Raw genomic sequence first — 230,686 nt, 5'->3', positions numbered from 1 at the left:
CTTATCTTGTTTAGGAATAGTATTAACCTTATATTTTATTTATATAAATTTAAATCCTATCAGTAATAATGCAAAATCAACTGAGGACAATAGTGGCAATAGTGCTTTTAATCCAAATGATAAAGATTATGAAATAAAAATTTCAAATTCAATTTTTAAGGGGTTCAATAAAAACTTAAATCCTTACCAAATTCAGGCTGTGCAAGCAGTTAGGACTTTAGGTAATCAATATAAACTAGAAAAAATTAATGCTACATATAAAATAAATGACAACAAAGACTTAGTGATCAGTGCAAAAAATGGTATATTAAATGAGAGTAGTCGCATATTAAAATTAAAAGATGATGTACAGTTTTTTTTAGGAGAAAGCACATTAAAAGCACAAGAAGCCCAACTGAATCTACTAAATAAAGAAACATATAGTAACACAGGAGTGGTATTATCTTATAAAAATTGTAAAATTACTTCTAATAATTTTAGTGCTACACATGATAATGATATTATAAATTTCAAAGGTAATGTATCGACGGTTATTGATGTATCGGATTTTTAGCATAATTTGCTATGTATTGTTTTTTCTAATCATAAGTTCATCCGTAGCCTATGGGAAACATCCGTACTCAAAACATTCGAGTATGGATAGATTATATATTCATTCTGACAATTTAGTAATTGATCAAACTAAGAATCAAGCTTGTTTTACAGGAGAGGTGATTTTGTGGTTTGATGATATGATGGTAAAAACAACTAATTTAGAAATTTTTTATAAAACAGTTGATAATAAAAAAACTATTGATTACATCTCCATACCGTCAAGATTGATTGCTAAGAGGAATAATAGTCAAGAGTTACTAACTGCTACTTCTGCAAAATATTTTGTAGAAAGAAAAGAACTAGTACTGCTTGGTGATGTAATAGTACAGAATAAGGATGGTATTATAAAAACTGACAAACTAGTATATTATACGGAACTCAATAATATAGATTATACCAAATCAAAAAATTAGTTATGTAAGAAATTTTTTAAAGTATGCCGCATTTAATAATAGAGAAATTACAAGTAAGTAGTATTTCAAAATCTTATAATAAGAGAGTGATCCTAAACGACGTATCTCTTCAATTAAAAACAGGAGAAATAGTTGGTCTTTTTGGTCCAAACGGTGCAGGTAAAACTACCTGTTTTAGTATTATTATAGGACTTACCAAACCAGATAGTGGAGCATTATTTTATAATGATCATGATATTACTCATTTACCAATTTATTTAAGAGCTAGGTTTGGCTTTAGCTATCTTCCTCAAGAACCATCAATTTTCCGTGGGCTATCTGTAGGAGATAATATTAGATTAATGCTAGAGGTTTTAGAAAATGACCAAGAAATTATCGAACAAAAAACATTAGATTTGCTTAAAGAATTTTCTATTCTTCATCTAAAAGACATGCCAGCAATAGGACTATCCGGCGGAGAAAGACGTAGGCTAGAAATCGCAAGAACAATAGCACTAGATCCCAAATTTATTATGCTTGACGAACCACTTGCAGGCATTGATCCGTTAGCAATTGAGGATCTTAAAAATTTGATTGTTCACTTACGTAACCGCAATATCGGCATCCTAATTACCGATCACAATGTTAGAGATACTCTTAATATAGTTGACAGAGCCTATGTTATTTACGAAGGAAAAGTCCTATTAGAAGGAACTCCACAAGAAATAGCCACAAGCTATCAAGTAAAGGAAGTATATCTAGGGCAATCTTTTTGTTTGTAATAATAGACTTCCTGCATAAATCAATCTAGTTGGTGATTTTGTCGTCGAAATTCGCCTTCGCTCCTCACGTACGTCTGTGTACGCTGCGGTGCTCGGCTTCGTTTCTTCTAAAAATCCCTCAACTATTTTTGACTTATGCAGGAAGTCTAATAGACATACTGTAATTGTATAGACATACTGTAATTGTAGGTAACCATACACTTTAAATTATCTATCCTATAACTTACAAAATCTTATACCTATTTTCAACTATTTTCTTTCAAAACTTAAATACTCGTGAACGGTTACACCTCGACTTGGTAATTCCTGCTACTATCATGATTTTGATTCTATCGTCTATCAACTCTTCATTTACGAGCAGTATACTTCATTATTTTAGAACGAAGTCAAAGTTCAGAAAGAACAGCTTCAAAAATAAATTAAGTTCAATTTAAACAGGAGTCATTTTACAGGATATCTATACATGAAAAAATTACCAGCAGAAGTAGATATTTTTTAGCTTACTATTATGTCAACCTGATCAACACATATTTTTTCTTACCTACGGATATCTTAATAACTTGGTTGTCCTGCATAAAGATCAAATCAATAACCATGTTTTCGTCTTGGATTAATTGATTATTGATTTTTGCTCCAGCCCCTCTAATCAACCGACGTCCTTCGGATTTTGATTTAGCAAGACCTGCTTCATAAAGTAACTCATATGCTGGAATACCTAGAGCTAACCTCCCCTGTTCTAGATAAATAGTTGGTAAATTGCAATCAATTTCTCCTTGTTCAAAAAGCTTGGTAGCTGTTTCTAAAGCTATCATAGCTGCCTCTTTACCATGACAAAGTTTAGTTAAATTAAAGGCTAATTGCTTTTTGGCACTATTAATATCAGATGCACTAAGTAAGATAAACTCTTGCATGGCATCTTCTCCTAACTCACTATATAATTTTGCGAACTTGACCACATCTTGATCTTCACAATTCCGCCAATATTGATAATAATTGTACGGGCTTAACATATCCTCATTTAGCCACACAGCTCCACCAACAGACTTGCCCATTTTGTTGCCAGAAGCAGTTGTTAGTAAGGGAGTAGTCATACCAAAGACTTCATTACCTGTTAGTTTCCTTGTAAAATCAACGCCCATTACTATATTACCCCACTGGTCACTACCACCTATTTGTAAAGAACAACCATATAGTTTATTTAAATGATAAAAATCGTAGGCTTGTAGCAACATATAATTAAATTCTAAGAAACTCATATGTTGCTCTCTCTCTAAACGTAATTTTACAGAGTCCATAGATAACATACGATTCACAGAAAAAAAACTACCAAAATTGCGAAGAAAATCTAAGTAATTTAACGATTCTAGCCAATTTGAATTATCAACTAATATTGCATCATTTTCCCCAGTACCAAATTTAATAAATTTTGATAATGATTTTTTTATACCTTCAGCATTTTGGGCAATTTCTTCTTTTGTTAAAGATTTCCTTGCCTCATCTTTACCAGTAGGATCACCAATTTTACTAGTTGCCCCTCCTAGGAGTACTATTGGCTTATGACCATATTGTTGCAATAAACGCAGTATCATAATTTGCATCAGACTACCTACATGTAAAGATTGTGCTGTACAATCAAAACCAATATAAGCAGAGATTTTGCTGTTTTTCATTAGCTCTGTTAGTTTTTCTAAATCAGTACATTGATATAGAAAACCTTTACTATCAAAATCTTTAATAAACATTTTTAAAACTAATTTTTTTTTAATATTTATTATTTTGTAGCAGAATTGAAGACCTCTACTTCAATTTTGCCACTCAACTTTTATCCAAAAACTTGAAAATTGATTTATCAATTCTTCAAGTTTTTGAAGTAGGTCAATATAGGAGCAGATATAAAAATAGATGAATATGTACCAACTATTATACCAAAAAACACTAATACACTAAAACTATAAATAGCTTCCCCACCAAATATTACCAAAGCTAGGTTTGCGAGTAAGGTTGTAACAACTGTTAGAATAGTTCTAGACAGAGTTTCATTAATACTCAGATTAATAATTTGTGGCATTACTTTCTTATGTGATTTACGTAAATTTTCTCTGATTCTATCATAGATAACTACTGAATCATTCACAGAATAACCTATTATGGTAAGAATAGCAGCTATGGAGCTTAAATTGAAGTCTAGCCTCATTACACTCATAAAACCTAAGCTTAGTATGGCGTCATGTAACAAAGCTACAAGTATACCAAGCCCAAAATACCACTCAAATCTAACCCAAGTATAAACCATTATGGCAAGAAACGAAAGAATTAGTGCCGTTATTCCTGATTTTATCAGTTGAGTACCAACTTGTGGACCAACAAAATCTACTTTACGGTACTCAAATTTATAAGGAAATTGGTTTTTTAAAGTTGATTTTATAAGATCAATATTTTGCATTAAAGTATCTTCACTATTGCTGCCAACTCGTATTGACAAATCATGCTGATTACCAAAATTTTGCAATATTACTTCACCAATCTTAAGGTTATTAAGTACTTCACGCATTTTGGTTAAATCAGGGTCTTGATCAAGCCGCACTTCTATAACAATCCCACCAGCAAAATCAATACCAAAATTAAATTTGTAAATCCCTATCCAAATAATACTTACAAGAGATAAAATAATGGATATCGTATAACTTACTTTTTTAAATTTGATAAAATCCAAGTTGATTTTATCAGGTAAAAGCCTTAATGGATATAATTGCATTATTGAATTCTTTAATTTATATACCGAGAGCTTGTCTATACAATTCTAAGATCGCATCTTGTTCAGCTAGCTTATTTTTATCAAGTTTTTTTAATTTTAACACCGACTTCATAGCCTTGGTATCAAAGCCACTAGAGCTGGCTGCATCAAATATATCTTTTATTGCTTCAGATAATTCAGCTTTCTCTTGTTCAAGTCCTTCTATTTGATTTATATATTGTTCTAATTGTTCTTTAGCTATCACTTCTGTCATAAAATTCAAGTTTATTGTTTATCAAAAATTGTATACTCTTCTGCTTTGAAGAATTGTTTTTTGAAAATGTCATGGATTCGCATGCTCACGTACTATATGTACGTTCCGCTTGCTCACCATTCATTTTCAAATCCAATTCTCCAAATCATTTGAGTATAATATGGCTAGTATATATTATTTTATCAAGCCACTAAGTAATTTATAGATAATTTTGCTATAAATGCTAGAAAAATCTTTAGATTAGTTACCCCAGCATCCGTAATGGAAGTCAATAAAAAATAGTAACTTAACATAAATTTTCATTCCAAGAAGAATTATTTTTTACAATAGAGTGCATAAAAGCTAGTAATTTACGCATAACAGCAACAAGAGCAACTTTTGCTGGTTTATGTTTAGCAATTAAGTGGTCATAAAAATTGCGTAAGCACTTATTACATCGTAAGGCAGCTACTGCAGCCATATAAAGAACTCTTCGAAGATTACCTCTACCTGCAAAAATACTTCTTCTACCTTTATAACTACCACTTTCTCTAGCAAAAGGAGCAAGACCTACTAAAGATGTTAACTGCCTAAAAGTAATATTGCCAAGCTCTAGGGCTTCACATATTACAGTGCTAGTAAGAGTAATGCCAACTGCTGGAATAGAAGTAAGCCGATCAATTTTATCCTTTATTTCTTGAGCTTGAGAAATTAATTCTTTAATACTGTCATCAATCTCTTGTAATTGTTCTCTTCTTTTTAATAAAGCATGTAACTGTTGTTGGCTATTACTATCATAAGTAACATTCACTGGTAAAGCAAAGCACGTTGCATAATCATGCAACAATTTACTATCGATATTATCAGTTTTAGCAAGCCATCCTTTAGCTTTAGCATAACTACGCACTTTATTAGGGTGTACTGTAGCAAAAGGCAATTTATTTATTTTTAAAAATTCTCTTAAATTATGTTCATATCCACCAGTAGGTTCAAAGACAACATTTAATTCAGATAAGACAGGATAGTATTTATTAATAGTGCTAAGCATAGTAGTAAAGCCATGTTGGTAGCTGGTATATAGATACTTAAAGTTTTTTTACTAACGTCCACACCAATATAAGTTGTTGCCATATAGAGCCTCATGATTTATATTAATAATAGGATACGCTACATACTCATACGCAAGGTTTAAACCTTATGACATCCGTTCGTAGTCTTTATCCAAACAGGATGGGTCTTTGCTCAGGTACGAAGTCTTTAAAATTCAAAGCTTCAATTCGAGATACAGTTTACCCATCCTGCCACTATATATAACTGATCATGTTATATTTATCATGGTTTTTTTTATTGTATGAATTCGTGATAAGAATTAGTTAATTCTTATCACGAATTGGCTTTAATATAAGGAAAAATGCATTCTTAAAGCGGTTAACGCGAATGCATTTTAAACCTTTCCAAAGCTAGAAACATGATTTTAATCTTTTAAAATCATGTTTCTAGCAAAATATTAATTTAACAATCAGATGCAGAGCCGTCTCAAATCTGATTGTTTCGATAATTTCACCGAATTTGGGATAAGAATTGACAAATTCTTATCCCAAATTCGCGTGTTAAGAGTTTGACTATTTTTTTATTTATAAAAATTTTATTTTATGCACAATACTGATATTATAATAATTGGTGCAGGTCCAGTTGGTCTATTTGCTATTTTTCAAGCTGGGATGCTTGGTATGCGTTGCCATGTTATTGACTCCCAAGAGATAATAGGAGGGCAATGCAGCCAACTTTACCCGGAAAAACCTATATATGACATACCAGCATATCCTAAAATTATGGCAGAAGAGTTGATAGCACAATTGGCATTGCAAGCACAACCGTTTGATCCGGTTTATCATCTAAATCAGCAAGTAGTGCAGTTAAAAAAAAAAGAGGGGCAATTCCAAATTACCACTTCTAAAGACATCCTAGTTACTGCTAAGGTTATTATTATAGCTGCTGGATGCGGCTCTTTTGGACCTAACAGACCTCCATTACCTAATATAGAAGCATTTGAGGGAAAATCAGTATTTTATTTTATCAATAACCGCAATAGTTTTGCCAACAAAGAAATTGTAATAGCTGGTGGAGGGGATTCGGCTGTAGACTGGGCAATATCACTCTCTGAAATTGCTAAAAAAATATATTTAGTGCATAGGCGTGAGAAATTTCGGGCGGCGAATGAAAGTATAAGGCAACTCAAAGAACTAGCAAATAGTGGCAAAATTGAGTTAGTAATTAATTATCAACTGGACCATTTAGTAGGAAAAGACGGCAAACTAGAAGCAGTCAACGTCAAAGATTTTGAGGGAAATATTTGTACTTTACCCGCGAATATTTTATTACCATTCTTCGGACTTGCCCAAGAATTGGGCCCCATAAAAAATTGGGGATTAAATCTCAAAACTAATCATATAGTTGTAGAACCTTCATATTTCGAAACAAATATTTCGGGCATTTATGCAATTGGCGATATTGCTAGTTATCCTGCAAAATTAAAATTAATTCTTACTGGTTTTGCCGAAGCAGCTAGCAGCTTACATCACGCCTATGGCAGGGTATTTGAGGGTAAGGCCTTACACTTCGAATATTCAACTACCAAAGGAGTGCATAAATAGTGAATGAACGTAGTAATATAATCAATGGCAAATATGTTGCAGAACAAATATTATCTAAGTTAAGGGCAGAGATTAATTTAATCAAGGAACAACACAAGTTAGTACCAACCCTTGCTATTATACTAGTGGGTGATAACCCAGCTAGTAGTATATATGTAAGAAATAAGATCAAAGCAGCAGGAGCAATTGGTATGAACGCCTTGCAAATAAATTTGCCCAATGAAATTGATATTGACCATATGCTGCATGAAATCAGTATGCTCAACAATGATTCAAATATTTCTGGAATTATCGTACAACTTCCTCTACCTGAACATATCAATAAAAATTTAATCTTATCTGCCATCGATCCTAGCAAAGATGTCGATGGTTTCCATCCTATAAATGTTGGTTATCTACATAGTAACTCAGGCAATGGCTTTATACCTTGCACGGCTCTTGGTTGCATTGATTTACTTAAACAAGTTGAACCAAATTTAGCTGGAAAAAATGCTGTAGTTATAGGGCGTTCTAATATTGTAGGTAAACCATTATCAGCTTTATTACTTAGAGAAGATTGTACTGTGACTATATGCCATTCAAGAACTCAAAATTTAAGTTCTATAACTTCCCGTACTGATATAGTAATATCTGCTATTGGATCTCCTTTAACACTAACAAAAGAATATTTCAGTCCTAACTCTATAGTTATTGATGTTGGTATTAGTAAACTTCCTAATAGCGACAAGATGGTAGGAGACATTGATTTTACCAATGTTGTTGATAAAGTGAGATATATAACCCCAGTTCCAGGCGGTGTTGGACCAATGACTGTCGCTTATTTGTTAAAGAATACACTTAAAGCAGCGAAACAAAATATAACACATATTAACCCCAATTCGTGATAAGAATTAACTAATTCTTATCACGAATTGGCTTTAATATAAGGAAAAATGCATTCTTAAAGCGGCTAACGCGAATGCATTTTAAACCTTTCTAGAGCTAAAAACATGATTTTAATCTTTTAAAATCATGTTTCTAGCAAAATATTAATTTAACAATCAGATGCAGAGCCGTCTCAAATCTGATTGTTTCGATAATTTCACCGAATTTGGGATAAGAATTGACTAATTCTTATCCCGAATTCGCGTATATTAGGTATAAAAGATGAGCTGGCTTTGTAAAGGTATTATTGTCATTTATTGGTTTCTAACCATAGCCTATGCTGAAATAGACCTCTTGCATAACTCTACTTCTACTGGTAATTTGGGCATCGGGACTAGACTCGAATCCTCACGTACACTAGAGTACGCTACGATTTTGCGTTCCGATCCTCCTACAAATTCCCTAGTAGAAGCGAATTCTGCTAGAGCTCTAATATTAGAGAATAAACCTCTTGATAACAAAGCTACTGATCAACTCAAAATATATTTACGTGAAATAAAATCCATGGCTGTGGACTTTAGCCAAGAGGATTCAGCAGGGAATAAAGCTGAAGGTAAGTTATTAATAAATAAGCCTTCTAAGTTTCGATGTAATTATTACCCACCATTCCCTTTGGTGGTTATTGGTAATGCTAATTATGTTTCTGTGTATGACTATGATATGAAACATGTAAGTCGTATTAAGGCAGAAGAGAATGTATTTAATTTTTTATTAGAAGATAGTATAGATTTTGATAAATATTTCAAAATTGAGTCAGTAATAGATCAAGATAATATGTTTAAAATTACTATTTACCATACTTTATCAGAACGACATAGTCAGATTACCTTTGATAAAAAAACTAAACAAATAAAAAAGCTAGAAATACTTGAAGATGAAAATGTTATTACCATAATATTTAATCATATTGCAAAAGTACAAAAATTTGATGATGATTTATTTAAGCTTAAGAATCCAGACATATTCGGAACACCAAGTAGACTGACAAAAAGCGATATAGAAAAAAAATACAATTTAGCTACTTAAATAACTTGCCTCTAGATGATAAAAGAACTATTTTATCATGTGCTAGTAGTGGGCATTGGTGCTGTTCAGGTGGTCAGGTTCGAAAGGAAGCAGCCAAAATAGTCTCTAGTGGGTCATTACTAGCATACTCTTCTGTTTTCAAGAATTGGATTTGAAATCATTTGAGTAGATCATATTTTTGTGAATATACCATAGTGACAAAAACAACTGACCAATATATTAATTTTGCTAGAAAATATCGCCCTACTAATTTCTCTGAGCTATACGGACAAGAAGTTTTAACAAAGATTTTAAGCTATACTATTCTAAAAAATCGTATATCTCAAGGTTATCTTCTTACTGGTATTAGGGGTGTTGGCAAAACTACTTCAGCACGTATTATCGCTAAAACTATTAATTGTACCAATCTGATAGTTGAAGGTGATAGTATTAAACCTTGTGAGAGTTGTCAGAATTGTAGCAGTTTTAATAAAAATAACCATCCCGATATAATTGAAATTGATGCTGCTAGCAAGACAAGTGTTGATGATATCCGTAAAATAATAGAAAGTAGTGAATATAAGCCGCTAATCGCTAGGTACAGTATCTTCATAATTGATGAAGTTCATATGCTATCTAAAGGTGCATTCAACGCTCTACTTAAAATCCTTGAAGAACCACCAGCACATGTAATATTTATATTTGCTACTACTGAACCACAAAAAATTCCATTAACCGTAATTTCTAGATGTCAGCGATATGATTTAAGGAGGCTAACATTTGATGAAATTTTTCAATTGCTTCAGTTCATCGCTAAAAAAGAACAGTTAAACGTTGAGATAGAGGCTATGAGAATAATTGCGTCTAGATCCGATGGTTCAGCTAGAGATGCAGTTTCAGTACTAGACCAAGCAACTAGTTTGGCAGCAGGATATTTGATCACTCCTGAAATCGTTTATCAAATACTTGGTTTAGTGGATACAGCTAGTATAATTAAGTTTTTTGAATATATTATTCAAAAAGATGCTGCTAAATCGATTGATTTAGTAAACAATCTCTATATGTCTTCAGCAAATTTAGAAACTTTTGTAGCATTAGTTGCTGATTTTACTGCCTATCTTAATAAAATAAAGATATTATACTCAAATGATTTGGAGAATGGGGACAATAAACAAGGGGTGAGCGAACTAGGCGTACATGAAGTACGTGAGTACGCGAATACCCCGCAAGTATTTGCAAAAACCAATTCTTCAAAGCAGAATAGTATACCTAATTATCAAAATCCTATATATGTATCTTTTAATGATAATGTTACAAATATTTTAACAAAAATTACTCTTCCTCAATTATCTATTATTTGGCAAATATATAGTAAAGGAATTATAGAGATGAGAACTTCACATAATCAATTGATAGAAGCTGAAATGCTGGTGATAAAATCTATTTACTCCCAGATGTTGCCATCGCTAGAAGAATTAGCGGAATATAATGATGGGGAACAACTAGAACAGCCGGTATTACAACAATCAACTCAGAATTATCAAATTACCGCTCTTCTTATCGATTTTCTTGAGTTTTTACATTTGCATAATGAGATGGAAGTTTATTACAGATTACTAAACCAAGTGGAGTTAAAATCTTTTGTTCTTCAAACTATAGAAATTGCTGGAAGCGATCTCAATACAAAAATAAAAGAACAAATTGCTAATTTATTATTTGCTTGGTCAGGGAAAACTTGGAATGTTATCATTACAAAACAGTTAAAAATAATCACTCTTAAAGAACAATTGCTAAATAAAGTAAAATCAAGTCAAGATTGGAAAATTTTAACACAACACTTTCCAAATGTTACAATTTCAGATATTTTGTTAGAAAATTAAAAGGGACATAGTATGACAAATTTTAATCAATTTTTAAAACAAGCTCAGTCAATGCAGGAAAAAATGCAAGCAATGCAGGAAAAAATGGCAAATGCTGAATATTTTGGGAAAGCAGGTGGTGGGTTAGTAAATATTACCGTTAGTGGTCGTGGTGAGGTTCGAAAGGTCTCCATTGATTCCTCTTTGCTTAAAGAGATAGAGAAGGAATTATTGGAAGATTTAATTGTTGCTGCTTTCAACGATGCTAAAAGCAAGGTCGATGAAGATTCACAAAACTCTATGTCTGATGCTTTAGGTAATATTGGTTTGCCACCTGGACTAAAGATGCCATTTTAAATCCTCCCAACTTCCGCATGGAGGATTTGTTGCATGAATCATGAGTAGGTCATTCCCGCGTAGGCGGGAATCTATAATATCTCATAGCCTTTGCAGGCATGTCTATAGCAACTACCGTTCGCGGCTTTTAAATTGCCCTGACTTATTCTTTAGCAGTTTTTTCTTGCTTAGATAAAAGCTGTGCTTGCTCAATACTCTTGTCTAATTCCACTTGACTACAAATTCCAAGTAAAACTGGATCACGTGGGCGAATGTTTTTCATGTTCCAGTGACTACGATCACGGATAGCTTCTATGGTTGACTTAGTAGTACCAATGAGTTTTATAATTTGATTATCTAAAATTTCTGGACAATTTTTAAGTAACCAATATATCGCGTCTGGTTTATCCTGACGTCTAGCAATAGGAGTATATCTAGATTGTTGTTTTTTCTTTGTACTTACCAAATCATAGGCACTACTCACAAAAAGTCTTAAACTACTACTTGGATCTTTCGTGCAACGCATTATTTCTTCTTGAGTTAATTGTCCTCCAGCAATAGGATCTAGCCCCATAATACCTTGGGACACTTCACCATCAGCAATGCCTTTAATTTCAAACTCATGAATCCCACAAAAATCAGCTATCTGCTTAAACGTTAAAGCAGTATTATCAATCAACCAAATAGCAGTTGCTCTAGGCAGTATGGGTAATTTTTGTTGTGAACTCATAGTAAAAAACTAATAATATAATATTGATATGTCTAGAAAAGATATAGTCTCTTCTAACTAATAAGTCAACAATAGACATCTTAGACTATTTCAATTTCTCGCTTAATTAGGTCAGGCTAAAACCTAAAACCAATACCTACTGCAATCATTAACGGATTAAATCTTACTTTAGATGATATAGGTTGTTTTATTAAACTATTTTTATAATCAACTTTGGTCTTAAGAAAATACTGCCTTACATCTAAGTTAATCAATGTATCATCCTTAGCATATAAGTCAACCCCGATCTGTAATACAGCACCGTGACCATTTTTGACTGTACATCCTTTAGATTTACTGAACATATAAGCTCCATGATAACCAACGCCAACATAAGGTCTAATAGCACCAAAGGGAGCTATATGATATTGTCCCGTGACAGTCAGGGGAATCATATAAAGATCTTTTCTCTTACCAACATCTGCTGGATTACCACCATAATTATAAGCCACATTCTTTAAACTATTATTTTTAGTACGTAATACATTAAAACCTAAAGATAACTCTGCAGCAACATTACTAGCAAAGAATATTGATGTAGAAGCATCAAAACCGTAACCATTTTCAACAAAATTACCAATCGATACTGGGCTTGCGGCGGTAGCCTTAGGAAAGCCTTTTTGCTTTGCACTAGATTTTATCCCCCCCCCTCTTATTTTAAAAACAAGATTACCTTCATTTTCATAATAATCGGCATCATAGTCATTATTAGTTAAATCAGAATTAGCAAAGCTAGAGATACTTACACAACTTGCCAACAGCAATATTCCAAATTTTTTCGTGACTTTTATCATAACTATAAACCTTTGCTTGCTTTAAATATATTGCTGTATTATATATATTCTTTCTTATTTGGAAATCAAATTGATAATAAGATTTTTAAACTTGTTCAACATTAGTGACACTATAACACTAAATATAGAAAACACTAATACAAAAAATATAAAAAAATAACGAATTAAGGTCTATACAATGAATAATAAATTAAAAACTTATTTTGTTGGTATTGGTTGGTTTATATTAAGCTTGGTAAGTAGTGCAACTAATGACATAACAGCAAAATATCTTGGACTTAGGCTACATAGTTTTGAGGTGACTTGTTTTCGCTTTTTCTTTAGTGCTTTAATTCTTGTCCCTTTTATTTTATATTATGGGAAACAGACTCTTAAAACTAATCGTCCTTTTATACATATTGCAAGAGGGGTTTTATTGTTTTTTGCTATGACGTCTTGGATTTATGGTCTCAATATTGCCCCAGTGACTACTGCTACAGTTATTGGTTTTGCTACACCTTTATTTACTCTAGTTCTAGCAGTTTTTTTCTTAAATGAGAATATTATTTGGCAAAGATGGGCAGCAACTTTATTTGGTTTTATTGGTATTGTTATTACCCTGAAACCTCATGCTAGTGACTTTAATCCACAGATATTGATTTTTGTCTTAGCTTCTGTAGCTTTTGCCATGTTAGATATTATCAATAAGAAATTTGTAGTAAAAGAATCAATGATTAGTATGCTATTTTATTCTGCTCTAGTAACATCTTTAGTATCAATACCATCATCAATAATGTATTGGCAAACACCTACCAGTTCAGAATTTATTTTGCTATTTACCTTAGGAGCTGGGGGTAGTTTAATCTTATTTTTCTTATTAAAGGCTTTCTCTCTAGTTGATGCCACTGCCACCGCCCCTTATAGATATTTAGAGTTAATAATTTCAGCATCAGCTGGATATCTTGTGTTTAATGAAATACCTGAAAACAGTACTTTATACGGAGCATTGATAATAATACCTGCAACATTGTTTATAATATATTCTGAGAAAGGAAATATAACACAAAATGATAAAGCTACTGCATGAAGAAGTACTAGCAATACCTCAATTCGATATAAGAATTGTTAATTCTTATATCAAATTGGCTTGTTATAAGGAAAAATGCATTCTTGAAGCGATTCTACGAATGCATTTTAATCTATTACCGCTAATAATCTTATTTTTATATTGTATAAAAATAAGATTATTAGCAAATTAATATTTAACAATCAGGTAAAGAACCGCTTCAAACCTGATTGTTTCTATATGTATCCATGAATTCGATGTAACAAGTTACATCGAATTCAGGCTAGCAATGCTTGTTCTTTTCAAACATTTTGTTGAAATGATATTGAATGTACAATATCATGTACTATATGTGTATATACTCAAATGATTTGGAGAATTGGATTTGAAAATAAGGGGCGAGCAAGCGGAGCGTACGTAAGTACGCGAGTCCTTGATATTTCCAAAAAACAATTCTTCAAAGCAGAAGAGTATACTTATAAGGGAGATAAATTATGAACGTACAGACAATATCGGTAGCAAGAGCTAATTTATTTAGCCTTGTACAAGAAGCAAACGAAACACATAAACCAGTATATTTAAAAGGTAAGCATTATGACGCAGTGCTATTATCTAGAGAAGACTACGAATCTTTGCAAGCAACATTAGAATTATATTCGATACCTGGATTAGTTAAGGAAATACTAAAAGCTCGGCAAGAACCTTTGGATGAGTGCTTAAATGAAGATGATATAAATTGATGTCATTGTACAATTTGAAATTTACTAAAAAATCATTTAAAGATTTTCAAAAGTTAAAGTCAGAAAAATTTGATAATAAGGCTAGAAAACTATGGACTGAATTAAAAAATAATCCAAGACCTATCAGCAGTGAAAAACTCGTAGGCAACTTAAAAGGTTGCTATTCTCTAAGAATTAATATCAAACATAGATTGATATACGAAATTTTTGAAGATGAAAAGACTGTACTAATAATCAGCTTGAGTGGGCATTATGAGTAAGCCATCATATATGTTGCTAATAAACGCGAATTAGGGATAAGAATTAACTAATTCTTATCCCTAATTGGGGTAATAAGCGTTCTAACCCTTGATAGCCAAAAAATAATAAAAAATATGAATAAACGTAAGTTGGTTTTTGCAAGCGGTGTAGCAAATGCATTTGAGTGGTATGATTATGCACTATTTGGTTACTTTGCTCCTATAATAGGGGCAAAGTTCTTTCTTGGATCAAGTTCTAGCTCGTCTTTATTGCACGCTTTTTTGGTATTTGCTATCGGTTATTTAATGAGACCAATAGGTGGGGTATTTTTTGGGGTACTGGGAGATCGTTTTGGTAGAAAGACTGCTCTAAGTACATCTATATTTTGTATGTCTCTGCCAACGGCACTAATTGGCATATTACCAACTTATGACAATATAGGTGTTACCGCTACTATATTAATGATTCTACTTCGGATGCTGCAAGGTTTATCAATGGGCGGAGTACTTACTGGCTCAATTGCATTTGCTATTGAACATACAGGTAAGGTGCATCGTGGCTTTACTGGTAGTATACCAATGTCCAGTATTTGTATTGGCATATTATTTGGATCAGTCATTTCACAGCTTATACAAAGCCTTTTATCAGCACAACAATTTAATGATTGGGGGTGGAGAATACCATTTTTATTAGGAATTTTTATTTTATTTGCTGGACTTTATATAAAAAAATATACCAGTGAAACCCCTAGTTTTCAAAGTATAAAAGAAGATGGTGGGATTTTAAAATCTCCTCTGAAAGAAGTTATCTCTGTATATTGGATTGATATGTTAATATCAATCTTCATCAATTCTACAGGTTCAGTAATATTCTATCTACAAGCTACTTATCTAATGTCATTTTTGAGGATAAATCGTGGTTTTACCGATGACCAAGTTAGCAATTTAGCTAATTATTGTTATATAATCATGGCTATTGTTACTTTATGTTCTGGCTATTTATCTGATGTAATTGGTCGAAAGAAAATTTTTGTGATTAATTTACTGGTAATTATTTTAGTTATCCCTTTTTTGATGAATGTAATTGAAACTGGAGAATTTTGTTTTATAATTATATCTCAAATCGTATTATCAATTTTAGCTGCTTGTTATATTGGTCCTGAACCTGCACTGCAAGCTGAATTTTATCCAACCAATATCAGAAATACTGCTTTATCATTGTCTTATAATACAGCAACCAGTATTTTTGGTGGTACAACACCTTTAATACTAGAATATCTTGTACAAAAAACTGGTACTATTACTTCATCTATTTATTATGTAATTGCTTGTGCTATTTCAAGCCTAATAGCTCTTTGTTTTTATAAGGATCGTTCAAGAGGGTAACAACTAATACGCGAATTTGGGATAAGAATTAGTCAATTCTTATCCCAAATTCGGTGAAATTATCGCAACAATCAGATTTGAGACGGCTCTGCATCTGATTGTTAAATTAATATTTTGCTAAAAACATGATTTTAATCTTTTAAAATCATGTTTTTAGCTTTAGAAAGGTTTAAAATGCATTCGCGTTAGCCGCTTTAAGAATGCATTTTTCCTTATATTAAAGCCAATTCGTGATAAGAATTAGTTAATTCTTATCACGAATTGGGGTTTAACGATACCGGGATTTTATGTTAGAATGGATAAATAATCAACTAATCAGTTTAAATTAATTTTGTATCATGATAAATTTTTATTTAGTTATCAATATTTTGTTCATTGGTTTAATGATCTATTTATTAATTAAAAATGTAAATATTTTTGTCAAACTCTTAGTGCTAAATAGTTTAACTAGTATAATAACCTTATTCATTTGTTTTCTTGGTTCATTTAAAATGAATAATTGTTATCTAGACATTGCTATAATTTATTTTCTCTTAAGTTTTATAGCAAGTGGAGCATATTTAAAGTATTTTATCAATCAATCTAATAATGTGATGTGATGGAAAAAGAAATAGTAATATTGGGTTGTGGTTTCAGTGGTATGCTTACGGCATTATCGTTTGCGAAAGAGGATATCAAGACTACCATCCTTGAGTATCAATCGATAAATTCTGATAATTTTTGTACTGATATTAGAACGACCGCTTTAACCCCTGCTTCTGTGCAGTTTCTAAGAGACCTTAATGTATGGTTTGAGATTGAGAAGATAGCTAGCAAAATGTTGGACGTCTATGTTGTTGATAATAAAGCACCAGAGATGTTATGTATGTCAAATATTAAGGGGAATGATGCACTAGGTTATATAGTAAAAAACAGTGAATTTAAGAAAATATTACTAGCAAATGTTAGAAAAAACCCTTTGATTAAGGTAATTGATCAGTGTGATTATAAAAAAGTTGATAGTAAACCTGATCATTCAACCATATATCTAGATGACAATAAGACTATGAATAGTGACTTATTGATTGTTTGTGATGGACGTAATTCTAAAGTTCGTCAATATTATTTTTTTAATAAAATAGAGAGAACCTATAACCAAATCGCCTTGACATTTGATATTAAGCATGAGAAAGATCACGAAAATTGTGCTATTGAACATTTTATGCCATCTGGTCCTTTTGCTATTTTACCTCTCAAGGATCAAAAGGCTTCATCCATAATATGGACTACAGGGCAAGAGCAGGCTGCATTATTGATGAGCTTACCAAAGGAAGAATTTGAGTATTTAGTAAGTAAAAATTGTGGGAATTCTTTAGGGTCTATTGCTTTAGATAGTACTATTAGCTCTTTTCCTTTAAAGGCTCGTATAGCTAGTAAATATTTTTATAATAAAATAGCAGTTGTGGCAGATAGTGCTCATACAATTCATCCTCTAGCTGGTCAGGCTTTGAATCAAGGAATAAAGGATATTGAAACTTTAACGGGGTTAGTGGCTAGTAGTGGTATAAGTACAGGAATGCTAGAACGATATCAAAAATTAAGACAGAATGATAATTTTCATATGTATATGATTACTGAAAGCTTAAATAGTATTTTCTCAAACCATTCAAAACCCTTGTGGTATCTAAGACGTTTGGGGCTTAAAACTATTGATAATATGCAGCCTATTAAAAATTTGTTAGTAGAGTATGCCATGGGTCGTAGATAAAATGAATAAGGAAATTATAAAAAAAGTTCAAAATACCAGTTGACAGGATGGTAGATTTTGCATATAACTACTCCTACGAAAAGACGAACATTAATTGTTCGTAGCTGTTTTTAAAAGTAAATAATCAGATATAGGTAGTGACAGCAAAATGTACTTATCACTAAAAGTGATAAATTAAACCTGTCAATTTTTTGAATAAAAAGTAGACAGAATCAAACTTGAGAGTTTGATCCTGGCTCAGAACGAACGCTTTCGGTATGCTTAACACATGCAAGTTGAACGGATTAATTTAGGGCTTGCTCTGAATTAGTTAGTAGCAAACGGGTGAGTAACACGTGGGAATCTACCCATCAGTACGGAATAACACTTAGAAATAAATGCTAATACCGTATATTCTCTTCGGAGGAAAGATTTATCGCTGATGGATGAGCCCGCGTCAGATTAGGTAGTTGGTAGGGTAATGGCCTACCAAGCCAACGATCTGTAGCTGGTCTGAGAGGATGATCAGCCACACTGGGACTGAGACACGGCCCAGACTCCTACGGGAGGCAGCAGTGGGGAATATTGGACAATGGGCGAAAGCCTGATCCAGCAATACCGAGTGGGTGACGAAGGCCTTAGGGTTGTAAAGCCCTTTTCAGCAGGGAAGATAATGACGGTACCTGACCAAGAAAGCCCCGGCTAACTCCGTGCCAGCAGCCGCGGTAAGACGGAGGGGGCTAGCGTTGTTCGGAATTACTGGGCGTAAAGAGTGCGTAGGCGGTTTAGTAAGTTGGAAGTGAAAGCCCGAGGCTTAACCTCGGAACTGCTTTCAAAACTACTAATCTAGAGTGTAGTAGGGGATGATGGAATTCCTAGTGTAGAGGTGAAATTCTTAGATATTAGGAGGAACACCGGTGGCGAAGGCGGTCATCTAGGCTACAACTGACGCTGATGCACGAAAGCGTGGGGAGCAAACAGGATTAGATACCCTGGTAGTCCACGCCGTAAACGATGAGTGCTAGATATCGGGAGAATTTCTTTCGGTTTCGTAGCTAACGCATTAAGCACTCCGCCTGGGGAGTACGGTCGCAAGATTAAAACTCAAAGGAATTGACGGGGGCTCGCACAAGCGGTGGAGCATGCGGTTTAATTCGATGTTACGCGAAAAACCTTACCAACCCTTGACATGGTGGTCGCGGGAAGCAGAGATGTATCCCTTCAGTTCGGCTGGATCACACACAGGTGTTGCATGGCTGTCGTCAGCTCGTGTCGTGAGATGTTGGGTTAAGTCCCGCAACGAGCGCAACCCTCATTCTTATTTGCCAGCGGGTAATGCCGGGAACTATAAGGAAACTGCCGGTGATAAGCCGGAGGAAGGTGGGGACGATGTCAAGTCATCATGGCTCTTACGGGTTGGGCTACACGCGTGCTACAATGGTATCTACAGAGGGAAGCAAGACGGTGACGTGGAGCAAATCCCTAAAAGATATCTCAGTTCGGATTGCTCTCTGCAACTCGAGAGCATGAAGTTGGAATCGCTAGTAATCGCGGATCAGCATGCCGCGGTGAATACGTTCTCGGGCCTTGTACACACTGCCCGTCACGCCATGGGAGTTGGTTTTACCTGAAGGTGGTGAGCTAACGTAAGAGGCAGCCAACCACGGTAAAATTAGCGACTGGGGTGAAGTCGTAACAAGGTAGCCGTAGGGGAACCTGCGGCTGGATTACCTCCTTTAAAGACTTAATTATAGCATGTTATTACTTTTGTAATATTTGCTCAAGTCCGGCTTTCGCTGTCACTACCTTTAACTGATTGTTTATCAAATTTTAAAAACAGCTTTTTCTTTAAGTATTCTTTTGTATTCACCAAGCCTAGCAAAATAAATATTTCCCAATATATATACTTGATGAATTTCAACAGTTATGGTGACAGCGAAGGCTGGGATGCATAGTACCTTACATTTTTCTATAATCGTCATAGCAAGGCTCTTTAGATGCCGTGGCGATCCAGGTAAACAGCGAAGCTGTTTTTTCTAGGCGTATCCTAGATTGCCGCGTCGCCGCTTTTTCGCGGCTTCTTGCTAATAGACATATTTTTTAATAATTCTAAAAAACTTGATTATCGAGTATACAGGGTAATCAACATGCTGTATCACCAATAAGTTCTACAGATGATTGATATTCCAGCTCTGTAGATGCCGGTAAAAAATCTGCGAGAGTTTTGAGGTCGCATGTTATTGTTGGTTCTTGGGTAGAAGAGTTGTGAAAAAGGTATGGGCTTTTAAAAAACCATGCGTATTCCCCTTCCATATCCTTGGCAGTTAAGTCATTTAATATAATACCATTTTGTGCTGAAAGTTTAAATGACTCATATTTTTTATAACCATTACCTTCTTTAACTTCTAAAGGCATCTTGGTGTTTTCTTGTTCCAATAATGCTTGTTGCTTTAGTAAATGAATTGATAGTAAATGTAGATTGTACTCAAGGCTCATACGATTACTTTTATTATATCCAGCAATAACCATTGCTTCATGGGTGTTTATCAATGATTCTAAAGGCTCTTCGCTATATTGTGTATTATTATCTCCTATAAAAATCTTACTATTCTTGCCATTATCTTCAAATGATTTAATTAATATTGCTCTCATATGTGAGGCTGGAACAATTATCATATACTCTTTATTTGGATGATGCTCCAATGTAGCTTTAGCAATAAAACTATGCAAATTTGTTGATAGATTTTTATGAAATTCCCCTTTATAAGAAGCGGCTCTTGCAATCCCTACATATCCAGTAAAATGAGCATTTTTAGATGTCATCATACTCACAAACATTTCAATTGATTCTTGGTCAATTTTATTGTGATCTTGCCAAATTTTATTTGCAACAAAAGCAACATATGTTTCTGTAAGATCCTGGTCATGATAACGTAAACTAGGCAAAAATCCTGTAATACCAATGTCTGCCTTTTGTATACCTGTATGTGTAGTATAATAGTTTTTGCTATTTTGCCTCTGATTCACAGCATATTCGTTCCACATATCACAATTTTTTTCTGTAACTTTCACCATATAGAAATGAAGATCTTCTTGTTGTAAATGGTAAATTTCTGATTTTACCTCTTGTGATTCATATATAGATTTTAATTTATCTTTAAGATTAGAATGTCGTTGATCAATTGCAGTAAAATCAAAATTCATGAGTATTTTTAAAGCATGAAGATACTGCATTGATTTGTCATTTGTAGATTTTGCTTCATTATAGGTATTACAAGCATTCTTTACAAACTTAACTAAGTCATCATTGCTTAGATTATTAGCATCACAGTCCTTAACTTGGCTATAAAAATTTTTAATTAAAGTATCGTTTGCACTAAATTTAATTTCTACTCCAGATGTTATGCTTAAAGATGTAATGTGATTATCATAGCAATTATGGCAATCTAGTTGTATATATTGTAGCGGAGGGGTTGATAAAATAAACTCTTTAAAGTCATCAAAATCATCTTTATTAAGATAGTCAATCTTAATAGAATCAACATTATCAAGCATTCCTGAAAATTGCACTTTATTTTGTAAAATATACTGGATTCCTTCAAAACCAATGGCTCTCAATATATTGTTGTCAATAGTTAAGGTGCTAGTTCCTATGCTGTTTTTAGCTTTTTCTAATAATTTTAATATTTTGTTATTGTCATATTCTAAATTTGGCATATAATTCCTACTCATCATTAAATTTCTAATCCGTTTAAAACGGATTATGGTTGGTCATTATATACAAAATTACTTAATTTTCTAGTATAATTTTGCTAAAAATTCATGTTATATAATTAAGCTTTATTTATTTTGCCTCTAATGAAATCAAATAAAACGCTATTGCAGCAGCATTTGAGACATTTAAGCTTTCTACTTTACTTGAAATGGGTATTTTAACTAAGTGATCACATGCTTCTTTAACTAGACGTCTGATTCCTTTATCTTCAGAACCAAGTACTATTGCCATTTTATCTGAAAATATTTTTGTACTTAAAGATTGTTTTGCATTGCCATCAAGACCAATAATCCAAAACCCATGTTTTTTTAGATATTCTATTGACCACCTTAAATTAGTGACTTTAACCATTTGTACTAGCTCTAAAGCTCCAGAAGCTGTTTTTGCTATGGTAGCATTTTCATCAGGTGCATTATCTAGAGGTAATATTATGGTCGTGATGTCAAAAGAAGCTGCACTACGAATAATAGCACCAATATTTTGTGGATCGGTTATTTGATCCAAAATAGCAACTTTACAATTAGGAATAGTTATGTCAATATCTTCAATACGATTAGAGAAGATACTTTTAACGTTAGCGGCTATTCCCTGATGATTATGATTTGAACCAAAAAGACGGGTTAAGTAATCTATGTTGGTAATCTCATACGGGTGGTTAGAGATTAAATTTTTGTGCAAATTGAAAATATCTTCTGTACATAAAACATTTTGAATATAACGTTTTGGGTTGCTTAATGCTGCAAATACTGGATGTTTGCCGTATATATAGTGCAAATCTTTAGAAATTTTAGCTTTATTTCTCATCTTATTAGAACCTAGAGTAATTTATTCTTGACACAAACTACTATTTATTATAGAAAGTTACAACTGATAAACGTTCTGAAGTAATGTAAGTTTAATATTAGCTTATTTAGGATAGTTCAAGAGAAAAGAGCCGGGGTCATTTGAGTTTCAGCTTTATAACAAAAAAGATGTCCTTCCCGTGTAGGCAAGTCCATGATACCTAACAGCCTTTAGGCTGTTTTTTGGATTTCTGCCGCGGGAAGGATATAGAGGCTTCTTAAGTTAACACCCATGCGATTACGCAGGAATGATACTGATGTTGTTTAAGGGTTATATCCTTATTTATAAAGGCTTGTAGCCCGAAGTTCAAATGTCCTTGGAAAAGAGCAAAGAAGATTTGTTGGTACTTATACTAAGTTATATATATGCTTTACGTTTAATTAGACCATTTAATACTTGCGTAAATTCTTTGGAGGAATGGCCGAGTGGTCAATGGCAGCAGACTGTAAATCTGCCCGCGTGAGCGTACGAAGGTTCGAATCCTTCTTCCTCCACCACAAGTTGGTTAGGTAGATACGCGGGTGTAGCTCAATGGTAGAGCTCCAGCCTTCCAAGCTGGCCACGTGGGTTCGATTCCCATCACCCGCTCCAAGAGTATTGGTGATAATTGGAAATTGGATAAATTTGTATTTTTATGTTAAATTGTATTAAATCTTAAATTGTGGAGAATGAATTATGGCAAAGGTAAAATTTGAAAGGGATCTACCCCATTGTAATATAGGTACTATAGGACACGTAGATCATGGTAAGACTTCTTTAACAGCTGCAATAACTTTAGTGTTATCAAAAGAAGGTGGAGCACAGGCTACTAATTATGATGACATTGATAAAGCTCCTGAAGAGAGGGAAAGGGGTATAACTATTGCTACTGCTCACGTTGAATATAGAACTAAAAAAAGGCATTATGCTCACATTGATTGTCCTGGTCACGCAGATTATATAAAGAATATGATAAGTGGTGCAGCTCAAATGGATGCTGCTATATTGGTAGTATCTGCTGCTGATGGTCCAATGCCTCAAACAAGGGAACATATATTGCTTGCTAAACAAGTTGGCGTACCTGCAATAGTTGTATTTTTGAATAAAGTTGATATGGTTGATGATCCAGAATTGCTTGACTTAGTAGAAATGGAAGTCAGAGAACTTTTATCAATGTATGATTTTCCTGGAGATGATATACCAGTTATCAGAGGTTCAGCTTTACAGGCTCTAGAAGGAAAACCTGAAGGTGAAGCTGCGATTAAAGAGTTGATCAATGCTATTGATGAATATATACCTCAACCTGAGAGAGATACAGATAAACCTTTCTTAATGTCAATAGAAGATGTATTTTCTATTTCTGGAAGAGGTACGGTTGTTACTGGTAGAATCGAAAAAGGTATAGTAAAAGTTGGTGAAGAGGTAGAGATTGTCGGTATAAGAGATACTCAAAAAACTACTTGTACTGGTGTGGAAATGTTTAAGAAGCTATTAGATCAAGGTGAAGCCGGTGATAATGTTGGTATATTACTGCGTGGAACTAAAAGAGAAGATGTATGTAGAGGTCAAGTGTTAGCTAAGCCTGGAAGTATAACTCCGCATACTGAGTTTGAAGCTGAAGTTTATGTACTTACCACAAAAGAAGGTGGTCGTCATACAGCATTTACAGATAAATATCGACCACAGTTTTATTTTAGAACGACTGATGTAACTGGAGAAATCACTTTGAAAGATGGTAAAACAATGGTGATGCCTGGTGATAATGCGAATCTGAAAATTGCATTGATCGCTCCAATAGCTATGGAAGAGGGCGTACGTTTTGCTATACGTGAAGGTGGTAGGACAGTAGGAGCCGGTGTAGTATCAAAGATTATAAAATAATAAGAAATAGTCATCCTGAAAAATTTCAGGATGACTATTTTTTTAGGGTTAGGCAAAATATGTTTAATTAGAGTAAATCTATTAAAGAATGTGCTTTGACTGGTCTAGCTGTTTATAAAAAGGTTTAGTTAATGAAAAATAATCAAAAAATCAAAATTCGTTTAAAGTCGTTTGATCACCGCTCGCTTGAGCAAGGTACTAGAGAAATAGTAGGGGCTGTTAAAAGAACCGGTGCTGATATAATTGGTCCAATTCCGTTGCCAAGGACAATTGAGAGATTTACCGTTAATAGGTCTCCGCATGTCAATAAAAAATCAAGGGAGCAATTTGAGATTAGAATTCAGAAAAGACTTTTGATAATAAGTTATCCAACTCCTCAGACTGTTGATGCTTTAAAAAAAGTTGATTTGCCTGCTGGTGTTGATGTTGAGATTAAGTTAGAGAGTGTTGAGTAATGAGAACCGGTTTAATTGCTAAAAAAATTGGTATGAGTTCAATTTTTAATGAAAAGGGTGAGAGAGCTACTGTTACTTTTCTACAAGTTGAAGATTGCCAAGTAGTGGGACAAAAGACCCTAGAAAGGGATGGCTATAATGCTTTGGTTATTGGGGTAAAAGATAAAAAATTATCTAAAGTAACAAAACCAATGAAGCAGGTATTTGCTAATGCTCAAGTTACGCCAAAGGAAAAATTGAAGGAATTTAGAATTTCTGAAACTTGTTTCCTTGATGTAGGTGCTACATTATATGTGGATCATTTTGTTATTGGTCAGTTTATAGATGTTGTAGGTACTACTATTGGTAAAGGTTTTGCTGGTAGTATGAAAAGGCATAATTTTAGAGGACTTGAGGCTTCACATGGTGTATCTGTGTCTCACCGTTCGCATGGTTCTACTGGTGGTAGGCAAGATCCTGGTAAAGTATTTAAGAATAAGAAAATGGCTGGTCATATGGGAAGTACAAGAGTTACTATTCAAAATTTGAAAGTAGTCGATACTGATATGGAAAAAAGCATAATCATAGTTAGTGGAAATATTCCCGGTTCAAAAGGATCTTATGTCTACATTAAGGATGCTATTAAGAAAACCATTACAGCTATAGGATAAACTATATGAAAGCCAAATTATTAAATCTTGAAAATGAAGCTGTTGGTGAGATTGATTTAGATAACGAAGTTTTTGCCGTAGATTTTGTTAGGGAAGATATTATCAAGCTTGTTGTTGATTGGCAGAGAGCTAAAGCTATGGCTGGTACACATCAAACAAAGACAGTGTCGCAAGTATCTGGTACTACAAAGAAACCTTTTAAGCAAAAAGGTACGGGTAATGCAAGGCAAGGATCTTTAAGATCTGTCCAAATGAGAGGTGGTGGAGTTTCTCATGGTCCAGTAACAAGGAGTCATGCTACAAAATTGCCAAAAAAAGTTAGAAAACTTGGTTTAAAACATGCTTTGTCAGAAAAATTAGCTGAAGGAAAACTGCTAATAGTAGATTCTTTAAAATTACATGAATCCAAAACTTCTAATCTTATAAAATTATTAAATAATTTTCATGGTAAAAGTTATTTTATTGTTAGTGGTGATGAGGTTGATATCAATTTTTCTTTGGCAGTACAAAATATTCCAAATACTATTTCAGTACCGCAAATTGGTGCAAATGTTTATGATATAATACGCCATGATTATGTTTTGTTATCACAAGAAGCTGTAGATGCTTTAGAAAAGAGGTTAAAGTGAAGTCTTATAAACATTATGATCTTATTAGGAATCCTGTGATCACTGAGAAGACCAATATTTTATCTGAGCAACAAAATAAGTTTACTTTTCATGTTGCTGATAGTGCTGAGAAAGCTTCTATCAAGATGGCGGTTGAAAAGATTTTTCAGGTTAAGGTTAAAAAAGTTAACATAATGAATGTAAAAGGTAAGAGAAAAAGATTCAAGGGTGTTAATGGCAGACAATCAGATAAAAAGAAAGCAATTGTGACGTTAGAAAAAGATTATACTATTGATTTTACAGGGGGTATTAAATAAATGGCTTTAAAAACGTTTAATCCAGTTACTCCATCCCTTAGAGAATTAGTACAGGTTGATAAATCTGATCTTTGGAAGGGTAAGCCTCATAAAGCTTTAACTAAAGGTTTATCTAAGACTGGTGGTAGAAATAATTTGGGTAGAACCACTGCTTGGCATAGAGGAGGAGGGCATAAAAGACTTTATCGTATAATTGATTTTAAAAGAAATAAACAGGATGTATTTGCTACTGTTGAAAGAATAGAATATGATCCTAACAGAACTTCCTTCATTGCTTTAATTAAATTCGATGATGGTGAGTATTCTTATATTTTAGCACCACAAAAGCTTATTATAGGAGATAGAATAGTATCAAGTGATGAAGCTGACATAAAAGTAGGAAATTGTTTATCTTTGAAATCTATTCCTGTTGGTACTACTTTACATAATGTAGAAATGAAAGTTGGTAAAGGTGGTCAAATTGCAAGATCTGCTGGTACTTCTGTTAATTTAGTAGGTAAGGATTCGGGTTATGCACAGATCAAGCTTCGATCTGGAGAATTTAGATTGATACCGTTAGATTGTAAAGCTACCATAGGTGTTGTTTCAAACCCTGATCAAAAAAATACCAATTTAGGTAAGGCCGGAAGAAATAGATGGCTAGGTTGGAGACCACATGTTCGTGGTGTTGCAATGAATCCAGTCGATCACCCACATGGGGGGGGAGAGGGAAAAACTTCTGGTGGTCGTCATCCAGTGACTCCATGGGGTTTCCCAACTAAGGGTAAGAAAACACGTAAGAATAAGCTTACATCAAAATTTATTATTAAGAGAAGAAAGTAATTAGGTAGTAATTATGGCTCGTTCAGTTTGGAAAGGACCTTTTGTAGATGGTTATTTGATAAAAAAAGTACAAAAATTGATTGAATCTGGTAAATCAGAAATGATTCAGACTTGGTCTAGAAGGTCAACAATTTTACCATTTTTTGTTGGAATAACATTTGCTGTACATAATGGAAATAAATTTATACCTGTTACTGTAAGTGAAGAAATGGTTGGTAAAAAATTAGGTGAATTTTCTCCAACTAGGACTTTTCATGGTCATGGCACAGATAAAAAAGTTAAGAGAAAATAGATATGGTGAAGGTGAATAAAGGCTCTACTACAGCAATTGCTAAGTCTCTTAGAGTGAGTCCGAGGAAATTGAATTTGGTTGCAACTTCTATTAGGAATATGAAAGTGTCTGAGGCTCTAATTCAGCTTACCTTTTCCCCTAGAAGAATTGCTCAAGATGTAAAAAAATGTTTGCAGTCTGCTGTTGCTAATGCTGAAAATAATTTTGGTTTAGATATTGATACTTTGTTTATTACTTCTGCAACTGTAGGTAAGGCGTTGGTGATGAAAAGAATTATGCCAAGAGCTAAAGGAAGAGCAACAAGGATTAATAAATTTTTTAGTAATTTATATATTACAGTTACTGAAGTTGAGGGGAAATAAGATATGGGGCAAAAAGTTAATCCGCATGGCTTTAGAGTTGGTCCGACATTAATTAAAGGTTGGGACTCGGTGTTATATGCTGATAAGAAGCACTATAAAGTTCTTCTTATCCAAGATTTAGAGGTTAGAAATCTAGTTAATAAGAATTATGTGCAAGCACAAGTTAGTAGAGTATTAATAGAGAGGCCTTCTAATAAGAATGTTATAATTAATATTTTTGCTAAAAAGCCTGGAGTTATTATAGGTAAAAGTGGTAACGACATTGATAAATTAAAAAAATCTGTCCAAAAAATTACGGGTTTAGAAGAAATATATATTAACATACATGAAGTAAAGAAGCCTAATATAGACTCTAACATTATTGCTCAAACGATTGCTATGCAGCTTGAAAAAAGAGTGTCTTTTAGAAAAGCTATGAAAACCGCTATCCAAGCCTGCTTTAAGCAAGGAGGGTTAGGTATAAAGGTTGCTTGTTCTGGACGTTTAGCTGGAGCTGAAATAGCGAGAACAGAGTGGTATAGAGAAGGTAGAGTACCTTTACATACTTTGAGAGCTGATATTGACTATGCAACTGCTGAAGCTATGACAACTTATGGAGTTATAGGTATAAAGGTTTGGGTCTATAGGGGTGATCATGTGGAAAGTAGAAAGAAACATAATTAATTTTGAAGTAAAATAATGTTAGCTCCAAAAAAACAAAAATTTAGAAAAGCACATAAGGGGAGAGTTTCCTCAAAAGCAAAGGCTGGTACTATGCTAGCTTTCGGTTCTTTTGGCTTGAAATCATTAGATGGTTTAAGGGTTACCGCAAGACAAATAGAGGCAGCAAGAAAGGCTGCAGTTCGTTGTATGAAAAGGCAGGGGAGATTATGGATTAAAATTTTTCCTGATTTGCCTGTGTCAAAGAAGCCTGCGGAAGTTAGAATGGGTAAAGGAAAAGGTTCTACTGAATTTTTTGCAGTGAGAGTATCACCTGGAAGAATTATGTTTGAAGTGGAAGGGGTTACAGATGATGTAGCGACGAAAGCACTTGAGCTTGCTAGTGCAAAATTGCCTGTAAGAACAAAGATAGTGAGGCGTTATGAATAATTTAGGGGTATCAGCAAAGGAATTGGTTGGGCAGACTACGGAAGAGCTTCACAAAAAGAGAATTTTGTTTAAAAAAGAGTTTTTTAATCTACGGTTCCAGAGAACATTAGGTGAATTACAAAATACTAGCAGGTTTTCTTTTGTAAAAAAAACAATAGCTCGTATTAATACAGAGTTAACTATAAGATCAAAAACTGGAGAATAGGGAAATGCCGAGAAGAGTGCTACAGGGCGTTGTTGTAAGTTCAAAAACTGATAAGACTATTACAGTTAAAGTAGAGCGTAGGTTTAAGCATCCTATATACAAAAAAATTGTAAAAGTCTCTAAAAAATATGCTGCTCATGATCCAAAAAATACTTATAAGGATGGTGATAAGGTTAGTATAGTTGAAAGTCGTCCTATATCTAAAACTAAGTCTTGGGTAGTGTTAGGGGATGTAGAGGTATCTCTTTAATAATAGGTTTAGTTGTTACAGAATGGTGAGTTTTATCCTTTGACTTTGTTGTTTAGATTGTTTATTGTGTTGCGTTATTAAATTCTCAAGTGGAAGTAAGTTATGATTCAGATGCAGAGCATCTTAGATGTTGCGGATAACTCTGGTGCTAAAAAAATTATGTGTATTAAAGTGCTTGGTGGTTCACATCACATGATAGCAAATCTTGGGGATGTCATTGTGGTATCTATAAAAGAAGCTTTACCAAGCGGAAAAGTAAAAAAAGGTGACGTACATAGGGCTCTAATTGTTAGAACAAAAAAGGGTGTTAGAAGGGCAGATGGTAGTACAATTAAATTTGATTCTAATGCAGCAGTACTTTTAAATAAGCAAGGAGAACCAATAAGTACAAGAGTTTTCGGTCCTGTAACTAGAGAATTAAGGGCAAAAAAATTCGTTAAGATTATGTCACTTGCAGAAGAGGTGTTGTAATGATTAAGCTAAAAATTAAGAAAGGTGATGAAGTTATTGTTATCACCGGAAAAAATAAGGGAAAAAAGGGTAAGGTCTTAAAGGTTTTGCCTGAGCAAAATAGAGCTATTGTTTCGGGTATAAATATTGTTCGCAAGCATGTTAAGGCGAGTAAAACAAGTGAAGGTGGCATAGTGTCAAAGGAATTATCCATACATATATCCAATGTTGCTCACATAGATCCTAAAACAGGTAACCATACAAAAGTTGCTTTTAAATTTCTAGAAGATGGTTCTAAAGTAAGAGTAGCTAAGAAGTCTGGTGAAATTATTAGTAGTAAGGAAGGTAAGTAATGTTGCTCAGGTTTAAAGATTTATACACTAAAGAGATTGTACCAAACTTACAGAAAGAGTTTGCGTACAAGAATAAACATCAAATGCCTAAGGTTGTAAAAATTGTTGTTAATATGGGTGTTGGTGAAACGGTTGCAGATTCTAAGGTAATTAATAATGCTGTCAATGATCTAACTCTAATTTCAGGACAAAAGCCTTTAGTGACTGAGGCCAAAAAATCTATTGCTACTTTTAAGCTTCGTGAAGGTATGAAAGTTGGTTGTAAAGTTACTCTGCGCAAAGATAGAATGTATGATTTTTTAGAGAGATTAGTAATCGTTGCTCTACCGCGTATTAAAGAATTTAGAGGTTTCTCCAGTAAAAGTTTTGATGGTAGAGGTAATTTTACTTTTGGTATAAAAGAACAGATTGTTTTTCCAGAGATTAATTACGACAAGATAGATGTAATTCGTGGTATGGATATCACGATTGTTACAAGTGCTATGAATAATGAAGAAGGTAAATTATTACTTTCTGGCTTTAATTTGCCTTTTTATAATTAATTTTTAGAAGAAAAATAGATGGCTAAAGTAAGTTCTATAAAAAAGAATAATAGAAGAAGAAAGATGGCACAAAGTTTATATAACAAGCGTGCTAAATTAAAGGACAAGATTTACGATAAAACTTTATCTTTGGAAGAAAGATTTTCGCTAGTGATGGTTTTAGCTAAGTTACCTAGAAACTCAGCTATGAATAGAGTCCGAAATCGCTGTGAGCTTACTGGACGTCCAAGAGGAGTGTATAGTAAATTTGGTCTATCACGAAATAAGCTGAGAGATCTTGGTAGTAAGGGATTAGTTCCTGGTTTGATTAAAGCAAGTTGGTAAAATAGCTTGAATTCGATATAACTTATTATATCGAATTCAAGGGTTAAGTAGAAACAATCAGGTTTGAAGCGGTTCAGTACCTGATTGTTAAAATGTAATATTCTATTCAATAGGTGGTTTTAATAATTAAAATCACCCATTGAATGATGAAAAAAGTTGAAATGTACTCGTAGAACCGCTTCAAGGGTACACTTTTCCTTATAACAAGCCAATTAGATATAAAAATTAATAATTCTTATATCGAACTGAAGTTAAAATAGTAGGTTTATCGTATGTCAATGACAGATAATATAGCGGATATGTTGACTAGAATTAGAAATGGTCAAAAAAGTAAATTGATGAATATATCTCTACCTTGTTCAAAAATAAAATGTGCTATTTTGGACGTTTTAAAAAAAGAAGGTTATATAAAAGAGTATGTAGTTGTCAAGGATGGTAATATAAGTCATATTGAAGTGGATCTAAAATATTCTGTTAATGGAAAACCTGCTATATGTGAAATAAGTAGAGTTTCAAAACCAGGTAAGAGGATTTATTCTTCTATTGATAAACTAAAAGGATATTATAACAATATGGGTATTTATATTCTTTCTACTTCTAGAGGAGTTTTATCAGATAGAGAAGCACATAGCCAAAAAATTGGTGGTGAAGTAATTTGTAAAGTGTTTTAAGGTATAAAGATGTCACGTATTGGAAAATTGCCAGTCCCTGTGCCTGAAGGGGTGAAAGTTGAACTTGATGGGTTGAAAGTTAATGTTGTTGGTCCCAAGGGAGAATTAACAAAAACTTTCGCAGGAAATATAGCAATTTTATTGCAAGATAATCAGCTTTTTGTAAAACCATTAGCAGAGACTAAAAGTGCTAGATCTATGTGGGGTACGGCACGAAGTATAATAAATAGTATGATAAAAGGTGTTAAAGAAGGTTTTACAGAAGAGCTTGAAGTCAATGGCGTCGGTTATAAGGCTTTGGTGAAGGATAAATATTTAAACTTAATGCTTGCTAAAAGTCATAATACTAAAGTAGAAATACCTCAAAATATTAAAGTTACCGCTCCTAAACAAAATCAGATTATATTGGAAAGTGTTGATAAAGAAAAATTAGGTCAGTTTATATCAATTATTATAAAGCAGAGACCACCTGAACCATATAAAGGTAAAGGTATTAAACGCAAAGGTCAATATGTTCAGAGGAAAGAAGGTAAGAAAAATTAAAATTTAAGAGTTAAATATGCGTAGTTCAAAGTTAAAGTTTGATATAAGAAAGGCTAGAGTGAGGTCTAAGATATCAAAGGTATCAAACAGACTCAGACTGTCTATTTTTAAGTCTGGAAAGCACATATATGCACAAGTCATAGATGACAAACAATCAATAACTATTGCATCTGCTTCGACTTTAGATAAAGAAATTAGACAGTTAAAAAAATCCAACTGTAATATTGGTACAGCCACGAAAGTAGGTGATTTAATAGGCGAAAGAGCATCGCTTAAAGGGGTACAAGAAGTTGTATTCGATAAGGGTGGTTATAAATATCATGGTGTTGTTAAGGCTTTAGCTGATGCAGCAAGAAAAAAAATGAAATTTTAATTTTAGGTTTAAGAAATGGCTAAAGCTAAAAAAAATACGGGTGAAGCACTAACAGAAACTTTGGTGGATGTAAACAGAGTTACTAAAGTAGTAAAGGGGGGTAGAAAATTCTCTTTTTCTGCTTGTATTGTTGCTGGTGATAAAGCCGGTAAGGTTGGTTATGGTCATGGTAAGGCGAAAGAGGTAACAGAAGCTAGAGCTAAGGCTACTCAAGAAGCAAGGAAAGATATGATTAAAATTCCTCTTTATCAAAATAGGACTATTCATCATGATGTCATTGGTAAAAGCGGAGCAGCTAAAGTCATTTTAAGAAGAGCCAAGGCAGGTACTGGTGTTATCGCTGGTGGTGCTATGAGAGCAATTTTTGATTCTTTAGGAGTTCATGATATTGTTGCCAAATCTTTGGGTTCTAGTAATGTATATGCGATGATTGCTGCAACTTTTGATGCGTTATCTCAACTCTCTTCTCCAAAGAATATTGCTGAAAGGAGAGGAAAAAGAATAAATGAGGTATCAACTAAATCTACAAAAGGGCAACAAATAATATCAGAAGCAAGTGTGCAAGTTTAAGTAGTGTAATAGTCCTTTCAGCGTAGACTCATGGGTGTCAACTTAAGAAGTTTCGATGTCATTCTCGCGTAGGTAGCAGAATCTAAAAAATAACCTGCAAAGGCTATTAACCCCAATTCGGGATAAGAATTAACTAATTCTTATCCCGAATTTGCGTGTGAATGGGGTTTGGAAGCAATGGGCTATAGTGAGTCTTTATATTTAAAGTAAAGTAATAATTGGGTTGTAGGAATTTATGAGTAGTAATCAAGAAAAAGTGAATGAGGCAAAGGTTAAAGTTACCCAAATTGGTAGTAGTATAGGTCGTAAATATGATCAGGAAGAAACCTTGGTAGGTTTGGGTCTAAATAAAATGCATAAATCTGTTATTTTGAAAGATACAAACTCTGTTAGAGGGATGATCAAGAAGGTACGACATTTGTTAAAAGTAGAAAATATAAATTAGAGTTTAGAAAATGAAATTAAATGAGTTATCTAACAATTTTGGTGCCAAGAGAGATAAAAAAAGAGTAGGTCGTGGTATTGGCAGTGGTAAAGGTAAAACATGTGGCAGAGGTGTTAAGGGGCAGAAATCTAGATCTGGTGTAGCTATCAAGGGTTTTGAAGGGGGGCAGATGCCTATGATTAAAAGATTGCCAAAGAGAGGCTTTAACTGTCCTAGTTCTAAGAAATATAGTGTAGTAAATATTGCTGATATAGAATTTTTAATAGCAGAAAATCGTTTGAACTCAATAGAAGTTGTAACAAAAGAGAGATTAGTTGAAGTCGGGTTAATTAAGAATACTAAATTATTGGTTAAATTACTATCTGTTAGAAGTGGTGAATTTAATAGTCCCTTATCATTTCAATTAGATGCTTATTCTGCTTCTGCTAAGAAGTTAATAGAACAAGTTGGTGGTCAAATATTGTAATTTATGAGTTTAAATTCCACACAAAAATCTAATAAAGACTTAGCTAATAGGATTATTTTTACTATTTTGGCTCTTATAGTATGTAGATTTGGGTCATTTATTCCTATAGCGGGTATTGATTCGGTTGCGTTAAGCAGTGTGGCTGAGCAAAATCAATCTGGTATACTTGGTATGTTTAATATGCTATCTGGGGGGTCTCTAGGTAGAATGTCTATTTTTGCTTTAGCAATTATGCCATATATAACTGCTTCAATTATCATTCAATTAATGTCAATAGCCTACAAGCCTTTAGAGAATTTAAAAAAAGAAGGTGAGGTTGGTAAAAGGAAAATCAATCAATTATCTAGGTATTTAACTGTTTTATTAGCTTCTTTTCAGGCATATGGTGTTGCAGTAAGTTTGGAACATGTTGTGACTAATGTAGGTCCAGTAGTTATTATACCGGGGCTTTTTTTCAAGGTTACTACCGTTATTACTTTAGTTGTAGGTACTATGTTCTTAATGTGGCTTGGTGAACAGATTACTGGTAGAGGTATTGGTAATGGATCGTCCTTGATTATATTTATAGGTATAGTGTCGGGGGTACCAAGTGCTATTATAAGCATGTTTGAGTTGTCAAGAAGTGGTGGTTTGTCTCCGATAGTAGTTATGGCTATTTGTTTAGGAGTTATTGTAATTATAGCTATAATAATTTTCTTTGAGAAGGCACAGAGAAAAGTTTTGGTACAATATCCAAAGAGACAAGTTGGCAATAAAATTTATGGTGGTGATTCGACTCATATGCCTCTTAAACTTAATACTTCTGGGGTAATTCCGCCAATATTTGCTAGTTCAATTTTATTGTTTCCTGTGACAATAGCTAATTTTTCTAGCAATAATTCGGAAATTATGAGTTTATTAACTTTCCATCTAGGGCATGGGAAGCCTTTATATATTTTGTTGTATGTTGCGTTGATAATGTTTTTTAGTTTTTTTTATACAGCAGTAGTTTTTAATTCAGAAGAAACAGCAAATAATTTAAGAAAGTATGGGGCATATATTCCTGGCAAAAGACCTGGTAAGAATACTGCGGAATATTTTGATTATTTGTTAACTAGGTTAACTGTAATAGGTGGTATATATCTTAGTTTTATATGTATAGTTCCTGAAATGTTAATGAATAAATACGCCGTATCTTTTGCCTTAGGGGGTACAAGTTTTTTAATTGTTGTTAATGTTGTTCTAGATACATTTGTACAAATTCAAACTCATTTATTTAGCAGTAAGTATGAGGGATTAATTAAAAAAATGAAGTTAAAAAACTAACTGATATTATAAAAAAACAATTCTTTAAAGCAAAAAATTATACATTTTAACTTAGTGGAGGGTATATGTTATGTTTAAAGAAGAGTTTCAAATGATTATAGTGCTTATAGGGTCTCCTGGTTCAGGGAAGGGAACTCAAGGGCAGTTATTGGCAAGAAAGTTAAATTTACCTCATGTGTCTACTGGCGATATATTCAGACAAATGGTAAAGGTTAATAACAAGGATGGTTTGTTAATTAAAGAGTATATGGCACAAGGAAAACTTGTCCCTCCTAAATTGGTGAATAATGTAGTTAAGGAGTTTTTAACTCAGGATATATATAAAAACGGTTATGTTCTAGATGGTTATCCTCGTAATTTAGAGCAAGCTAATTTTTTAAGAATGTTTGCTAATCAAAAGATTAAAGTTGTGTTTTTTGACATAGACGATCAAGTGATTATCAAGAGGATTTTAGGTAGGTTTAATTGTGAGAATTGTGGACAAATTTATAATAGTTATTTCATTAAACCTAAGGTTGATAATGTCTGTGATGTTTGTGGGTCAGATAAGTTTATGCACAGACAAGATGATGATGAACAGACTATTAAGCAAAGAATAGAAGAATATAAAATAGAAACTTATCCGTTACTTCACTATTATAGAGATAATAGTGAATTCTATGTTGTTGATGCAAATAAGGATAAAGAAGAAGTAGAGCTTGTTTTATATAAAGTATTAAAAATGATTTGACTTTAAGGGATATTTTTATATTATTCCCTTTTGGTTATTATCGAAATTTTGGAGATTATTTGTGGCAAGAATAGCGAGTGTTAATATTCCAGCAAACAAAAGATTAGTAGTGAGCTTAACATATATTTATGGGCTTGGTTTTTCTGCTGCAGAAGAGATTTGTCAAAAAACTGGAATATCTGCAAGTAAAAGGGTCAAAGACTTAACAGATCAAGAACTTATTATTTTACGTAATATTATTGAAAAAGAATATAAAGTAGAAGGTGATTTAAGAAGAGAAGTGAATCTTAATATCAAGAAGAAAAAGGATATTAGAAGTTACCAAGGTCTTAGACATATAAGAAAGTTGCCTGTTCGAGGTCAGAATACTCATTCTAATGCTCGAACAAGAAAAGGTAAAGCTGTTGCGATTGCCGGTAAGAAAAAAGTTACAAAGTAATATGGTATAATGATGAGTCAGGCTAATACTAAGGTCAAGAAAAAAAGAAAAAATATTACTCTTGGCGTTGTTCATATAAAGACAACTTTTAATAATACTATTGTTACTTTTACGGATGTACAAGGTAATGCTATAGCTTTTTCAACAGCAGGTACACATGGTTTTAAGGGGGCTAGAAAAGCTACGCCTTATGCTGCTCAAATAACTGTTGATAAAGCCTCAGAAGTTGCAAAAGAACACGGTCTGAAAACTGTTTCAATTAGAGTGCAAGGTGCAGGATCTCAAAGGGAATCGGCTATGCGTGCGGTATTTAGTCAAAATTTTATAGTTACGTCAGTTTTAGATGTTTCGTCTGTTGCACATAACGGTGTTAGAGCACCAAAAAGAAGAAGAGTATAGGGGCATAGGTAAATAATGTTATCATTAAATAAAAACTGGAGTGCATTAATAAAACCTTCTAAGATAGTTTATGACAGTCCTGATAAGAGTAGTAATATAGTAAAAATTGTGGTTGAACCTTTAGAGAGAGGCTTTGGTTTAACAATAGGTAATGCTATGAGGAGAATTCTACTCTCATCTCTTCAGGGTGCTGCAATAACATCAATAAAGATACTAGGGGTGGTGCATGAATTTTCTGCTATACCTGGGGTTAAGGAAGATTTAGTTGATGTAGTTTTGAATCTTAAGTCTGTGGTCATTAAGATGCATTCTTCAGAAAGAAAGATTGTCAGATTAAGTGCTACTGGTCCTTGCGTTGTAACTGCTGGGATGATTGGAACAGGGCATGATGTGGAGGTACTAACCCCTAATCATGTGATTTGTACTTTGGCAAAAGGGGCTCAGCTTGAAATGGAATTAGTGTGTGAGACGGGAAAAGGGTATGTTCCCGCTGCAAGCAGCGTTGGTTCGGAATTAGCTATTGGCGTTATCCCAATAGATGCGTTATTCAGTCCTGTAAGAAAGGTTACCTATAAAGTTGATAATACACGTGTTGGTCAAGTTACAGATTATGACAAATTGATTATGACCGTTGAAACTAATGGTAGTATTTCTCCGGAGATGTCTATAGCACTTGCTGCTAGAATTTTGCAAGATCAGTTGCAATTATTTATTACATTTGAAGAACAAACAGAAGATAAACAGGATAAGTTAGAAGAATTAGCATTTAATCCAGCGTTGTTGAAGAAAGTTGAGGAATTAGAATTATCTGTTAGATCTCAGAATTGTTTAAAGAATGAAAATATAATTTATATAGGCGATCTTGTTATCAAAACAGAAACAGAAATGCTTAGAACTCAAAACTTTGGTAGAAAGTCTCTTAATGAGATTAAGGATATATTATCAGGCTTTGGTTTAAAATTTGGTATGGACATACCAGGATGGCCTCCAGAAAATATTCAGGAGCTATCTAAGCGTTATGAAGATCCATATTAATAAAACCTGAATTAGATGTAACAAGTTATATCTAATTCAGGGATACATATAGAAACAATCAGGTTTGAAGCGATTCTTTACCTGCATTGTTAAGTATTAATTTGCTAATAATTTTATTTTTATACGATATAAAAATAAGATTATTAGCGGTAATAGATTAAAATGCATTCGTAGAATCGCTTCAAGAATGCATTTTTCCTTATAACAAGCCAATTCGATATAAGAATTAACAATTCTTATATCGAATTGAGGTTAATAAAAGGTAACAACATGCGACATAAAATTAAGGGTAGAAAGCTTAATAGAACAAGTAGTCATAGACAGGCGATGTTTGCTAATATGGCCGCTGCACTTGTGATGAATGAGCAAATAAAAACAACTTTACCTAAGGCTAAAGAGCTTAGACCATATATTGAAGTGCTGGTAACTAAGGCCAAGAAATCTGATTTAGCGACTAGAAGAATGGTGCTTGCTAAAATCAAAGATAAAGTTGCTACTGAAAAACTTATTAGTGTTTTAGGCAAAAGATATAGTGAACGTCCAGGTGGTTATACTAGGATAATAAAGGCTGGTTTTCGTTATGGGGATATGGCATCAGTAGCTTATATTGAGTTCGTTGATAGAGATGTAAATAGTAAAGGCTGTATGACCCCAAAAGCAGAAAGTCATAACCATGAAGAACAAAACTAATGAATCTGTAGGAAAATAATAAATATGGCTAATCATTCATCAGCAAAAAAGGCAATAAGACAAACAATAAAAAAAACTTTAATAAATAAGAATAGGTCAAGTAGAATTAAAACTTACATAAAAAAAGTTTTGCAAGAAGTAACGCATGGCTCGAAAGAATCAGCTAAATTAGCTTTGACTGTTGCACAATCTGAAATAATGAAAGGTGTAACAAAAAACATTATCAAATTAAATACAGCCTCACGTAAAATCAGTAGATTATCTCAAAAAATTAAAAATATGAATTAGCTTCTAGCTTCTTGTGTATGCCTTCTGTGTAACCTCAGTTTGATGAAAGACAGTTTAATAGCCTAGGGTGTATTATCCCTGCCTTATTACTATTACCCACATCTCTAGATTTGTGGGACGTCGTATATGACGTCAGTAGGTTCAAATATACGACTTTTAAAAGATGTAGGTAATAGTAGGTATGCAAGCGAGGATTCGAGAACAAAAAGAAGTGTTCACGAATTGATTCCTTTTGGTAGTTTTGTTGTCAAAATTTGCTTTCGTTCCTCATGGACATATATGTACTGCTTGTGGTTACTTGGCTATTTTTTTACTCAGAAATTCCTCAATAATTATTCAATTTGTGGGTACTCCCTAAAAATAATAGACTTCTTTCGAAACTCGCTTATGCGCAAGGGTGTGAAGGAGACGCGGAACCTCGACCCGCAGCGTACTCTAATGTACGTGAGGATTCGAGTACAGACGTCGCGTACAAATCACCAGCAGAAGTAGAGTTTCGAAAGAAGTCTAATGAACATATAGACTATAGAAATGAAACCTTTACAGAAGCTAGATAGAAAATGTATGCAAGGATATAGTTGAGAGGGATATGCTAAATATTTCAGCCTTTATTATCACAAAAAACGAAGCTACTAGGATTGCAAGAGCTATCAACAGTGTTAAGGACATTGTCGAGGAGGTTATTGTTGTTGATAGTGGGAGTACTGATGATACAGTACAAATTGCTAGAAATTTAGGAGTCAAAGTGATTTCTAACGGATGGAATGGATATGTTAAACAAAAGACTTTTGGTAAAAATTTATGTCAGAATGATTGGATATTAAATATTGATGCTGATGAAGAATTGTCAAAAGAATTACAGGATGAAATAGAGTTTATATTTGCTTCAAATAATCAAGATAACTATTTAGCCTATCGCACTAAAATTGTCACATTGCACCGTAATGATGATAAGATTCGCTGCTTTGCTCCTTATAATAAATGCATCAGATTGTATAATCGTAAATATAGTAGTTTTTCTGATAATAATATTACTACCCATGATTCGGTGTTATTTAATCTAAATATTAGTTTACAAAACAAAATCTATGATTTAAATGGTATAATTTATCGCAGGCTTGGCACGTCAATTGAACAACTGGTAGCTAAAGCAAATTGCTATTCCTCTGAGCAAGCAGAAAACTTAGTTAAACTAGGTAGGAGTCCATCAAAAACAAGAATTGTTACAGAAACTATGTTTTATTTTTTTAAATCATTTTTTATAAGACGATATTGGGTGTTTGGTCTTGATGGTTTTGTTGACTCTATGATTTTTGCTTTTGCACGGTTTATAAGACTTGCTAAAGCAAGAGAGTTGTTAAATAATAAAAAAGACGATAACAACATAGAAGCGTAGATTACATAATAGCCTACAATTTTTGTAAGGTTTAGTAGCAAGCTCAGCATATAGACATAAATACAGGGCAGTTTAAAAGTCGTTACCAGTGGGTGGTATAAATTATTTAGCTGCTATCGATGTCATCCCAGCCTCGGTACGGGAAAGAAATGTTCTGAGGGGGTGTTTATAGATTGTAGACCCTTGTTTTTGCAGGGGGTGACATCAATTCTATTACTATGACTCAAACATTTCTAGATTAGCTATAATGTATATAAGGCTACACGCTAGTTATGGTTGAAACATTTCCATGTTAGCTACATTACTACTTTCTGTAAACAAAATTAAAAAATTTTAAAATAATTACTTGCATAAAATAAAATTTTACTGTATATGTGACTAGAAAACAATAAAACCGTTTGTTACGGTTCTTTTGTTATCAGAAATTATACTCAAATGATTTGAGTATAATCGAGGTTGAAAATGAATAGATTAAAGAGAAGATTAGCAATCTAATCAAAAATATGGTAAAATTCAAATGACCCTAGGGAAGATATTAATAAGTCGAAGATCCTATATATATGGACTATTATTTGTTGCAGTATCGATTGTTGTAGTGATAGTTTCTATCAAAAAAGTAGTCAGTAGACAAGCCCCAACACAGCAAGTGGACAATCAAGCTGTCGTAATTCCTGTAGAAGTGGTTAAGGCTCAATATTCAGAGGAGACAAATGATATATTGGTTACAACAGGTAAAACCTTAGCCTATGAAACACATGCAGTTAAAGTCAATACAACAGGAAGAATTAAAGAACTTGACTTGCCTATAGGTAGTTATGTTAAAAAAGGTGATATTTTAGCGGTATTAGATACCACGCAAATTGACTATCTGATTGAACTAGCAAATGAAGAGTATCGTCTTAAAGAGAAAAAAGCTAATGCGATGAAGCAGTTATTGGATAAGAACCTCATTAGATATACAGAGTATGTGAACCATAACATAGAATACCTTGATGCTAAACAAAAATATTATACATTACTTGATGAAAAAATGATGAAAAAACCAATCATTATGTTGTTGCACCATTAAGTGGAATTGTTGAACGAAAACTTGTTACTGTGGGGGAGCTTGTTACACAAAAGGATAAAATAGTCGTTCTTTATGATATTCATATTATCAAGGTTGCGTTTGGTCTTGATGAAAGCGACTATCAAAAATTTAAAAGTTCGGGAGGAAGTTATGTCAACATCTATATTCCCGCTTTAAACTTAGCCCTTAAACTAAGTGATTTTAAAACTTCAGAAATTGCCCAAGATAAGAATCACTCAGTCTATATTGAGGCATTTATTCCAAATGATGATAATTCAATCATGCCGGGCTTATTTGTTAACGTAAATGTTATTTTCAATGGCAACAAGCAACGGATAAAATTGCCAAACTCAGCTGTTTTTTTTGACTCTTATTACTATGTCTATGTTATTGAGAATAATACAGCTAAAAAAGTAAGGATTGAAATAGGTGATAGTGATAGCCAAAGTGTAGAGGTAGTTAGTGGCATCAAACCCAATGACCAAGTGGTTATTTCAGGCAAGAAGGGATTGCATGACGAAGCCAAGGTTTTGATTGAAGATGAGACAACTCACTCAACAATACGAAATAGACCATAACTTATTGACGTACCGGAATCGAAACTTGACAAATTATAATAATAGTTTGGTAAATCGAGGATATTTCAATTTAATTTACAATATATTAATACTTTTTTTCATTGTTGGAGAAATAAATATAAATGAGTAAAAAAATTCAAAAACTATACTTTTTTATGATACTGTTATTCTGTAGTTCTGTTAATGCTCTTGAGAATAATGATGATAACATAGCTAAACTTAAGCGGGAATTAATCATTCAAGCAGATATTATAAAGAAAGAAAGCACTAAGGCACGTGAGCTTCAGGAAGAGTTGAAGAAAATAGAGCAAGAACTGGAGGAATCTCAAAATCTTAGTGGTGGTAATACCTCAAATAACTCAAATTCTTCATCAAATACAGGGCAAAGAACTACAGGAAGCAATAATGTTGCTCCAGAACAGTATATTGGTAGTAATAATCGTAATACTCAAGATAATGCAAGTTCTCAAATAAATTCTAAACTATCTGTAAATGATGACAAAAATCTTGATATTGTAAAAGTTCCAAATATTGCTGATTCTGTGCAGAAAACTAGTCAATCACAAACTAATCCATCACAAAGTGATATAACTGGAAATTCGAACCAACAAGAAATAATGTTAGGTGATAAGAAGCAATCGAATAGTCAAATTAATCAATTGGACTCAGATGGTGAACCGCTGGAAACACGTGAAAATATTTTGAAATTTGAACTATTGCAGAGTGATATTGAAAAAGCTGAAGCAAAATTAAATGATTTGAATAATGCTTATATGGAGAAAAAATTAGCATTTGAAGAACTAGAGCAATTACAATCACAATTACCTAAACAACTAGAGATAAAAGATAATTCATTAAATCAGCTGCAAAATCAAGAAGCTCAAAAAAATGTGGCTGCTTTACAGGGTGATTTGCAGTTAGAGAAAGGGGTTGTTAAGGAAGAGTTAAAGACTCAGTTAGAAGAGACAGAAAAAAATACAAAAAATCAGCTGACAGCACTTAGTGCAGCAAAAGATTTAGGATATAATAAGTTGAATACAGATTTCCAATCTAAGTTGAATAAAGATAAAAAAGATCATGAACTAGTTCAGCAAGAATTAGTAAAAAAGGAGAAAGAAAATGAGGATTTGCAAAAGCAGATAACAACCTTAGGTAAAGATAAGGATGGCTTGGAGAAGGGTTTAGTAGATGCTAGAAATAAGGCAGCAGCTTTGACTAAAGAGAAACAGGAAAAAGATAACGAATTAAAAGGGATAAAGGATGAGTTGGCTAAAACGATAGCAGCTCACGCATTAGACAAACAAGCCTTAGAGGATGGTAATAAGGAGTTGGAAAAAAACTTAGCAGATGCTAGAAAAAATGCAGAAGATTTGATTACAGCAAACGATAAAGCATTAGACGAGAAGGGTAAGTTAGCTGAAGTACTTGCGGCTCAGCAAGATACGTTAGCAAAGAATCAACAGGAACTGCTAGGTTTGAATCAAGAAAGAGAGAAGATAGCTAAAGAGCTAAAAAATTTGACTGAAGCTCAAGCAAAGAAAGAGCAGGAATTTGCAGCACAAATAGCAGCTTTGACTAAAGAGAAACAGCAGCAAGATACGGAATTACAAAAGGTACAAGCTAAGTTAGATGCAGAGGTTGAAGATCATAAAGCAAAAGAGCAAAAATTAAAAGAAGCAAATGATAAGGTCGCTAAAGATCTAGCAGATTTGACTAAAGTACAACAGGAAAAAGATAACGAATTAAAAGGGATAAAGGATGAGTTGGCTGAAACGATAGCAGCTCACGCATTAGACAAACAAAACTTAGAGAAAGAGAATAAGTTAGTGGTGGAGAGGTTTGCAAAGGCAGAAAATGAGATAGCAACTTTGATGGAACAAAAAGATGAAGTGGCTAAAGTTAAGAAGCAGTTGGAGAATAGTTTACAAGTTGCTAATAATGAAAAAGATGCTATTCAAGCTAAATTTGATAAAGCAGAAGAATTAGAAAGGTTGGCACAGGTTGAGATAACAAAGAATCAACAGGCATTAGAATTAGCTCAGCAAGCATTAATAGAAAAGGAGAATAAATTCAAGGAAGAAAGTGGTAAGTCTCTAAATTTGCAAGGGAATATAACAGCTTTAAAAGATCAGATGGAAGCTTTGGCTAAAGAAAAACAGGAAAATGAGCAGAGAATAGGGGGGTTGATTGAAGAGTGGAAAGTAAGAGAGCAAGAATTTGAAGTAGCAAATGAGAAGGTCGCTAAAGAGGTAGCAGCTTTGACTAAAGAAACTGTTGCTTTGAATGCCACTTTGACTGAAGCTCAAAAGGCAAGAGAGCAGGCAGCTGAAGATCTAAAAGAACAACAGCAGAAAGTAACAGCTTTGAATCAAGATCTAGCAGAAAGAGAGCAAAGAATAACAGATTTGAATGCAAAACAAGATGAGATGGTTAAAGATCTAGAAGAAAAAAAGCAGGAGAATGAAGCAAAAATGGCAGCTTTGACTAAAGCTCAGGAAGAAAATGGACAGTTACAAGCAAGTAAGACAGAGTTAGAAAAGAATTTAGCGGCTTTGAAGCAAGATCATGAAGAGAGGGCTAAGCAAATGGCAACTTTGGATAAAGAAAAACAGGCAAAAGAGAAGGCAGTTAAAGAGCTAGCAGCTTTGACTCAACAAGCAAAGGATGCACAGGCTGAAATAGTAAATAAGCAACAAGAATTAGAAATAGGGAAGAGCAAATTTAAGGAAGAAAGTAAGAACCTACAAGAAAAGATGGCAGCCTTAGAGAAAGCTAAGAAGCAGTTGGAGAATAGTTTACAAGTTGCTAATAATGAAAAATATGCTATTCAAGATGAATTTGCTAAAGCACAAGAATCAGAAAGGTTGGCACAGGCTGAGATAGCAAAGAACCAACAGGCATTAGAGTCAGTTCAAAAAGAATTAGTAGAAAAGGAGAATAAATTTAAGGAAGAAAGTGAGAGGTTTGCAAAGGCAGAAAATGAGATAGCAACTTTGATGGAACAAAAAGATGAAGTGGCTAAAGTTAAGAAGCAGTTGGAGAATAGTTTACAAGTTGCTAATAATGAAAAAGATGCTATTCAAGCTAAATTTGATAAAGCAGAAGAATTAGAAAGGTTGGCACAGGTTGAGATAACAAAGAATCAACAGGTATTAGAATTAGCTCAGCAAGAATTAGTAGAAAAGGAGAAGGAAAATGAGAGTTTGCAAGAGCAGATAACAACCTTAGGTAAAGATAAGGATGGCTTGGGGGTGGATTTAGTAGATGCTAGAAATAAGGCAGAAGCTTTGACTAAAGAAACTGTTGCTTTGAATGCCACTTTGACTGAAACTCAAAAGGCAAGAGAGCAGGCAGCTGAGGATCTAAAAGAACAACAGCAGAAAGTAACAGCTTTGACTCAAGCTCAGACAGGAAAAGATAAGCAAATAGAAGATTTGACTAAAGCAAAGGATGATGCATTAGTAGAGAAGGATAAGTTGGCTAAAGAAAAGGATGATGCATTAGCAGAACAGGCTAAGTTGGTTGAAGATGTTAAAGCTCAGGCAGAAAAAATGGTAGCTTTGAATCAAGCAAAAGATGAGGCATTAAAAGACAAGGCTAAGTTGGATGAAGAGGTTAAAGTTCATGAAAAACAAATTGAGGATTTGAATGCAAAACAAGATGAGATGGTTAAAGCTCATGAAGCAAGAGAGGAAGAATTTAAAGTAGTGCAGGAGCAGGCAGTTAAAGAGCTAGCAGAAACAAGGCAGGAAATTCAAGACCTAGAAGATGTACTTGAAGAAGAGGGAGAGATAGTTGAATCTCTAAAAGCTTTGACTAAAGATTATAAAGAACAAATTGAGGATTTGACTGAGGAAACCGCACGAGTAGCTAAAGAGTTGGTAGAGAAAGTTAATGAAGTTAAAGAACTAGCAGATGAGCTTGCAGAAAACGAAAAAGTAATTGAAGATTATGATGAACAAATAGGAAATTTGACAGCAAAAATAGCAGATTTGACTGAAGATTATGAAGAGCAAATTGCAGATTTGACTGAAAAAAAAGATCAGGTAGTTAAAGATTTAGAAGACAGAGACAAAACAATCGCAGATTTGAATGAAGATCATGCAGAGCGAATTGCAGCTTTGATCGCAGAAAACGATCAGGCAGTTAAAGATCGTGAAGAACAATTTGCAAATTTGGCTAAATTAAACGATGTGGTGCTTAAAGAGCTAGCAGAAAAAGAACAGGAATTAAAAATGCTACAGAATAAGTCGCCTTTGTCTAATAAAACATCTTCGGTTAATGGATCGAAAAAAACTGGAGCAAAGATAGGAAGAGCACAGCAATTACAGCAAGTTCAACAAAAACAGACGGAAGTACAGCGTCTTCAACGAGATGTTGAGAATAAATTAAGAGATCTTAATAAAAAGAAGGATGACCTAAAAAGAGAAGAGCCACAGGTTGCGGATCGAGAAAGGGTTCTTAGTGACAAGAAGGCCTCACTAAAAAAAGAAGAACCACAGGTTGCGGATCGAGAAAGGATTCTTAATAACAAGAAGGCCTCACTAAGAAAAGAAGAGCCAGAGGTTGCACAGCAAGCAAGATTGCTTGATAACAAGAAGGCCTCACTAAGAAAAGAAGAGCCAGAGGTTGCACAGCAAGCAAGACTGCTTGATAACAAGAAGGCCTCGCTAAGAAAAGAAGAGCCACAGGTTGCACAGCAAGCAAGACTGCTTGATAACAAGAAGGCCTCGCTAAGAAAAGAAGAGCCACAGGTTGCACAGCAAGCAAGACTGCTTGATAACAAGAAGGCCTCACTAAGAAAAGAAGAGCCACAGGTTGCACAGCAAGAAAGGGATATTGAGCAAAGGAAAGCTGCATTAAAAAAAGCAGGACTAAATGTTGGGAAGGTAGAAAAAGATGATAAGACAAACTTTAAGGGACAAGCTATGCCAGCGACTACGGTACATAGGCGTTCAGCAAATGCAAAACCAGCGAATCAAGAATTAGCTGCACTACAACAAAAGATTGCGACGTTAACGGAGACAAATAAACAACTGCTTCTTAATCCTAACAGTGCAAACAAAGCTGTAGCAGACAATACCATTAAGAGATATAGTAAGAGATCTCATAGGAGATCTCGTAATTCAAATAATTTAACAAAATCTCCTAATTCATTAGAGCAGAAAGTTGCTGCAACTAACCTACTAGAACAACAGAACAATAAAGCTCCAGTTGTAATCCCGAAAGCATCCACAACTGAGGGAGCGAGTCCAGTAAAAACAGTAAGAACTGGAGCTAGTAACGTATTAATAGAACGAGGACAGAATGATCCTCAACTTGCAGCCTCAAAGCGGCCTACAACTAAGGTAATCGATCCAGAAATAGTAAAAAAAGATACTGCTGTAACTAAACCTAAAATTGTAATTCCAGCTGTAACTAGAATACCAAACAATGCCACGCCACCCAAAATCCTGAACTCACTACCGAGGCAAATAGGGATGCCGAGCCGTACTACGAATATTAGGGATTAATATGAAAAAACTTTTATGATAAAAAAATTGTTGGAACATAGTAGCTTCTTTATTGTGATAAATATTGTGGTTGTGCTATTTGGTATATACTCATATTTGCAGCTGAAAATTCAACTTTTACCAAACATTCCTGTTTCAAATATTTACATTTCTATTGTTAACCCGAATGTAAAGCCGGACCTGATAGAGAAATATACTACCAAACCTTTTGAGGAAGTTTTTTCACACATTGATGGTCTTAAGTCGATTATTGCTATTAGTCAGTTAGGAGAGAGTAAAATAACTCTAAGCATTGCCAAAAAAGTTCCTATAGAACAAGCAATTAATCAAGTTAGAGATTTGATACTAAAAAATAAGGCTCTCCTGCCAGAGGGGGCTAAAGAGCCTATAATATCTACTGAAAGCTTTTCTGTTTTACCAATGATGTATATTGCGGTGAGTTCTAAGAACAATGTATCAGCTACTGCTGATTATATTGAGTTGATCAAAAAAAAGCTTAAATATGTTGATGGTGTAGCTAATACATCTAGTTTTGGTATGACTGAAAAAGTGATCAATATCGATATTGATCCTGAAAAGATTGCAAAATATTATATTCCGTTAGATAGTATTCTTGCTTCGTTAACACTACAAAACAGTGATTTCTCTGGTGGTAAGTTATCAAATCAATATAAAACAGAGTATATTTCTTTTGATACAGCAATTAATAAGTTGAGTGATTTTGGTGAAATCAATTTAGAAAGTAATAATGTTGCTATAAAATTAAAAAATATTGCCAGCATTACAATATCAGATAAAGAGCTACTCAGCCTTGCTTATTTTGGTATGGATAAAATTGTTTTATTAGGTATTTTTGCTAAGTCGGATGCAAATCCAATCGATGTATCAAAGAGTGTAAAACATTTCCTAGAACATTATGAAAAAGCCAATCCCCAATTTATCTTTCAGGTTATTATCGATGATAGCCAAGATATTTTACAAGCATTTCAAGAAGTAAGAAAAACTTTGCTTGAATCGGTCTTGTTGGTGTCAGTAATTGTTTTACTGCTAATGGGATCATTGCGATATTCAATTATCGCAATTTGTGCAATTCCAGTTTCGCTTGCAGCTTGTTTTGTTATGCTGTACTTATGTGGTTTTACACTCAATGCCATAACAATGTTGGCGATGGTACTGGCTATAGGGTTAGTAGTTGACGACTCTATTGTAGTGATTGAAAATGCTGAACATTATTATCGGAAGAATAAAGATGCTTTAACTAGTATATTGCAAGCAATTTATAGTCTTTTTTTATCTGTTTTAATATTGATGTTTACGCTAGTAGTAATATATGTCCCTATTTTGTTTATTAAAGGAGAAGTAGGAAAAATTTTGCAGGAATTTGCTTTGTCAGTAATTGCTTGTTTAGTGATGTCCTTTATCGTTGCATTTACCTTAACACCCATATTGTTTTTAAAACTAGCAAATAATACGCATGAAAGCAAATTTGTTCAAATTGTTAATAAGACATTGGATATGATTACATACAAATATCAGGAGTCTTTATTTCTTATTATACGCCATGCTAAAGTATTTTTATCCTTGGTGACTATCGTAGTAGCGTCTGGTACATATGTTGCAGTTAACAATATGAAAATAGAAATTGAGCCATTTGAAAAAAAAGATATGCTTATACTTACTAACACCTTTATGGTTAATACCAATTTAAGTTACATCCATCACTATATGGAGAAAATTACTAAAATAATCAAAGATAATGATAATATAAAATATACTCTGAGCATTGAAGAATCACCACGTTCAACAATTTGGTTGATATTAAAAGATAAAACTAAAGCGGTACAAACATTGCATGACATTGAAGCTAAACTAGCAAAAATAGCAGTGGGTGGAGATATTTCAGTGAAATTTGCTCAAGGGAAAAATGCTGGTTCAGCAAAGGGTAATGTTGAGTTAAGCTTTTATGTCAATAACCAATCATCCATGGAGAATACTTGGCAGGCTGTTCATTTTATACAGACTAACTCAAAAGATTTATTTACTAATGTTATAGCTATTGAGGCTTCACCTGTACAAGATTATAAAATTTGGTGTAATCAAGATAAGTTATTTAAATATGGTTTAAGTCAGAAAGATATATCAAGTACGTTAGACATTCTGTTTAATGCTAGGAAGATAGGGAGCTTTAAGCACTATGATAATAGCTATGATGTCATCGCTAAATCAGATCCTAAATTTGGCAAAACACTAAGTAATATACAAAATATGTTCATTACAACACAGAAAAATGGAGAAAACCTTATTCAGCTTAAGGATATATGTGATATTAATAGGGTGAATACCGTTAATCAAATTATGCGTTATAATGAGCAATATTCCATTGAAGTAATTGCCACTGCTAAACATGGTATTAAATTGCAGGATGCAGTTCATTTTATTAATCAGTTAAACAGCAAGTTACCAAATGATAGTGATATTAGCTATAGTGAGCAAACGCAAATACTTATTGATTCAACATCATCATTTACAGTACTAATTTTACTATCTGTACTTGGACTCTACTTATTAATGTTTGCACGTTTTAACGACTCAATTCTATCACTGTTTATTTTAGTTGGGGGAATTCCAGCCGCTTTAAGTGTAGCATTATTAAGCTTATATTTTTCTCAAGGGGGATTAAATATATATACGCAAATATCACTTATCACATTAGCAGGATTAATGACTAAGCATAGTGTGTTGTTATGTAGTGCAATGCATCAGAAGGGACAAAGAACTCTAAAAACAATAGTAACAGCGGCAACATCAAGAATCAGGGCAATTTTAATTACTTCTTTAGCTATGAGTATTGGTTTGTTGTCACTTTTCTTTGATAATGGCAACTATGCCAATAGTCGTTTTCAAATGGCTATAGTTTTGGTAACAGGGATTGTTGTTGGGTCGATATTAACACTTTATGTAACACCTTTGCTTTATGTTGGTTTTCATCAACTGTCGAAAGTTAGAAGAGCTAGGGAGCAGTAGTAAAAGCTATTAGTTTAATATATAAAAGATAGCTTTAATTATACAGGATAATGATAGCACAAATATTAACCCCACTAAGTATAATATTACAAACCAAAACCATTGTTTGGATTTTTGAGAAATAAAAATTTTTCTCAACTTACTAATACATAGGGTGATGAGTCGATTTTCCACGGAATATATAATAACAATAAGTTGTATAACCCAATATTATTGGTAAAAGTGTTGCCGCCCCTACCAACATTAGAGATTGTGATTCTGCTGCCGCTGCCGCTTGCCACAGAGATATTTGATATGGTACTATAAAAGGCCAAATACTTAAGATAAGCCCCAAATAGCCTAGAATAAAAAGTAAAACTGAGTAACAAAAAGGCTGAAATTCTTTATTCTTATAAAGAGTTGAAAGTAACCTAAATAATGTAAAAATAGTTAAAACGGGGATTAATGAGAGATATATAAAATTAGGCATACTAAACCAAAATATACGAATTCGCTCATTTAAAAACGGTATCCATAAACTTACTAAACCCATAAATAACATAACATATATTAACACGTATGATGCGGATTTACGAGCCCATATTTGGGTATTTTCGTCAGTCTTCATTATCAGCCAAGTAGCACCAAGAAGAGCGTAACCAAATACTAGAGCAATACCTGTCATGATAGAAAAAGGTGTTAGCCAATCAAAAGCATTGCCAACAAATATTCTGCCATCAATTTTAATTCCTTGTATAAAAGCTCCTAGCATAATTCCCTGAAATAATGCAGCGATGATAGAGCCAAAATGGAAAGAGTAATCCCATATGAAACAATATTTTAGAGAGGCTTTAAATCTAAATTCAAAAGCTACTCCGCGGAAGATTAATCCCAAAAGCATTACGGTAATTGGTATATAGAAGGCTGACATCAAAACTGAATAAGCTAGTGGGAATGCGGCAAATAACCCCCCACCACCTAAAACTAACCAAGTTTCATTACCGTCCCAAAATGGTACTACAGAGTTCATCATTTTATTGCGGCAATCTTGAGTAGGAGCAAATGGGAATAATATACCAATGCCTAGATCAAACCCATCTAATAATACATAAAGAAAGATTGCTGTGGCAATTATTCCACCCCAAACCAAAGGTAAATCTATATAGGGAGCAAAATTAAGCATGGTTGATATTATCCCTTACTGGTTGGATTTCCTAGTACTATAGTTGTATAGTCAATTGATGAGAATTTGGTGACGTCGTCACTCGTCGCTCGCCTATTATCTATAGGCTTCGCTCCATCGTTCCTAGCATCAAATCCTCCTGAATTGACTATAGTACTAGGTCCTTTTTTTATTAAAGTTATAATATAATAAATGCCTCCGCCAAATATAAAAGCATACACTATAACAAAAGCAATTAGTGAGGCAAAGATATATTGACCTAATACTGGTGAAGATACTTCAGATGTTCTGAGTATATTATATACTACATAAGGTTGCCTACCAACTTCTGTAACAAACCAACCTGCTAATATTGCTATAAAACCAGATGGAGTCATCAACATGCACCAATATTGAAACCATTTTGTATCAAATAATCTTTTACGTAAGTATAACACTAATGCAATAACCCCAGTAATTACCATTAATATACCGATTCCTACCATTACTCGGAAGGAAAAAAATACTATTAATACAGGAGGTCGATTTTCTTTTGGCCATTCTTTTAAACCTTTTACTTCTCCATCTAAGCTGTGTGTCAGTAATAAGCTAGCAACTTTTGGTATTTCTATAGTATATTTTGTCGTCTCTTCTTCTGATGAAGGCCAGCCAAAGAGTCTAAGGTCTGCTCCTTTCTCTGTGTCCCATATACCTTCTATAGCAGCAACTTTTGTCGGCTGATGTTTTAGAGTATTTAACCCATGTTGATCACCAATAAAAAGTTGTATAGGGGCAACAGCTACTGCCATCAACATTGCCATGCCAAACATGATTCTAGCATGGTTAACAAATTTTTTATGTAAAAGATAGCAGGCAGCAACACCACCAACTGCAAAAGCTGTAGTTAAATATGCTGCTACAATCATATGACAAAAACGATATGGAAATGAAGGATTAAAAATAATTTTCAACCAACTTACCGGGTATAAAATATTATCTGCTCGTACTTCATAACCAGTAGGAGTTTGCATCCAGCTATTAGCTGCAATAATCCAAAAAGCAGAGATAATTGTACCAACTGCCACGATTAAAGTGGCAGCGAAATGCATATTTTTACTGACTCTATTCCAGCCAAATAGCATAATTCCAAGGAAAGATGATTCCAAAAAGAATGCAGTAAGCACTTCAAAACCTAAAAGTGGTCCAAGTACATTACCTACCTTATCAGAGAAACCTGACCAATTCGTACCAAATTGATAAGACATAACAACGCCTGATACCACTCCCATACCAAAAGTAATAGCAAAAATCTTAATCCAAAATTTATATATTTCTTGATAAATATTATTACCAGTTTTAATCCATAACCCTTCTACGACAGCAAGCCAGCTAGCAAGACCAATGGTAAAGGACGGAAAAATTATATGAAAACTTATGGTAAAGGCAAATTGTATACGAGATAGTAGATTAGGATCGAATTCCATATTGTTACTTTGTGTCAAACCGCTTTAAGTCTGATTGTTTACACTCTCATTCCAATTTCGGATTAATTTCATTAATCCGAAATTGAGGTGATAAGAGACTTCTTTGATAAAAAATGCTATAGTCAATTTTATTTTCAAATGCTACCATACACTATTCGCACTAGATTGTCACGTTAAGTTAACCTCATTTTATGCGAATTCGGGATAAGAATTTATCAATTCTTATCCCAAATTCGGTGAAATTATGGAAACAATCAGATTTGAGACGGCTCTGCATCTGATTGTTAAATTAATATTGTGCTAAAATCATGTTTTTAGCTTTAGAAAGGTTTAAAATGCATTCGCGTTAGCCGCTTTAAGAATACATTTTTCCTTATATTAAAGCCAATTCGGAGTCACATTCGAGTATATAAACCTTTGATTCTATTTATTCAACTTAAAAATTTTTTAAATATTGCTTGCATGTAATGGAATTTTACTGTAGTATGACCACAAATATCCGTTTCAAACGGATATTTGTGATATAAAAACTAACTGGAGGAATAAATATGACGTTTGGAACAGTGTGTAAGCAAGTTGTTGCTAAAGTACGCTATGGTGGTTTAACTACTTTATTTGATAAAAATCCTTTATTTACAGCTGTAAAGACAGGTAATGTAAAATTAGTAAATCATTTAGTTACAAAAGGTAATGTAAATAATCAAGATAAAGACGGTAATACTGTACTACATTATGCAACAGAACATAAAAACAATCCTAATAGTACTAAGATCACTGAAATGTTATTAGAAATGGCAGCAGATCCAAATATAGCTAATAAGGACACTAATACACCATTAGACATTGCTTCTATAAATGGTAATTATCCAAATGTTTGTCTATTAGAAGCATATGGTGCTAGAATTAAAAAACCATATTTGTTTAAGGCACAGCTAGATAAGAATATACAGAAAGATATAAATGATTTTCGGGAATTATTGAACAAATCAATGGGTTTATCATCTGATGCTCATTTAAAAAAGATAAGTGGTATTGTAGAATCCTTATATGAAGCAACAAGTCATGACACTACGGATTATTCATTTAATAATAAATGTACTACTATATACCAAAATGTACTTGATCGTGGTATTGGTGCAGTGTCTGTTCCATTGTCAGGGGTAGATGATGGACTATCTTTTGATTCTTAATGAAACAAGTAGGCATACTCGATGAAAATCAAGAATTGCGTCGTCATTATCCAAGATCTGCGGTGCTCACGTACTATATGTACGCTCCGCTCCTCGACTTGGTAATTCCTAGCACTTCATGATTTTGATCTTCGTCTATCAACTCTTCATTTACGAGCAGTATATTAACCTTAATTCGATGTAAGACATCGGTTTAATAGCCTAGGGTGTGTCATCTCAGCTCCTTCGGATGTCACCCCTAATGGCATACTGAGCCTACTATTAATTTATATATAGACAAAAACAACAGCTAGAGCAGCAGGAACAATTAGAATTAACACGGAAAAAATAATGTAATTGGTATTTACTTTTTGATTATTATACCTTATATTTTAAAAATATTAATTTTATATACAAAGTATTACTTATGGCAAATTTACAGGCTAGACTTAATTCGTTAATGGCTCAAAAAAACATAAATGCTATAGATATAGAGAGGAAAACTGGACTAAGTAGAAATACTGTCTATAGCATTTTGTATGGTAGTTCAAAAAATCCTAGTGCTAATAATTTACAATTAATTGCAAAAGCCTTAGACATTAACTTGGAAGCTCTTGTTATTGATAATGAAATAAACCTCGAGATACTAACTGTTGATCAGATAAAAATTTTTAGCAAAGCTACTAGTGCAACAATTAATATATTAATTGAAAGAAACTTAAGTTTCTCATTGAGAAACCTTACAGCTCTAATAAAAGAAGTATATGAGTATGCTTTGAAGAAGCAGTCTGTTGATAATATATTTATAGATTGGATAATTGATAAATATCATAAACCTTAATTGTGTGGTTATAGACACGGTTACAAGATAATTGTCAGATGAATAAATTTATAGTGTACTCTTCTGATCCTACGAATTGTTTTTCGAATTGTTTTTTGAGAATATCATTGATTCGCATGCGTAACTATACTATATATACGCTACGCCTTCTCACCATTCATTTTCAAATCATTTGAGTATGCCTGTCAGCAGCAACTAAAAATTCAATCAGAAGATTTACCATTGTCAGTATCTTTAGTAGGGGCAATTCTACCAACCATTTCATCTAGTGATATTTCAAAATAATCTGCTAGGGCTACTACAATTTGACTATTTAAAGTTTTTTGTTCCCTATTACTATTAACAAAACTATGTAAAGAGTTATTACTAAAACCTATAGTCATGCTTAATTTATATAAGTTTAAATTTTGTTTCTTTACCTTATCAATCAAAAACTTCTTTATATTAGAAGTGATGTCACTTGATGTAATTTTATAAAATTCTAGACTTTCTATATTAGGTAAAGAAATATATTCATTTCTTCCTACAACTTCATCCATAGAACACTTAAAGTAGTCAGCAATTTTCAATATATTACTAATAGTTGGGTTAGCTTTCAGACATTGCATAATATTAGTTACAGTAGAATAAGGAATGCCACTTTGTTCAGCAAAATCTTTTCTTGTTAATTTTAATTCATCAAACTTTTTTTTGAGGAATTCTTGTATTTGGTGAACAAGAGCCATATACTCAGAACAATTAAAATTTAAATACTCCCACCATAGAAATATTTTTTCTTGACACCTCAAAATAACTATAATAAACTAGCAAAATAGAATGAGATTATTAAAAAAGAGATCAATGATTATTGATTAATTTTTTAAAGCAAAGAATATACTTTTCTAAATCTCAAACTAAAAAACCAATATAATACTTAAGCTCTACTCTTAAATAAAGCTCAAGTATTATATTGAATATTATAGTTAACTGGTAAGTACTTTCAAGTTCGCAAAATTTCTAAGTACTTACTAGTAGCATTAATCAAATAGCATCAACTGCTATTTAAATAATAACCTTTTTATTGAGGTATTACTGTGATCATATACAAATTTCTTAGCCAAATCAACCCCAAATCAACTTATTTCAACCTCATTTATTTTTACAATCCTAGTAATACCATAATTCTATAATGTAAATGATATCAATCTTAGAACAATACAATGGAAGTAGAATATGTATTACCCACTATTAGTCATTCTATTATTCAGCATAATCATAGGGCAGATATTGTTAATTCTGTTATCTGTCAGGTGGTTTAGTAATATCCAGCTAAGCTATAACAATATTATTAGCATCAGTAAAGACTTCCCCAATACCTACATCAAGGCAAAAGATGAAATAGCACTATTGCATAAAGAAATAATAGAGTTAATTACTCTAACTACTAAGAAAGAGCAAGGTATATTACATATGACGTTTCGTTTAGAAGAGATGCATATATGCATAGAAATGCTACTTAATGAATTTAGAGAGCTTACTAATACTACGTCACAGACCAAGGAGAAAAAATAATTCTTATAATAATTCTTATAATAATCCTTGTATGTTCAAGATTCATTCAAGTATATACCCCACAACTGTTGAAAGTTTACAAATAGCTATACCACAGCGTCATTGCGAGCGTAAGCGAAGCAATCTAGGAAACAATCTATAGATAAATGATGTTACTGGATTGCTTCGTCGGCCTTACATCCTCCTCGCAATGATGGCATGGACTCCGTCCAAACCCATCAATGGACTTCGTCCATATATGACGTATAGGGAAGCTGTATTTACTAACTTTCAACAGTTGTGGGGTATACCCTAACTCAATATATATAAAAATAAGAGACAAAAAGATATATTAGGAATATAATCTTCTAAATATCAGATTTATTAGGAATATATTCATGATTATCAAGAGATTTTTAAATTTAAAATTACCTGAGAAGCAATCTTGTTTTTTATGGGGGGCTCGTAAAACTGGCAAATCAACATATTTAAAAAAATGCTTTCCAAACGCTCTTTATATAGACTTACTGCAAGCAGATATATATCAAATTTATTTCCAATATCCGGAACGTTTAAGAGAAGAAATAAACGCACAAAATAAAGTATCTACTATCATTATCGATGAAGTACAAAAAGTACCTTTGCTTCTTGATGAAGTGCATCATTTAATAGAATCAAATAAGTTTTTGGCAAATAATTCTCTACAATTTATTCTTTGTGGATCAAGTGCAAGGCGATTAAAATCAACTGGAGCTAATTTACTTGGAGGTAGAGCTTGGAGATATATGTTTTTACCACTATGTTATCCTGAACTAAAAGAACTGAATTGGCATAAAATATGTAATCATGGGCTTATTCCAGACCATTATATAGCTTCGCAGAATATTCATAAATATTTAGCTTCGTATTTATATGATTATATTTTACCGGAAGTCCAGTTTGAGGCAAGTCTGAGGAAAAGAGAGGCTTTTGCTAGATTTTTAGAAATTATAGGAATTTCTAATGGTGAAATGATCAATTATAGTAATATTGCTCGGGATTGTGCAGTAGATGCAAAAACTGTTAGAACATATTTTGAAATATTAGAGGATATGTATCTTGGGTATCATTTATATCCTTATAGATCACGTACTAAACGACAAATTATTACAGAAACACCGAAATTCTATCTTTTTGATACTGCTCTTGTTAATTATTTAAGAAAATATGAGTATCAAGAAATGATAGGATTTGAAGCTGGTAAAGCTTTTGAACATTATGTGTTTCTAGAATTTATAGCATATAAATATCTAAATGATAAAAGAGATCAGTTATGTTATTGGCGTACGAAGGAAGGTTACGAGGTTGATTTTATCGTACAGGATAATGCATTTGAAGTTAAAATTTCCTCTTCTATACAAAAAAATCATTTAAAAGGACTTTTAGAATTTGCAAAAGAACATAATTTTAAATTACATGTTATTAGCTTAGAAAAAACAAAACGTGTAATCATATTAGAAAATAAAGAAATTACTATTTGGCCTATAAGAGAGTTTCTAGATATGTTATGGGGAAATAATATATGGCAGTGAACTTAATTTTCTGGCAATAATATTTCTCTCTTACCAGTATGGTTAGGAGGAGATATTACCCCATTTTGTTCCATTTTTTCAACAAGAGTAGCCGCTCTATTATAGCCAATTCGTAAACATCTTTGTATATAGCTAATTGATACTTTTCGTTCTAATTGTACGATTTGTACTGCTCTTTTATATAAAGTTTCATCACTGCTTGAATCATCTCCTAGACTTTCGCCATTTACTTCATCATCTAGTTGTTGGGTCACTGCTGAAATATATTCAGGTATTCCCGTGGATCTTAAATATTGGGTAACCTTCTCTACTTCTTTATCATCAACAAATGGACCATGAACCCTAGTAATCTTTGAAGAATTACCCATATAAAGCATATCTCCCATACCTAGTAACTGCTCAGACCCTTGTTCACCAAGAATAGTTCTACTATCAATCTTAGAGGTTACTTTAAAACTGATACGACTTGGGAAATTCGCTTTGATTACCCCAGTAATAACATCAACAGAAGGTCTTTGAGTTGCCATGATGATATGAATACCTGCTGCTCTTGCCATTTGAGCTAGACGCTGTATTGACAATTCAATATCTTTGCCAGCTACCAACATTAAATCAGCCATTTCATCAACAATTACTACAATGAATGGTAATTTCTCCATATTCATTTCAATTGTTTCATAGATAGGCTTACCAGTTTCCGGATCAAATCCTGTTTGAATAGTACGCTCTAATATTTTACCTGCCGATGTAGCTTCTGAAATTTTAGCATTATAACCTGCTATATTTCTTACCCCAATATTTGACATTGCCCTATAACGATTTTCCATCTCTTTTACCGCCCATTTGAGGGCTACCACTGCTTTGCTTGGCTCAGTAACCACTGGAGTTAGAAGATGTGGTATGCCATCATAGGTAGATAATTCAAGCATTTTGGGATCGATCATTATTAAACGGCATTCTTCCGGGGTATAGCGGTAAAGTAGGGAAATTATCATAGCGTTAATTGCCACTGATTTACCGGAACCTGTCGTACCAGCAACTAACAGATGGGGCATTTTTGCTAAATCTGCAACAAAAGGTTTACCAGCTAGATCCTTTCCTAAAATCAATGGTAGCATAATACTGCTATCTTGATATTCCGGTGTTTCGATTAATTCTCTTAGACAAAAGAATGCTCGTTGTTTATTTGGTAATTCAATACCTAAAACGTTTCTACCTGGTATTACGGCTATCCTAGTTGATATTGCCGATAAAGATCTAGCAATGTCATCTGATAAACCGATAATCCTAGAAGATTTAGTACCTGCAGCTGGCTCAAATTCATATAACGTTACCACTGGACCTTGGCTAATATTAATTACCTGACCTTTAACCCCAAAATCACCTAGAACAGTTAATAATGCTTGGGCATTATGTTGTAGTTCTGATGAAGTTTCTACTTTGATATTTTGGTTGTCAGCTTGTTTTAATAATTCGATAGGGGGCAAGTATGGTAATTCGCCATTTTCTTTTTTGAATGGAGATTGTTGTTTTGAAAAATGGGAGTGTATGTCATTATTTTTTTCTTGTAATGCATCTATTTTATGAGCATACGTTGCTTCTTCTTGATTAATAAAAGGTATCTTTTTTATCAAAACTTGTTTCGTTGACTTGGTATTTGTCGATATTGTAGGTAAAAGTATAAATTTTTTATAAGGTATTAGTTTGAATAATTTAATTATAGCGATCCCAAAAACTGAAAATTTTATTTCAGTCAATAAAAATAATAAAATAAATGTAGTAATAATTAAAGCATAATCGGCTCTAGCATCCAATTGCTTGATTATTGGATAAATAATAGTACCTGTTGTTCCACCTGCACCTGCCGGTAAATAATTAATTTTTATATTAGTGCAGACTATCGATAATGATATAATTGACAGCAGCATCACAATTATCCTGACGGTAGCCCATTTTTTCTTTAAACGCCATACACTCAGAGACCAAAAAATACAACAAATTGGTAAAATAAAGGACGCTATACCAAAAAATTGGTAAAAAATATCTGCCAAATAAGCACCGAAATGACCTAATAAATTGCTAGGATATTTGTCTGTGACAGAATTAAAGGAAGGATCATTTGGATTATAAGTCACTAGTAATAGAGCAGTAGAACAACCCACCAACATTAATAAAGCAGACTGCACTCTATGATTAGTAAAAATTTTGTTTATGTAATATAGCACAAAAGTTGCCTAAAAAAATGAACCACTTTGGTCGTTGCCTAAAATCCTCAAAGAACCTGTATGTAAGGTGGAATCCATATATCTGTATAATAGATTCAGACAGGGACGGTTTCCTAATAATAAAAATTATAGTCCCGGGGCAATACGTTAAGCTCACGAACCAGGCAGCCCATTATATTTCAAACATTGATGTTTCATACACGGGATTATATAATATTACTTTCCAATCTTTCTCGCAAGGTCTTCTAAATATCCTGCTATAGTACTTAACGTTTCTGCAAATTTTTCTTCTTCGGGAGGTATATTAGCACCATCAATTTTAGCAATTTTGTTAGTCAAGTTTTGTACTTGTTCCTGTAAACTCAATGCAGACATAACTAATAATAGTTCAAATGATGCTGATGGGTTAACTTTTTTTATCTGAGCAATATTTTCATTCAATCTGGCTGCAAGATTGCATAATTCTTCTCTTGATCCTTCACTACATGCGAGTTGGAAAGTTTTGTTACCAAGTAGTATTGTTACTATAGACATCTTTATTTTATGTATTTTTATGTTTTATTGCTTCAAGTTCAGCAATATATACGGCTATTTGCTCAAGTATTTTTGCATAATTATCCCTGAGCTGTTTATTTTCATCCTGCAGTTTATTGATTTCTTCATGTTGCCTAGCGATCTTTGACAAGAGACCTTCAAGACCTTGGTCCACTTCTTGCATTAACTTAAGTAATAAATCATTAGTTATTTTCATTCAGATGATAATATTAAGTGATAAATTATTGGAATTATTATTAATATTAAAACAGAAATAATAATTAGTTGTTTTTTCCATTTATAGTCCAATATCATTGGATCTGACCTATTTCTGAGGTCAATATCTTTTGAAGATTCCTGCTTGTCTTTTTCACTGAGATTTACATCTATCCCTAAATAGTTTGAGTATAATTTAAGATAACCTTTTACATAAACTTCCGCTGGCATCGAACTAAAATCCTCCTCTTCAAGAGCTACCAAATATTGCTTCCTAATCTTCAAATAGCTAGATATTTCTTCAAGAGTTTTACCAGATTCTATTCTTGCTTGTTTTAGAGATGACGACATAACGCATTACTCAAGCTTACGCAAAAAAGTTTCAAATTTCTTGTTTGCTAAAATTAAAATATTTAAGTCAATAGTTTCTTGCAATCTAATTCCTTTTACAAAATCTAAAAAAATACATGCGGCATCTATATTATTATCAATCCATAACTCTAAATCAATATTTAATTTAGAGTTGTTAATTATTTTAGTCAATAATTGTCTTTGTTTATCATATAAGTCATCTTTTAATGATTGAATTGATAATCTATTCCAGTAGGAATCATTTAGTTGTTTATCACAAGATTTACGAAGCCAATCAATACTAAATTTATTACCAGTAGTGAAATATAAATTAGCAACATCATTATTTTTAGCTTTTGTCTTTTTTGCAATATATATTATATCAAAGACAGACACTAGGCTATCAAGAGTTGCAATCCTATGAGCTATTTCATCTGCCACTCCTGATAAAGTATATTGCTTAACTTTATTATCGAATTTATTTTTTGCTTCTCCTAAAAGAAGATTACCAACCACTTTACTAAGCATTCTAGCTGGTTCATAAAATTCATCAATGGTATTGCTAATATTGATAGGATGTTTTTTATGCTTTAGAAACCAAGAGATACCTCTACGCATAATTTTAGCAAGCTCAGTGAACATGTCAATTTTAACTTTATGATCTATATTACTTGCTAGAGATTCTACTATAGTCCATAGATTATCTAAATCAAAAATTTCACAGATAATAGTATACGAACGAACTATATCACAAAGAGCAGCCTGAGTTTCACGTTTTATAAGATTAAGTGATGGTCCGCCTAATTGATTGACAATTTTATTTGTTACAACGGTTCGAATAATTTCATGTTTAAGCGGATGAGCTAAAATTTCCTCACGGAACTTTTCTTGCATTAGTTTTGGAAAATAATTAATCAGATAAGATTCAAAATACTTATCTTTTGAAAATGTTGCTGTTATTAAATCATGATAGACTGAGCGTTTACTATAAGAAAGTAATACACAAAGCTCGGGGCGGGTCATACTTTCCTTATTAACTGTCCTTTTACTGAGTTCTTCCTGAGTTGGTAAGAACTCAACAGTTCTATTAATTAATTTTTCTTCTTCTAAAGTATCAATAAATTGGCTAAATATTCCGATAGTTGAAGTACTAGATAATTGCATTATATCAAGAGCCTGATTTTGCTTATAGTTATCAACTAGAACCAGTTCTTCGACGTGTTTTGTCATAGTAAATAAGAACTTATTACGTTCTTCTAAACTAATCTTCTTAGAGGACATAGCCTGATTAAGAGCAATTTTGATATTTACCTCATGATCCGAACAATCAACGCCAGCTGAATTATCAATGAAATCAGTATTTATTCTCCCACCTAGCTTGCTATACTCTATTCTACCTTGTTGTGATACACCAATATTTCCACCTTCTCCTATTACTTTAGCTCTGATATCTTTACCATTGACTCTAAGATTATCATTTGCCTTATCGCCTATCTCTAGGTGATTTTCCGTTGAAGCTTTTATATAGGTTCCTATACCGCCATTCCAAAGCAAATCAACTTCTGCTTGTAGGATAGCTCTAATCATATCTTCAGGAGATGATTCGTTAATGTCTAGTTTTAGCAATAACTTGGCTTCTAGGGATAATGATATAGACTTACTGCTTCTCTCAAAAACTCCGCCACCTTTTGAAATTAATTGTTGATTATAGTCAGACCAATTTGATGTCGGTAAATTGAATAGTCGCATACGTTCATTGAAACTAATAATTGGATCAGGTTGTGGGTCAATAAATATATGTTTATGATTAAATGCCGCAACAAGTTTTATGGTATTAGACCTAAGCATGCCATTACCAAAAACATCCCCAGACATATCGCCAATACCAACAACAGTAATAGGGTCTTTTTGTACATCAATACCCATAGCATGGAAATGGCTTGCTACAGAAATCCAAGCTCCCTTTGAGGTAATAGCCATTTTCTTATGATCATAACCTACTGATCCACCGGAAGCAAAAGCGTCGCCTAACCAAAAATTATATTCAGCCGACACACTATTTGCATAATCCGAGAACGTTGCCGTACCTTTATCGGCTGCAACCACTAGATATGGATCTTCTTGGTCGTAGATAATAGTATTTTTTGGCTGAATAACTTTACCATCAATTATATTGTCAGTGATATCAAGTAATCCACGAAGAAAATTTTTATAACACTGCACCACTTTGTCCATATAGTCTTGACGAGTCATATTATCATCAGTGAAATTAACGAAAAATCCACCTTTTGAGCCAACAGGTACAATAACTGAATTTTTGGTCATTTGTGCTTTCATTAGTCCTAATACTTCTACCCTATAATCCTCACCTCTATCAGACCATCTAATACCTCCGCGAGCGACGACGCCCCCTCGTAAATGAATAGCTTCAAAATCATTATCGTAAACAAATATTTCGGCAAATGGTACTGGCAAAGGCAGGTGAGGAACTTTTTGCGAGTCAAATTTAAAAGAAAAATAATTTTTACTGACTGTATTATGCTTGTTAGCTGAATTTTTTAAGTCATTAGAGCTAGGCTGATAACAGTTAGTTCTTACAATAGCTTCAATAATATCAAACATCTGTCTTAAAACCTTGTCCTCACTACTGCTAGTAATTGTATTAAGATAGTTAAAGATACTATCTTTTATAGTTTTTAAACGTATACTCTTCTGCTTTGAAGAATTGGTTTTTGCAAATACTTGCGGGGTATTCGCGTACTCACGTACTTCATGTACGCCTAGTTCGCTCACCCCTTGTTTGTTGTCCCCATTCTCCAAATCATTTGAGTATATATCTGAGAAATTTGTTGGATTAAATTTAGTATCAAACAAATCAACTAACATTTTAGTATATAAAAAATGCTTTATTAAGGTCAACTGAACATAGCCCTTGCCATAGATAAAGCCAGTTTGATGTAAATATCTAGTTAATGCTTTAACCAATTTAACTTGCCACCAATTAAAGCCCGATAATACTATTAATTTGCTCAAAGAATCATTAGCCAAAAGTCCAAGATATATCTTATCTAGAGCCTCTTCTACGTTTGCTTTAAGTAAATCAATATCACTTTTAATAGTTATCAATGCTTCGAGAGTGAACTCATATATCCAACTTTCTTCAATATAGTCAATTGATGAGAAGTTGGTGACGTCGTCACTCGTCGCTCGCCTATTACATATAGGCGTCGCTCCATCGCTCCTAGCACCAAATCCTCCTGAATTGACTATATCTCCTGCTCCTTTTATGGCAAAGCTTTGTTCATCTATAGCTTTGAATCCTAAATTTTCTATAGATGGTAGTAAGTCTGAGAGAGCTAATTTAGGCGTCGGGCTGTAAATTTTTAGCTGGAACTCTGTATTATTTATAACAATTAAATTAAATATCGGTTTGTGATAAATACTAGCCTCTTTTAAATACTCAATATCTATTAAAGCTGTTTGTCCATTAAATTTTTCTCTATAGTTGATAGGAAAAATTGGGTCAAAAAGCTTAAAATTTACCCCACCTTGGTATTCACCAAATTTTTTACATAACTCTTGGTAGAAATCTTCACTCCAACGAGTGGAGAGTTTATCTAATTCTTGCTCTATTAGTTCAACATCAAAATCAATATTCTTTTTACCCTGTACCTCCAACGTAACAAATAAATATGAAAAATTTTCTACTACTTCTGCAGTATAATCTGAAAGTATTAGACCACTAAGTATATTTGATAAATAATAATTTATGCTACTATGTACTTCTAGTGTCAAACGATCTCTTGGTAGAAATATTATGATATTAATAAACGAACCAGACCAATCTTGTTGAATAAATAATTTAAGTTTTTTACTCGTTATCCCTGAGAGTACATGTAAGCACATACAGTATAAATCACCTTCATCAATCTGTATCAAAGCTTCTTTAGGCAGAGATTGAATTATATTTTTAAGTTTCTTGGTATTATATCCACCAATCGGGAAAGCGGCTTTATCTACAACAAATTTTAGTTTTTGTCTCAGTATAGGAATATCAGTAACTAATTGATAATACATTGCAGAGCTATATAAGCCAAAAATTATACTACCTGAGTGATATTTTTTATCCTGATCAATTTTCTTAATTAAAATATAATCTACTAAGTTACTTCTATGTACCTTTGATAAGATATTAATTTTACCTAAAATAATTAGTTTATTTTCATGTAATGAATTTGCTGAGCGTTCGATAATATCAATAACCTCACCACTATCTTGCCATATCTTTTTGACCCCATCTTCTGATGAGAAGTCTTTAGAGGTGAGATCAAAGTTAATCATACCTAGGAAAGTAAAATTATCATCTTTTAACCAATCTAAGAAATTTGTAGATTCATGATAATCTAAATGATTGTCATTATATAATTGCTGATTATTTTGGATATCGTTTGAAATTAACGTCACTCTGTTTAAGATTTTAGACCATACATTATAAGTAGTATCTATCTGATCTAGAACTTCATTTAAAGCCATTTCCAAAGAGCTAATATCTTTTTGATCAAAACCCCCTAGAATAGTGATATGGACTAAAGATTCCACTCTATCTTTCTTTATATCCAATATTTCTTGTAAGTGACCATCATTGTTCCTTACACAAGCTATAATAGGATGAAGTAAAAATTTAGCTTTTAAACTTAGGCTTGTTAATAAACAAATGATCGAATCAACTATAAATGATTTGTCATCATTCAGTAGCAGAATATTAATTGCAGGATCATTTTCAATTACTGTACTGACAATCTGCAACTTTCTTTTATCAGGCTGTTTTTCTTGAAAGAACTGAAAGGCATTATTTATAAACTCACCAAATAATTCTTGTCTATCTCTAAATCTATAGTCTACAGGGATATAAACTAGAAATTTTTGTACAAACTTACTATAAAGAGGGGTGCTATAAAGTGGATTCCCACTTTTTGTTGTACTTAGTGATAAAATTTCTGATTTATAATTAGGCACTTGACAAGTAAGCTTACTCAAAGCTAAAGATGTCTTTTCTATTGTCATAGTTGTTACCAAACTTTATAATTGTTGCAATAGAGATATACTCTTCTGCTTTGAAGAATTGTTTTTTGAAAATATCATGGATTCGCATGCTCATGTACTAATATGTACACTCCGCTTGCTCACCATTCATTTTCAAATCCAATACTTCAAATCATTTGAGTATAGTATAATTAAATAAATTACTTAAGCAAGAGGATCACTGCCATCGTGGAAACTATTTTTGCTCAAAGCTCTAAACCAGGAAAAGCTGGTGTTGCAGTCTTTCGTATCTCTGGGCCTAAAAGCCTATTTGCCTTAAAACACCTGCTTAAGAATAATAATATAGAGTTTGTTCCGAGAATTATGTATTGTAAAAAGCTCATAAATCCTAAAAATCAAGAATTAATTGATGATGCAGTTGTAGCATATTTTCAAGCTCCAGCTAGCTTCACTGGAGAAGATGTAGTGGAGATATACACACATGGCAGCATAGCAATTGCTGTCATGTTAAGTGAAGCATTGTTAACCATAGATGGTTTAAGGATTGCAGAGCCTGGGGAATTCACCCGTAGGGCGTTTTTAAATGGCAAATTTGATTTAACTGCTGCAGAAGGTATTGCCGATTTAATTGAAGCTGAAACTGTTTGGCAACATAGGCAGGCACTTAAGCAAGTTGGTGGAGAACTTGAAGAACTTTATAATGGATGGAGACAAACTTTACTTACCATTATTGGCTTACTTGAAGCTTATATCGATTTCCCTGATGAAGATATTCCACAAGAAATATTAAATAGGGTTATGACTATTAGTGCTGATCTTAAATATGCTATAATAAAACACCTTAACGATAATAGACGAGGGGAGTTACTACGAACTGGAATCAAATTGACTATTTTAGGAACTCCTAATGTTGGTAAATCTAGTTTACTTAATTTTTTGATGCAAAGAGACGTTGCTATTGTATCAAACATTGAAGGTACAACTCGTGATATAATTGAGGGGCATCTAGATATAGGAGGATACCCAATTATATTACAAGATACGGCTGGTATAAGGTCTAGTAATGATCTAATAGAGCTAGAAGGTATCAAACGTGCAGTTGAGTCAGCAAAAATGGCTGATATCAAAATAATTATGCTTGATGCTATAAAGTTAAGCAACTCACCCTCATATTTTGAGGAGATGGCTGATATTATAGATTTAATAGATGATAATACCATAATGCTGGTCAATAAAATTGATCTTTTGGATAAAAGTTTGGGGTATTGTCAACCTGCTTCAGTGCGGGATCTAGATTCCCGCCTATGCGGGAATGATATCATGAAAGATAGATTGCTGCCATTAAACAAGAATTATTTAAAAATCTCTATAAAAGAAAAAATAGGACTGGATATTTTATTAAAGGAAATCGAAAATATTGCTCATAATATAGCGGGTTTAACCGAATCGCCGCATATTACTAGACAACGTCAACGAGCCTGTATAGAAAAAGCGTTGGAATATTTAGAAAATTTTAATATTGAAAATGACTTAGTGCTAGCCACAGAAGATGTTAGAATGGCTATCAGAAGTTTAAGTAATGTTACTGGTAAGATTAGTGTTGAAGAAGTGTTAGGAGAGATATTTAGTAATTTTTGTATAGGTAAATAATCAATGATTCAGAAAAAAGCACAAGAAGTATTAGAGCTAATAGATAAATGGCAAAAATATCTGAAATTACAAAAAAATTGTTCAGAACATACCATAATTTCTTATAAGAATGATTTAGAACATTTTCTGAATTTTATGACTCACTATAATTCTGAAATCATAACCATTAGTTCTATAAGGCAAGTTGACATAAGATTAGTACGGAGCTGGCTTTCTAAAAGACAACAAGATAATTACCTAACAGCTTCTAATTCTAGAAGTTTATCTGCTATAAAGAATTTTTATAAATATCTAGAGAAGACTGCTAATATCACTTGTCATGCAATTTTCTCCGTCAAAAACCCTAGGAAAGCTAAAATATTACCGAAATCTTTATCGCAGTCAGATGCTCAATTATCCATTGAACATATTGATGATTTTGCTGATTTAGAATGGGTGGAGTTAAGAAATAAAGCCCTTTTAGTGCTTATTTATGCTGCTGGTCTTAGAATATCCGAAGCATTATCTATGACTACATCTCATTTACAAAACTTAGATTTTATAAAAATAACAGGGAAGGGCAGAAAAGAACGGATAATACCATGGACGCCAGTTGCTAGAAATCTAATAGAACAATATTTGAGTAAATTACCTTATAGTATAGATGAAAAAGACCCGATATTTCGAGGTAAAATGGGTAAAAAATTACAAGCTCCAGTATTTAATTGTGAACTGATAAAATTACGTCGCTTCTATGGATTATCAGAACATTTATCAGCTCATTCCTTTAGACATAGTTTTGCCACGCACTTACTTGAGAATGGAGCAGAGTTAAGGTCTATTCAGGAATTACTTGGGCATAAAAGTTTGTCAACTACCCAGCGTTATACTAAAATTAGTCTAAAACATTTGGAAAATATTTATAATAATGCTCACCCAATATCAAAATCTAAAGGGGAAGTATTATAATCTTCTTGCCATGCTTTTTAATTATAGGTTATATTATCCCATGTTTGAATATGAGAAGCCTGTATGTCTAAAATTATTTTGCTAAAAGGGTATAAACCTTCCAATAATGAAGAATATATGAATCCTCAACAGTTAGAATATTTTAGACAAAAACTCCTTGAGTGGAAAAGTTCTTTACTAGAGGAATCACGAGAAACCTTAACCCATCTCAAGGAAGAAAATTGGAATGAGCCGGATTTAAATGATCGTGCGTCAATTGAAACGGATACAGCAATTGAACTTAGAACAAGAGATAGGTATCGTAAGCTTCTTGATAAAATCGAAGAAGCTTTGGTAAGGATAGAAAAAAATGAATATGGTTATTGTGAAGAAACTGGAGAGCCAATTGGCTTAAAACGTCTAGAGGCAAGACCAGTTGCAACTTTGTGTATTGAAGCACAAGAGCGACATGAGAGTTATGAGAAACAGCATATAGATATTTAGGTTCTAATAGTTAAATAGGTGCATATATTGCATATACAGAGAAAACAAAAAATAAACTAGTTATTTTTTTTGATAGATATATGATATTTGCTGGTACAATGGGTCAATATTTATTTTATACTCAGGCCTATAAAATTTTTACTACTAAGAGTGCAGATGACTTATCTCTTGATGGTTTTCTTGTGATAATTATTGTTACTTTGAGTTGGTTAATTTATGGTATAATCCACCATAACATTACAATCATTGTTGCTCAAATAGTTGGATTAGTAGGAATGATAATGGTGGTGATTGGTATATTGCTTTATGCTTCTTGAATTCGGTCTTGGGATAAATTAAGGACGATAAACAATTGAACCAAAAGCTATTTGACATAATTTACAATAATACTTGCAATCAAAATATATATTCGGTACAATATAAAATCCGTTTACTACGGTGTAAATTTATAAAAAAATTAGATAATAATTATGTCAAAACATACAGAAAAAATAAGTAAAGTATTTTATATAGAGGTTGATTTTGCCACTAAAGAAGAGGTAAAAGAATCAAAACCACAAATGAATATTACTATGAATGGTCAAAAAATGACTTTAGAGAAATTTAATCAGATCTACGGGGTTAAAAGAACTGAAGAAGATAAGCAAAAAGATCAGGAAAATGAGATCGATACAGAAGAATATCTTCTTAAAGTAAAATCTAAAAATGATACCCTAAAACTAATATATCAAGAGCAAGGGATACCTTTTGTTTCTTATATTACAGATACTAATCATTTTTCTTTAGAAGAATATCAAGAAAAAATTAAATCATTAGATTCAGATAGTTTACTTCTTATTGATATACACGGATCAGTTACTACAGAAAATGATCTTGAAACACTAGGGCTATATTTAAATAGTATAGATGACCAAACCCCTGTAAGAAAAATTATTCCAACAAATCTTTCCCCAAATATAGTGTTTATTTCTTGTCATGGTGGCAGTATTTATAGTGCATCATATGAAAATATTTTTAGTTCAACTTCTCGTGTAATAACTTTATCTAAAAGCAATGAACCAACAAAATCAGATCCTAGAGCTGTTGCTGGATTATTCAGAGATGCAACAACTATGGAAGAAATATTAAAAAATTTATTATTAACAGAGGAGAAATACATCTGTTCTTCAGCTGGAATAGGTTTTGGTTCAAAATATCATATAATTTTTGACAAAAAGGCTCTCAATGTACAAGTAATTGAGAATAGTACCGGTGAAATAAAAGAGACTTTTGCCCCAAACCCAAATGAAAATTGGTTTGGTATATTAAATGATTACCATAATAATCAAGCTCATGAGAACATAATGGAATCAAATATTTTAGGACAGACCTCTGATTCTCCAATGGATACTTATTGATACACAAAAGCTATTTTACTCTTGACTATTTGCCAGCTTACTTTTATTATGACCAGCAGTTTATTTTATAAATAATACAAAAAGGTCTGATAGTTGTGGCTAAAAAAAATAAGAATGTTTTGGTAAGACTTGTTAGTACAGCTGGTACAGGGTATTTTTTGGTAAAGAAACGCAACCCTAAAACTCAAACTGAGAAGTTATCATTTAAGAAGTATGATCCTGTAGTCAGGAAGCATGTTCCTTTTAAAGAAGAAAAGATTAAATAGTGAAATAGAGGTATATGGCAACAAAAATTCGTTTGGCAAGAGGTGGGGCAAAGAAGCGTCCTCATTATAGAGTAGTTGTAGCTAATGCAACAGCTCCTAGGGATGGTGATTTTTTGGAGAAAGTAGGTACTTATGACCCAATGCTTGTCAGAGGTGATGCAAATCGTGTGGTTCTAAAATCTGATCGTATAGAATATTGGTTAAGTACGGGTGCTCAGCCTACAGATCGTGTTGCTAGGTTTATTGAAGAAGCTGGTATATTACTTCCGGCATCAATCAAAAAGAAAATGGAAGTTAAAATTAAGAATCGTAAAATAAAACCTCCTAAGAAAGAGTCAAAAAAAGCTTAGGGTGGATAAAAACATGCTCCCCGTGAGGTATAACTGTTGAAAGTTGAGAAATCGTCATTGCGAGCGAACGTACGTGAGCGTGGCAATCCATGAAGTTTGTCATATAGATTGCTTCGTCGACCTACGGTCTCCTCGCTAATAGACGATTTTTAAACTTTCAACAGTTATGGTGTACATATAACTCGATAATCAAGTTTTTATTAAGTTATATAATTCATGGCAGTGTAAAAGTCATGAAAAGAAGTCGAAAATATGTCATTCCCGCGTAGGTAGCGGAATCTAAAAATACAAAAACACCTTAGACTTAAAGGCTTTTGAGAACCCCGCCGTAGCTCGGATGACATAAACTACCATGAATTGTAGTCTTCAGAAAAAAACTTGATTATCGAGTAGTAGGTGCTTGACTTTAGAGCTTTTTCTTATTTGCCGGATTAGCTCAGTGGTAGAGCAACCGCCTTGTAAGCGGTAGGTCGTCAGTTCAAATCCGACATCCGGCACCAGCTATTTAATAATTATGTTTGCAATACATAAGACAATTCCTTATAGATTTATCAGTTACTTAAAGCTCTATAAATTAGATCTAGCAATTGTTATGTTGGCCTTATTATGTGTGTCAATTTCGTTGCTAGCAATAGGTAGTAGTTTTAGACAGTTAATTGATAATGGTCTAAAAACACATTATCTGCAGTCAATTGATCAATCGATATTATATATTACTATTTTAATAGTAATTTTTAGTGTAGGTAGTTTTTTCCGTTCTTATTTCATTAATAATATTGCTGAAAAAATCGTGAGTACAATTAGGCAAGAAGCTTACAGTAATATAATTAATTTTGATATTGCTTGTTTTGAAGAGCTAAAAATTGGTGATATCATCTCCCGCCTGACTATAGATATAGAACTTATCTCCAAGTTGATTATCAATTTTCTCTCTTTCTTTGTTCGTAACTCAATAATGCTAATTGGTGGAATTATATTGATGTTCTTTCAGAGTCCTAAACTCTCTGTGATTGTCATTACCATTATACCATTATTATTGTTACCACTAATAAAATTTGGCAAATATGTAAGAAATTTATCAAAAAATGCTCTTAAGTCGCAAGCCAATATTGCAGTTAATTTAGAAGAAACTGTATCAAATATTTGCACGATACAAGCTTTTAATCAGCAGGCAAATAAAATAGCTGATTTCAATAGGCAAATTTCTGATTATTTAAAGCATACGGCAGATCGCTTAAAAATCCGTTCTATATTTTTCGCGATAGCTATTTCAGTTATACTATTCTCTATCACTATAGTTATATGGGTAGGTAGCAGAGATATAGTACATGGCAATTTATCATCAGGTCAGATGATATCATTTATTTATTACGCTATAATCGCCGGTATGAGCAGCGGGGGTATTTTTGAGCTTCTAAGTGAGGTACACTCATCTCTTGTAGCTTCAGAAAGGGTTTTTGCTCTTATAGATTATTCTTCTAAAAATCAACACACCAATATCCAGATATGTGATTATCAAGATAATAAGACTTCTAGGATTATAGAGTTTGAAAATGTAAGCTTTATATATCCATCAAGATTAGATAGTTTAGTTATAGATGATCTGTCATTTAAAATAGATAGAGGTAAATTTATTGGTATAGTTGGCAGATCAGGTGCTGGTAAAAGTACCATGATGCAGTTAATGTTAAAATTTTATTTTCCTAAAAAAGGGATTATTAGAATTGCCAAGCAAGATATATCAAAGACTAATGACCAGCAGATAAGGCGTATGATTGCCTATGTGCCACAGGATTCAAGTATTTTCTCTGGTACGATTAGGTCAAATATCGTTTTTGCTAAACCGGATGCTAGTGAAGAAGAAATAATAAAAGCAGCTAATAATACCGGAATAATGGATTTTGTTCAAAATCTTCAAGAAGGACTAGATACTGAAATTGGTGAGAAGGGCATTAAATTATCTGGAGGACAGAAACAACGAATAGCTATTAGTAGGGCAATTCTATATAACCCGGAGATTTTACTTCTAGATGAAGCAATGAGTGCTTTAGATAGCGAGAGTGAACAAAAATTACTAGATAGATTACAAAAAATAATGAAAGATAAAACGATATTATCTATCGCTCATCGTATTTCAAGTATAGAGCAGGCTGACGAAATTTTGGTAATTGATCATGGACGGTTAATTGCAAGGGATACTCACGCTAAACTGCTTGAGAAATGTGAAACTTATAAAATAATTTGCAAAGAACAGTCAATAAACTTGTAAAAATGTGAACCAAAATGACACAGAGTTATTACATTAATAATATATTTTATAATAAAGGGTAATTCTACTTATTATTTGACTTGAATATTACGGAGTTTAAGCTAGAATCACCAATACAAAAAATGAGGTTTATTATGAAAAATTTATTAACTATTATTCTAACTTTAGCTTTCTCTATTTCTGCTTTTGCTGCAGCGACTCCTGAGAAAAAAGACCCGCAGCAAGATGAAGTGAACGTGGATGAAAACAACATGAACAAGAAAGAAACGAAGAAAGAAGAAGTGAAGAAATAAATCCCTGTTTTCTAAGGCTGGTGTGGAGTTTTTCTATGCCAGCTTTTTTGTAATATGATTATTAATCGTATTCAGTCTTTTCAAACCTCAGTTTTGGATTAATTTCATTAATCCAAAATTGAGGTTACTAACGTCAAAGCGATGTCATCCCCGCGTATTGCTGCTACAACTGTTGAAAGTTAAAAAAAATCGTCTATTAGCGAGGAGACCGTAGGTCGACGAAGCATCTATATGACAAGCTTCATGGGGATCCACGCTCACGTACGTTCGCTCACAATGACGGTTTAAGCCTTACAACAGTGCTTTGCTAATAGACGATTTTTTTAACTTTCAACAGTATTTTTATCTAGAAATAATTCGCTGGATAGTCAACGATAAGTCATAAAAATTTTTGATCAGGCAATCAATTTTATTTATTTGATTATGGGATAGTTTTGAGATAATAGGCTGCGATTCTATCTGTATATTCTTGGTTGTCATATGGGCTCTCAAATATTCAATATCTTGTCTTGTATAATATCGTCTGTTACGTATCTTATGTATAGTTAGATTTGGTAGTAGCCGCTCTAGATATCTTAGCTGGTGAGAGTGAATATTTAGAAGTTTTGTTACTTCACCAATGGAGTAATATTTTTTATTCTGCATTTTTAATAGACCTCTTGCATAATTCTACTTCTGCTGGTATACGCTACTGCTATTTTTTTTAACCCCTTACCTACGCAGGGGTGGCATCCGCATAACTGTTGAAAGTTAAAATCGTCATCGCGATGAGGCAAGCCCTAAACCGTCTATTAGCGAGAAGCTGCTTACAGCGGCTTCGTGGCAATCTTGTGAAGGAGAGCTTGACTATCATGAGATCGCCACGACGCCTGTGGCGTCTCGCAATGACGATTTTAACTTTCAACAGTTGTGGGTGATATCCGAAGGGGCAGGGGTGACATCCTAGGCTATTAAACCGATGTCTTAGTTAATTAATAATTTTAACTTTTTAGCTGGTATAAAACGCATTACCTCTTTTGCTGGAATTATCACTATCTCTTTTGTATGAAAATTTATGCCAGGCCTAGGTTTTTTTGTGCTAGTACAAAAGCTTCCAAAACCTGTTAACGTCAATCTTTGATTGCTTGCCATTAGCTGAATATTCTTAAATATTTGATCGACTATTTCCTCGCATATAATACTTGATAGCCCTAGATTAGATTTTAATATGTGAGCAATTTTTTCTCTAGTAATAGTCTTAGTTGTTACCATCTGATTAAAACCGATCCCCAAGTTATTCCAGCACCGATAGCTGTAAAAAGGAGTATATCACCTTTTTTGATATTAGCATAAGATTTAAGAGAAGCGAGGGCTAAAGGGATTGAAGCAGCAGAACAATTGGCATGTTCTGCAACCGTTTTTACTACTTTACTTGGATTAATTTTTAGTCTCTCTATAATTGCATCTATAATCCTTATATTTGCCTGATGTGGAATAAAATAGTTAACATCATCTATGGTAAAATTATTATTATGTAATATGTCTTCAGCGGATTTGCTCATTTTTTCTACTGCATGCCTAAAAACTTCTCGCCCTTTCATTTTTATTTTACCGCTTTTGCCATCTGTACTTACACCACCATCAGTGTAAAGAATATCAAAATAACGACCATCCGAGTAAATATTACTATCTATTATACCAGAACTATCCTCACTATATTGCAGAATTATAGTACCAGCACCATCACCGAATAAGACGCAAGTAGTTCTATCGCTCCAATCTAGTAGAGACGACATTTTTTCAGCACCGACCAGTAATATTGTCCTATATTTTCTAGATTTAATCAAAGAGTCAGCAACATGTAAACCATATACAAAACCCGAACATACCGCTTGGAGATCAAATGAAGGTACATTATTAAGCCCAAGATAACCTTGTAACTTAGAAGCTATAGAAGGAAAACTATTATCTGGAGTAGTGCTGCAGGTAATTATCAAATCTATAGATGATGCCTTTAACCCAGCATCATCTAGAGCATTCTGACTGGCTTTAAGAGCTAAATGTGACGTATATTCATCGTTCCCGGCAATGTGCCTTTGTAATATACCCGTCCTTGAGCGAATCCATTCATCGTTGGTATCAACCGATAACGATAATTCTGCATTGCTAACAATACGTTCCGGCAAATATGCACCGCACCCAAGAATTTTACAAGCCATATTGGTTTATGCTACTTCTTCATCTTTTTCTTCTTTCTTCACAATAACTTGACGACCATTATATGTGCCATCAGCTAAAGATATATGATGAGGAAGTTTATATTCTCCTGTTTGAGAATCTACTACTACATTAATCTTACCAAGTGCAAGATGAGAGCGTCTCATATTACGTCTTGATTTTGATGTTTTCTTCTTTGGAACTGCCATATAGCCTCTTAAAAATTATACTTAATCTGTGAAAAAGTGTTTGTCAAATCGATGAAGCAGTATATTATACTTCCATTGCAAAATCTAGGTATTTCAAACATAAATTTTATGAAATTTTTTATAATTCGGACTTTTCTTGTTTCATCAATATTCTTTACATTATGTAGTTGTCAAACTATAGAATCAAGAGGGCAGTATGTGGATGATAATTTATTACCTACGCTTGAGGAGAGGAGGCTTAGTAAATCCGAGGTAAAAGATTTAATTGGCACACCAACAATTATACCTGACTATACACCTAATACTTGGTATTATGTTCAACGTTCTTTAGCTAGGAGAGCATGGTTTAAACCAAAAGTGATTGAACAAAGAATAGTAAGAATTACTTTTAATAAAAATGATATAATTGAAGAAGTTCTACTACTTAATGACTCACATAAAGATGATATAATGTTAATTAAAGAATATACGAAAACTTATGGTACAGAATTAAATGGGCTACAAAAGTTTGTAAAAAATATTGGTAGGTTCAATAAAACTACCGACGGAAAAAATAAGAAAAAACGATAAAATCATACTTGCAATATTTCATAGATACTGTATAAACTAGAACGCTCTGATTCTGAGAATATAGATAGGCTATAGCTAACCCGAGAATGTTTTAGTTGCATGTTGATATCTTAGTTAAAAGTATGTCATTCCTGCGTAGGTAGCGGAATCTAAAAAATAGCATATAAGGTATAGCTAGACCGAAAGAGTTTTAGCCAAAAACCGTCATTGCGAGGAGGCGATGACAGTCTTTTGGCTAAAATTTTCTCGGGTTAGCTATGCCAAAAAGTTTATGGCTCCTTCGTCTAGTGGTTAGGACGTTACCCTTTCACGGTGAAAACACGGGTTCGAGTCCCGTAGGGGTCACCAGTATCTTGATGTGGTAAAAATGATGTCATCCTTGCGTAGACTTTGCCAACGTGGATCACTAGTATGTCATTTTTAGCAATGGCGGAAATCTATAATATCTAATAGCCTTTGCAGGCTATTTTTTGGATTCCTGCTTTTAGCTAGGAATGACCTACTCATGATCTACGCTGGCAAAGCTATATGCGATCGTAAGAAACAACAATATAATTGTCGAATATAATATATTGCTTGCAAAAACTTGAAAATTGATAGATCAGTTTTCAAGTTTTTATTTTTTTATGTAAAGTTTATGATTATTACATCTTAAGGATTATATGTCACAAGATTACATGTCACAAAAGCTTGGTTTTTGGTCAGTTTTGGGTTTAGTTATTGGTAGCCAACTTGGCACTGCTATTTTGATATTGCCGGCAGGTTTAGCCCCATTTGGTATTTTTAGTTTAGTTGGATGGATAGTATCTTCCTGTGGTGCCATAATAATAGCACTTTTATTTGGTATACTTTGTGCACGATTTCCACAAACAGGTGGACCTCATGTTTATTTAAAGCAGGCATTTGGCAATGATGTAGCATTCTTTACTGGCTGGACTTATTGGATTATTTCATGGGTTAGTACAGCTGTAGTAGTTATTTCAGCTGTTACATATTTAACACCTTTAATTGGTGTGCGTAATAGTTTTATATGCTTAATTCTGCAAATATTATTGTTATTTGCTGTTATGTTACTAAACTTTAAAGGTATAGGAGTAGCGGGGCGTGCTGAATTTATACTAGCAATGTTAAAATTTATTCCATTAATAATAATACCAGTTGTAGCATTATATCAGTTTGATAGTAATAATTTTGTTATGGATAAGAGAATAACTAATTTAACTTTTTCTCAAATTCTTGGTGAAGTAACGTTACTGACATTTTGGGGATTTATTGGTGTAGAGTCAGCAACTGCTCAGGCTGGTTCAGTAATTAACCCATCAAAAACAATACCAAGAGCAATAGTAATGGGTACACTCTGTGTGGCTATTTTATACCTTATTAATAGTATTGGAATAATTGGTTTAATTCCACGAGAAGATTTGATACATTCTAACGCCCCTTATGTAGATGCTACTCAAATAATTTTTAGCGGTCAGTGGCATCTACTTATTTCTTTGCTTGCTTCAATTATTTGCATTGGAACGTTAAATGCTTGGGTATTAATCAGCGGACAAATTGCTTTAGGATTAGCACAAGACGGTTTAATGCCATCTTTTTTTGCTAAGAAAAATAAAAATGGAGCACCAATTTGGAGTTTGTTTGTAAGTTGCATTGGAATATTATTATTATTGATTAGTACAACAAATGAAGATTTGTCAGAACAAGTTACCGCAATAATTAGTTTTTCAGTTATCTCTTTTTTATTTGTATATCTAGCCTGTAGTGTAGCTTTTTTAAAATTACTGCTAGCAAAGTTAGAAGAATCTTCACTATATAAATGGTTAATTGCCTTCGGATCAATTGCTTTTTGCCTATGGATTATTTGTGAGACACCATTAAAGGTCATAATACCAGCTATCTCATTTATATTAAGCGGAATACCGGTTTATTTTCTTTGGTATAAAAGGCAATAAATGCTTAAATTTTGTATATTGTTGTTAACTATACTATTATTACAAGGATGTAGCTCTTCATCTACCAACAAGACGCTTTTAACTGTTACCGCTCAGCAATTACAAAAAGATCATAAACTAAATCACGGCACTTTAATTATACAATATAATTTAGCAGCACTAAGTAAAAATAACTGCATCTATGCAAAAGATTTTGGTCTTATTATTAATGATAGCCAATATAATAAGGTTTTTTTACAAAAATTTAAAGCCAGCTGTGCTGAGAATATTAATAACCAAGCAATGATCAGGTCAACCAAGATTAAGGACTTGCTACTAAAATTAAATTGTAAGTATAAGTTCTTATCCCAAGAAGAATTACGACTTGTTCAAAAAGCTAGTAATAAAAATAGTTCCCATAATATTAATGAGCTAGCACAATTAAATAAGCTAACTACTACTATTCCTATAATGTTACCACAATATAATAACGTAAAGATTACCAGTCATTACGGCGTACGCAAACACCCTAGGAAAAAACAAAAAAAATTCCACTGTGGGACAGACTTAAAAGGCTATAGTAGCTCTCCTATTTATGCCTCTGCTGATGGAATAATTACTACCATAAGGCGAGAACGTGCTTATGGAAATTTAATAGAAATAAAACATTCAAATAAATTTATCACTAAATATGCTCACTTGAGAAAAATACATGTAAAAGAAGGAGATATGGTTATAAAAGGTCAAATGATTGGGCTTCAAGGGAATAGTGGCAATAGTACTGGGGAACATTTACATTTTGAGATTTGGCTTAATAATAAACATGTCAATCCTTTTGATTTTGTGTCACACGCTTGTAACTGTTGAAAATTTTGCTATAATAGACCTCATTGTCTAATGATTAATCTTCAAAAACAGTAAAAAAGAAGCCGTAGCTCAGCAGGATAGAGCGAGCGATTCCTAATCGCTAGGTCGGAGGTTCGAATCCCCCCGGTTTCGCCATTCTCCGATTTCAGTGCATTTTACGAATGCGTCAAACGGTGGACGCAAGGTATAGTCTAGCTTCTGACCGTTTAGTTTGAGGTTCGAAAATACAAGATTTAACAATTTGCGTTTTTTCTCAATATTCGAACCTTTAAAGGTTTCTAACGCTCCGGAAGCCAGTTCTACTAGGTTAATCAAGAGTTCTGAAAATTTATCATCAGCATAATTATGGTTTTCTATTTCTCTCATGATATCTTCACGTTTTTGTATTAATTGCTGACGTTTTTCTTCATGATCTTCCTTGCTAATATCACCGTCTAAAAATAAATCAGTTAACCTATCCATACGAGTTTTAATCTTAGTATGTTCAGTATGTAGCTCTCCTATACGCATTTTATGAAAACCTTGCTCTATTTTTGCTGAGTTTTTAATATAACCAATTACTTCAGCTAACAATTCAGGCTCTAAATGGAGTGTTGCTAGTACTTGCTCAACTTCTTGTAGTATTATTTCTTCTTTCACGTATATTCTTTTATTAGGATTATCAGGATGCCATCCTAGTAAATATATCCACTCTGCTGTGCTACCATTAGGATAAGTCTTCTTCTTAGTATCAGCAGTGATCACACGACCAGTAACAGCACATTTTATCAATCCTCTAAATATATATTCTTTTTCTCCATATTTAAACGGTTTTTTATTCCAACCAAGGCGTACTGCTTGACAAGCATCAAATAACTCCTTACTAATGATTGATGGATAAATATGCGGGTATTCTTTTTTAGTTTTTAGGACTCGCATTACTCCGTAATAAAATGGATTTGTAATAATAGAATGAAGATGAGAATGACACAAATAACCTTGATGACCTCTAGAATTACGCAGCCCCCATTCTTTGGTTTTCTCTAGTATTTCGGGAAGAGTATGACTACCTGTAGCATATGTTTCAAATATTTTTTTTATTAAATGTGAGCGTTCATGATCAACTATTATTTGCCCCTTACCTCGATCGTTACTATTACTACTTTTTATATGCAAATAACCAATGGGAGCAGTGCTTATCCATTCTCCTTGACGTAGTTTTTGAGCTATACTGCGGTTTACGTTATCTCTAAGACTGTCAACGTAATTTTGAGCCATCATTACAAACATATTCCATACCATCCTATCTTGCGAAGTAGAATGCTTATGGATAATACAATTTTCCGTGTAAAAATGTAGTTCGATTTTTGCTCTTTCAATTAGATCATTTAGTAGAGGGGTTTCTTTATAACTACGTTGTAATCGATCAACTTTATCTGCAACTACTGCTATAACCTCTTTTTGTTTTTTAGCAAAGTCTATAGCTTCCTGAAACTTTTTACGATTACCTACTGTTGACGACTCCGAGAATTCAAATATTCTTAGAATTGCTAAACCTTTACGCATACAATATTCTTGCAATCGGTATTTTTGTGCTTCAATAGAGTAGCCATCTTCTTGTTCTTTTGTTGAAACGCGAGCAAGTAAAATAGCTTTAACAGCTTTTAATGGTTTTTCTATCATATTTTCTATCTCCAATTAACATAGTTGTTTTAACAGAAGATTTAACTTAAATTCTCTTAATAGTCAATTTATTTCTATCTTATTCTATCTATGATTAAAATGAAGCAAGATTTTAACAAATTCTATCAAATTCCTAGCTGCCGTATGTGCTTCAACGTCGGATAATTTGCCGTTATATTTTACTCTAATTTTGTTAACTATCGATTCATATAATTCATCTTTACTCCTTTTATCTTGGTTGATATGTGAGTGTTGTTTGTATGCTGTCGTTGGTTTTTTGTCCATTATTCTTTCCTTAATTATATTTCGATAAAATTAAATCCAGCAATGCTAAGCTATCAGCTTCATTATGGTCTTCTGTAGTAAAACCTTTGCGTTTAACTGCCTTAATTACTTCCTGTTTTGAAGCATTGCCTTTACCTGTAAATTGCTTAAAGCGTAAATATGGCATGCCTCCTCCTTCAAATCGCTTTAGCTTGAAAGTGACTGTACCAAAGGTAATACGATCTGTTGGATCTCGTATTGTCCAGTCTAGAGTAGTGCCAAGGTCAAATGCTAGGATAGTTTGAAGACCGTGTTTAATGTCATTAGTCATCTTGTTTTAATTCCTTTAATAATTCTTGTTCAAGAAATTCACCCGTAGTTCCGTAAAAATCATTTGGTGTTACAGCTCCTCGAGTAGTTATAAAAATCTTCAACATAATTTTTTCTCTTGGAATAGCTGCTTCATAAAGATATCTGTAAATATGGGCATGAGTTGTTTCAAATAAGCGAGCAGCTGCAGTAGGCTTTATTTTATTTACTGACATCCAAGTTGAAAGTTTCATAATCTTATTAATTTTAATTGTAGGTTATAAAACCTAGCTAATTGTTATGTATAAAAAAGTATTTCTTGTTAAATAAAAAGTTCTGCATACGAGTTTTAGAAACGTACTGAGTCATGGACTGATTTCTAATTATGGATACTGTAATTTAAAATTATAAATCTGTGGAAAAATGTTATTTTAAATAACTAAGTTAAAGAGCTTTTTGCTTGATCTATGCTAGATATCCGGTTTAAACAAGTTATTTTTAATAACTTAAGGTTGCAAAAATTGAAAATTCAAGGAATCCTATTAAGACCGTTTTATATTTCAAATAGGAGATTAATGATGAATAAAGATACTGTTTTACATGTACCAATTGGTTCGCTGGCAAAATACCAAATACAAGATTTATACCAGTTATTGCAGCAAGTATCAGAGCAACTTGAGCAAGCAAAAAAAACTAGAGAATGGCTTTTGTCTGCCATTAGCTTAAAGTATGGCGAACATGTTAGAGCTAAAAGGCTACGACTTGAGAAGGATACGGGCATTATACATCTCGAGGATCATGGCTTTAAGATTAGTTGTGATGTTGTTAAGAAGGTTCAATGGGATCAGCAAAAGTTGGCAAAGATTGTTACTGATATCTTAATTAACGGAGGAAATTTAAGTGACTTCATTGAAACCTACTACAATATCTCAGAGGCTAAGTATAACAGCTGGTCTAGCACAATTAAGAACATTTTTGAACCTGCTCGAACTTTAAAGTTGAATAAGCCGATCTATAAACTAAACAGACTGGCTCAGGAGGTAGTATTATGAGCAAGCTACCTATTATCAGTGCCGATGAACGTTTAGCTGAAACAAGAGGTATTAAGGGCTGTATTTTTGGTGGTTACGGAGTAGGTAAAACCAGTTTACTTTGGACATTGCCAAAAGATAACACTTTATTCCTTGATCTAGAGGCAGGTGATTTAGCAGTAGAAGGTTGGCAAGGAGATACTATTAGACCTCGCACTTGGCAAGAATGTCGAGACCTTGCAGTATTTATTGGTGGTGCTAATCCAGCAGTTCGTGATGGTTTTATTTACAGTAATGCTCATTATCAAGATGTTTGCAAACGCTTTGGGGAAGCTGCAATGTTGGATAAATATCAGACTATCTTCATTGATTCCATTACTGTTGCAGGTCGATTGTGCTTGCAATGGTGTAAGGGACAGCCACAGGTAATTAGCGATAAAACCGGCAAAGAAGATATGCGTTCAGCCTATGGGCTGCATGGACAAGAAATGATTATCTGGCTTACTACTTTGCAGCATAGCAGAAGTAAGAATATTTGGTTTGTTGGAATTTTAGAGGAAAAATTTGATGATTTAAACCGCAAAAATTTTGCTCTGCAAATAGATGGTAGCAAAACGGCAAATGAGCTGCCGGGCATAGTTGATCAGGTCATTACTATGGCAGAGCTTAAAGCACAAGATAACTCAACTTACCGAGCTTTTATTAACCATACCAACAATCCATATGGCTACCCTGCTAAAGACCGATCAGGCAAATTAGCAATGATCGAACCAGCTGACCTTGGCAAATTAATGGAAAAAATTAAATCAGGAACAAGAATAACAACAGGAGGAAAATAATCATGAGCTTTTACGATTTCAATAATATTGAACAGTTTAATTTTGAACTAATCCCAGCTGGGACTATAGCTAAGGTTGCTTTACGAATTAAGATGGGCGGTTATGATGACCTAGAACAAGGTTGGACTTCGGGTTATGCTACTCAGAATTTAGCAAGCGGGGCTGTTTACCTTAACTGTGCATTTACAATTTTACAAGGGAAATTAGATGAAAAATATATAGGTTACAAAATATGGCAACTAATTGGTCTTTACAGCGAGAAAAACAATAATCGCTGGGGTGCTATGGGTCGCAGTTTTATCCGCTCTATCTTAAATTCAGCTAAGGGGTTTAGTGATAAGGATAATTGTGAAGCTGCACAAACTGCTAGAAAAATTGACAGTTTTGCTGACCTTAATGGACTGGAGTTTGTGGTTAAAATAGATGTTGAACAAGATCAGGAAGGCAATAAGAGAAACGTGATTAAATGTGCCATTGGTCTAGAACATAAGGATTATGCTGCTGTAATGGGTCTTAGTAATATACCAAGTTGGGGCTGATTATGCTGGATTTTAATAGACCAATCAATACACCTGTCAGTAGTACTATTAATGAGCAGTTGAATCTATTGCTAGACCAAGCTTTAACATTAGAGAGAAAAACGCTGCCAAAACGTAAGTATTTAGGTGCTTCTAGCCTTGGTCATCCTTGTAGTAGAGCGTTGCAGTATGAATATCTTAGTGCTGTACATCATGAAACTTCAGGCTTTAGCGGTCAAACACTTCGTATCTTTGAAGCCGGGCATTTGTTTGAAGAACTAGCGGCAAGATGGTTACGCCTAGCTGGATTTGAGCTGATTACTGTTGATGACAACGGTAAGCAATTTGGTTTTATGGCAGCTGATACTCGAATAGCTGGGCATATCGATGGGATTATTAAGACTGCTCCTAGCGGAATAAATATTACCTGTCCTGCCTTATGGGAAGCAAAATCAATGAACAATAGAGCGTGGAAAGAAACTGCAAAAAAAGGGCTAACCTTGTCTAAGCCGCTCTATGCTGCTCAGATTGCTTTGTACCAAGCTTATATGACAGAGACTATTCCTAGTATTTCAAAGAATCCATGCTTATTTACAGCTGTTAACAAAGATAATGCAGAAATTTACCACGAATTAATACCGTTTGACGGGGAACTTGCCCAAAAAATGATTGATAAGGCAGTAAATATTATCAGGGCTATAGAAGCTGATGAATTACTGCCAAGGGCTTTTACCAGCAAGGATTATTTCGAGTGTAAAATGTGCCATTACCAAGATAAATGTTGGGGTTCATAAATATAGAGAAAACTATGGTTCAACCATCTAAAGATTATTTAAAAACTTACTTTTACGTAGTATTTGGCTATTTAGAAGGTTTTATACCATTTAGGTCTTTTGCTGAAAAGGGCAATAACAACAGCCGACCACCAAGTAACACTTGGATAAAAGCTGATGATGAGGTAGTAGAGCATGCTGCTAACTTTGCAAAGCTAGCTAATCAACGAAGCTCTGCTTTTTATGTTGTCCCCGGTACTGTTGCTAAAGTTGGAGTAGCTGGTAGTATTGATGTCATCCAAATGCAAACATTGCTTATTGATATTGATGAAGGTGATACTGAACGTAAACTAACTGATTTAACTGCAGCTTTAGGTGAGCCAACTATGGTTGTTGAGTCTGGAGGTACTACTGATTTAGGTCATGCCAAGCTACATATTTACTGGCAGTTAACCAAGGCAGTAACAGGTGATGATTTGCAAAAGCTTCTAAAACTTAGATACCAAATTGCCCTAGCTTTCGGTGGTGATACTCACTTTAAGTCAGCTCATCAACCAATTAGAGTTGCTGGCTCAGTTTACCATAAAGGGGGTAAGCATCATCTAGTTAAGATTAGGTCGTATAATCCAGTAGAATATGAAATAGAAGAGCTAATAACACGTGCTAGCTATCTTCCTACATTGAATAGTAATGTTGTTGTAGATGCTTTAAAACCTCAAAATAATAATACATTGCCTTTTGATAGTTTACTAACCAACAAAGTTTATGAGGGAGGCAATGGTGAGTGTACTCGGTTTAACCATTTAAGTCGGGTAATTGGCTATTGGCTACGACGCTGTCATGATGGATTAATTAGCGAAGATAAGGCTATTGAGGAAATTCATAGCTATAACCTATCTAATGTAATTCCTTCTTGGTCTCTCGAAAAAATCAAACAGACAGTTAATGGTCTTTGGAAGTTGCATTTGCAAAAATATGGCGAACCGAAAAAGGTAAACTGTAAAGAAAATAGCAAATTGCCTATAATTAAAAGCTTTTCATTTGAGTCTCTTTTAGGGGACAAAAGTAGTCTACCTGAAGACCTAATTGCCCCACGTATTTTAACACTAGGTGGCATGCTTGTGTTTGGTGGTTCACCTAAAGTTGGCAAAAGCGACTTTTTGTTGTCACTACTCGTGCATATGGCAGCTGGTCGGGAATTTATTGGCTTTGTGCCACCAAGACCACTGAGGATTTTCTATTTTCAGGCAGAAATTGGTTATCATTACTTGCGGGAGCGACTGCAAAATATGCAATTATCAGAAGAGTTAATTAATCTAGCTAAAGATAATTTATACATTACTCCAAATTCAAAGTTGAGTTTGGATGAAAAAACGATAGAGGCGTTGGCTGAACATATTAAGCAGGTATTTCCTGATAAACTAGACATTATCGCAATTGACCCTATTCGTAATGTTTTTGATGGCGGCAGAAATGGAGCTACTGAAAATGACAATGATGCGATGTTATTTTTTCTGCAAAAGAGGATTGAGTTACTAAGAGACCAAGTAAATCTAGATGCTGGTATTATACTAGTGCATCACACTAAAAAAATCACTAAAACTCAGTTTGACGAAGATCCCTTTCAAGCTTTTAGCGGTGCTAGTAGTTTGCGTGGTTACTACACCGCTGGTACTTTGTTATATAAGCCTGATCTTGAAAGCAACGACCGCCACCTGATCTTTGAGTTACGTAATGGTAAGGAGATACCAACTAAAAGCATTTGTAAGAAAAATGGACAATGGGTGGAAGAATCTATTGCAAATAATAAAAGAATAGCATTTAAAAAAAGTGGTTTGTTATTTGATAGAGAACGACAGAGAAGGGTTACGGTGATCCTCAATTTGCTTGAATCTGAAGCTATCAAAGGCAAGTTTTATTTAATGAAGCAATTTGGTGAAAAGTTTCGTAATACTAATGATTTAGGAAATAAAAGAGCTATTTGTGATGATTGTTCTGCAGCTGCTACTAAAGGACTTATTAAGTTTTTTGATAATCCAAAAGATTATGGATTAAAACTTGTCAAAGAAGGGAAAGCAAATTTTGGTTTTATGTGTACTGAAGGGATGAGAATGTATTTAGGTGAATATATAGATGCCAATACTGATGAAATATCCAAAAACTATAAGGTAATATTACCCACACATTATAAACGTGACGGTGATGGCAAAAAAGATGAGGTACTTAATCCTAAAAATTGGCACATAGATTTAGAAGAAAGCATGAGGATTAAATGAAGATAAAATACGGAACAAAAAATTGCCAAAAAAACAAAAGTGCAGCAAAGATGCAGAAATTAAAAGATGCAGAAAAAAAACTGCTCTTTTGGACTACCTGCAAACCCTTATATTACAAGGCCTTCAGGGGATATTAAAAATGCAGTAAAGAAGCAGTAAAAACGCACTGCTCTTTTGGAATATTTGCAAAACTTTTTAAAAGACTGGCTTGTATAGAATTTAAAAAGTGCAGCAAAGATGCAGAAATTTTAAAGACGCAGCAAAAAACACTGCTTTTTTGGACTACCTGCAAACCCTTATATTACAAGGTTTTCAGGGGATATTAAAAGTGCAGTAAAGAAGCAGTAAAAACGCACTGCTCTTTTGGAAAATACTACAAACCCTTATACTATAAGGCTTTCAGGGGATAGCAAAAATGCATTTAAAAACGCAGCAAAGATGCAGTAAAAAAGCACTGCTTTTTTGGATTACCCGCAAACCCTTTTAGAAACTGGGATACAAGGCAGGTCAAAAAAGCAGTACGCTTTTAAATAAAAATGCGTTTTTGGACTACCCGCAAGACCTTATACTACAAGGCTTTCAAGGTAGGTCAAAAAAGCAGGATTTTACATATATATAAATATATATAGCAGACTTATAAAAAGTCTGCCGTAGATATATATTTTTGCTTCTGCTGGCAAAGTGAATCTGCAATAATTTTTACAAGGTAACAAACATGAAACATCATAAAACTGAAAGAACAGAATTAAACAAATTCGACAAAAGACCAATAGCTAGGTTTTATCGCTGTTGGCTGGAGGATGAGGCAAATGGAGTAGCAGAAGGTAAGAGGCATGGGATCAACCATGAGCAGTTTAGGGCAGCTGATCGTTTGGCTTGTAATTACCAAAGAACAACCATGTTTGGTGGTAGCGGTATAATCCAAATTGAGGCAAACAAAGACTTTAGCAAAATGCTGGGGTTGGAGAGGCAAGTACAGGCAGCTCGCATTCATCAACGAATATTTGCTAAGCTTGGTAGGAAGTCACAGGAGATAGTTGAGCATTTTTGCTTACTGGAGCTGCCGTTGCGGCAATTTGAGCTAAAGCAAATACCACAGTGGCCTAAAGGTGCGGGCAGCACTAGATTACGTGAGGCACTAGATGATTTGATTGAGGTTTATCGGCAAGAGGGGCTAAAGAATTCTAGCAAAAGTGTAACTTAAAGTAACATTTTTTGCCTTGAAAGCATTATAACTCTAAGGGTGAGTAGTAACTTGCAGTAACTTTTAGTTTTAGGCTATTGCAAGCTGGTAAACCTTAGGGTATAATGAAAGGTAATAATGGGATAGTAGGTTTGGTAGCTTGGCGTAAGGGTAAAAGAGGAATAAATGACGATAACAAGAGAAGAAAAAACAAAGAAGCTGGCAAGAATTTTGGCAAAATGTAACTTAAAATAACATTTTTTGCCTTGAAAGCACCATAACTCTAAGGGTGAGTAGTAACTTACAGTAACTTTTAATTAAAAACTATTGCAAGCTGGTAAACCTTAGGGTATAATAAAAGGCAATAATGGGATAGTAAGCTTGGTAGCTTGGCGTAAGGGAAAAAGAGGAATAAATGGCAGTAACGAGAGAAGAAAAAACCAATAGCAAACTGCAGCAATTGTTAGCACCAGTAGCAATTAATGCAGATAAACTTGATGTAGAGGCGGTGGATGTATCAGGTTTTGAAAGTGGTATTTTTACGGTAACGGTAGGAGCAGCTGACGTGAATCCGAATGATGACAAACATGTACAAATCAGGTTGCAACATTCAAACGACAATGTTAACTTTACTGATTGCCTTGATACAGAGATTATAGGAGCTGTGCTTGGGGATAATACTGGCACTTTCGCTTACCTTAAAACTAGACCTGATAATGCTACTACTTTTATGGCAGGTTATATTGGTGATAAGAGGTTTGTAAGACCAGCAATTAAAGTAACAGGTGACCTTGGAGAGGGGGTTTTAATGGGTGTTGCTGCAATATTGCACTGTCCTAAATATCGTCCGGTAGTTTAAAAATTAGAAAGGTTGCAGTTATGAGTTTTACTATTGATGTGAGAAGTGATATAAACAAGATAGCCCGTTATATGGATAATATCGAGAAGAAACAGCTACCGTTTGCAGTTAACTTGACTCTGAATAAAATAGCATTGCTTGTGCAAGAACAAATCTGCAAAAGAGTACCAATCATATTCAATAACAGTAAAAAATGGTGGGACAAACACCAAAGAACTGGTATCAAGGTGGCATTTGCTAGTAAATATGCCTTAGTATCTGCTGTTTATACCAAGGCTCATTTTGCCTACATTCAGGAAGAAGGTGGCATTAAAGTGTCATATCGTGGCAGTATGATTGCTGTACCAACTAGTAATGTACCAAAAAAGCAAAGAAGTTCAAAAGCTTTGAGAGATCAACAGGGGAATAGAAGTATATTTAAACTTGGCAAATCTATTTATCATAGGGTTAGTAGTCAAAGACTGGAAAAGCTATATAGCCTAACCCATGAAGCTAAAGTTAACCCAAGATTTGGGTTTAAGGCTACAGCAGTTAATACTTTTAATAGCCTCTTTGATAAGGTGTTTACGATTTCTTTTAACTTTGCCTTAGACACAGCAAAATAAAGGAGACAGAAGCAATTTAACAAATAGTATGGAAAAAACGAAACGAAACAAGGTACTTTCTAAGCTTGTCGAACCTGGGTGACTGACCACCCCGCCCCTTGCCTAGCGATAAAAATTTTTGGTATATTTCGTTTCTTTTAATTTAACAAAAGTTCTGTAACCCTCTAAATATAAGACTCTTACATTTAATGAGCTGTAGTAAAAAACGAAATTAAGTATAAACTTGTAAGCCATATATCTATTTTTAAACATTGTCTATACATATAATAAAATTTAGTTTAATCTTAATTTTTAAGAAGCATTAGAGAAAAGAAATGCAAATAGCAAGTATACATGAAGCGAAAATTCATTTTTCTGACTTAATTAAAAAAGTTCAAGAAGGAGAAGAAGTAATTATTTGCAAAGCAGGCAGACCAACAGTTAAAATAATAAAATATAATGCTTTATCAATTCCACGTAAAGCCGGAGCATGGAAAGGAAAAATAAAAATTGCTAAAGATTTTGATCAATTGCCACAAAACTTATTTAACTATAATTACTAGAGATAATAAAATAACTCAATATTCAGTTCCTATTATTATTGCATAAGTATAATTTTAAGAATTGTTTTTTAAAATAAACCAAGTTTAATGAATAACCATAAAGTATCAGACATTGCCAAAGCTTTGCAATTAAGTGAACGTAGAGTGCAACAATTGGTTAAGGAAGCTATACTGCCTGCTCCAGTAGCTGGTAAGTATGATTTAGCTGACTGCATAAAGTCTTATGCACGATATCTTGAATCAAGACCAGTTGGCAAAAATACCTCTGATAATTTAAACGCCCAAAAACTACGCTTACTCAAGGCTCAAGCTGATAAAGCAGAATTAGAAGTACAAATACTGGAAGGCAAATACTTAGCTAGCAGTGAGGTGGAGCTTCATTGGTCTAATTTGATCATTGACTTTAGAGCTAGGATGCTAAGTCTTCCAAACAATATAGCTAGGCAAATAATAGTACTTGATAATGATTTTATAGCCATTGTGCATTGCTTAGAGGCGGAGATACATAAGGCACTTTTGGAACTTAGCAATTATGGGACTGTTGTAAACTGATTCAAAAAATTTTCATCTTGCAACAATCCCATTATGCCAACAAGCCAAATAATTTGGAGTCAGATTACCAAGAAAATAGCCAAACTAGTAGCACCACCACCAAAGTTAAGCGTAAGCCAGTTGGCTGATAATTACCGTAAGCTGTCAAGTGAGTCTTCGGCTGAGCCGGGCAGCTGGCATACTAGTAAGACTCCGTATCAGCGTGAAATCATGGATGCAGTAAATGATCCTAAAATAGAGATGATCGTAGTAATGTCATCAGCACAAGTTGGTAAAACCGAAGTGATCAATAATATTGTTGGCTATCATATTCATCAAGACCCAGCACCAATGCTGATAGTGCAACCTACTGAAAAGCTAGCAGAAAGCTGGTCAACGGATCGTTTAACTCCTATGCTGCGTGATAGTGAGGTGTTTAAGAACTTAGTCAAAGACCCAAAAAGTAGAGATTCCGGCAATAAGATCTTATACAAGCGTTTTCCGGGTGGACACATTACCATGGCTGGTAGTAACTCACCTTCTTCACTGGCAAGCAGGCCAGTCAGGATTGTGCTATGTGATGAGGTAGATCGTTATCCTGCTAGTAGTGGTTCAGAAGGAGATCCAGTTAATTTAGCCAAGAAAAGAGCCACAACTTTTTGGAATAGAAAAATTATTTTAACTTCAACTCCAACTATCAAATATTTTAGCAGAATAGAACTGGCTTATCTGCAAAGTGATCAAAGACGTTATTATGTTCCATGTAAATTATGCGGTGAGTACCAAACCTTAAAATGGTCTCAAATACGATGGCCTAAAGACAAACCTGAAGAAGCACATTATATTTGTGAGGTAAATGGCTGCATTCTGCACGATAATGATAAAATGTCGATGCTACAGCGTGGTAAGTGGATATCTGAAGCTAAAGGAGAAAGTAACAACATTGCTGGTTTTCATATAAGCGAGATCTATTCGCCTTGGGTTACTTGGGCTAGAATGACGGCAGAATTCCTGAAAGCGAAAATGATGCCTGAAACCTTAAAGACTTGGGTTAATACCAGTCTTGGTGAAACTTGGGAGGAAGGAGGAGATAAGGTAGATGAAACTTCACTATTGTCGAGAAAAGAAAATTGGGGCAATGTTGTACCTAACGGGGTTGTTATTATTACTGCTGGTGTAGACGTACAAAATGATCGACTTGAAGTGGAAATAGTTGGTTGGGGTGTAAAAGAAGAAAGCTGGTCGCTTGATTATAGAGTAATCTATGGTGATCCTGCTAGGAGTGAGATATGGGATGATCTTGATAATATCCTAGAGCAGAACATTAAACACCAAAGCGGCATTAACCTTAGGATTGCCTCAGTTTGTGTTGATTCAGGCGGTCATCACACCCAAGCAGTTTATGCTTACTGTAAGAAAAGACAGTTACGTAGGATATTTGCCATAAAGGGTTCATCAATAGCAGGTAAAGTCTTGGTTAGTAGACCATCAATTGCCAATAGAATGCGAGTTAAGTTGTTTTCCATTGGCACTGATACAGCCAAAGAAATGATCTACAGCCGATTAAAGATTACTGAACTAGGACCGGGATATTGTCATTTCCCAATAAATTATGACGCTGAATATTTTAAACAGCTAACGGCAGAGAAAGTCGTTACTTATTATAATAAAGGCTTTCCAACTCGCAAATGGGAGAAGCCAGCTGGTAAACGTAATGAGGCACTTGATTGTAGGGTTTATGCCTTAGCAGCTTTGTACATACTAAACCCAAATTTAGAACTTTTAGCAAATAAAATGCTTGAGCAAACAGCAAAAGTAGAAGTTAAAGAAACTGAGAAAAAGCTGAGTTTAAACTTTATCAAGCCAATCAGAAAAACAACTAGCTTTGTCAAAAATTGGTAAATTTAAATCCTGAAATATTATGCATTGCCGCCTTTATGTAATTCTTCATCATCGAAATCTATTGTTGCTTTAGCAGCATGCATTATAACGTTAAAATATGAGAAGCAGAATTTTAATAAATAATGCTCAGTTATTATGTTAGTTGCTAAAAAATTATCAAATTTATCTTTTTCAGTATTGGCAGTATGCAATATATTTTCTTGAATATAAAGCCTATTAATCAGCTTAGCTTCTAATAAAGTAGTAATTACCACCCAAGTTACGAAATAACAAATATTACCAAATATACTGTCATCGATGATTAGATTGATAGGACTATTATAATTATTTTGTTTGCTTACTGTATAAATTAATTCGCGAAGTATACTGTCATCGTATTTATTTGGTGCGTCGATAATTTTTATTATTGTAAAATTATTTTCCTTACAAAAATTGATCAAAGATTGCCTTATGAGTTCAAAACGGGCATGTGATGAATATAATAAGATAATGGCTTGTTGGTTGTTCATATGCGATCCCTTCTCTAATGTTTTAATAATTAAGAGTTTTGATCGCCAAAGATAAAATGATAAAAGAAAATTTTATAGGTTATATATATCTTGGCGATCGGGAAGTTCGCAGAAACCGTCAACAGCCGGTATGGTAGCCTTTAGGCTTGAAGTTTACACCACAAGCCTTGAACATACGCTACCACCCCCCCGATCATAATAATCAAGGAACAACATTTTCGGTTGTTGTATACCGCTGTTGATAGGGGCTGCGAAACCCCAAAATAACCTTGCAGTTATTTCACTTTTAATTTTAAACTACAGTTAGCAAAAGTCAACAATAAGTTTTTTCAATTACTAATCATATCTTACGGTGATTTCTGAACCAACATCATTTATTGCAGGTGAAACTGTCGAATGGCAACGATATTTAAACAAATATCCTGCTGCTGAAGGTTGGAATTTGTCTTACAGCTTTCGTAATTATACCACTGGTTTTGACGTTGCTGCTATTGCTGAAGCAGATTATTACCTTGTGCTGCTAGGTTCTGAAACAACAGCTACTTATACAGCTGGTAATTATTGGTGGCAAGCGATGGTACATAAAGAGACTTTACGTTACATAATTGCTAAAGGTAATTTAGAAATTAAACCTAATTTAGCACTGCTTACAACTTATGATGGTCGCTCGCATGTTAAGAAGGTTTTAGATGCACTAGAGGCTACCATTGTTGGCAAGGCAAGCCGGGATCAATTGTCATATTCGATCAGTGGTCGTAGCCTGTCACGGTTAAGCCCAGCAGAATTACTAAAATGGCGTGATATTTACAAAGCTGAATATGCTAGAAATTTGCAAGAAGAAAGGATAAAGAATGGGCTTAGTTCAGGCAACCTGATTAAGGTTAGATTCAATAACCCATGAAGCTATTTGATTTCTTCAAAGGTAAATCGGTTATTAAGGAAAAGCGTAAATACGCAGCCGCTAGCATTAATCGCTTTACTAATGATTGGATTGCTGGAAACTTATCGGCAGATGCAGAGTTATATAGAGACCTCAAAACACTACGCAGCCGATCACGAGAACTTTGTATCAATAACGATTATGCTCGACGGTTTTTAAAAAGAACTTCTACTAATGTTATAGGTGCTAATGGCATACGGTTACAACTACGTGCCTCTAGTAATAGTGAAAATTTTCTGCAAGATAAAAATAATTATATCCTAGAACAATTTGATAACTGGAGCAAAAAAGGTATTTGTACGGTAGATGGTAGATTATCTTGGATAGATTGTCAAAAATTATTTCTAGAATCAGTGGCTCGTGATGGAGAGGTTATTATTCGTTTAGTCAAAGGCTTTGATAATGAGTTTGGTTTTGCTCTGCAGTTTATTGAAGCTGATCATTTGGACGAGGAGTTAAATGAAGCTCTACCGGATGGTGGATATATTCGTATGGGGATTGAATTTAATAAATGGAATAGACCTGTAGCCTATTATCTACTTACCTCCCATCCCGGTGAAATCTTTAAAAAATATGATAATAATAAGCAATACCAAAGAATTACTGCTAATGAGATTATTCATGGCTATATTTTAGAAAGACCTTCGCAAAGTAGAGGCGTGCCATGGATGCACAGTGCCATGTTACGTCTGCGGATGCTGGGGGCTTATGAGGAAGCAGAGCTGGTAGCAGCTAGAGTTGGTGCATCAAAAATGGGGTTTTTTGTTTCTCAAGATGGTAGTGGTTATCTTGGTCAAGATGATGGTTTTGGTAGCAAGATAATGGAAGCTGACCCCGGGACATTTGAACAACTGCCTGCTGGTATGGATGTGCGGCTATTTGACCCTAATCATCCAACAAGCAGCTTTGCTGATTTTGAGAAGTCAATACTCCGGGGAATTGCTAGTGGGCTGGATATTTCCTATGCAACCCTTGCCAATGATCTTGAGAATGTAAACTTTTCGTCAATTAGGCATGGTAGCCTAGAGGATCGTGATACTTGGCGTATGCTGCAAAATTGGGTGATAGAGCATTTTTGTAACTCGGTATTTGAGAACTGGTTATTAATGGCCATTACTACTGGTCGAATTAAAATACCGCTATCAGAATTTGATCAATACAACAAACCAATATGGCGAGCTAGAGGATGGGCTTGGGTTGATCCACTTAAAGAAAGCCATGCCAATCAAATTGCGATTGCTGAGAAAACTAAAACTAGGAGTCAAATAGCAGCAGATCAAGGTATGGATATAGATGAATTATTTCAGCAGATAGTATTTGAACAACAATTAGCTAAAAAATATGGCTTAGATTTAACATTAACAACTACCAACAAAGAAAATGAACAGCAAACAATTAGCACAGAAGAATCTAATGACGATTAAATGTAAAAGTGAAATGCTATACCGACATACGGTTTTAGGTCAACTACTTAGAGAAGATCGCAGTTTTGAACTGTCTTTTTCAAGCGAAGAACCAGTAGAGAGATTTTTTGGTCTTGAGATACTTGACCACAAACCTGAAAGCGTCAAGCTGGATTGGTTAAATTCTGGCCACGCTCCCCTACTTCTTGACCATGACCCAACTAAGCAAATTGGTATTGTTGAAGCTGCTGAAATAACTAGTGATGGTAAAGCTAGGGGCAAAATAAGGTTTGGTAAAAGTACTTTAGCTGAAGCAGCTTACCAAGACGTGCTAGATGGCATTAAAAGTAACATATCAGTAGGCTATTGTTATTTACCAAATGGCATAGTACTTGAGCAAGAGTCAAAAGGGGATAATCCTAACATTTATCGGATCAACAAATGGAAACCACTAGAAGTATCATTAGTATCAATACCAGCTGATCATACAGTAGGCATTGGTCGAAACCAACTAGAAATAATTGCTAATAATATGACTAATATGAGGGAAAACATGCAAAATGAAGTAATAGAAAATAGCCAACCACCGATTACCGTTAATACCGAACAAATTACCAAAGACATTAGGCAAAGTGAAGCTACTAGACTTAGTGAGATATTAACTATCGGTGATAAACATAATATGCACAATATGGCGATAGAATTTATTCGTGAGGGCAAAAGCATTGATGCTTTTAGGCAGAAGGTTCTAGAAACATTGAGCAACAATCCAATTATCAACACTACTTCACCAAAATCAGCTATTATCGGGATGAGTACAAAGGAAGCAAGAAGCTTCTCTATTTTAAGAGCCATTAGAGCAACGGTAACAGGCAATTGGAGTGATGCTGAGCTGGAAAAAGAAGCATCAATGGCAGTTGCTAAAAAAATTAATCGAGAGCCTTCTAGCTTTTTTGTACCTCTTGATGTCAATTTAGAACAAATAGAGCAAAGAAGTTATGTAAGCAGAACGCTGGAAAAATTATCAAATGTTGCCGGTGGTTACCTAGTTAGTACCGATTATCTAAGCAGCAATTTTATTGAACTGCTGCGTAACAAAATGCTTGTTAAGCAAATGGGAGCTAAAGTAATGAGCGGCTTGCATGGCGATGTAGCAATACCAAAACAAACTGGTGGAGCTACTACTTTTTGGGTATCAGAAGGGAGAAGCCCTGAGCATAGCGAGCAAGCCTTTGCCCAAGTAACACTCTCCCCTAAAAGCATTGCAGCTTACACTGATTTTACCCGCAAATTAGTGCTACAATCTAGTCCTGATATAGAAAATCTAGTACGCAGTGATCTTGCTACCGTTATTGCTCTTGAAATTGATCGGGCTGCGATAAGTGGTAGGGGCATTGGGGCTGAGCCATTAGGTATTCTTAACACAACTGGCATTGGTAATGTTACTTTTGATGACGATGATCCAATAAGTTGGGGTAAGATCGTAGACCTTGAAAGCCTAATTGCTGCAGGAAATGCTGATATTGGCACGCTTGGCTATTTATGTAATGCCAGCATACGGGGAATTTTAAAGCAAACAGAAAAAGCTGAAGGAACTGCCCAATTTGTTTGGGAAAGTAGTAGTGAGCTAGGTTTTGGTTACCTTAACGGCTATAGAGTTGGAACAACCAACCAAATACCAGCTGATACTATATTATTTGGCAATTTTGCTGATCTAATTATTGGACAATGGGGAGTGCTGGATGTATTAGTAGACCCTTACACTTTAGGAACTAGCGGTGGCATTAGAATAAGAGTCATGCAAGATGTAGACATTGCAGTTAGACACGCTGAGAGTTTTGCAGTACTAACTAGACAATAATTATAGGTAATTATTTTTGATATCACGATAAGAACTTATAACCCGCAAAATTTGCAATGGCTTTGTTTTAGGATTATATATTATGTAGTAGTTATAAACTAACCAAAAACGTACAGGTTTATCAGTTAAATCTTCACGTTTACTTCCAATGTCAGGATTTGCAGCTAGTTTAAAAAACGCTTGTTCAAAAAGATTGGCTATTTTTTCAGCAGCTTTGGGGTTATTTTTGGCGATATATAACCAAATATCCTTAATATCTTGCTCTGCTTGAACAGTTAAGCAAAAATTATTTTTACTCATGAGACTTTAATTTATCTTTACGAAAATTCCTGAAATTTTGTAGAGCTTGGTCACCTGAAATAACCTTACCTTCAGCTGCTTGGTCAAGACCTATTTGAATTTCCTGATTAAGCCACATTTTATAGTTTTCAAAACTAGTGTTGTGAGTTTCTGATTTAATAAGTAAACGTAATGCAGCTCTTATAACTTCACTGGAAGAATGATAAAAACCACTTTCTACCTGTTTATCTATATATTTTTCGAGTTCCGGTGTTAAGGACACATTCATAATTATCAGCCATAATAACAATAATTGATATTATAATAACATAAATAGTTATGATCTTTCAAGAAGATTTTGCTGAGTTTTTAGACACAGAGCAAGGATTTGCAGTAGAGGCAACAGTAACGCCAAAAGATGGACTAGCTTACCAACTCAAAGGGATATTTGTTAACAACTACTACCCTATAGATATTGGAACAAGTGGCTTTGTCGGATTCAATCCAAGCTTTGAATGCTGTGAGGAAGAGGCAAGAAAAATCAATTATGGAGATATACTAACTATCCGGCAAACAAAGTACAAAATTGTTGAAATCAAACAAGATGATACTGGTTGGGTAGTGCTGGAATTAGAGCGACAAAGCTGATATGCTGCATGCTAGAACCAGCATAAGGCAAACTTTTGTGGATATCCTTAAAGGAAAAACGGCAGCAAAAGATAAAGTTTACGATAGTCGTTTATACAGCATGAATGACAGCACTTTGCCGGGGATTATCATATTTTCTAGCCAAGAAGAAATAGTAACCAGCACTATCAGTCCACCAAGATGTCAGAACAGGACGGCACGAATAACGGTAGAATGTTATGCCAAGGCTACTACTTCGGTCAATATCATAGTTGATAATATGACAGCTGAAGTGGAAAGTGTAGTGTTAAATAATCCTGAACTAAGGAAGCTTTGCAAAGATTGCCGTTTGGAATCAACTGATATTAGCCTAAATTCAGATGGCGATCAACCAGTAGCAGTAGCAAGCCTCGTATTTGCAGTAAGCTACCAAACTAAAGAGACTTCACCGAATATAATAATATAAATCCAATAATGAGAAACCAATATGTCAACACATGCAGGATCAGAAGGAATAGTTAGAATTGGCACAACACAGGTAGCCGAAGTTAAATCATGGTCGCTGGAAGAGGTATGCGATACGGTAGATGCCAGTACTATTGGCACTGAGTGGCGTAAGTCTCAGGCTACTATTAAGAGCTGGTCAGGTTCGATAGAGGCCTTTTGGGATGAAGCTGATACTGAAGGTCAAGGAAAGCTTACCATTGGAGCGACCGTACAGCTAAGTCTTTACCCAAAAGGCGAGAATGAAGAAAAGATATATTTTACGGGCATAGCAATTGTTACTGGCATTTCTCGGCAAGCTTCTTTTGATGGGTTAGTTGAAAGTTCCTTTACCTTCCAGGGCAATGGTAAATTATTAGAAGTAAAACAGTAAAATTTAACAATACTAATAGAAAGTAGGAGAAGACAATAATGACTGAAAAAATTATTGACAGGATTAAAGCCCATTTTGATGCTAAGGAGATCAAGGTAATTGAGGTAACAGAATGGGGAGATGCTGAGAATCCGTTATATATTCACTGTTCTCCTTTGACCTTAGCACAGAAGAACCGTCTATATAAAATGGCTAAAGAAGATGATTTGGGCTTAATGGTTGAAGCATTGATTATGAAAGCTAAAGATACTGAAGGTAATTGTTTGTTCAGCAGAGCAGATAAACCAAATTTAATGAGAAATTGTGACCCTGATGTGTTAATTCGTGTCGCAACCTCGATCATGGAGAGTAGTGATACTGAGGTAGCAGAAAAAAACTAACTAACCAGCCAGTATTACTTAACATGTTTGCTTTAGCTGAGCATTTAGGAAAAACCATATCTGAAATCGAACAAATGACAATAGATGAGTGGTATCATTGGCTGGCATATTTTAAAATTAAAAAACAGTATCAGTATAAACACAAATTAACAAGGTAAATGAGTTCTAACAATAAAGAAGTCAGAGTAACTTTTAGAGGAGTTGATAAAAGCAAAGAAGCATTTGGCAGAATCAAGCAGAATTTCAAGAAACTACAAGATCAACTTGGCAGAATTAAACTAGGATTTGGTAGAATCGGTACGGCAATAGCTGCGGCATTTAGTGTAGCAACTTTAAAGAAGATTATCGATAGCGGTGAGGAAATTGGTAAACTTGCTAATAAGCTAGATATTAGCACCCATAGTTTATCAGAGTTAAAATATGCTGCAGAGAGATGCGGGGTGGAGTTTAGTACCCTTACTTCAGGTCTTGAGCAAATGGCAATGAGGGTGTCAGATGCAGCAAAAAACTCCGGGGAGGCAAAAGATGCTTTGAGGTTACTGGGTTTATCAGCTAAAGAATTGAATCAAGTAGCACCCAATGATCAGATTGGACAAATTGCTGAAAACTTGTTAAGAGTCAGAGATGCTTCAGATAGAACACAGCTAGCAATAAAGTTGTTTGGCTCTGCTGGAGCTGCCCTGCTACCAATACTTGAACAAGGTGAAGATGGTATAAGAAGGCTTAGAGAAGAAGCAAGGAATCTAGGGCTATCATTGTCGCAGGAAGAATGTGAGGCAATGGCTAAGTTCAACGCAGAACTATCAAAATTACAGGCAATAATGACCAGTTTAATAACCTCATTATTAGTGCCTATATTACCGTTACTGATAGGATTTTTTGCGGCTATTAGGGAGGGACACCCAGCCATAACTTTTATAATTACTGCAATATCTACTTTGCTAGCTTTGAGATTAGCAGTATGGTTTATTGCGGCTGCTACTGCTGTTAGGGCTTTTACGGCAGCTCTTGTAGCAAATCCATTAGGTTTAGTAGCAGTGGCAATATCAACTGTGGTAGCTGGACTTGTTACCTTAACTAAATGGTTTAACAAATCAACTGAAGTAACTAAAGAATTTAATCAGACTTTAGAAGAAACAAAAACATTAGCAGCAATAACCATCCCTAAAGCGTCACTTGAGGTAATGAGTCAAAGGAACGAATTGCAAAACGAAGCAAAACGGATATTTGAACAAACTAGGACACCGCTGGAAAAGTATAACATGGAAATGGAGAAACTAAATAAACTGCTTAAGCAAGGTTTAATTGACCAAGATACTTATAACAGAGCTATGGAACAAAATAAACAATTACTTGGTAATATGGCAAATGAATCCGAAGATGCATTTAATTTGATTAAAGATCGTTCCAACGATGCAGCAGATAGTTTAATTGATAATTTTGCCAAGGCTGCCTTTGGTGTAGGTGATCAGGTAAAAAGTTTGAAAGATACTTTTAGTGATTTTTTTAAACAGTTGCAAGTTGATATATTAAAAATGACACTTAAACAGGCTTTCTCTTCGGCTAGCGGAGGTACATTTGGTGAAATGTTTGGCAGCGGAGGAAGTTTAGGTGGGATAAGCTCCATTTTTGGAGGTGTGTTTGCAAATGGTGGTACGGTAAAGCCCGGTAAAGCACATGTGGTTGGTGATGGTGGTGAGCCTGAGTTGTTTATTCCCAATAGTGTTGGTAGCATTGTACCCTTTAGCAAACTGGAGGCATCAGGTGCTAGCAACAACAATATTGTAGTTAATATGAATATTCAAACCCCGGATATTAGCTCATTTAACCAAAGCAGAAGTCAAATTGCCGCTGATATGGCAAGGCAGATAGCAAGGAGTTCTAGGAATTTGTGATGTATTTATGATAGTCTTTGCTGAGGTGCAATTTCCGCCTGAGATATCTTATGGTTCTAAGGGTGGTCCAATATTCTCAACTAACATCGTTACAACATTTAGTGGTCATGAGCAACGCAATATTAACTGGCAAATGGCAAGAAGCAGATATGATATAGGTAGTGGTATCAAGACGCAAACTCAGTGGCAAGAGCTAATAAGTTTTTTTCGGGCAAGGCGTGGCAGAGCTATAGGTTTTCGTTATAAAGACTGGTCTGATTATCAAGGTATAAATCAGTTATTAGGCAAAGGGGACGGTCAAACAAAAAAATTCCAATTAGTTAAAAATTATATTAGTGGTGGATATATTTATGCTAGAATTATAACTAAACCAGTAAAAAATAGTTTTTGCAAGATTTATCTTGATTCTTGTGTAGTGCAAACAGAAGAAATTGACATTGATTTTACCACTGGCTCAATTGTCTTTGCTCAACCTCCGAGAAGAGATGAAGAAATAACGGCAGATTTTGAATTTGATGTACCAGTTAGGTTTGATACGGATCACCTTGATTTATCGATGGATAGCTTTAACATAGGCTCTTGGGGTAATATTCCTCTCATTGAAATTAGAGTATGAGAAATTTACCGCCAACATTAACTCATCACTTAAAATCCGAGGTGACAAGCCTTGCTACTTGCTGGAAAATTACTAGACTGGATAAAATAATTTTAGGATTTACTGATTATGACCAAAATTTACTAATTGATGATTTGCAATATGAATCTATTGCTAGTTTTACTCCAACCAATGTTGAGAGTAGCAGTAACATGGCAGTAGATAATCTTGATTTATCAGGACAGATTTTTACCCCTAAAATAAATGCTAGAGATTTACTTGCTGGTAAATATGATTTTGCTGAAGTTGAAATATTTTTAGTAAATTATCAAGAGCCAAATAGTGGTAAGCTAATACAAAAGCGTGGAGTATTAGGGGAAGTAACCTTAAATAACAACATGTTTTGTGCTGAAATAAGAGGGCTTACACAATTCTTATCACAAACAATGTGTGAAACTTATCTGCCTCATTGTCGAGCTAATCTTGGTGATACAAAATGCAAGTTTAACTTGCAACAGCTAGGATTTACTGTGGAAGAAACAGTATCGAAGGTGATTGACCAGCAAAGCTTTTTTGCCCAAAGCCTTACTCATCCCAATGGCTGGTTTACTGGAGGTTACGTTATTTGGTATAGCGGTAGTAATCATGGACTAAAGATGGAAGTAAAAGATTTTGCTGATACAAAGATAATATTAGCTCTACCAATGCCTTTTGCTATTAGTGTATCTGATAAATTTGCTATTATTGTTGGTTGTGATAAAAGTAGTAAAACATGCATAGAGAAATTTCAAAACATTGTCAATTTCCGTGGTGAACCTGATTTGCCCGGCATAGATAGACTGATGAGTACCGCTGGAACACGTAAATGTAACTAAGTAATAATGATCAGCGGTAAAGATATAGTAACAAACGCTAGAACATGGCTTGGCACTAAGTATCATCACCAAGGTAGACTGAAGAGAAGTTATGCCAGCAATGGCGGTGTTGATTGCATTGGGCTGATTATGGGAGTTGCTATGGAACTACGGCTAGTTGGGGCAGATGGCAAGTTATTAGCAGAATTTGATGAAACTAGCTATTCTCCTCATCCTGATGGGGTAAGATTAAAGCAGTTTCTAGATTTACATTTAAAAAACATTGATATCAAGCAAATAAAACTAGGTGATGTGCTGTTGTTTAAGCTATTTAGCCATCCCCAACATGTTGGTATAGCCAGCAACTATTTTGGAGGTATAGGCATTATTCATTGTTATTCAGGTTCAGGTCAAGTAGTTGAACATTATTTATCAGCTGCATGGCAGAAAATGCTAGTTGGGGTTTATAGGTTTAGCTACCAATGACCAATGCCATATTACCAGTAGCAGGAGCGGTAGGCGGCTTTTTCATTGGCGGGCCTATTGGAGCGATTATGGGTGCTAATTTGGGTATGGCAGCCAATAATCTTTTTTTACCAAGAAAAAAGCAAAGTATTAAATTACCTACCCAAGAAGGGTCAAGGCTTAGTGACCTAAGAGTGCAGCTATCAAGTTACGGTGAAGTAATACCTAAAATATACGGCTCAATGAGGCTTGCTGGCAATATTATTTGGGCTACTGATATTAAAGAAGTGGCAACTGAGCATGAGCATTCTGAAGGTCAAAACAGTGGTGGTAAAGGTGGAGGAGGTAGGCAAACAGTTATTACAACTCAAAGTACCATCACTTATAGCTATTTTGTTAGCCTAGCAATTAGCATATGTGAAGGTGAAGTTAATGAAATTATTAGAATTTGGGCTGATAGCAAGTTGCTTACTGAAGATATCTTAAGAAGTGATCAGGGTAAATTTAACATTCATCTTGGTACTGAAGAACAAATGCCCGATGATATTATTGGTAAGTACAAATCTGCTCAAACATATCCAGCCTATAGAGGTTTATGCTATGTGGTAATAGAGGATTTTCCTCTTGAGCAGTTTGGCAATCGCATTCCAAATTTTACCTTTGAGGTTAAACGTTTAGTTAAGTTTAAGCCAGCAGTAGAGGACAAAATTAAAGAAGTAGTATTGATCCCGGGAGCCGGGGAATTTGTTTATGCTGATCAGCTTTATACTAAACAAGATGGTATGAATATTGGCAATAGCTGGACGCCACTAAAGAACAAACACTATCTTAACATGCATAATTATGCAAACAAGCCTAATATGTTTGTAGCACTGGAGCAAATGGCAAGGACTTTACCGAACCTTGAGTGGGTGGCATTAGTAGTAACTTGGTTTGCAACCTCCAGCAGAGCTATTGATTGTCGCATTGTACCCAAAGTAGAGTATTATGGTGATAGCACAAAAATGTTACCAAATGATTGGCAAGTAGCAGGTGTTGCTAGGTCGCAGGCTGAAGTAGTACTTTACATCAATCAATTTACTCCAACCTATGGTGGTACTCCTTCTGATGATAGTGTAATAGCTATTTGTCAACATATTAGGCAGCGTGGGTATAAAGTAATGTTTTATCCCATGATCTTTGTAGATGAACTTGAGCCAAAGCCGAAGCCTTGGAGAGGAAGGATAACAGCCACCAGCGTCAGTGAAATTGATAACTGGTTTAATAACCCGGTCTCAGGATATAATCGTTTTATCATGCATTATGCAGACCTCATGGCTGGACAAGTTGATGCATTCATTATTGGCTCTGAAATGGTTAGCCTAACCTCCTTTACCGATAGAGCTGGATCATACCCAGCAGTTGAGCAATTTATTCAGCTAGCCTCTATGGTAAAAGCAAAATTAGGTAATACTCTAGTAACATATGCTGCTGATTGGACAGAATATCATCATACAAAAGGTGGTTGGTTTAATCTTGATCCACTATGGGCTAGTCCAAACATTGATTTTGTCGGTATTGATGCCTATTTTCCGCTTACTGAAGACTTGCCACATTCTCAGATTACCGAAGAGCTTATTAAAAAAGGCTGGGAAAGTGGTGAAGGATGGGACTATTATTGGGACTGGCAAAGGAAGCAGAAACATTATTTTGCCGCTGAATCACCACAAACCCCTGATAAATATGCTTGGAAAAATTTACAACATTGGTGGACAACTGCACATCATAACCCGGATAGTAGAGCTACTAGCTGGCAGCCGAAGATGAAGCCTATATGGTTTACTGAATTTGGTTTTCCGTCAGTAGATGCTTGCACTAATCAGCCTAATGTATTTTATGATCCAACTTCTGTTGAGTCGTACTTTCCTAGAAATTCTAAAGGTAGAGTAAATTTTTTAGCTCAACGTCATGCACTAAATGCCACACTAGATTATCTAGCAGAACGTAATAGTAAAGAAGGCTGTGAGCAACTGATACCAAAAAGATTTGTTTGGACTTATGACGCAAGACCTTTCCCTTTTTGGCCTGACTTTAAAAGCATATGGCAAGATGGAATATTATGGCCAACTGGTCACTGGATTAACGGTAAGCTGGGAGGTTCAAACCTTGGAGCTATTATTGCTGAAATTTTAGCAAGTGTTGGATTAAAACCTACTGATTATGATGTATCTAGACTGACTCAAGATGTTTATGGCTATATTATCAATCAGTATATAACGGCAAGAGAAGCAATAGAGCAACTGCAAAGTGCCTATTTTTTTGATGTAGTAGAAAGTGATGGTATTCTTAAGTTTATATTAAGGCTTGAATCTATGAGTAACATAGATATAGAAGAAGATAATTTAGTTACAGTAGGTACAGATAGCAAAACTACTATAGAAATAAGCATTACTCAGGAATTAGAGCTACCACAAAAAGTAAGTGTTAGTCATATTGACTGCCAACAAAATTATGATTTAGTCACTGTCCAATCACAACGGCAGGCAGTTCAAACCACAGAACAAGTAAATTTTTCGTTACCAATAGTGTTAGATGATCAATCAGCCAAACAAATTGCTGATATTACCCTATACAATGCTTGGCAGGAGAGAGTTAGTTACCAACTAACTTTGCCTCCCCAATATGGATTTTTAGAACCAACAGATATTATCAATGTGATCTGTAAAGCAGAAGATAATCAAGTGCAGCATCAGTTAAGGATTGTTAAAACCGATATGCAACGTTCAGGGTTGATGAAGATTTTTGCTACTAGCTTTAATATGGCGATGTATGACTTTCATAGCAATACAAATTATCTTACGTCAAATTATGAATTACCAAAACTATTAGCTGCAACTATCATGGAACTAATAGAGACACCTACGCTGCTAACTGATGCTAGGACAAACCAACCAATTCTACGCATAGCCATAGTGCCTGATGGTAGCAACTGGCAAGGAACAGCTATATATAATAGTAGCGATGATGGTTATGATTACAAATTGCTAGCAACTACTACTGTGCCATCAATTATGGGAGTGGTAATAAATAGGCTTTCTTTTGGAACTACAGTAATTTTTGATTGTCATAACGAAATAATTGTACAATTGCTTTATGGATCATTATCAAGCGTCAGCGAACTTGCGTTACTAAATGGGGCAAATGCTGCTCTAATAGGTGATGAGTTAGTACAATTCCAAAATGCTGAATTAATTGGTGACCATAAATATAAATTAACAAAGCTACTGAGAGGTAGGCAAGGAACAGAATGGGCTATTAATAAACACCAAGTTGCAGATAAATTTATTTTTTTAAATTCAGCAGTTATGGCAGTTAATCTAAATCATCACTTAATTGGTCGGAAGTTACTCTACAAACCCGTGTCAGTCGGTAGTTCATTTGGTGAAACGAATACTATAGAGAGCAAGTTTATGGCTAGAAATCTTAAACCTCTTGCACCAGTGCATACCAAGTCTGAAAAAGATAAGCAAGGTAACATTATTATCAGCTGGATTAGACGTAGTAGAATAGATAGTGATTGGCGTGATTATGTTGATGTACCACTTGGCGAAGAGTTTGAAAAATATCAGGTTGATATTAAAAGTGGTAATAATGTTATTAGAACCCTTGAAGCCTCAAGCCCAAATGCTATATACAGCAAACAAGCACAAATATCTGATTTTGCCTATGCATCAGAACTACCGGTAAACTTAAACGCCAGCATTTACCAACTCTCCAGCCAAATCGGCAGAGGCTATGGGACAACTTTAACGTTGCTCTAAAAATTACTATGTCTTACACTTCTAGGTTAAAGCTACCCTATATCCATAGTGGGCAGGCACAAAAGGAGATTACTCATAACGAAGCACTAACTTTACTCGATATCCTCATTAATCCAGTGGTAGAAGCTACTCAAGTAGCTATGCCACCTCAAGATGCAATGACTGGACAGTTATACATAGTTAGTCAACATCCTCAAGGTGAGTTTATCAGCCATGCAAATAAAATAGCCCAAAAGTTAGAAGTTGGTTGGAAGTTTGTTACTGCTCCTAAATGGCTAGAAGTAATACTTAATAGTAATGGCAGCAAATACCGCTTCGATGGCAATAATTGGATAAAATCATAGTCCAAATTCCCAATCTAAATCTAACCTTCAACCAAAATTCTAATCTAAACAACATATCTCTTTTGAAATTCGCTTATGCTGAGGAATTTAAAGAAGCCACTTCACTGCGAACCGCAGCGGACGATGATGTACGTGAGGAGCAGAGTACCGGTAGCACGAATAAATTACCAGCAGAAGTAGAGTTTCGAAAGAGATTTAATAGTATGAACAGCAAATACTATATACCATACTTTACTCACCAAGAGCTAGCCTGCAGGCAAACTGGTCAAATCATTTTAGCTGCAGGTTTTGCTGAAAAATTAGTTGCCTTGCGTAACAAATTTAACTGTCCCATGCAGCTTACCTCAACCTGTCGTTCTAAAGAATACAACCGCAAAATTGGCGGTGTACCAAATTCTTTCCACATCTACGACTATCCACGTTATGGCTTTACCGGCTGCTGTGCTATTGATGTAGCTACTTCAGACAACACCATTAAAGGAAACCTTATCTCACTTGCTTGGCAGCTAGGCTGGTCCATCGGCATCAACAAAAACTTCATTCATTTGGATAGACGGATTGATTATACAGACCTGAAACAAACAATTTTTCTTTATTAAATTACACACAGTTCAAGTAACCACTATATTCCTTTGTTCTTAAGAATTGATGGGATTACTCAGACGTTTCTTGTGTTACAAGTGAATGTATCAAAATATTAACAGAACCTAGTACACACATTACAATTTACAAAAAAGTTATAAATCTAATTTAAGCAGACATGTGAAGTAATATTTTAACATGGGAAACATCAATATTTTTTTTGGCATTCCAGATATCATACTGTTGCTGAAGATTAAGCCAGTATTCAGGGCTTGTGTTTGGAAATGCTGTAGATAGACGAATAGCCATAGAAGAACTAATGCTAGATTTTTCATTGATTAGAAATGATAAAGTTTTACGGGTAACTCCAAGCGATAGAGATGCCTCAGTGACAGTTAAATTTAAAGGTTCTAAATATAATTCTTTTAATATACTACCCGGGTGTGGGGGATTGAACATATATACCTCGCTTTAATGATAATCCAAATAATCAACGTCATAGGCATCTCCATTACTAAAACGAAATATCAGACGCCAGTTACCATTAATTTTAACTGACCAAAAGTCTTTCATATTACCTTGCAGCTTGTGCAGTCCGAGTCTTGGTAAATTCATGTTTTCTACCTTAGTTGCAGCATTTAAGTTAGCCAGTAACAGCCTGAGTTTTTTTATATGATCACTTTGTATTTTTGTAGTATCGCCATTATTAAAGAAATTGTTTAGACCCTTATGGCTGAAAGTTTTGATCATATCATAAATAATATTACCTTATTATGATTGTAACATATAACGTTATAGTTATCAAGCTAATTATCTATCCTAAACTAGGATATGAATAAAAAGCAAGGCGGTTCAATTGCAAATAAAACTAAATTTATAACTTAGACGAACAAACAAAGTAGTTACCAATTGAATTTTATAGTTTCAATTTAATAGATATTAATTAAAAAACCCAACGGACTTGGTAAAACGTATATTTGCAACAAAACTGCTTTGTAATCTTTTAGCATTACAAATCACATTCTAAACCTGAGTCGCCAAGTAAATTGTTGGTAAATTCTTCATTTACCAGCTCATAATTGTAAAAATTGTGTTCCTGTGCTTTGGTGGCAAAATTTTGCCCTTGAGCAGCAGCATTAACCATAATATTACTAATTTTATTGCAAGCCGCAGCCTTAAAATTTTCATCCGAACTTAGGCTGAATGCATGGTGATAATATGTTTTAGCTTTCTCAAATAAACCTATAGACTCAAAATACTCAGCCTGCTTTAGCATTATATCAGGATTCTCTGCATCTTGTTTTAGCCATGCTTTAAAACATTCTTTTATCCTAACCGCATTATTAATTACTTTATAGCAGTCAATCGCTTTAGCATATTCACCTTTGTTAAAAAATAGCTGACCAAGTTTCTCATATATTTTTGGTAGATGACTATTCGCCTCTATAGCTTTTACATAGTAATCCAATGCCTCATTTTCACCATTCTGCTCAGCGATACTAGCTAAGCAACTATAGGCTATAGCCTTAAGATTCTTGCAGGCAGGAGAGTCCGGATAATCCTCTAGATACTTTATAGCTTTATGATAATAAACTTGGTCAAGCCTATCTTCATCAATAGGCAAACTACTAACTTGGTACTCAAGATTTTCTGTTACTTTAGCATGGCAAACCGTTATTAACTCTGCAATCTTGGCATGATCAGGTAACTCAACTCCACAGACACTGGCAAAGAATTTCACATATTCATATTGCTGCTGTAAACAATAACCATAGCTTTGGATCTGATGCTGAAGTTGAACATTACCCGGTTCAGCATATTCAGCAAAAATCTCCAATGCTTGCTGCAAGATCATTATGGCATTTGCGATCCTACTAAAAAAGCCGCTAAGATACTAAAACAGCAACAACAAGCAGAGGCAGATGAAAAAGCCAGACAAGAAGATGAGAGACTTGCACAAGAGGCAAAGCTTAAAGAGCAAGAGGAAGCTAAGGAAATAGAAGAAGCAGCTAAATTAAAAGCCATAGAGGAGGCAAAAGTAAAAGAATATGTCCCGGAGATACAGGTTGTGAAATTATTTGAGGTAGCAGATGGGAATAATCAGTTTGATAATGATGATCAGGCTACTATCAAGCAAGTATCGAATCTAATCCGAGATGGTAACGACCGCCTGCAGGAACATGGTAAGAATGGGATATTGCTGCTTGGTAATACCGGAGCTGGCAAGACTACACTCGCTCATGTGTTTAGTGGCAGGGAGCTACAGGCGATTTTTGATGATGAAACTAACGAGATGGTTATTGAAGCAAAGCAACCATTTAATGATATTGTCATTGGTCATAAAATGGCTTCCGAGACTAAGATTCCTAATAAATGTTTTGCTAAAGATAAAAACCTAATCATTTGGGATTGCCCTGGCTTTAATGACACTGATCCTGTTCAGGAAATTGCTAACAGCTTCTATATTAAAAGGCTCTTTGAAACTACAGAACAGCTAAAATTTGTGTTGGTGGTAGATGAATCATATTTAAGGAGTAATAGAGGTAGTGATTTCCTTGAAACGTTATCTAATTTTATAAAAAGTTTTAATAATATTGAATTTATAAAGGGCAGCATATCTTTAGTATTTACTCATGTACCACCAAACAAAAATATTCAGCATATTAAAAACTCTATAGATAAAATATTAAAAGATAATCAAGGGGCAACAGAGGGGCATAAGGCACTGATTAATAAGCTCAAAGATAATGGCTCAATACATCTATTCTATAAACCAACTGACGAAGGTGAGTTAGCTGTACCTGACTTACTTGCGGCAATAGACACATCATCCAAATATTCTGATGCTAAAGGTGATATGGTCAATATAACTATTTCTAAGAAAGCTCAGGAGTGTTCATCTCATCTGTTAAATACTGCCAGTAATAATTTTAATCAACTATTAGAGGTGATAGTTAAGGCTATTGGTAATGCAACTAAATGCTCAGATGCTAATTCACTCAATGCATTTTCTGAGAATTATCATCTTGTCAAAGATTGGATTCCATCATCAATTCATTACAATAACCTACTGCAAAGGCATAACAAAGATGAATATTTTCTAGAGCTGGACTTATTATCAAAGTTACAGAAAGTACTTAACTGTGAGCAAATAGTAAGCATACCAAATGCCATAATGATCTTGCAGCAAGCATTAGAGATTTTTGCTGAATATGCTAAACCGGGTAATGTTCAGCTTCAGCATCAGATACAAGGCTATGGTTATTGCTTACAGCAGCAATATGAATATGTGAAATTCTTTGCCAGCGTCTGTGGAGTTGAGTTACCTGATCATGCCAAGATTGCAGCAGAGTTAATAACGGCTTGCCATGCTAAAGTAATAGAAAATCTTGAGTACCAAGTTAGCAATTTGCCTATTGATGAAGATAGGCTTGACCAAGTTTATTATCATAAAGCTATAAAGTATCTAGAGGATTATCCGGACTCTCCTGCCTGCAAGAATCTTAAGGCTATAGCCTATAGTTGCTTAGCTAGTATCGCTGAGCAGAATGGTGAAAATGAGGCATTGGATTACTATGTAAAAGCTATAGAGGCGAATAGTCATCTACCAAAAATATATGAAAAACTTGGTCAGCTATTTTTTAATAAGGGTGAATATGCTAAAGCGATTGATTGCTATAAAGTAATTAATAATGCGGTTAGGATAAACGAATGTTTTAAAGCATGGATAAAACAAGATGCAGAGAATCCTGATATAATGCTAAAGCAGGCTGAGTATTTTGAATCTGTAGGGTTATTTGAGCAAGCTAAAAAATATTATCACCATGCATTCAGCCTAAGTTCGGATGAAAATTTTAAGGCTGCAGCCTACAAAAAAATTGGTAATATTATGGCTAATGTTGTTGCTCAGGGGCAGGATTTTATCACTAGAGCAGATGAGCATGATTTTTACAATTATGACCTAGTAGATGCAGCATTTACCAGCAAATTACTTGGTGACTCAAGTTCAGAATGTGATTTGTAATGCTAAAAGATTGCAAAGCAGTTTTTCTGCAATTATACGTTTTACTAAGTCCGTTGGGGTTTTTTAATTAATATCTGCTAAAACCCTAGTTTAGAAAAAGACCTTAATTAGTTATCCAATATTTTTTTAAATGAACACAATTATGATAATTAGATGATGTTGTCACGAGATGTAATTCTATATTGAATCAAACTTATCTATACTATATCATATTTTTATCGAAACAGCATATTACCACATTTTATTAAAACTTAATCGGTAAAATAATTTATTAAAATTTAACTAAAAACTTTGGTATCAGAATATAAATATAATTGAATAATATGATAGTTGAACTTTCAAACACTAACACACATCTCAAGGGAGCTGACACTGTTAAGGAGAGTAATAAGCTGCCTAAAATGCTAGTAGGTACGGATGAATTCTATGACTTAGTAGTTAATAGTGATGTATTTGTTGATAAAAGTCTAATGATCAAAGAATTATTAGAAGATAGCGGTAAGGTTATCCTAATCACTCGGCCAAGACGTTGGGGTAAAAGCCTTAATATGGATATGCTCAAGAAGTTTTTTGAAATAGAAGTGGATCAGGACGGCAAGCCTTTACCACTAGAACAAAAGATAAATAACAAACTATTCCTTGGAGGTACAGTAGATTTAGGCTTTGATGAAACTAAAGAGTTAAAGTCCTTAAAAATTGCAGACATAGCAAGTAGCATGAAACGCCAAGGGCAATATCCGGTTATTTCTATAAGTTTCAAGGATGTTAAGGGCAGCAGTTACCAAGACATTGAGAACGGGATAAGAAATCAAGTTATTAAGTTATTTGTAAAACATCGTTATTTAAAACATTATATAGCAAAAAATAAGAATTTACTGGATGATGTACAAAAGGAACAACTAAAACTATATTTTACAGGAGAATTTAATAAAGACGATCTTAAAGATAGTTTAGGCTTCTTAAGCGAACTATTGTTTAAACATTTTAATCAAAAAGTATACATATTAATAGATGAATATGATACACCAATTAATAGCTCATATATTAAATTTGGCAAAAAATCAGAAGAATTTGAACAAGTACTTGAACTATTTCGCGGGATATTTGGCAGCAACCTAAAAGGTAATACTTGTGTAGAAAAAGGAGTAATAACTGGCATATTAAGAATTGCTAAAGCTAATTTATTTTCTGATTTAAATAATGTTAGTGAATATACCTTACTTGATGATGATTTTTCTAAGTCTTATGGCTTTACCCAAGCAGAAGTTGATGAGTTATTAACCATCGTGGCAACTGAAACGAATCCCGAAGAAATTAAAAATTGGTATAATGGTTACACCTTTGGTGGCGAGATAATTTATAATCCGTGGTCAATAATGCAATGTTTAGCACACAAAGGTAAGCTTGATCACTATTGGCTAGATAGTGGGGGAACAGCTTTAATAGATAAAATACTGCTATCCGATGAAATGCAAGAAGATTTACAGAGCTTAGCTGCCGGGAGAAGTATTATCTCACCTATTACCAAACAAATAAGTTTTGCTGATATCAATGAACCAATAGGATTACTCAGTTTATTACTGTTCAGTGGTTATTTAAACCCTACTGCCAAAATACCGGAAAAGAATGTTTATGAGCTATCTATCCCTAATTATGAAGTAAAATATATTTATGAAACAAGAGTTCTACAATGGGTAACTGATCAGCTAAAAATTGATAGTTCTAGATATTACTCTTTTATCAGTTTATTGCCAGCAGGTAAAGTAGAGGAATTTAAAGAGCGTTTACAAGAGTTGTTGATAAATTCTACCAGTTTTTATCAAACAGGGGAGAAAAAGGCAGAATTATTTTATAGTGGCTTTATGCTAGGGCTTGTTAACATGTTAGCCCCTAGTTACATAATAGCAAGCGAACAAGAGTCAGGTCGTGGTAGAGCTGATATTATCATGATCCCCAAAGCTGGTAGAGAAGATAAAGCAATTATTATTGAGTATAAGATTGCTAAAAATGCAGAAGATTTGCTTTCAGTAGCCAAAATAGGCTTAAAGCAAAAACAATATGATACTAAGATAAGAGAACACAAACATGTCAAAAAGATCATTAAAATCTCTATGGGCTTTTGTGGCAAAAAAGTAGCACTAGAATACCAAATTGATTAAGAAAAATATTACATACATAAATTCCTTACCCCTATGATTAAAATTTACTCTTTAGTTAGGTTATTTGGGGATAACTATAAAAGCCCTGTTAAAGGCAGAGTTTTGTTATAATTAGCCTTTAAAGGGATTTGCAAAAATTCTAACCTAAACTGGGAAAAAGTTCGCAACGTATACCATGTGCCATCCTGCTGTAAAATTGCCCCCATGAGAATTGAAAATTAAAACTCTAAAAGCTTATATCTTAACTAGGTTTTAGTATGACTAGGTTAGGGATTTAGTCACATTACAATTTTTTTTCAAAAGGGGTCAAAAGCATATTGCAATCTACACTTTAAAATTACTTAGGCAAGATACTCCCAAAGATTAATTAAATTGATACATCCATACATAATGTATGATATGGATGCTGGTTTATCACATTTCTTACTTCGGTTTGGGTTCTAAAATCATCCACTACGGTTCGCCAAATACTTATCAGGGTTTCAGGGGGATTCCTAATTGTAGTCAGGCGATTTTATTCAACTTTGCAACCAATTTATAGTCACAAAAATATTAGACAAATTTTCTTTCTAACTGATTTTCAGGGGGAGGGAATATGACACAAATATTAACTTCTCCTAACAGTCTTGTAGAGAATCATGATACCATTTTTTACAATTTGGTGAGTAATGTATCTCAAATCCTATTTATGCAACAAAGCCATTTTTAGCTTCATCTTCTGAGCAACTTGCTTTTTTATTCATAGAGTTACAGAATGTTAATCTATTTGGTAGTTCTATTTTATGTTTTTGGGCTACTTTAATAACCTTTAATATGCCTACGACACCGTAGTAGTTTGGATCATAATTGTTGCAGAGTTCTTTCTTTTTCTTTATGTCTAATGAATCTTGTACTTCTCTTAGTGCTGTTTTAAGATATCTCTTATCATGCTTTTCTAGTTTGCTGTAGTGTTGTGAATCTGCACAGGAACAAAGGTCTTGATATTCCTTTACGTTTACTAATGATTTTTCTATATCAGTATGCTTTCTTTTCATAACTAATTACCTTAATTATTGATTGTATTTTTTCTAAAATTCAGTTTCAAAGATGACTTTCAGCAAATTGCCAATTAATCATATGTTCTATATAAACTGAGACATAGTCTGGACGCTTATTACGATAATCTATATAGTATGCATGCTCCCAAACATCACAGGTAAGCAGAGGTTTCATAGATTTAGTAATAGGAGTTTCACCATTACTCGTTTTTACTATTTGTAATTTCCCATTATTAGAGACTAACCACGCCCAGCCGCTACCAAATTGGCTTACTGCTGCTTGCTTAAATTCAGTAGCAAAATTCTCGTAACTGCCAAAATCTTTATTTATCTGTTCCAATATCTTACCAGTAGGCTTTCCTCCACCTGAAGGCTTAATAGAATGCCAAAAGAAAGTATGATTCCATATTTGTGCTGCATTATTAAATATGGCTGCTTCAGTTGGTTTTATGCTTGTAGAAATTATTAATTCTTCCAAACTTTTTTTCTGCAATTCCTGATTATCTTGTAAAAGATTATTCAGGTTAGTTACATATGTTTGGTGGTGTTTCCCATGGTGGTAGTCAAAAGTTTCAGGGGAAAAATGCGGAACAAAATCACTTTTACCATAAGGTAATTCCGGCAAGACAAAAGGATAAGATGTTTGGTTAGATTGTTTGCAATATATCATAATTTCCTCAATTTTAGTATAAAATACTTACTTTGTCATTCCAATTTCGGATTAATGAAATTAATCCGAAATTGAGGTTTAGTATATCATAACCATATAACTTTTGCAGGCTATTTTTTGAATTCCCACTTTTAGCTAGGAATGACATCGAAGCCTATTGAGCTGGATTGCACTGTTTTGTCGATTACCTAGTATGTGCATCTGTTTTTTGTTTAAGTTTTACTCCCAAATTTTGTGTAGGTGCTTCTGTTTCTTTTTGAGGAGAAATAACTGCTTTTCTTAACCCTGCTAGTGCATTTGTGATATCTGCTGAACCGACAGCAAACCCCGGTCTCTTTTGCTCAGTCTGTGGCTTGGTTGTTGGGGATTCTTCTACAGCTGTTTCTAATTTTCTAATATTAGGTAGCGAGTTTGTACTAGGCAGAGAAAGTGGCTGAGGAGGTGGTGGTGGAATTTCTCCAAGCTTAGATTGAACCTTAGGAGGAGATAGTATCTTTTCAGCTGCTAACTTCTTTCCCGCCTCTTCCCTTAGTGCTGCTGCTATCCTTGGAGCATCTATCTCCTCTTGTCTTTTTTGGCGTGCTTCTTCTTCTCTTCCCAGCCTTTCAAATTCAGCAGCGTCTTTAGCATATGTTGGAGATACCTTCTTATCGCCTTGTCTCTCAATAAATCCTCGACGTACTGCCAACTTTTTCTGCAACTCATTCATAAAGGGATCATCTGCTTGGTCTGCAGGTAATTCATTTAATGTTCGATCTTCTACTTTGTTTAACTTAAAGTTACCTTTTGTTATAGCCGCCAACAAATCAGCTTGAGATATCTGTTGCAGCACTATATTAGAATGAAGAGGTGAAGGCGGAGGAGGTGGCGGTGGCGGTGGTGGTGGCGTAACTGGATCGTTAGGAGGAGTAACTGTTGCCTGCACTGAGATAGTAAAGTGTGCAGTTTCATGTACTACTACCGGTGCTGTGGTAGCCGTCGTTACATGAGGTTTCTGCTGAGTTTCTACCAAAGATGGGGGCAAAACCCCGGTTTCTTTTGCTGGAATGCTTGTAGATATTTGCTCCTGCACAGGGGGAATAGCCTTATAGTAACTTTTTATAAGTTCAAGCTCTTTAATAAAATCTGATTCTACTTGTTTTAACTCTTCTTTATGTTGTTTACTAAATGAAAATTTTAAAAACTTAATAAGAGAACCAGTCCATTCCCTTGCTTTAATAACAATTGGGGAACGATTTTTACTGTTTTCAACCTTTTTGGTTAACGCTTCTAGATTTTTCTGTAAGTTACTTCCATCCGCAACATTTATCGTACTAGTTATAATCTCAGCAACATCTTCTAAATTTTTCTTATCAGGAGAAGATGGTGGTAAGCTAACATAGGCTGCAATTGCAGCCTCAGCTAGCTTATTCACAGATTCATTGGCAAACCTTAAGTTTTCTTTACCACTTGTCATACAACTACTCCTACTTAATTAACATTTCTTAAGTATACAATATAACGTTATTAATTTAACGAAGTCAAGGACTCTAAGTAAAAAAACACAAATTTCGATGTAATAAATTATCAGTATAATCCCCATTAGGGCTGAACCATTGATTCCCTTTTGATGTCACCCCCCTGCTAGTTACAACTGTTGAAAGTTAAAAAATCGTCTATTAGCGAAGCACCGTTAGGCACTGTGGCAATCTTCATGATAGTCAAGGTCTCCTTCATAAGATTGCCACGTCACCGCTTGCAGCAGTTCCTCGCAATGACGGTTTAAGCCTTACAACAGCACTTCGCTAATAGACGATTTTTTAACTTTCAACAGTTGTGCCTTCGCAGAAACATCGAGAATGTTAAATCCATGTCTCATATCGATGCTGGGGTTAACTTGATAGTCTAGGTTCTGACGAAACAGGAGAATTTTAATTAACAATGGCAGCCCTTTGGGCTACTTAATGTACCACAGTGACGGGGCGTAGTGGACAATTTCAGAACCACGATAGACATAAAATTATTAGTTATTTAAGCCATTACATTCTATTATTAGGGTTCATTAACTTGGTATTGTAACTCCATATTCTTACCGCAAAAAGCCATGCAGATTTTTAGTATTTGTTTAACATGTTGATGTTCTTTTATTTTAGTATCATATTTCCTATCAATAATTTGTTGTAGACCAGACCCTGCTATAGTCGTTAAATCTTCTGCATTTTTAGCTATCTTATACTCAATAATAATTGCCTTATCTCCTTTACCAGCTTTGGGGATCATGATTACATCAGGGCGTCCATCACCTGATTCTTGCTCACTTGATATGATATAGCTCGGTGCTAGCATATTAACAATCCCTAGCATAAAGCCACTATAAAATAACTCTGCCTTTTTCTCCCCTACCTGATGAAAACTAGTGCTACTGTGCAGCAACTCCTGCATTTTTTGTTTAAACTCCTCTATTTTGCCATCTATTAACAAGCTAATAAATGAGTAGTACCTAGAACTATCAATGTTTATTTGTTTACTAACCCATTGGAGTACTCTTTTCTCGTAAATATATTTTACTTCATAATTAGGAATAGATAGTTCATAAATATCCCTTTCTGGCATCTTAGCATGTGGATTTAAATAGCCACTAAATAACAATAAACTAAACAACCCTTCCGGCTGACCAATGTCCATGAAACTAATATGTTTGGTAATGCTAGAGGTGATAGCTCCACCAGCGGCTAATGTTTGAATATCCTGCTGCATCTCATCCGATAACAAGATGTGGTCGATCCACCCAGTTCCGCCACTATCAATCCAATAATGATCTAGCTTCCCTTTGCTTGCTAAGCATCGCATAATTGACCAAGGATTATAGATGATCTCGCCACCAAATTTATAACCATTATACCAATCCTTAATTTTTTCTGGACTAGTATCAAGTGGTACTTTAGTTAATAACTCTTCTACTTCTGCTTCAGTGAATCCGTAAACTTTGGCAAATGGTTCATCTAACAAACTATATTCACTAACATTATTTAGCCCAGAAAACAATTCAGCTTTGGCAATCCGTAAAATTCCCGTAATCACTCCCCTTTCAACTGGCAATTCTTGATCGCCAGTTTCCTTTTTAAAGGTAGACTTCATGATGCCACGAAAAATTTCTAACACTTTCTGAAATTCTGCCTCATTAGTGCCAAACCAGCGGTAAGCACTATTAATTGGCGTATCATATTCATCGATCAATACCCAAGGCTTTCTATTATAATGTTTGTAAAGCAAATGGCTTAAAATAGCTAAACTATTTTTGATATTGTCTAGAGTTACCTCGCCAAATAAATATTGGTTGAAATCAGCTATCTCACTTGTTTTCAGTTTGTTACTATCACTTAAATAGCTATGAGCCTGAAATAATTTCCGTAACTGGCTTTTTACACCTTGTTCAATATCGTAATAGTTTGAACCTTCTATGCTTTTAAAGGTGACGAATATTACTGGAAATTGACCTTGATATTCCAAAATAATATGTGGATACTCCGTTACTTTAAGCTTTTGAAGTAATTTTTTTCTACCAGTTGCAAGTCCTAAATCTATTTTTCCGCCTGTAAATAATTTGATATTGTTCTGATTCTCTAATGATAAGGGATTGCCATGCTCATCTATTTCTATTTCAAAAAATCTCCTAATCATATCCATATTTAAGCTCTTACCCCAACGTCTTGGTCGGGTGATTAGAATTACTTCTCCACTGTCTTCTAGTAATTCTTTGATCATTAAGCTTTTATCAACAAATACATCACTATTTAACAATAATGTTTTAAAATCATCAGTATCTACCCTCATTCTAGGTGGATTACTATTATCCTTAACAGGATCAGTATCTTTAAATTGTGTATTAGTATCCGAAAGTTTAACTATCATACTAGTTGATTATATTTGAAAATTACCGTAAAGCCTTATATCTAACAAATTATAGCACAAATAAGCTAGCATCACTAGTAATTTAAGCAAATACAGATTACATCTAGTGACTACATCTTAACCATCTAGTAAAGGTGGTCTAGAATTATTATTTATTCTAGTATAATATTCCAAGGGAGGAGGTCTGCAATTTTATGGGCTTTATAATCCTGAATTGTTGCAAGCACTTTTTGCGTATATTTCCAAGGATTGATGTTATTTAATTTAGCAGTTTCGATAATGGAATAGATAATAGTGGCAGTATGACTACCACTGTCTGATCCAGCAAAAAGCCAATTCTTTCGCCCTATGGCAATTGATCTCATTGCACGCTCTGCGGTATTGTTGTCGATTTCTATTTTTGCATTATCCAAGAATTTCATCAGTACATGACAAAAAGATTAACAAGGAATTAATTATTATTGATATGTTTATTAAACCATTAATTTCACTATGGTCAACAACTATATCATGTTAACACCCATGAGATAGAGAATTCTTACCCCCAGCGATGAAAGTGGCTATAGCCAGCACTTTGTTAAGTACTTTCATGGCAACCTCATGTAAGTGTTTTTTAGTAATCTTATTTTTACTACTTTTTTCAACTTACACAATCGTTACTCATCTTCTAGACGAAAAAGTGCTTAAAACACCTAAAAAATGAGGTTTATAAGGATTTTGCTATAAGATTTGTAGTCATGTAAATGATATTTTTTATTTGACAATGCTGGAATTTAGAGATATAATCTCTTTCATGTATATTACAACTGTTCCAAATAGAAATTCTCGTCCTGCAATATTGCTTCGTACTTCCTATCGCGACTCATCTTCGAGACGAAAAAGTGCTTGAAACGTCTAAAGAATCAGGTTCGCAGTGGTTTTGGCATGAAGTTTGTAGACATGTAAACATCACTTTTCTACTTGACATACTAAAAATTAGTCAACATAATGCTTCTTATGTGTATTACCATTGTTTTGTTTCAAATAAAAACTCTTGTCATTAAAGTACACTTTTATCAGTATTTCTTTATTATAAAATTCCACAGGTGAAAAAATGTAGTCAGTAACGAGAATTTAATTCTACACTCCACTCGTCGCATAATACTCACGTTCTATAGCATAATTTCTGCTCATATTTATCTCGAAGATGAGTAACCCCATTGAGAGATTATGGAAGTTTATGCACAGTATTACAACTAATAATAAATTTTATCATAATTTTGAACAATTTTCGGAAGCAATAAACAAATTTTTCAGCAACATCGCCGATTATAAAGATAGGTTACGTACCTTAATAAACGATAATTTCCAAACTATTACCGTTAACCATTTCTGCAACTCTTCAGGTTAATTGAGTATATAATTATAAGAATTAAAATAATGTGTTAGGTATTTAATGGATGATATTAGTTGTTGGCAATCAAAATTTCAATCTTGTTATTACTCTGATAGGTTGTTGGATAAGCTCTTGAAGCTAAACAACAGAGTAAATCGACCTATAGATATTGATGAAGTAACTAAAGCTATTTACTATGCTAGAAAATATCATGCTGAGCAAATGAGGCAGTCAGGAGAACCTTACTACTTGCATCCAATAGAAGTAGCGTATCTGCTGGCAGAATATGCAGCAGATAATGCTAAAAACTACTTTAGGACTGACTTAACTGTGACCTCCATACTTCATGACTGCCTAGAAGATACTAAACTTACCAAAAGCATGATTGCTAGTATTTTTGGAGAGCTAATCGCTGGACAAGTAGACGATTTAACTAGGATTAAACCAAACAGAAAGATTAGCTCAGCAGAAATGGTAGAATTATTATATAAAGAGAAGAAATATGATGTCTTAGAGCTTGTCCGCAAACTAAAATTAAGGTATGATGAAGTGAACAAAGTATTATTAGTAAGAAGTATAGAAGAATGAGCAGAAAAAATTATCCAACAGATTTAACAGATGAAGAATGGTTAAGGATAGAGGGTTTGTTTCAAGTATCGTATGTAAAGGGAGGTAGACCTTTAAAACATAGCAAAAGAGAGATTTTGAATGCAATTTTTTATGTATTACGTACTGGGTGTCAGTGGAGATATATGCCGCATGACTTTCCAATTTGGAAGACAGTATATGAACAATTTAGAAGATGGAAGAAGCAAGGTGTATTTGAACGTATGAACCATGAACTTATCAAGGATGTTAGACGAAAATTAGGTAGAAATGAGTATCCTAGTGCTTGCATAATAGATAGTCAGTCTGTCAAGACAACAGAAAAAGGGGAGCTAAAGGTTATGATGGAGCTAAGAAAATTAAGGGCAGAAAGAGGCATATTATTACCGATACACAAGGCTTTGTATTAGGTTGTTATGTCGGTTCTGCGAATGAGAATGATCGATACGGAGCTACAGTGCTACTCAGTAACATGCAAAAAGAGTACACTACTATTAAACAAATGTGGGCTGATATGGGGTATCAGTCTAAAGATTTAAAGGGTCTCATTAAGGAAAAGTATAACATAGATTTAGAAATTGTTAAACGCCCAGTGTGCAGATTTTGGATACCAAAAAATACACCACTAGAACTATTGCCAACAAGGGAAGTTGGGTTTAAAGTACAGCCAAGGCGATGGGTTGTTGAGAGAACCTTTGCTTGGATAAATAGAAATAGAAGGCTCTCCAAGGAATATGATTTTCTTACTGATTCTAGTGAAAATATAATTTTTTTGGCTATGAGTCGATTACTTCTTCGTAGGATTACTTCTATTACTTAGTTTGCGGACAAGCTCTAAGGCAGCACATCTATTATATTTCATTATCAAGGATCATCCATTTAGTGACGGTAATAAGAGAATAGGTAGTTTATTATTTTTGCTTTATTTGAGTAAAGCAAAAATTGGGCTTAACACTATGGGAACAAATAGCATGACATCGCTTGCCTTGCTTATTGCAGAAAGTGATCCAATGCAAAAAGAATTAATGATTAGTTTAATTATAAATCTAATAAGCGACTAGATGTTGAACTATTGAAGAAATCCAAAAACTAAAATCTTCTAGATAATTCCATCTATATCGCTTACCAATGATAAGATATATTATGTATAATAGACCAATATTAAGATTAAAGACAAATTAGCAATATCTATTGTCTCTGATCTTAATGCTGCAAAAAAGGCTGAATTACCAAATTTGTTTGTTGCAAATGGATTAGCTCCTTCTTCTAATAATTTTTGTATCTGTTGTATGTTTGGTGCATGAGAATCTGTAATGCAAATTAAGTCCTGATTTAACTTATGCCTAATAATCTTAGGTTCGATTTTTTGTACATATTTTATTGCATGATATATATAACTCTGTTCTATTGGAGTTTCGAATGCCATAACATCTAAATTATCTTCAAAATGCCTTAATATATCTCTTAATGCCCTAAATTCTTTTATAAAATATTTTTTTAGAGTTCAACTAGTACAACAATACTTTACTTTGACTGTACTAAAACCAAAACCTAAATACAACATAATAGCTTATTCATTTGTGGCTACACATCTTCAATTTATAAATGTCCTGCAGAATATTTATGAAGAATACTAGCTATAAGAGTTTGATAAGGTAATCCTTCATAAGCAGCTTTTTGTTTGATACGATTCAAATCGCTGCTAGAAATACGAATATTAATTCTCATATCCTTTTGTAAATAATTGTTTGCTGCTTCTAAAGCTCTTTTTTTTTCTTGCTGAATGTTTTTTACTGTTTGCCATTCTTCATTATCAAAAGAATTAGATAGCAGTTCTTCTTGATCAAGTAATATTTCTGAGAAATCATTTTTTTTCATAGCTCTTCACCTCCTTTAAATATTTTTGTGTTGCTTTACGATTAGGAAAAATTGTTTTAAGAAAAATTATTCCGTCATCTCCAGTAACGAAAGGGACAAGATAAATATAATGATTAAACTTAACAATATACATTCGTTGATTAGCGTACTTTTGCGAATTAGGATGCTCAATTACGTCTAATATACAATTACTTTCAATAGCCGAAATTATCTCTTCAAAACTTATCCCCCTTTCCAGTATAAGTTTTTGATTTTTTTCTGATGAAAAATTGTAAATATATTTTTTTATCATTCAATCATGGTATGACAATATATGCCTTTTGTCAACAGATATCATTGTAATTGTCACTAACCGTTCACCTGAACAGATACCTATCAAGACGTACCCCCCATTTTTAGCTGGACTTCATTTTACAAAAAAATTACAGTTATCCAAAACTAACCAGTTTGCTTGCGTCATTTATCTATTAAATATTTACGCCATTTATGTCATTTTTCAAAGTTGAATTCAGCAGATTGTGTAAAAACCTTATAAATTCATTCTAAAATTATCAAAGTGAAGTTCAATTTTATCATAGACAAGTTCAATATGTATAAAAATCAAGATGGCTATGGATAATATTTCCACGATTGATGATAAAATTCTAATTGCAGAGCGTACTAAGGAAAGCATAAACACTGCTAGACTAAAAGGTAAAATACATGGTAGTCATGCATTAGATAAAGGAAAACTTAGTTCAGCGTTAAAGTTAAATAAAACATATAATATCTTTAACCAGTTTAATTGGACTATAGCATAACCTATTGATTATGAGCAAACAATTGAAAATCTTTATCAAATTTATCAAGACAACTTACGTGAAATACAAAGTACATAGTGTTATTGAGTAACTACTTAAAATATATGGTTAGATAATTATGAGCAAATTTGTCCAAGCAGATATAAGAATTATTGATAATCAGACTAGTCTAACTAAAGAACAAAAAGAAGCAGTTGGGTTGCTTTCGATAGGTACGTTCCTAGAGTATTTTGATCTGATGCTATACGTACACATGGCTGTATTGTTGAATGAGTTGTTTTTTCCAAAAGCTGATCCTTTTAGTGCTTCATTACAGTCTGCTTTTGCATTTTGTTCCGTTTTTGTTTTAAGACCAGTTGGTGCATTCGTTTTTGGTCAAATAGGCGATAAGATTGGTCGAAAAATAACTGTTGTTATTACAACATTTTTAATGTCTCTTTCATGTATTATAATAGCTACTCTTCCGACATATGAACAAATAGGTCAGCAGCATGGATAGTTACCCTATGTCGTATGCTACAAGGTATTTCTTCCATGGGAGAAATAGTAGGGGCAGAGATTTATTTAACTGAATTTGTAAGACCCCCTATGCAATATCCTGCTGTAATGTTAATTGCAATTTTTTCTATTTTAGGGGGAACAACAGCTTTAGGCATTGCCTTCGTTGCAACTAAGTACGAATTTAATTGGCGTATCGCATTTTGGATTGGAGCATGTATTGCGATGGTAGGGGGTGTTGCTAGAACTGCATTAAAAGAAACAACGGACTTTGCAGATGCAAAACGTAGGTTAAAAAATACTTTAGATAAATTGAACGTTAATATTATTACGTTAAAAGATGATCCCATTTTATATGAGAAAGTAAAAACACAAACAGCTATAGCTTTATTTTTAATACAATGTGGGTGACCAATATGTTTTTATTTTACCTATATTTATTGTGGTAATCTCCTTAAGAGCTTGTCCGCAAACTAAAATTAAGGTATGATGAAGTGAACAAAGTATTATTAGTAAGAAGTATAGAAGAATGAGCAGAAAAAATTATCCAACAGATTTAACAGATGAAGAATGGTTAAGGATAGAGGGTTTGTTTCAAGTATCGTATGTAAAGGGAGGTAGACCTTTAAAACATAGCAAAAGAGAGATTTTGAATGCAATTTTTTATGTATTACGTACTGGGTGTCAGTGGAGATATATGCCGCATGACTTTCCAATTTGGAAGACAGTATATGAACAATTTAGAAGATGGAAGAAGCAAGGTGTATTTGAACGTATGAACCATGAACTTATCAAGGATGTTAGACGAAAATTAGGTAGAAATGAGTATCCTAGTGCTTGCATAATAGATAGTCAGTCTGTCAAGACAACAGAAAAAGGGGAGCTAAAGGTTATGATGGAGCTAAGAAAATTAAGGGCAGAAAGAGGCATATTATTACCGATACACAAGGCTTTGTATTAGGTTGTTATGTCGGTTCTGCGAATGAGAATGATCGATACGGAGCTACAGTGCTACTCAGTAACATGCAAAAAGAGTACACTACTATTAAACAAATGTGGGCTGATATGGGGTATCAGTCTAAAGATTTAAAGGGTCTCATTAAGGAAAAGTATAACATAGATTTAGAAATTGTTAAACGCCCAGTGTGCAGATTTTGGATACCAAAAAATACACCACTAGAACTATTGCCAACAAGGGAAGTTGGGTTTAAAGTACAGCCAAGGCGATGGGTTGTTGAGAGAACCTTTGCTTGGATAAATAGAAATAGAAGGCTCTCCAAGGAATATGATTTTCTTACTGATTCTAGTGAAAATATAATTTTTTTGGCTATGAGTCGATTACTTCTTCGTAGGATTACTTCTATTACTTAGTTTGCGGACAAGCTCTAACTTCCATATTCTGTATGTAGATATTGATTTTAAGCGATTAACAATAGAACTAATAGCAAATTGAGGAGTGATATTTAATAATATATGAATATGATCTTGGTCAGTTTCGATGATGTCGATCGAGAAAGAAGAGTTTTTAGATACCTCAAAAATAATTTGTTTAATATTATCTGAAATCGCTTTAGATAAAAGCTTTTTTCTATATTTACAAACAAATATTAAGTGCATTTTTATGCTATATTTACATCTATTTTTTGAAATATAGTTTGACATCATACCACAATTATTATACTATATGCTATGATAGTATAATTTAATAATAATGCAAACTAATTTCGCTTACAAATATCGAATATATCCGACTAAAGAGCAAAAGCAATTACTCTCTAAACACTTTGGTTGCGTGCGTTTTGTATGGAATTATTTTTTAAACGAAAGAAAGGAACACTATTTAAAAAATAAAGAAGAAATAGAAGCAAAAAGGATAAAAGGTAATTTAAATTATTACGATAATGCCAAACAACTAACCTTGCTAAAACGAGAAAAAGAGTGGTTAAGAGATTGTAATTCTCAAAGTCTACAAGCAACCTTAAAGCATCTTGATAGTGCTTATAGAATGTTCTTTAGGAAGACTCATGCTTTTCCTAATTTTAAGGATAAAAATGCTAAGCAGTCTTTTACAATTCCACAACATTTTAAATTAGAGGATAATAAAATACACTTTCCTAAATTTAATGAGGGAATAAAAGTTGAAGAACATAGAAAATTACAAGGTAAATTTGTAGTAGCAACATTATCTAAAAGCACTACAAATAAATATTACATTTCTATCATTGTTGAGAAAGAAATACAAACCTCTTCGTTAATAGAAAAATCAATAGGTATCGATTTAGGAATAAAAGACCTAATAATTTGTTCTGACGGTAAGAAGTATCACAATATCAGATCATTATCTAATTTAGAGGACAAGTTAAGATATAAGCAAAAACAATTATCAAAAAAAGTAAAAGGAAGCAATAACAGAAAAAAAGCTAAGCATAAAGTGGCTATTGTTCACGAGAAAATTAAAAATACTAGAAGCGATTATATTCATAAAATTACTAAAGCAATTATCAACGAAAACCAAGTAATAATTGCAGAAGATCTACATGTTAAAGGTATGATGCGAAACCATAAGTTAGCTAAAGCAATTAGCGATGTAGCGTGGCATGAGATACATAGACAACTTGAATATAAAAGTAAGTGGAATGATAGAGCCTATCATATAATAGATCGGTTTTTTCCTTCTAGCAAAATGTGCAGTTTTTGTAATTTTGTTAATGATCAACTAACACTAAAAGATAGAACATGGAGTTGTTCAAGTTGTGGTACTCAATTAGACCGGGATTTAAACGCATCAATAAATATACTAAATCAAGGTCTAAACAATTTACAGGCGGTAGGGATTACCGTCTAAAGCTTGGGGAGCTGCCCGTTCTAACAAGGAGCATTGAACCAAGAAGCCAAATGGTCTTTAGCCTTTTGGTAATTCACACCGAAGCAGGTAAGATTTTCTTTAAAGGTGGTAAACTTACCTCACTGTTTTTTTATTCAAAGAAAATTATCGATAATTTGCTAAATGACGATAACACTACTTGGCAACAAGTGCCAAGCAGCTTTAAGTTATTAGCGTCTTTGTCCTTAGCCTCACAAGTATCATTTGCTATGTATTCAGATAGTGTATTTACTGATGGACTAAAGAAACAATATTTGATCAAATTAGAAGAAACAAGAAGACTGTACTCTGCCGATTATAATTTAATTAATTCCGGTGAGGTATGAAAAAAATTTTTTACATTACGCGTAAAAATAGCAAATAATTTGTTGACATGTAACTTTAAATAGAATATCTAATATTAGAATAACTACTAATAATAAAAAAATATTATGCAACAAGAGCAATTTGTATATTCGCAAAAAAATAACTTCTCAGGTGGTGAGCTAACTCCCACCATTGAAGGGAGAACCGAGCTGGCTTTGTATCAGAACGGAGTTAAGAAGTTGATTAACTTCATGCTGCTGCCATCAGGTGGCATTATGCGTAGACACGGTACACAATTTGTTCACTTGTTCACTGATAATGTGCCAAAGAAAATGGCAGCAGTAATGTTCTCAAGGAAATTATCCTACTTGCTGGTTTTTGAATCGCATCAGCTAGAAACTCGTTGCTTATTCTTTGTTGGTGGTGAATTGTTGTTAACTAGTAAAGTTATACAGGATGAAGGGCAAAATTTTCATTTTCGTCCTAAAGATTTTTCTTACGTAGTTTTTCAAGGGATTGCTTATATTTCCTTTGGTGATAAGCAACCAATCTTTAAATTCTCCATTGACCCGGAAATTGTCGAGCAATTTTACCAACATATTGAAGAGCAGGCAAGAAAGAGACAGGTAGAATATGGTGAAAGAGCTGAGATAGCGTCCAGTAGCAGCTATGAGCTAGCCAGCAATTTCCCTAACAAAGATAAGATGTTTATCATTGAAGCATTGAAATGTCATGTTAACTATTTTTCGACAGGACGAAGTGACCAAAGAGAACGCTTAATACAAAAACCTTTTAATGAAGTAATCTACGGAGCAGAGGTAGACAAAATTAACGATGAGCTAAAAGCTATTCACCAACGAGCAGCTAGCCAGTCAGCTGGACAAAGCAATATCTACCAAGCCAATAAGGAGAAGTTATATTGTACTTCAGTGGTTACTTTTGAAAACCGATTATGGTGCTTTGGGGTTAATAAAAATATTCATTCAATTTGGGCAAGTTATAAGGGAGATTTTCTCAGTACAGGACAAAGAGATTAACAAGGTGATAATCGAAGTAAAAATTTAATTGATCTTATACCTAGCTACTCATCTTCTAGACGAAAAAGTGCTTAAAACACCTAAAGAATGAGGTTTATAAGGATTTTGCTATAAGATTTGTAGTCATGTAAATGATATTTTTTATTTGACAATGCTAGAATTTAGAGATATAATTTCTTTCATGTATATTACAACTGTTCCAAATAGAAATTCTCGTCCTGCAATATTGCTTCGTACTTCCTATCGCGAGAACGGGAAAGTATTAAATAAAACCCTAGCTAACTTAACTAACTGGGATGATTTACGCATTGAGGCTTTTAAGAAGATGCTTAAAGGTGAATTTGATGGTTTAGATGGTGTTCCTGAGGTTGGTGAAAGTTTTGGGACTATTTTTCTACTAAAAAGAATTGCTGATGAAATTGGTATTACTAAGGCTCTTGGCACTAGAAGCAAAGAAGCTTTATTGAGTCTATTTTTGGTTTTAGCACGCTTTGCTCACCAAGGGTCTAGACTTTCCAACGTGAAATGGGCGAAATCGCATGCGATATCTGATGTATTATCTGTCGATTCATTTGATGAAAACCATTTATATCAGGCTCTAGAATGGTTAGAAGAGAACCAAGAAAAGATCGAATTAAAATTATTTAAAACTTATCAAAAGAAAAATAACAAGCCGCCTGTTATGCTTTTATATGACGTCACTTCCAGCTATTTCGAAGGAACAGAGAATGAACTTGCGGAATATGGGTACAATCGGGATAAAAAGAAGGGTAAAAAGCAAATAGTGATTGGTCTATTAACTGATGATCATGGCGAACCTTTGGCTGTTAGAGTTTTTAAGGGTAATAGTGCTGATCCTTCTACCATTTATGAGCAGATTGAGCTAGTAAAATCTAATTTTGGTATTAAGAATATCGTCTTTGTTGGTGATAAAGGAATGATTAAGAGACTAGGCAAAGAAGCCCTGAGCAAAGAAGGATGGGACTATATTACAACCTTAAGTAAAGTTGAGATTGAAAGCTTAAAGAAAAGCGGAGTTTTGCAATATAGTTTTTTTGCAGAACAGCTATGCGAAGTAACCAATAATGGCAAAAGATATATTTTAAGGAAAAATGGTTCTATAGCCCGAAAAGTTGAGTTTGATAGGAATACCCGAGTTGAAAAATTGGTTGCAAAGATTGAAGAGCGTAATATATATGTATCAACCCATAAGAAAGCAAAGCTAGAACTTGGTTTAAATAATATTCAAAAAATTGCCAAAGAATGGCGGATAGATAAATTTATCAACCTAAAATTAGATGGCAACCAAATAGTGGTTGAAATTGATCAAGATAAGAAAAAAGAGTTGTTTGCTCTTGATGGTTGTTATGCGATTGAAACACAGATTGAAATTAAACTGATGAGTAAAGAATTGGTTGATAAAGCTTACCATAATTTACATGAAGTAGAATCGAATTTTAGCAGTATGAAGACAGGATTACTCGAAGTAAGACCGATCTTTTTAAGGAAAAGCAATAGAACGAAGGGACATGTATTTGTTTGTATGTTGGCATTAAAAATATGGCACTATATGAAAAATAAGTTGAAACAAGGTTGTGGCGTAACCAAGGATGGTAAATATAATGTGACCATTGAGGAAGCATTAAGAGAGCTGGATAAAGTATGTTTTTTATATTACACAATCAAGGGTTGCAAAGTTGCAAGATTACCAAAATTAAGCGAGTTTCAACAAAATTTATTCAATTTATTTGATTTAACGATGCCCCAAATGACAAAATCTGCAAAATGATAAAATGTAGTCAGTAACAAAAATTTAATTTTCTGTCCCACACACCGCATGACAATCTACTTCTATAGCATAATTTTTGCTCATATTTATCTCGAAGATGAGTCACGTACTTCATGTCACACTACTGGACAAAAAGGTTAGGTTGGTTGCACAAAGTGTAACTTAAACAATTTTATGATTAAGGAATCAAAAAATTGCTTAGAACGACTATAAGCTTGTTTAATTGATCTTATACCTAACTGTAGTACAGAATAACTCCTACATCCTAGCGTTTTCTTCATTTTTATCGGTTGCTCTTGCTCTCCAATTGCTCCTATTTTTATTGCCATTGCATATGCTATAAATAAACATTTTATAAAATTCTCTAATCGCACTTTACTCTTTATATGCGTATCTTCCATTCTAAAACCATTACTTTTGCACCCTTTAAAGCCTGCCTCGATATCCCATCTCTTCCGATATATTTCAGATCCGTTTGACATGTTCTTACTATACACTATCGATAGATATTCTCCGCTTGCTAATTTGATATGATCAAATTTCACTGGGACAGAATAAAACCTTGTAGAAAAATTTCTTATCTTTATTTCTTTCATGCTATCGATCCTAATCCATTGACCTTCTTTATTAACTATTCTATTTGTCCTTCTCACCCTTAATGCATAATTAATATTTTTATTGTGAAGATAGGTAATTAATTTCTCATTATCAAATTCCCTATCTCCTAATATTCCCTCTATCTTTTCCTTACCAAATTCCTCTATAAATTTCGATATTACTGCAATTTGATCGTCTGCCGTACATGCTCCTTTATAAGGAATTATTTTATATATTAATGGCATAGCAATTTTATTATATGATACCGACAATACTAATATATTTCTTATCTCCTGTCCTAATTCCCAAGTGGTTCTATCTATTGATAAAACCACTTTCCCTTGAGGAATATAATTTTTCATATACTTATAATAATCATCAATATTGATATTGTCTTCTTGAAGAAATCTATATACCGCTTTTATTTTTGAATCTAATAATTTATCTCCTTCTATTTCTTCTGCCATATTTTTATATTTGCTTCCTCGACACAACATTAATGATTTTATTATGCCCTTGAACGTGTTTAGTCTTGTATCTTTCATCTCAAAATGATTATATAGTAATTCGGCTAGTAACATAGAGCACCACAGATTTTTTTGTGTTCAATCTAAAATACTCTATTTACTAGCTCTTGCAACCACCCCATCTCTTTTGTCCAGTAGTGTGACTTCATGTACTCCTAGTCCTCCCACCTTTTGTTTTACGTTCCAATTTGCTTGCACCTTATGATTTTCTTTAATTTTTAAATTATCAAATACTAATAACCATTTATCTTTACTAGATAAGTAAGATAACGCTTCTTTTTTTGCTGATCCGACATCTTCCGATATTAAATTAGTCCTAGCCTTTTCATTGATTGACTTTGCTAGTTTTAAAAATTCTTCATTAATATCTAAGTTACAATTGCTTCGTCGACCTACGGTCTCCTCGCAATGACGCCGTCGAATTATACCTTACTCCTGTACAAGGCACAATACTTTAAACAATAGTCCCATTTTATTCGGAGCGATTAGCCTATCAACTTGTTTTGCTATTATATTTGCTTCTATAATAGGTAATTTATTTTGCAATAGTTTACTTCGTAATAATATACCATTACCAATTAGAAAATCACGTTGTGTTATTGATCCATAAACATTTATTCCTATATTTTGGGCTACTGTTTTTAAAGCATAAAAGTCAACATGTGCTGACAAATCAGCTTCTCCTAAAGTTTCAAGCAGAGGGTAATATTTATGATTTTTTATCGCTTGTAAAGTAGGGTCATATTGGTTACGCATCCTTTTTATTGGATATATATCATAACCGTAATCAATAACTAAGCTAGCCCCACCAAATTTCATTATATGCTTGCTAATAAATTTTATGATTTCTAATGATTTAGGTGATTCTTCTATTACTGCTCCGTCATATGCGTTTGGGTGTTCTTGCAGTAAGTAGTGTTGCAATTCTTTACTAACTTCTATCTTATCGAACTTAATTTTACCATCAGTTGGGTCAATAATAAGTATTGACTCGTACCAAAGTTCTTTGCTTTTAATATATTGTTTAATTGGCATAGCGTCAAAAAATTCGTTAGCTATTATAATAGAAGGAATTTTAGATATATATTGTACTGCTGTATGATGTTTAATAGGTAAACCAACTAATTTGAGGTTTGTTTTCTGTTTCTTGATAAAATGAAGATTAATTTCAATCAATTCTATTGAAATGGATTGGTAGAATTTTGGAACTAATTTAGCAACATTGAGAAAATCCCGCATTAATACTCCTTGTCCAGGACCTAACTCAACTAAATTAGTCTTCTGAGGACATCCCATTTTATGCCATTGATCAATAGCCCATAACGCTATCATTTCACCAAAAAGCTGAGAAATTTCTGGAGCTGTGGTAAAATCTCCTAGGCAACCTAACTTATCTTGTTTTTTGTAGTAAGAAGAAGGATTTACCGACATTACTTGGAGCATCATTTCGTCAAGCTTAATACTACCATTCTGTTCAATAAGTTTTCTTACTTTAGAGTCGATTGGCATCTAATTCGTATTATTAAATAAATTCCTAGTATTAGCATAGGTAATGATAAAATTTGTCCCATAGTTAAGTTATTAAAAATAAAGCCTATGTGAAAATCTGGCTCACGAAACATTTCTATAATAATTCGAAATACAGAATATAATATTAAAAATATAGCAAAATTCAAACCACGGATATTTATAGTTTTGTATTTAAAAGTGGTATAAGCTAGAATTGACAGTAATATAATTCCTTCAAAAAATGCCTCATAAAGTTGGCTGGGGTGTCTTATTTGTAGATCACTATTTGGGAAAATCATTCCCCAAGGCATTTTAGTTACTCTACCATATAATTCACCATTAATAAAATTGGCTATTCTACCTAAAAATAAACCGATAGGACCAATTGTAGCTAATAGATCACATAGAAATAAGAAGTTAATTTTATACTTATGGCAGAAAAAATAACTAGATATGATTAAACCAATCATACCACCATGAAATGACATACCGCCTTCATAAGTCTTTAAAATGGTAATAGGATCAGAAAAATATTTAATCGGATTATATAGTAATACATAGCCTAATCTTCCCCCTATTACTATACCGAGAATAGCCCAAGTAACAAAATTTTCTAAGTGTGACGCGGTAACACCAACTTCAAATTTTTTTATAATTTTATAAGCATAGAACCACCCAACTATTATACCCAAAACATAAGCCATGGAGTACCAATAAACGGTAAATGATCCAATAGAAAAAATAACAGGATTGATATTTGGGAAGAGCATACGGTAATTATATACACCAACTTGATAGATTGCAAGTGTTGGAAAAAATATTAAATAAATCATCGAATTAATTAGACTAATAGTTGACTAATTAATATCATACAATGAACAAATATCAAAAAGGTTGATTTATGACACAGTATTTATTGCATCTTTATCACAAATACGATAAAGAAACTTTCATGTTAATAATTATGATAGTTTCAATCATTCCATTGGTTATTGTTATTAAGACAGTAATATTTTCAATGATAAAAAACTATATTAATAAACGGCATCATGATTATGAAAAAACATTTAAAAAATATTCTATATACACCTACTTATTACATACATTGCTAAGTTTATACCTTATATTTTGGGGCAATATCTTACAGGCATTTCCTATTCCACATTGGATAATTAGTATTAAGAATATTGTAATAACACTCTATACAGGTAGCTTCGTTACATTGCTAATCCTATCTCTTATAGAGGCTTTTGCCGATATTTATCGAAACAAAATGGCAACTTCTGTACAAGCCTATTTAAGTTTATACACACAAATATCAAAAATACTTATTGTTTCTGTTGCTACCATTATAATTATTTCCAGTATTTTGAATATTTCCCTTGGTGCATTTTTTACTAGTTTAGGAGCAGCGGCAGCGTTGTTAACCTTCCTATTTAAAGATACTGTTACAGGTTTGTTAGCAAGCTTACAACTTATTTCTCAGGATATAATACGAATTGGTGATTTTGTTACTGTTAACCAGTATAATGTTGAAGGTACTGTAGAAAAAATTACTATTACAGTAGTTAAGATTAAAAATGCCGATCAAACTATTTCAACAATACCTACATCTAGTCTTTTAACAACTAATGTAGTGAATTCTCGTGGTATAACGGAATCAGTGGCAAAAAAAATTCAGAGAGCAATATGTATTGATACAAATAGTATCGTATTTGTTCCAACTATATTTATACAGGAGTTACAAAAATCACCATATCTTGCACCGGAAGCAATAAATAAAGTGAATTTGGAACATATAGGTAGCGATATAACAAATATAAAAATATTTAGATTATATATAAAAGAATATCTTAAAAATCACCCTGCGATATATAAAGAAAATTTTACATTTTTGGTACGTCAGTTAGCTCCAACCCCTAATGGTTTACCAATAGAATTATATGTCTTTACTAATGAAACAAGAGGGGATATATATGAAGATATTCAAAGCGGTATTTTTGATCATTTGTTTGCAGTGATTCCTGAATTCAAATTAAAAGTATTTCAAAATAATAATGTATAAGCTTAAACTAATATAACAATGACTTTAGAAGAGATCAAATTTAACTTAGCTTCTGCATATCAAATTCTTGCGATTTTGACCCTAGATGACCATACTTATACACATCTATCTGCAAGACCTGAAGGGGCAGATTTTTACTATATTTATCCTTTTGGTTTAAGGTTTGAAGAAGTAACTAGCGATAATTTACTGCGAGTTGGTTTTGATGGAACAGTTCTAGAGGGTAGCGAAGATAGTTACAATGAAACCGGCTACGTCACTCACGGTAATATATACAAAAAAAGATCAGACATTTTATCTATCTTTCATCTACATACTCCAGCAACTGTTGCTGTATCATCTATGCGAGTTGGATTGATGCCCATAAGTCAATGGGCGTTGCATTTTTATGGAAAACTATCTTATCATGACTATAACTCTCTTCTACTTAAATCTAATCAAAGTAATACAATGCTTGATGATCTTGGACAAAATTATGTTATGTTTCTACGTAATCATGGAATATTAGCTTGTGGTAAAACAATCCATGAAGCTATGTTCTATACTTATCATCTAGAGCAAGCATGTAAGACCCAATGTTTAGCATGTTCAACAAATCAGGAGTTAATCTTGCCATCTCAAGAAATTTGTAAAAAATCTGTGCAAGATCTATTGTCATTTGAAGAAGATTTAGGCAAACGTGACTGGATTGCTTGGCTTAACTTACTTAAGAGAGTTAATTTTGCAAAGTATAAAGAATATACTCAAATAGATTTGAAGAATTGGATTTGAAAATGAATGGTGAGCATGCTAGGCGTACAACTAGTCACACTACTGGACAAAAGAGAAGGTTTTTACTTACATGTTACCAGATTTTTGGCAAAAAGTGTCTCTAGTTAATCCTATTGTTTACCTCGTAAGTGGATTAAGATAGACTTTTTATGTACTAGTTACGACTTAATCTGACAATAAGTAATAATCAGGCAGCTTGATAAGTAATAGCCAAGTTGTCTGATATTCTCTCTATATTACTAGGTTCTTATATCTTTAAATTATGATATAAGTAATTGTAAGAGGGTGACTTGATAGGTTCTTGATTGAAATAATCGTGCACAGAATAAGTACCCTCTTACAAGGTTTGCTTTGAACAAATTGCAGAAGGTGCTGGAAGCAGCAGCCTTGCACAATAAGATGAAGGAGATTATATCATGAGTAAAATAATAGGTCTAGATGTAAGTAAAAAATGGTTAGATATATGTTTATATGAGTCTAACAATAAACCGATATATAATCGTTTTTCCAATGATAAGTTAGGGCATGAAGAACTGATAAAATTAATAAAAGAGCAAGAAATTAAGATAATAGTATGTGAGCCTACTGGAGGTTATGAAGCAGAGATTTGCCAAGAATTGTATAATAATAAGCAACAAATACATAAGGTCAATACCTATAGTTTTAATTCATTTAGTAAATCGGTGAATTTGTGTAAAACTGATAAGAAGGACGCATTTAAATTAGCATATTATGGCGATAAGATGCAACTTACAGCTAATTATTTATATCAAGTTGAATCAGAGACTTTGAAGAGATATCAGCAAAGGCGAGAAGATTTAGTATTAATGCTTAGCAATGAAAAGAAGAGGCTACATCATAGTATTGATGGCATTGATAAAGAGAGTATAGAAAAACTCATTAAATTTTTACAGAATGAAATAGCTGAGCTTGATAAGAAATTAAATGAGGTAATAGATGAATCAGAAGAGTTGAAAGAGAAGGTAAAAATATTAGAGAGTGTGCCTGGTATTGGTAAATGCGTAGCTAAAAAACTAATTAGTTTTTTACCTGAATTAGGAAATAAAAATTATAGTAGTAACGAATTGTCAGCAATTGTGGGGATAGCTCCTTATGCTCGTGATAGTGGTAATAAGCAAGGACGAAGATTTATTAGAGGTGGCAGGAAAATACCACGAGATGCTTTATACATGGTGGTATTGGCGGGGAAAAATGGTGTCAAAAATAGTTTTCAATATTTAAAAGCTTTATATGATAGGCTTGTTAACAATTTTAAACCTAAAAAGGTTGCTATAGTTGCGTGCATGCGTAAACTACTTGAAGTGTGCCATAAACTTATTCAACAAAAACGTTGTTTTGTTATTTAGATAAATATTTTTTATTTTTTTGAAAATTTAGATAAAAGATAATTGCTGTTGACAAAAATTGTAGTTAGGAAAAAGGAATAAAAAGTTGTCATAGTAAGAAGAAATGGTAGTTTCTAGTTATCAAAAAAAGGAACTACCAATATGAAGTATTACATAGAAGAACAAGCATGGGAAGTAATTTTATCATTTTTTAAGGAAAGAAATGGTATACACAAGAATGAAGAAAAAATGAGACAGTTTATTGAAGCAATATGGTTTATTGTTAGAACAGGTTGTCAATGGCGTCTTCTACCTGACGATTATGGTTGTTGGTACAGTATTTATCGCAGATTTAAGAGATGGGTTGATAAAGGTATATGGGATGCTTTAATGGATTATATTAAAGTAGATGCAGATATGGAATTGATTATGATTGATGCAACTATTATAAGAGCACATGCTTGCTCATCTGGATATATCCAAAGGTAATCAAGAAGAAGCAGCTTTAGGTAGAAGCAGAGGTGGTTTTAGTACTAAAATTCATGCCCTTGTTGATGCCCTTGGTAATCCATTAAAGTTTATACTAACTGCTGGGCAAAGAAATGATATAACTCAAGCGGGAAATCTTACTCAAGATGTTCAGAATACGACAGTGATAGCCGATAAAGGATACGATAGTAGTGCATTTGTAGAAAGTTTAGAAAATAAGGGGTGTGAGATTGTTATACCACCAAAATCTAACCGTAAAGTACAACGTGAATATGATAAACATACTTATAAGGAACGACATTTAATTGAGTACTTATTTGGTAAAATCAAACATTTTAGGCGTATATTTTCTAGATTTGATAAAGCCCCAGCCACTTTTTTAGCTTTTCTAAATTTCGTTGGAACTTTAATATGGTTACGTTAAAATTTTTGTCAACAGCAATTATCTTTTATCTAAATTTTCAAAAAAATAAAAAATATTTATCTAAATAACAAAACAACGTTTTTGTTGAATAAGTTTATGGCACACTTCAAGTAGTTTACGCATGCACGCAACTATAGCAACCTTTTTAGGTTTAAAATTGTTAACAAGCCTATCATATAAAGCTTTTAAATATTGAAAACTATTTTTGACACCATTTTTCCCCGCCAATACCACCATGTATAAAGCATCTCGTGGTATTTTCCTGCCACCTCTAATAAATCTTCGTCCTTGCTTATTACCACTATCACGAGCATAAGGAGCTATCCCCACAATTGCTGACAATTCGTTACTACTATAATTTTTATTTCCTCCCGACTTCCGCATTTTTTAATAAGGCATAAGCTTAGAAGGGTCATAGTGCTGGGATTTTTAAAATTTAGGCACAACATTATTTTGTTATTTTAAATATATTTCAGCATGGTCTGAACGTTTGATGTTAAAGGTTTTATAGATTTTTCTAGCTTCGTTTTTTATTGCAACTTGGTAGTCTATAAAAATCACCAGTCTTTGTATGTCTTAAGATTGAAGCCTGTACTGATATTAATAATTCAACAATATTAGTTACACTAATCTTTTGGGTCAGAGCAACCTTGTATTCTATAGTCTTAAGCACTGCAAAACTCATATAACACATCGCTATGTGTGCTTCTATCCTTTGTTTAGTCCAGTGAAAAATTGGACGCATTTGTAAATTATGTTTATTGATTCTAAATTGCTCTTCAATTACCCATAATCTAGCATATTTTGCTATTGCTTCATGTGGAGTTATAGTTTGGTCATTGGTGATTACCCTATGTATGCCATCCCACAACGCATCCTGCTCTATCTTCTCTGCGTCAATATAGCTCTTGCCATTTTCACTAGAAGTATATTTTTTTACTCCACTATTAGATATAAGAACCTAGGGTTTTATTTAATACTTTCCCGTCTTCGCGATAAGAGGTACGAAGCAATATTGCAGGACGAGAATTTCTATTTGGAACAGTTGTAATATACATGAAAGAGATTATATCTCTAAATTCCAGCATTGTCAAATAAAAAATATCATTTACATGACTACAAATCTTATAACAAAATCCTTATAAACCTCATTCTTTAGGTGTTTTAAGCACTTTTTCGTCTAGAAAATGAGAAGCCAGTTATCAGACCTCCCAACCATTCATTATCAGTTAAATTACACAAGCCTAAAACAGAGAGAGATAAAGCTGTAAAATATCAATGAAAGAGGGGATATTAAGCATGGAGAGTAAAGAATAGTTATGACCGAAGGGAGAGCGTAGAAAATACGCTTTTTCGTTTTAAAACTTCTTTTGGTATACTCAATTAACCTGAAGAGTTGCAGAAATGGTTAACGGTAATAGTTTGGAAATTATCGTTTATTAAGGTACGTAACCTATCTTTATAATCGGCGATGTTGCTGAAAAATTTGTTTATTGCTTCCGAAAATTGTTCAAAATTATGATAAAATTTATTATTAGTTGTAATACTGTGCATAAACTTCCATAATCTCTCAATTGGGTTAAGATTTGGACTATATGGTGGCAAAAATACTAGCTCTATTTTACTATTTACTAGGTATTCTTTAACTTTCTTGGATTTGTGGTAACTAGCATTGTCACAGATTAAATATATTCTTTCCTTGTCACTATTCTCCTCTTCCAATCTCTGTAGAAAATTAACTATCTGCTCCCCATTTATTTTGGGGTTCTCTGTCCTTACTAACTGTAAATCAGCTAGATTAATAGCACCAATCATGTGCTTTCTTCTCCAGCCACTGAATGTTGGTAAGGTCTTATCTTGCTTCTTTCTTATCCAACCGCACCTTGCCCTTGCTTGATACTGAGGATGAACACCATCCATAAAATATATGGCTTCCTTATCTCTGAGATTCCCTTTTAGTAAACTGTAGTTTAACTTAAATAATTCTTGCTTGTCAAAATCCAGCTTAGCCGGTACTATTTTCGCCTTCTTGTAAACAAAACCCAATTTGTATAGTAATTTTGTTACTCCCGTTATCGTATATGTTACCCCATATTTGTTCTAAATGTGATGCATGATATCTTTAGCATAAACATAATTATTTGCTTCTAGGTGACTCGCTAATTCTTCCCTCTCACCATCACTCAATTTGCTTGTGCTACCTCCATTGTTGGTATCAAGCTTATTGGCTTTTTGATAATCAACAATATGTTTTCTTATCGATTCGTGGCTCAAGAGTAGTACCTTAGCAATCTCTACATTACTATACCCATCGTCATACATCAAAACTGCCTTAATACGATCACGTATGCGTCCGTCTCGTTCTGTCTTATGACGTTCCTTCAACTTTTCTCTTTGTTCTTCTGTCAATACATTCTTACTCATAATCTCCTAAACTCTACAATATCTCTCCTATCTTTGCAACCCTTCATTTACGAGCAGTATAGCAAGTTTTTATCAAGAGATAATCAGAATATGACAAATGAAATATCGATTAAATGCCACCTTCTAAACAAAATGTTTTAGATTGGCAAACCAATTTCTGTTGCCGTTTGCTAACCCTCTATTTTGGGGTTAGGGGTAATTTATCTCAAATCCTATTTATGCAACAAAGCCCAGAAGAATTATTAAAATTTAACAGAAGTCATTGGTCATGCGAAAATAATTTAAACTGGATAAAAGATAAGGTTTTTGAAGAAGATAAGTCAACTATTAGTACTGGAGAAGATCCGTTAATAATGTCATTATTGAGGACAATAACTCTTGCTATAATAGCTCTATTTTCAAACAAAATTACTGAAACTAGAGAAAATTTTAATAATTATAGACATAGGTTATTTAAATTATTCTCAACTTAAAGTTAGGATTTTTAAACTGCCCTGAACCTAGAACATCCTAATTAAAATATTATTTAGCCAAACCAATTTATTAAAGTAAAAGTGATAGCATAATGCATGACTGAAGCAAAGATTGCTGCTGCAATGTCATCTACCATAATACCAACACCCCCTTTGATATTAGCATCGAGCCAATTTATTGGCCATGGTTTTATTATATCAAAAAATCTAAACAACACTAAGGGCAAAGCAAATAAAAAGATAAAATTTATTAGTTGTGAACTTAAATATTTTGTAAGTCCTGAGTAGTTTACGAAAACCACAGAAAAACAACTTAGTATTATTGTTAGCATTTGACCAACTACCTCATCAATCACCACTTCTTTTGGATCGTCCTGTGTAGCATATTGTATGTATATTGAAGAGAAGTATGTGCCTAACATAAATAACAATAGGCAAATCAAAAGAGTAATAATAAAGAGAGTAATAAGTTGTGCTTGTAAAGTTGTGAAATTAGTAAATGAAAAAATTAGTTGATTAGTTAGAGAAAGATATACGATCAAGTAGCACAAAGGGAAAGCAGCTAAAGACCCAAATGTACCAGGACAATATTTTATTCTACCTATATAGAAAAAAGTTACAAAAAGTTCTACAAATTTTTTTCTTTTAGACATAATTCTGCTTAATTTTCTGATAATTCAAATAATTGATGCAAGCAACGTATTGTTTTTTCAGTATCTAGGTCTTTTATTAGGATAGAAATTTTAATTTCTGAGATTTGTATCTTTTTCACTGGTATATTTTCTTTTTCTAGTTCATTTAATACCATACCAAGTAGGGTTTGATCATTTTTAATACCATAACCAATAATTGACACTATAGAAATTTGACTGTCAATGATAAAATTATTTATTTGATTAGTATTTTTTAGATCATCTAGTAAATGTTGTAATTTATTTTTATCGGATAGTTGGATAATGAAACTATATTGTATATTTGTTTCAATATTTTCCATTAATTCTAGGTGAATATTATGGTCAGCGATGAGTTTGCATATCTTAGAAAAACTCAATTGGGAGGATACCACTAATTGTAATAAATTCTTGTTGGAAGTAATACCAGTAATTTGCCTATTTTCCATAATTTTATCTCTAGATGTTATTAGTGTACCATTTTTTTCGTGGTATAATGGGAGTAAAAACGACGATAAAACGCGTATGGGTACATTATATCTAATAGCAACCTCTAAGGAACGTGGATGCAGCACTTTAGCTCCACAAGATGTAAATTCCAGCATTTCTTCAAAACTAATCTGTGATAATTTTGTTGCTCCCGGGACAATGCGAGGATCGGCAGTAAACACTCCTTCCACATCAGTGTATATATCACATCTATCAGCTTTCATAGCAGCTGCAATTAAAGAGGCGGTAGTATCTGATCCTCCTCGACCAAGCGTTGTCAACCTATTATTATTGGTAACACCTTGGAATCCAGCAACTATTGGAATGATGTTTTGCTTAATACATTCTATTAACAAACTAGTAGAGAGTTGTTCAACCAAAGCTTTGCTATAATTATCATTGGTTAAGATCGGTAATTGCCATGCCAGCACAGATCTTGCACTCATGCCTTGTTCTTGTAGTTTAAGGGCTAGTAAAGATGCTGTTACCATCTCCCCGCTACAAAGAGCGGCATCATATTCTGCGAGTTCTGAATTGGTCTTAAGACTAGAAACTTCATTACATAGAGTAACTAGTTGGTTGGTAACCCCGGCCATAGCTGAAACGACAATTATTACTTGATTGCCATGCTGCTTTTCAAGCTTAATTATTGGAATAATTTCTTTTATTCTTGCAATGTTAGCAACGGAAGTTCCACCAAATTTTTGAACTATTACTGACATAAATCTGCAAGCGTAATTTTCGATGTCATTCCTACGTAGGTAGCAGAATCTAAAAAAATAGACCAAGAGGGTTTGTTAGACTTTTTTAGACCCCTGTCTACGCAGGGGTAACATTGTGTGGTTAATAGGGATGACATCTGCAGGCAGAAATAGCATCATCACTGCACAATATTGACTATTTTATAGTCTCTCTTACTAGAAAATTCTACTTTGCCTGCAATCAATGCAAATAACGTATGATCTCTACCAAGTCCAACATTCTTACCTGGGTGAAATTTAGTACCACGTTGTCTAACAATAATGTTACCTGGTATCACATATTGTCCATCATATTTTTTAACACCCAACCTACGACCGACCGAATCTCTGCCGTTTCTAGAACTACCACCAGCTTTTTTAGTTGCCATTTATATATCCTTAAATAAATCCTATTATAGTTTAGTAATGTCTAATATTTTCAATTCGGTCAATTCCTGCCTATGACCAGTCTTGCGACGATAATTCTGACGACGTTTTTTCTTAAAGACAATAACCTTATTATCTTTAAACTGGTTAGTAATTTCAGCAGTAACAAGAGCTCCTTTAACCATTGGCGTACCTATAAAAGATGGCTTTGAATCTTCACCAATCATCAATATTTGGTCAAATTGGATTTTTGCACCTCTTTCACCGTCAATTTTTTCTACTTTGATGACACTGTTTTTGCCGACTTTATACTGTTTTCCGCCTGATTTGACGATTGCGAACATGAAAAATATCCTAACTAAAATTTAAACAAATTAAGTCGGCATTATATTACCAGCAACTATTTTAGTCAATAGCAATTCGTAATTAAATAGATAATGCTATAAATAAAAGATAGCCCGTATTATTTATAATAATACAGTTTCTAATCATTATTATTGACCTTGTATTGTTGACATGATTAGTATACTCTTCTGCTCCTACAAATTGTTTTTTGAAAATATCATGGATTCGCATGCTCACCATTCATTTTCAAATCCAATTCTTCAAATCATTTGAGTATAACAGCGATAGTTGCTTGCCTTATCACAACTACACATTCTATCTTCTATGCTATAATTTTATTTTGGTTTTACTATTACTTATTTTGGATTTATTTGTTGACTCTTCAGTTGTCTTACACTTTTCTTGTTGTTCAAGTATGCTCAAAATACTTTTGATATACAGTTCGATATCCTCTAAGTGATACACTACGCTTAAAATGTTATCATCTCTTTTACTGGTTACAGCACTTAACTGTTGTAGTTCTTTAAATAAACGAGATGTATCTGTCTTAGCTTTGCCAAATATATTGGAGAAATCTTTACTAGTTATATTTATCTGATGCAAATATTTCAAAGATATTAAGATTAATAAACCTTCAATAATAATTAATATTATTGCTAAGTATTGCTGCCACATTCTAATTTCTTATTGTTTTGTTATGATATCAATGTTACTTCAACATGTTTTTTGTGAACTATCTTGAGTTGCATCTTGCTGTTCCATACATACTACCCCAATTCGTGATAAGAATTAACTAATTCTTATTACGAATTGGCTTTAATATAAGGAAAAATGCATCCTTAAATCCATTTACATGAATATTAATCATTCTTATTTAAATAAATACTTTGATAAACTACTTTACCTTGTACAAATTTTAGTATATCAATACAGTTAATACTTATAATATTATGCATAATAATATACATTTATTTTTAGTGTATATAAATACATAATATTGTCAACTAAAATGTCTAACTAAATTCATTTATTTATAAGAATGTCACACTTAATTATTAAGAAAAATATTGAAAGGCTATTAAAAGAAAAAAATTGGCGTGTTGCTGATCTTGAAAATAAGATTGGACAAGGTAGAAGCGTTACAAATATATTCAGAGGTACTTCCAAAAATCCTACTATAGAAGTATTGCAATCTATAGCAGGTGCTTTTAATATTGAAATTCAAGAATTATTATTAGATCACGATAACCAAGATTCTATACTTAATATTTCTTTGCTTCGTGATACTTGTGATAAAATCATTAATGAACTTGAGCTAATTCACTATCCTATTGCTGTAAGGTATAGTAACGTATTTGCTCTTATTAAAGAAGTATACGAATACTCTTCACAGTTGAGTTTAGATAAAGCTGATGAAAATTTTACTAAATGGCTTATTCAAAAACATTATAAAAAATAACTCTAATATTTAGATTAACACTAGGTTCTAGAGCATTATTCACTTCAGACAATATGCTTTTATGGGCATACTCCATATAATTCTTTACTCCTAGGATGATCAGAACCAAAATATGTCAAAAGAAGTGAGTAAAAATAAGTGCATTGTATATGTCTATCACTTTTATTAGCTAATTTCGTAGCAGTTTTTGCTGCCTGAAAGAAGGCATAACTTACATTATCCATATTGCCGATGTTTTTGATATTGTATATGTTCCAATAAATATTTTTAGCTAATCTATAATTAATCATAGCCTCTTCTGCTTTCCCTAAAGTACTTAATATATTTGCTTTTACTACTAAAGCATTAGCTAAAAATATATCTATGGAATTCTCTAACTCATTTTCCCTATTGCTTCTATCTTGGTCTTGTATCAGTATATCAACTACTTTTACTATATGTTTCCAAGCATCATTCTGCCTCTTTAGCCCTAATTCAGATTTTGACAACTCTGTTAAACAATATGCTATTGTTGTAGATGTGATATCTTTAATTTCATTTAGATCACTACTCATTATCTTAGTATATACATCGTTAGTTATAGCGTAAGCCTCTTCAAATTTTTGCATATTATTTAGTATTTCTGCTTGCAAAATATAAATGGGTGCAAGCCATACATTTTCTTGTCTTAATTCTACATCACCTATTTGTGCCAATATCCTAGATTTATTTAGCTGAGTTTTTTCTTTACTTATCGTATCTATAATTGCTAATAAAGCCTGCTGATACTTTCCTTGAGTTAATAATATTCTAGCCATACCATAATCTATCATGCTTGCTTTATGTATAAAGTTTTTATTATTAAGCATTATATTTTGTATAATATGTAAGTTATCTTCTGCCTCTTTTATTTGCCCTGTGAATACCTGAACTTGAAACATTTCATAATAAATTGATGATTTTGCTACCTCATCGTTTGGTAAACTATTTATGGCGTTTTTAGCCTTCACTAAATATTGCATGGCTATATCTGAATGGTGATTAACAACAAAGTATTCATATCGTCCTATACGTCCTAAATACCTACTATACGCTACTTGCTCTAATTCTGTCATATTTTGCCAAATCAACTTATGTTCGTGTTCTTTAAACCAACTTACCATTTTTTTGGCATTATATGGTTCTCTAGAACGTAAGTAGTAGCCAAGTAGGCTATTATGCAAGACCATGCTTGCATAAATATTACTATTATACTTATCCGCATTAGCTAGCAGTACTTCTACATTACTTTCAAAGGTATTATCCTGCATAATTAAATAAAATTGATTTACCATCTCCCCTGACATTAAATGTTGTATTTTAATAAGTAGTTTATCAATAGTTTTCTTATTAGTAGCTAAATCGTATATATTTAATATCTCATATTTTACTGCATTATGCATTCGAAATACTTTTTTATTTCTATTGTTACTAATTTGTTCAATTAAACCAAATCTCACTATCTCATCAATTAAATCGGATAATTTCTCCTTATCATCTACTAGATGTTCTAGTAAATTATTACCTATTTTTTGATTATTTAATAACGCCATATAGTATAATAGTGTTTTGGCTTCTGATGTAATTTCATTTAATACTATTGATAAATGTGCATTTAATTTGTTATCATGTTTTCGTATATAATTTATATACTCTTTGATTGTCATGTGGTTGTTGCTTTGTAAAAAAATAGCACTATGTCCAATTATATTAGTTGGATAACCTTTTAAATTACATGCCAAATCTTTTTTAAATTCCTCTGATCGCTCGTCTATAAGCTTATTAATTGCCATAAAAATGTCTTTTTCTTGTAAATAAGGAACTGAGATTCTTGGTAGCAAATATTGACTATCTTGCGAACAAATTATAATATGTCCATTATGATGCCAATCAATAATATCCTTAATTTTGTTATTTTCATTAATATGTAAATTATCGAATATTAATAACCACCTCCCCTGAGGTTTAAGATATGTCATAAGGTTTTGTTTAACGCTTCCGGTACTTTCTGAAATGAAACACCCCGTTTTTGAACATATTTTTTGATTTATTTCTTTGACCAATAAAACAAATTGTGGGATTAAATCTATACTTGCATCTAAAAACGCAATAATATCGTAATCTTGTTGATATTTTTGTGCATATTTTCTAGCTATTTCACTTTTTCCTATACCACTGATACCTGTAATACCTACTATTCTGTCTCTTATTAATAACTTCCTTATGTTGTTAATTTGTTCCTCATGATTAACGAAATAGTATACTGGCTCTTCTTTATTAAAAAGAAGTACTGCATATGCTTCACAAGTAGAAATTACTACTATAAAGAGTAATAGTATAAAATTTCTCATTTTAAGTCGTTAAGTTTTCTATACTTATTCATTTTAATTATCTGTGCCTTTTGGGTAGTGTCGGTATTTAACTCTGTTGGTACATTATCTAATTTTATTTCTATTGTTGTAGAGTACTTATTTTTAGTTACTTGACAATTTATTTTAAAACTTTTTAACAAAATAAATATTTGCCCCAAATTTAATATGTATAAATTAGCTGTATCATTAAATATTTTTTCAGAATATCTTACTGCTAAATTTTGGTCTAAACTAAACCCTTCACCGATAAAGGTAATCAAGTTGTTTTGAAATATTAACTTTACACATCTCGATCTTTCTGTATTTTTATTAAAGTACAAGATATTAGATAATACACTAACCATAATTTGGTTAAATATTTCCGATTCAAAAGGCACTTCAAGTGTCTCTATATTACTGACTATATCTAGTTTAATATTAGAATTATAGCAAGCTGTGTATCCTGTATAATAACTTTGTAGATATAAAATTATCGGAGTTAGTTTTATTGTATGGTAATTAATTTCATTGTGGGACTCTAATGTTGTTATTGGTAATGGAAAATATTCACTATTATATCCTAGTTCTTCTTCTACATTAACAGTATTAGAGATATTAAATGATTTTTTATTATTACTACTTTTAGAATAGTGATAACATTTTAGAGTAAATTCTTCGTTTATTTTGTGAAATAATAGAATATTTTTACTATCTTTCACACTGTTAGTTAAATCTGCCTCTAACTTGTTAAGTTTAATTTTAATTTTTTTATCTCTATAAGATAGATACAATATTATTGTAAATAGTACTAAAATTGTAAATATAGAACCTATATTTAATAATAAAATTTGCTGCTTAACCCTAGAGATAGCTTGTTGTGTATAATAAGAATTAGGAGAAATTTGTATTGAGATATTATAAGTGAGGTCTTTATTAATGTGATACTGCTTGTTCAAACTCTCCTGAAATTCTACCACACCATTAGATATAATTGAATGATTATTAATAGTAATATTGTATTTAAATACTTGGTTTGATAGTATATCTAGTAGTTCTTGTAGAGTGATATAAGGTAGATCGTTTTTGCCATACACGCTATTTGGTATATGATACTTCGAAATGAAAACATGATTCCTAATATGTTCTTTTAAAATAGAGATTTGATCAGATATATCATTACTACTTAATATATAATTAATATTAAATTTATCAACTAAAAGCGATCTAATTATATTATGATATTCTTCTAATTTTATTAGGTTTTGCTGATGATATTCATGATTGATACAACGACGTACCAATATATTTGTTAATACAACAAAGCTAATCACAAATATCATAGATATTGCACTTGCTTTTAAAATGTTCTCCCTTTTAATAAACATTTTTGTTTTTTTTGTTCATGATGTAAAGCTATTAATAAACGATATAAATCTTCTTGTTTTTGGGTGCTATCAGCATATTTTATTAATTCTAATAATACTTCAATTGTTTCTTGCAAAATTGTTTTTTCTGAATTTTCTTTATACTTATAGTAATTGAAACGCTTCCTATAAGCATAATGTTTTGCACTGTTATCTGCATTACTATTAATGATTAATGTAACCAGTTGATTAGTATACTCATCTAATAACCCTTCCTCTTCCTTTGTTAAGAATGACTTTAGCTTTATTTTATCAAAATATAGTTCTATTAACTCTTCATAGTGAATCACCCTTAATGAATCGGATTGTATCTTTGCTACAATAGAGTGTATTATTTTTATATATTCATTATGATCTATATATTTATAATATTCAGATAGAAGCGTATCCAACACATGTACATAAACCTTATAATGATCTGTGTCTTGTTGTTTGTTAAGAAGTAATTTTATATGTTGAGAAATCTCACCTCTTTTGTTATTTAAGATAACATCAAGACATTCTAAAAACTCTTTTGACCTATTGTTCTCGAATTTACGTACCGCTTTAAACCCTCCCTCAGATGTTACCTCCTTTGGTAAACATTCTTGTAATTCTTTTTTGAATTTTTCTATATTTTTATCGTAATCCTCTTGATTAAATTTGCCTTGTAGTATTTCTGAAGATTTCTTAGCTCCTTTTTTCTCTTTTAACCATTGAATTAATTCGCTGTTTTTCTTGATTTCTGATCTATTTATTAATACATCGTTTAAAGATTTGAGCAAATCTAATAATGTTAAGTTATTATCATCATTTAATCTATTAGGGTTAAATAAATTCTCATCAAAAACTCTACTATTCAATAAATATTTGATAACACTTTCCTCACCCTTCTTTAAATGCTCACGAATTAATACAAGATTATATAATTGTTTCCAAGGTTGTAATTGTTCCATTGAATTCTTATCCATTTCTTGAACAAACTTTGACACAAATTGCTCTATAATCTTTATATATTTTATTTTTTCTCCATTAGTTATATTAGTTGCATCAAGGGAACATAAAATACGATTGATTATAAAATTTCCTATTTTACTACCGCCTCCTAAAGAATTATTTAAAACTGCTTGTAATTTATCATCAAATTGTCGTAGTTTAACACTAGGGTCACTTACTGAGCTAGCTGATAAGCTACTGCTTGTAGATGATGCTTTTGTAGAGTGTTTATGTTTCATATAAGAACCAATGTTAAGAATGAGCGGTTTTGTTGCCACTTAGATTAGACTTCTTTCGAAACTCGCTTATGCTGAGGGATTTGAAGGAGACGCGGAACCTCGACCCGCAGCGTACTCTAATGTACGTGAGGATTCGAGTACCGCATCGACGTACAAATCACCAGCAGAAGTAGAGTTTCGAAAGAAGTCTATTGAAACTCAAGGTGAGTAACGCCTTACATTCTACACGCTAAAGACATGGGTTTTACGGCATTTTTTATAAAAACAGAAATATTTTCTTATATATTAAACGACTTCCCACATCCACAACTACCTTTTTCGTTTGGGTTATTAAAAGTAAAGCCGGATTTAAACTTGTCTTCTACATAATCCATTTCACTTGCTAGGATATACATCAAAGCTTTTGGATCGATTAATATTCGTACACCTTTATCTTCTATCACCTCATCAAACTTATTTTTGTCATCCGCATATTCTACGTAATAAGATAGACCAGAACAGCCACCAGATTTTACCCCAACCCTAATACCAAAAGATGGTTTATTACGTTTGTCTATCAATAGCTTTATTTGCCTAGCTGCTGCATCAGTCAATGACATAATATTTTTCATAAATTTACTGCAATTTTTTAGTTTTATAATCAGCTATTGCAACTTTTATTGCATCTTCTGCCAATAAAGAGCAATGGAGTTTTACTGGCGGTAAAGATAGTTCTTTGGCTATTTCAGTATTTTTTATATTACCAGCCTCATCAATAGATTTACCCTTAACCCATTCTGTTACTAAAGAACTTGAAGCAATAGCAGAACCACAACCAAAGGTTTTAAATTTAGCATCTGTAATAATTCCATCTTCACTAACTTTAATTTGTAACTTCATTACATCACCGCATGCAGGAGCTCCGACAAGACCTGTTCCAACATATGCATCATTTTTATCTAATGACCCTACATTACGAGGATTTTCATAGTGATCCAGCACTTTTAGACTATATGCCATTTTATTTCCTATCTATATTATAATAATTAAGTGATAAGCATCTAAGCAACCTAAGCGAATTTAGGATCAGAATTGACAAATTCTTATCCCGATGCTGGGGTATCAATGCATTGCCCATTTGATCTGCTTTAAATCAACTCCCTCTTGCACCATCTCCCAAAGAGGGCTTAGCTCTCTTAATTTATTAATTTTGGACGCTATTAACGCTGCAGCATAATCGATTTCTTCTCTAGTAGTAAATCTACCAATACCAAACCTAATAGAGGTATGTGCCATTTCTTCATCAACACCCATAGCTTTTAGTACATATGATGGTTCAAGCGAAGATGATGTACAAGCAGAACCGGACGAAACGGCTAAATCTTTAATAGCTAGTATCATAGACTCACCTTCCACATAAGCAAAACTTAGATTTAAATTCCCCTTATATCTATTATGTCTAGCACCGTTTAGATAAACGTCGGCAATTTCTTTAGTAATATTATCATAAAACCTATCAAAAAGCTCTTCTACATGCTTAGCATCTTTTTGCATCTCAAGCAGAGCTATTTCAGCAGCCTTACCAAGCCCAACAATTAAAGGAGCTGGTAGAGTTCCAGAACGCATACCTCTTTCCTGTCCTCCACCATTTAAAATCGGCACTAGTCGTACCCTAGGTTTTTTCCTTACATATAAAGCACCAATACCTTTAGGAGCATAAATTTTATGCCCAGAAATACTTGCAAGATCAATATTACAATCATTAACATCTATTGGAATTTTGCCGTATCCTTGGGCAATATCTGAGTGAAAGAATACTCCTCGTTCACGACAAATTTTGCCAATTTCTTTAATTGGTTGGATAACACCAATTTCATTATTTACAGCCATCACCGATACCAGTATAGTTTGATCTGTTATGGCATTTTTCAATATTTCTAAATCAATCAAACCACTCAGCTGAATTGGCAAATATGTTACCTTAAATCCCTCATCTTCTAAATGTCTACAAGCATCTAAAACGCATTTATGTTCACTTACCACCGTCACTATGTGATTTTTTTTATTACCATAGAATTTGGCAATTCCTTTAATAGCTAAATTATTAGATTCAGTAGCACCAGAAGTAAAAATAATCTCTTTAGGATCTGCTCCAATAAGCCTAGCTACTTTTTTCCTCGACAACTCCACAGCTTCTTCAGCTTCCCAACCAAAGGAATGACTCCTAGAATGCGGATTACCAAATTTAGTGGTAAAATATGGCAGCATACATTCCAAGACCCTTGGATCTATAGGAGTTGTAGACTGGTAATCCATATAAATTGGCAGCGATTTACCACTTAATTTTACTTTTTGTTTTAATTTCTCTAATTCATCCATACTAGTTACTCTTTTAGCTTTGCTACTTCCTCGCAATGACGTTTAAGTTAGAAGTGTATATTTCTTCAAATGCTTTAATAAACGTCACAACATCTTGGGTAGTTTGTTGATAATCAAAGCTGACTCTAATCGAAGACCTAGTGTCATCCTCACTAAACCCCATATTCGATAAAACATGTGATTTACCAACTCTCCCTGATGAACAAGCAGAACCGGAACTAACTGCTATACCCCGTAAATCGAAAGCTATCAATTTGGTTTGTGCATCAGTGTTAGGTACGATTATCAACGTGGTATTTGGTAATCTTTCAACATCTTTCGACACTATTTTAACATTTTTATAGTTGCACAAATTTTGTTCCAAATATGTCTGTAATTTCTTCATTTTTTTGTATCTATCTTCTATCTCTGTAGTCGCTATTGATGATACAAGCCCGAACGAAGCAATCGCTAGTACATTTTCTGTACCTGAGCGAATGTTTCTCTCTTGCCCTCCACCAATCATCATTGCTTTAAGCGTATGCTCTGCTTTAGCAATCAACGCACTACTTCCCTGTACTCCTCCTAATTTATGACTTGATATAGTAGCAAAATCAACTCCTAATTCTTTAATATTGACCGATATTTTGCCAACTGCTTGAACACAATCACTATGAAATACTGCCCCATATTTTTGGGCAATTTTAACCAGCTCTTGTACATTTTGCACAACACCACTTTCATTATTAGCTAGCATTATAGACACGAGCTTTTTATTGCTATGACTAACCGATAGTAGTTCTCCTAAATGCTGAGCATCAACAATGCCATCGCTATCTACCCTAATAATTTTAATATTATTGCTATATTTAGCATGATCAAAGATCGATAAATGTTCTATGCTAGAAACAAAAATTTCTCCGTCATAATAATTATTCATCAGCAAATTATTACTTTCTGTGCCAGAGGAAGTAAAAATAACCTGATATTCTCTAGAATTTATGTCAACGCCCACAGATCTTGCAACTTGCTCCCTAGCTGTTTCTACTAAACTCCTAGCATAACGCCCTTTGGTATGAATAGAAGACGGATTATATGCTTCTTCGAGCAAATTCTTCATAAGTTCCTTAACCTTAGGATGAACGTTAGTAGTAGAATTATGGTCTAAATATAACATATATATAACATAATTTATTCGTCCACTAATACATAAGTTAAAATAATTTTCAAAAACTTTTAGAGCTAATCTAGTGTATCAGCTAGCATGTCAGCTACAGAGATGGTGTCAAAATAGTTCCTTATATGCTTACTTAAACCTAACCATAAATGATGAGCGTTACATTTTACTTTATTAGGTACGCAACTATTCTGAGATTTTCTTAAACATCTTGTCATTTCAATATTCTCATCTACCGCATCAATAATATTAGTAATCTTGATATTATTTAATTTTTCATTAATGATGTAACCACCTTTTGGACCTTTCGCTGATCTAACTATATTAGCTTTCTTAAGTTTTGCAAAAATTTGCTCCAAATAGTTAACCGGTATATTTTGTTTTGCTGAAATTTCAGCCAAGGTAACAGGCATATCCGACATTTGCGATGCGATTTCTAAGATAGCCATTACAGCATACCGCCCCTTTGTAGTTAATTGCATACAAACAACTCCCCTATAATAACATGATTATATAATACCATACTAATTTAGTCAAGTATAGATTGACAGTATAACTATTATTTCAAGGACAACCTAATTTTAAAAATTACTACTATTTAACCTCGGATTATCGTATAAATATATCAAATTTGATGTATACATGATATATCATCTTACTTCAAAAGTTATCTTTAATGCGAATTTTCTGCAATATATTAATTATTATTACTTTGTTATCGGTTTTTGGCTTTGCAATAGCTGATAAGCAAGGGACTGATAAACAAAAGATAGGCAAACAATTTAGCTTTATGTCAGCGGATTATATTGAATATAACCAAAAAGAACAGTTTATTTATGCTAAAGGTGATGTTCAAGTTATATTGGATAATTACTTCCTAACAGCTAATTCTTTGATTTATGATATAGGGCAAGATAAACTTTGGGCTGAAGGTGATATTAGAATTAAAGATCAGCAAAATAGAATTATTCTAGGAGATCTTGTTATATTAAAAAACAAACTAAAGGCAGGGATAATCTCAGATTTTATTTTATATTTTGGTGATAATACACTATTAGCATCAAAATTAGCAGAAAGAATAAATGAAGATGTTTTTCGTCTGCATAATAGCACCTTTACTCCATGCAAAATACTATGTAACCAAAAACCTATTTGGCAAGTTTCTGCAAAAAATACTGAGATAGATCTTAATAAGAATAAAATGGTTTATAATCACCTATTTTTTGAGGTATATGGTGTACCAATCTTGTATATACCATATTTTTCTCATCCAACACCTAAGGCTTCCGCAGAATCAGGAATATTGATACCTAGAGTGCGGAATAATGCTTTGGGAATACCGCTATATTATAGAGCTAAACCTAATCTAGACTTTACTCTAACCCCTAGGGTCTTTTGGCAAAAGCATAATATTATATATAAAATTTTTGAACTAGAAGCTCGTTACAAACCAAATAAAACTGATTATATATCTTTAGACGCTAATTATGGTAAAGTACCATACTCTATAAAAGATGGTGATGTAACGATAAAAAATCGTAAGGTGAACTCATATTATCTATTAAGCAATGGTAATTTTACCAAAAACGATTATAGATACGGATTTAGGTTACAACGTACTTCTGATAAAGCTTATTTAAAAAATTACTATAACAATTATACTCCGTATTTAATGTCTAAGTTATATTTAGAACATGTCAATAATTATAATTATTTATTAACGGAAGGAATATATTTTGAGGGATTGGGAACAAATGATTCTAGTAGTACGAATCCATTAATTTTTCCCAAGGTCAGCACCAAGAATGTTATACCTCTAAATGACGAAGAAACTAGTAATTTAGTTGTAGAGAATGATGCATTAATCTATAAGGAAAGAAGTGGAAAAGAACTAGGTCGAGTTGCATTGCAACTAGCAGTGGATAATAATTTTTTAACTGAGACAGGTCATTTGTTTAATGTTACCTTACGTAATAGATCAGATGTATATTTTATTAATCACCTATATCTAAATGATTCTAGGACTAATCATGTTCTAACTAGAAATATACCTGACATCCAAAATATTTGGCGTTATCCATTAGCTGGATCAATTTTTGATAAAACTAGTCTATTTGTAGAACCAATTATATCTGTGACTATTGGACGTAGACATAATTATAATAAGAAATTTTCCTTTATTGATCCATCAAAATATGAACTATCAGAAAATAATATATTCAATTCGAATCGTTATAGTGGTATAGATTATCATGAATTTAGCAATAGATTAAGTTATGGGGTTAATTCTTCTATACTATCGGAGGAGAATTATACAAGTTTATTTCTAGGACAAACCTATAACACTGCTATTAATACTAACTCTATTAATAATATCGAAAATGTTGGTAGAATTGCTAGTAGTTTTTCTGATAAGATAGAACTATTCTATAGATTTAGAAAAAGTAGAAATTTTGATCCAATTAGAGATGAATTAGGTGGAAGCCTTAACTCTAAGAAAATTCAGTTAACTGCTGGATTGGTTCAGATTTCAAATTTACAGAAATATTATTTTACAGATAAATTAACTGATAACAAAATAAGGCAATTTTACTATAATTTCACTTATCAATTAACCGAAAATTGGTCAGTTGCCTATGATATGAGAGTAGATTGGCCAAAAAGCAAACTAAATGTTCTTTCTAAGAGTATCCAGGTGACATACTTGAATGATTGTGTTAGAATAGCCGGAAAACTTTCAGACAATTACATGGAAGATGGTAGTAGGGGAATAAAAAAGAATTCTGCTGTACCTACTATTTCTATAGGTTTAAAAATATTAAATATGTGAGTCTAAAATTATGAAGAAGTTATTTTGTTTAGTTGCTATCGTTTTTAACCTAGCCATAGCGAAAGCAGAATTATCCAATATAGTTGCATTAGTTAATAATGAGCCAATTACATTACATGAATTTCTAGCTAGAAAACACATGATCATGGCACTTAACAATATTAACAATCCTGATTCTCAAACAGATAAGCAACTTGACAAGATGGCAATTAACAGCGTGATTGATGATTTATTGCTTTATCAGTCTGTAAACGGTAAAAAAAGTTCTGATAGTGAGTTAAATGAGTCTATAGAGACTATTGAGCAACGTAATAAAATGGCACAAGGACAATTAATGCAACTTTTGAAGAGTAAATCTGTAGATATTAATAGTTTTAAATCTCAGATTGGTGCTGAAATTATCAAAATGAATATTTTATCTAGTATTTCTAGATCAGTTGCTATTAGTGCAAAAGAAGTTGATGCTATAATATTAGCGACTAATTCAAAAGACGCAGAAATATCGGCCCAAATCTTTACTTCAAAAGATAAACAGGATAAAATTTTGAAAAAGATGTATGGGTTACAAAAACGCCTTACAAATTGTCATGATATCAAAGAATCTTTATATAAAGATTTTTCTACGTTAGAAATAGTCAATCAAAATTTAAGCACTCTAGATTCTACGTTACAAACAATTCTCAAGGATTTAAATACAGGAGAGAAAAGTAGTGTTTTCGAGATGCAAGATGGGTTTAAGTTAATCTTAATGTGTAATAAAAAGATAGTTAATGTTACTCTAGATGAAAATGATTATGTAGTAAATCTTCTGACTAATAAAAAAATGTCACAAAAAGCCCAAAAATACTTTGAGGATATGCGTAAGAAAGCATATATCAAAATAATGCTACCTTTGTGATATACTCGAATGATCCGAGTACACTACCTTCAATCGCCAAGCATGGCAGCCAACATGGTATTGTTCCTATTAAGAGATATGGTCAGAATTTCATTTTTGATAGTAGTCTATGTGATAAAATAGTTCGCGTAAGCGGTCTCCGAGAAAATGACTCTGTATTAGAAGTTGGTCCTGGTACAGCCGGACTCACTAGAGCTATCCTTTCCTACAACCCTAAATCTTTAACTGTGGTTGAAACTGACGCTAGATGCATACCGTTACTGACGGAAATAAGAGAGTTATACCCTAATCTGCATATTATTCATTCAGATGCTTCTAAATTTGATCTATCAACCTTAAGTCATGACAAAACACATGATAAAATAACTATTATTTCAAATTTACCTTACCAAATAGGTACAGAGTTAGTCATAAAATGGTTAAAAAAATCATACTTAATAAGTAGTATGACTTTAATGCTGCAAAGAGAGGTTGTAGAGCGAATATGTGGTAAAGTTGGAACAAAATCTTATGGCAGATTATCAATAATATGTCAGTTACTTTGTTCAGTCGAAAAATGTTTTGATGTTAATCCGCAAGCTTTTTACCCTGCACCAAAAGTCCACTCTGCAATAGTTAGACTCGTGCCTTTTGATAATCCATTAACACTTGAACTAATTGGGAAAGTTGAACTAATTACCAAACTAGCCTTTAGTGAACGTCGTAAAATGATTAAATCATCTTTGAAGAAACTAACCCCGCACATAGAAGATTTGTTATCTCAATTAAAGATTGATAATTCTTCTCGATCTGAAAATTTATCACCACAAGATTATTTGTCTTTAGCAAAATTATACTCAAATGAACCACTATACTGCTTGTAAATGAAGAGTTGATAGACGAAGATCAAAATCATGAAATGCTAGGAATTACCAAGTCGAGGAGCGGAGCGTACATATAGTATGTGAGCACCGCAGATCTTGGATAATGACGACGCAATTCTTGATTTTCATCGAGTATACATCGCTATTAATATCACTACCAGTAAATATTTATTGTTAATTGTCAATTTTTTACTTTGGTATACTTGGTAATGTAATGATACAATTATATGTTACGGTAAAAGCAACCTACTTAACCATATAATCTCAGGTATATTTTTATGAGAATAACCAAAATCTTCCTAATCTATTGTTTCGTAGCTATAGTAAATCTACCTTATGCATTATGTGCAGATACAAATAAAACAATTTATATAACATCAGATGATGGGCCTCTTGGAGGAACCGAAAATGTTATTAATGTCATGACCCAAAAAAAGACTCCTATTACCATGTTCATGGTAGGATTACATTATGATAATTCGAGTCCTAGCCTAAAGAAAGCTGTTGATCTAGCTAAAAAAAATCCTTTTATTGAAATAGGAAATCACAGCTATACTCACGCTAATAACCACTATAGGAATTTTTATCATCAGCTTCCGGATGTAATTAAGGATCTTAAAAAAAATAATACTGTTTTTGGTTTTACTGGTTCACATATCAATACTAGACTACCAGGTAGAGATGTATTCCGTCTCCCCAACCTAAGTAAAGATGATCCATATATTTCAAAAGAAGAAGATAAAGTAGAAAGAATAGATGATGATGGAATATATAAAAACGGCTTCTATCTATATGGCTGGGATTTAGAATGGGTGCATAATCAACATGGCAAGCCAATTCAATCTTTAGATGAATTAGTGCAAGAGATAGAAGATAAATTTAACAGAAATGATACTGCCTTACCTAATAAATTAATTTTACTTATGCATGATGAAATGTTTCAAGACCAATTTAATGGCAAAGAAAATTTAAGTCAGTTAGTTGATCTTTTGCATAAAAAAAATTATAAGTTTGATTTTATTAAAAATTATCATGTAGAGTGATTTTTATCTATAAATGCTTTAAAGAATTGGATTTGAAAATAAATGGTGAGCATGCTAGGCGTACATATAGTATAGTTACGCATGCGAATCCATGATATTTTCAAAAAACAATTCTTCAGAAGAGTATACACTAATGCTATATTGAACTTAGGTTAAGTAACTCACCTTACGTATAACCCCCATGGCAATTTAAAAGTCATAGGAAAAACAGCCTAGCGTCTATTAGCGAGAAGCCACTTTGTGGCGACGAAGCAATCTAATGAATATGGATTGCCACTACACTCACGTGGTCTCGCTAATAGACGTCTTGTACTTTTCTGCAATTTTTAAATGCTATACGTAAGGTGAATTAAGTAAGTCTATTCGCTTTACACTCCGTGACGTTCTATTATTTGGCTTTTTATCTCTGCAATAGCTTTAGCTGGATTTAAACCTTTCGGACAAGTTTTTGTACAGTTCATAATCGTATGACAACGATATAATTTAAATGGATCTTCTAAAGCATCTAAACGTTCTCCTGTATACTCATCCCTAGAATCAGCAATCCACCGATAGGCTTGTAGTAAAATCGCAGGTCCTAAATATTTATCACCATTCCACCAATAACTTGGGCAAGAGGTGGAACAACACGCACATAATATGCATTCATATAAACCATCCAGTTTTTCTCTATCCTTAAGAGACTGCAATCTTTCAGTATTGGAAGGTGGCGGACTGTCAGTTTTTAGCCAAGGTTCTATCGATTCATATTGAGCATAGAAATGCGACATATCAGGTACTAAATCTTTTACTACCTTCATGTGCGGTAGAGGATATATCTTGACATCACCACGAATTTCTTCAATAGACTTAATGCAGGCAAGTGTGTTAGTTCCATCTATATTCATCGCACAGCTACCACAAATTCCTTCACGACAAGAACGCCTAAAAGTCAAGGTAGAATCTATTTCATTTTTTATTTTAATTAAGGCATCTAGAACCATTGAACCTGTTTTGCATAGATCTAACTCATAAATATCAATTCTAGGGTTTTCTTCAGAATTTGGGTCATATCTATAAATTCTGATATTACGTAACTTAACCGCTTCTCCAGAATGTTTATATGTAGTACCTTTACGGACTTTAGAATTAGGTGGTAATCTAAGTTCTGCCATGTTTATTCCTTATCTAAAATTCTAACTATACCAAGTGTGCAAGTTTTATTAACTTAAGTAGCCTCGGTATCATTCACAACTGTTGAAAGTTAAAAAATCATCTATTAGCAAAGTGCTGTTGTAAGGCTTAAACCGTCATTGCGAGCGAACGTACGTGAGCGTGGCAATCCATGAAGCTTGTCATATAAATTGCTTCGTTGACCTATGGTCTCATCGCTAATAGACGATTTTTAACTTTCAATAGTTGTAGGGTGACATCAAGCACATTTCCTACCGTAGCCACGACTTTTCAATTATCCTGCTGTCCTTTTCTGATTTAGTTTCTTAACTTTTACAGTACCACCATAATCATTTTTTATTGGAAATAAATTTTCCTCTTCTGAATTCATTGATCTATCACTCAGCAAGTTTTTAATTTGCTGACCAGACAATGTCTCATGTTCAATCAATAATTTAGCTAACAAATGAAGTTGATCAATATGTGTAGTTAATATATTTTTGGCAAAATCATAACCTTTTTCAATAATTTTTCTTACTTCTGTATCAATTAATTCTGCTGTATGTAAAGAAGTATGACCTGCTCCCCTACCACTAGTATATAGATCTTCATTACTCGAACCATGATATACTGGTCCTATTGCATCACTTAATCCCCAGTCCGTTACCATAGCTCTAGCCATTTGGGTTGCCATTTTAATATCTGAAGAAGCCCCAGAAGTAACTTTATCTCTGCCAAAAATAAGCTCCTCAGCTACCCTGCCAGCCATTGCTACCGCTATATCAGCTTCCATTTTATCACGTGGCATAGAAAAACGATCATTTTCAGGAAGCCGCATAACCATTCCAAGTGACCTACCCCTTGGAATAATAGTTGCTTTGTGAATTGGATCAGAAGCAGGACAATACAACCCAACCAATGCATGCCCTCCCTCATGATAAGCAGTTAGTTTTTTCTGCTCATCTGACATAACCATAGAACGTCTTTCTACGCCCATTAACACTTTATCTTTTGCCTCTTCTAAATCTGCCATACTTACTTCTTTTTTGCCCTTGCGAGCAGCAATTAATGCAGATTCATTGACAAGATTAGCAAGATCTGCTCCTGAAGATCCAGGAGTTCCTCTAGCTATGATTCTAGCGACTATATTTGAGGCACATTTTATTTTCTTCAAATGTACTTGTAAAATTTGTTCTCTACCATCAATATCTGGATTAGGAACAGTAATTTGGCGATCAAATCTTCCAGGTCTTAGCAATGCTGAATCCAATACATCCGGTCTGTTAGTTGCAGCAATGATAACTACCCCTTCATTATCCTCAAACCCATCCATTTCTACCAGCATTTGATTTAGTGTTTGTTCACGTTCATCGTTGCCACCACCCATACCAATACCTCTGTGGCGACCTACTGCATCTATTTCGTCAATAAAAATTATGCAAGGAGCATTACGTTTACCTTGTTCGAACATATCACGGACACGGCTAGCACCGACTCCAACGAACATTTCAACAAAATCAGAGCCAGAGATACTAAAGAATGGGACATTTGCCTCGCCGGCTATAGCTTTTGCTAGGAGAGTTTTACCTGTTCCAGGTGATCCTATAAGTAAACATCCCTTTGGAATTTTACCACCAAGTTTTTGGAATTTGCTTGGGTCTCTAAGGAAATCAACAATTTCAGTTAACTCTTCTTTAGCTTCGTTAATTCCAGCAACATCTTTAAAAGTAATTTTCGGACCTTTATCTGAAACTAGTTTAGCTTTAGATTTACCAAAACCCATGGCTTTTCCTCCACCTTGCATTTGACGCATGAAAAATACCCACCCACCTATCAAAAGAATCATTGGAAACCACGAAACAAATATGTTAAACAACAAGTTCATTTTTGTATCAGGTGGTATTATTTCAATATGAACCGAATTGCTGTTTAGGCGATTTATTAGATCTGGATAGTCAGCAGCATAAGTTGAAAAAGAAGATCCATCGCTGAGAGTCCCCTCAATCATTCTACCCTGAATTTTAACAGCACTAATTGCTTTCTCATCAATTTTGCTTAAAAAATCTGAAAAAGCGATATTACTTTTTCCTCCAATAAAACCATCATTTTGAAATGCATGAAAAACAAGTATCATTAAAACAAAAACTGACACCCAAATTAGAACATTCTTACCTTGATTATTCATCTATGACTCACCTAACAGAAATGCGTAAAACGCGATATAAAATTGGGAGAGAAAGAAACACTAAGACTTCTCCTCAAACCTTGATCATTATAATACGATATATGGGGTATGGCTATAACTTTTTCAAGTATCTTGACTACTGGTAGGGTGAATAAAATAGCTATATGATTGTTAAAACTTGCGTCTTTCAGTATTTTAAAATCTAAATCTTGCCTTATTTTACTATAATCCTTGATCGTTAGGTTACTGATCAAATAGCCTGAATTATTAGACCTCTTGTATAATTCTACTCCTGCTGGTAATTTGGACGTCGGGGCTAGACTCGAATCCTCACATATGTTTGAGTATGATGTGGTTCTGCGTTCCGGATCTCCTGCAAATTCCTGAGCTAGAGCGAATTCTAAAAGAGGTCTATTGATATAGAAATGAAATCTACCATCCCATGCATCTACATTATTAAGCATAATATCTATAGGTAAATTCCTACCAAATTCTCGGTAAATTATTAGATTATTACTAATTTTTTTAATCACGCAACCATGGAGTGTCTTAATAAAGTCTATTTTTTGTTGTAATAGTTCTGTTATCATACTTATTGAGCCTGATCTACTAGTGCGGTTCTTACCGCTAATAATGATAAGTACAAAACTGATTACCTGTAGTGTTATTGCACTAGAAAATTCTGCAAACTTTAATAAATTTACAGTAGCAAAACCAAAATCATAAATTTTTACTGATTCTGCGATGCAAGCAATCAATTCCGGTTGCCATTTCTCTTCTACTACTTGGTTAATTCTAGATTGTTGAGAAGTTATTTGATTCTTTATATATTCTCCTTCTAGGGATAGCTTTTTTCTAATGATATTTCGTTGATATTTATCAGATTTATTAGATTCATCTTCAAACCATTTTATATTATTGGTAACTAAATATGCAATTAACTGTTGTTTCGGAATGTTAAACAATGGTCTCACTATTTTAACATTATTATACCAATTAATATTGCTAGCACTAAGTCCAAATAGACTACTTTTTTTTTCTAATCTCAGCCAATAATTTTCAATATAATCATCCAAGTGATGTGCTGTTAAAATTGTCAATATATCTAATTTGCTACACAAATCAGTCATTAATTTATAACGACCTTCTCTAGCCCTTGCTTGTAAATTAGAAAAATTATTTTGGTGATCGAAATGAAGCTGGTGATATCTATGTCCCAATTTATGGCTTAAGTCTCGTACATACTCATGCTCCAACTTAGCCTGCTCTCGTAAATGATGATTAACTAACATCACTACTAGCTTAATACTATTAGTGCTAGCCCATTTATGTGTTAACATTAAAAGGGCTATGGAATCAGAACCACCTGAAATAGCCAATGCGATAGACCTCAGGTGAGGTCTATCAACTAGCTTTTCAATATTCTGCTGAAATTGTTCATAAAGCATTATTTAGGCAAATCTTTTTTGTCAGATTTTTTCTCAATAGAGCTAGTATCCTCTTGGTTTTTATCTGAATTTTTGCTTAAGGATAGTATTCTTTTTTTATAGTCTCGTTCTTTGGCAAGATAATTTTGAGCTTCTTGTGAGATTTTTTTATATAATTCACGTTTTTGGCCATTAATTTTAGCCACTTCTATTCTATATTTTGTTATTTCTTCTCTTAGTTCTGCTGAAATTCCCGCAGCATAAGACTTGAAATCATTCTCAATTTTTTGTAATTCATCATTAGTGCCACTACTACTAATATTAGTTTTATTGGCATTTGATTTTGCAATTGTTGTACTTGCTAAGCTATTTGAACTTAGTAATAGTAATCCTATTATAGTAGTAATTAATCTATTTTTTTTTATCATCATATGCTCCTAAAATGTTTTTATATATTTTTTGCTAAACGTGAAATCTAGCAAAATTTAATATACACTATAATAATCCTATTTAGTCAATCATAAAGATACTGAAATAATCTTTTTAACAGCAAATAATATCATAATTTTTAATATATTATTATATTTAGAATATTAGCTATTAAATATAATAATTTCATTTGATATTAATCGATATTTTATGTAAAGTAGTTGAATGCAACAAATTTGTTAATGTACAAGGAGGAAGAATATGGGACGTAACAAACATAATCAGGGAGACTGGGCTAATCATTTCCGAAAATATAATTTTTCAAAACAAGATAAACCTCTTTCTAAAGAAGTAGAGCCTCTTAAGTTATATACAGATAAAGATATGCTGTTATTGACAACTCTTTCTATGATTCGTCCTAACTCGATAGATGATAAAGATAATCTGTCAGCACATTATATTGCAAAACGTGCAATAAGTGAGGGTTACACAAATGCTGGTTATACATTAGAAAATACTACTACTCCTAAACATAATACTCCTGAAAAATCAACTTCTCACAATCAGGATATAGTCAATTTAGGAGGATTTGGTGCTAGGAGCGATGGAGCGACGCCTATATGTAATAGGCGAGCGATCGAAGACGACGTCACCAACTTCTCATCAATTGACTATAGTGGGACAATAATGTTAAGCATAGGTAGCACAGCTACTGGTTGTGTTATTATAGGTTTTGTTGGGATTGCTGCATGCAAAGCATATAAAAGTTTTGGCAGTAAGAACAAAAACGTTAATCACCCAACAGAAGTATGTAAAAGTTCTGATAGTAAGAACGAACATGTTGATTACTCAGTAGATACTAACTTGTCAATAATAACAATACCACTAGAAGAGATTCAAGATATATCTTTAGCAGGTAATACAACAACGCAGGTAGAATAGTAATAAAAATAAAGACCTCTTGCATAATTCTACTTCTGCTGGTAATTTGTGCGTCGGGACTAGACTCGAATCCTCAAGTACGTTTGAGTCACACTACTGGACAAAAGAGATGGGGTGGTTGCAAGAGCTAGTAAATAGAGTATTTTAGATTGAACACAAAAAAATCTGTGGTGCTCTATGTTACTAGCCGAATTACTATATAATCATTTTGAGATGAAAGATACAAGACTAAACACGTTCAAGGGCATAATAAAATCATTAATGTTGTGTCGAGGAAGCAAATATAAAAATATGGCAGAAGAAATAGAAGGAGATAAATTATTAGATTCAAAAATAAAAGCGGTATATAGATTTCTTCAAGAAGACAATATCAATATTGATGATTATTATAAGTATATGAAAAATTATATTCCTCAAGGGAAAGTGGTTTTATCAATAGATAGAACCACTTGGGAATTAGGACAGGAGATAAGAAATATATTAGTATTGTCGGTATCATATAATAAAATTGCTATGCCATTAATATATAAAATAATTCCTTATAAAGGAGCATGTACGGCAGACGATCAAATTGCAGTAATATCGAAATTTATAGAGGAATTTGGTAAGGAAAAGATAGAGGGAATATTAGGAGATAGGGAATTTGATAATGAGAAATTAATTACCTATCTTCACAATAAAAATATTAATTATGCATTAAGGGTGAGAAGGACAAATAGAATAGTTAATAAAGAAGGTCAATGGATTAGGATCGATAGCATGAAAGAAATAAAGATAAGAAATTTTTCTACAAGGTTTTATTCTGTCCCAGTGAAATTTGATCATATCAAATTAGCAAGCGGAGAATATCTATCGATAGTGTATAGTAAGAACATGTCAAACGGATCTGAAATATATCGGAAGAGATGGGATATCGAGGCAGGCTTTAAAGGGTGCAAAAGTAATGGTTTTAGAATGGAAGATACGCATATAAAGAGTAAAGTGCGATTAGAGAATTTTATAAAATGTTTATTTATAGCATATGCAATGGCAATAAAAATAGGAGCAATTGGAGAGCAAGAGCAACCGATAAAAATGAAGAAAACGCTAGGATGTAGGAGTTATTCTGTACTACAGTTAGGTATAAGATCAATTAAACAAGCTTATAGTCGTTCTAAGCAATTTTTTGATTCCTTAATCATAAAATTGTTTAAGTTACACTTTGTGCAACCAACCTAACCTTTTTGTCCAGTAGTGTGACATTAGAGTACGCTGCGGGTCGAGGTTCCGCGTCTCCTTCAAATCCCTCAGCACAAGCGAGTTTCGAAGCAGGGCTAATAGCTGGGTCTTTAATTGCTAACTCTTGTAGCTCCTTGGTAAAAGTGCTTTTGATTGATTGTAGCATTAATTCAGGATTACAACCCATACTCTCCATCACCCCAATACTCCGACCTAGTATATTAAGGTTACTAACTATCGAATCAGCAATGAAGGATCGACTTTTAATTAAAGGGCTAATGAGCTTGTCAACAAAGTCATTTTGTACGTAATTACCAAACTCCTTCTGATATGTTAACCAAGCTTCTGCCGATTTAAAATGTAGTTTCCTACTAGCTGACACCACATCAGCTACGTTACTTCCTCTAACGTAAGTGAATGCTATATTTAAATATTGGTCAGTATCTTTTAAATGAATACTACTAGCAAGATTATTAAATATTGCCTTATGATCTATTTTCTCATTTAGTTTAGCAATTTTTTGGTGATCAAGTAGCGGATGGATGAATTTCAACCATGCCTCATAACCAGCTTCTCGAAGTTTAAGACTGTTATGCTCTTGTTTAGTAATATAACCCTCTAACGGTATTATATTACTACCGGCTAGATTAGCTCTATTGATGGCAGCTGTTTGCCATTTATTGATTATTTGAGCTACTATTATTGCCCTCTCACTCCCTGTCGGATTTTTATCAGGATGGCTGATATTCCATAATTCCTGTATTATGTCCTTTTCATAAGCAATATTTCCAAACTCGCGAATCTACACCAGCTTTTTCTAAATCTCTTGTAATGCCATATAACAGCTCTTTAGCAATAGTTTGTTGCCGTAAATCAACCTGCCGTAAATATTCTTTTATTGCAGCAATCTTATTGTCATGATTTCTAACAAATCTCTCTATGGTAGCCATCTTGATTAAATTCAGGGCATTATTTCTTTTTTTTACAAACTGTTCCTTCTTAAAATCATCAATGAACATATCTATTTGTTTGTCTCTCTCTAGCAAATCCAATCTTTTCTGTTCAACAAATTCTTTATGGATAGTTTTTAGCTCATCCACTAACTGTGGATCGATGAGACTGAGAGTTTTAAATAACTCCTCTAGTTCTGAAGGGTTAGCCCCTTGCTTAATCTTACGTAAAATTTCTTCGGTTTGCTGGTAAATAACATCTTGCTTGATGGATTCTGCTTGATAAGTAACTTTTTGTTGTTCAGGTAAATTGGCTATTTCAGCTTCTAAAGAAGCTAGATGCTCTTGTAGATTAGGACTGGCATTGTTATTCTCAAATTTCTTATCATCACCATGGTAAAAAGATTCAGCTTTTTGTGGATTCTCAAGATTTATATGTTTGCCTTCCTCTAGCTGTTTTCTTGCTATATATAACTCTTCGGGTGATAAATCATAGCCTTTAGTCTCCCATTGCTGACGTCGTAAATTATTGATAATTTGCTGATCTAATTGTTTTACTGCTGTCAAATATTCCTGAAACTCCGGGTTATTAATATGCTCCTGATATAATTGTTGTAATTTACCTTCTTCCTCTAGTAAAATATCCAAGAACCATCTTGGTATTGCTTCAGTTTTACCATTAGTACCAAACTGATCATGCATATGTTGTTGTAATTCTGCTATTTGCCTCTGCTGGGCAGAATATGAGGGAAATTGTTGCTCGGCTGCCGTAATTAATTGTAACTTCTTTGCTTGTAACTCAGCTAACCTTGATAAAGAACTGTTTCCAATATTAGCATCGGTACTTGTTGGTACTTGACTATCAACTTGCTCAGTTTCTATTATATTCTCCTGAGGAGATGATTCTTTTAGTACAGTGTCAATATTATCTTTTAACTGACTATCAACTATCGGATGTAAGGTCTCAATTTCAGGATGTAGCTTATTTGAATATAAATACAATCTGTCTCGCAAATATTTAGCCGAATAACCAAGACCATGCAAAGTTGCACCAAATAAACCACTTTCTATAATATTAATCAAACTATTTGACAAGTCATAAGGTCTTTGTTCAGTATGTCGTTCATTATGAAGAACTGGCTCGGTAACTCCCTGACCTATAGCCCCGCCTAGCAAATCCTTAACTAATGTTGTTGGAATTTTGCCATATTTTTGGCTAAGTGCCGCCCACATTGCTGGTCTACCAATAGGAATGAAGCTAGCAGCAATATTAATTACTGACAAATTACCAAATACTATCTCAGCTCCAAATTTACCAATAGCTTCAACTAACCCACCTTTACCTGCAGCAATGATATACTCGTTAATTTCTCGCTGCTTTTTTCTCTCTAAAATATCTTCTACTAGTGTTTCGGTAAAATTAGGGTCATATTTTAAACCTGAGTCACCATATTTTTGCTCAAACTCTTCCTTGGTTAATTTATTATTGTAAGTTTTAAAATATTCAGCAATATCCTGCAGTTCAGGATCAATAATATCTTGTGGGTCAAAAGCTCGCCATAAAGTTGATAGGCTTGGACTATCTGCATAAGCTTGCCGGCTAACTGCTCGCAAGACATCCCATTTACTACTACCTAACAAATCAACGATACTTTTATTAAATCTACGCTCCGGTAATAAGGTAGAATAGTAACGCGGGTGGATTGGTTTATTATTTGCCTGATAATTTAAGTAATTATTTGAGCTGTCATTATTTTCCATCGTATTAATCTATTAAATATGATATAGTTTCTCTTTCTTGTCATAATCACTATCCCCACCCTTTGGGGCAATTTGTTGTAATATTTCCTGACCTTGGTTGAATGGTAGGTGTTTTATTTGTTGTGAGATAACAAAAGCCTGCTTATACAAAGCTTCTTGGCTTCTAAATTGCAGTAATCGTGGATCACCAGCATTAAAGCTGGCTTGCAGTAGGTTTTCAATGCCCTCAACACGTTCTCCAGTATTTAAGATACTGTGCAAATCGGCATTGATAAGCGAACTAAGTTGATGTTGTCTCAGTAATTGCTGATGATGCAGTAGATTATTTGCTTGATGTTCTAGCTTAATCCTTTGTTCAAACGATAAATCTTCTTTCCATTCAGCAACTATATTGGGATTTAATATAGCATCCGGCGAATGCTTTAAAGTAGCTTGTGCCGCGGCAAATGCTAAATCATGTTTGGCATTAATCAACATTTGATCTCGCTCTTGCGGCAGTAATGATAGAGAATTAATAGCTACTGCAACATCTTGTAAGTGACTAGTATAAAACTGTGGGTTATCATAAGTAGCATTCTTTAACTTTTCGATAACTTCAATTGCTAAATGGTGACGTTTACCATCAATCAGCTTGGCTTCTGTGTGACTTATTTGCCCAGCTAACGATATCCTATAATCATTAATCTTAGCTTGCAACAAACGTTTGGTCAGTGGATTATTAGTACGCTGCAAATAATCATTGGCTCGTTGGTCATATTTACTTAGAAAGTAATCAAGACATGGTTTGTTATTCTCAAGAAAATCCGGGTGCATCTCATCAAATTGCGTTAAACATGTCAGACCACCAGTTTTACTATTGGGGGCTACTTCAATATTACTTTGTGACTGGTTTAGATGCTTGGTGGTATCGCTAAGGAAATCTGACCATAAATGTGGCATTTCTACACTAGCATCTTTCTCTAGCTTACGTGCCAAATAGCCTTTAGCTTCTTCGTTGATCTGATTAGTTACTGCTGCTATAGCTTGCCATTTCATTTTTATACTTCCACAGTTACTTTCTTTTTTCTTCTCCGCTACTCAGTCGTGCTATCTCGCCAAGATCAGATACACCTTTTAACACCGTACCTAATGCTTGCCAAGGTGCGGCTGAGTTAATCGAGCTAATATTGCGGTTAATTGCCTGCTTGTTTAAGTCAATTAGTGCCGTGTTTAAGTTTGATCTTGGTCTTTGATGAAAATACTCCGCCTCAACACTTCTTGCCTTCATTTCATCCATATAAGCCATATGCCTCAGCAACAAGCCAGCTGAATCAGTGCTAGTTATACCAATGCCAGTTTTTAGGATATTATAGCCCAGCTGCTGACGATTATATAACTGCTCTTGCCGTAACATATCCACGTGATAACTTGATATCGCCCCATATTCAGCGGTTCGCTCAAAGAGTTGTTGACGATCAAATTTAAGATGCTCTTGTTGTTGCTTGAGTAAATACTGCTGCTCATATAATGATTGTTTGGTTTTTTCTCTATTACTTCTTAGTTGGGCATAAGTGTTAAGCAAAGACGTCCCCGTAGCAAATACATTCGCACCACTCGAGAAAAAGTTTAGAAAATCAAACATTACATGTCTGCTTTTTTATATTTTAGAAACAAAATTTACAACGCAATGATTATATTCAGTTAGTCATACAATGTTCAGAAGGTATCTCAACCACTTCTCTAGAACCATCTCGTCCCGGAAAATCTTTAAACAGAGCTAATATTAAACATTTGCCAACTATAAAAAAATCACCTATATTACCAATATTTGTAACTTTTCCTTCATATACTTTAATAGCATCATTTCCATCATTATTTAGATAAATATTAAGATCAAATCCAAGAGTATATACAATGTGTGTTGCAACTTCTGTTCCTACTCGTTGCAAAGTCTGTGGAGTATAAGAACTACCAGTGTAAGAACCACTATTATATGAACTTATAGATCCTGAATGGTACGTAGTATCCCCTTGCACATAGCCATATACAGGAAAAGATTCTACGATTTTTTCACGGTTAAGCATTCCATACGAAAAATACACCATATAATTTGCTTGCTCTTGATTGTGTATCTCAGTTAATCCACTGTTATTTAGTTGTTCAGCAACCAGCTTCGCATATTGTTGGAATTCAAGGCTATCTTTTTGGTTACCTAAAGGCAATATAATAAATTTTCTTTGATTAATATCAAAATCCTTATGAAAAACAGTAACTGTTGATATAATTTGATGAGTACAACCATTGAGAAAAAGACATAAGAATATTAAAAAGAATAAATTTTGATTTATTTTTTTTAAAAATATCATGACATTTCCTTTATTTTTTAAATAAAACATTAGAATAACTTACCCCTTATAATTTGGCAAGATTTTTGCCTTAGCATAGATTTTAAGTATACTAACCGGGTAGGGCTTATCTACCTTAAAAGTTACATCAATATCGGTTTTGATTGCTCCCCGCATGATGAAATTCATCCAACCTGACTGGTAAGGGGTGGAAAGTACGTCACAAACTTCCTTGGTGGTGGTTGTGGTTAAATATTTTTTGCTCAGTACAGGACAAAGAGATTAAGGAGAGAATAAAAAATAGTAGATAACGCGTAGACAAAGCTCTATTACTTAGGTTGTTAAAGACTTAAGAGGCAAGAGAATGATTACAGCGTTATCACAATTAATAGGAGACTACTTTTTTAATAGTTTTGCAAGTATAAAATTAATAGAACAAATAATATTAGGATTACTGCAAGTGAGAGATGTAAATCTTACACAACTTGCCTTAACGATAAAAGGAGACAAGCAAGAATCACGCTACTCATCTTCGAGATAAATATGAGCAAAAATTATGCTATAGAAGTAGATTGTCATGCGGTGTGTGGGACAGAAAATTAAATTTTTGTTACTGACTACATTTTATCATTTTGCAGATTTTGTCATTTGGGGCATCGTTAAATCAAATAAATTGAATAAATTTTGTTGAAACTCGCTTAATTTTGGTAATCTTGCAACTTTGCAACCCTTGATTGTGTAATATAAAAAACATACTTTATCCAGCTCTCTTAATGCTTCCTCAATGGTCACATTATATTTACCATCCTTGGTTACGCCACAACCTTGTTTCAACTTATTTTTCATATAGTGCCATATTTTTAATGCCAACATACAAACAAATACATGTCCCTTCGTTCTATTGCTTTTCCTTAAAAAGATCGGTCTTACTTCGAGTAATCCTGTCTTCATACTGCTAAAATTCGATTCTACTTCATGTAAATTATGGTAAGCTTTATCAACCAATTCTTTACTCATCAGTTTAATTTCAATCTGTGTTTCAATCGCATAACAACCATCAAGAGCAAACAACTCTTTTTTCTTATCTTGATCAATTTCAACCACTATTTGGTTGCCATCTAATTTTAGGTTGATAAATTTATCTATCCGCCATTCTTTGGCAATTTTTTGAATATTATTTAAACCAAGTTCTAGCTTTGCTTTCTTATGGGTTGATACATATATATTACGCTCTTCAATCTTTGCAACCAATTTTTCAACTCGGGTATTCCTATCAAACTCAACTTTTCGGGCTATAGAACCATTTTTCCTTAAAATATATCTTTTGCCATTATTGGTTACTTCGCATAGCTGTTCTGCAAAAAAACTATATTGCAAAACTCCGCTTTTCTTTAAGCTTTCAATCTCAACTTTACTTAAGGTTGTAATATAGTCCCATCCTTCTTTGCTCAGGGCTTCTTTGCCTAGTCTCTTAATCATTCCTTTATCACCAACAAAGACGATATTCTTAATACCAAAATTAGATTTTACTAGCTCAATCTGCTCATAAATGGTAGAAGGATCAGCACTATTACCCTTAAAAACTCTAACAGCCAAAGGTTCGCCATGATCATCAGTTAATAGACCAATCACTATTTGCTTTTTACCCTTCTTTTTATCCCGATTGTACCCATATTCCGCAAGTTCATTCTCTGTTCCTTCGAAATAGCTGGAAGTGACGTCATATAAAAGCATAACAGGCGGCTTGTTATTTTTCTTTTGATAAGTTTTAAATAATTTTAATTCGATCTTTTCTTGGTTCTCTTCTAACCATTCTAGAGCCTGATATAAATGGTTTTCATCAAATGAATCGACAGATAATACATCAGATATCGCATGCGATTTCGCCCATTTCACGTTGGAAAGTCTAGACCCTTGGTGAGCAAAGCGTGCTAAAACCAAAAATAGACTCAATAAAGCTTCTTTGCTTCTAGTGCCAAGAGCCTTAGTAATACCAATTTCATCAGCAATTCTTTTTAGTAGAAAAATAGTCCCAAAACTTTCACCAACCTCAGGAACACCATCTAAACCATCAAATTCACCTTTAAGCATCTTCTTAAAAGCCTCAATGCGTAAATCATCCCAGTTAGTTAAGTTAGCTAGGGTTTTATTTAATACTTTCCCGTTCTCGCGATAGGAAGTACGAAGCAATATTGCAGGACGAGAATTTCTATTTGGAACAGTTGTAATATACATGAAAGAAATTATATCTCTAAATTCTAGCATTGTCAAATAAAAAATATCATTTACATGACTACAAATCTTATAGCAAAATCCTTATAAACCTCATTCTTTAGGTGTTTTAAGCACTTTTTCGTCTAGAAGATGAGTCATGACGTAGCCAAACAGACCTTACTCCACCTCCAAAGATAATGATACCTCTCCTACGTAATTCATTAGCAGTACGTTCCTGATCATAAGCAGGAAATTCAACAGCTATATTAACTACTGCATCCTCGATATTAGATGGAACACGATTCTTCAAACATGGCTTCTTTCTAGTCATCTCAAACAAAGATTCTGCTCCACCTTGCTCATGCAGTTCCTTATAGCGGTAAAATGTATCTCTGCTATAGCCCATTACTTTACAAGCTTGCTATACGTTTCCTAGTTGTTCTGCTAATTGTAATAAACCAATTCTTGGTTTTATAATTTTTTCTTGATATGTTGTCATCTGACAATCTCCTTAATAAGAGGTTGTTAAAATTTGCTGGGTACGATTTTATTCCATATTTTCGTATCCAACAACTCCAAACTGTCAGATCAAGTCTTTACTTTTACAATTTTAAATGCTACCTTCTAAACAAAATGTTTGAGATTGGCAAACCAATTTCTGTTGCCGTTTGCTAACCTTCTATTTTGGGGTTAGGGGTAATTTATCTCAAATCCTATTTATGCAACAAAGCCACTCTTTCTTACTATCTTTATCTCTTTCTAGATACCTTATTTCCTAGCTTGCAGTATCTTTTAGTTCTTTTATTCCTGTTCTAAACATTTGCACCCCCTTCTACTCACAGTTGCGATTTTTAAACTGCCCTGTTCTAGGTTTGGAAACTTATGATCTTGACATAATAGGAGTTTAGGGATATAGTATACTCTTTCTAAAAATTTTCAATTTTAAGATGTTTTATAAAAATAAGCACACTATGCTATCTAGGATTCAAGTATACTCGAATGGTCTTACGAATTGAAAATGAATTAGGAACGCACTCAGTGTACTTTGGTACGTGAATCCAATAATATCTCAAAAAACAATTCTTTAAAACAGAAGAGTATATATAGCACCCGTAGCTCAATTGGATAGAGTATATGACTACGGATCATAAGGCTGGGGGTTCGACTCCCTCCGGGTGTGCCAAATTTTTTATTAGTTTTAGCCATTGAAGTCCTAGTACTCATAAGCTTTCCTCCTATAGTTTGAATTAATATTTAAAAACCATCTAAACCTAATATATTTGTCAATTTATGATAAAAATTGGGGTAATTTCTTGCAAAACCAAAATAAAACCTACATGAAAAATAATAGTTTCTAGTCACATTCTTAGTTGAATTGTTATTATAGTTTTAAACTAAAATAGGTTAATTAAATAAGTTAATTTTTTTAATTGTTTTTTGCTTAAAACTTAATATTAATAATTAAATTAACAATAAATATCACAAAAATCATCGGTATATAACTCAATACACATTATCAATTAAGTGCTTACTTATCAGATATTTAGGCATCAACTATAATAACAATTTTAGCTGATGTTACTAAGTTAACACTATTCTAAAAATTTTCTAAATCTAGTGAAAATCCCCTGTACTATCAGGAATAATGGGTGTATTTGTAGAACATGAAACTGCGTGGTGCAGTATCAAGCACCGAGGTTAGAATGATAATAGTCAAATTTTTAATTCTAACCTCAATGTCTATTTTTTACAAAACAAAAAACAGGATTTTACTCTATGCCCTCCTATATTAAAAATCAATAAAAAACCACTTAATTTAAATAAAAAATACCAATAATACTAATTCCCTAATTTAATTTAGCAAATAATTCATACAACAAATCGATTTAATTAGTGAGGCACTTAAATTTTTAAGGCAGGAACATACTACTATTTCTAGTTGTTCGATTGTGTCATATACTCTATTCTTTATAGTATTAGACTTTAAATATTGCCACAATTTTTCTGTCGGATTCAATTCAGGAGAATATGGGGGTAAATAAAGAATTTCTATATTTGTTGCAATAATTAGCTCTTTAGCTTTGTGCCATCCAGCACAATCCATAACAATAATCGCTTTTTGTTCTCCTATCTGTTTAGACATCTCTGCCAAAAATATATTTAAACAAACGGTATTGACATTTGGCATCATTAAAGTAAAATCATCACCTGTGATTGGGTTAACCGCACTATAAACATAGAAATTTTGAAAGCCCATTTTGGCTTTAACTTGAGTTCTGCTACCTTTACGAAACCAACCATAACCTAATTTAGAATGAGTCCCAAAACGTGATTCATCAAAGAAATACAAGTAACTGCTAGGGTTATTTGTTATTGTTTCTTGAAGTTTTTTTTAAACCCTTCATGAGTTTCTTTATTCTGTTTGTAATGCACTGGTCTTGGGGTAATGTATGCAAATTTAAGTTTCTGTAATACTCTATGTACAACCGATTTACTAGCATCAATCTCCAAATTTTCTTTAAGTTTTATGATGATATTTTTTATTGTCATGTTACAATCGTCTTGTAACCATTTATTTATTGCTTCACAACAATTTTTTGTTAATTTACTTTTTCGTCCTCTACCTTGTTTATATTCAAGGCTTTTATCATTACCTTGAGCAAAGCTTTTTACCCAGTTCCTAAGCGTATTGGTTGTTATATTAAATACCTTACATACTACACCAACACCATTTTCTTTAGCAGCAATTATAGCCATAAGTCTAATAGCAACTCTATTATCTCGGTTCATGCTTGCAAGTTGCTCAATAGCACGTTGGTATAACTCTTCTGTTATTAATCTTTGATGACATCCCATTATATTCCTTTCCTTAATTTATTCATAAACTTGGAATATTATAACATAATCTCATCTTTTTTCTACTATTTATACTAATTTAAATTAGGGAATTAGTATAACATCATTAGTGTAAACGCTATTGAAACTAATAATATAATTAAGGTAGATATATGGCAACTTTCAAATTACATTTTACTCAAGATTCTATAAGCAAAATTATTCCTCCCAAAACTAAACAAGATTTTTATAATGATATCAAAGAAAAGGGCTTATATCTTATTGCAAACAAAAGCAAGACTTTTTACTTACGTAAAACAGTGCAGAAGAAATGTCCTAGTCGTTCAATTAAATTAGGTAAATTTCCTTATATGTCGATAGCAGAGGCAAGAAATAAAGCTGCTGAACTAAAAAGACAGATAGCAAGAGGCATTAACCCTCTTGAAAAATTAGCTATTGCAAATAATCAAATAGATAATCAACCAGCCGAACTAACAAATAATCCAATAGATGATAAATTAACCAAATTAACCGTTAAAGAGTTTTTTGATAAACATTATATTGAAGAACACTGTAAACGTAGAAATAGAGGCTGGGAAAATGATATTGCTAGAATGAAACGATTAGGTAAAGATTATTATGACATGAAAATAGCTACTGTAACAAGGGCTGATATTCAGAAAACGTTTAATGATATTAGCAATAATAGAGGTCTATATAGTGCTAACGACTTTGTTAAGTTATTTAGTGCGATGTTCAATAGGGGTATTAAATGGGAAATGTTAGAGAAGAATCCAGCAAAGGATATTGAAAGAAATCCGGAAAATGTCAGAACACGATATATTGCAACCATAGAGGAATTGACAAAGTTTATTAAGACAGTTATTGCAGAATGTACTAGTATAACTGCAGATGCTATCTTAATGCTATTATTTACTGGAGCTAGGAGAAGTAATGTTTTATCTATGAAATGGCAGGATATTAATTTTGAAAACATGACATGGACTATACCAGCTAAGATTGCTAAAAATAATAAAACACAAAGAGTTCATTTAGTGAACTCTGCCCTAAGCATATTGACAAGAAGACAACAAGAAAATAATAATAAATCAGTATGGGTATTTCCAAGTAGCCATAAAGATAGTAAGAGTGGTCACATAGCAGTCCCACAGGAGGCTTGGCAGAAAATTTGTAAAGTAGCGGGTATTGACGACTTAAGGATACATGACTTAAGAAGAACACATGGTATACTGCTCGTAAATGAAGAGTTGGTAGACGAAGATCAAAATCAACAAGTGCTAGGAGTCTTCAAGCCGAGGAGCGCAGCGTACATTAGTACGTGAGCACCGCAGGTCTTGGACAACGACAACGCAATTGTTGATTTTCATCGAGTATAGTTGGATGCGTAAAGCTGGAGCAAATAGAGAGATAATAGGTGAGGCTTTAGGTCATAAGGATCAAAGGTCAACAGAAGTATATGATATTATAGCTAAGGAGCAAGTTAGAGAGTTTCAGAACAAAGCTGCGATTCCATTCGACAAAATTCTGAAAGACACAGAATTTTTTACAGAAAATAAAGTAGCTCTGCCAAAGGAAACAAAAGAAATTACTGATAATGTTCAATTTAATAATATTATTGAGGCATTGCAAATACAGATTGAAGTACAGCAAAGAATGATTGAAGAATTGACGAAACAGATAAAAAACTAAATATACTTAAATGTAAGAGTAGTGCTGAGTATATATTGAGTAATCAGCATAGCAATCAGCTTATTCATAATGATAAGCTCTTTGGCGATTTCTTTCTGTACGTTTACTTTCTGTCCAGTTATGGTGTATTTAATGTCAACAGTATTTATGGTGAAATCTTGGTATATTTCTCTGATAAAATTGGTGTCACTATTAGAAATCATTAGTTTTACACCTTTGCTAGTGAGTTCCTTGGCAAAATCTCTTAGCCTGACTTGTTCCTGTTCATTAAAGGGCAATCGAGTATAAAATTTCTCTCCAGCCTTATGATAAGGCGGGTCAAAATAGACAAAATCATTTTCCTGAGGTTCGATAAATGAGAAGTCAGTGACGTAAATTACGGTATCACTTAGAAAGCTACTGCATTGTTTTAGTCTTTTCTTAAAATGAGAGATACCATAGTTATGAGTAGAAAAGTGCAAGCCAAGCTTGCCCTTTTTGTTGATACAATAAATGCCATTAAAACAATATTTATTTAAATAAAGAAACCGAGCAGTGATGTTAGTAGGGTCATTGCTGTTATCATTGTTTAGTACACTGTAATAATATTCTTTTGAGTGCTGTGCTTTGTGTTGGGACAATAAATCATTTACTGCTATTGGATTCTTTTTTACAGCATTGTAGCTGGTAATTAATTCTAAATTAATGTCAGATAAAAAACATTTCTGACACCTATCTTTTATTTTGAAGAATAATGCACCACCACCAAGAAAAGGCTCATAATAATTATTGAAAGTATCAGGAACATATTGTATCAATTGATCGGCAAGTTTTCTTTTGCCGCCAACCCAATTAAAGAATGGTAACGACTTATTTTGGGTAGTAGCCATGATGGTAAGTGTTCATTATTCAAGTATATAAATATCTCACTTATTGTATCATAAATATCACAAAAATGCTACAAGAATCATCGGTATATTGGTAAAAATGGTGGTTTAAAAGTCATGGTCAATGGAAGTACTCCCTTTCTTCTGCTAAACAATTAGCTTTATTGGGTATAAAAAAACCTGATACAATTTTAGGCTGATATTTGCCTTAAAATGTAAGTAGATAATTAGATATTTATGCAATTAACCGCGTTAGGTAGCTTGTTTGAACAACTAATTTACGGCTTGTTTCTTAGCTGTTTAGCCAGCGACTATAAGAATAATCTTACTCACTGTCTCTAGTTTAACACTATTCTAAAAAACTTTATAAAAAAAATTACTAATCGTGAAAAACCGCTGTACTCTGAGGAAAAATAAGAGTATTTGTTAAGACGACGTTACAATAATGTAAATGTCAAGCACTAAGGTTAGATATCAATCGCAAAATTTTTCTCTAACCTCAGTGTCTATTCCACCTAGAGTAAAATAGGAGTTAATTCTATGCCTACCGATATAAAAAATCAACAAGAAAACAAATCTACCCATGAAAAAAATAATATTAGTCTAGAACTAGCTAATTTTATCCACCAAGATTCTGTAAGAACTATATCCATTAGCATAAACAAACCTTGTAGTGAGATGTTTGCTCTTTCTACAGTACTATATGAACACGAGGATGAACCCAACAAAAAGAGTACTATAGCTGTGTTTGTCGCTTATGCTAAGGACTTAATGTATTACTCTAGAAATATAGTAAATTTTACTAGCTACCCAATCTCAATTGCTGCCACAAGCGTAGTACCTGCCGCTACAACTTCTAGGAAATTCAACCCTGAAACGTTAGTAAATAACGTTCTTAATAAACTAATGTTATCCTCTAAAAATAAGGGCATAAGGTTTGCAAATAATTTCAGAGATGACATTCCAACCATTATCATTGGTGACGGTTACCGACTTGAGGCAATATTAACCCAGTTAATTACTAATGCCATTAAATATACTGAACAAGGCGGTATTACCTTAACCACTTACTTTTTTCCTGAAGGTATCAAAATATTACAAAATGATAAAGACTACAATAGTAAAAAAACCACAGAAGCTCAGAAAGCCAAAGATATTTTACAATTCATTGTTCATGATACAGGTATTGGCATGTCTGAAGAGCAGCGACAATATATCTATAAGCAATTAAATGGTCTCGATGGTGAAGAATTGGCGACGGATTCAAGCTCAGAATCAACTTTAGGATTAGGTCTAAGTTTAGTCAAACAATTTATTTATGAAGTAAATGGTAAAATTGATGTTAGTAGCCGGCAGGGTAAGAGTACAACCTTTACTTTGCAAATACCTGTAACATCAACATCAGCTAAAGGATTGCATCAATGATGAGATTAATAATTATTTACACAACTATGTAAAAATATCTAATAAATTTGGAGGATAAATATTATGACTGAACTTGTTAAAATTAATAACTTTTATGAACTTCTTGAAAAACTACAAGCTGGTGAAAATGTGCCTGATATAAATCTTGAAAACTATAATATTGGTACTAGTGGTGTAAAGCAACTTATCCGAGCTTTGAGGAACAATAACACAGTAAAGAGCCTATATCTTTGCAACAATGCGATTGACGATGATGGAATAGAGCTAATTGCGGATTTTTTGCAAAATAATAACACTGTAACTACAATAGATATTAGCGAGAACAATATTGGCAATAGAGGTATATGTAAACTTGCAGAAGCGATGAAAGGCAATAACACTATAACCCAAATAGATATTAGTGATAACAATATTGGTGATACAGGAGCTTGCCGACTTGCAGAAGCTTTAAAAAACCATAATATAACTGTACTAAATCTTGATGGAAATAATATTGAAGATGGTGGAGCAGAAGGCTTATCTATGTTTTTAGAGGATAATAATAGTATATATAGGCTATCTCTTGCTGAAAATAACATAGGAGCAAAAGGAGTAGGAGAGCTTGCTAAAACTCTAAAACATAATAAGTCTATAGAGATGCTGGATATTGCGTGTAACAATATTGGTGTAGAAGGAGTACGATCATTAAGTAATCTTCTCGAACATAACGAAACCCTAGCCTCTCTAGATATTGCAAATACTGGAATTGGAGCAGAAGGGGTGGGACTGCTTAGCAAAGCTTTGCAACATAATAAAGTTTTAAGTGAAATAAATCTTAACAGCAACAATATTGGTCGTAAAGGAATAAGTCTGCTTATCAAAGGACTAAAGACTAATAGCACATTGGATTGTATAAAGCTTAAATGTAACAATATTGATCATTATGGTGCAGCTATACTAGCACGCTTTCTAGCAAAAAATCGCACTATAAAGTACATAGAACTTGAGGGCAATAAGATTTATGATTTTGGGATTGTTAGACTTTTTAAGGCTCTAGAAATTAATAGAGCCATCAAAGAGATAGATTTTGGCTATGAGGACACTATGAGTACTACTGGGATAATAAAACTAATAAGAATTCTAAATGCTAATAAAGTTGTCAGCAAGATAATAATAGATTTGGGAGGAGTAATGGTTGCTGATGTAGCAATAGAGTGGTTAATTAAGGCTATAGATATCCACAACAAAAAACTGACTGGTAGTTTGTCGGTGGTTTAACACTATATTAGGGAAAAAATAACAGTGTTCTGATTAATGAGAGTATTTGGGGATAGGATGCCACGTGGTGTGGTGTTCAGCACCGAGGTTAGGACAACCAATGCAAGATTTTAATCTAACCTCAGTGTCTGTCTTCTGAAACACAAAAAATAGGAATTAATTTTTTAAAAATAATATAAAAAAGCATTGAAGCATTTCTATTATTAGTGTAATATGGCTTTATATTTAAAGTATGCCTGTACACCAAATTATCTAATGGAATGGCAGAATGATAGTTTATGAGTCTTTTATGACAAATATGTATTAATTTATTAACTAATTAATTGCTGATAATTGACAGACTAGTTGTTAATTGTTAACATTAAAGATTCTGAGTATAGAGTATAATATTAATTATGCAAGGTAGCACTACTAATGATTTACGTAACATTATGGCTAATATTAGGACTAATCTGAGAAAAAATGATGTAGAAGCTGAAATACAGTACAGATTAAAAGACCCTTATTCTGTTTTACAAAAGATGTTAAGGAAGAATATAGAGGTGAAAAAATTAACTGACCTAATTGGTTTTAGGATTATTGTGAATAAACAATATGACTGTTACAAAGTATTGGTTACTCTTTACAATATCTATCCTGTTAATATGGGAAAGACTAAAGACTATATTGCTGATCCTAAGGATAATGGTTACCGTTCTTTGCATCTCGTAGTTATAGCTGATATCTATGACCGTAACATAGAAATACAAATACGGACTAGAAGGATGCATAATATAGCCGAATTTGGCATTGCCAACCATGAAGAATATAAAAAAACGCAGGAAGAAAAATTAAGAAAGTTATTTTATGAGGAGAGACTTAATACAGTTGCTATTAATGATGAAATAAATGAAGCCTATGATATTTTTAACCAGTTTAATTGGACTATATCAGAACTCATTGCTTATGAGCAGGCGATTGAAAATCTTTGGCGTAAATTCCAAAATAATTCTTAAGAAATATAACAAAATCATTGGCAATATTAGTGTAATTTAATGTAGAATTAAAATAACGAAAGAGGCATTTCATGGAAGATATTAACAATTGGCAGATCAAGTTTAAATCTTGCGAATATTCTGCTAAGTTACTTAGTAAATTGATTTCACTAAATGAAAAAGTAACTCACCCAGTAGATATCAGAGAAATTATCAAAGCTATCTATTATGCTAAGAAATATCATGGTAGTCAAATGCGGCAATCAGGTGAACCATGTTACTCACACCCGATTGAAGTAGCTTATATGTTTGCTAGCTATACAGCTCAAGCAGTTCACCAATTATTTAACACTAACATGATCGTTACCAGTTTACTACACGACACGATCGAAGATACAAAACTTACCGAAGAGATGATTACTCAAATTTTTGGGAGTCTAATTGCTAGCCAAGTGGAAGCTCTAACAAGAATCAAGCCTTACGGCAAGATTAGCTCCAAAGAGATTTTAGATTTATTAGTTCAACAAGAAAAATATGATGTAGCATTGATTAAAATTTTTGATCGCATTCACAACTTACAAACTCTAGGAGCTAGATCACCTGAAAAGGCACTGAAGGTAGTTAAGGAAACTATAGGATATTTTATAACTCTTTGTATTCGCTTAGAAATACCAACAGCCGAGCAACAATTAGTAAATCTATGTTACAAAAATTTGCCTATTAACTCCATACCGGCTCTAGACTATACAGTTTTTTGAGTGGATGATTTTAGCTATTTTCGTCAGGTTTTCAAAATGCAATAATCCGTAAGTAAAACCAATGATTATAGGAATTATAATAAACCATATTCCCCAATTGCCAAAACACTCAACAAGGTAGACAAAACCAAAAGCACTAATAACATATATCATAGCACGAGATACAGAAAATGTCATGCTAGCATAGGTAAAACGTTTAAATATAGGAAAGCTTTTTAAACAAATAGGAGTAGCGGGGTTTAAGCATTGTTTCCATAAAACTATAAAAAATTGAATAAAAAATAACTGATAAGGAGAATTAACATTATTCAATAAATACGGACAAAATATCATAAAAATAGAAAATATTAGCAGTGTAATTTTTATGATTAATAATGGATATACTTTTAAACTTAAATAACATAATATTAATGTGATTAACAACTCCATTATACAAACAATAAAATTATGCTTAATAATTTCGGGTACTGTGTAACCAAAGCTAGTTTTTAAAATATTACCACAATATATATAAATAAAATAAACACATACCGGTAAGGCACATTGTAGTAAAAAGAAAGCTATTACAGTTTTTTTATTAACTTTTTCTTGCCAAATAGGATCGTTTTTTAAAATATTTATATCTGTATTAGTTGTTTTAAAAACTTTTTTTATTCGACGTTTGGCATCGGCAAATTCTGGGGCTTCTCTAAGTTTTTTTCTTGCAACAGAACCAACAAATGCAATTATTGCACCAATCCAAAATGCTATACGCCAATTAATACCATAACAAACAACAAGTGAAGAAATTGCCAAAGCTCCTACTGTTCCTAGGACAGCACAAGCCCCTATCAATCCAACACTTGCATATTGTATTGGGGGCGCAAGCATTTCAGTTAAATAAAGTTCTGCCCCTACTATTTCGCCCATAGAAGACATACCTTGAACAGCCCGGCAGATAATCGCTATCCAAACCGCTACGATTCCTACTTGTTCGTAAGTAGGAAGATTAGCCATAACAACGCAAGCAGATGACATCATGAAAGTTGTGATGATAACTGTTGATTTACGCCCTATATTATCACCTATCCATCCAAATATTAAAGCCCCTAATGGTCTAAGTAGGTAAGTTGTACAAAAAGCACCTGCAGAATACAAAGCAGTAGTGTGTGGATCAGTTTTGGGAAAAAATAATTCATTAAGAACCCCTGCCATATGAACGTAAATCATCAAATCAAAATATTCAAGGAATGTGCCTATTGATAGTAACCTCACAGCTTCTTTTTGTTCTTTGTTTAAACTTCTTTGTTCTTGAGGATACCCTATCATTTTTCTTACCATCAATAGCTTGACTATTAATGATAGCAAGAAAAAATAATATTAAAAGTGAAATGATAATTTTTAGTTGACAATATCACCGAATATTTAATAAAGCCTAAATAGTCTAGGAGATACCTCTTTGACATATTCACTATACATTTCAGGATAATCACCTTTGAACTTTGGTAGGTCAAAGGTTTTGCGGGTAGCTTGCTTCCACGATACAAGAATATTATCACCTTTTTTTAGGTAAATATGGAATTGCATATAATTCATCACTTCTAACTTTAAGCTATCTTCCTTGCAGAGTAGCTGTTGTTGTATCTCTTCCAACTGATTCAGCTCTTTTACTTTTTCAGCTATTGCGTCATTTGCTTCAATAATATTTTGGCTATCAACATTATTGCTAGAAATAGCATAGTGTTTTCTTGCCTGCTGGGCAGTTTGGGGCATAGTTTGGGACACAGTTTGCGGTATTACCTCAGGGGTAGTGGAAGTCTGTTTTACAGTATCGTTTAAAACAATTTCCTGAGGTTTATTTTTCTTTTTGCTCAAATTAACAACATTTTGGCTAACAATGTTTTGATACTGATCTTGATTTTTCTCTATTTTTATCCTTGCGGCTTTCATTTTTTTATCCTTGTCATATGATGCTGTTTTTTTATAAAATTTTCACATAATCTAATTTTGCAAAAATATTTCTCTCTCTAATAATCGTCTTCTAACTAAACCTTTAAGCTTGATACCTCTAGCATAAACCCATTTAGGAAATTCATCAGCAGCTGATAAATATTCACCTCGTAGCAGCTTTTGTCGTAAACTGGAAGCTTGAAATGCACCAGCTCCGCAGTTGAAGATAAATGATATCAAAGCTCCCTCTTGTGAGCAGTTTAATGGTACACGGCAATGTCGATAAATGGCATATTTGGCTTGTTCTATATCCTGCTCTAGCAAGTAATCAGCGTGTTCTCGCGATATACCATCAGACATTTGTTGTTGTTCGTACTCTTTTATCACATGCCCCCAGCCGATAGTTTTTAAACCAGCTGGGCAGTAATATGGTTGTAGCTTCAAGCTTTCAAAGATTTTAATGATATATTCTGCTTTACTATTGCTATCATTTGCAGCAAGTTTAATATTTGTATCCATTAACTTTACCATTACTACTGCCGTTGACATAGGTGTAACCGTTATTGTTACCATAACCATTCACTCGGTATCTGCCAAAAGCCCGATGACCAAACCAAAAACCAATAACTGCACAAAATATACCTTGATCCTCACTGCTCCATATAGTGTCAACTGATGCACCAAATTTTATGACGATAGCTAATTTTAATGCTACATAGAGCAGAAAGAATACATAAGTAATCATTGGTCTAACAGTGCTAGATAAAAAATCCACCCAATTATTACTACTGTTATTGGCTATTTGCATACCGGCATATTGATACAGATATTTACTGTCATCATTATCAGCCTGAATTTGGATTTCCTCAAGTCTAGCACTATGGATAGTATTTGAAGCTTTGATTTGCAGACCGATTAATTTCAGCTCATGTTCCTTGTCTTTCTTATCTTTAAGAAAATGCAAAATCTCCGGTATAAAACTACTGAAAAATCCTAACAAGCCTGATATTAGTGCTAACATATTAATATACTTAAATTATTACAGTTAAATTACGTTAAAGGTCATAGTTCCATTAACGGGATCGATTACAGTTTTTAACTGCCCGGTAAAACCTACGAATTCAAAGAGAGTCTGATTTTTAACCCTACTATCCCAAGAAACCTCATTTTTACTTAATTGTGTTATTTTGTTATTTAAATTTGTTATTTGATTATTTAAACCATTAATCTCTTGTTGTTTGTAATAAATCTGATTAGTGAAGTTATTAACTTGCGTAGTTAAACTATTAATCTGTACTTGTTTTTGCTCAACTTGTCTGAGTAAATTAGTATTCTCATTTTGTTTTTGATTAACAACGTTATCTCGTGCAACTAGCTGTTGTTCTAAATCACCTATTTTATTAAGCAAACCTTCAGTTTCATCTTCTGCTGCAATATCTGATAGGTGTAAACTAGCTAGCGAGGTTAGGCTTTGGCTTAAATCTTTACTATTCTCAAGACTAAGGCTATTTAGGTTGTCAGAACTATTAACACAGATGATATATTTTAGCCCTTTAATATTGCTGGCTCGAAGACGTTCATTTAGGTTCTTCAGATTATCTCTACCAACTCGGTTGCCTAAATTCCAAGGCAGGACGATATAATTACCTTCATCCTTAGAATTCATGGATATTTTAGTGAAAGGATGCCCAGTACCCAAATAAAAGCTTAGTGATGCTTTAGGAAATGTTCTAATCTCAGTGCCGCTCGCAGTTACTATGTGCAGCTCTGCTTTTTCTACTTGATTTGGTATAAAAATCTTATCGCCTAAGTGAAATTTAGCGATATCCGGTAAATGATCACTATTACTTGCATGAACATTTTTCATGATTGTTCTAAGATTATCGATATCTTGTGATCTGTTAAATTCGACAACAATTTTTCGTATTTTTCCCATATAATCCCCTGTAGTATCTGTATTGTAGGGGAGTTATTATATCATAAAAAATCACAATTTGCATCAAGTTTTGTGATATTTTTACATCATATTTTCACTAATATAAGTTAAATTGTTTTTCAACTTAACTTAGCAAATATTTGTTACTCAAAAACTATATAACAAAACGAAAAAACTGTTGCCTGTTAAAAGTTTTTATGTCAAAACACATTAAGGAACTCTCTAAAATTAGGTAGGTAAAATGACTACTAAACATTTGAAGCATGACCAAATTTTTCGCAAAGTAATGGAAAATCCACTAGTAGCACATGAATTCTTAAACGCTCATTTGCCTAAACATATTAAAGCTCTGATAGATTTTCCTAGTTTAAAATTTGAAAACACCAGTTTTATAGAGCAAAATCTAAGAGATTCTATCTCTGATGTGTTATTTTCTGCTAAGTTTGATGGTAAGGACGGTTATCTGTTTCTCCTCATTGAGCATCAAAGTTCGGCTGATCATTTTATGGCATTCCGTTTGTTACGATATATGTTAAATATCTGTGATAGATATTTAACTGCAAATCCTAAGGCAAAGTCTTTGCCATTAATATACCCACTAATATTTTTTAATGGTGCGGGGAACTATAATGCCTCTCGTAATTTGTGGGAACTTTTTGAAGATAACCTACTAGCTAAAGAGATTTGGACAAATGATTATCAAATAGTTAATGTTAATGATATTCCTGATGAGCAGTTAAAGCAAAGGGTGTGGTCTGGGATATTTGAGTTTTTTGCAAAACATATAAGAGAACGCGATCTACTTAAAAAATGGCAAGAAATAGCCGATATGTTACCTGAACTAGTCAAGGTAAGTATTGGCTATAACTATATAGAGCTGCTACTATGCTATACGTTGACAAGAATAAATAAAGAGGATAAACTAGAATTAGAAAAGCTATTAACAAGTAAGTTAAATCAGGAAACAGGTACAAGTCTTATGGGTAGTTTGGCACAACATTGGAAAGAAGAAGGCATTCTAGAAGGCTTTGAAATTGGTGAGGCTAAGGGAATCCAAATCGGAGAAGCTAGAGGAGAAGCTAGAGGAGAAGCTAAATTAATAAGAATGTTAATGAGAAAAGGAAGGGCTGTTAAGGAAATCGCTACAATGACTGGCTTACCTATCAGTAAAATTAACGAGCTATTAAAAATAGATATTCAAGATGAAAGTCCGGAATAATAGAAACAATAAGAAATGCTTCAGAGGAAGAGGAGCTATTTGGCAAGTAATCAATATCTGTTAAATTGAAACTATAAAGCTCAATTAGTACAGATTAGTAACTAGCTAAATATAATTCCTAATCAAAACCTCTTCTGCATCTTTCCTTGCATTAGCTCTACAATTAATATTTCTTGGTGCTTCGATAATTTCTATATGAAAATCTTTATACATCTGCCTTATAAACTGAATATTGGAATTTGAAAGCATAAAATATACACCCTTATCGTTTAACTCTTTACATTTTTGATAAAGTTTTATTTGGTCTATTTCTGTAAAATCAGATTTTGTATATTTAGTAAACGATTTATTATTTATAGGATAATAGGGAGGGTCAAAAAAAACAAAATCACCTTTATTGGGAGAAATTTTGCTGAAATCTTGATGTTTGATATCAACATTTTGTAGAAATTCACTACAAGCTATTATATTTGTCTCATCAACTATTGCTGGATTTTTGTACTTCCCTATAGGCACATTAAATTCCCCTTTGTTATTGACTCTATACAAACCATTATAACAGGTTTTATTAAGATATATAAAATGTCCAGCAATTTCTATATCATTAACCATTAAATTGTTTTCGGATTTTGTAATAATATTCTTCACAATGGTTTACTTTATGTTTTGCCAATAGCTTTATCAATTCTTGAGGTTTATGTTTAATCACAGCATATGTAGTGATTAAATCTCGGTTTATGTCTGATATAGTCGCACTAGCTGGAGCAAGAGCAAACAATAGGATTCCACCTCCTACAAATGGCTCATAATAGCTTTTATAAGTTTGCGGTATTCTTGAAGATAATTCTTTTATTAAACGTCTTTTTCCCCCTGCCCATTTTACAAATGGTTTTGCCTTATGGTCATTTTCAATTATTATGTGCATTCTTTTTCCTACCAATTCAAGTTATGACAGTCATGGAAGCCACATAGAGCGGGTTGTAGATAGAATAAATTACGACCCGGGATGTTTTTTTGAAGAGATTTTTTAAGCAACTTTTCTGCCTTATCCAGCTCACCATTTTTGATTAAAGTAACTATTGTGCCAAAATCAATAATATCACTACCCATAGTTCCTGCTAAAGCTTTAAGCAAATTATTATAACTATCATACTCATTAAAGAAAAAATCCCCAAATAATCCAAGACCACCACCCTGTAATAAGGATGCCATAAATACTCCTTCTTCGTTTGGTGCAATCCATTCTTTCCCTTCTACCAACCTTTTAGCATTGATCGATAAGTAACCAAGTCCTATAGAACCCGGTAATAATTGAAACAACATTTTAATAGTAGTCGGGTTTCTCATTGATTTAGCAATATCCTTCCATGTTGCTAAATCCAACAAATTGCCACTACCTATTTGTTGGTGGGTTGGTATTTGATCGATGGTTATTGATTTTAACGGTCTAGTAATGTAAGTATAGGCAAAAGTTTTGAATTGCATTATACACTGAATCACCGCGGCAGCTGGCGAACCTGCCTTAATGCCTAAATTACCGAGTAACACGGCATTTTTCTCGGCAGTATGCGGAGTGGCAATAGCTGTATCAACCCGATCAAGTAAATATCTTCGTAAATTATTGGTCAAATCCTGCTTTAATCTAGTTATATCGAGACTATTAATTGTACTTTTAGCACTTTGTTGTTGTAAATGTTGCTCTAGTAAATGATCAGGTAGTAGTGCCATATCAGGTATTAAATATGGCTTATTGTCTATTTGCTGTACTAAATGCTGATAAAGATGCCAATTACTTTCATTAATCCCATATCTATTAAGCAAAGTTTGTAAATTATGATATAGCGAATTAAAGGGCTTATTGACTTGTGATGCTAAATTATGCGATAACAAATTACCAACTGTAGATTTCCAAGTATTATCCCACCATTCCATAAAGTTTAGTTTAAAAAATGCATTGGTAAGTTTAAATATGCTACCAGATACTGGATACTCTCCTGCAAAACGAGAATGACTGTGAATAAGCAGTGAATCTACAGCCACACCAAGCAAACTAGCAAGCTCTTTTTTCTTTTTACCATTAAAGGCTGTAGCCGCCACTTGTAATAAATTAGCATAAGACTGAAGTAGTGGTATGCCATTGTTCTGTAACTCACTGACAAAACTTATCATATCAGGGGTTGAAGAAAGTACCACCTTGCCAAGATTTACCATACATTTCCAAGCACGATAAGCACCAAGGATACGGTCAACTGACGGTATTTGTGGTTTAACTCCTAGCATTAGGTCTAACTGATTAGTAAAACTGTTTGGATTACTCAGTACCGCTAATTGCCTTAAAGCCCTGCTTCGAAACTCTACTTCTGCTGGTGATTTGTACGTCGATGCGGTACTCGAATCCTCACGTACATTAGAGTCACACTACTGGACAAAAGAGATGGGGTGGTTGCAAGAGCTAGTAAATAGAGTATTTTAGATTGAACACAAAAAAATCTGTGGTACTCTATGTTACTAGCCGAATTACTATATAATCATTTTGAGATGAAAGATACAAGACTAAACACGTTCAAGGGCATAATAAAATCATTAATGTTGTGTCGAGGAAGCAAATATAAAAATATGGCAGAAGAAATAGAAGGAGATAAATTATTAGATTCAAAAATAAAAGCGGTATATAGATTTCTTCAAGAAGACAATATCAATATTGATGATTATTATAAGTATATGAAAAATTATATTCCTCAAGGGAAAGTGGTTTTATCAATAGATAGAACCACTTGGGAATTAGGACAGGAGATAAGAAATATATTAGTATTGTCGGTATCATATAATAAAATTGTTATGCCATTAATATATAAAATAATTCCTTATAAAGGAGCATGTACGGCAGACGATCAAATTGCAGTAATATCGAAATTTATAGAGGAATTTGGTAAGGAAAAGATAGAGGGAATATTAGGAGATAGGGAATTTGATAATGAGAAATTAATTACCTATCTTCACAATAAAAATATTAATTATGCATTAAGGGTGAGAAGGACAAATAGAATAGTTAATAAAGAAGGTCAATGGATTAGGATCGATAGCATGAAAGAAACAAAGATAAGAAATTTTTCTACAAGGTTTTATTCTGTCCCAGTGAAATTTGATCATATCAAATTAGCAAGCGGAGAATATCTATCGATAGTGTACAGTAAGAACATGTCAAACGGATCTGAAATATATCGGAAGAGATGGGATATCGAGGCAGGCTTTAAAGGGTGCAAAAGTAATGGTTTTAGAATGGAAGATACGCATATAAAGAGTAAAGTGCGATTAGAGAATTTTATAAAATGTTTATTTATAGCATATGCAATGGCAATAAAAATAGGAGCAATTGGAGAGCAAGAGCAACCGATAAAAATGAAGAAAACGCTAGGATGTAGGAGTTATTCTGTACTACAGTTAGGTATAAGATCAATTAAACAAGCTTATAGTCGTTCTAAGCAATTTTTTGATTCCTTAATCATAAAATTGTTTAAGTTACACTTTGTGCAACCAACCTAACCTTTTTGTCCAGTAGTGTGACGTTTGAGTACGCTGCGGGTCGAGGTTCCGGTCCTCCTACAAATTCCCTAGCAGAAGCGAATTCTGCAAGAGGTCTAATATTAGTATCAATTCTTCGCTGCTTTCAAGAATTATTTTTTGAAAGTAGCATGGATGAGCCGTAGTCACGTATATCTAATTCTAGAAGGTTTTAGGCAAAAACGATCATTCCTAGCTAAAAGCGGGAATCTAAAAAATAACCTGCAAAGGCTATTAGATATTATGGATTCCCGTTTTTAGTATAAGAATGATATCAGGAGCAGTTAAACTTATGTTTATATCAACTATTGATTATAATTTTTAATTACCCTGCTCAAATTCGTGCTTATTCTTCTTGACACTAAAGACAATAAGCTTTAATATGTAGCCCTAGCCAATAAATAAGTAGGTTGGGCCTTATATGGCAGTCATTTCTAGAATTCTTTCGTATTTTTCTATAACTCACAATACATCCTCACCCTCAAAATTAACAAATAAATTATTAGAATATATTTGGCCTGTTGAAAGACATGAATTATCCAAATTTCTATATATAACATTATTGATGTTTTGTATTTTGTTTATACAAAACATTATCAGAGCCTTAAAAGACAGCCTTGTTAATACTATGATTGGTACTGAAACTGTATCATTTCTCAAATTTTGGGGTGTTCTTCCTTCTTCATTTCTAGTCATGATGATCTATGTAAAATTAGTAAATAACATGAAAGGTGAAAATATCTTCTACCTTATACTGTCAATTTTTCTAATATTTTTTGCCTTATTTGCTTTTTATATTTTTCCTAATCATACAATATTTCATTTGAGTAGTGAGCATGCAAGCATTTTAATAAAGTCTTATCCTAATTTGAAGTGGTTTATATTACTTTTATCTAATTGGAGTTTTTCCCTATTCTATATTATAGCAGAATTATGGCCAGGTGTGATGTTTGCATTACTCTTTTGGCAGTTTGTTAATAATGTCACTTCGGTAGAACAATCGAAAAGATTTTATCCTTTATTTGGACTCTTGGCACAAACAGGTATTTACATATCAGGCAAGTTTTTAGAAAATTTAGCTTATTTCAATCAATATTTAATTAGAAATTTTGACTTAAAACATACAAATACAGAACTTTCAGTACAAATTATCTTAGTCTGTGTACTTGTTCTTGGTATAATAGCAGTGGCAACTTTTTGGATGTTAAACCATAAAATATTAGCTAAAGATCAGGTAGAACAACTGAAATTTTCGGTCAAGAAGCAATCAATAACTCTTGTGGAAAGTTTTAAAATGATTATCGCTTCAAGATATATTAGACTAATTGCTACACTACTTATTTGCTATGGCATAGCTATAAATTTAGTTGAAGGACCTTGGAAGGCATCAGCTGCAAAAATTTATAAAACGCCAACTGAATTCGCTGCTTTTGTTGGCAACTATCTAAGTATTACTGGCATATTTACTATTCTATTTGTTATTCTTGGTTCTAATATTGTAAGAAGGTTGGGTTGGTTTACAGCAGCAATTATAACGCCAATAATGGTTTTTGTAACTGGTATGTTATTTTTTGCAGTATCCGACTTTGATGGATTTGCTGCCTTAATTGTGGTTAGCTTTATGTTAACCGACCCTTCTTTGATTGCTATTACAATGGGACTAATCAATAATGTGCTAAGTAAATCAAGTAAGTATACTTTATTTGATTCTACTAAAGAAATGTCATATGTTCCTTTAGATACTGAACTTAAAACAAAAGGTAAGGCAGCTGCCGACATAATCGGCACTAAGCTTGGAAAGTCAACAAGTGCATTTCTCCAATCTTTAATATTTATTATTATGCCTTCTGCAACTTTTCAATCCATCTCTATCTATTTAATGGTAGTCTTTGGTATAATCTGTATCATATGGATTTGGACAGTTAGAGAATTAAGTAAAGAATACAATAATATAACATCATGAATCTTAGACATTATTCCTTAAATCTAAGATAACAACTAATAGCTACAACTAGTAGATATAATTTAGCATATTAATTTTTAACTCCTGCTCTAAAATAACAATTAGATCATCAGAGGATTTTGATTTCCATTTACCAGCAACATAATAAAAATGGTAAGGACCACTAATCGGTGAAGATAACCAAATTTCTTTAGCAGCTGAGTGTTTGTTAATAACAAATACTCCTTGGTTAGTAGTTAGGGTTAGAATATCACCTTGAAAATCAATATCGATAAGACAATTCTTATCTTCTGCCTCAATTGTATCGGCAATTAAAGATATTGTTTTTTCAGCCAATTTGGCAAATTCAGTATTGTCCATACTTAATGCTCCTTTAAACTTTTGCGATACATCTCAACGTACTTATTGTGATCGTTAAGGTTATTGGAAAAATTATGCCCTCCCATAATGTTAACAACAAAATATAATGAATCAATTTTAGCAGGATTTACTACAGCTTCTAAAGATTTTATTCCAGGGCAAGAAATAGCTCCAGGTGGTAAATTAAAGACATAATATGTATTATAGGGTGATTGGATAGCTAAGTCTTTTTTAGTTAATCGCCTTGCTAGTTTATCTTGCCCAAGTGTTATAGCATAAATCGTCGTTGGATCTGCTTGCAATTTCATATGTTTGGTAAGGCGATTTAGAAATACAGCAGCAATCAAAGGTTTTTCTGCGTCTAAGCTAGCTTCCTTCTCCACAATGGACGCTAAAATTAAGACGTCAAGACGGGTTTTTAATGGGGAATTGGGTGATAATTTTTCCATGACTTTGTCAAGATGCAGGGACATTAATTTTCGCATTTTATCAATGATCTGCTCTTTTTGATCACCATATGAAAAAAAATAAGTAGATGGCATTAAAAATCCTTCAGGAATTGTTCCTAGAATCTCACCAATTAAGCGTTCTTCATTATTAATCTTTTGTATTATTTCATGTACAAGCAGACCCTCAGGTATAATCATTTTATGAATAATCGATTTGCCACTGGACAATATTTTTAAAGTTTGCATTGGAGAAATATTTTGAGTAAAAGTATATTCCCCACTTTTTATAGGATGTTTTAATGAATATATTTTTGTAAGAAATGCAAATAAATAAGGATATTTAATGATTTTGTTATCATTTAATATCGTAGTAATTTGATCAATCGACAACTTAGGCTTAATTATTAGAGTTTTACTTTCTGCAAGTAAACCAGGTACAAATAAGTAAAATATACAAAAATTGATTCCGCTGATCAGCAAAATCAATGTAATAGTTACAAAAACAAATTTTATTTTTAGTATTTTCTTAAACAAGCTATACCTAATTAGAATTAGATGATTTCAGAAGATTATAACATAACCTCAACTATCGATGTAATAAATTAATAATAGGCGGAACAGTAATATAGGTAGTGATAACATTTAAATAATATGTTATGATGCAGATAATTAACATTCATAAAAATTATTAATATGCAAATACAGAAATGCTATCGCGTTATTTTTCAAACCTATGATCAATCTAATCCTCTAATTTAGTTAAGGAATATAATCAAATGCTAAGATATGATCTGTATAGAAGTGTACATAAGTTCATTCGTAAGAAGCTGTACCAGTTCGGAGAGGAGCTAGGTAAAACAGATTTTCGAAAAATAGCAGCTGTAATTGGTATTAAAGATTCTTTTAATAATATTGCATTTGATCTAAAAATGCATGCACAAAAAGAAGAAAAATATTTTACCCCATTGTTTAATGAAAAAGGATCAACCGTGCATAAGCATGTTGAACAAGTACATTACGACCAGGAAAATGAGCTGATGGAGTTTCAGGGGATTTTTGAAAATGCGATAAAAACAGTGGATGATGAAGAACGGGTTATACAAGGCTGCCATATCTGCTCCTTATATGATAAGTTTTTGTCTAACAATCTTCTGCATTTTTATCAAGAAGAAACCATATTAATGCCTGAATTATGGCATCTTTATTCTGATAAAGAGTTGCAGCAGGTTACCGTAGATAGTTATAGAGGTCTGCCTAAACATGTTTTATTAGATAGCTCGAGCTTCTTCCCGGTTTTGAATTTTCTTGAAAAACGTACTTATTTACAAGATATTAAAGAAGCTTGCTCACCTGAAATGTTTCTTGAAATTTGGAAGCGTACATTAGTCTCAGAAGGCTGTTTCACTAATGATGAAAAATCCACTTTCGCCATGGAGTTTGATTTGCCCTTAAAAGGCACTACTGCAGACAGTACAGAACTTGTAAAACTGTAATATATTTAGTGATTTTAACATATTTATGCTGCATTTAATACAGCAGTTTGCCACTTACGCGAATTTGGAATAAGAATTTGTCAATTCTTATATACTCTTCTGCTCCTACGAATTGTTTTTTGAAAATATCATGGATTCGCATGCGTAACTATACTATATGTACGCTTAGCATGCTCACCATTCATTTGCAAATCCAATTCTTCAAATCATTTGAGTATACCAAATTCGGTGAAATTATAGAAACAATCAGATTTGAGACGGCTCTGCATCTGATTGTTAAATTAATATTTTTAATTTTAATCCAAAACTGAGGTTAGTAAATACAATATCAGATTTTTGGTGTCCTTCATAATTCACAATTCTACCTCAATGATTTAAAGCATGAGGTATTTTCTTGGAATTAATAGATACATTAAATGCCATAGAGACCCATTTTCCAAGTTCTTCCTCTTGATCTAAAATCTCAGGTAATACTTTCCAATATGATATAGTTACCAGCTTATTTTTGCTATTATAGGTAAATGGCTGTGAGCCAAAAGATTTAAAATATTTAGCGGTGAAGCTATCTGCTTTAAAATATAGCTCACTTTCTGCAATAATCCCTATTATCACTCTATCTTTATATATGCTATAACTACCGAACATCGTACGAGTAGTTATTTGACCGAAAGGTGCTAATATATCTTTTATATACTCAATAAATTCATTATTTCTTACAATCTTGTACATATTTTGTACTTTTTATTTTTATAAGCTCATCATACTTTGCTTTAAGCTCATCTAGAGAATAATTACCATCATAATATCCTTGGATATTAATGATTCTTTCTAAATAAAAATTCAACAGCTCAGCTTTATTCTCTAAAATATTATTATCAATTTTTAAGTCTTTCGTAATATAGGCTAATGCTTGATTTTTGATAGCTGAGCAGTATAATTTAAATTCTTGGATTTTTTTTATAATGCTTGGAATATCTTCTGGTTTCATTACTATCAGTGCTACTAACATAACCACTAATATTTCTCCTAGAGACATAATAGACCTCTTCATAATTCTATTTCTGCTGTATACTCTTCTGCTTTTAATCCAAAATTGAGGTTTATACTAACTTTTTATGACGATATTTAGGATTAATAATATTTTCCCCTGTTAAATTAATCATATAATCATGGTAATCTTGGTAATTTCCTTCAAACCATGTAGCATTTCCATCTTTATCAAAAGCAATAATATGTGTTGCTATTCTATCTAAAAACCAACGATCATGGCTTATTACTAATACACATCCAGCAAAATCCAAAATCGCATCTTCTAAGGCTCGTAACGTATCAACATCAAGATCATTCGATGGTTCATCAAGTAATATAACGTTAGCTCCCTCTTTTAGTAATTTGGCTATATGCACTCTATTGCGTTCACCACCAGAAAGTTGCCCTACTTTCTTCTGTTGGTCTCCACCCCTAAAATTAAAGGCTGCACAATAAGCTCGACTTTTCATTGATCTAGAACCAAGTTGTAACTCTTCAAGACCTGAGGAAATCTCATCCCACACAGTCTTGTTATCGTCTAAATCATCTCTTGATTGATCAACGTAACCAAGTTTAACAGTTTGTCCTAATTTAATAGAGCCGTGATTTGGATCAGTTTTGCCAGTGATAATGTTAAATAAAGTAGATTTACCTGCTCCATTTGGACCTATAATACCAACAATAGCTCCTGGAACAACCTTAAAGCTAAAATCTGATAACAACACCTTATCACCGTATCTCTTTGCTATATGCTCTGCCTCTATAACTAAATCGCCTAGGCGTGGACCATTAGGTATAATAATTTGTGCAATGCCGGATCTTTGTTCTTTTTGTTTAGTCAACAAATCCTGATAAGCACTAATTCTAGCCTTACTTTTTGATTGTCTAGCTTTTGGTGATTGACGTATCCATTCAAGTTCTCTTTTTAATTGTTTACTCCTATCATCTTCTTCTTTATCTTCAAGCTCTAATTTTGCTTGCTTCTGCTCGAGCCAAGTAGTGTAATTAGAATGCCATGGAACACATCTACCACGATCCACCTCTAATATCCAATCCGTTACCTTATCAAGAAAATATCGATCATGGGTAATAACTACTACAGTACCTTTATAATTTTTTAAATAATTTTCTAGCCAAGATACCGATTCAGCATCTAAATGATTTGTCGGTTCATCGAGTAATAACATATCAGGCTTTTCTAGTAAAAGTTTACATAACCCCACTCGTCTTTTTTCCCCACCTGAGATTTTTGTAACATCGGCATCTTTATTTGGACACCTTAATGCAAACATAGCAATCTCTATTTCCCTCTCTAAACTCCAAGCATCACAACTATCTATTTTTTCCTGTAGATCAGCCTGTTTTGCTAGAAGTTCGTTCATTTCATCATCTGACATTTCCTCAGCAAATTTATAGCTTATTTCATTAAATTCATCGATTAAAGCTTTCTTCTCACTTAAACTTTCCATAATATTATCAAAAACATTTCGAGTAGGATCAAGATGCGGCTCCTGAGCTAAATAGCCAACTCTAACCCCACTCGCTACAAACGCCTCACCGTCATATTCTTTGTCAATACCTGCCATAATTTTTAAAAGAGTAGATTTGCCAGCACCATTTGGACCAATAATACCAATCTTTGCCCCTGGTAAGAAGGATAAATACGTTTCCTTTAAGATTTGTTTACCGTTGATAGTCTTACTTAGACCATTCATAACATAAACATATTGATATGACATAACTCTTAATTCCTTTATTGTCGATTATTTCTTATAATTTACTTGTAGCTTTTAACTTTATAAATAGTTGGTGGAAAAATTAACCTTAATATACATGAATTAATTTTATAGTTTTTGTAATATAAAGTATACTCGAATGATTTGGAGAATTGGATTTGAAAATGAGGGGCAAGCGAACTAGATTGAGTTTTTTTCATATATTCACCTTTTTAATTATTAAAACTTTAATCTAGATTTAGCCCAATCTCTATTAAAAACCTCTAAACCTGAATCTGTTAGTGGATGATCTAATAATTGTTTGATAATTTTACTAGACATTGTAGCAACATCAGCTCCATACATAGCAGATTGATAAACATGGTTTGGGTTTCTTATAGATGCCGCTAAGATTTTTGTCTGATATTGATAATTATCATACATCTGTCTTATATCTCTTATTAAACTCATACCATTCTGACCTATATCATCAAGCCTACCTATAAAAGGTGATACATAATATGCTCCAGCTTTTGCAGCGATAAGAGCTTGATTAACCGAAAAGCATAGTGTCATATTTACTTTCTTGCCTTTATTTGCAAAATACTGGCACACTTTAATACCATTCCATGTCATAGGTAATTTGATAACAATATTACTTGATATTCCTAAAATTTTGTTACCTTGGCTAATCATAGTGTCAACATCATTGGCAGCTACTTCTACACTAACATCAGAGCGTACTATCTTACATATCTTAATAATGGTTGATCCAAAATCATCTTTTGTCTTAGACATCAAAGAAGGATTAGTAGTTATACCATCAATGATACCCAATTGGTTAATCTCATCAATTTCTTTAATATCAGCACTATCTAAAAAAATTTGCATTTAATTTAACCTCGACAAAATTGAATCAAGTTCCTCTAAACTATTATAGTGAAATATTAATTTTCCACCAATTGGATAGTCTTCAATAGTTACTTTTATATTAAATCTTTCTGACAATGATTTAGCTAATAACTGTAAATCATTATCTTTACTACCTTCTTTTAGGAATTTCTTTCCTACACGTTTCTCATGTTCTGGTGCTTTTGTATATTCATTTTTGGACCAGTTTCTTACCATATCTTCAGTTTGACGAACATTTAAATCATTCTCAATAATATGATTAGCTATTATCTCAGCCTGCTCATGATTAATTAAACATCTTGCATGTCCCATAGTTAAAAAACCATCATTTATTTTATCTTTGATAGATTGTGGCAATTGATTTAGCCTTAATAAATTCGCTATATGACTACGACTTTTGCTAAGTTTTCCTGCTAGTTGCTCTTGTGTATAACCAAACTCTTTTATTAATCGCTCAAATCCTTCTGATTCTTCTATAACCGATAATTCCTCTCTTTGAATATTTTCAATTAGAGCTATTTCTATAATCTCTTTATCATTTAAATCTTTTATAATCGCAGGAATATCACTAACCTTAGCTATCTTACAAGCACGCCAACGTCTCTCACCAGCTATAATTTTATATCTCCCCTCGCTAATTGAACTAACAATAATTGGTTGTAACAAACCATTATTACTTATGGAATCGGCTAATTCTTTTATTTTATCATACTCAAATTTTTTCCTTGGTTGATTATTCCTAGCTTCAATTTTGTCGATATCTATAATTTTTACTAATTCATCTTTCTCTATAGTAAAAACCTCTTCTCCAAGCAAAGCTGACAACCCTTTACCTAAACCTTTGTTTTTCATATATTTCTACCTAAAATCTCTTTAGTAAGTTCCATGTAAGCAATAGAGCCAGCACATTTATGATCGTAAATAATTGCTGGCTGACCGTAAGATGGTGCCTCAGATAGTTTTATATTCCTTGGAATAACTGTCTTAAATACCAATCTTCCTAAGCATTTTCTAACGTCCTCTTCCACTTGTTCAGTTAATAGATTGCGTTTATCGTACATAGTAAATAAAATACCAGCGATTTTTATTTTTGGGTTTAGATTCTTCTCTATAATTTCAATTGTTTTTAGTAAATGACTTAACCCTTCTAATGAATAAAAATCGCACTGCATGGGAATTAACACATTATCACAAGCAACTAACGCATTGACTGTTAGCAGATTAAGAGATGGAGGGCAATCTATCATAACATAATCATAGTCATCGACTAAGTTATTTAATAAATCTGATAATAAATATTCTCGCTTTTTTATACTTAATAAATCCGACTCGGCACCAGACAAATTAGTATTAGATGTAATTAATTGTAAATTTGGAATATTTGTTTGTATTATAGCTTCTCCAATAGGCTTTGAACCTGTTAATACCTGATAAATAGTAACCTTTCTATCTTGTTGACTTATACCAAATCCAGTGCTACTATTTCCTTGAGGATCTAAATCTATTACTAAAATTTTTTTATCCATTACAGATAAAGCTGTCGATAAATTTACAGTAGTCGTAGTTTTAGCAACTCCACCTTTTTGATTAACTATCGCAACTATTTTTGTCATGTATATTACTAATTTCTAGAATTTTACTATTATTAGAAGTCTCACTATCATATACCGAATACCAAAAAGACCACCTCTTTTTGGCATTCTCAATTTCTTCGTGATACTGCTCACCTTTAAATAATAAATATTTATTTTTTACATTAATATGTTTGGTATAAACAAATATTTTCTCTAACTGAGCAAATGCCCTAGAAGTTAATATATCACAATCTAATTTAACATCTTCTATTCGTTGATTAACCACCTTTACTTTGTTACTAGAAATTTTAGAAGCTTGCAATAAAAAAATAGACTTTCTTATATCAGATTCCACTAAAGTAACATTCTTTATCCCTGCAATAGACAATACTATCCCTGGAAATCCACCACCCGAACCAACATCTACTAAATGGATATTGTGGTCATTTATGTACTTCATGAGTTGCAAAGAATCTAAAATATGTCTTACCCAAAACTCATGTTCGGTATTACAAGAAACGAGGTTAATAGTTTTATTCCACTTCAATGTTAACGATTGATATTTTCCTAGAGCATCTATTGTTTCACGTGAAATATTATCACAGTCATACATTAATTTCTATGCCTTGTTTTCATATAAATTATAATTGCTATTAAAGCAGCTGGAGTAACACCGGATATTCTTCTAGCCGCACCAATAGTAGCTGGTTTATGATGGTGTAGTTTTTCTCGCACCTCTATAGACAAACTTGGTATTTTAAAATAATCAATATCATCATCTAACAATTCTAATTCTTCTTCTTTAAATAATTGAATATCTGCATTTTGTCTAGTCAAATAAGAGGAATATCTTGATTCGATACAAAGATAATGAAGAAGTTTTCTATTTAATGAAACAAGCTCTGGAAAAATTTCTATTGTTTTATCGATACCAAAATTTGGTAATCCCAGCAAATCAAAGGCTGTTTTGTGTGAACCATCTTGTGAGATAGACACGCCTAGATTAGCTAACTTAGTGGTTGTTAGAGAAAGAGTTCTTACAATATTTTCTGCCTTATGAATATCTTCACATTTTTTGTTAAAAATCTCTTTGCGTAAATCAGATACAATACCAAAATCTATAGCCATTTGAGTTAGTCTTAAATCTGCATTATCTGCCCTAACTGAAAGCCTATATTCAGATCTAGAAGTAAACATTCTATAAGGCTCTGCTGTACCAAGAGTAATTAAATCATCAATCATAACACCAATATAGGCATCTGCTCTAGTCAAAATAAAATTTGATTGACTTTTTAGTGATAAAGCTGCATTAATACCTGCTATGATTCCTTGCCCCGCCGCTTCTTCATAACCAGTGGTGCCATTAATTTGACCAGCAAAGTATAACCCCTCAATTTTTTTTGTTTCTAAAGTTGCTTTTAATTCTCTAGGATCAACATAATCATATTCTATTGCATAGGCTGGTCTTAACATTGTAGCCTTTTTAAGACCAGGAATTGTCTTTAGTAATGCTAGTTGTATATCTTCAGGTAATGATGTAGATATACCATTTGGGTATATCGTATGGTCATCCAAACCTTCAGGTTCTAAGAATATTTGATGACTTGCTTTAGCAAACCTAGTAACCTTGTCCTCAATAGATGGGCAATATCTTGGTCCTATGCCCTCGATTTGTACAGAATACATAGCTGATTTATCTAAATTATTTCTAACAATTTCATGAGTTTGTTCAGTTGTTCTAGTAACGAAACAATTTATTTGCTTTACCTTAATAGAATCTGTAAGTTCAGAGAAAGGGCGTGGCACGGCATCTCCAGTCTGCACTTCTACTTCGTTATAATCAATTGTTCTCCCATCTATTCTTGGAGGTGTACCAGTTTTTAACCTACCAAGGGAAAAACCTAGATATTTCAATGTGTTAGATAAGCCGTATGATGGCCTTTCACCCACTCTACCAGATGGGATTTTTTTAGGTCCTATATGAATGAGTCCAGATAAAAACGTACCTGTAGTCAACACAGCTTTTTGACATGCAATTCTCGTACCATCGTCTAAAATCAATGCTTTCACTCTAGAGTCTTGGATTTCAATATTTTCTACAGATGCATATAAAATTGTCAAATTTGGATGATTTATTAAAGCATTATACATAGCTTTTTTATAAAGTTTTCTATCAGCTTGAGCTCTTGGTCCCCAAACTGCTGGTCCTTTACTTTCATTAAGCATCTTATAATGTATACCAGCTTGATCTATAATTTTACCCATAAGCCCATCAAGTGCATCTACCTCTTTCACTAGAGTACCTTTCGCCACTCCGCCTATTGCAGGATTACAAGACATTTCACCAAGATTATCTAGCTTCAGAGTAATTAAAAGAGTATCTACACCACAACGTGCAGAAGCCGAAGCTGCCTCGCAACCAGCATGACCACCACCAATAACTACAACGCTATATTTCATAAGACTTAAGTTATTCTACAATTTCTTTTTTAGTAAAGAATAATTTCACTTCTCTTTCTGCACTTTCTAAACTATCAGAACCATGGATACTATTAGCCTCAATATTCTCTGCAAAATCTTTTCGAATTGTGCCTAGTTCAGCATCATTTGGGTTAGTAGCTCCCATTATTCTACGATTTTTTAAAATAGCATTTTCCCCTTTAAGCACCTGCAAGACGACTGGACCAGAAATGATATATTCCACTAAACTATTAAAAAATGCCTTTGACCTATGCTCTGCATAGAAATTTTCTGCTTGATCTCTAGTTAAAATAGTCATTCTTTGAGCTACTATTTTTAGTCCAGTATTTTCTAAGTAAGAAATAATTTTACCAATTAGATTTCTTTTCGTAGCATCTGGCTTAATCATTGAAAATGTATATTCTTGAGTCACAGTAAACCTTTATTAATTTATTGTTAATATTTATATAAATTTATATATTTTTGGCAAGCAAATTCTGATAGCATGGTTAAAGTGGTACTTTATGCAATTTTTCTAGAACTATAATTCCAAGTTAAGGAAAAAAGTATTGCCCCCAAGAAAGCAGAAAAGATAAAAAATAAAAAAACACCATTCCAACCTAAATTATCAGAAATCCAACCAACACATACCCCAGCCAATGCAGCACCAAGATAACCAAATAAGCCTGAAAGACCATTAGCTGTACCAACTGCTTGTTTATTAGTAAAATCTGCTGTAGCAACACCTATTAAGACTTGCGGTCCAGATACAAAAAAACCAGCCAAAGCAAGAATAATCATGCTAAATATTTCATACTCGTTTGGTATTTGCCAAAATAAAATAAGAGTAAAAGCCAAAACAAACATAAATACTGAACCAACTGGACCACGTCGTCCTTGAAATAGCTTGTCTGACATCCATCCAGCAACAACACCACCAATTAAACCTAAAATATCATAAGAAGCAACTTGTAGACCAGCTTGAGCAATAGTAACGTTTTTTAGTTCACGTAAAAATACGGGTGCCCAAAAAATTACACCTGACCGTACAATATAAACAAACATATTAGCAAAACACACATACCACACTAACCTATTACAAAATACAATTTTTATTAGTTGACGCGTTAATAAATTATCACCATTGTTTCCAAGAGATATATCACATTCTTTATACTCTTCTACTATGGGTAAATTAACCTCATTGGGAGAATTACGTAATCTATTAAATAAAAATAACGATATTAATAATGCCACTATTCCAGGAATTATAAATGCTGCTTTCCAACCATAAACGTCTATTAAATAGCCACACACTATCATAGTAGTTGCTCCGCCAATTTGATTAGAAGTAGCCCCTAAAGACCATTTCATTCCTAATTCCTTAGAAGCGTACCAATAAGTCAACATACGTGTTGCAGGCGGCCATCCCATGGATTGAAACCAATTATTCAGAATCCATAAAAGACCCAGTAAGGTTATACTAGAAGCGAAACCAGATAACAATGTTATGATGCCTACAAGGGCAAGACCAACCACCATAAATATACGAGCATTTGATCTATCGCTAAAGAATCCATTACACAATTTTCCTACACCATAAACTATAGAAGAGGCTGTTAAAATCCAGCCAAGTTGAGTTTTTGTTACCTCAAAATTATCCATTAAAGCAGGCATGGCAATATTAAAATTCTGACGACAAAATATGAATGTTGAATAACCAATAATTATTGAATATAAAATTCTAATACGCCAGCTATTATACTTTCTAGCATAAGGAGGTCTTTCTTTGAAGGATGTACTTACCATCGTTTCCTTAGGTTATTACTTGCAAACATTTGAAGAGAGTATATATGCTTGTCAGGAAAAATGCCACAAGCTATTATGTATTTTGTATCTAAAACTTATTTTTTATTAAATGTACTTGAGATATATTGCGAACTAGGTTAACCTCCTATAGAATCTAAGACAATAAAATTAATTCCAAACGACAATTATGACAAAATTATTAAGATTTTCTCTGTTTTTTGTTATACTCTTGCAATTATTATCATGCACTCCTGGTCCTCCTTACGAGATTAAAAGCCCTTGTGTGTCTATTGAATCAACAGATTCTTCGAGTACTGGCAACCCATGTGTTCGTAGACCGGTAAATTTAACTAGAGATATTGCCTAAAGGTTTACTTTTATAATAATGTACAAAATTAGTAGATTGTATAATTACCTAATAGATTATATCTTGCCAGCAAGATGTTTGTCTTGTGCTGAAATGACTGCCACTAAAGAGGGTTTTTGTCTAAATTGTTGGAAGAAACTTGATTTTATTACAAAACCTTACTGCAATATTTGTGGTTGTAGATTAGATATATCAATTTTAGATAATATGTGTTGTGCAAAATGCTTTCAACATAAACCTTGGTATGATGTATCTCGTAGCTTAATTAAATTTAATGAGCATAGCAAAGAAATAATTCATGCCTTTAAATATCAAGATAAAACTATTTTCTCCAAAACTTTCAGCAAATTACTTTATAGACAATATCACAGCGAATTTCAAGATATTGACCTGATTATTCCAGTTCCAATGAATAGATTCAAAAGATTGTTTAGAATGTATAATCCTGCTTTGATTATGGCTCAAGAAATCAGCAAACTACTAAAAAAACCGGTAAGTCCTGACGTATTAATTAAGTCAAGATGGACCAAATCCCAAACTTTTTTATCTAAAAAAGAACGAGAAAAAAACTTATCAAATAGCCTTATATTCAATAAAAAATATCAAATTATAGGTCAAAAAATATTATTAGTAGATGATGTATTGACAACTGGCACTACCATTAACAAATGTGCTAAAATCTTAAAGGATTCCGGGGCTAAGAGTGTTTATGTTATGACAATTGCCATGACATAAATACTCTTATATCCCCATTTTACCCCCATTCGGGATAAGAATTAGTTAATTCTTATCCCGAATTCGCGTATTTTGCACTCATTAAATTGAGGATAAGCTACTTAAAAATTCACTTTAACCTTCAAACTACCTTGGTGACCAATATATTTGCTGGCAATGTTAACATTATAGATAATACCACATTCCATCATATTATATTTCGCAGTGAAACCAGTACCAACAGTGAAGAAGGTCTTAACAGGTTTAACTGATTTAGTTGGTAATGGTTCATTTATCCCATCTAACCTTGCATCAATAATTGGTGCTTTTCCTTTGAAGTCATGATTAACGTAACCATGCAATTCTGGTATTAACAATACTTTGTTAGCCTTCAGGGTTGCCGCAGTTCTTAACCCCAAAATACCTTCAAATTTATTGTACGACCTTTTCTTAACAACTAAGTTTTGGAATTTTGTACCAGTTTCCGTATAGCCAGCATCCTTAAATTGCGAATATCTGAACCCAATTGTTGGGGTAATCATTAACTTTTCAGAAGCTATATAATTATACCCTGTAAGTAATTGACCACTATAAGAGATAGATTTATACTTAGCAGCAGCAGTCTCTAGAGCAGTAACATTTCTCTTCGTTGTGGCGATTAGGCGTCCTTCAGAGTTCTTAACCCTAGTTATACCATATGATGCTATAGCTTCAGTAAACCAATTATTGGTAAGATTATATAAACTATATAAGGAGAAGATATTAGTCTTACCGTTAGTTTTATCACCAATTTTCTTATCCTGATGAGACATTTGTGTGTTAATTCGGCTATAAGCTGCACCAAGTAGCAGGTTATCATTTACTAAACCATCAAATCCAACTATTCCACCAGCTGATTTCGATTTATAACCACTAACTCCTTTATACGTTTCTTGGCAAGCAGTACCATAGAATGGACTACCCCATACTCCATACCTTAGCGTATCATCATCACCAGAGCCTATAGCTGATGTAGCATTTTCAGAGTCTACAGCTGATGCAGCATTTTGCATAGGTACTGAATTTCCCATCCTTGTTGCAGTAATTTGGGTATCAGCTTGAGCAATCAATCCTCCAATTATTTCAGATGTTGGATTTCTTACAAGGCTCTCTCCTATTGGATGTTCATTACCAGGCAATATTCTATCCATCGCTTGAATAGCATGCTCTTTATCCATCTGACCTATATTGTTCATGAACTGAGCAGCAGAACTATTACGATCTGTTACATTATTCAACTGTGTATAAAATTCCCGATTTTCCTGTGATGTGGATTTATCAGCAATTTCTTTAGCTATAACTTCCTTAGAAATGTCAGTTATATATAGTTTTAGATCGCTAGAATCCATGGACCACTGTACAAAACGGTTTTGTTCACCAGTTGGGTCAAGCTTAATTTTACTATGATCAATTGCAACAAGACCATTACCATTAACTGACGAAATCACAACATATTTAGCCCCCTCCTTAGGAATTTTGTTAATATCAGTCTGAGCTTTCACTTTTATAGTCAGCTCGTCTGCTTTCGATAAATCCAATTTACTATCTTTCTGAACCTCTATATTACCACCTGCTCCACTTGATGTGTCGTAGGCAGTAACTAGTTCTATCTTTCCTGTCAGCTGTGCCTGACCAGTATATTTTAATTGATTAGCTGCAAGATCTACGGTGAAATCTTTAGCTGCTAAATTACCAGTTATAGAGGCTGTTTTAGGTAATATAATTATCTTAGCTTGATCTGCTTTAATATTAGCAAAGTTAATATTTTGTTCTAATATTACATACTTATTTGCAGCAAAATTTACTTCTTTCCCATCAGCAGTTTGTTTAAACCAAACATTATCGGCAAACGTTACCTTACCACCAGTAATTTTGGCATCAACCAGTACTGCCTTATCAAATTTTGCAATACCTTCATTTTTTATTTCATCCGAAACAATTTGTGTACTATAGGCAAAACTTCTCAATGATCTTGATAGGCTAGACCCATCTACAGTGAAGTTTGGCACAGATATAGTTCTGTTTGTAGTACCAGCAAAAGTTGCAGTCTTATCACTAGCAATTGTTATTTGCTTAGAATAAACATCACCTTTTACCGTAGCATTATTAGCAAAGGTTACATCAGACAATCTTAATTTATCTGTTCCTAAATTATAAGCAAAGCTTCTATCCGAGTTGAAAACTACTTTACCAGTATTATCAGTTTTAGTTGATATATCGGAATAGACACCACTATTAATAGTAATTTTATGATCACCCAGTAATTCAATAGATTTTAACCTGTTATTCTCTAACCCAATATATTGATCTCTAGTGGTAAAATCTGCAGCCAATTCAAGAGTATGAACATTATTACCAACAGTCCTAATACTATCTACAGTACTTGTTCCCCTTAAAGTTAAAGTTGCCTCCTGTGTATTAGAGAAGCTAATATAATTCGCTGAAACTGCTTGGGTAATCTCTACATCTTTTCTCGCTATTTCTAGAGTATCTACTGCTATTGCACTATTAACGGTTATAGCTTCAGCATTACTAAATTGAACCGTACCTTGACCGTCAGCTGCTCCCTTAATATCACGGGTCGTCACGCTGTTAGCAAACTCAGCAGTTGCCCCAGCAGATATTATGATGTCCTGATCATTAGCAGTTTGAACTTTGTCGCCAAAGACGGTAGTACCTTGAACTTGTATAGTACCAACAGGACTTGTTGCCGTTCCAACTACACCAGTAACTCTATTGTTGCCTTTGAATATTAAACCAACTGCAGTTCCTCCTGTTGAGTTAATAGAACCTTCTAAATTAAAGTTATTAGCAAAAATTAAATTATTATTACCATTACCTTGAATTTCAGTAATATTATAATTGCCACCTGCTAATCTTACCTCACCTGCCCCAGCTCTTAACATCTTTAATTTAGTAATCGGGTCTGTTACTTCACCAATTCCTAGGAATACTAATGTTCCCTTAGCATCACCAGTACCAGTACTAGTTACACTACCATTGATTCTCTTACCAGCTTGCAATATAACTGTACCATCATGATTTTGGAAATCTACATTACCTGTAATATTACCAGCGGTAAGTACAGTATTTGTAGCAAATAAAATATTGCTATTAACATCACCCAGTTCTACTACATTTGCATTTAATTCTATATTTTTGCTATGAATGGTAATCTGCCGAGTGTCAAATTTACCAGCACCAGAAAAAATTACCTTTTTTAGGTTATTACCAATAATACCTAAAGATTTACCTCCTCCAGCAATCGTCAATGTTTTTTCAGCCACAGCAGAATAAAGCTCAACTATACCCTTACCATCAGCACCTGGATTTAAATTATTTACCAAAGTTATTGTTTTATTGTCAGCAGCACTATTCCGTAAAGTTAACTGAGCATCTGCATGGTCAAAAACAATCTGATTAGCAGCATGAGGATTTAAATTAAAACCAATGTGTTCTGCATCAAGTATATAATTTGCTGGACCGACAGCAGCACCACCAGCAGGATCCGCCCCAATATGAATATTTGCAATCTGTGCAGAGGTGGTACTTTTATCGGTAAATATTGCCCCTTTCATAATGTTCAACGCGTCCGTTTCATGGACATCAAGTCCATTAGCAACACCTCCTGCGATAGTGACTGGGCCTTTAATTTGCAATTCCTTTAGCTCTTGACCAACTATACCAAGGCTTTTTCCGCCAACAGATTCCACAGTTAATAGTACCCCATTACCTTCCATTAACACGATTCCTTCATGACCAGCAGCTCCTCCTGGTAAGTTATCCGCAAAAGTTATGGTATTATTAACAGCATTTGATGAATATAAATGCAAAACCGAATCTGCGTCCAAGAAATTAATAGTTTGATCAACAGCAGCAAGAGCAGCAGGATCATTAACTCGACCAAGAAGATTAACATTACCATTTGAAGCATCTATTTTTAGAGTGTGAGGAGCAGGAACAATAGTACCTATATTTATGGTTTTAATCTTTCCAATCTGTGCATTTGTGGCTGTAAGGTTAGTATGAACATTTAAAGTACCATGATCACCATTTGCTATTGTTGAGTCGAAATCATAAGGTCCAGCAACACCATCAAATTCTAATGTTCCATTAACAGCACCAACACCAGGTTGATCAAAATTAACTTCTCCTCTAAAATTACCACCAATTTTTACAGTACCAGCAGCAGTAAAGTTGAGTGCATTAGTATAGACATTTTGTCTTAATGTAACATCATTAGCTCCATTAATATTAATTTGAGAAATAAGCCTATTATTAGCAGGATTAGCAGCATCAATAGTACCAATATCCCCAGTTACTTCACCAACTCCTGCGAAGTTTAATATTCCTTTACCAGCTCCACTCGCAGTAACAGCACCAGTGATTATATTATTATGTGCCAAATTAATTGTACCTGCATTACTGTTAAAATGCACATTACCCCTAATCCCAGCAGCAACATTTAACGTACCATCCGCATTAAAAGTCACATTACCCTTCATCAAACCTGCAACGGTAACATCAGCAGCAGCATTGTTAATATTAAACCTTCTAGCAGTGGCTGTACCCCCTAACTGTACAGCACCTCCTCCAGCAGCATTTCCAAAATTAACCTCTGCTAAAGCATGAGTAGCACCAATATTCCTAGTTACTTCACCAACTCCTGCGAAGTTTAATATGCCAGCCTTAATAGCACCAACATTATTATTATCCACATTACCATCGATTCTCTGACCAGCTCCTAGAGTAATTATACCATCATTACCTTTGAAGTTCACATTACCCTCAATCCCAGCATCAGCATTTAACGTACCAGTCCCATTAAAAGTCACATCACCCTTCACCAAACCTCTAGCATTGACAGTAATCTTATCATTATTTATATTAAAACTTGTGGCATTGGCTGCACCCTGTAACTCTACAACACCTGTTCCAGTTCCCCCGAAATTAACCACTGTTAAAGCATTAGTAGCACCAATAGTCCCAGTTACTCTACCATTCCCTAGAAAGTGTAATTCACCAGCAACAGCACCACTAGTGTTAACTACATTACCAGTGATTGTCACATTATCTCCCACATGAAGTATAGACGCTGGATTAGTAAGGTTAGTGTTATCAGCCCAAACATTACCGTCTAAAGTAAGTGCTCCAGCACCGATATTTACGGTTGCTAAAGCATGATTAGCACCAGCAGCACCAATAGTCCCAGTTACTCTACCATCCTCTAGAAAGTTTAATTCACCAGCAACAGCACCACTAGTGTTAACTACATTACCATGGATTATTACATTATGTCTCACATTAAGTACAGACGCTGGATTAGTAAGGTTAGTATTATCAGCCCAAACATGCTCACCTAAAGTAACTGGTCTTGCACCGATATTTACGGTTGCTAAAGAAAAATTATTAGCACCAATCTGCCTAACTGTACCACCTGTTTCGAAGGTTAATACGCCCTGTTGATGCACAGCAGTCGAGACATTGCCGACAGCTATATCCTCATTATTAAAAGAACGAACTACAAGGGTTGAGGCATTACCAGCAAGATCATTACCACCAAGCTCTACATCACCCAAGCCGGTGTAGGTATTGGGGTCTGCATTGAAGCCATGATTATCCGCAATAGCTGGAGTACCAGTTAAAATTGCGGTGTGGCCAGCTACTATCTTTATAGGTAACGTATTAGCACCACCAGCATTACGCACTATAGAACCGATTGACAGATTTTGACTAACCGTAAGTATGCCGGGCTGATGGTTAGCTAGGTTGATAGCTGTAATAATAGCACCTGCGTGGTCAGCATCAAGTGCATGATTACCACCATAGGTGATTGCTAATTGTCGATCTGCTACATTAGGATCATTCCACACAGCAGCTACATCATATACTGCTGCTATAGGTTGACCGATGTTATCAATTCCGTGCCAATTCACATTAACATTACCATCCGTCAAAGCCGCATTCTGTATAGTTACAGCACCACGAACAGCCTTAGGTGCCGCCAATGCCACACCACTACTGCCTAGGCTAGCTACAACCGAGGCGATTGCACTACTAGCCAGCAAATTTTTAAAGAATTTTTGTTTTTTTGTCATCATTTTACCATTCTATAATTAAAAAAAATAATTCATGTCTATATCCCTGCCATCATTATGTCACTAGGGCAGTTTAAAAGTCCTAACTAATGATAGAAAATTTGTTTTTTAAAATGCATAAATGTCATTGCGAGAAGTTGCAAAGCGGTGACGTGGCAATCCAAAAGTTGCAGTGGCAAAAAATAAAACAGCAAGCTGTTTATTTGGATCGCCACGCCACTTTGTGGCTCGCGATGACAACTATTTGTTTTTATAACTTAGTATTTTCTATCATTAGTTATGACTTTTAAACTGCCCTGCGTAGGCAGCGGTCTAAAATAAGTTGATTTTCTGTTGATTTTACACTAAAGTTGCAGAAAGACAACCCCAAAAAAACTCTTTTTGTAACTAATTCACCTTACGCGTGGCATTTAAAAATTGCAGAAAAGTACAAGACGTCATTGCCACGTAGTGGTCGTGGCAATCCACATTCATTAGATAGTACTTCGCTAATAGACGGTTTTTTAACTTTCAACAGTTATGGGTTGAAGACCAGCAAGGTGATAAATATATTGTTGAAATAGAACGATTAAAAGAAAAAGTATAATTTTTATTATTTAATACCATTTTGCTATTAGTGCTAGCATATATTTAGGATATTATACTAAACATGGAATAAATAATAATAAAAAGTTTTGTATGATAGATAATGCTAAAATAGAAAATATAGACTTTGGTAATGCATTATCAGAGCGTTACCTCTCTTATGCCTTATCAACAATTATGTCAAGATCCTTGCCTGACGTTCGTGATGGGTTAAAACCAGTGCATCGCAGATTATTGTACGGCATGCTCCAATTAAGGTTAGACCCAACCTCTGCCTATAAGAAATGTGCAAGAGTTGTCGGTGATGTAATGGGTAAATATCACCCACATAGTGACGTTGCAGTGTATGATACATTAGTACGTCTTGCACAAAATTTTTCTCTCAGATATCCACTAATTGATGGACAAGGAAATTTTGGTTCTATTGATGGAGATAACGCAGCAGCTATGCGTTATACAGAATCAAGAATGACAGAAATTTGTACCTTATTAATGTCAGATATAGATCAAGATACTGTTGATTTTCGGGCTACATATGATGATTCCGATACCGAACCAGTAGTTATGCCCGCTATGTTTCCTAATTTACTGGCTAATGGTTCAGAAGGTATAGCAGTTGGAATGGCAACCAGTATACCACCACATAATTTACATGAATTATGTGATGCACTAATATATTTAATTGACCATCCTCAATCAAATGTTAACGATATTTTGCAATTTGTTAAAGGTCCTGACTTTCCAACGGGTGGAATAATTGTTGATAGAATCGATTCAATCCATCAAGCCTATGGTGTGGGGCGTGGTAGTTTTAGAGTAAGGGCAAGATGGGCAAAGGAAGACCTAAGTTATGGTTTATATCAGATAGTAATTACTGAAATACCTTATCAAGTACAAAAATCTAAACTTATCGAACAAATAGCTGTACTGTTAAAAGACAAAAAAATTCCTTTAATAAGCAATATTAGAGATGAATCTACAGAAGATATAAGATTAATTATTGAACCTAGGGATCGTAATTGTGATCCTAATGTTATTATGGAATCATTATTCAAACTGACAGTTTTAGAGAATAGAATTCAGCTTAATATGAATGTTATAGGTTCAAATAATATTCCTAAAGTAGCTAATATACTGGAAATATTGCAGGAGTTTTTATTACACCGACAAAATATTATTACTCGCAGATCTAAATTTCTTATTGGCAAAATTGAACATAGGTTGGAAGTTCTCAAAGGTCTAAGGATAGCTTACTTAAATTTGGATGAAATAATTAAAATTATTCGTGAAGAAGATGAGCCTAAACAAGTAATGATAGCTAAGTTTGCTTTAACCGATGTGCAAGTTGAAGCAATTCTTAATACAAGATTGCGATCTTTAAGAAAATTGGAAGAACAAGAAATTATTAACGAGCATAATCTACTTGAAAAAGAGCATGCACATTTACAGAAAATTCTACAAGATCCGAGTGAATTAAAAAAGATAGTTAAGAAAGAAGTTAAAATGGTACAAACAAAGTTTGGTTTTAGCACTAAATTGGGGTTACGCCGAACTAGTTTTGAAGAAGCTAATATTGTTGCTCAAATTGTTGATATTTCAGCTTTCATAGCCAAAGAACCTCTTACCATAATATGTTCCAAGATGGGGTGGATTCGCTCTTTAAAAGGTCATAATAACGATTTATCAACTGTTAAATATAAGGAAGGAGACGCAGAAAATTTTATTCTAGAAGGCTATACTACTGACAAAATTCTTATATTAAGTGCAGCGGGGCGTTTTTTCACTATCCTAGCCGATAATATATTTAAAGGCAAAGGCAATGGAGAATCTATAAAATTGATGATAGATATAGGTAATGAAGAAATAGTAAGCATGTTGGTCTATAGACCTACCCAAAAACTTTTATTGGCAAGTAGTATTGGCAAAGGCTTTATCATTGATTCAGATGAGGTAGTAGCACAAACTAAACTCGGTAAGCAAATTATGCAAATTCCTGCAAATCATTCCTGTATTGCTTGTGTGCCTGTAGAAGGTGATTGTATAGCTTGTATAGGTGAGAACCGGAAACTACTAGTATTTAAACTAGACGAAATACCAATAATGAAACGAGGACAAGGGGTAATTCTACAAAAGTTCAAAAATGCTAAACTTATGGATGTCAAGATATTTGATAGTAGTTTAGGGCTAAGCTGGAAAGTAGGAGAAAAGATTAGGGTAGAGAAAGATCTTTTACCATTTCTTGGACGACGAGGTTTGGTTGGTAAAATCCCTCCTAGTGGATTCCCTAGAAATAATAAATTTTCTTAAGATAAAAATATATGAATAATTCCTCTAATTATATTAATAGACCTCTTACAAAACTAGAGATGAATACTACTAAAAAAAGCTCTAATAGCTCAGTTATGGACTATATCCTACTCATGAAACCAAGAGTTATGGCACTTGTGGTATTTACTAGCTTTTCTGGTCTATGGCTTGCTCCATACCCCATCCATCCATTTATAGCTTGCATCGCTATGCTCTGTATTACACTTGGAGCTGGTAGTAGTGCAGCTATTAACATGTGGTATGATAGAGATATTGATGCGATAATGAAACGTACACAAAACAGACCTCTAGTTATTGGGGTTATAGAACCACAGGATGCTTTAGCTTTTGGCGTGGTTGTGGGGTTCTTTTCAGTTTTTTTGATGGGACTTTGTGTTAATCTACTATCTGCTTTATTATTACTAATAACCATATTGTATTATGTCTTCATTTATACCATGTGGCTAAAACGTTCAACAATGCAAAATATAGTTATTGGAGGGGTTGCAGGTGCATTGCCTCCTATGATTGGCTGGGCAACAGTAACTAATGAGATTTCACTTTTCTCCTTTTCTTTATTTATGATTATTCTAACCTGGACACCACCACACTCCTGGGCATTAGCAATTTTTCGCTCAGAAGACTACAAAAATTGTGGTGTCCCGATGATGCCGGTGGTAAAGGGAGAATATTATACTAAGAAGCAAATTCTTGCCTATAGTATAATTATGGTTATTACTACATTTACGCCCTTTTTTTTAGGAATAAGTAATTTTGTATATTTAGTAACTGCATTTATACTGGGGCTAATTTTTTTATACTATGCTACCTCTCTGTTTAGTGATAAAGATCATAAACAAGCTAAAAAACTATTTGCCTACTCGATATTTTATCTTTTTAGTATTTTTTTAATATTGGACTTCTCTCGAAACTAGCCGCTTGTGGATAGCAACAGAACAATTTAAAAGCCGGGCTGTTTAAACAGCCCAATTTTAAAATTACCCTGAGCAGCTATCCCTCCTACCTCAAAAGCTGTTAATGGCTTTGAAGTAGGAGGAATAAATTATGGGACTTTATTCACTACTTAAGAGTAGCCTTAATAATCGTTATTAAATATAGTAAAACCGATGAGGTATGCAGTAGAATCTTCAGTAGGGGGACAAGGAATCAATTCAGGTGTCGTATACCTAGCAGAAGCGTATGCTTCTTTCATATCATGCAATAATTCTGGATCGTTTTTTAGAACAGGAAAAGCCACTGAATATAACGCATAGGCTTTCCGTGCATCAAGAAACGTTTTCTGCTTATCTAACTGTTGCTTACCTAACTGTTTTAATTGCTTAGCAGTCTCTTGTCTTTTAGTAACATCTGTATGTGGGTAACAATCTAGAGCTCGTACTTGTTTATTTACTGTAGGGGAAGATAAACAAACCTTAGCTAAGCAATCCTTCTCTTTAGCACTATATTCATCTTGAGCAACAGTCTTTGATACTATATTAGTCATATCATAATTAGGGCTATTGTCGGGGGAATATATATAAATATCAATAGCTTTCTTATAAATTTGTTCAGCTTTTGGTTGTTCTGGAGATAAAAGAACTTTAGCTAAATTTATCAAAACTATATGATCACTGGTAGCTTCCCATATATTTGGATCAAGTTTAAGAGCCTTCTCACAAACTATTCTTCCTAAGTCCTTTTGATTTAAAGACAAAAAAACGTCAGCAAGAAGCACCAAAATTTTAGGATCCTCTATAGTTTTATATACATCAGGATTCTCTTTAACAGCTTCATTCAAAATGCTTTTAGCCTTATTTATATTCTTTTGATATTCCTGACTCCGCTTTATATACCTTATATCTGAATGATACTCCGGCTTTGAATTATACAACTCTTTTAACTCAGTTAAAACCTCTCCGGCAAGAGAAGTAACGACCGGAGCTGTGGGGGCTGTGGGAGTTGTGGGGGCATTTTTAACAAGTTGCAAATATTTATAATCACCTATATCGACAGTGCTATCGATAGTGCTATACGGTGGTGGTAGAGATGAAGCAGTAGAAAAGTCACCGGCTTCGTTCACTTTAGTATCTTTTGTAGGTGAAGCTTTAGGTTTAAGTGCCTCCAATTCAGTTTTGTGTTGAGCTGTAACTGCCGCTAATTTAGCTTCGTATTCAGCTTTGAGGTTCTCTAACTGTTTAGTATGTACATCAACAGTTATAGCCGTCTCTAACTTATTGGAAACTTTTTCAACTTGATTTTGAGCTTGTTTAAGTTCTTGTTCAATTTTCTTTACCTTAGGGCTTACAACTGGAGTTGCAGATACCGTAGCAACTGTTGGATTTGGGTTGTACTTTGAAGCATAGGTAGCAGCTTCGGCAGCAAGTTTTGTATCACCAACTGAGTTCAACTTGTCTTCTAATTCTTTAAAGGTATCACTAATAACATCGTATTTTACATTTTCGTCTTTAGGTAATTTTGACTTACAATACTGATAAGCATTCCCGTAACATTTTGTAGCCTCTAATTTTTTTCCAGCAGCTGCCAAATCATCACCTTGTTTTATAAGGATCTTAGCGTGTATGGCAAATATTTGGAAATTGTTGCTCTTGTTACTCAAATACTGCATTTCTGTAATAGCGTCTGTATATTTTTTATCCTTAATTAGTAACTGAACTTCTGTTTCGACCTTTTTTAATAAGCTAGAGTATTGTGAAAAAACGTCATGTACTTTTTGTACATCTGTATCAAAATTTTTATATGTCTTTACCCAGCTTTCTAGTCCTATTATAGATTCATCTCTAGGACTATACTTGTCATACGCATGTAATAAATGTTTATTATGTTCTTGAAACTTAGCTGCTCGGAAAGCACTAATAGCTTGATACTCGTATATCTTAAATAATAATTGCTTTGTTTCCTCAGGTTTAAGGATAGGGTCTTTTTTGATCTCGTTATATAAAATTTTATATTTATCCTGAGCCGCAGTATAACTAGATTGATCGAGAGCCGTACCAATCTTTTGTATATCACCATATAGTTGTTTTAAAGATTCAAGTCTGCCTTGGAAATATCCAAATTCGTTAATTACAGTACCAGTACTAGTATCATTACTAGTAGTCTTTAGGCTAGGATTCCTACTTAGACTAGCACTCTTATTTGAACCAACACTCTTATCTGGACTAGGTTTCTTCTTAAACACATTCAACATAATATCCTCCTGGTATACTTATTATTTAATTATTAGCAGTTAGATTTTATATTATCTAAACCTGCTGTTAAACTTTAGTTGTACTACACACATAGCTGTCATCCGAGCTACGGTGGGAATGACAGCGTTTGTACTACTGGTACTCCAGTATTACAACTTTGGTATGTAGAAATAGGCTCTTGCATAACTTCATTCTTGTAAGGTAATCTTATTGTCAAAATTAAGTAAGGAATTATACATATCTTGTTCCACTTATACTCCTTACTTAATTTTTTTTCAAAACTTCCTCTTTCATAATTTAGCGATACAAGACGTCTTCAGTAGATTAAGACAGGTTTATAGCCAGTAATCAAGTAATATCAAATAACATCATGAAAATTATATTAACAACCCTAATAAATAGTAACTTTTTTGTAACTTATGATATTTTTGCAAATACTTCAAGTTTTTCAGTATAGTTAACCTCAACTATTGATGTAAGACATCGGTTTAATAGCTCCGATGTCATCAACTGTTGAAAGTTAGAAGAGGAAGCGGTTTTAATATAAGGAAAAATGCATTCTTAAAGCGGCTAACGCGAATGCATTTTAAACCTTTCTAAAGCTAGAAACATGATTTTAATCTTTTAAAATCATGTTTTTATTTTAGCAAAATGGATTGCCACGCTCACATACGTTCGCTCGCAATGACGCTGTAGTATAGGTATTTGTAAACTTTCGACAGTTGTACGTTAGATGCCGTGGCGATCTTGTGAAGTAAGGGTTGCTACTTCGAAGGATTGCCATGTCGGCGATTCCATCGCCTCCTCGCTAATAGACGGTTAAGGAAAAGCTTGATTATCGAGTTCTACACCTGATTGTTAAAATATAATACTCCATTCAATATGTGATTTTAATTATTAAAATCACATATTGAATGATGAAAAAAGTTAAAATGCACCCGCAGAATTGCTTCAAGAGTGCATTTTTCCTTATGACAAAGCCAGTTCTATAGAAGAATTAATAATTCTTCTAACAAACTGTTCTAATAGTTTGTTTATGTTTTTACATAATGCGTAGCATTTTGTTTGGTGCTTATATTGAACTTAGGTTATTATAATATACTCTTCTGCTTTGAGGAATTGGTTTTTGCAAATAATTGCGGGGATTTCGCGTACTTATGTACTGCTTGCGTTCGCTCACCCTTGGTTAATATTATGGTTCAATTTGTTACCTTATCAGGCTTTTCAGAATATGAAGACACAATAAAGTTGATGGAAGATAAGGTTACAAGTTTAATCAATAAATCTTCACAAGAGATTGTTTATTTAGTTGAATATAAGGATATTTATACCGCAGGTACTAGTTTTAAGGCAAATGAATTGTTAAATCCTAGAGATATACCGGTAATTTATACTGGTAGGGGGGGGAAGTTTACCTACCACGGTAGTGGACAAAGAGTAATATATCCCATTCTTGATTTAGCCTCAGAACGAAGGCAAAAGGATTTAAAACTATATATTAAACTATTAGAAGAATGGATTATAAATAGCCTTTTATATTTTGGGATTAAAGCTTTTACTATAAGTGGTATAGTGGGGATATGGGTAAAAGAAAACGGTGTACCCGCAAAGATTGCGTCAATAGGTATTAGAGTTAAAAAATGGGTTACATATCATGGTGTTGCTGTAAATATTTCAACAAATCTTGATATGTTCTCCGGAATTATTGCTTGTGGTTTGAGAGATATGCCTGTGACCTCGTTTAAGAAACTTGGTATTGATATAACGTTAGATCAGTTTGATGAAGTTATTAAGGATAAAGTCTTTGAGGTTTTTTAAAATATTCAGTATACCCCTATGAGTTCAATTTATCATATACTTGATAAGATTCCTGCTATTTATCCTGAGGACATGCAAATAGAATATGAACAATTAGCTCAGCAATTAATCAAATCAGGAAAACTTAGAATAGATACCGATAATAGTTGTAATTTTGCAAGATTTTCTGATCCAAAGTTCAATATTAGTTTGATGGTAAGTAAAGAGGAAATAACCGAGCCAAATTTAATTGAACAAACTAATCAGTTATTAAGATCTCTATACAAATCTTCTATATCAGATAAAAAACTGGCATCGATTTATACAGATTTGAAAAAACAAATTCAGAAATTACAACCAGTTGACCAATCCGTTACTGAAAAATTAACAAGGCTTTTTGTTCAGTCAGCCCATCCTATAGTTATTAGGTGGTTATTGCATGATAAGGTTCAGGTATTTATTACTTATTCCCATAATATCGGTGATATGATGGATATAGTTGATTGGCAACGTTCGGGTTCTAATAGTGGTATGCAAAGTACTGACGGTAAGAATGTAGCAGTCTTTGTTTCCTGCGGTGGAAATCCATTTGCTGAAAATGATAAAAATCACCCAACTTATGGTGATGGATGGGCAGCAGCTGCTAGATTGCAAATTATAGCTGGGCAAGAACTTGGGCATTTTGCTGATATTAAAAGAGATGCAAGTGGCAGTCAAATTAGTCGTCATTCAGCAAATTTTTTTGGAACAAAAGCAACCCCCCATGTAAGACAGGCTAGAATAGATGATATTATTAATTGTGATAAACTATTAGCCAAGCTTCTCTCTATAGGGATGAGGCAAATGATTACTTATGAAGAAAAGGTAAAATTTTATAATAAAAACAAGATACGGGGTATAAGGGCTTATTGGGCAAGATTACTTGGCTTTATATATAAACAGAAATTTTTATTTTCCGTTAATAGAAGAAAATTGTTTTTTATTAAGAGATTCATAAAAGAGCAATATATGGGGCTGATGATTAGAGCTATGATTGAAGATATGAAGTTTAATTTAGCACCAGTCGCAGATGTTTATAAAAATAGTGACCCTGAGATCGAAGAAACAATTGCCTGTATAGAAGCTCTAGCAAGAGTACCCCAACAGGTGATGAAATGGGGATATTTAACGACTATGGCAACAATGCAAGGATTATATAAAGTATATTATTCCGAAGTTATACCTTCCTTAATTTCTAACTATGTATTAATGACTAAGCAAAGCTATAAACGTGATATGTCAAAGCCAAGATATCTAACTAATTTTTTTCGTAAAATAAACATATTTAGTAAAAAAAAATTAATATTTAAACAAATCAGAGAAGTATAATTAGCTTTAAAAAGGTTTAAAATGCATTCGCAAAACCACTTTAAGAATGCATTTTTCCTTTCCATGATATTTTCAAAAAACAATTCGTAGGAGCAGAAGAGTATAATCAAGTTTTTTTAAATAGCCCTTCTATAGCCTATAATGTAGAACTTCTTATCTTAAAACTTTTTCTATGATAAGGCGAAAGACCGTGAAGGCTTATAGCATTTAGATGTTCTTTAGTACCATAACCGGAGTTTTTGTGCCACATATATTCCGGAAATTCTTTGGCATATTCAAGCATTAAGCGATCTCTAGTAACTTTCGCAATAATAGATGCTGCTCCAATAGAAATTGATAAATTATCGCCATTTATTATACTAATAAATCTTGGATCGTGAAATTTCATATTACCATCTATTAATACCGTATCCGGTTTAACAGCAAGATTTGCTACTGATATAGTACAAGCTTTTTTAGTTGCTTCAAGGATATTAATTATATCTATCTCATCATGATGCACTATACCAACAGACCAAATATAATTTTGGGTTATTTGTTTATATAACAACTCCCTCATTGTTTTAGTAAGTTTTTTAGAATCTTTGATACCATGTATGATTTTTGTTTGATCAATGATAACAGATGCAGCTACTACAGGACCAACTAGCGGTCCTCTGCCGGCTTCATCTACTCCAGCTACTAATCCTGAATATTTTTGTTCTAATTTAAACATCATGCCTCCCATAAAAATGACACTCTATGTACTTCCGCCTTATATATAGCTCTTCATCATCGCTATCATCTATTGTTACTGTAGTAACAGACATTATGAACTCAAAATAAAAAAATCAGGTTACTTAAAATGCTTAAATTGACACCCATGAGTTACGGCTACGGCGGGGATCTACCGTCCCTTATCTTTATTAGAATGCTTTGTGTTAGAAGGGGTGGTATTAGGTTTAATAGTACTACTACCATCTCCCATAGATATATCGTTTTTATTGAGAGTCTTTCTCAGACGGTGATATATTTGAGATCCGGCTGTACCCTCAAGTTTGCTTAATATCTTTTCTAATGCAGTCTTACTAGTTTGCAATCCATCACTTCTATTTGCTTTATCAATAGCTTGGATTGTCCCAGCACCATTTTCAATAAAAGCCTCTTTCTGTTCCTCAGGTGATTTAACAAATGATTTAATATAATGCCTCAGTTTTGCACCTAAATCTGTAATGGTTCTGACATGCATTGGATCAGCTGGTGAAAATTCCAATGCCGAATACATTTTTTCTGTACCAGCTCCTATAGTTGCAATTGTATCAATTTGTTCAGTTTTCTGTAAGGATTTATGTGGAAACTCTTCTATCAATGTATCCATTTGTTTAGCTTGTTGACCGAATTTATCTAAATTAGGTTGTCCTTTAACATATTCGGCAGAATATCCTTTAGCAAGTTCACCATGAGCATTAAGGGTGGTGCTAATATTGCCTTTAAATTCACCAAATTTTTGGCTAGTAGCTTCAACAGTTTGTGAAAGTACATTTGTTGTGTCATCATCCAACGACACCTGTATTTTTACTTCTTTCTCTATTCCCATGCTTTCCATAGCTTCAGCAAGTTCAGGAGTATATTTCGAATCAAAGCTAAAGTTGAGTAGACTTTTGAATCTATCTATATCCTGTACAAAGCCTTCCTTTGGTTCACCAACAATATTAGCTATATCTGATTTAAACTTCTCTAACTTGGGCATAAAAATATCTTTAATTAATGTTAGCAATCACTAAAAACTCTTGCAGTTACCCTGCCATCTTTTTTTATTATTTGTTTTAATTGTACATTCGTGCTGATTACAAAATATCATTATTACTTCAAACTCTCTTAGAAATTCTTTAGTAATAGTAATTTTGTTACCTTTACATTGGTTTCTACTCGACATTTTTACATATTTTATTTGGAGCAATTGGCTTATAGTTTATCAAAATTGTGTATCCATCGGAAGTAAAAATATTTTTTTCTATAGGGAATATTTTAGCATCCTGTTGACCAAACCAGTTGGCCCAATATATACGTTTAAACTCTGGTATCTCATTCACATAAATGTCAAGTTCACCATTGTTATTTTTTATACCAATAGCATTTAAATTTATATCAAATATGAAATTAGGTTTAGGAGAATTTAGCATTAAGATTACAGATATAATCATTATAATCAGACCTAAGAAATGCCACTTTGTTCTCCATAAACAAGTCCAAAAAAATCCAAATAAGAAAGTAATTAAACTAATTTTGGTTATATAACCAAAATACCATACTGATAATGGTAAGGTATTAGTAAATTTCACTGCTGCAATAATTATATCAATGAAAAAACCTATTAATTTTAAACAATATTGATCTATACCAAATATCATTAAGAATAATGAGATAATAGATAACGGCATCAGAAAGAAAGACATTATTGGTACAGCAATAAGGTTCATGGGAATAGAATAAGTAGGAAATGTATAAAATTGGTTTATTACTACAGGAGCAGTTACTATGCTTGCAAGGAAGCTTGAATAAATATTAGAGGCAATATAAAATTTTATGGAAGAAAATATCCCCTTGCTTTTACCTAAAATCCATTGATTTCTTATATAAAATTCGTAACCAGCAGTTAGCGATAATACTGCCACAAAAGATAATTGGAAGCTTGGATGAAATATATATTCGGGATTTACCGATAATATTATGAAAGCTGCAATCGCGAGCGATCTTAGGGGATAGGGCTTCCGTCCTATCATAACTGCATAAATAAAAATTGCCGTCATAATGAATGCCCTTGTGGCAGCAATTTGCATGCCACTTAGCTCCAAATAACCATAACTGCCTATTAAAGAACAAATTGCTGCAATTGACTTTATGTTGTAATTATAAGCAATATAATTTGATAGATTTAATAAGAATCTTGCTGATATGAAAAACAGCATAGCTACCAATGACAAATGTAAACCGGAGACGCAAAGTATGTGAGATATAACGCTTTGCCTCATTTCTTTCATTAATTTTCTATCGATGGCTTTTGTTTCTCCTAGTAATATTGCTGCGGCGAAATTACCTTTAATAGAACCAAGTATTTGGATTAGGCGGTTGTAAATATTTTTTTTAATTTTATAGATAAAACTATTAGTGTAGAGATCACTATGTGCTATAATTTGGGGGGGTGATAGTGCATAGCCAGTGGCGTTGATATCTGCCAAATATGCATAAAAGCCAAAGTCATAGCCACTTGGTAGAATACTACTTTGAGGCTTATAAAGCTGAGCCACTAGGTTAATGCTATCGTTAATATTAATTTCTTGAGCATATTTTGCTGGCATGCTTATCCTAACTTTCTCTAAAACCTGATTAGACCTATTAAGTTTTTGAATTTTGACCTGATGTAAGATAATTTGCATACCATGAGTGGTCGGTTTCATCGATTCTATAGTGCCACCTATTTGTGAAATTATCGGCTTTTTAATACCAACAACATGTAAATTTGATATACGATATTTGCCCACTAACATACCGCATGAAAAAGCAATAATTATGCCCGAAATAAATCGCCCAAATATGTTATTTCTTAAGATTATTAGTGATAAAGAAATTGTGAAAATAGCTAGAATAGATATAAAGGAAGGTTCGTTACTTAAAGTAAAATAAATAACGATACCATAAATGAAACTAACGAAATACCAAAGGCTGAGATTGTGATATTCCTGTTCTAAAATGCTTTTGGCAAGCTTAAAAATTAATTTATAATCTCTTAGGGTCATTCATCTAACAGTAGGTTTTTATTTAAAATAAGCTACTATTAGATGTAATTCAAGAAATCTATTCCCTCATTTCACCATGAATATATAAATCATGAGCTACCTGATAAAAACTACTATCTCCCCACAATTTCTGTAATTTTTGTTTGTATAGGAAGATAACACATATTTGGACTATAACATTTTAATCCAAAATTGAAAAATCTTTAGTGCGAACTGATACCAGAAACATCGAGATCACCTACAACATTCACAGAATCATCATTATTAGATGATTCCCCATCAGAGTTTTTTGTATGAGAGAATTCCTCCGACGATTCATATACTTTATTAGAAATTCTATCAAAATATCCTATTTGTATATACTCTTCAACTTGTGTATTATGCTGCCAGACAGCTTCATTATATACTCCTTATTTAATTTGATTGTTTTAAATATTTCATATGCTTGCTCAACTTAAGCACTAATAATATTTAGTGATAAATTATATATAATTTATTCCAAATGTCAACATAATAATTGTTGTAATTCAACAATTCTCTTTACACTACGTGGTAAGTATGCAGCGGAAGATAACCAAAAAGTAGCACAAAATATCTATTCCCTCATTTCACCCTGAATATATAAATCATAAGCTATCTGATAAAAACTAATAGCTTCTTCTACTAAGTTAGGAATATTCTCAGTCTCTATTTTATCTTTACCAACTAATTTATAAGTTTTTGGCTGTCCCTGTGGGCTTAAGATAACTAAGTGATTATCTTTCATAAAACCAAGCAATTGGTAAGTGCTGATAAATGCTCTTTTTGCCGGTATGTTTAACATATCTTGACCGAAAAACTTACTATTATAGGAAAAGTTTAATAATCCCAAAATAGTAGGAGCAATGTCAATTTGACTTGCTAAACTATCAATTATCTGTGGTTTTAATATATTAGGAGCGTATATTAATAGAGGTATGTGATATTTATTAATCGGTAAATCAGTTTTGCCAGCACTTGATGCACAATGATCAGCAGTGATAACAAAGATAGTATTATTAAACCAAGGGCGAGTTTTTGCTAATTCAAGAAACTTACCAATAGCATAGTCAGTATATTTAACAGCTGCATTACGTCCACTACCAGACGCTAGATCAATTCTACCTTCGGTGAAAGTATAAGGACGATGGTTAGAGGTAGTCATAATTAATGAGAAAAAAGCTTTGCCTTCCTTATAATTTTGATCAGCTAACTCTAGTGATTTTATTAATATATCCTCGTCAGCTACTCCCCAAATATTAGAGAAACTTATTTCATTTGATTTTAGATTACCTCGATCAACTATATTATAACCATTACCATGAAAATAATTTTGCAAATTATCAATGTAACTATAGCCACCGTTTATGAAGTTAATAACATAACCTGCATTCTTAAAAATAGTAGCTATATTAAATAGCGATTGGTTATCAGGTCTACGGATAATGGAAGAACCAGGAGTTGGTGGTACTGATAAAGTAATAGCTTCCAAACCTCTTACTGTTCTAGTGCCTACTGCATATAGATTGGTAAAAAATATGCTTTCATCAGCTAATCTATCTAAATTTGGAGTAATATTTTGTTGATTGCCAAATTTACCCATGAATTCACTACTAAGACTCTCCACAGTAATAAAAATAATATTATGTTTTTTATTATTAGAAGAATTAGCTTTGATATAACGTGCTATAGTAGAATCATCTAAGTATAGTTCTTTGTTTTTTGATAAACTAGTGCGAACAGTATCTAAAGCTTGTTTTTTATCAACTACTGGATAAAATTTATTATAATCTAAGCTATTATTAAGATAGGCAGAGAAAAACTCATATGAACCGTTTTTAGCAAGTTCGATAGCATATTTATTAGAATTAAAAGCAATTTTATTAGGGTTATAGAAATTAAAAGCAACTAGGCTAAACAAAAATAGCATTATCACACAAAAAATATGTTTCTTGCCATTTAGAGTACTTGCTTGATTAATTATGTATTTTCTCAAGAAAAAAACAATTAATAGTGTAATAATTATAATGCCTAGTAATATTTCTATATAGGGCAAAGACTCTTTTACAGTACCAATGATTTCATGAGTGTAAATTAGATAATCTACAGCAATAAAATTAAATCTAACACCGAACTCATCCCAAAAAGTAATCTCTGCGATGGCAATAAATATTAGTAGTGCAATAGTACAAAAATAAGCGATAAAAGAGCAGCTTACATACAAAAATTTATACCGAGCCAATAACTTGTAGAAGCCAATGATAACAAGCGAAATTACTGGTAAAAAATAACAAAGAGATATTAGATCATTAAATGTACCAATAACAAAAATTGACACTAGATCAGATATGGTTATTTGTTGTTGCCATAAAGCATATGAGCTTAATAGAATACGAGTAATAAACTGAAATATTAGGTAAATTCTAACAATAGGAAAATGAAACAGTATTTTTATCATATATATCTAAATTAACGTCATTGCGAGGAGGTCGTAAGGTCACAACTGTTGAAAGTTAAAAAATCGTCTATTAGTGAAGTGTTG

229 protein-coding genes, 6 tRNA genes, 1 rRNA gene, 2 other RNA genes and 7 pseudogenes (1 of these 245 only partly in view) are annotated in these 230,686 nt (G+C 33.3%); 143 read left to right on the top strand and 102 right to left on the bottom strand.

Annotation, left to right across the window (positions count from 1 at the left end):
• From lptC to lptB, 3 genes are all read left to right on the top strand, one after another.
• A protein-coding gene (gene lptC / locus ACQH1W_RS05725; protein WP_375332778.1) for an LPS export ABC transporter periplasmic protein LptC crosses the window boundary here: on the top strand, window positions 1-553 show its 3' portion. 110 nt of this gene lie to the left of the window's left edge; the window shows 553 of its 663 coding nt (coding positions 111-663); the start codon falls outside the window, past its left edge; it ends in the stop codon at window positions 551-553.
• A gap of 82 nt (window positions 554-635) precedes the next feature.
• Complete coding sequence (locus ACQH1W_RS05720; RefSeq protein ID WP_341762606.1) at window positions 636-1,007, top strand: LptA/OstA family protein; 372 nt, start codon at window positions 636-638, stop codon at window positions 1,005-1,007.
• A 23-nt stretch (window positions 1,008-1,030) separates the two neighbouring features.
• Window positions 1,031-1,768 (top strand): LPS export ABC transporter ATP-binding protein, encoded by a 738-nt coding sequence (gene lptB / locus ACQH1W_RS05715; RefSeq protein ID WP_375332779.1) that lies wholly within the window; start codon window positions 1,031-1,033, stop codon window positions 1,766-1,768.
• Here lptB and ACQH1W_RS05710 read toward each other — a convergent pair.
• The 5 genes from ACQH1W_RS05710 to ACQH1W_RS05690 all read right to left on the bottom strand — a co-directional run bounded on the left by ACQH1W_RS05710 (window position 1,745) and on the right by ACQH1W_RS05690 (window position 5,803).
• Window positions 1,745-1,969: a hypothetical protein gene (locus ACQH1W_RS05710; protein WP_425360989.1), complete on the bottom strand. Its 225-nt coding sequence runs from the start codon at window positions 1,967-1,969 to the stop codon at window positions 1,745-1,747. The genes lptB and ACQH1W_RS05710 overlap by 24 nt on opposite strands.
• Window positions 1,970-2,274: 305 nt before the next feature.
• The gene (gene tyrS / locus ACQH1W_RS05705; RefSeq protein WP_341761554.1) at window positions 2,275-3,510 is read right to left on the bottom strand and encodes a tyrosine--tRNA ligase; all 1,236 of its coding nucleotides are present in this window, start codon (window positions 3,508-3,510) and stop codon (window positions 2,275-2,277) included.
• A 107-nt stretch (window positions 3,511-3,617) separates the two neighbouring features.
• Window positions 3,618-4,523: a protein translocase subunit SecF gene (gene secF, locus ACQH1W_RS05700; protein ID WP_341762605.1), complete on the bottom strand. Its 906-nt coding sequence runs from the start codon at window positions 4,521-4,523 to the stop codon at window positions 3,618-3,620.
• A 16-nt stretch (window positions 4,524-4,539) separates the two neighbouring features.
• Window positions 4,540-4,776 carry a GapR family DNA-binding domain-containing protein gene (locus ACQH1W_RS05695; RefSeq protein WP_341762604.1) on the bottom strand — a complete coding sequence of 79 codons (237 nt, stop codon included), beginning with the start codon at window positions 4,774-4,776 and terminating at the stop codon, window positions 4,540-4,542.
• A 286-nt stretch (window positions 4,777-5,062) separates the two neighbouring features.
• A complete protein-coding gene (locus ACQH1W_RS05690; RefSeq protein ID WP_341762603.1) occupies window positions 5,063-5,803 on the bottom strand; it encodes a transposase in 741 nt (246 codons plus the stop codon).
• A gap of 604 nt (window positions 5,804-6,407) precedes the next feature.
• Between ACQH1W_RS05690 and ACQH1W_RS05685 the strand changes: the two genes are divergently transcribed.
• From ACQH1W_RS05685 to ACQH1W_RS05660, 6 genes are all read left to right on the top strand, one after another.
• Window positions 6,408-7,409: an NAD(P)/FAD-dependent oxidoreductase gene (locus tag ACQH1W_RS05685; protein WP_375332781.1), complete on the top strand. Its 1,002-nt coding sequence runs from the start codon at window positions 6,408-6,410 to the stop codon at window positions 7,407-7,409.
• A complete protein-coding gene (locus ACQH1W_RS05680) occupies window positions 7,409-8,293 on the top strand; it encodes a bifunctional 5,10-methylenetetrahydrofolate dehydrogenase/5,10-methenyltetrahydrofolate cyclohydrolase (RefSeq protein ID WP_341762601.1) in 885 nt (294 codons plus the stop codon). The genes ACQH1W_RS05685 and ACQH1W_RS05680 overlap by 1 nt, the downstream gene beginning before the upstream one ends.
• A gap of 262 nt (window positions 8,294-8,555) precedes the next feature.
• On the top strand, window positions 8,556-9,359 hold the full coding sequence (locus ACQH1W_RS05675; protein WP_410521323.1) for an outer-membrane lipoprotein carrier protein LolA: 804 nt from the start codon (window positions 8,556-8,558) through the stop codon (window positions 9,357-9,359).
• Window positions 9,360-9,396: 37 nt separating this feature from the next.
• Window positions 9,397-9,490: signal recognition particle sRNA small type (gene ffs, locus ACQH1W_RS05670), an RNA gene on the top strand.
• Window positions 9,491-9,550: 60 nt separating this feature from the next.
• Window positions 9,551-11,218: a DNA polymerase III subunit gamma/tau gene (gene dnaX / locus ACQH1W_RS05665; RefSeq protein ID WP_341763436.1), complete on the top strand. Its 1,668-nt coding sequence runs from the start codon at window positions 9,551-9,553 to the stop codon at window positions 11,216-11,218.
• A gap of 12 nt (window positions 11,219-11,230) precedes the next feature.
• Window positions 11,231-11,554, top strand: a complete 324-nt coding sequence (locus tag ACQH1W_RS05660; protein WP_425360988.1) for a YbaB/EbfC family nucleoid-associated protein — start codon at window positions 11,231-11,233, stop codon at window positions 11,552-11,554.
• Window positions 11,555-11,696: 142 nt separating this feature from the next.
• Here the strand turns inward: ACQH1W_RS05660 and ACQH1W_RS05655 are convergent, their stop codons facing one another.
• Window positions 11,697-12,263: a cell cycle transcriptional regulator TrcR gene (locus ACQH1W_RS05655; protein ID WP_341761547.1), complete on the bottom strand. Its 567-nt coding sequence runs from the start codon at window positions 12,261-12,263 to the stop codon at window positions 11,697-11,699.
• A 116-nt stretch (window positions 12,264-12,379) separates the two neighbouring features.
• The gene (locus ACQH1W_RS05650; RefSeq protein ID WP_341762599.1) at window positions 12,380-13,096 is read right to left on the bottom strand and encodes an OmpW family outer membrane protein; all 717 of its coding nucleotides are present in this window, start codon (window positions 13,094-13,096) and stop codon (window positions 12,380-12,382) included.
• Window positions 13,097-13,274: 178 nt separating this feature from the next.
• Here ACQH1W_RS05650 and ACQH1W_RS05645 point away from each other — a divergent pair, with 178 nt between their 5' ends.
• From ACQH1W_RS05645 to ACQH1W_RS05615, 7 genes are all read left to right on the top strand, one after another.
• Window positions 13,275-14,162 carry a DMT family transporter gene (locus ACQH1W_RS05645; protein ID WP_375332786.1) on the top strand — a complete coding sequence of 296 codons (888 nt, stop codon included), beginning with the start codon at window positions 13,275-13,277 and terminating at the stop codon, window positions 14,160-14,162.
• Window positions 14,163-14,635: 473 nt separating this feature from the next.
• Entirely contained in the window at window positions 14,636-14,881 is a 246-nt protein-coding gene (locus ACQH1W_RS05640) for a type II toxin-antitoxin system Phd/YefM family antitoxin (protein ID WP_341762597.1), read from the top strand.
• Window positions 14,881-15,141, top strand: coding sequence for a Txe/YoeB family addiction module toxin (locus ACQH1W_RS05635; protein WP_375332787.1), 261 nt, complete (start codon window positions 14,881-14,883; stop codon window positions 15,139-15,141). The genes ACQH1W_RS05640 and ACQH1W_RS05635 overlap by 1 nt, the downstream gene beginning before the upstream one ends.
• Before the next feature lie 114 nt (window positions 15,142-15,255).
• Window positions 15,256-16,506 (top strand): MFS transporter, encoded by a 1,251-nt coding sequence (locus ACQH1W_RS05630; protein WP_425360987.1) that lies wholly within the window; start codon window positions 15,256-15,258, stop codon window positions 16,504-16,506.
• A gap of 338 nt (window positions 16,507-16,844) precedes the next feature.
• A complete protein-coding gene (locus ACQH1W_RS05625) occupies window positions 16,845-17,105 on the top strand; it encodes a monovalent cation/H+ antiporter complex subunit F (RefSeq protein ID WP_341762595.1) in 261 nt (86 codons plus the stop codon).
• Window positions 17,105-18,253, top strand: coding sequence for an FAD-dependent monooxygenase (locus tag ACQH1W_RS05620; protein ID WP_375332789.1), 1,149 nt, complete (start codon window positions 17,105-17,107; stop codon window positions 18,251-18,253). Before ACQH1W_RS05625 ends, ACQH1W_RS05620 begins: the two co-directional genes overlap by 1 nt.
• A gap of 214 nt (window positions 18,254-18,467) precedes the next feature.
• Window positions 18,468-19,970, top strand: a 16S ribosomal RNA gene (locus ACQH1W_RS05615).
• A gap of 85 nt (window positions 19,971-20,055) precedes the next feature.
• On the opposite strand, the gene ACQH1W_RS05610 is transcribed toward ACQH1W_RS05615, so the two are convergent.
• The 3 genes from ACQH1W_RS05610 to rlmB form a co-directional block, all read right to left on the bottom strand.
• Complete coding sequence (locus ACQH1W_RS05610; protein WP_375332790.1) at window positions 20,056-20,214, bottom strand: hypothetical protein; 159 nt, start codon at window positions 20,212-20,214, stop codon at window positions 20,056-20,058.
• A 160-nt stretch (window positions 20,215-20,374) separates the two neighbouring features.
• Complete coding sequence (locus tag ACQH1W_RS05605) at window positions 20,375-21,949, bottom strand: hypothetical protein (protein ID WP_425360986.1); 1,575 nt, start codon at window positions 21,947-21,949, stop codon at window positions 20,375-20,377.
• A 127-nt stretch (window positions 21,950-22,076) separates the two neighbouring features.
• Complete coding sequence (gene rlmB, locus ACQH1W_RS05600; RefSeq protein WP_341762591.1) at window positions 22,077-22,811, bottom strand: 23S rRNA (guanosine(2251)-2'-O)-methyltransferase RlmB; 735 nt, start codon at window positions 22,809-22,811, stop codon at window positions 22,077-22,079.
• Between the two features lie 450 nt (window positions 22,812-23,261).
• Between rlmB and ACQH1W_RS05595 the strand changes: the two genes are divergently transcribed.
• From ACQH1W_RS05595 to ACQH1W_RS05415, 37 genes are all read left to right on the top strand, one after another.
• Window positions 23,262-23,347, top strand: a tRNA-Tyr gene (locus tag ACQH1W_RS05595).
• A 20-nt stretch (window positions 23,348-23,367) separates the two neighbouring features.
• Window positions 23,368-23,441, top strand: a tRNA-Gly gene (locus ACQH1W_RS05590).
• Window positions 23,442-23,525: 84 nt separating this feature from the next.
• Complete coding sequence (gene tuf, locus ACQH1W_RS05585) at window positions 23,526-24,710, top strand: elongation factor Tu (protein WP_425360985.1); 1,185 nt, start codon at window positions 23,526-23,528, stop codon at window positions 24,708-24,710.
• A gap of 131 nt (window positions 24,711-24,841) precedes the next feature.
• A complete protein-coding gene (rpsJ, locus tag ACQH1W_RS05580) occupies window positions 24,842-25,165 on the top strand; it encodes a 30S ribosomal protein S10 (protein ID WP_341748171.1) in 324 nt (107 codons plus the stop codon).
• Window positions 25,165-25,815, top strand: a complete 651-nt coding sequence (gene rplC, locus ACQH1W_RS05575) for a 50S ribosomal protein L3 (protein ID WP_341762590.1) — start codon at window positions 25,165-25,167, stop codon at window positions 25,813-25,815. The genes rpsJ and rplC overlap by 1 nt, the downstream gene beginning before the upstream one ends.
• 5 nt (window positions 25,816-25,820) lie before the next feature.
• Window positions 25,821-26,444, top strand: coding sequence for a 50S ribosomal protein L4 (rplD, locus tag ACQH1W_RS05570; protein WP_341748173.1), 624 nt, complete (start codon window positions 25,821-25,823; stop codon window positions 26,442-26,444).
• Window positions 26,441-26,740, top strand: a complete 300-nt coding sequence (rplW, locus tag ACQH1W_RS05565; protein WP_341762589.1) for a 50S ribosomal protein L23 — start codon at window positions 26,441-26,443, stop codon at window positions 26,738-26,740. Before rplD ends, rplW begins: the two co-directional genes overlap by 4 nt.
• Complete coding sequence (rplB, locus tag ACQH1W_RS05560; protein ID WP_341762588.1) at window positions 26,741-27,562, top strand: 50S ribosomal protein L2; 822 nt, start codon at window positions 26,741-26,743, stop codon at window positions 27,560-27,562.
• A 13-nt stretch (window positions 27,563-27,575) separates the two neighbouring features.
• Window positions 27,576-27,854, top strand: a complete 279-nt coding sequence (gene rpsS, locus ACQH1W_RS05555; RefSeq protein ID WP_341748176.1) for a 30S ribosomal protein S19 — start codon at window positions 27,576-27,578, stop codon at window positions 27,852-27,854.
• A gap of 2 nt (window positions 27,855-27,856) precedes the next feature.
• Window positions 27,857-28,216 (top strand): 50S ribosomal protein L22, encoded by a 360-nt coding sequence (rplV, locus tag ACQH1W_RS05550; RefSeq protein ID WP_341748177.1) that lies wholly within the window; start codon window positions 27,857-27,859, stop codon window positions 28,214-28,216.
• A gap of 3 nt (window positions 28,217-28,219) precedes the next feature.
• Window positions 28,220-28,879 carry a 30S ribosomal protein S3 gene (gene rpsC, locus ACQH1W_RS05545; RefSeq protein WP_341762587.1) on the top strand — a complete coding sequence of 220 codons (660 nt, stop codon included), beginning with the start codon at window positions 28,220-28,222 and terminating at the stop codon, window positions 28,877-28,879.
• Between the two features lie 15 nt (window positions 28,880-28,894).
• Window positions 28,895-29,305, top strand: a complete 411-nt coding sequence (rplP, locus tag ACQH1W_RS05540) for a 50S ribosomal protein L16 (protein WP_341761532.1) — start codon at window positions 28,895-28,897, stop codon at window positions 29,303-29,305.
• Window positions 29,298-29,510 (top strand): 50S ribosomal protein L29, encoded by a 213-nt coding sequence (rpmC, locus tag ACQH1W_RS05535; protein ID WP_341761531.1) that lies wholly within the window; start codon window positions 29,298-29,300, stop codon window positions 29,508-29,510. Before rplP ends, rpmC begins: the two co-directional genes overlap by 8 nt.
• A 4-nt stretch (window positions 29,511-29,514) precedes the next feature.
• Window positions 29,515-29,760, top strand: coding sequence for a 30S ribosomal protein S17 (gene rpsQ / locus ACQH1W_RS05530; RefSeq protein WP_375332792.1), 246 nt, complete (start codon window positions 29,515-29,517; stop codon window positions 29,758-29,760).
• Window positions 29,761-29,862: 102 nt separating this feature from the next.
• The gene (rplN, locus tag ACQH1W_RS05525; protein WP_425360984.1) at window positions 29,863-30,231 is read left to right on the top strand and encodes a 50S ribosomal protein L14; all 369 of its coding nucleotides are present in this window, start codon (window positions 29,863-29,865) and stop codon (window positions 30,229-30,231) included.
• Window positions 30,231-30,563: a 50S ribosomal protein L24 gene (gene rplX / locus ACQH1W_RS05520; protein WP_341754669.1), complete on the top strand. Its 333-nt coding sequence runs from the start codon at window positions 30,231-30,233 to the stop codon at window positions 30,561-30,563. Before rplN ends, rplX begins: the two co-directional genes overlap by 1 nt.
• Before the next feature lie 2 nt (window positions 30,564-30,565).
• The gene (gene rplE, locus ACQH1W_RS05515; protein ID WP_375331539.1) at window positions 30,566-31,105 is read left to right on the top strand and encodes a 50S ribosomal protein L5; all 540 of its coding nucleotides are present in this window, start codon (window positions 30,566-30,568) and stop codon (window positions 31,103-31,105) included.
• An 18-nt stretch (window positions 31,106-31,123) separates the two neighbouring features.
• Window positions 31,124-31,429 carry a 30S ribosomal protein S14 gene (gene rpsN, locus ACQH1W_RS05510; protein WP_341748185.1) on the top strand — a complete coding sequence of 102 codons (306 nt, stop codon included), beginning with the start codon at window positions 31,124-31,126 and terminating at the stop codon, window positions 31,427-31,429.
• Window positions 31,430-31,701: 272 nt separating this feature from the next.
• A complete protein-coding gene (gene rpsH / locus ACQH1W_RS05505) occupies window positions 31,702-32,100 on the top strand; it encodes a 30S ribosomal protein S8 (protein ID WP_341748186.1) in 399 nt (132 codons plus the stop codon).
• A gap of 9 nt (window positions 32,101-32,109) precedes the next feature.
• Entirely contained in the window at window positions 32,110-32,643 is a 534-nt protein-coding gene (gene rplF / locus ACQH1W_RS05500) for a 50S ribosomal protein L6 (protein ID WP_341748187.1), read from the top strand.
• Between the two features lie 16 nt (window positions 32,644-32,659).
• Entirely contained in the window at window positions 32,660-33,016 is a 357-nt protein-coding gene (rplR, locus tag ACQH1W_RS05495; RefSeq protein ID WP_341751354.1) for a 50S ribosomal protein L18, read from the top strand.
• A gap of 15 nt (window positions 33,017-33,031) precedes the next feature.
• Window positions 33,032-33,586, top strand: a complete 555-nt coding sequence (rpsE, locus tag ACQH1W_RS05490) for a 30S ribosomal protein S5 (protein ID WP_342278254.1) — start codon at window positions 33,032-33,034, stop codon at window positions 33,584-33,586.
• A 235-nt stretch (window positions 33,587-33,821) separates the two neighbouring features.
• Window positions 33,822-34,031: a 50S ribosomal protein L30 gene (gene rpmD, locus ACQH1W_RS05485; RefSeq protein ID WP_341761527.1), complete on the top strand. Its 210-nt coding sequence runs from the start codon at window positions 33,822-33,824 to the stop codon at window positions 34,029-34,031.
• Between the two features lie 10 nt (window positions 34,032-34,041).
• On the top strand, window positions 34,042-34,497 hold the full coding sequence (rplO, locus tag ACQH1W_RS05480) for a 50S ribosomal protein L15 (RefSeq protein WP_375332793.1): 456 nt from the start codon (window positions 34,042-34,044) through the stop codon (window positions 34,495-34,497).
• Between the two features lie 3 nt (window positions 34,498-34,500).
• Window positions 34,501-35,802 carry a preprotein translocase subunit SecY gene (gene secY, locus ACQH1W_RS05475; protein ID WP_341761525.1) on the top strand — a complete coding sequence of 434 codons (1,302 nt, stop codon included), beginning with the start codon at window positions 34,501-34,503 and terminating at the stop codon, window positions 35,800-35,802.
• Window positions 35,803-35,893: 91 nt separating this feature from the next.
• Entirely contained in the window at window positions 35,894-36,532 is a 639-nt protein-coding gene (locus ACQH1W_RS05470) for an adenylate kinase (protein WP_341763435.1), read from the top strand.
• A gap of 61 nt (window positions 36,533-36,593) precedes the next feature.
• Window positions 36,594-36,971, top strand: a complete 378-nt coding sequence (gene rpsM / locus ACQH1W_RS05465; protein ID WP_341761524.1) for a 30S ribosomal protein S13 — start codon at window positions 36,594-36,596, stop codon at window positions 36,969-36,971.
• A gap of 12 nt (window positions 36,972-36,983) precedes the next feature.
• Window positions 36,984-37,370, top strand: a complete 387-nt coding sequence (rpsK, locus tag ACQH1W_RS05460) for a 30S ribosomal protein S11 (RefSeq protein WP_341763434.1) — start codon at window positions 36,984-36,986, stop codon at window positions 37,368-37,370.
• Between the two features lie 15 nt (window positions 37,371-37,385).
• Complete coding sequence (locus ACQH1W_RS05455; protein WP_341762581.1) at window positions 37,386-38,405, top strand: DNA-directed RNA polymerase subunit alpha; 1,020 nt, start codon at window positions 37,386-37,388, stop codon at window positions 38,403-38,405.
• Window positions 38,406-38,675: 270 nt separating this feature from the next.
• Complete coding sequence (rplQ, locus tag ACQH1W_RS05450) at window positions 38,676-39,095, top strand: 50S ribosomal protein L17 (RefSeq protein WP_341761522.1); 420 nt, start codon at window positions 38,676-38,678, stop codon at window positions 39,093-39,095.
• A gap of 24 nt (window positions 39,096-39,119) precedes the next feature.
• Window positions 39,120-39,383, top strand: a complete 264-nt coding sequence (rpsT, locus tag ACQH1W_RS05445) for a 30S ribosomal protein S20 (RefSeq protein WP_341761521.1) — start codon at window positions 39,120-39,122, stop codon at window positions 39,381-39,383.
• A 341-nt stretch (window positions 39,384-39,724) separates the two neighbouring features.
• Window positions 39,725-39,940 (top strand): palindromic element RPE1 domain-containing protein, encoded by a 216-nt coding sequence (locus ACQH1W_RS05440; protein WP_375332795.1) that lies wholly within the window; start codon window positions 39,725-39,727, stop codon window positions 39,938-39,940.
• Between the two features lie 32 nt (window positions 39,941-39,972).
• On the top strand, window positions 39,973-40,779 hold the full coding sequence (locus ACQH1W_RS05435; RefSeq protein ID WP_341762579.1) for a glycosyltransferase family 2 protein: 807 nt from the start codon (window positions 39,973-39,975) through the stop codon (window positions 40,777-40,779).
• A 517-nt stretch (window positions 40,780-41,296) separates the two neighbouring features.
• The gene (locus ACQH1W_RS05430) at window positions 41,297-41,848 is read left to right on the top strand and encodes a biotin/lipoyl-binding protein (RefSeq protein ID WP_425360983.1); all 552 of its coding nucleotides are present in this window, start codon (window positions 41,297-41,299) and stop codon (window positions 41,846-41,848) included.
• A 29-nt stretch (window positions 41,849-41,877) separates the two neighbouring features.
• A complete protein-coding gene (locus ACQH1W_RS05425) occupies window positions 41,878-42,426 on the top strand; it encodes an efflux RND transporter periplasmic adaptor subunit (protein ID WP_425360982.1) in 549 nt (182 codons plus the stop codon).
• A 122-nt stretch (window positions 42,427-42,548) separates the two neighbouring features.
• On the top strand, window positions 42,549-47,939 hold the full coding sequence (locus ACQH1W_RS05420; protein ID WP_425360981.1) for a hypothetical protein: 5,391 nt from the start codon (window positions 42,549-42,551) through the stop codon (window positions 47,937-47,939).
• 15 nt (window positions 47,940-47,954) lie between these two features.
• Complete coding sequence (locus tag ACQH1W_RS05415) at window positions 47,955-50,963, top strand: efflux RND transporter permease subunit (RefSeq protein ID WP_425360980.1); 3,009 nt, start codon at window positions 47,955-47,957, stop codon at window positions 50,961-50,963.
• A 142-nt stretch (window positions 50,964-51,105) separates the two neighbouring features.
• Here the strand turns inward: ACQH1W_RS05415 and cydB are convergent, their stop codons facing one another.
• Both cydB and ACQH1W_RS05405 read right to left on the bottom strand, forming a co-directional pair.
• Complete coding sequence (gene cydB / locus ACQH1W_RS05410; protein WP_342278262.1) at window positions 51,106-52,125, bottom strand: cytochrome d ubiquinol oxidase subunit II; 1,020 nt, start codon at window positions 52,123-52,125, stop codon at window positions 51,106-51,108.
• A gap of 8 nt (window positions 52,126-52,133) precedes the next feature.
• Window positions 52,134-53,588 (bottom strand): cytochrome ubiquinol oxidase subunit I, encoded by a 1,455-nt coding sequence (locus ACQH1W_RS05405; protein ID WP_341762575.1) that lies wholly within the window; start codon window positions 53,586-53,588, stop codon window positions 52,134-52,136.
• Between the two features lie 548 nt (window positions 53,589-54,136).
• On the opposite strand from ACQH1W_RS05405, the gene ACQH1W_RS05400 reads away from it, so the two are divergent.
• Both ACQH1W_RS05400 and ACQH1W_RS05395 read left to right on the top strand, forming a co-directional pair.
• Window positions 54,137-54,778: an ankyrin repeat domain-containing protein gene (locus ACQH1W_RS05400; RefSeq protein WP_375332798.1), complete on the top strand. Its 642-nt coding sequence runs from the start codon at window positions 54,137-54,139 to the stop codon at window positions 54,776-54,778.
• Window positions 54,779-55,184: 406 nt separating this feature from the next.
• Window positions 55,185-55,598 carry a helix-turn-helix domain-containing protein gene (locus ACQH1W_RS05395; RefSeq protein WP_341761512.1) on the top strand — a complete coding sequence of 138 codons (414 nt, stop codon included), beginning with the start codon at window positions 55,185-55,187 and terminating at the stop codon, window positions 55,596-55,598.
• Window positions 55,599-55,801: 203 nt separating this feature from the next.
• On the opposite strand, the gene ACQH1W_RS05390 is transcribed toward ACQH1W_RS05395, so the two are convergent.
• Window positions 55,802-56,323 carry a helix-turn-helix domain-containing protein gene (locus ACQH1W_RS05390; RefSeq protein ID WP_375332799.1) on the bottom strand — a complete coding sequence of 174 codons (522 nt, stop codon included), beginning with the start codon at window positions 56,321-56,323 and terminating at the stop codon, window positions 55,802-55,804.
• 487 nt (window positions 56,324-56,810) lie between these two features.
• Between ACQH1W_RS05390 and ACQH1W_RS05385 the strand changes: the two genes are divergently transcribed.
• From ACQH1W_RS05385 to ACQH1W_RS05375, 3 genes and pseudogenes are all read left to right on the top strand, one after another.
• A complete protein-coding gene (locus tag ACQH1W_RS05385; RefSeq protein WP_341761510.1) occupies window positions 56,811-57,149 on the top strand; it encodes a hypothetical protein in 339 nt (112 codons plus the stop codon).
• A gap of 377 nt (window positions 57,150-57,526) precedes the next feature.
• Window positions 57,527-57,883 (top strand): annotated as a pseudogene (locus ACQH1W_RS05380) (AAA family ATPase); the annotation flags it as partial.
• Window positions 57,884-58,123: 240 nt separating this feature from the next.
• On the top strand, window positions 58,124-58,699 hold the full coding sequence (locus ACQH1W_RS05375) for an ATP-binding protein (RefSeq protein WP_425361207.1): 576 nt from the start codon (window positions 58,124-58,126) through the stop codon (window positions 58,697-58,699).
• A gap of 2 nt (window positions 58,700-58,701) precedes the next feature.
• On the opposite strand, the gene ACQH1W_RS05370 is transcribed toward ACQH1W_RS05375, so the two are convergent.
• The 7 genes and pseudogenes from ACQH1W_RS05370 to ACQH1W_RS05340 form a co-directional block, all read right to left on the bottom strand.
• A complete protein-coding gene (locus ACQH1W_RS05370; RefSeq protein ID WP_375332800.1) occupies window positions 58,702-60,924 on the bottom strand; it encodes a DNA translocase FtsK in 2,223 nt (740 codons plus the stop codon).
• 15 nt (window positions 60,925-60,939) lie between these two features.
• Window positions 60,940-61,098: non-coding RNA, 6S RNA (gene ssrS / locus ACQH1W_RS05365), on the bottom strand.
• Between the two features lie 42 nt (window positions 61,099-61,140).
• Entirely contained in the window at window positions 61,141-61,458 is a 318-nt protein-coding gene (locus ACQH1W_RS05360) for a cell division protein ZapA (protein ID WP_375332801.1), read from the bottom strand.
• Between the two features lie 7 nt (window positions 61,459-61,465).
• Complete coding sequence (locus ACQH1W_RS05355) at window positions 61,466-61,675, bottom strand: hypothetical protein (RefSeq protein WP_341762569.1); 210 nt, start codon at window positions 61,673-61,675, stop codon at window positions 61,466-61,468.
• Complete coding sequence (locus ACQH1W_RS05350) at window positions 61,672-62,025, bottom strand: helix-turn-helix domain-containing protein (RefSeq protein WP_342278283.1); 354 nt, start codon at window positions 62,023-62,025, stop codon at window positions 61,672-61,674. The genes ACQH1W_RS05355 and ACQH1W_RS05350 overlap by 4 nt, the downstream gene beginning before the upstream one ends.
• Before the next feature lie 6 nt (window positions 62,026-62,031).
• A pseudogene (locus ACQH1W_RS05345) lies at window positions 62,032-66,078 on the bottom strand (NAD-glutamate dehydrogenase domain-containing protein); the annotation flags it as partial.
• Window positions 66,079-66,618: 540 nt separating this feature from the next.
• Window positions 66,619-67,089, bottom strand: a pseudogene (locus ACQH1W_RS05340) (hypothetical protein); the annotation flags it as partial.
• A gap of 207 nt (window positions 67,090-67,296) precedes the next feature.
• Here ACQH1W_RS05340 and mnmE point away from each other — a divergent pair.
• From mnmE to ACQH1W_RS05290, 10 genes are all read left to right on the top strand, one after another.
• Window positions 67,297-68,718, top strand: a complete 1,422-nt coding sequence (gene mnmE, locus ACQH1W_RS05335; protein ID WP_375332803.1) for a tRNA uridine-5-carboxymethylaminomethyl(34) synthesis GTPase MnmE — start codon at window positions 67,297-67,299, stop codon at window positions 68,716-68,718.
• A 3-nt stretch (window positions 68,719-68,721) separates the two neighbouring features.
• Window positions 68,722-69,666 carry a tyrosine-type recombinase/integrase gene (locus ACQH1W_RS05330; protein WP_425360979.1) on the top strand — a complete coding sequence of 315 codons (945 nt, stop codon included), beginning with the start codon at window positions 68,722-68,724 and terminating at the stop codon, window positions 69,664-69,666.
• Between the two features lie 63 nt (window positions 69,667-69,729).
• The gene (gene dksA, locus ACQH1W_RS05325) at window positions 69,730-70,149 is read left to right on the top strand and encodes an RNA polymerase-binding protein DksA (RefSeq protein WP_375332805.1); all 420 of its coding nucleotides are present in this window, start codon (window positions 69,730-69,732) and stop codon (window positions 70,147-70,149) included.
• 80 nt (window positions 70,150-70,229) lie between these two features.
• Complete coding sequence (locus ACQH1W_RS05320) at window positions 70,230-70,466, top strand: SemiSWEET family transporter (RefSeq protein ID WP_375332806.1); 237 nt, start codon at window positions 70,230-70,232, stop codon at window positions 70,464-70,466.
• 153 nt (window positions 70,467-70,619) lie between these two features.
• Entirely contained in the window at window positions 70,620-71,546 is a 927-nt protein-coding gene (locus ACQH1W_RS05315) for a hypothetical protein (protein ID WP_375332807.1), read from the top strand.
• Between the two features lie 95 nt (window positions 71,547-71,641).
• Window positions 71,642-71,812: a 50S ribosomal protein L33 gene (gene rpmG / locus ACQH1W_RS05310; protein WP_341747615.1), complete on the top strand. Its 171-nt coding sequence runs from the start codon at window positions 71,642-71,644 to the stop codon at window positions 71,810-71,812.
• Window positions 71,813-71,826: 14 nt separating this feature from the next.
• A complete protein-coding gene (gene rpsP / locus ACQH1W_RS05305) occupies window positions 71,827-72,162 on the top strand; it encodes a 30S ribosomal protein S16 (protein WP_341747616.1) in 336 nt (111 codons plus the stop codon).
• A gap of 425 nt (window positions 72,163-72,587) precedes the next feature.
• Window positions 72,588-72,662, top strand: a tRNA-Thr gene (locus tag ACQH1W_RS05300).
• Between the two features lie 14 nt (window positions 72,663-72,676).
• Window positions 72,677-74,431, top strand: coding sequence for an ABC transporter ATP-binding protein (locus ACQH1W_RS05295; protein ID WP_375332808.1), 1,755 nt, complete (start codon window positions 72,677-72,679; stop codon window positions 74,429-74,431).
• 134 nt (window positions 74,432-74,565) lie between these two features.
• Window positions 74,566-74,724 carry a hypothetical protein gene (locus tag ACQH1W_RS05290; protein ID WP_341762562.1) on the top strand — a complete coding sequence of 53 codons (159 nt, stop codon included), beginning with the start codon at window positions 74,566-74,568 and terminating at the stop codon, window positions 74,722-74,724.
• A gap of 342 nt (window positions 74,725-75,066) precedes the next feature.
• Here the strand turns inward: ACQH1W_RS05290 and ACQH1W_RS05285 are convergent, their stop codons facing one another.
• From ACQH1W_RS05285 to rpmF, 4 genes are all read right to left on the bottom strand, one after another.
• A complete protein-coding gene (locus tag ACQH1W_RS05285; RefSeq protein ID WP_375332809.1) occupies window positions 75,067-75,369 on the bottom strand; it encodes a MerR family transcriptional regulator in 303 nt (100 codons plus the stop codon).
• Window positions 75,370-75,687: 318 nt separating this feature from the next.
• Window positions 75,688-75,975: an HU family DNA-binding protein gene (locus ACQH1W_RS05280; RefSeq protein WP_375332810.1), complete on the bottom strand. Its 288-nt coding sequence runs from the start codon at window positions 75,973-75,975 to the stop codon at window positions 75,688-75,690.
• On the bottom strand, window positions 75,969-76,922 hold the full coding sequence (locus ACQH1W_RS05275) for a beta-ketoacyl-ACP synthase III (protein WP_425360978.1): 954 nt from the start codon (window positions 76,920-76,922) through the stop codon (window positions 75,969-75,971). Before ACQH1W_RS05275 ends, ACQH1W_RS05280 begins: the two co-directional genes overlap by 7 nt.
• A gap of 6 nt (window positions 76,923-76,928) precedes the next feature.
• Window positions 76,929-77,129, bottom strand: coding sequence for a 50S ribosomal protein L32 (gene rpmF, locus ACQH1W_RS05270; protein WP_341751317.1), 201 nt, complete (start codon window positions 77,127-77,129; stop codon window positions 76,929-76,931).
• 108 nt (window positions 77,130-77,237) lie between these two features.
• Between rpmF and ACQH1W_RS05265 the strand changes: the two genes are divergently transcribed.
• The 5 genes from ACQH1W_RS05265 to ACQH1W_RS05245 all read left to right on the top strand — a co-directional run bounded on the left by ACQH1W_RS05265 (window position 77,238) and on the right by ACQH1W_RS05245 (window position 80,635).
• The gene (locus ACQH1W_RS05265; protein WP_375331448.1) at window positions 77,238-77,699 is read left to right on the top strand and encodes an outer membrane protein assembly factor BamE; all 462 of its coding nucleotides are present in this window, start codon (window positions 77,238-77,240) and stop codon (window positions 77,697-77,699) included.
• 273 nt (window positions 77,700-77,972) lie between these two features.
• A tRNA-Glu gene (locus ACQH1W_RS05260) sits at window positions 77,973-78,047 on the top strand.
• Between the two features lie 329 nt (window positions 78,048-78,376).
• The gene (locus tag ACQH1W_RS05255) at window positions 78,377-79,654 is read left to right on the top strand and encodes an APC family permease (protein WP_341763431.1); all 1,278 of its coding nucleotides are present in this window, start codon (window positions 78,377-78,379) and stop codon (window positions 79,652-79,654) included.
• Complete coding sequence (locus tag ACQH1W_RS05250) at window positions 79,655-80,500, top strand: M23 family metallopeptidase (protein ID WP_341762557.1); 846 nt, start codon at window positions 79,655-79,657, stop codon at window positions 80,498-80,500.
• Window positions 80,501-80,558: 58 nt separating this feature from the next.
• A tRNA-Arg gene (locus tag ACQH1W_RS05245) sits at window positions 80,559-80,635 on the top strand.
• Here ACQH1W_RS05245 and ACQH1W_RS05240 read toward each other — a convergent pair.
• From ACQH1W_RS05240 to ACQH1W_RS05225, 4 genes are all read right to left on the bottom strand, one after another.
• Window positions 80,594-82,162 (bottom strand): recombinase family protein, encoded by a 1,569-nt coding sequence (locus ACQH1W_RS05240; RefSeq protein WP_375333249.1) that lies wholly within the window; start codon window positions 82,160-82,162, stop codon window positions 80,594-80,596. The two genes, ACQH1W_RS05245 and ACQH1W_RS05240, sit on opposite strands and share 42 nt — an antisense overlap.
• 84 nt (window positions 82,163-82,246) lie before the next feature.
• A complete protein-coding gene (locus tag ACQH1W_RS05235) occupies window positions 82,247-82,447 on the bottom strand; it encodes a hypothetical protein (RefSeq protein ID WP_375332811.1) in 201 nt (66 codons plus the stop codon).
• Between the two features lie 10 nt (window positions 82,448-82,457).
• On the bottom strand, window positions 82,458-82,757 hold the full coding sequence (locus ACQH1W_RS05230; RefSeq protein WP_375332812.1) for a hypothetical protein: 300 nt from the start codon (window positions 82,755-82,757) through the stop codon (window positions 82,458-82,460).
• Entirely contained in the window at window positions 82,750-82,989 is a 240-nt protein-coding gene (locus tag ACQH1W_RS05225) for a hypothetical protein (RefSeq protein WP_375332813.1), read from the bottom strand. Before ACQH1W_RS05225 ends, ACQH1W_RS05230 begins: the two co-directional genes overlap by 8 nt.
• Window positions 82,990-83,310: 321 nt before the next feature.
• On the opposite strand from ACQH1W_RS05225, the gene ACQH1W_RS05220 reads away from it, so the two are divergent.
• The 11 genes from ACQH1W_RS05220 (at window position 83,311) to ACQH1W_RS05170 (ending at window position 93,794) form a co-directional block, all read left to right on the top strand.
• Window positions 83,311-83,787: a hypothetical protein gene (locus ACQH1W_RS05220; RefSeq protein ID WP_425360977.1), complete on the top strand. Its 477-nt coding sequence runs from the start codon at window positions 83,311-83,313 to the stop codon at window positions 83,785-83,787.
• On the top strand, window positions 83,784-84,605 hold the full coding sequence (locus ACQH1W_RS05215) for an ATP-binding protein (RefSeq protein WP_425360976.1): 822 nt from the start codon (window positions 83,784-83,786) through the stop codon (window positions 84,603-84,605). The genes ACQH1W_RS05220 and ACQH1W_RS05215 overlap by 4 nt, the downstream gene beginning before the upstream one ends.
• Before the next feature lie 2 nt (window positions 84,606-84,607).
• Entirely contained in the window at window positions 84,608-85,144 is a 537-nt protein-coding gene (locus ACQH1W_RS05210) for a hypothetical protein (protein ID WP_425360975.1), read from the top strand.
• 2 nt (window positions 85,145-85,146) lie between these two features.
• Entirely contained in the window at window positions 85,147-85,917 is a 771-nt protein-coding gene (locus tag ACQH1W_RS05205) for a hypothetical protein (protein WP_375332818.1), read from the top strand.
• On the top strand, window positions 85,902-88,172 hold the full coding sequence (locus ACQH1W_RS05200) for an AAA family ATPase (RefSeq protein ID WP_425360974.1): 2,271 nt from the start codon (window positions 85,902-85,904) through the stop codon (window positions 88,170-88,172). Before ACQH1W_RS05205 ends, ACQH1W_RS05200 begins: the two co-directional genes overlap by 16 nt.
• A gap of 715 nt (window positions 88,173-88,887) precedes the next feature.
• A complete protein-coding gene (locus tag ACQH1W_RS05195) occupies window positions 88,888-89,376 on the top strand; it encodes a DUF6456 domain-containing protein (protein WP_425360973.1) in 489 nt (162 codons plus the stop codon).
• A gap of 394 nt (window positions 89,377-89,770) precedes the next feature.
• Window positions 89,771-90,214 (top strand): hypothetical protein, encoded by a 444-nt coding sequence (locus ACQH1W_RS05190; protein WP_375332821.1) that lies wholly within the window; start codon window positions 89,771-89,773, stop codon window positions 90,212-90,214.
• Between the two features lie 20 nt (window positions 90,215-90,234).
• The gene (locus ACQH1W_RS05185) at window positions 90,235-90,819 is read left to right on the top strand and encodes a hypothetical protein (RefSeq protein ID WP_425360972.1); all 585 of its coding nucleotides are present in this window, start codon (window positions 90,235-90,237) and stop codon (window positions 90,817-90,819) included.
• Between the two features lie 314 nt (window positions 90,820-91,133).
• Window positions 91,134-91,361, top strand: a complete 228-nt coding sequence (locus ACQH1W_RS05180) for a type II toxin-antitoxin system Phd/YefM family antitoxin (protein WP_375332823.1) — start codon at window positions 91,134-91,136, stop codon at window positions 91,359-91,361.
• An 87-nt stretch (window positions 91,362-91,448) separates the two neighbouring features.
• The gene (locus tag ACQH1W_RS05175; RefSeq protein WP_425360940.1) at window positions 91,449-91,913 is read left to right on the top strand and encodes a hypothetical protein; all 465 of its coding nucleotides are present in this window, start codon (window positions 91,449-91,451) and stop codon (window positions 91,911-91,913) included.
• A gap of 33 nt (window positions 91,914-91,946) precedes the next feature.
• Window positions 91,947-93,794, top strand: coding sequence for a phage terminase large subunit family protein (locus ACQH1W_RS05170; RefSeq protein WP_425360941.1), 1,848 nt, complete (start codon window positions 91,947-91,949; stop codon window positions 93,792-93,794).
• Between the two features lie 17 nt (window positions 93,795-93,811).
• On the opposite strand, the gene ACQH1W_RS05165 is transcribed toward ACQH1W_RS05170, so the two are convergent.
• On the bottom strand, window positions 93,812-94,303 hold the full coding sequence (locus ACQH1W_RS05165; RefSeq protein ID WP_341763221.1) for a hypothetical protein: 492 nt from the start codon (window positions 94,301-94,303) through the stop codon (window positions 93,812-93,814).
• Window positions 94,304-94,655: 352 nt separating this feature from the next.
• Between ACQH1W_RS05165 and ACQH1W_RS05160 the strand changes: the two genes are divergently transcribed.
• From ACQH1W_RS05160 to ACQH1W_RS05150, 3 genes are read left to right on the top strand one after another with little or no spacing between them, the layout of a single operon-like run.
• The gene (locus ACQH1W_RS05160) at window positions 94,656-95,204 is read left to right on the top strand and encodes a hypothetical protein (protein ID WP_375332826.1); all 549 of its coding nucleotides are present in this window, start codon (window positions 94,656-94,658) and stop codon (window positions 95,202-95,204) included.
• Window positions 95,201-96,667: a phage portal protein gene (locus ACQH1W_RS05155; protein WP_375332827.1), complete on the top strand. Its 1,467-nt coding sequence runs from the start codon at window positions 95,201-95,203 to the stop codon at window positions 96,665-96,667. The genes ACQH1W_RS05160 and ACQH1W_RS05155 overlap by 4 nt, the downstream gene beginning before the upstream one ends.
• A complete protein-coding gene (locus ACQH1W_RS05150; RefSeq protein ID WP_375332828.1) occupies window positions 96,624-98,507 on the top strand; it encodes a phage major capsid protein in 1,884 nt (627 codons plus the stop codon). The genes ACQH1W_RS05155 and ACQH1W_RS05150 overlap by 44 nt, the downstream gene beginning before the upstream one ends.
• Here the strand turns inward: ACQH1W_RS05150 and ACQH1W_RS05145 are convergent, their stop codons facing one another.
• Window positions 98,508-98,807, bottom strand: a complete 300-nt coding sequence (locus ACQH1W_RS05145) for a type II toxin-antitoxin system RelE/ParE family toxin (protein WP_341760864.1) — start codon at window positions 98,805-98,807, stop codon at window positions 98,508-98,510.
• Entirely contained in the window at window positions 98,800-99,075 is a 276-nt protein-coding gene (locus ACQH1W_RS05140; RefSeq protein WP_341760865.1) for a type II toxin-antitoxin system ParD family antitoxin, read from the bottom strand. The genes ACQH1W_RS05145 and ACQH1W_RS05140 overlap by 8 nt, the downstream gene beginning before the upstream one ends.
• A gap of 50 nt (window positions 99,076-99,125) precedes the next feature.
• Between ACQH1W_RS05140 and ACQH1W_RS05135 the strand changes: the two genes are divergently transcribed.
• The 12 genes from ACQH1W_RS05135 (at window position 99,126) to ACQH1W_RS05080 (ending at window position 109,222) form a co-directional block, all read left to right on the top strand.
• Window positions 99,126-99,434: a head-tail joining protein gene (locus ACQH1W_RS05135; protein WP_341763209.1), complete on the top strand. Its 309-nt coding sequence runs from the start codon at window positions 99,126-99,128 to the stop codon at window positions 99,432-99,434.
• 1 nt (window position 99,435) lies between these two features.
• Complete coding sequence (locus ACQH1W_RS05130) at window positions 99,436-99,879, top strand: hypothetical protein (protein ID WP_375332829.1); 444 nt, start codon at window positions 99,436-99,438, stop codon at window positions 99,877-99,879.
• 21 nt (window positions 99,880-99,900) lie between these two features.
• Window positions 99,901-100,290, top strand: a complete 390-nt coding sequence (locus tag ACQH1W_RS05125) for a phage tail tube protein (RefSeq protein WP_375331642.1) — start codon at window positions 99,901-99,903, stop codon at window positions 100,288-100,290.
• Window positions 100,291-100,328: 38 nt separating this feature from the next.
• The gene (locus tag ACQH1W_RS05120) at window positions 100,329-100,670 is read left to right on the top strand and encodes a hypothetical protein (protein ID WP_375332830.1); all 342 of its coding nucleotides are present in this window, start codon (window positions 100,329-100,331) and stop codon (window positions 100,668-100,670) included.
• A gap of 23 nt (window positions 100,671-100,693) precedes the next feature.
• Entirely contained in the window at window positions 100,694-100,828 is a 135-nt protein-coding gene (locus ACQH1W_RS05115) for a hypothetical protein (protein ID WP_375332831.1), read from the top strand.
• On the top strand, window positions 100,829-102,565 hold the full coding sequence (locus ACQH1W_RS05110) for a hypothetical protein (RefSeq protein WP_375332832.1): 1,737 nt from the start codon (window positions 100,829-100,831) through the stop codon (window positions 102,563-102,565).
• Window positions 102,566-102,572: 7 nt separating this feature from the next.
• The gene (locus tag ACQH1W_RS05105; RefSeq protein WP_375332833.1) at window positions 102,573-103,181 is read left to right on the top strand and encodes a DUF2460 domain-containing protein; all 609 of its coding nucleotides are present in this window, start codon (window positions 102,573-102,575) and stop codon (window positions 103,179-103,181) included.
• Window positions 103,178-104,035: a DUF2163 domain-containing protein gene (locus ACQH1W_RS05100; protein WP_375332834.1), complete on the top strand. Its 858-nt coding sequence runs from the start codon at window positions 103,178-103,180 to the stop codon at window positions 104,033-104,035. Before ACQH1W_RS05105 ends, ACQH1W_RS05100 begins: the two co-directional genes overlap by 4 nt.
• Window positions 104,036-104,041: 6 nt before the next feature.
• Complete coding sequence (locus tag ACQH1W_RS05095; RefSeq protein WP_375332835.1) at window positions 104,042-104,500, top strand: C40 family peptidase; 459 nt, start codon at window positions 104,042-104,044, stop codon at window positions 104,498-104,500.
• Window positions 104,497-108,279: a baseplate multidomain protein megatron gene (locus ACQH1W_RS05090; RefSeq protein ID WP_425360971.1), complete on the top strand. Its 3,783-nt coding sequence runs from the start codon at window positions 104,497-104,499 to the stop codon at window positions 108,277-108,279. The genes ACQH1W_RS05095 and ACQH1W_RS05090 overlap by 4 nt, the downstream gene beginning before the upstream one ends.
• Window positions 108,280-108,287: 8 nt before the next feature.
• Window positions 108,288-108,623 (top strand): DUF2793 domain-containing protein, encoded by a 336-nt coding sequence (locus tag ACQH1W_RS05085; RefSeq protein WP_375332837.1) that lies wholly within the window; start codon window positions 108,288-108,290, stop codon window positions 108,621-108,623.
• 62 nt (window positions 108,624-108,685) lie between these two features.
• Window positions 108,686-109,222 carry a palindromic element RPE1 domain-containing protein gene (locus ACQH1W_RS05080; protein ID WP_375332838.1) on the top strand — a complete coding sequence of 179 codons (537 nt, stop codon included), beginning with the start codon at window positions 108,686-108,688 and terminating at the stop codon, window positions 109,220-109,222.
• Window positions 109,223-109,373: 151 nt separating this feature from the next.
• Here ACQH1W_RS05080 and ACQH1W_RS05075 read toward each other — a convergent pair whose 3' ends face one another.
• The 3 genes from ACQH1W_RS05075 to ACQH1W_RS05065 form a co-directional block, all read right to left on the bottom strand.
• Window positions 109,374-109,664, bottom strand: a complete 291-nt coding sequence (locus ACQH1W_RS05075; protein WP_341757470.1) for a HigA family addiction module antitoxin — start codon at window positions 109,662-109,664, stop codon at window positions 109,374-109,376.
• Between the two features lie 12 nt (window positions 109,665-109,676).
• Complete coding sequence (locus ACQH1W_RS05070) at window positions 109,677-109,955, bottom strand: type II toxin-antitoxin system RelE/ParE family toxin (RefSeq protein ID WP_342278420.1); 279 nt, start codon at window positions 109,953-109,955, stop codon at window positions 109,677-109,679.
• A 259-nt stretch (window positions 109,956-110,214) separates the two neighbouring features.
• Window positions 110,215-111,060, bottom strand: a complete 846-nt coding sequence (locus ACQH1W_RS05065; RefSeq protein WP_375332839.1) for a tetratricopeptide repeat protein — start codon at window positions 111,058-111,060, stop codon at window positions 110,215-110,217.
• Here ACQH1W_RS05065 and ACQH1W_RS05060 point away from each other — a divergent pair.
• Together ACQH1W_RS05060 and ACQH1W_RS05055 are read left to right on the top strand one after the other, a co-directional pair.
• Entirely contained in the window at window positions 111,046-113,229 is a 2,184-nt protein-coding gene (locus ACQH1W_RS05060; RefSeq protein WP_375332840.1) for a hypothetical protein, read from the top strand. The two genes, ACQH1W_RS05065 and ACQH1W_RS05060, sit on opposite strands and share 15 nt — an antisense overlap.
• Window positions 113,230-113,552: 323 nt before the next feature.
• Window positions 113,553-115,388 carry an AAA family ATPase gene (locus ACQH1W_RS05055; protein WP_425360970.1) on the top strand — a complete coding sequence of 612 codons (1,836 nt, stop codon included), beginning with the start codon at window positions 113,553-113,555 and terminating at the stop codon, window positions 115,386-115,388.
• A 686-nt stretch (window positions 115,389-116,074) separates the two neighbouring features.
• Here ACQH1W_RS05055 and ACQH1W_RS05050 read toward each other — a convergent pair.
• The 5 genes from ACQH1W_RS05050 to ACQH1W_RS05030 form a co-directional block, all read right to left on the bottom strand.
• Window positions 116,075-116,422, bottom strand: a complete 348-nt coding sequence (locus ACQH1W_RS05050) for a hypothetical protein (protein WP_341762556.1) — start codon at window positions 116,420-116,422, stop codon at window positions 116,075-116,077.
• Window positions 116,423-116,468: 46 nt separating this feature from the next.
• Window positions 116,469-117,095, bottom strand: coding sequence for a superoxide dismutase (locus ACQH1W_RS05045; RefSeq protein WP_341762555.1), 627 nt, complete (start codon window positions 117,093-117,095; stop codon window positions 116,469-116,471).
• Window positions 117,096-117,279: 184 nt separating this feature from the next.
• Complete coding sequence (locus tag ACQH1W_RS05040) at window positions 117,280-118,551, bottom strand: hypothetical protein (RefSeq protein ID WP_425360969.1); 1,272 nt, start codon at window positions 118,549-118,551, stop codon at window positions 117,280-117,282.
• A gap of 575 nt (window positions 118,552-119,126) precedes the next feature.
• Window positions 119,127-120,986 carry an AAA family ATPase gene (locus tag ACQH1W_RS05035; protein ID WP_341762553.1) on the bottom strand — a complete coding sequence of 620 codons (1,860 nt, stop codon included), beginning with the start codon at window positions 120,984-120,986 and terminating at the stop codon, window positions 119,127-119,129.
• A 152-nt stretch (window positions 120,987-121,138) separates the two neighbouring features.
• Entirely contained in the window at window positions 121,139-121,408 is a 270-nt protein-coding gene (locus ACQH1W_RS05030; RefSeq protein ID WP_375332844.1) for an IS66 family transposase, read from the bottom strand.
• A gap of 764 nt (window positions 121,409-122,172) precedes the next feature.
• Between ACQH1W_RS05030 and ACQH1W_RS05025 the strand changes: the two genes are divergently transcribed.
• From ACQH1W_RS05025 to ACQH1W_RS05010, 4 genes are all read left to right on the top strand, one after another.
• The gene (locus ACQH1W_RS05025) at window positions 122,173-122,376 is read left to right on the top strand and encodes a hypothetical protein (RefSeq protein ID WP_375332845.1); all 204 of its coding nucleotides are present in this window, start codon (window positions 122,173-122,175) and stop codon (window positions 122,374-122,376) included.
• A 45-nt stretch (window positions 122,377-122,421) separates the two neighbouring features.
• Window positions 122,422-122,949 (top strand): HD domain-containing protein, encoded by a 528-nt coding sequence (locus ACQH1W_RS05020; protein ID WP_425360968.1) that lies wholly within the window; start codon window positions 122,422-122,424, stop codon window positions 122,947-122,949.
• Window positions 122,946-123,787 (top strand): IS5 family transposase gene (locus tag ACQH1W_RS05015; protein WP_375332641.1). Its coding sequence is split into 2 segments (ribosomal slippage): window positions 122,946-123,318 and window positions 123,318-123,787, totalling 843 coding nucleotides; the frame shifts between segments, so codons are not numbered across the junction. The genes ACQH1W_RS05020 and ACQH1W_RS05015 overlap by 4 nt, the downstream gene beginning before the upstream one ends.
• Before the next feature lies 1 nt (window position 123,788).
• The gene (locus ACQH1W_RS05010) at window positions 123,789-124,028 is read left to right on the top strand and encodes a Fic family protein (protein ID WP_341762549.1); all 240 of its coding nucleotides are present in this window, start codon (window positions 123,789-123,791) and stop codon (window positions 124,026-124,028) included.
• A gap of 80 nt (window positions 124,029-124,108) precedes the next feature.
• On the opposite strand, the gene ACQH1W_RS05005 is transcribed toward ACQH1W_RS05010, so the two are convergent.
• The 3 genes from ACQH1W_RS05005 to ACQH1W_RS04995 all read right to left on the bottom strand — a co-directional run bounded on the left by ACQH1W_RS05005 (window position 124,109) and on the right by ACQH1W_RS04995 (window position 125,137).
• On the bottom strand, window positions 124,109-124,393 hold the full coding sequence (locus tag ACQH1W_RS05005; protein ID WP_375332847.1) for a hypothetical protein: 285 nt from the start codon (window positions 124,391-124,393) through the stop codon (window positions 124,109-124,111).
• Between the two features lie 173 nt (window positions 124,394-124,566).
• Window positions 124,567-124,845, bottom strand: a complete 279-nt coding sequence (locus ACQH1W_RS05000) for a CopG family antitoxin (RefSeq protein WP_341762547.1) — start codon at window positions 124,843-124,845, stop codon at window positions 124,567-124,569.
• On the bottom strand, window positions 124,832-125,137 hold the full coding sequence (locus ACQH1W_RS04995; RefSeq protein WP_341762546.1) for a toxin: 306 nt from the start codon (window positions 125,135-125,137) through the stop codon (window positions 124,832-124,834). Before ACQH1W_RS04995 ends, ACQH1W_RS05000 begins: the two co-directional genes overlap by 14 nt.
• Window positions 125,138-125,456: 319 nt before the next feature.
• Between ACQH1W_RS04995 and ACQH1W_RS04990 the strand changes: the two genes are divergently transcribed.
• The 4 genes from ACQH1W_RS04990 to ACQH1W_RS04975 all read left to right on the top strand — a co-directional run bounded on the left by ACQH1W_RS04990 (window position 125,457) and on the right by ACQH1W_RS04975 (window position 127,514).
• Window positions 125,457-125,645 (top strand): hypothetical protein, encoded by a 189-nt coding sequence (locus tag ACQH1W_RS04990; RefSeq protein ID WP_341762545.1) that lies wholly within the window; start codon window positions 125,457-125,459, stop codon window positions 125,643-125,645.
• A 118-nt stretch (window positions 125,646-125,763) separates the two neighbouring features.
• Window positions 125,764-126,144, top strand: coding sequence for an MFS transporter (locus tag ACQH1W_RS04985; protein ID WP_375332848.1), 381 nt, complete (start codon window positions 125,764-125,766; stop codon window positions 126,142-126,144).
• A 35-nt stretch (window positions 126,145-126,179) separates the two neighbouring features.
• Entirely contained in the window at window positions 126,180-126,554 is a 375-nt protein-coding gene (locus ACQH1W_RS04980) for a hypothetical protein (protein ID WP_375332849.1), read from the top strand.
• Window positions 126,555-126,672: 118 nt separating this feature from the next.
• Window positions 126,673-127,514 (top strand): IS5 family transposase gene (locus ACQH1W_RS04975; protein ID WP_375332641.1). Its coding sequence is split into 2 segments (ribosomal slippage): window positions 126,673-127,045 and window positions 127,045-127,514, totalling 843 coding nucleotides; the frame shifts between segments, so codons are not numbered across the junction.
• Here the strand turns inward: ACQH1W_RS04975 and tnpA are convergent.
• Window positions 127,482-127,760 carry an IS200/IS605 family transposase gene (gene tnpA, locus ACQH1W_RS04970; protein ID WP_425360967.1) on the bottom strand — a complete coding sequence of 93 codons (279 nt, stop codon included), beginning with the start codon at window positions 127,758-127,760 and terminating at the stop codon, window positions 127,482-127,484. The two genes, ACQH1W_RS04975 and tnpA, sit on opposite strands and share 33 nt — an antisense overlap.
• A 94-nt stretch (window positions 127,761-127,854) precedes the next feature.
• On the opposite strand from tnpA, the gene ACQH1W_RS04965 reads away from it, so the two are divergent.
• The 4 genes from ACQH1W_RS04965 (at window position 127,855) to ACQH1W_RS04950 (ending at window position 132,159) form a co-directional block, all read left to right on the top strand.
• The gene (locus ACQH1W_RS04965) at window positions 127,855-128,988 is read left to right on the top strand and encodes an RNA-guided endonuclease TnpB family protein (RefSeq protein WP_341762913.1); all 1,134 of its coding nucleotides are present in this window, start codon (window positions 127,855-127,857) and stop codon (window positions 128,986-128,988) included.
• Window positions 128,989-129,038: 50 nt separating this feature from the next.
• Window positions 129,039-129,353, top strand: coding sequence for a hypothetical protein (locus tag ACQH1W_RS04960; protein WP_341762912.1), 315 nt, complete (start codon window positions 129,039-129,041; stop codon window positions 129,351-129,353).
• Between the two features lie 105 nt (window positions 129,354-129,458).
• Window positions 129,459-130,370, top strand: coding sequence for a hypothetical protein (locus tag ACQH1W_RS04955; RefSeq protein WP_425360966.1), 912 nt, complete (start codon window positions 129,459-129,461; stop codon window positions 130,368-130,370).
• A 181-nt stretch (window positions 130,371-130,551) separates the two neighbouring features.
• Window positions 130,552-132,159 (top strand): IS1634 family transposase, encoded by a 1,608-nt coding sequence (locus ACQH1W_RS04950; protein WP_425361205.1) that lies wholly within the window; start codon window positions 130,552-130,554, stop codon window positions 132,157-132,159.
• Between the two features lie 137 nt (window positions 132,160-132,296).
• Here ACQH1W_RS04950 and ACQH1W_RS04945 read toward each other — a convergent pair whose 3' ends face one another.
• From ACQH1W_RS04945 to lgt, 3 genes are all read right to left on the bottom strand, one after another.
• Window positions 132,297-133,337 carry a transposase gene (locus tag ACQH1W_RS04945; RefSeq protein ID WP_375332619.1) on the bottom strand — a complete coding sequence of 347 codons (1,041 nt, stop codon included), beginning with the start codon at window positions 133,335-133,337 and terminating at the stop codon, window positions 132,297-132,299.
• A 375-nt stretch (window positions 133,338-133,712) separates the two neighbouring features.
• Window positions 133,713-134,792, bottom strand: coding sequence for a class I SAM-dependent methyltransferase (locus ACQH1W_RS04940; protein WP_341762880.1), 1,080 nt, complete (start codon window positions 134,790-134,792; stop codon window positions 133,713-133,715).
• Entirely contained in the window at window positions 134,771-135,562 is a 792-nt protein-coding gene (lgt, locus tag ACQH1W_RS04935; RefSeq protein ID WP_425361206.1) for a prolipoprotein diacylglyceryl transferase, read from the bottom strand. The genes ACQH1W_RS04940 and lgt overlap by 22 nt, the downstream gene beginning before the upstream one ends.
• Window positions 135,563-135,693: 131 nt before the next feature.
• Here lgt and ACQH1W_RS04930 point away from each other — a divergent pair, with 131 nt between their 5' ends.
• The 4 genes and pseudogenes from ACQH1W_RS04930 (at window position 135,694) to ACQH1W_RS04915 (ending at window position 139,887) form a co-directional block, all read left to right on the top strand.
• Entirely contained in the window at window positions 135,694-136,857 is a 1,164-nt protein-coding gene (locus ACQH1W_RS04930; protein ID WP_341762881.1) for a mechanosensitive ion channel family protein, read from the top strand.
• A gap of 18 nt (window positions 136,858-136,875) precedes the next feature.
• Window positions 136,876-137,628, top strand: a complete 753-nt coding sequence (locus tag ACQH1W_RS04925; protein ID WP_341761789.1) for a class II aldolase/adducin family protein — start codon at window positions 136,876-136,878, stop codon at window positions 137,626-137,628.
• Between the two features lie 416 nt (window positions 137,629-138,044).
• Entirely contained in the window at window positions 138,045-138,995 is a 951-nt protein-coding gene (locus tag ACQH1W_RS04920) for an IS110 family transposase (protein WP_425360965.1), read from the top strand.
• 141 nt (window positions 138,996-139,136) lie between these two features.
• Window positions 139,137-139,887: pseudogene (locus ACQH1W_RS04915) on the top strand (IS5 family transposase).
• Between the two features lie 60 nt (window positions 139,888-139,947).
• On the opposite strand, the gene ACQH1W_RS04910 reads toward ACQH1W_RS04915, so the two are convergent.
• The 5 genes and pseudogenes from ACQH1W_RS04910 to ACQH1W_RS04890 all read right to left on the bottom strand — a co-directional run bounded on the left by ACQH1W_RS04910 (window position 139,948) and on the right by ACQH1W_RS04890 (window position 142,311).
• Window positions 139,948-140,271: a transposase gene (locus tag ACQH1W_RS04910; protein ID WP_375332635.1), complete on the bottom strand. Its 324-nt coding sequence runs from the start codon at window positions 140,269-140,271 to the stop codon at window positions 139,948-139,950.
• A 72-nt stretch (window positions 140,272-140,343) separates the two neighbouring features.
• Window positions 140,344-140,845: pseudogene (locus ACQH1W_RS04905) on the bottom strand (IS1634 family transposase); the annotation flags it as partial.
• Entirely contained in the window at window positions 140,835-140,975 is a 141-nt protein-coding gene (locus tag ACQH1W_RS04900; RefSeq protein ID WP_341763457.1) for a hypothetical protein, read from the bottom strand. The gene ACQH1W_RS04900 and the pseudogene ACQH1W_RS04905, both read right to left, overlap by 11 nt.
• Before the next feature lie 295 nt (window positions 140,976-141,270).
• A complete protein-coding gene (locus ACQH1W_RS04895) occupies window positions 141,271-141,933 on the bottom strand; it encodes an IS630 family transposase (RefSeq protein WP_341763084.1) in 663 nt (220 codons plus the stop codon).
• A 54-nt stretch (window positions 141,934-141,987) separates the two neighbouring features.
• Window positions 141,988-142,311, bottom strand: a complete 324-nt coding sequence (locus tag ACQH1W_RS04890) for a helix-turn-helix domain-containing protein (RefSeq protein ID WP_341756103.1) — start codon at window positions 142,309-142,311, stop codon at window positions 141,988-141,990.
• Window positions 142,312-142,529: 218 nt separating this feature from the next.
• Between ACQH1W_RS04890 and ACQH1W_RS04885 the strand changes: the two genes are divergently transcribed.
• Entirely contained in the window at window positions 142,530-142,784 is a 255-nt protein-coding gene (locus tag ACQH1W_RS04885) for a hypothetical protein (RefSeq protein WP_375332632.1), read from the top strand.
• 53 nt (window positions 142,785-142,837) lie between these two features.
• On the opposite strand, the gene ACQH1W_RS04880 is transcribed toward ACQH1W_RS04885, so the two are convergent.
• From ACQH1W_RS04880 to ACQH1W_RS04860, 5 genes are all read right to left on the bottom strand, one after another.
• Complete coding sequence (locus ACQH1W_RS04880) at window positions 142,838-143,437, bottom strand: phosphatidylglycerophosphatase A family protein (protein ID WP_341761759.1); 600 nt, start codon at window positions 143,435-143,437, stop codon at window positions 142,838-142,840.
• A gap of 8 nt (window positions 143,438-143,445) precedes the next feature.
• Window positions 143,446-144,666, bottom strand: coding sequence for an aspartate kinase (locus ACQH1W_RS04875; protein WP_375332631.1), 1,221 nt, complete (start codon window positions 144,664-144,666; stop codon window positions 143,446-143,448).
• 158 nt (window positions 144,667-144,824) lie between these two features.
• Window positions 144,825-145,073, bottom strand: a complete 249-nt coding sequence (gene rpmA / locus ACQH1W_RS04870; RefSeq protein ID WP_341761761.1) for a 50S ribosomal protein L27 — start codon at window positions 145,071-145,073, stop codon at window positions 144,825-144,827.
• A 24-nt stretch (window positions 145,074-145,097) separates the two neighbouring features.
• Entirely contained in the window at window positions 145,098-145,415 is a 318-nt protein-coding gene (gene rplU, locus ACQH1W_RS04865; RefSeq protein ID WP_341748347.1) for a 50S ribosomal protein L21, read from the bottom strand.
• 328 nt (window positions 145,416-145,743) lie between these two features.
• Entirely contained in the window at window positions 145,744-146,091 is a 348-nt protein-coding gene (locus tag ACQH1W_RS04860) for a hypothetical protein (RefSeq protein ID WP_341762890.1), read from the bottom strand.
• A 364-nt stretch (window positions 146,092-146,455) separates the two neighbouring features.
• Between ACQH1W_RS04860 and ACQH1W_RS04855 the strand changes: the two genes are divergently transcribed.
• On the top strand, window positions 146,456-146,875 hold the full coding sequence (locus ACQH1W_RS04855) for a helix-turn-helix domain-containing protein (RefSeq protein ID WP_341761763.1): 420 nt from the start codon (window positions 146,456-146,458) through the stop codon (window positions 146,873-146,875).
• Between the two features lie 59 nt (window positions 146,876-146,934).
• Here ACQH1W_RS04855 and ACQH1W_RS04850 read toward each other — a convergent pair whose 3' ends face one another.
• The 8 genes from ACQH1W_RS04850 to ACQH1W_RS04815 all read right to left on the bottom strand — a co-directional run bounded on the left by ACQH1W_RS04850 (window position 146,935) and on the right by ACQH1W_RS04815 (window position 155,878).
• A complete protein-coding gene (locus ACQH1W_RS04850; protein WP_375332630.1) occupies window positions 146,935-149,244 on the bottom strand; it encodes an NB-ARC domain-containing protein in 2,310 nt (769 codons plus the stop codon).
• The gene (locus tag ACQH1W_RS04845; protein WP_375332629.1) at window positions 149,241-150,629 is read right to left on the bottom strand and encodes a hypothetical protein; all 1,389 of its coding nucleotides are present in this window, start codon (window positions 150,627-150,629) and stop codon (window positions 149,241-149,243) included. The genes ACQH1W_RS04850 and ACQH1W_RS04845 overlap by 4 nt, the downstream gene beginning before the upstream one ends.
• The gene (locus ACQH1W_RS04840; protein WP_375332628.1) at window positions 150,602-151,882 is read right to left on the bottom strand and encodes a hypothetical protein; all 1,281 of its coding nucleotides are present in this window, start codon (window positions 151,880-151,882) and stop codon (window positions 150,602-150,604) included. Before ACQH1W_RS04840 ends, ACQH1W_RS04845 begins: the two co-directional genes overlap by 28 nt.
• Window positions 151,883-152,160: 278 nt before the next feature.
• Window positions 152,161-152,493 (bottom strand): HesB/IscA family protein, encoded by a 333-nt coding sequence (locus tag ACQH1W_RS04835; protein ID WP_341761768.1) that lies wholly within the window; start codon window positions 152,491-152,493, stop codon window positions 152,161-152,163.
• A 4-nt stretch (window positions 152,494-152,497) separates the two neighbouring features.
• Window positions 152,498-152,881: a Fe-S cluster assembly scaffold IscU gene (gene iscU, locus ACQH1W_RS04830; RefSeq protein ID WP_375332627.1), complete on the bottom strand. Its 384-nt coding sequence runs from the start codon at window positions 152,879-152,881 to the stop codon at window positions 152,498-152,500.
• Between the two features lie 102 nt (window positions 152,882-152,983).
• On the bottom strand, window positions 152,984-154,240 hold the full coding sequence (locus ACQH1W_RS04825) for an IscS subfamily cysteine desulfurase (RefSeq protein WP_341762185.1): 1,257 nt from the start codon (window positions 154,238-154,240) through the stop codon (window positions 152,984-152,986).
• Between the two features lie 22 nt (window positions 154,241-154,262).
• On the bottom strand, window positions 154,263-155,396 hold the full coding sequence (locus ACQH1W_RS04820; RefSeq protein WP_341762895.1) for a cysteine desulfurase family protein: 1,134 nt from the start codon (window positions 155,394-155,396) through the stop codon (window positions 154,263-154,265).
• A gap of 65 nt (window positions 155,397-155,461) precedes the next feature.
• Entirely contained in the window at window positions 155,462-155,878 is a 417-nt protein-coding gene (locus tag ACQH1W_RS04815; RefSeq protein ID WP_341761770.1) for an Rrf2 family transcriptional regulator, read from the bottom strand.
• Window positions 155,879-156,072: 194 nt separating this feature from the next.
• On the opposite strand from ACQH1W_RS04815, the gene ACQH1W_RS04810 reads away from it, so the two are divergent.
• From ACQH1W_RS04810 to ACQH1W_RS04795, 4 genes are all read left to right on the top strand, one after another.
• Window positions 156,073-158,226 (top strand): LPS-assembly protein LptD, encoded by a 2,154-nt coding sequence (locus ACQH1W_RS04810; protein ID WP_375332626.1) that lies wholly within the window; start codon window positions 156,073-156,075, stop codon window positions 158,224-158,226.
• Between the two features lie 10 nt (window positions 158,227-158,236).
• Window positions 158,237-159,124, top strand: coding sequence for a SurA N-terminal domain-containing protein (locus tag ACQH1W_RS04805; protein WP_425360964.1), 888 nt, complete (start codon window positions 158,237-158,239; stop codon window positions 159,122-159,124).
• Window positions 159,124-159,987 carry a 16S rRNA (adenine(1518)-N(6)/adenine(1519)-N(6))-dimethyltransferase RsmA gene (gene rsmA, locus ACQH1W_RS04800; RefSeq protein ID WP_375333237.1) on the top strand — a complete coding sequence of 288 codons (864 nt, stop codon included), beginning with the start codon at window positions 159,124-159,126 and terminating at the stop codon, window positions 159,985-159,987. Before ACQH1W_RS04805 ends, rsmA begins: the two co-directional genes overlap by 1 nt.
• Window positions 159,988-160,265: 278 nt before the next feature.
• A complete protein-coding gene (locus tag ACQH1W_RS04795; protein WP_341761773.1) occupies window positions 160,266-161,030 on the top strand; it encodes a polysaccharide deacetylase family protein in 765 nt (254 codons plus the stop codon).
• Window positions 161,031-161,398: 368 nt separating this feature from the next.
• Here the strand turns inward: ACQH1W_RS04795 and ACQH1W_RS04790 are convergent, their stop codons facing one another.
• From ACQH1W_RS04790 to ACQH1W_RS04775, 4 genes are all read right to left on the bottom strand, one after another.
• Window positions 161,399-162,184 carry a succinate dehydrogenase iron-sulfur subunit gene (locus ACQH1W_RS04790; protein ID WP_375332624.1) on the bottom strand — a complete coding sequence of 262 codons (786 nt, stop codon included), beginning with the start codon at window positions 162,182-162,184 and terminating at the stop codon, window positions 161,399-161,401.
• A 293-nt stretch (window positions 162,185-162,477) separates the two neighbouring features.
• Window positions 162,478-164,367 carry an ATP-dependent zinc metalloprotease FtsH gene (gene ftsH, locus ACQH1W_RS04785; protein ID WP_375332623.1) on the bottom strand — a complete coding sequence of 630 codons (1,890 nt, stop codon included), beginning with the start codon at window positions 164,365-164,367 and terminating at the stop codon, window positions 162,478-162,480.
• 11 nt (window positions 164,368-164,378) lie between these two features.
• Window positions 164,379-165,815, bottom strand: coding sequence for a tRNA lysidine(34) synthetase TilS (gene tilS / locus ACQH1W_RS04780; RefSeq protein WP_425360963.1), 1,437 nt, complete (start codon window positions 165,813-165,815; stop codon window positions 164,379-164,381).
• Window positions 165,815-166,222, bottom strand: a complete 408-nt coding sequence (locus tag ACQH1W_RS04775; RefSeq protein WP_375332621.1) for a hypothetical protein — start codon at window positions 166,220-166,222, stop codon at window positions 165,815-165,817. The genes tilS and ACQH1W_RS04775 overlap by 1 nt, the downstream gene beginning before the upstream one ends.
• A 262-nt stretch (window positions 166,223-166,484) precedes the next feature.
• On the opposite strand from ACQH1W_RS04775, the gene ACQH1W_RS04770 reads away from it, so the two are divergent.
• A complete protein-coding gene (locus tag ACQH1W_RS04770) occupies window positions 166,485-167,165 on the top strand; it encodes a hypothetical protein (protein WP_375332620.1) in 681 nt (226 codons plus the stop codon).
• Between the two features lie 177 nt (window positions 167,166-167,342).
• Entirely contained in the window at window positions 167,343-168,383 is a 1,041-nt protein-coding gene (locus tag ACQH1W_RS04765; protein WP_375332619.1) for a transposase, read from the top strand.
• On the opposite strand, the gene ACQH1W_RS04760 is transcribed toward ACQH1W_RS04765, so the two are convergent.
• The 5 genes from ACQH1W_RS04760 to ACQH1W_RS04740 form a co-directional block, all read right to left on the bottom strand.
• Window positions 168,355-168,936 carry a hypothetical protein gene (locus ACQH1W_RS04760; RefSeq protein ID WP_375332618.1) on the bottom strand — a complete coding sequence of 194 codons (582 nt, stop codon included), beginning with the start codon at window positions 168,934-168,936 and terminating at the stop codon, window positions 168,355-168,357. The two genes, ACQH1W_RS04765 and ACQH1W_RS04760, sit on opposite strands and share 29 nt — an antisense overlap.
• A gap of 220 nt (window positions 168,937-169,156) precedes the next feature.
• Window positions 169,157-171,094, bottom strand: coding sequence for a hypothetical protein (locus ACQH1W_RS04755; protein ID WP_375332617.1), 1,938 nt, complete (start codon window positions 171,092-171,094; stop codon window positions 169,157-169,159).
• 12 nt (window positions 171,095-171,106) lie between these two features.
• Window positions 171,107-172,129 carry a hypothetical protein gene (locus ACQH1W_RS04750; protein WP_341762906.1) on the bottom strand — a complete coding sequence of 341 codons (1,023 nt, stop codon included), beginning with the start codon at window positions 172,127-172,129 and terminating at the stop codon, window positions 171,107-171,109.
• A gap of 16 nt (window positions 172,130-172,145) precedes the next feature.
• Entirely contained in the window at window positions 172,146-172,715 is a 570-nt protein-coding gene (locus ACQH1W_RS04745) for a hypothetical protein (protein WP_341762907.1), read from the bottom strand.
• A 55-nt stretch (window positions 172,716-172,770) separates the two neighbouring features.
• Window positions 172,771-173,439, bottom strand: a complete 669-nt coding sequence (locus ACQH1W_RS04740) for a hypothetical protein (RefSeq protein WP_425360962.1) — start codon at window positions 173,437-173,439, stop codon at window positions 172,771-172,773.
• 343 nt (window positions 173,440-173,782) lie between these two features.
• Here ACQH1W_RS04740 and ACQH1W_RS04735 point away from each other — a divergent pair, with 343 nt between their 5' ends.
• Entirely contained in the window at window positions 173,783-173,959 is a 177-nt protein-coding gene (locus tag ACQH1W_RS04735; protein WP_341762909.1) for a hypothetical protein, read from the top strand.
• Window positions 173,960-174,045: 86 nt separating this feature from the next.
• Here ACQH1W_RS04735 and ACQH1W_RS04730 read toward each other — a convergent pair whose 3' ends face one another.
• On the bottom strand, window positions 174,046-175,653 hold the full coding sequence (locus ACQH1W_RS04730; protein WP_425361205.1) for an IS1634 family transposase: 1,608 nt from the start codon (window positions 175,651-175,653) through the stop codon (window positions 174,046-174,048).
• Window positions 175,654-175,768: 115 nt separating this feature from the next.
• A pseudogene (locus ACQH1W_RS04725) lies at window positions 175,769-176,131 on the bottom strand (helix-turn-helix domain-containing protein); the annotation flags it as partial.
• A gap of 607 nt (window positions 176,132-176,738) precedes the next feature.
• Here ACQH1W_RS04725 and ACQH1W_RS04720 point away from each other — a divergent pair.
• Window positions 176,739-176,815, top strand: a tRNA-Arg gene (locus tag ACQH1W_RS04720).
• Window positions 176,816-177,484: 669 nt separating this feature from the next.
• On the opposite strand, the gene ACQH1W_RS04715 is transcribed toward ACQH1W_RS04720, so the two are convergent.
• Window positions 177,485-178,488 (bottom strand): IS630 family transposase gene (locus ACQH1W_RS04715; RefSeq protein ID WP_375332614.1). Its coding sequence is split into 2 segments (ribosomal slippage): window positions 177,485-178,006 and window positions 178,009-178,488, totalling 1,002 coding nucleotides; the frame shifts between segments, so codons are not numbered across the junction.
• A 152-nt stretch (window positions 178,489-178,640) separates the two neighbouring features.
• Between ACQH1W_RS04715 and ACQH1W_RS04710 the strand changes: the two genes are divergently transcribed.
• Window positions 178,641-179,810, top strand: coding sequence for a tyrosine-type recombinase/integrase (locus ACQH1W_RS04710; RefSeq protein ID WP_375332613.1), 1,170 nt, complete (start codon window positions 178,641-178,643; stop codon window positions 179,808-179,810).
• Between the two features lie 58 nt (window positions 179,811-179,868).
• Window positions 179,869-180,177, top strand: coding sequence for a hypothetical protein (locus ACQH1W_RS04705; protein WP_341762875.1), 309 nt, complete (start codon window positions 179,869-179,871; stop codon window positions 180,175-180,177).
• Here the strand turns inward: ACQH1W_RS04705 and ACQH1W_RS04700 are convergent.
• Window positions 180,174-181,049: a DNA adenine methylase gene (locus ACQH1W_RS04700; RefSeq protein WP_375333236.1), complete on the bottom strand. Its 876-nt coding sequence runs from the start codon at window positions 181,047-181,049 to the stop codon at window positions 180,174-180,176. The two genes, ACQH1W_RS04705 and ACQH1W_RS04700, sit on opposite strands and share 4 nt — an antisense overlap.
• 534 nt (window positions 181,050-181,583) lie before the next feature.
• Here ACQH1W_RS04700 and ACQH1W_RS04695 point away from each other — a divergent pair.
• The 4 genes from ACQH1W_RS04695 to ACQH1W_RS04680 all read left to right on the top strand — a co-directional run bounded on the left by ACQH1W_RS04695 (window position 181,584) and on the right by ACQH1W_RS04680 (window position 185,457).
• Window positions 181,584-182,468: a sensor histidine kinase gene (locus ACQH1W_RS04695; RefSeq protein ID WP_375332612.1), complete on the top strand. Its 885-nt coding sequence runs from the start codon at window positions 181,584-181,586 to the stop codon at window positions 182,466-182,468.
• Window positions 182,469-182,531: 63 nt separating this feature from the next.
• Entirely contained in the window at window positions 182,532-183,725 is a 1,194-nt protein-coding gene (locus ACQH1W_RS04690; RefSeq protein WP_341762872.1) for a hypothetical protein, read from the top strand.
• A 395-nt stretch (window positions 183,726-184,120) separates the two neighbouring features.
• Window positions 184,121-184,720 carry a bifunctional (p)ppGpp synthetase/guanosine-3',5'-bis(diphosphate) 3'-pyrophosphohydrolase gene (locus ACQH1W_RS04685; protein ID WP_341762871.1) on the top strand — a complete coding sequence of 200 codons (600 nt, stop codon included), beginning with the start codon at window positions 184,121-184,123 and terminating at the stop codon, window positions 184,718-184,720.
• A gap of 71 nt (window positions 184,721-184,791) precedes the next feature.
• Complete coding sequence (locus ACQH1W_RS04680) at window positions 184,792-185,457, top strand: HD domain-containing protein (RefSeq protein WP_375332542.1); 666 nt, start codon at window positions 184,792-184,794, stop codon at window positions 185,455-185,457.
• Here ACQH1W_RS04680 and ACQH1W_RS04675 read toward each other — a convergent pair.
• The 5 genes from ACQH1W_RS04675 to ACQH1W_RS04655 all read right to left on the bottom strand — a co-directional run bounded on the left by ACQH1W_RS04675 (window position 185,437) and on the right by ACQH1W_RS04655 (window position 189,322).
• The gene (locus ACQH1W_RS04675) at window positions 185,437-186,765 is read right to left on the bottom strand and encodes an MFS transporter (RefSeq protein ID WP_341762999.1); all 1,329 of its coding nucleotides are present in this window, start codon (window positions 186,763-186,765) and stop codon (window positions 185,437-185,439) included. The genes ACQH1W_RS04680 and ACQH1W_RS04675 overlap by 21 nt on opposite strands.
• Before the next feature lie 96 nt (window positions 186,766-186,861).
• Complete coding sequence (locus ACQH1W_RS04670; RefSeq protein ID WP_375332611.1) at window positions 186,862-187,386, bottom strand: hypothetical protein; 525 nt, start codon at window positions 187,384-187,386, stop codon at window positions 186,862-186,864.
• Window positions 187,387-187,437: 51 nt separating this feature from the next.
• Window positions 187,438-187,959: a lysozyme gene (locus tag ACQH1W_RS04665; protein WP_425360961.1), complete on the bottom strand. Its 522-nt coding sequence runs from the start codon at window positions 187,957-187,959 to the stop codon at window positions 187,438-187,440.
• Window positions 187,889-188,407, bottom strand: a complete 519-nt coding sequence (locus ACQH1W_RS04660; RefSeq protein WP_375332609.1) for a hypothetical protein — start codon at window positions 188,405-188,407, stop codon at window positions 187,889-187,891. Before ACQH1W_RS04660 ends, ACQH1W_RS04665 begins: the two co-directional genes overlap by 71 nt.
• Before the next feature lie 24 nt (window positions 188,408-188,431).
• A complete protein-coding gene (locus tag ACQH1W_RS04655; protein WP_341762865.1) occupies window positions 188,432-189,322 on the bottom strand; it encodes a hypothetical protein in 891 nt (296 codons plus the stop codon).
• Between the two features lie 241 nt (window positions 189,323-189,563).
• On the opposite strand from ACQH1W_RS04655, the gene ACQH1W_RS04650 reads away from it, so the two are divergent.
• Window positions 189,564-190,541, top strand: a complete 978-nt coding sequence (locus tag ACQH1W_RS04650) for an Rpn family recombination-promoting nuclease/putative transposase (RefSeq protein ID WP_341762864.1) — start codon at window positions 189,564-189,566, stop codon at window positions 190,539-190,541.
• A 105-nt stretch (window positions 190,542-190,646) separates the two neighbouring features.
• Here the strand turns inward: ACQH1W_RS04650 and ACQH1W_RS04645 are convergent.
• Window positions 190,647-191,466: pseudogene (locus ACQH1W_RS04645) on the bottom strand (DNA adenine methylase).
• An 8-nt stretch (window positions 191,467-191,474) separates the two neighbouring features.
• A complete protein-coding gene (locus ACQH1W_RS04640) occupies window positions 191,475-192,821 on the bottom strand; it encodes a hypothetical protein (RefSeq protein WP_425360960.1) in 1,347 nt (448 codons plus the stop codon).
• A 222-nt stretch (window positions 192,822-193,043) separates the two neighbouring features.
• On the opposite strand from ACQH1W_RS04640, the gene ACQH1W_RS04635 reads away from it, so the two are divergent.
• Window positions 193,044-194,084 carry a transposase gene (locus ACQH1W_RS04635; RefSeq protein ID WP_425360959.1) on the top strand — a complete coding sequence of 347 codons (1,041 nt, stop codon included), beginning with the start codon at window positions 193,044-193,046 and terminating at the stop codon, window positions 194,082-194,084.
• Between the two features lie 439 nt (window positions 194,085-194,523).
• Window positions 194,524-196,065: an Npt1/Npt2 family nucleotide transporter gene (locus ACQH1W_RS04630; protein ID WP_375332607.1), complete on the top strand. Its 1,542-nt coding sequence runs from the start codon at window positions 194,524-194,526 to the stop codon at window positions 196,063-196,065.
• Between the two features lie 48 nt (window positions 196,066-196,113).
• Here ACQH1W_RS04630 and cyaY read toward each other — a convergent pair whose 3' ends face one another.
• Entirely contained in the window at window positions 196,114-196,425 is a 312-nt protein-coding gene (gene cyaY, locus ACQH1W_RS04625) for an iron donor protein CyaY (protein ID WP_341761779.1), read from the bottom strand.
• A 2-nt stretch (window positions 196,426-196,427) separates the two neighbouring features.
• Entirely contained in the window at window positions 196,428-197,396 is a 969-nt protein-coding gene (gene mltG, locus ACQH1W_RS04620; protein WP_375333235.1) for an endolytic transglycosylase MltG, read from the bottom strand.
• Between the two features lie 254 nt (window positions 197,397-197,650).
• On the opposite strand from mltG, the gene ACQH1W_RS04615 reads away from it, so the two are divergent.
• Window positions 197,651-198,367, top strand: coding sequence for a hemerythrin domain-containing protein (locus ACQH1W_RS04615; protein WP_341762859.1), 717 nt, complete (start codon window positions 197,651-197,653; stop codon window positions 198,365-198,367).
• A gap of 366 nt (window positions 198,368-198,733) precedes the next feature.
• Here the strand turns inward: ACQH1W_RS04615 and ACQH1W_RS04610 are convergent, their stop codons facing one another.
• The 10 genes from ACQH1W_RS04610 to ACQH1W_RS04565 all read right to left on the bottom strand — a co-directional run bounded on the left by ACQH1W_RS04610 (window position 198,734) and on the right by ACQH1W_RS04565 (window position 207,866).
• Entirely contained in the window at window positions 198,734-199,096 is a 363-nt protein-coding gene (locus ACQH1W_RS04610; protein WP_341762858.1) for a TfoX/Sxy family protein, read from the bottom strand.
• A complete protein-coding gene (locus ACQH1W_RS04605) occupies window positions 199,074-199,418 on the bottom strand; it encodes a DUF2672 domain-containing protein (protein WP_341762857.1) in 345 nt (114 codons plus the stop codon). Before ACQH1W_RS04605 ends, ACQH1W_RS04610 begins: the two co-directional genes overlap by 23 nt.
• Window positions 199,419-199,467: 49 nt before the next feature.
• Window positions 199,468-201,135: an energy-dependent translational throttle protein EttA gene (gene ettA, locus ACQH1W_RS04600; protein ID WP_375332606.1), complete on the bottom strand. Its 1,668-nt coding sequence runs from the start codon at window positions 201,133-201,135 to the stop codon at window positions 199,468-199,470.
• Window positions 201,136-201,351: 216 nt separating this feature from the next.
• Window positions 201,352-202,002, bottom strand: a complete 651-nt coding sequence (fsa, locus tag ACQH1W_RS04595) for a fructose-6-phosphate aldolase (protein ID WP_341762855.1) — start codon at window positions 202,000-202,002, stop codon at window positions 201,352-201,354.
• Complete coding sequence (locus tag ACQH1W_RS04590; protein WP_375332605.1) at window positions 202,003-202,875, bottom strand: ParB/RepB/Spo0J family partition protein; 873 nt, start codon at window positions 202,873-202,875, stop codon at window positions 202,003-202,005.
• On the bottom strand, window positions 202,872-203,636 hold the full coding sequence (locus ACQH1W_RS04585) for a ParA family protein (RefSeq protein ID WP_375332604.1): 765 nt from the start codon (window positions 203,634-203,636) through the stop codon (window positions 202,872-202,874). The genes ACQH1W_RS04590 and ACQH1W_RS04585 overlap by 4 nt, the downstream gene beginning before the upstream one ends.
• Complete coding sequence (gene rsmG / locus ACQH1W_RS04580) at window positions 203,611-204,210, bottom strand: 16S rRNA (guanine(527)-N(7))-methyltransferase RsmG (protein WP_341761566.1); 600 nt, start codon at window positions 204,208-204,210, stop codon at window positions 203,611-203,613. The genes ACQH1W_RS04585 and rsmG overlap by 26 nt, the downstream gene beginning before the upstream one ends.
• The gene (mnmG, locus tag ACQH1W_RS04575; protein ID WP_425360958.1) at window positions 204,210-206,057 is read right to left on the bottom strand and encodes a tRNA uridine-5-carboxymethylaminomethyl(34) synthesis enzyme MnmG; all 1,848 of its coding nucleotides are present in this window, start codon (window positions 206,055-206,057) and stop codon (window positions 204,210-204,212) included. The genes rsmG and mnmG overlap by 1 nt, the downstream gene beginning before the upstream one ends.
• Before the next feature lie 10 nt (window positions 206,058-206,067).
• A complete protein-coding gene (gene ndk, locus ACQH1W_RS04570) occupies window positions 206,068-206,490 on the bottom strand; it encodes a nucleoside-diphosphate kinase (protein ID WP_341761565.1) in 423 nt (140 codons plus the stop codon).
• A gap of 89 nt (window positions 206,491-206,579) precedes the next feature.
• Window positions 206,580-207,866, bottom strand: coding sequence for an MFS transporter (locus ACQH1W_RS04565; protein WP_341762852.1), 1,287 nt, complete (start codon window positions 207,864-207,866; stop codon window positions 206,580-206,582).
• A gap of 187 nt (window positions 207,867-208,053) precedes the next feature.
• Here ACQH1W_RS04565 and ACQH1W_RS04560 point away from each other — a divergent pair, with 187 nt between their 5' ends.
• Window positions 208,054-208,233 carry a DUF2706 domain-containing protein gene (locus ACQH1W_RS04560; protein WP_341761563.1) on the top strand — a complete coding sequence of 60 codons (180 nt, stop codon included), beginning with the start codon at window positions 208,054-208,056 and terminating at the stop codon, window positions 208,231-208,233.
• An 18-nt stretch (window positions 208,234-208,251) separates the two neighbouring features.
• Window positions 208,252-208,968: a ComF family protein gene (locus ACQH1W_RS04555; protein ID WP_341762851.1), complete on the top strand. Its 717-nt coding sequence runs from the start codon at window positions 208,252-208,254 to the stop codon at window positions 208,966-208,968.
• A gap of 101 nt (window positions 208,969-209,069) precedes the next feature.
• On the opposite strand, the gene ACQH1W_RS04550 is transcribed toward ACQH1W_RS04555, so the two are convergent.
• Window positions 209,070-215,084, bottom strand: a complete 6,015-nt coding sequence (locus tag ACQH1W_RS04550; RefSeq protein ID WP_425360957.1) for an autotransporter domain-containing protein — start codon at window positions 215,082-215,084, stop codon at window positions 209,070-209,072.
• Between the two features lie 681 nt (window positions 215,085-215,765).
• Here ACQH1W_RS04550 and parC point away from each other — a divergent pair.
• Both parC and cyoE read left to right on the top strand, forming a co-directional pair.
• A complete protein-coding gene (gene parC, locus ACQH1W_RS04545; RefSeq protein ID WP_425361204.1) occupies window positions 215,766-217,976 on the top strand; it encodes a DNA topoisomerase IV subunit A in 2,211 nt (736 codons plus the stop codon).
• Window positions 217,977-218,035: 59 nt separating this feature from the next.
• Window positions 218,036-218,911 carry a heme o synthase gene (gene cyoE / locus ACQH1W_RS04540; protein WP_341763366.1) on the top strand — a complete coding sequence of 292 codons (876 nt, stop codon included), beginning with the start codon at window positions 218,036-218,038 and terminating at the stop codon, window positions 218,909-218,911.
• 161 nt (window positions 218,912-219,072) lie between these two features.
• Here the strand turns inward: cyoE and ACQH1W_RS04535 are convergent, their stop codons facing one another.
• Window positions 219,073-221,184 (bottom strand): hypothetical protein, encoded by a 2,112-nt coding sequence (locus tag ACQH1W_RS04535; RefSeq protein WP_425360956.1) that lies wholly within the window; start codon window positions 221,182-221,184, stop codon window positions 219,073-219,075.
• 1,195 nt (window positions 221,185-222,379) lie between these two features.
• Here ACQH1W_RS04535 and lipB point away from each other — a divergent pair.
• Together lipB and ACQH1W_RS04525 are read left to right on the top strand one after the other, a co-directional pair.
• Window positions 222,380-223,003, top strand: a complete 624-nt coding sequence (lipB, locus tag ACQH1W_RS04530) for a lipoyl(octanoyl) transferase LipB (protein ID WP_341761903.1) — start codon at window positions 222,380-222,382, stop codon at window positions 223,001-223,003.
• An 18-nt stretch (window positions 223,004-223,021) separates the two neighbouring features.
• Window positions 223,022-224,350, top strand: a complete 1,329-nt coding sequence (locus ACQH1W_RS04525; RefSeq protein ID WP_375332597.1) for a DUF2748 family protein — start codon at window positions 223,022-223,024, stop codon at window positions 224,348-224,350.
• A gap of 136 nt (window positions 224,351-224,486) precedes the next feature.
• On the opposite strand, the gene ACQH1W_RS04520 is transcribed toward ACQH1W_RS04525, so the two are convergent.
• From ACQH1W_RS04520 to ACQH1W_RS04505, 4 genes are all read right to left on the bottom strand, one after another.
• Window positions 224,487-225,077, bottom strand: coding sequence for a ribonuclease HII (locus ACQH1W_RS04520; RefSeq protein ID WP_341762847.1), 591 nt, complete (start codon window positions 225,075-225,077; stop codon window positions 224,487-224,489).
• 159 nt (window positions 225,078-225,236) lie between these two features.
• Window positions 225,237-226,079 (bottom strand): hypothetical protein, encoded by an 843-nt coding sequence (locus ACQH1W_RS04515; RefSeq protein WP_342278961.1) that lies wholly within the window; start codon window positions 226,077-226,079, stop codon window positions 225,237-225,239.
• A 175-nt stretch (window positions 226,080-226,254) separates the two neighbouring features.
• Window positions 226,255-228,126 (bottom strand): ComEC/Rec2 family competence protein, encoded by a 1,872-nt coding sequence (locus ACQH1W_RS04510; protein WP_375332595.1) that lies wholly within the window; start codon window positions 228,124-228,126, stop codon window positions 226,255-226,257.
• Between the two features lie 595 nt (window positions 228,127-228,721).
• Window positions 228,722-230,602, bottom strand: a complete 1,881-nt coding sequence (locus ACQH1W_RS04505) for an LTA synthase family protein (RefSeq protein WP_341762843.1) — start codon at window positions 230,600-230,602, stop codon at window positions 228,722-228,724.
• Window positions 230,603-230,686: the final 84 nt, after the last annotated feature.

It is taken from the genome of Candidatus Tisiphia endosymbiont of Stenodema calcarata, from assembly GCF_964030695.1.
Taxonomy (GTDB): Bacteria; Pseudomonadota; Alphaproteobacteria; order Rickettsiales; family Rickettsiaceae; genus Tisiphia.
This window is presented reverse-complemented; position numbering and strand designations above follow the sequence as displayed.

What these genes read in the sequence shown, in the direction of transcription:
- ACQH1W_RS05355 (WP_341762569.1), bottom strand. Translation starts at nt 61,675, where the DNA reads ATGAAAATAACTAATGATTTATTACTTAAGTTAATGCAAGAAGTGGAC.
- ACQH1W_RS05605 (WP_425360986.1), bottom strand. Translation starts at nt 21,949, where the DNA reads ATGCCAAATTTAGAATATGACAATAACAAAATATTAAAATTATTAGAA.
- rpsQ (WP_375332792.1), top strand. Translation starts at nt 29,515, where the DNA reads ATGCCGAGAAGAGTGCTACAGGGCGTTGTTGTAAGTTCAAAAACTGAT.
- ACQH1W_RS04605 (WP_341762857.1), bottom strand. Translation starts at nt 199,418, where the DNA reads ATGAAGAGGTCTATTATGTCTCTAGGAGAAATATTAGTGGTTATGTTA.
- ACQH1W_RS05135 (WP_341763209.1), top strand. Translation starts at nt 99,126, where the DNA reads ATGATCTTTCAAGAAGATTTTGCTGAGTTTTTAGACACAGAGCAAGGA.
- mnmG (WP_425360958.1), bottom strand. Translation starts at nt 206,057, where the DNA reads ATGAAATATAGCGTTGTAGTTATTGGTGGTGGTCATGCTGGTTGCGAG.
- ACQH1W_RS04615 (WP_341762859.1), top strand. Translation starts at nt 197,651, where the DNA reads ATGCTAAGATATGATCTGTATAGAAGTGTACATAAGTTCATTCGTAAG.
- ACQH1W_RS04980 (WP_375332849.1), top strand. Translation starts at nt 126,180, where the DNA reads ATGGGAGAAATAGTAGGGGCAGAGATTTATTTAACTGAATTTGTAAGA.
- ACQH1W_RS05030 (WP_375332844.1), bottom strand. Translation starts at nt 121,408, where the DNA reads ATGAAATTCTTGGATAATGCAAAAATAGAAATCGACAACAATACCGCA.
- ACQH1W_RS04820 (WP_341762895.1), bottom strand. Translation starts at nt 155,396, where the DNA reads ATGTTATATTTAGACCATAATTCTACTACTAACGTTCATCCTAAGGTT.
- ACQH1W_RS05265 (WP_375331448.1), top strand. Translation starts at nt 77,238, where the DNA reads ATGAAATTTTTTATAATTCGGACTTTTCTTGTTTCATCAATATTCTTT.
- rplF (WP_341748187.1), top strand. Translation starts at nt 32,110, where the DNA reads ATGTCACGTATTGGAAAATTGCCAGTCCCTGTGCCTGAAGGGGTGAAA.
- ACQH1W_RS05210 (WP_425360975.1), top strand. Translation starts at nt 84,608, where the DNA reads ATGAGCTTTTACGATTTCAATAATATTGAACAGTTTAATTTTGAACTA.
- ACQH1W_RS05180 (WP_375332823.1), top strand. Translation starts at nt 91,134, where the DNA reads ATGCAAATAGCAAGTATACATGAAGCGAAAATTCATTTTTCTGACTTA.
- dksA (WP_375332805.1), top strand. Translation starts at nt 69,730, where the DNA reads ATGTCTAAAATTATTTTGCTAAAAGGGTATAAACCTTCCAATAATGAA.
- ACQH1W_RS04640 (WP_425360960.1), bottom strand. Translation starts at nt 192,821, where the DNA reads ATGCTAGGAGTTAAACCACAAATACCGTCAGTTGACCGTATCCTTGGT.
- rpsH (WP_341748186.1), top strand. Translation starts at nt 31,702, where the DNA reads ATGTCAATGACAGATAATATAGCGGATATGTTGACTAGAATTAGAAAT.
- ACQH1W_RS04765 (WP_375332619.1), top strand. Translation starts at nt 167,343, where the DNA reads ATGTTACTAGCCGAATTACTATATAATCATTTTGAGATGAAAGATACA.
- ACQH1W_RS04730 (WP_425361205.1), bottom strand. Translation starts at nt 175,653, where the DNA reads ATGTATATTACAACTGTTCCAAATAGAAATTCTCGTCCTGCAATATTG.
- ACQH1W_RS05360 (WP_375332801.1), bottom strand. Translation starts at nt 61,458, where the DNA reads ATGTCTATAGTAACAATACTACTTGGTAACAAAACTTTCCAACTCGCA.
- ACQH1W_RS05455 (WP_341762581.1), top strand. Translation starts at nt 37,386, where the DNA reads ATGTTATCATTAAATAAAAACTGGAGTGCATTAATAAAACCTTCTAAG.
- ACQH1W_RS04955 (WP_425360966.1), top strand. Translation starts at nt 129,459, where the DNA reads ATGCAACAAGAGCAATTTGTATATTCGCAAAAAAATAACTTCTCAGGT.
- rplU (WP_341748347.1), bottom strand. Translation starts at nt 145,415, where the DNA reads ATGTTCGCAATCGTCAAATCAGGCGGAAAACAGTATAAAGTCGGCAAA.
- ACQH1W_RS04755 (WP_375332617.1), bottom strand. Translation starts at nt 171,094, where the DNA reads ATGGAAAATAATGACAGCTCAAATAATTACTTAAATTATCAGGCAAAT.
- ACQH1W_RS05635 (WP_375332787.1), top strand. Translation starts at nt 14,881, where the DNA reads ATGTCATTGTACAATTTGAAATTTACTAAAAAATCATTTAAAGATTTT.
- ACQH1W_RS05650 (WP_341762599.1), bottom strand. Translation starts at nt 13,096, where the DNA reads ATGATAAAAGTCACGAAAAAATTTGGAATATTGCTGTTGGCAAGTTGT.
- ACQH1W_RS05230 (WP_375332812.1), bottom strand. Translation starts at nt 82,757, where the DNA reads ATGACTAATGACATTAAACACGGTCTTCAAACTATCCTAGCATTTGAC.
- ACQH1W_RS05075 (WP_341757470.1), bottom strand. Translation starts at nt 109,664, where the DNA reads ATGTTCAATCCCCCACACCCGGGTAGTATATTAAAAGAATTATATTTA.
- rpsJ (WP_341748171.1), top strand. Translation starts at nt 24,842, where the DNA reads ATGAAAAATAATCAAAAAATCAAAATTCGTTTAAAGTCGTTTGATCAC.
- ACQH1W_RS05290 (WP_341762562.1), top strand. Translation starts at nt 74,566, where the DNA reads ATGAAAAATTTATTAACTATTATTCTAACTTTAGCTTTCTCTATTTCT.
- ACQH1W_RS05065 (WP_375332839.1), bottom strand. Translation starts at nt 111,060, where the DNA reads ATGATCTTGCAGCAAGCATTGGAGATTTTTGCTGAATATGCTGAACCG.
- ACQH1W_RS04635 (WP_425360959.1), top strand. Translation starts at nt 193,044, where the DNA reads ATGTTACTAGCCGAATTACTATATAATCATTTTGAGATGAAAGATACA.
- rpsK (WP_341763434.1), top strand. Translation starts at nt 36,984, where the DNA reads ATGAGTCAGGCTAATACTAAGGTCAAGAAAAAAAGAAAAAATATTACT.
- ACQH1W_RS04585 (WP_375332604.1), bottom strand. Translation starts at nt 203,636, where the DNA reads ATGACAAAAATAGTTGCGATAGTTAATCAAAAAGGTGGAGTTGCTAAA.
- ACQH1W_RS05025 (WP_375332845.1), top strand. Translation starts at nt 122,173, where the DNA reads ATGAGTAACCCCATTGAGAGATTATGGAAGTTTATGCACAGTATTACA.
- cyaY (WP_341761779.1), bottom strand. Translation starts at nt 196,425, where the DNA reads ATGGACAATACTGAATTTGCCAAATTGGCTGAAAAAACAATATCTTTA.
- ACQH1W_RS05330 (WP_425360979.1), top strand. Translation starts at nt 68,722, where the DNA reads ATGATTCAGAAAAAAGCACAAGAAGTATTAGAGCTAATAGATAAATGG.
- ACQH1W_RS05055 (WP_425360970.1), top strand. Translation starts at nt 113,553, where the DNA reads ATGATAGTTGAACTTTCAAACACTAACACACATCTCAAGGGAGCTGAC.
- rplX (WP_341754669.1), top strand. Translation starts at nt 30,231, where the DNA reads ATGATTAAGCTAAAAATTAAGAAAGGTGATGAAGTTATTGTTATCACC.
- ACQH1W_RS04995 (WP_341762546.1), bottom strand. Translation starts at nt 125,137, where the DNA reads ATGATAAAAAAATATATTTACAATTTTTCATCAGAAAAAAATCAAAAA.
- fsa (WP_341762855.1), bottom strand. Translation starts at nt 202,002, where the DNA reads ATGCAAATTTTTTTAGATAGTGCTGATATTAAAGAAATTGATGAGATT.
- ACQH1W_RS04965 (WP_341762913.1), top strand. Translation starts at nt 127,855, where the DNA reads ATGCAAACTAATTTCGCTTACAAATATCGAATATATCCGACTAAAGAG.
- rplC (WP_341762590.1), top strand. Translation starts at nt 25,165, where the DNA reads ATGAGAACCGGTTTAATTGCTAAAAAAATTGGTATGAGTTCAATTTTT.
- ACQH1W_RS04690 (WP_341762872.1), top strand. Translation starts at nt 182,532, where the DNA reads ATGACTGAACTTGTTAAAATTAATAACTTTTATGAACTTCTTGAAAAA.
- ACQH1W_RS05430 (WP_425360983.1), top strand. Translation starts at nt 41,297, where the DNA reads ATGACCCTAGGGAAGATATTAATAAGTCGAAGATCCTATATATATGGA.
- ACQH1W_RS04815 (WP_341761770.1), bottom strand. Translation starts at nt 155,878, where the DNA reads ATGCAATTAACTACAAAGGGGCGGTATGCTGTAATGGCTATCTTAGAA.
- ACQH1W_RS05225 (WP_375332813.1), bottom strand. Translation starts at nt 82,989, where the DNA reads ATGAAACTTTCAACTTGGATGTCAGTAAATAAAATAAAGCCTACTGCA.
- ACQH1W_RS05185 (WP_425360972.1), top strand. Translation starts at nt 90,235, where the DNA reads ATGAGTTTTACTATTGATGTGAGAAGTGATATAAACAAGATAGCCCGT.
- ACQH1W_RS05155 (WP_375332827.1), top strand. Translation starts at nt 95,201, where the DNA reads ATGAAGCTATTTGATTTCTTCAAAGGTAAATCGGTTATTAAGGAAAAG.
- ACQH1W_RS04610 (WP_341762858.1), bottom strand. Translation starts at nt 199,096, where the DNA reads ATGTACAAGATTGTAAGAAATAATGAATTTATTGAGTATATAAAAGAT.
- ACQH1W_RS05420 (WP_425360981.1), top strand. Translation starts at nt 42,549, where the DNA reads ATGAGTAAAAAAATTCAAAAACTATACTTTTTTATGATACTGTTATTC.
- ACQH1W_RS04920 (WP_425360965.1), top strand. Translation starts at nt 138,045, where the DNA reads ATGAGTAAAATAATAGGTCTAGATGTAAGTAAAAAATGGTTAGATATA.
- ACQH1W_RS04750 (WP_341762906.1), bottom strand. Translation starts at nt 172,129, where the DNA reads ATGAAATGGCAAGCTATAGCAGCAGTAACTAATCAGATCAACGAAGAA.
- ACQH1W_RS05255 (WP_341763431.1), top strand. Translation starts at nt 78,377, where the DNA reads ATGTCACAAAAGCTTGGTTTTTGGTCAGTTTTGGGTTTAGTTATTGGT.
- ACQH1W_RS05045 (WP_341762555.1), bottom strand. Translation starts at nt 117,095, where the DNA reads ATGATATATTGCAAACAATCTAACCAAACATCTTATCCTTTTGTCTTG.
- ACQH1W_RS04775 (WP_375332621.1), bottom strand. Translation starts at nt 166,222, where the DNA reads ATGATAAAAAAAAATAGATTAATTACTACTATAATAGGATTACTATTA.
- cydB (WP_342278262.1), bottom strand. Translation starts at nt 52,125, where the DNA reads ATGCTTAATTTTGCTCCCTATATAGATTTACCTTTGGTTTGGGGTGGA.
- ACQH1W_RS04525 (WP_375332597.1), top strand. Translation starts at nt 223,022, where the DNA reads ATGAGTTCAATTTATCATATACTTGATAAGATTCCTGCTATTTATCCT.
- ACQH1W_RS05145 (WP_341760864.1), bottom strand. Translation starts at nt 98,807, where the DNA reads ATGAGTAAAAATAATTTTTGCTTAACTGTTCAAGCAGAGCAAGATATT.
- ACQH1W_RS04505 (WP_341762843.1), bottom strand. Translation starts at nt 230,602, where the DNA reads ATGATAAAAATACTGTTTCATTTTCCTATTGTTAGAATTTACCTAATA.
- ettA (WP_375332606.1), bottom strand. Translation starts at nt 201,135, where the DNA reads ATGTCATATCAATATGTTTATGTTATGAATGGTCTAAGTAAGACTATC.
- ACQH1W_RS05415 (WP_425360980.1), top strand. Translation starts at nt 47,955, where the DNA reads ATGATAAAAAAATTGTTGGAACATAGTAGCTTCTTTATTGTGATAAAT.
- ACQH1W_RS05100 (WP_375332834.1), top strand. Translation starts at nt 103,178, where the DNA reads ATGAGAAATTTACCGCCAACATTAACTCATCACTTAAAATCCGAGGTG.
- ACQH1W_RS04925 (WP_341761789.1), top strand. Translation starts at nt 136,876, where the DNA reads ATGACTTTAGAAGAGATCAAATTTAACTTAGCTTCTGCATATCAAATT.
- ACQH1W_RS04735 (WP_341762909.1), top strand. Translation starts at nt 173,783, where the DNA reads ATGATTACAGCGTTATCACAATTAATAGGAGACTACTTTTTTAATAGT.
- ACQH1W_RS04835 (WP_341761768.1), bottom strand. Translation starts at nt 152,493, where the DNA reads ATGAAAAATATTATGTCATTGACTGATGCAGCAGCTAGGCAAATAAAG.
- rplP (WP_341761532.1), top strand. Translation starts at nt 28,895, where the DNA reads ATGTTAGCTCCAAAAAAACAAAAATTTAGAAAAGCACATAAGGGGAGA.
- ACQH1W_RS05285 (WP_375332809.1), bottom strand. Translation starts at nt 75,369, where the DNA reads ATGCAGAATAAAAAATATTACTCCATTGGTGAAGTAACAAAACTTCTA.
- ACQH1W_RS04790 (WP_375332624.1), bottom strand. Translation starts at nt 162,184, where the DNA reads ATGGCAGAACTTAGATTACCACCTAATTCTAAAGTCCGTAAAGGTACT.
- ACQH1W_RS05205 (WP_375332818.1), top strand. Translation starts at nt 85,147, where the DNA reads ATGCTGGATTTTAATAGACCAATCAATACACCTGTCAGTAGTACTATT.
- ACQH1W_RS05240 (WP_375333249.1), bottom strand. Translation starts at nt 82,162, where the DNA reads ATGATAGAAAAACCATTAAAAGCTGTTAAAGCTATTTTACTTGCTCGC.
- ACQH1W_RS05695 (WP_341762604.1), bottom strand. Translation starts at nt 4,776, where the DNA reads ATGACAGAAGTGATAGCTAAAGAACAATTAGAACAATATATAAATCAA.
- ACQH1W_RS05040 (WP_425360969.1), bottom strand. Translation starts at nt 118,551, where the DNA reads ATGACAAGTGGTAAAGAAAACTTAAGGTTTGCCAATGAATCTGTGAAT.
- ACQH1W_RS05235 (WP_375332811.1), bottom strand. Translation starts at nt 82,447, where the DNA reads ATGGACAAAAAACCAACGACAGCATACAAACAACACTCACATATCAAC.
- ACQH1W_RS04550 (WP_425360957.1), bottom strand. Translation starts at nt 215,084, where the DNA reads ATGACAAAAAAACAAAAATTCTTTAAAAATTTGCTGGCTAGTAGTGCA.
- ACQH1W_RS04675 (WP_341762999.1), bottom strand. Translation starts at nt 186,765, where the DNA reads ATGATAGGGTATCCTCAAGAACAAAGAAGTTTAAACAAAGAACAAAAA.
- tilS (WP_425360963.1), bottom strand. Translation starts at nt 165,815, where the DNA reads ATGCTTTATGAACAATTTCAGCAGAATATTGAAAAGCTAGTTGATAGA.
- cyoE (WP_341763366.1), top strand. Translation starts at nt 218,036, where the DNA reads ATGAATACTACTAAAAAAAGCTCTAATAGCTCAGTTATGGACTATATC.
- ACQH1W_RS05315 (WP_375332807.1), top strand. Translation starts at nt 70,620, where the DNA reads ATGTCAAAACATACAGAAAAAATAAGTAAAGTATTTTATATAGAGGTT.
- rplR (WP_341751354.1), top strand. Translation starts at nt 32,660, where the DNA reads ATGCGTAGTTCAAAGTTAAAGTTTGATATAAGAAAGGCTAGAGTGAGG.
- ACQH1W_RS04710 (WP_375332613.1), top strand. Translation starts at nt 178,641, where the DNA reads ATGGCAACTTTCAAATTACATTTTACTCAAGATTCTATAAGCAAAATT.
- lipB (WP_341761903.1), top strand. Translation starts at nt 222,380, where the DNA reads ATGGTTCAATTTGTTACCTTATCAGGCTTTTCAGAATATGAAGACACA.
- rpsT (WP_341761521.1), top strand. Translation starts at nt 39,120, where the DNA reads ATGGCTAATCATTCATCAGCAAAAAAGGCAATAAGACAAACAATAAAA.
- ACQH1W_RS04950 (WP_425361205.1), top strand. Translation starts at nt 130,552, where the DNA reads ATGTATATTACAACTGTTCCAAATAGAAATTCTCGTCCTGCAATATTG.
- ACQH1W_RS05280 (WP_375332810.1), bottom strand. Translation starts at nt 75,975, where the DNA reads ATGGTAACAACTAAGACTATTACTAGAGAAAAAATTGCTCACATATTA.
- rpsC (WP_341762587.1), top strand. Translation starts at nt 28,220, where the DNA reads ATGGGGCAAAAAGTTAATCCGCATGGCTTTAGAGTTGGTCCGACATTA.
- ACQH1W_RS04875 (WP_375332631.1), bottom strand. Translation starts at nt 144,666, where the DNA reads ATGTCAGTAATAGTTCAAAAATTTGGTGGAACTTCCGTTGCTAACATT.
- ACQH1W_RS05630 (WP_425360987.1), top strand. Translation starts at nt 15,256, where the DNA reads ATGAATAAACGTAAGTTGGTTTTTGCAAGCGGTGTAGCAAATGCATTT.
- ACQH1W_RS05035 (WP_341762553.1), bottom strand. Translation starts at nt 120,986, where the DNA reads ATGATAGTTAAACTTTCGGATACTAATACACAATTTAAAGATACTGAT.
- rplB (WP_341762588.1), top strand. Translation starts at nt 26,741, where the DNA reads ATGGCTTTAAAAACGTTTAATCCAGTTACTCCATCCCTTAGAGAATTA.
- rplN (WP_425360984.1), top strand. Translation starts at nt 29,863, where the DNA reads ATGATTCAGATGCAGAGCATCTTAGATGTTGCGGATAACTCTGGTGCT.
- ACQH1W_RS04900 (WP_341763457.1), bottom strand. Translation starts at nt 140,975, where the DNA reads ATGCTGGAATTTAGAGATATAATCTCTTTCATGTATATTACAACTGTT.
- rpmD (WP_341761527.1), top strand. Translation starts at nt 33,822, where the DNA reads ATGAGTAGTAATCAAGAAAAAGTGAATGAGGCAAAGGTTAAAGTTACC.
- ACQH1W_RS05685 (WP_375332781.1), top strand. Translation starts at nt 6,408, where the DNA reads ATGCACAATACTGATATTATAATAATTGGTGCAGGTCCAGTTGGTCTA.
- ACQH1W_RS05400 (WP_375332798.1), top strand. Translation starts at nt 54,137, where the DNA reads ATGACGTTTGGAACAGTGTGTAAGCAAGTTGTTGCTAAAGTACGCTAT.
- ACQH1W_RS05105 (WP_375332833.1), top strand. Translation starts at nt 102,573, where the DNA reads ATGATAGTCTTTGCTGAGGTGCAATTTCCGCCTGAGATATCTTATGGT.
- ACQH1W_RS04990 (WP_341762545.1), top strand. Translation starts at nt 125,457, where the DNA reads ATGGATAATATTTCCACGATTGATGATAAAATTCTAATTGCAGAGCGT.
- ACQH1W_RS05090 (WP_425360971.1), top strand. Translation starts at nt 104,497, where the DNA reads ATGACCAATGCCATATTACCAGTAGCAGGAGCGGTAGGCGGCTTTTTC.
- ACQH1W_RS05125 (WP_375331642.1), top strand. Translation starts at nt 99,901, where the DNA reads ATGTCAACACATGCAGGATCAGAAGGAATAGTTAGAATTGGCACAACA.
- ACQH1W_RS05215 (WP_425360976.1), top strand. Translation starts at nt 83,784, where the DNA reads ATGAGCAAGCTACCTATTATCAGTGCCGATGAACGTTTAGCTGAAACA.
- ACQH1W_RS04510 (WP_375332595.1), bottom strand. Translation starts at nt 228,126, where the DNA reads ATGACCCTAAGAGATTATAAATTAATTTTTAAGCTTGCCAAAAGCATT.
- ACQH1W_RS04660 (WP_375332609.1), bottom strand. Translation starts at nt 188,407, where the DNA reads ATGTTAGCACTAATATCAGGCTTGTTAGGATTTTTCAGTAGTTTTATA.
- ACQH1W_RS04945 (WP_375332619.1), bottom strand. Translation starts at nt 133,337, where the DNA reads ATGTTACTAGCCGAATTACTATATAATCATTTTGAGATGAAAGATACA.
- rpmC (WP_341761531.1), top strand. Translation starts at nt 29,298, where the DNA reads ATGAATAATTTAGGGGTATCAGCAAAGGAATTGGTTGGGCAGACTACG.
- ACQH1W_RS04515 (WP_342278961.1), bottom strand. Translation starts at nt 226,079, where the DNA reads ATGCCCAAGTTAGAGAAGTTTAAATCAGATATAGCTAATATTGTTGGT.
- ACQH1W_RS05000 (WP_341762547.1), bottom strand. Translation starts at nt 124,845, where the DNA reads ATGAAAAAAAATGATTTCTCAGAAATATTACTTGATCAAGAAGAACTG.
- ACQH1W_RS05250 (WP_341762557.1), top strand. Translation starts at nt 79,655, where the DNA reads ATGCTTAAATTTTGTATATTGTTGTTAACTATACTATTATTACAAGGA.
- ftsH (WP_375332623.1), bottom strand. Translation starts at nt 164,367, where the DNA reads ATGAATAATCAAGGTAAGAATGTTCTAATTTGGGTGTCAGTTTTTGTT.
- ACQH1W_RS04960 (WP_341762912.1), top strand. Translation starts at nt 129,039, where the DNA reads ATGGTCTTTAGCCTTTTGGTAATTCACACCGAAGCAGGTAAGATTTTC.
- rplQ (WP_341761522.1), top strand. Translation starts at nt 38,676, where the DNA reads ATGCGACATAAAATTAAGGGTAGAAAGCTTAATAGAACAAGTAGTCAT.
- ACQH1W_RS05150 (WP_375332828.1), top strand. Translation starts at nt 96,624, where the DNA reads ATGAACAGCAAACAATTAGCACAGAAGAATCTAATGACGATTAAATGT.
- ACQH1W_RS05640 (WP_341762597.1), top strand. Translation starts at nt 14,636, where the DNA reads ATGAACGTACAGACAATATCGGTAGCAAGAGCTAATTTATTTAGCCTT.
- ACQH1W_RS04685 (WP_341762871.1), top strand. Translation starts at nt 184,121, where the DNA reads ATGCAAGGTAGCACTACTAATGATTTACGTAACATTATGGCTAATATT.
- ACQH1W_RS04940 (WP_341762880.1), bottom strand. Translation starts at nt 134,792, where the DNA reads ATGCCAATCGACTCTAAAGTAAGAAAACTTATTGAACAGAATGGTAGT.
- ACQH1W_RS05165 (WP_341763221.1), bottom strand. Translation starts at nt 94,303, where the DNA reads ATGAACAACCAACAAGCCATTATCTTATTATATTCATCACATGCCCGT.
- ACQH1W_RS05020 (WP_425360968.1), top strand. Translation starts at nt 122,422, where the DNA reads ATGGATGATATTAGTTGTTGGCAATCAAAATTTCAATCTTGTTATTAC.
- rsmG (WP_341761566.1), bottom strand. Translation starts at nt 204,210, where the DNA reads ATGTATGACTGTGATAATATTTCACGTGAAACAATAGATGCTCTAGGA.
- ACQH1W_RS05405 (WP_341762575.1), bottom strand. Translation starts at nt 53,588, where the DNA reads ATGGAATTCGATCCTAATCTACTATCTCGTATACAATTTGCCTTTACC.
- secF (WP_341762605.1), bottom strand. Translation starts at nt 4,523, where the DNA reads ATGCAATTATATCCATTAAGGCTTTTACCTGATAAAATCAACTTGGAT.
- ACQH1W_RS04985 (WP_375332848.1), top strand. Translation starts at nt 125,764, where the DNA reads ATGAGCAAATTTGTCCAAGCAGATATAAGAATTATTGATAATCAGACT.
- ACQH1W_RS04825 (WP_341762185.1), bottom strand. Translation starts at nt 154,240, where the DNA reads ATGGATGAATTAGAGAAATTAAAACAAAAAGTAAAATTAAGTGGTAAA.
- rpmF (WP_341751317.1), bottom strand. Translation starts at nt 77,129, where the DNA reads ATGGCAGTTCCAAAGAAGAAAACATCAAAATCAAGACGTAATATGAGA.
- ACQH1W_RS04795 (WP_341761773.1), top strand. Translation starts at nt 160,266, where the DNA reads ATGAGAATAACCAAAATCTTCCTAATCTATTGTTTCGTAGCTATAGTA.
- ACQH1W_RS05085 (WP_375332837.1), top strand. Translation starts at nt 108,288, where the DNA reads ATGTCTTACACTTCTAGGTTAAAGCTACCCTATATCCATAGTGGGCAG.
- rpsS (WP_341748176.1), top strand. Translation starts at nt 27,576, where the DNA reads ATGGCTCGTTCAGTTTGGAAAGGACCTTTTGTAGATGGTTATTTGATA.
- ACQH1W_RS04670 (WP_375332611.1), bottom strand. Translation starts at nt 187,386, where the DNA reads ATGAAAGCCGCAAGGATAAAAATAGAGAAAAATCAAGATCAGTATCAA.
- tyrS (WP_341761554.1), bottom strand. Translation starts at nt 3,510, where the DNA reads ATGTTTATTAAAGATTTTGATAGTAAAGGTTTTCTATATCAATGTACT.
- ACQH1W_RS04930 (WP_341762881.1), top strand. Translation starts at nt 135,694, where the DNA reads ATGACACAGTATTTATTGCATCTTTATCACAAATACGATAAAGAAACT.
- ACQH1W_RS04890 (WP_341756103.1), bottom strand. Translation starts at nt 142,311, where the DNA reads ATGAGTAAGAATGTATTGACAGAAGAACAAAGAGAAAAGTTGAAGGAA.
- tnpA (WP_425360967.1), bottom strand. Translation starts at nt 127,760, where the DNA reads ATGCACTTAATATTTGTTTGTAAATATAGAAAAAAGCTTTTATCTAAA.
- ACQH1W_RS04840 (WP_375332628.1), bottom strand. Translation starts at nt 151,882, where the DNA reads ATGAAACATAAACACTCTACAAAAGCATCATCTACAAGCAGTAGCTTA.
- ACQH1W_RS04805 (WP_425360964.1), top strand. Translation starts at nt 158,237, where the DNA reads ATGAAGAAGTTATTTTGTTTAGTTGCTATCGTTTTTAACCTAGCCATA.
- ACQH1W_RS05645 (WP_375332786.1), top strand. Translation starts at nt 13,275, where the DNA reads ATGAATAATAAATTAAAAACTTATTTTGTTGGTATTGGTTGGTTTATA.
- ACQH1W_RS04740 (WP_425360962.1), bottom strand. Translation starts at nt 173,439, where the DNA reads ATGATATTTTTAAAAAAAATAAATCAAAATTTATTCTTTTTAATATTC.
- ACQH1W_RS04520 (WP_341762847.1), bottom strand. Translation starts at nt 225,077, where the DNA reads ATGGGAGGCATGATGTTTAAATTAGAACAAAAATATTCAGGATTAGTA.
- ACQH1W_RS05320 (WP_375332806.1), top strand. Translation starts at nt 70,230, where the DNA reads ATGATATTTGCTGGTACAATGGGTCAATATTTATTTTATACTCAGGCC.
- ACQH1W_RS05350 (WP_342278283.1), bottom strand. Translation starts at nt 62,025, where the DNA reads ATGTCGTCATCTCTAAAACAAGCAAGAATAGAATCTGGTAAAACTCTT.
- lptB (WP_375332779.1), top strand. Translation starts at nt 1,031, where the DNA reads ATGCCGCATTTAATAATAGAGAAATTACAAGTAAGTAGTATTTCAAAA.
- ACQH1W_RS05435 (WP_341762579.1), top strand. Translation starts at nt 39,973, where the DNA reads ATGCTAAATATTTCAGCCTTTATTATCACAAAAAACGAAGCTACTAGG.
- ACQH1W_RS04770 (WP_375332620.1), top strand. Translation starts at nt 166,485, where the DNA reads ATGGGACGTAACAAACATAATCAGGGAGACTGGGCTAATCATTTCCGA.
- ACQH1W_RS05110 (WP_375332832.1), top strand. Translation starts at nt 100,829, where the DNA reads ATGAGTTCTAACAATAAAGAAGTCAGAGTAACTTTTAGAGGAGTTGAT.
- ACQH1W_RS04860 (WP_341762890.1), bottom strand. Translation starts at nt 146,091, where the DNA reads ATGTGGCAGCAATACTTAGCAATAATATTAATTATTATTGAAGGTTTA.
- ACQH1W_RS04665 (WP_425360961.1), bottom strand. Translation starts at nt 187,959, where the DNA reads ATGGTAACAATAACGGTTACACCTATGTCAACGGCAGTAGTAATGGTA.
- ACQH1W_RS04880 (WP_341761759.1), bottom strand. Translation starts at nt 143,437, where the DNA reads ATGTCTAAAAGAAAAAAATTTGTAGAACTTTTTGTAACTTTTTTCTAT.
- ACQH1W_RS05655 (WP_341761547.1), bottom strand. Translation starts at nt 12,263, where the DNA reads ATGAGTTCACAACAAAAATTACCCATACTGCCTAGAGCAACTGCTATT.
- ACQH1W_RS05390 (WP_375332799.1), bottom strand. Translation starts at nt 56,323, where the DNA reads ATGGCTCTTGTTCACCAAATACAAGAATTCCTCAAAAAAAAGTTTGAT.
- ACQH1W_RS05175 (WP_425360940.1), top strand. Translation starts at nt 91,449, where the DNA reads ATGAATAACCATAAAGTATCAGACATTGCCAAAGCTTTGCAATTAAGT.
- rlmB (WP_341762591.1), bottom strand. Translation starts at nt 22,811, where the DNA reads ATGAGAAATAAAGCTAAAATTTCTAAAGATTTGCACTATATATACGGC.
- ACQH1W_RS05625 (WP_341762595.1), top strand. Translation starts at nt 16,845, where the DNA reads ATGATAAATTTTTATTTAGTTATCAATATTTTGTTCATTGGTTTAATG.
- rpsN (WP_341748185.1), top strand. Translation starts at nt 31,124, where the DNA reads ATGGCTAAAGTAAGTTCTATAAAAAAGAATAATAGAAGAAGAAAGATG.
- rplO (WP_375332793.1), top strand. Translation starts at nt 34,042, where the DNA reads ATGAAATTAAATGAGTTATCTAACAATTTTGGTGCCAAGAGAGATAAA.
- ACQH1W_RS05190 (WP_375332821.1), top strand. Translation starts at nt 89,771, where the DNA reads ATGGCAGTAACGAGAGAAGAAAAAACCAATAGCAAACTGCAGCAATTG.
- ACQH1W_RS05050 (WP_341762556.1), bottom strand. Translation starts at nt 116,422, where the DNA reads ATGAAAAGAAAGCATACTGATATAGAAAAATCATTAGTAAACGTAAAG.
- ACQH1W_RS05295 (WP_375332808.1), top strand. Translation starts at nt 72,677, where the DNA reads ATGTTTGCAATACATAAGACAATTCCTTATAGATTTATCAGTTACTTA.
- ACQH1W_RS05660 (WP_425360988.1), top strand. Translation starts at nt 11,231, where the DNA reads ATGACAAATTTTAATCAATTTTTAAAACAAGCTCAGTCAATGCAGGAA.
- ACQH1W_RS05200 (WP_425360974.1), top strand. Translation starts at nt 85,902, where the DNA reads ATGTTGGGGTTCATAAATATAGAGAAAACTATGGTTCAACCATCTAAA.
- ACQH1W_RS04695 (WP_375332612.1), top strand. Translation starts at nt 181,584, where the DNA reads ATGCCTACCGATATAAAAAATCAACAAGAAAACAAATCTACCCATGAA.
- ACQH1W_RS05130 (WP_375332829.1), top strand. Translation starts at nt 99,436, where the DNA reads ATGCTGCATGCTAGAACCAGCATAAGGCAAACTTTTGTGGATATCCTT.
- ACQH1W_RS05385 (WP_341761510.1), top strand. Translation starts at nt 56,811, where the DNA reads ATGTATTACCCACTATTAGTCATTCTATTATTCAGCATAATCATAGGG.
- ACQH1W_RS05005 (WP_375332847.1), bottom strand. Translation starts at nt 124,393, where the DNA reads ATGGCATTCGAAACTCCAATAGAACAGAGTTATATATATCATGCAATA.
- ACQH1W_RS04855 (WP_341761763.1), top strand. Translation starts at nt 146,456, where the DNA reads ATGTCACACTTAATTATTAAGAAAAATATTGAAAGGCTATTAAAAGAA.
- ACQH1W_RS05620 (WP_375332789.1), top strand. Translation starts at nt 17,105, where the DNA reads ATGGAAAAAGAAATAGTAATATTGGGTTGTGGTTTCAGTGGTATGCTT.
- ACQH1W_RS05120 (WP_375332830.1), top strand. Translation starts at nt 100,329, where the DNA reads ATGACTGAAAAAATTATTGACAGGATTAAAGCCCATTTTGATGCTAAG.
- ACQH1W_RS04885 (WP_375332632.1), top strand. Translation starts at nt 142,530, where the DNA reads ATGCAACAAAGCCCAGAAGAATTATTAAAATTTAACAGAAGTCATTGG.
- ACQH1W_RS05610 (WP_375332790.1), bottom strand. Translation starts at nt 20,214, where the DNA reads ATGACGATTATAGAAAAATGTAAGGTACTATGCATCCCAGCCTTCGCT.
- ACQH1W_RS04680 (WP_375332542.1), top strand. Translation starts at nt 184,792, where the DNA reads ATGGAAGATATTAACAATTGGCAGATCAAGTTTAAATCTTGCGAATAT.
- ACQH1W_RS05720 (WP_341762606.1), top strand. Translation starts at nt 636, where the DNA reads ATGGATAGATTATATATTCATTCTGACAATTTAGTAATTGATCAAACT.
- ACQH1W_RS04655 (WP_341762865.1), bottom strand. Translation starts at nt 189,322, where the DNA reads ATGGGAAAAATACGAAAAATTGTTGTCGAATTTAACAGATCACAAGAT.
- ACQH1W_RS04845 (WP_375332629.1), bottom strand. Translation starts at nt 150,629, where the DNA reads ATGTTTATTAAAAGGGAGAACATTTTAAAAGCAAGTGCAATATCTATG.
- ACQH1W_RS05170 (WP_425360941.1), top strand. Translation starts at nt 91,947, where the DNA reads ATGCCAACAAGCCAAATAATTTGGAGTCAGATTACCAAGAAAATAGCC.
- rpsP (WP_341747616.1), top strand. Translation starts at nt 71,827, where the DNA reads ATGGCAACAAAAATTCGTTTGGCAAGAGGTGGGGCAAAGAAGCGTCCT.
- ACQH1W_RS04535 (WP_425360956.1), bottom strand. Translation starts at nt 221,184, where the DNA reads ATGTTGAATGTGTTTAAGAAGAAACCTAGTCCAGATAAGAGTGTTGGT.
- ACQH1W_RS04705 (WP_341762875.1), top strand. Translation starts at nt 179,869, where the DNA reads ATGCGTAAAGCTGGAGCAAATAGAGAGATAATAGGTGAGGCTTTAGGT.
- ACQH1W_RS04650 (WP_341762864.1), top strand. Translation starts at nt 189,564, where the DNA reads ATGACTACTAAACATTTGAAGCATGACCAAATTTTTCGCAAAGTAATG.
- ACQH1W_RS05195 (WP_425360973.1), top strand. Translation starts at nt 88,888, where the DNA reads ATGAAACATCATAAAACTGAAAGAACAGAATTAAACAAATTCGACAAA.
- tuf (WP_425360985.1), top strand. Translation starts at nt 23,526, where the DNA reads ATGGCAAAGGTAAAATTTGAAAGGGATCTACCCCATTGTAATATAGGT.
- ACQH1W_RS05070 (WP_342278420.1), bottom strand. Translation starts at nt 109,955, where the DNA reads ATGATCAAAACTTTCAGCCATAAGGGTCTAAACAATTTCTTTAATAAT.
- ACQH1W_RS05275 (WP_425360978.1), bottom strand. Translation starts at nt 76,922, where the DNA reads ATGGCTTGTAAAATTCTTGGGTGCGGTGCATATTTGCCGGAACGTATT.
- lgt (WP_425361206.1), bottom strand. Translation starts at nt 135,562, where the DNA reads ATGCTCTTCCCAAATATCAATCCTGTTATTTTTTCTATTGGATCATTT.
- ACQH1W_RS04810 (WP_375332626.1), top strand. Translation starts at nt 156,073, where the DNA reads ATGCGAATTTTCTGCAATATATTAATTATTATTACTTTGTTATCGGTT.
- secY (WP_341761525.1), top strand. Translation starts at nt 34,501, where the DNA reads ATGAGTTTAAATTCCACACAAAAATCTAATAAAGACTTAGCTAATAGG.
- rpsE (WP_342278254.1), top strand. Translation starts at nt 33,032, where the DNA reads ATGGCTAAAGCTAAAAAAAATACGGGTGAAGCACTAACAGAAACTTTG.
- ACQH1W_RS04850 (WP_375332630.1), bottom strand. Translation starts at nt 149,244, where the DNA reads ATGAGAAATTTTATACTATTACTCTTTATAGTAGTAATTTCTACTTGT.
- ACQH1W_RS04630 (WP_375332607.1), top strand. Translation starts at nt 194,524, where the DNA reads ATGGCAGTCATTTCTAGAATTCTTTCGTATTTTTCTATAACTCACAAT.
- ACQH1W_RS05470 (WP_341763435.1), top strand. Translation starts at nt 35,894, where the DNA reads ATGATTATAGTGCTTATAGGGTCTCCTGGTTCAGGGAAGGGAACTCAA.
- ACQH1W_RS04555 (WP_341762851.1), top strand. Translation starts at nt 208,252, where the DNA reads ATGTACAAAATTAGTAGATTGTATAATTACCTAATAGATTATATCTTG.
- ACQH1W_RS05690 (WP_341762603.1), bottom strand. Translation starts at nt 5,803, where the DNA reads ATGCTTAGCACTATTAATAAATACTATCCTGTCTTATCTGAATTAAAT.
- ACQH1W_RS04560 (WP_341761563.1), top strand. Translation starts at nt 208,054, where the DNA reads ATGACAAAATTATTAAGATTTTCTCTGTTTTTTGTTATACTCTTGCAA.
- ACQH1W_RS05675 (WP_410521323.1), top strand. Translation starts at nt 8,556, where the DNA reads ATGAGCTGGCTTTGTAAAGGTATTATTGTCATTTATTGGTTTCTAACC.
- ACQH1W_RS04910 (WP_375332635.1), bottom strand. Translation starts at nt 140,271, where the DNA reads ATGCGGAAGTCGGGAGGAAATAAAAATTATAGTAGTAACGAATTGTCA.
- ACQH1W_RS05395 (WP_341761512.1), top strand. Translation starts at nt 55,185, where the DNA reads ATGGCAAATTTACAGGCTAGACTTAATTCGTTAATGGCTCAAAAAAAC.
- ACQH1W_RS04590 (WP_375332605.1), bottom strand. Translation starts at nt 202,875, where the DNA reads ATGAAAAACAAAGGTTTAGGTAAAGGGTTGTCAGCTTTGCTTGGAGAA.
- ACQH1W_RS04745 (WP_341762907.1), bottom strand. Translation starts at nt 172,715, where the DNA reads ATGTTTGATTTTCTAAACTTTTTCTCGAGTGGTGCGAATGTATTTGCT.
- ACQH1W_RS05115 (WP_375332831.1), top strand. Translation starts at nt 100,694, where the DNA reads ATGTTTGCTTTAGCTGAGCATTTAGGAAAAACCATATCTGAAATCGAA.
- iscU (WP_375332627.1), bottom strand. Translation starts at nt 152,881, where the DNA reads ATGGCATATAGTCTAAAAGTGCTGGATCACTATGAAAATCCTCGTAAT.
- ACQH1W_RS05095 (WP_375332835.1), top strand. Translation starts at nt 104,042, where the DNA reads ATGATCAGCGGTAAAGATATAGTAACAAACGCTAGAACATGGCTTGGC.
- rplV (WP_341748177.1), top strand. Translation starts at nt 27,857, where the DNA reads ATGGTGAAGGTGAATAAAGGCTCTACTACAGCAATTGCTAAGTCTCTT.
- rpmA (WP_341761761.1), bottom strand. Translation starts at nt 145,073, where the DNA reads ATGGCAACTAAAAAAGCTGGTGGTAGTTCTAGAAACGGCAGAGATTCG.
- ACQH1W_RS05140 (WP_341760865.1), bottom strand. Translation starts at nt 99,075, where the DNA reads ATGAATGTGTCCTTAACACCGGAACTCGAAAAATATATAGATAAACAG.
- rplD (WP_341748173.1), top strand. Translation starts at nt 25,821, where the DNA reads ATGAAAGCCAAATTATTAAATCTTGAAAATGAAGCTGTTGGTGAGATT.
- ACQH1W_RS05220 (WP_425360977.1), top strand. Translation starts at nt 83,311, where the DNA reads ATGATGAATAAAGATACTGTTTTACATGTACCAATTGGTTCGCTGGCA.
- ACQH1W_RS04565 (WP_341762852.1), bottom strand. Translation starts at nt 207,866, where the DNA reads ATGGTAAGTACATCCTTCAAAGAAAGACCTCCTTATGCTAGAAAGTAT.